A 230,686-nucleotide genomic window follows, 5' to 3' on the forward strand; every position below is an offset into this window, starting at 1 on the left:
CAAATTTGTTCACATATTTGCCGCAGATAAAAACATCCGAGGAATTCAGAAAATTCCTCTTAGAACTAAATAATAAACAAACTATAATTTAAAGAAAAATGAGTGAAACTGCGCAATCGGTATGGAACAACTGTCTCGAATTTATAAAGGATAATATTCAGCCGCAAGCTTACAAAACTTGGTTCGAACCAATTAAAGCAGTTAAACTCACAGACAACGCTTTAAGTATTCAAGTCCCTAGCAAGTTTTTTTATGAGTGGCTAGAAGAGCATTACGTTAAGATATTAAAAGTGTCTTTAACTAAGGAATTAGGTGAAAAAGCCAAATTGGTTTACATCATTAAGATGGAAAATACCTATGGTAATAAACAACCTTTTACCGAGAAAATACCTAGTGCAAATCGAAGTGCACTAAAATCTCAAGACGTCGATGTTCCTTTAAATAACAAAAGCCCTGAATTACGCAATCCTTTTGTTATCCCTGGAATTAGAAATGTAAAAATTGAATCGCAACTTAATCCCAATTATAGTTTTGACAACTTTTTAGAAGGGGATTCTAATCGCTTAGCCCGAAGTGCTGGATTAGCCGTTGCTGCAAAGCCAGGAGGCACCTCGTTTAATCCTTTACTTATTTTTGGTGGCGTTGGTTTAGGTAAAACCCACTTAGCCCATGCCATTGGTGTCGATATTAAAGATAAATATCCAGAGAAAACCGTACTCTATATTTCTGCCGAAAAATTTACCCAGCAATATGTAGACTCTGTTAAAAAGAACAACAGAAACGATTTTATTCACTTTTATCAAATTATTGATGTTTTAATAATTGATGATGTGCAGTTTTTATCTGGTAAATCTGGAACCCAAGATGTGTTCTTCCATATCTTTAACCATCTGCATCAAAACGGAAAACAGGTAATTTTAACCAGTGATAAAGCACCTGTAGACATGCAAGACATAGAACAGCGCTTATTATCGCGATTTAAATGGGGGCTGTCTGCCGAGTTACAAAATCCCGATTTTGAGACTAGAGTATCTATCGTTAAAAACAAGCTCTATAGAGATGGCGTTGATATGCCAGACGATATTATTGAATATGTGGCTAAAAACATTAAAACGAATGTTAGAGAATTGGAAGGCGCTATTATTTCCTTAATCGCACAGTCTTCTTTCAATAAAAAAGAAATAAATATTGATCTTGCCAAACAGATTGTTGAGAAATTTGTAAAGAACACTAAGCGTGAGGTTTCTATTGATTATATACAAAAAATAGTGTCCGATTATTTCCAAATGGATGTCGACACACTTCAGTCCAAAACTAGAAAACGCCATATTGTTCAAGCCAGACAACTAGCCATGTATTTTGCCAAAAAAATGACAAAAGCCTCTTTAGCGAGTATTGGTTCTCAAATTGGAAAACGCGATCACGCTACCGTACTACACGCTTGTAAAACGGTTAACAACTTATCTTCAACCGATAAACAATTTAAAAAATATGTTGAGGATATTACAAAAAAGCTTTCTGTTTAACTAAAAGAATAACGCTTTCGCGGAAGTTATAATGACAAAAATTCTAATGGTTTGTTTAGGTAATATATGCCGCTCTCCTTTGGCAGAGGGTTTATTGCGCTCTAAACTCGACGATGATAAGTTTGTGGTAGATTCCGCAGGCACCGCAAATTACCACATTGGCAAAGCTCCAGACGAACGATCTGTTGCCGTGGCCAAAAAATACGGGTTAGATATTTCGCATTTAAAAGCGAGACAGTTTAAGGTATCAGACTTTAATGTTTTTGATCTTATTTACGTTATGGACGAGTCTAACTACGAAAACGTTAAGGCTTTAGCGAGAGATGAGAAAGAACTCGCTAAAGTAAAGTTTATTTTGAATGAGGTTTATCCAAATCAGAATCAAGCTGTTCCAGATCCATATTACGGCGGAGACGATGGTTTTGAGCAGACTTACAATATGTTAAATAAAGCCTGCGCTGTGGTTGCAGAAAAATTAAAGTCTTAATACAGATGTTATATTATTATTAATTTATCAAAATAACTGTAATACATTAAACTTATGAGTGCTTCAAAAGGTCATTTATATCTTATTCCAACAACACTTGGAGACAATGCACCGCTTGAAGTATTACCAATATCTGTTAAAAAGGTTATTGAACAAACAGACACCTATATTGTTGAAAACGAAAAAGCCGCACGGCGTTTTATAAAAAAAATAAACTCTGGGAAATCACAATCAGGGTTAAAACTGTTTAATTTAAACAAATTTACAGATCCTAGTGAATTACCGTTATTTTTAGAGCCTTGCTTAAATGGCGTTAATGTAGGTATCTTATCAGACGCTGGATGTCCTGGTATCGCCGACCCTGGAGCCGATATTGTGAAACTCGCCCATCAAAAGAATATAAAAGTAATCCCTTTAGTTGGCCCCTCGTCTATTTTAATGGCCATGATGAGCTCTGGGATGAATGGCCAAAGCTTTACTTTTAACGGCTATCTACCTATTGATAAAGATGAAAGAAAGAAGGAAATCAAGCGTTTAGAACGTTTGTCTTTTGAGCGTAATCAATCACAAATTTTTATAGAAACGCCCTATAGGAATAATAAAATGCTTGAAGACCTCGTACAACTTTTAGATGGAAATACAGAGCTTTGTGTTGCTTGCGATATTACCTTAGCATCCGAGTTTATAAAAACACAACCCGCTCACCATTGGAAAAAAAATATGGTAGACCTTCATAAAAGACCTACCATATTTATAATACATAAAACTTAAATTAGTTTTAAGCTTGTTTTTTTTCTCATTACATCGCCTTTGCTTTTCGATCTGGTTTTACGAAAGACGTATCGTAACCAGAAAAACGTTTCATATAATAGGAAACTGTGGTGCCGTAACCGTCGGTAAAATTATCTAACCCGTAGCTTCTTAAATACTTTTTAACATTACCAGGTCCCGCTAAATGTGCCGCCGCTAATATACCAGATTCTGTAACAAGGACACCGTTTACTCGTTTTCCAACAAAATTTTTAATGTCACGTCTTAAAATCCACTTATTACGAGCCGCATTGGCTATAAAGGCCTTTTCTTGAAGGACTGGATTTTTTAAAAAATTAGCAGGGTTGTTAATACCAATTAATTTTAAAGTCGAAACGCCAAATTGGTATTTACCTAGGTATCCGTAGGTGTTTACGGTAAAATAATCTCCACCTGACTCTTTAAACGCTAAGGCTTCTTTAAAACCTACAAAAGATTTTCCTAAATACGGAGAGAATGATTTACGGTTATCCTTTGGCTCCAATAAATCTTTGTTGGTATTAGCGTCACTTACGGTATAGTTTAAAACTAAACCTTTTGTTGAGTACTTTCCTAAATCTATCGCTTCATCTGATGAAAACGATCCATACAACAACACAAGGGCTGTAATTGTTAAGGCTATGTAACTCGCTATACGTTTTATCATAAATTGTTTTTCTTTCCTTCATATTTCAATGGGAAGTATGACTGGAAAAATTGAGCGTGCAAAATTACATATAAATTTCTTTATAACAAAATTAATCGTTTATATGCTGCTTTTGTAGGTGTAAACGATTAAAAAAAACACTTAAAACCCTGAAAATCAAAATTTAAAATCAGTTCAACCTTCCTTATAATAAGAATATAAGCTTATTGCTTTATATCGATTTTATAGCATGAAGAACAACAAAGGCGATTATTAAAAACACTTTTAAGGTAGTAAACCCCTTGATATATATCGACAGCAAGAAAAAAATCATGCGTGTAAACTGCAATTATCTTGTAGATTTCACAAATTAAATCAAATACTCATTTGTTGTAAAATCAAAAACACGTCATGATTACAGTTGTATTTTATACTATAAACCAGAGACTTCTTAATATAGAAACAAGATAATTATTAACGCATAATGCCTTGGGCATTTAAATATTTATGGTATTCTCTGGCATTGGCGTTGTGCTGCGATAAGGTTTTTGCAAATTTATGATATCCAATACGTTTGGCATCAGCAGCAAAGTACAAGTATTTATGTGTCTCAAAATTTAAAACGGCATCAATGGCAGAAATATCTGGCATGGCGATTAAACCTGGTGGTAAACCCACGTATTTGTAAGTGTTATAAGGTGAATCTATCGCTTTGTGCACATTTAAAACGCGTTTAATAATTGTACCTTGGTATTGCGGTAGTTTGTAAGCGGCAAATTTAAGTGTGGGATCGGCTTGTAGCGGCATACCAATTCGGATTCTATTCATATAAACCCCTGCAATTCTGGGCTGCTCACTAGGTTGTTTAGATTCTTCATAAACTATAGAAGCTAAAGCCATGACTTCATCCTGAGACAAACCAATGGCCTTGGCCTTGGCTTTTCTAGAGCCGTTCCAAAATCGGTTGTATTCCTTCAACATGCGATTGGTAAATTTTTCTGCAGATGTATTCCAAAAAAACTCGTAGCTATTAGGAATATACAAGCCTAGTGCGGTAGATTCATTAAAACCATTTTCAGCTAAAAAGTCTTTATTCTTCATGGCGTTTAAAAGTGCTATACTATCTGCCTCAATCTGAGCAGCCACTCGACCAGCAAGTTTCTCTAGAGAATCTTGATTGTTAAAAGACAGTTTTATTGGTAAATTCGCACTTCTAATTGAGTTAATAATGTCGTTATTATTCATACCGTTTTTAATAGCATAACGACCCGCCTTAATATGATTGACGTATTTTTTGCGTTTTGCCAAGGCATCAAATTTATCTATATTTTTTAGAAGTGGTTTTAACTGTTCCCGCACATCCGTATACGTATCTGTAGATTTTATATAAATATAGGCGGTTTCGTTATTAAAAGCTGTGTTAGGTTTAAACATAACGGTATAAACATAATAGCCAAAAAAAGCAGCAGCCACTAAACCTATAAACACTAAAGTTAACAGAATTTTTTTTATGTACATTTTATTTATGTATTAACTGAAATAAGTACTCGTTTTTATAAGAACCATTTACATAGTTCCATTCTTTTTTTAATCCAACTTTCTCAAATCCTTGTGCTTGGAAAAGCTTGATACTGGTTTCGTTCTCTTCTGAAATATTACAATATAATTGATGTAAACCTAAATGGCTAAAACTATATTTTACTAATAATTGTAAAGCTTCACTTCCGTAACCCTTTCTCCTATCTACTTCCGCTTTAATCAAAATACCAACGCCTGCTCTACCGTTTTTAAAATCGAAATCGAATAAATCGATTAAACCCAAAGTATCGTTTTTATAATTACAAATCACCAAGCGCAGTTGTTTAACCTCAAAAATATCTTTTTGTGAATGCTCTAAGTATTGCTTAATTAGATATCTTGAATACGGTGTTTGGGTATTGCTAATTTCCCAGATCGATTCGTCGTTTTCTATAGCATATACAAATTCCAAATCTTCAGGTTCTAAAGCTCTTAAAAAAATGTTATTTCCTTTTAAGGTAATCATATTGTTCCTTGATATACTAATTTCGCGGGACCAATTAACCAGACCTCATTGTAAACCCCTTTTTGAGCCTTAAAAGAGACCTGTAAATCACCACCTTGCGTTTGCACAGTTATAAGATTTTTTTCTGTTTCTCCCAAATAATGCATCGCTAAAGAAACCGCTGTAACCCCAGTTCCGCAGGACAAGGTTTCGTCTTCTACACCGCGCTCGTAAGTTCTAACTTTAAAAATAGAATCGCTTATTTTTTGAACAAAATTTACATTAGTTCCAGCTTTATTATACGGTGCTCCGTAACGTATTTTAGCTCCTTCGGTTTTTATATCGAAATCATTAATATTATCTTCGAATTGCACATGATGAGGCGATCCAGTGTTTAAAAACACATGGTGATCGTGTTTTTCCACTATATTCACATATTGCATTTGCAGTTTTACAATTTCGCCTGAAATAGTTGCATGATGCAAGCCGTCTACAGCCTCAAAAGTTGCTTTGTCTTCTATAATACCGAGCTGCTTAGCAAAAGCTACTAGACATCGACCACCATTGCCACACATAGAACTCGGGTTGCCGTCGGCATTAAAATACACCATTTTAAAATCTAAGGTGTCGTGATTTTCTAAGAGAATAAGTCCGTCACCCCCTATGCCAAAACGTCTGTCGCATAAAAAAGCAATGTGTTTGGTATTGTTTTTGTTGAATGATTGTTGACGATTATCAATCATCACAAAATCATTTCCAGTTCCTTGATATTTATAAAAAGCTTGCGGTATCATCATAACGTGACAAATATATAAATAAAGATGCTTTTAAAAAGAGAATTAGTAAATGTAAGCCTAAAAAAGTGCATACATTTAACTTAAATATCGCCAAAGTCATACAGCCTACGCTAATAAAAAAGTATCGAATTACTTAAATTGGTTTTGATTGTTAAATAGCCGTTAAAAAAGGCGTTAAAAACCGTTAAATTTAAACGATTAACCCTTTTAAACTTATAATTTTAGTTTTAAAAACATACGCTATTTGTTGTTCTCTTGAGGTTTGTTAAACAAACAGCAATAGTTTAAATGTCATTAATAAAAATTTAAAGAAATGAAGAAAATTTTAACTTTAGTATTAGTATCGGCATTAGGTGGGATGTTAACACTTGGTGCATATAAATTGTTTTTTGAACCAGAGCAAAGTACTATCGTAGCCACCAACGATGTTAAACCCACTTTTTTACCCGCAAACAATGTAAGCCGAGTGTACAATATCGAAGAGGCTGCAAATTTTGTTAAAGCTGCCGAGAATACTGTAAATGCAGTTGTGCACGTTAAAAACGTATCGATTAGTAGCGGTCAAATGACTTTACAGGATTTGTTTTTGGGTAGGAGTTCACACCGAAAACAACTAGGTACTGGCTCTGGTGTTATTATAAATGCCGATGGTTATATTATAACAAATAACCATGTGATTAAAAATGCGCACGAACTATCGGTCACCTTAAACAATAATAAAACCTATGTTGCCGAATTGATTGGTGCCGATTCAAAAACAGACATTGCACTTTTAAAAATTGATGCCGAATCCGATTTACCCTTTGTAACGTTTAGTGATTCCGATCAAGCCAAAATTGGCGAATGGGTGCTTGCCGTTGGAAACCCCTTTAACTTAACCTCTACAGTAACAGCCGGAATTATAAGTGCTAAATCTAGAGATTTAACAGGAGGGCAATCATTTATTCAAACCGATGCAGCCGTTAACCCAGGAAACTCGGGTGGTGCTTTGGTAAATACTAATGGAGAACTTGTTGGTATTAACACCGCTATTTCTTCGCAAACAGGTTCTTATATCGGATATTCCTTTGCGGTACCTAGTAATATTGCCCGTAAGGTGGTTGAAGATATTATGGAATACGGCAATGTACAAAACGGTATGCTTGGTATTAAAGGAGGCTCTTTAAATAGTAGATTTTCTGAAGAACTAAACATTAGCGATACCGAAGGTATTTATATTGATAGTGTTATTGAAGACTCAGGAGCCGATAAAGCTGGACTTGAAAAAGGAGATATTATAAAGGCTATAGATAATATTAAAATCTCAAAATTCTCAGATTTAACAGGACATATTAGCACTAAGCGTCCAAACGATGTTGTAGAACTCACCATTGCCAGAAATGGCACATTAAAAACAATTCCAGTAACCTTATTTAAAAACCAAACCATAACCTTACCTCTTGTTGGTGAAATTAGAAATGCAAAACCACAAGATTTAAAAAGGTATAAAGCTAAGAATGGGGTTAAAATAGCCGCTTTAGACAATAAGTATGCAGAATATTGGGAGCGAAATGGTGTGGCCCCTGGAAATATTATCACAGCGATTAACGACATTAAGGTCAACTCCATAGACGATGTTCAAAATATCTTAGAAAACAAATCGCGTTCTGGATATTTAAGAATCGAACTTATAAATTCTAACGGAGAAAAAGAACGTTATAATTTTAGATAATCGATATAGAGACCCCTGTTTTTACAACCTCTTTTAACCAAAGTTAGAAGAGGTTTATTTTTTACAACAATTCTTTACGAAAACGTTTGAAATATAGTACTTTTGGCAAATCAATAATCAACAAACTAAACATTTTAAGCAATGGGTTTTAGTAAAACTTATGAAAAAGAGTTGTCTTTCCAGGCAGATCGTAGAAGAGCAACCGTAGAGTTTATCAAAATTGTAAGCGATTTGTGGTACGATAAATCTATCGAGTTAGTGCTTTTTAGAAATCAATTAATTGATAGAAATGTAAGTCAGATTTTAAGCCTCCATGAATATGCTGGTAAATTTGTACAAAAGCCCATTTCTATTTTTGACTCGGTAGAAATTGCTCAAGCGATAACATCGCTAGACATTCCGCCAGCAAAATTAGATATTGGTAAGTTAACTTATGAGTTTCATTTAGACGCCAACAAATACGGTAATGCAACAGCCTTTGTGGCGAGTAAATTAAAAGACGCTCATAAATCCAATGGGATTTCTCCAAAAGACGTTGTTCTTTATGGTTTTGGTCGTATTGGTCGTTTAGTTGCTCGCGAACTCATGACGCGCACTGGTAAAGGCAGTCAATTGCGATTAAGAGCTATTGTTACTCGGGGTGCTCTTGATGAAACCACCCTAGAAAAAAGAGCCTCGCTGCTACGAAACGATTCTGTTCATGGAGATTTCCCAGGAACCGTTTCAGTAGATGCCAAAAATAAAGCCTTAATGATTAACGGCACCACCGTGCATGTTATTTCTGCTAAGACACCAGAAGACATTGATTATACGCAATACGGTATACACAAAGCCTTGATAATAGATAATACTGGGGCTTTTAGAGACAAAGAGGCTTTAAGTAAGCACTTAAAATCTAAAGGAGCAGATAAAGTATTGCTCACCGCACCAGGCAAAGGTGTACCTAATATTGTATATGGGGTTAATCATCTAGAAAATAACCCCGATAAGGTGGATATCTTCTCGGCGGCTTCATGTACAACCAATGCGATTACTCCAATTTTAAAAGTCGTAGAAGACTCTTTTGGTGTTGTTAACGGACATTTAGAAACCATTCATGCCTACACTAACGACCAAAATTTAGTAGATAATTTTCATAACAAATACCGTCGTGGTCGTGCCGCCGCATTAAATATGGTGATCACAGAAACTGGCGCTGGAAATGCCGTAGCAAAAGCACTACCAAGTTTAGAGGGTAAACTAACCTCTAATGCCATACGTGTTCCCGTTCCCAATGGCTCTTTGGCAATTTTAAATTTAGAAATAGCGCAAGAAACCTCTCTCGATGGCATTAACACCATATTAAAAAAGTATGCTTTGGAAGGCGATCTGGTAGAACAAATAAAATACGAGTTAAGTGACGAGTTGGTGTCTAGTGACATAATTGGCTGCTCTGCTCCTGCTATTTATGATAGTAAAGCAACAATTGTTCGTGCCGATGGTAAAAATGTATTATTATACATTTGGTACGATAACGAATATGGCTACAGCCATCAAGTAATAAGACTAGCTAAATACATCGCCAAAGTAAGACGTTTTGCCTATTATTAATAATAAAATATTACAGCTATAAAATTAATCGTACACAAAAAGTAAAGTTTTACTTTTTTTACATTTTAAAAATCCAAACAACAATTTGTAACGTATATAGAGAAGCCTCATTTTATGGGGCTTTTTCGTAAATATTTCTGTATTAGTAAACATAATTTTATAACTTCGTTTTTTATTTTTTTAAACACAACTATCTCACTTAAACCAATTGTAAATGAATATTTTTAAGCACATTTCCCTTATTATCGTTTTTTTAATAAGTTCACTAACCTGTTTCTCGCAAGCTCAGCCACAGGAAGAATTATCTTTAAATGATGCTACTATTCCTAACCAGTTTGAATATGTTTTAAGAAAATCTGGGAACTTTAAAGGTACAGACGGACAGCCCTATGAAGCTGTAAAACGAAGTATGTTTTTCAATTTACGAGACAATACTATTGACTCGTTAAATACTTTAAAAACAAAGTTAGAAAACTCAAAAATTACCGTTGAAGCTCAAAAAAAAGAAGTTAACGATTTAAAAGCCAAACTAGAGAGCACACAAACAGCACTAGATACTACAAAATCTGAGAAAGACAGTATGTCTCTTCTAGGTATGCAAATGAGTAAAACAGGTTATAATGTACTCATGTGGACTATTATAGCTGGTTTATTGGCCTTGTTTTTGTTATTTGTATACAAATTTAAAAACAGTAATGCTGTGACTCGAGAAGCCAAGAAAGCCCTAGAAGATATTGAAGAGCAATTTGACGACCACAGAAGAGTGGCTTTAGAACGCGAGCAAAAAGTAAGACGCCAGCTACAAGATGAAATCAATAAACAAAAAGGAATTTAATTAAGAGTTTATATCTAAATTCTTATGCCAGATTAACAATACGACATTTCAAAATTAAATTGGTATTAATAATCGATGTAGATTGTTAAACGATTGATTAAAGCTGAACAATCCAGTGATTGTTCAGCTTTTTTATGCTATAGTTTTAGATTTTTAAATCGCTTTACCGTCGGGAAGACTCATACCTCATTTAATCTATTGTAGTAAAATACGAGGTTATTGTCTTTACTGTTGCACAGTTTTAAGATACTCTAAAACGTTTTGTTCTATGCGCTCTTGAATGTTAGAAATGTCTGCTTTTACAAAACGCTCTCCTGTAATTTTTTCATAAAGCTCGATGTAACGGCTACTCACACTTTCAACATATTCGTCGCTCATTTCAGGCAGAGTTTGGCCCTCTAATCCCTGAAAATCTTGTGCTATAAGCCATTGGCGTACAAATTCTTTAGACAGTTGTTTTTGAGTTTCACCTTTATCTTGACGCTCTTGATAGCCATCGGCATAAAAATAGCGTGAGGAGTCTGGTGTGTGTATTTCATCTATTAAAACAATTTTACCTTCTTTTGTTTTACCGAACTCATATTTAGTATCCACCAAAATTAAACCTCGAGATGCCGCTATTTCACTCCCTCTTTGAAATAATTTACGGGTGTAATCTTCCAAAACCTTATAATCGTCTTCTGAAACAATCCCTTTAGCTATAATCTCTTCACGTGAAATATCCTCGTCGTGATCACCCACTTCTGCTTTGGTTGCTGGTGTAATTATAGGTTCAGGAAACTTATCGTTCTCTTTCATGCCTTCGGGCATTGCCACGCCACATAATAGACGTTTTCCTGCTTTGTATTCACGGGCAGCATGACCAGACATGTAGCCACGAATTACCATTTCTACTTTAAAAGGATCGCATAAAAGCCCAACAGCGACATTTGGATCTGGTGTAGCGGTTAACCAATTAGGAACAATATCTTTTGTAGCCGCCATCATTTTAGTCGCTATTTGGTTTAATATTTGTCCTTTGTATGGAATGCCTTTTGGCATCACGACGTCGAATGCCGATAGCCTATCGGTTGCAATCATCACTAACTGCTCGTTGTTAATATTGTATACTTCTCTAACTTTTCCTTTATAAACACTTTTTTGATTAGGGAAGTTAAAATTGGTGTCTGTTATTGTTTTACTCATAAAGTTTAGCGTTTTGCTTTTAGTTCTGGTTATGTTTTAATCTAAAATGCCTAGCCCCGATTGAAACGGCATCCTTTTTTGCCATGAAAGCAAAAAAGATATAGTTGAAAGCGGGAAACAGCTTCTAATACTTTTAAAATACGAACGATTAATTTGTGCTATCGATACTTTTGTAGGCTTCTATAATTTTTTTAACAAGTTTATGTCGAATAACATCTTTCTCGTCTAAAACAATGATTCCCACGCCTTCTACATTTTTTAAAATTAATAAAGCCTCTTTTAACCCCGATGTCGTGCGCCGTGGTAAATCTATTTGACCAGGATCTCCAGTCAGTAAAAATTTTGCGTTTTTCCCCATACGGGTTAAAAACATTTTCATTTGTGCTGGGGTAGTATTTTGGCCTTCGTCTAAAATTACAAAGGCATTGTCTAAAGTACGCCCCCGCATAAAGGCTAAAGGTGCTATTTGAATGGTGCCATTTTCAATATAATACGCCAATTTTTCGGGCGCAATCATGTCTCTTAAAGCATCGTACAGGGGTTGCATATATGGATCTAATTTTTCTTTTAAATCGCCTGGCAGAAACCCCAAGTTCTCTCCTGCCTCGACGGCTGGTCGCGTTAAAATAATACGCCTCACTTCTTTATTCTTTAAAGCTTGTACTGCTAAAGCTACACCAGTGTAAGTTTTACCTGTTCCAGCTGGTCCAATAGCGAAAACCATGTCGTTTTTACGCATGCTTTCAACCAATTTACGCTGGTTGGCCGTTTGTGCCTTAATAAGTCTACCGCCTACACCATGCACAATAACGTCTCCACTTTTTTGAGAGGTTGTGTACTCTTCACTACTTTGGCTCGTTAAAACACGTTCTATAGCGTTTTCGTCTAGCTTATTATACTTGGAAAAATGCTTTAATAACATCGTGATACGTCTGTCAAACTCCTCTAATAGAGCTTCGTCTCCAAAGGCCTTAATTTTATTTCCTCGCGCTACTATTTTAAGCTTTGGAAAATATTTTTTTAACAGTTCAATATTACTGTTTTGTTCTCCAAAAAATTCTTTTGGAGTGATGTCTTCAAGTTCGATAATAATTTCGTTCAAAGGCCTATTTTATTTTATTTTCTTCTGAATTAGTGATAATAATATTCTCTCAGATGAAATGATTTCTTAATTTTGTGGTTTACACATATCTGAAACTCAAAAATACATAAATTTGAGTGATCAAACATTAAAAATATATCAATAATTTTGCCAATGGCGATAATTACTTTAACAACCGATTTCGGACAAAAAGATTACTTTGCTGCTGCAACAAAGGGTGCCATCTATAGTGAGCTTGCCGATGTTAAAATTGTTGACATTTCGCATTCGGTATCGCCTTTTAGTATTCCTGAAGCCGCTTATATCATTCAGAATGCCTATAGTAGTTTTCCTAAGGGTACCATTCATATTATTGGGATAGACGCTGAGCTAAACCCAGAAAATAAACATATCGCACTAAGTCTAGACGATCACTATTTTATTTGCGCCAATAATGGTATTATGAGTATGATTTGTTCTGAAATTGTCCCTGATAAAATTGTTGAAATTAATATTCACGACAGAATTCAAACCAGTTTTCCCGTTTTAGATGTTTTTGTAAAAGTAGCTTGCCACATTGCCCGTGGTGGTACTTTAGATGTTATTGGGAAAAGAATTACTGAAATTAAACCCATTAAAAACATTTTGCCGTATGTTAACCAAGATAAAACTCAAATTATAGGCAGTATTATTTATATAGATAATTACGGCAATGTAGTAACCAATATTAAACGCGAGTTTTTTGAAAATCATCAAAAAGGACGCGAGTTTATCATATCGGCACGAAATTACAAATTCAAGAAAATATTAAATAACTATAGTGATGTGGTTAATTTTGATATTCCTGTAGAAAAAAGACATGACGAGGGTAAAGGTTTGGTTGTTTTTAATTCTGGTGGCTTTTTAGAGATCGCACTTTATAAAAGCAATACAACTACGGTTGGGAGCGCCTCCTCTTTAATGGGTTTAACCATTATGGATACCGTTACGGTAAACTTTAGTGCTAAGCCCATAATCCCAAAAGGAACCCAAGATTTTAATAACTAAGCCATATGTTTGTAAGAATTGTAAAATTGAGTTTTAATGAAAATGATGTTGCTAGATTTCTTAAAAACTTTAATGCGAATAAACACAAAATAAGAGCGTTTAAAGGCTGTACTTTTTTAGAATTATACCGGGATAAAAATAACCCTAATATATTTTTCACCTATAGTTATTGGACCACTGAAACCGATTTAGAAAGCTACAGAAAATCTGAATTGTTTAAAACTGTTTGGAACAAAACCAAACCGCTTTTTAATGCTAAACCTGAGGCCTGGAGTGTTGATAAGGTAGAAACTTTGGTCTAAAAACAAAAAACCTAATTGGGCAACAAACACAGAATAATAAAAAAATACCACGATCCCTCATCTCTGGTAGGATACTTACAAAATAAATGAAATGATAGCCATCTTAAAAAAAGAAATAAACGCGTTTTTTGCATCACCTATTGGATATTTAGTTATTAGCCTATTCCTGTTGTTAAACGGCTTGTTTTTATGGCTATTTAAAGGTGACTTTAATATTTTAGACTATGGGTTTGCCGATTTATCACCTTTCTTTCTGCTCGCACCATGGATACTCATTTTCTTAATTCCTGCGGTGACCATGCGCAGTTTTTCGGATGAAAAAAAACAAGGCACCCTAGAGTTATTATTAACAAAACCGATCTCGCATACCCAAATTGTGTTGGGTAAATATTTTGGGGCATTCGCTTTAATTTTAATCGCGCTTTTACCAACCTTATTATACATTTATACGGTTTATCAATTAGGCGATCCTGTTGGGAATTTAGATTTAGGTAGCACTCTGGGCTCTTATTTTGGCTTGCTGTTTTTAATCGCCTCTTATACTGCGATTGGCGTGTTTTGCTCGACCTTATCAGACAATCAAATTGTAGCTTTTATAATTGCGGTTTTTTTGTGTCTCCTATTTTACATAGGTTTTGAAGGGATTTCAGACTTTACCTCGAACACCTTTGTAGAACAACTGGGCATAAGTTATCATTTTAACAGTATGAGCCGCGGTGTGCTCGATACTCGCAATATTTTATATTTTTTAAGTGTTAGCCTACTATTTATTGCTTTAACCACGAAGAATATTAGTGTAAAAGCGTTTTCTAAAAAACAAGGCATCAAGCTTTTAATTTTACCCATAGTGTTAATACTGGTTAACCTCTTTTCTGCTTCCATACATAAACGTTTCGATTTAACTGCAGATAAGCGCTATACCTTAAGTGAAGCCTCAAAAGCAATTGTAGCCCCTGTTAATTCGCCCATTATTATAGATGTCTTTTTAAAAGGCGACGGTTTTCCTTCAGAAATTAAACGATTACAACGAGAAACTAAACAGTTGCTAGAAGAGTTCGCAGCCGTAAACAAAAACATTAATTTTAGCTTTATAAATCCTCTTGAAAACGAGGCCACTCGCGAGCGTAATATTCAACAACTTACACAACGCGGCCTGACTCCTATGCAGTTAAGTGTTCAAGAAAGCGGAAAAGCCTCACAAGCCATCATTTTCCCTTGGGCTCTGGCCAGTTTTAACGATGTAACCATTAGTATTCCTTTAGTAAAAAACAAAATTGGCGCTTCCCAGCAAGATTTAGTGAGCAATTCTGTTCAGCATTTAGAGTATGCTTTTGCCGATGCTCTGAGTAAATTAACCATTCCGAAACAGAAAAAAATTGCGGTTTTAAAAGGCAATAATCAGTTAGAAGACCAATATATTGCAGACTTTATAAAAAAGCTTAACGAGTATTATTTTATCGCCCCTTTTACTTTAGATAGCGTTTCAAACCAAACACAAAAAACACTTGAAGAATTAAAAGCATTCGATTTAATTATTTCGGCTAAACCAACCGAAGCTTTTTCAGAAAATGAAAAATTGGTATTAGATCAATTTACCATGCACGGTGGTAAAAGTTTGTGGTTAATAGATAATGTCGCCATAGATAAAGATAGTTTATACAATGCCAGCGGCAGTAATTTGGCTCTGGCACGAGATTTAAATTTAAACGATTTCTTTTTTAAATACGGTATACGTATTAACCCTGTTTTAGTTAGCACACTCTACTCTGCTCCTATTACTTTAGCCATTGGCGAAGGTAGTAATGCACAGTTTCAACATTTAAGATGGCCGTATTCGCCATTGGCCTCATCAAACAGTAGTCATCCTATTGTTAACAATTTAAATTTTGTGAAGTTCGATTTTGCCAATCAAATCGACACCTTAAAAAACAACCTCAAAAAAACAATCCTATTAGAAAGTGCAGCCCTCACCAGGTTAGAAGGCACGCCAAGACCTATTAGTTTAGAGGTGGCCACCCAAGAGCAAAATCCAGCCACATTTAACCAGGGCAATCAAACACTTGCTGTACTTTTAGAAGGCGAGTTTACAAGTGTTTACAACAACAGAATTAAGCCTTTTAAGCTTTTAGAAGTGCAAAACAAAAGCATACCTACTAAAATGGTTGTTATTGCCGATGGCGATGTAATTAAAAACGATGTGGTAAAAAATGTACCCCAAGAATTAGGCTTCGATAAATGGACGGGCCAAACTTACGGTAACAAAGAATTTTTACTGAATGTGGTTAATTATTTACTAGACGACAACGGACTTATAAACATTCGGTCTAAAGAAATTGCTGTGGCTTTTTTAAATCAGCAAAAAATAGCGGCTCAAAAAACGAGCTGGCAACTCATTAATATCGCGTTACCACTCGTTTTGTTAGCAGGATTTGGTTTTACTTTTAATTACTTTAGGAAGAAAAAATACACGGCTTAAATGTTAATAAGTTTGTTTTCTATATTAACAGGTATAGAATATATTTGTAAGTAGCATTTTTGTTGAAAATTAAACACATTATAAATACATGAAATTTATAGTATCAAGTACCTATTTGTTAAAACAACTACAAGTTTTAGGTGGCGTAATTAACAGCTCGAACACCTTACCTATTTTAGATAATTTTTTATTTGAATTAGACCATTCTAAGTTAACGGTTTCTGCCAGTGATTTAGAAACCACTATGGCTTCAACCTTAAGTGTTGAAAGTGATAATGAAGGTAGTGTAGCCATTCCTGCACGTCTATTACTCGATACTTTAAAAACTTTTCCAGAGCAACCCTTAACTTTTATAATTGAAGAGAATAATACCATCGAAATTAGCTCTAATCACGGTAAATACGCTTTAGCTTATGCCGATGGCAATGAATTTCCTAAAGCCGTAGTCTTAGAAGACCCGAGTAAAACCGTTATTACTGGCGATGTGCTAGCCACTGCGATAAGTAAAACTATTTTTGCGGCTGGCAACGACGATTTACGCCCTGTAATGAGCGGTGTTTTTTTTCAGTTTTCTACTGAAGGCTTAACCTTTGTGGCGACCGATGCACATAAGTTAGTAAAATATACCCGTGAAGATATAAAAGCCAATCAGGTGGCCGAATTTATTATGCCTAAAAAACCTCTAAATCTTTTAAAAGGTATTTTAGCCGCGAGCGAAGAAGATGTTACTATTGAATACAACGAAAGTAATGCTAAATTTACTTTTGAAAACTCTGAATTGATTTGCCGATTAATAGATGGTAAATACCCGAACTACGAGGCGGTAATTCCTAAAGAAAACCCTAATAAACTAACCATAGACAGAACACAATTTCTTAATTCTGTGCGTCGTGTTAGTATTTTCTCTAATAAAACCACACACCAAATTCGTTTAAAAATTGCTGGTGCAGAGCTTAATATTTCGGCAGAAGATGTAGACTACAGCAACAAAGCCGAAGAGCGTTTAACCTGTGATTATCAAGGTGACGATATGCAAATAGGTTTTAATTCTCGCTTTTTAACCGAAATGTTAAATAACTTGAACTCAGACGAGGTACAATTAGAAATGAGCATGCCAAATAGAGCGGGTATTTTAACGCCTATTGATGGCTTAGATGAAGGCGAACAAATCACCATGCTGGTTATGCCAGTGATGCTGAATAGTTAATAAATTCTCACGACAGTGGGAATCTCATTATACAAAAGCAGCACTCTTTAATGAGATGGCTGCTTTTTTTTGTGGTTTAGAAATGCAAAAACTCAACAATTACAGAACTTATAGGATGTTCTTAAATTACACAAAATTTAGAGAGCCACGCTTTGTCATTTCGACGATAGGAGAAATCTCATAATAATTAGTCAAGATTTAGAACAAATTTGAGAAGCCTCCTCCATCTTACTACATTTCAACTTGACGTCACCAGTCGTTTTTTATGATTGCGACATTCTCACGTAAAGACTCAAAAGCATTTTGTTTTCTTGATAACAACGCTTTGTCATTTCGACGATAGGAGAAATCTCAGAATAATTAGTCAAGATTTAGAACATATTTGAGAAGCCTCCTCCATCTTACTACATTTCAACTTGACGTCACCAGTCGTTTTTTATGATTGTGACATTCTCAGGCAAAGGCGCAAAGCCCCCTAGTAAAAAAATATCATAATAATAAATAATCACTAGTGTCCCATTAAAAATATTAAAATGCTGTCCATCCTTTTAAAATTAAGAACTTTGCACGTTTTTTATAATGTCACCTTCCTTATTTGAAATAATTATTAAGATTTAAAGGAACTATTTTGTGAATTTAAAGTACTTCTGTTTATCAGTTAGTTAGAATCAAGTCTTGGTTCTTATGTCTATTAGCGAAGCGGTCTTATGTCTTTTGTCGGACATTAATGATAAATAATTTTAAAACGGCTAAGATTAAAACGGTAACTCAACATTTAAAACAAAGGAGTTTCGGTATGCAAATCAAACGGTTTAACCCTCGTTAAAACCTATTAGACTTTCCAGAAAACATTCAACGTAGTTCCATTTCAAGATAAATACCTATATTTAAAATTTCATTTTAATTACAGTTAAAGCATTTTCAGATTTATGATGGACAAAATTAAGGAATTAGAAAAATTAGCACGACTTCTCGATCCTGAAGCAAGTCAAAGACATGCTTGGAATACGCAGGTTTTAGATTATTCTAATACCTTTCTAAACAACTTAGAAACTACAAAGGCCTATATCAAAACTGAAGAAGCGGGTAAGGCCATAACCCATCTAGATATTGAAGAAAACGCTACCAATTTAACAACTTTGCTAGCCAGCACCACAAAACATATAGATGGTGTAGGCATAAATCCCGCTTCAAGTGGGCATATGGGGTATATTCCTGGTGGCGGTCTTTATCCCTCGGCACTAGGCGATTATATAGCAGCGGTAAGCAATCGCTATGCTGGGGTATATTATGCGGCTCCCGGGGCAGTGCGTTTAGAAAATATGCTTATAAAATGGATGTGCCGCTTAATGGGCTATCCTCAAGACGCTTTTGGTAATCTAACCTCTGGAGGATCTATTGCCAATCTCATGGCCTTGGTAACCGCGAGAGAGGGCACACCATTTAAAAGCTCGAGATTTTGAACGTGCTGTAATTTACCTTTCAGAGCAAGCACACCATTCTATATTGAAAGCCATTCGCATTTCTGGACTTTCTGAAGCCCAGTTACGATATATACCCTTAGACGAAAATTTAAAGTTATCGCCTTCACATTTAGAAGCAGCAATTATTGAAGATCAAAACAAGGGTCTTATCCCCTTTTATATTAATGCCTCATTCGGTACAACCAATACAGGAACCATCGACCCCTTAGAATCGATTGCCGAAATTGCTAAAAAGCATAAACTATGGTTTCATGTCGATGCAGCTTACGGGGGCTTTTTTAAATTAGTAAACCCTTTAGACTCCAAATTTAAAGGCATAGAAACGGCAGATTCCATCACATTAGACCCTCACAAAACCCTGTTTTTACCCTACGGTTCTGGTGCTGTGCTTATAAAAAATAAAAACACATCTCTTAAAAGCCTATCATTGCTTAGCCGATTATATGCAAGATGTTATTGGTAAAGAGGATGAGATTTCGCCTGCCGACATCTCGGTAGAACAAACCAAACATTTTAGAGGTCTAAGACTGTGGTTGCCCTTAAAACTATTTGGTTTAAAACCTTTTCGAGCAGCATTGGAAGAAAAGCTGTATTTAACCAAGTATTTTTATGATGAAATTCAAAAAATTGAAGGTTTTGAGGTGGGCCCAGAACCCGAATTGTCTGTGGCTATTTTCAGGTATGTTCCTAAAACTAAAAACGCCAACGAATTTAACCGAAAATTAATTGAAGCCATTCAAAACGACGGTCGTATTTTTCTATCATCAACCAACATAAACGGTGTTTTCTGGATACGGATAGCGGTTGTGCAATTTAGAACCCATCTAGAACAGATAAATTTACTGCTCGATATTATTAAAAAAACCATTCAAGAAGAAAATTTTAATTAGAGCAGTTTAAAATGGCCATGCGTAAAACGCGCCTTATATCATATTAGCCATACGACATTTCAAAATTAAATTGGTATTACTGATAAAAAAGAGTCCGATTTGTCCTCAAAAAAAAACGCATCATTATAGCTCACAGCTAATTTATGATCTATAATGATGCGTATCAAAATCAGATTGACCTTCTATTTAAAGACTATCTTGTATGGCTTTAACCATCTTGCTGGCGCGTTCTTTAAGCTCGCTTTCTGTCCAAGACAGTTTAATTAAACAAGAGATATTCCTAGAAATATAATGATCTGATTTTTCGTAGGTTTTCGTTTTAAGATATTCTAAGCCTTTTCTAACTTCTGGCGACACGGGATACAGCGATTTTATATCCTTTAAATGATCCCACTTTTTAAGATAATGCCAATTGTTAGTATAGTAATTCCAACAGGCATCTACCCCACTTTCTTTAAAGTTTTGAGCCACTTTATTGGCAATATCAGCATTTGGTAAAAAGAAATTTAAAAAGGCATAACTTTCTTCTCCACCTTCAGGAACCGTTCTAAAGGTCACTTCTGGAATTTGAGACAAAGCATCACGCAGCACGGTATAATTTCGTTTTTGAATGTCTATAAACTCTGGTAACCGCTTTACCTGTGCTAAACCAACAGCGGCATGCAATTCTGAAATTCTGAAATTATAACCTAAAAACGGATGCGTTTCTGCACCACGATCGTTTCCAACATGGTCGTGACCGTGGTCACTGTAATGATCGGCGTTTAAATAGTAGTCTTTGTTGTTTGTGATTACGGCACCACCTTCACCACAGGTTATGGTTTTTACAAAATCGAACGAAAAACAACCTAAATCCCCAATGCTTCCCAAAGGTTTCCCCTTGTAAGTACCCCCAATCGCTTGACAAGCATCTTCAACCAATAGCAAATTATGCTTGTTAGCAATGGTTTGTAATGCATCCATATTAGCCATACTCCCGCACATTTGCACCACCATAATCGCTTTGGTTTTTGGTGTAATGGCTTTTTCAACAGCCTCTGGACATAAGCCTAAGGTGTCATCAATATCAACTAAAACGGGAATAGCACTCAGCATCATGATGGCCTCAAAACTGGCTACAAAGGTAAATGTTGGCATAATAACTTCATCACCTGCTCCTACACCAGCTGAGGCTAAAGCTACAGTGACTGCGGCAGTACCACTAGACACCAATTGTACATGATTAGATTTAAAGGTGCCTTGTAACTCACTTTCAAGCTCCTTAGCTTTCCAATGGCCATTACGCATGCCATCAAAACCGTAGCGCATCAATACACCACTTTCTAATACATCGTTTACTTCTTTTCGTTCTAAATCTCCAAATAATTCAAATCCTGGCATAATCTTTTTTATTTAATGTTTTTGAGCCTTGTTTTTTTTGGTGTGAAGCAGCGTTTTGAAACTAATTTTAACCTAAAACCTCAATGAAAATATCGGCTTTTTGTGGCGTTAAAAACCATTTCAATACCCTTACCTTCCGGTGAACAAGCAACTGCTCATTTGTTTGTTTATAATTCTATAATAACCTCTTCCATAGGTTTTCTAACCTTTTTAAAGGTTGAAAAAACATCATCATCAGCCCTGTAACCCACTGGTAAAAGTAAAACCGACTGCAATCCTTTTTCTTTTAAATGGAGGATTTTATCAAATTCTTGTGCTGCAAAACCTTCCATTGGGCAGGCGTCTATTTGTTCTAAAGCGCAAACGTTTAACAAATTCCCCAAAGCAATATACGCCTGATTTTTAGACCACTGCAAGCGTTCTTTTTTCGACATGTCCCGCATGGTTTTCTTGAGTCTTTTTCTGTACGGCTCTAAAATACGATCTGGGGTATCACGAGTTTCTTTAATGTTTTTATAATAGCTGTTAACATCTTTTTTCTTGATGTTATCCTGAATGCAAATTACTAATAAATGTGAGGCTTCCAAAACTTGTTTTTGATGGTAAGCATGAGGCACTAAAGCTTCCCGTAATGATGTGTTTTTAACAATAACAAGCTTTATGGTTTGCAAACCAAATGATGTGGGTGTTAAATTAAAGGCTTGTTTTAACACCCTTAATTTAGCTTCAGACAATTTTTTATTGGCATCAAATTTTTTTACGGCATAGCGCCAGTTTAGCTGTTTTATTATATCCATAAGGTTATAGCAATCTTTTTTAAGCAAAAATAAGGTTTGCTTTGGTCTTTTTAGCAAGAAGTAATAAAATAAAATGGATTTAAAACTATGATCACTAAGCTAAAGACCACATTAAGATAACAAGTCTCTTTTATATTTAGGTCTGAATTCAGTTTGGAAATTTAAAAAGTGCTGTTTTTTATGAATAAAATGAAGAAGGATAGTACAATCTCACATAACTTCTTATGACGACGCAAAAAACGATACATTGTAAAAAGCTCACTATTAAAGATATAAAAATTATTTTAAAAAAGTGTGTTTTTTATTTGAAAGAACTAAAAAAGGGTTATATATTTGCACCCGCAATCAAGAACAATACTTGATGAGGCGCTCAAGGAGAAATGGCAGAGCGGTCGAATGCGGCAGTCTTGAAAACTGTTGAGGGTCACACCTCCGGGGGTTCGAATCCCTCTTTCTCCGCTAGGAATTAAACAAATTCCACCAAAACCCTTTAAAACGTACGTTTTAAAGGGTTTTTTCTTTTTAGCATATACCAAAATATTCATTAAATCGTGTAACAAAGGTGGTAAAATCGGGTACCTCAACTTTTTTAAATTTTAGGGTAACCGAATTTTAAGCTTTCCCCAGTATTCACAAGGGTTACAACTAGTTCAAACTTCAAACATCTTGTGTCGTATTGAGGTAAAAATTAAGTTTATTATTAATTAAAAAGGTTACCAAAAATGAAAACAAAAGTATCTATCCTCTTTTATGCAAAAAGAGCAAAAGTCAATGCGAATGGCTTATTCCCTATTTACACCCGCATTACAGTGAACGGAAAACGAATTGAAATGAGTACTGGAAGATTTGTAGATCCATCCAAATGGTCCACCTCTGCGGGCAAAATGAAAGGCCAATCAGAAGAAGCTCGTTCAGTAAATAGGCAGCTTGATATGCTAAAAATCAAGATTATTGATATACAGATGGAGTTAATTCATCAAAATATTCCAATCACAGCAAAAGCATTTAAAAGCAAACTATTAGGTCTTGATGAAAAGCAACGTATGCTCATTCCAATATTCGAAGATCACAACAAAAAGATTGAAGAACTGGTAGGTAAAGAATACGCACCAGGCACATTAGAACGCTACAAAACATCATTAAAACATACTATTGATTTTTTAGAATGGAAGTATAAAATATCAGACATCGACATCTTAAAAATAAATCATGCGTTTATTACGGAATATGAATTCTATTTAAGAAGCGTAAGAAACTGTAGTAACAATACAGCAGTTAAATACATCAAGAATTTCGGCAAAATAATCAAGATATGTTTAGCTAATAATTGGATAGATAAAAACCCATTGAGCAATTACAAAGCGAAAGTTAGAGAAGTAGAACGTGTATATCTAACAGAAGAGGAAATCCAAAAAATACTAAACAAAGAATTCCCAACAGAACGCTTATCATTAGTTCGAGATATATTCTTATTTAGCTGCTTTACTGGTCTGGCTTATATCGATGTAAAGAACCTAACCAAATCTCACATCAGTTTAGGTATTGATGGTGAAAAATGGATATTTACCCATCGTCAAAAAACGGAATCTGCTTCTAAAATTCCGATCCTTCCGGTAACACAATTAATTATCGATAAATATTTAGAGCATCCACAATGCTTAAATGAAAATCGTTTACTACCCATATTAAGCAATCAAAAAATGAATGCCTATTTAAAGGAAATAGCAGGAATTTGCGAAATAAACAAGGAACTCACACTCCATATTGCGCGTCATACATTTGCGACTACAGTCACCCTTTCAAATGGCGTACCTATCGAAAGCGTTAGTAAAATGCTTGGTCATAAAAATTTAAGAACCACACAGCATTACGCCAAAGTTTTAGATAGAAAAGTAAGCGACGATATGAGACTTTTAAAGGAAAAACTGGGTAATACACATACCATTACAAAAGCCAAACAAATTGGTTAATTTTGATGTTGTTGAAAACTTTTTAAGTGTTCAATTCAATAATTTTAACAGAAAATGGTTTATTTTGATAGCACTCGAAATAAACCATTTTTTAATCTATGAATACCTTTTGCATACCATTCTTTCAGGAATTGGAGCGTGACTTTGAATTACTCAAATGCACCTATTGCAATAGTATTGAGCATAGTCAAAAAATGATTTTCTTTTTAGAAAAAAAGTTAAAGCAAATCAATAAATGGGTGAAAACATTTTGCTTTGCAAACGAAAAAGATGAAATCTATTTCTTTAAAGAATTAAAACCATCATTAGTTTCTAAAATCTTATACTACAAATACATTTTAAAAATTGAATCTACATTGCCTCCAGGCAAAAAAGGAAAACGCAAACATTACATCAAGGCGTTAAATAAAGCGACTCAATTAGGAAAAGAAAATCGCGAATTCTATGAATACTTTAGATGTAGAGCAACTTACAGCGACACCAATTATTTTATTAGAAGACCCTATAAGGATATCATTCGTGATCACTCCATGCTTTTGTTTTTTGACTCTAAAATATCTACTTCCCATGATTATCAGGTAGCCAGCTTGATTAGTGCTGATATGCTGATTAATTACTTGGAACGCAAAATTGATGAAATCGATAATAAAAATGGCACCAATAATTATGGCCAACCTGTAAATTATTCCTGGTCTGGTACCAAAATAGATTTGGTAGAACTAATCTATGCTTTAAAACATGCGAAGCTGATTAATAATGGTAATACCGATGTTAAAGAATTAGCGACTCATATTGGTAAAATCTTTAATATTGAATTAGAAGATAGCATTTACCGAGTATATCAAGATATCAAGATCAGAAAAACGGTTCGAACAAAATTCTTAAATAGTTTGGTGGAAAGCCTCAACCAAAAATTGATGGAAGAAGACTCCTAAAACACACAAGGTCTTCCCTACTATGGTTTCCATTATTAAGGCAATAATATAAACAGCTTTCAACTTCTCATCTAAACAAACCTATAAGAGGTCGCTAGTCATATAATTAAAAATCAGCATATTAAATATTTTTCAATTAAAATAACACCCACCTTGGGTTTACCTTGTTAATGAAAAATTACGAAATGAAGTTGCTTTGTATCATAACAATACAAAACACTTTATTATGAATTTACATCCAAAAACACTGTTCCCTGAAACCGAAAATTTAGAACTCTTAAATCATCAACTAGTAACTAAAAGAGATCTATTAAATGTGGTTAATGCACTACTTACAGAGTTAAAGAATGTCAAAAAAGAAGACAAGCCAGCGCAATGGCTAAAATCATCAGAAGTTAGAAAACTATTAAGGATCTCTCCAGGTACGCTTCAAAATCTACGAATTAACGGAACACTCAATTTCAAGCGTGTTGGTGGCATCATTTACTATAAGTATGAAGACATCCAAAACATGCTAGAAAATTAATCATCAAAAAACTTAAACCTTTAATCATGAACTATATTAAACACTTAACAGGTTTTTTCGATAAAGTCATTAACGATAACACCTTAAACCCAACACATATCAGTTTATATATCGCATTGTTTCAATTCTGGAACTGCAACCGCTTCAGAAATCCCATTAGCATTTCGCGCGATGAAGTCATGCGGATCAGCAAGATAAGCTCTAAAGCAACTTACCATAAATGCTTAAAAAATTTACACGCATTAGGATATATAAAATACGAACCATCATACAACCCCTATAAAGGAAGTTTAGTACATCTCTTTAATTTTTCTGAAAACTTAAAACCAAAACCAAAAAACAGCAAGGTTATAAAACAAGTAACAGGTAAGTCTTATACTGGTATTGATACAAGTACTGAACAAGCAGAGGTATCTTATATAAACAGTATAAACAATACAAATAAGTTAAACAATTCAAACTTGAACGAGCAATCTCTAAATTCTAAAAATGAAACTTTAGATTTAAAAAAAGAAGTTGATAATACAAAACAAAAAAAGTTGCGTCAAAAAAATAAAAGTATGGTAACACCAAATGAAAAAGACCTAATCAATTACTTCCTGGAACAAAACTTTCCAGAATTAGAAGCAAAAAAATTCTTTAATTACTTCTCCAGTAATGGTTGGTTAGTAGGTGGCAAAACACCTATGGCCAATTGGAAAGCAGCTGCACAAAATTGGATGATTAATAGCTCTAATTTCAATGCACACCACCACAACACCGACGCAACACCGACAATTCGCCCAAAAAACCTCAACACAGCAACCAATAAAAATTATTCAGAACCTTTATAATCTTTCTGCCGTCATTGCGAACAGAGTGAAGCAAATGCAAAGCATTCACGAATACCAAAATGTTTAAATAAGAATGCATGAGTAATCTCATCATTAGAACTTACAATCAAAATGAATTACAACTACCAAAAAGCAACCAAATGGCTAGAATCTAAAGGACAAGAACTATTTGGCAACCACTTCAAAATTTATGATGAAGACAAAACCATCATTCACAAACTCATGGCCTACAGCACAGGTGATGAAGAAGCAACAAATCAACTCGATATTAATTTAGAAAAAGGGATTTTGCTTTCTGGTCCTATTGGCTGTGGTAAAACAACCTTAATGACACTAATGAAACATTTAGCATCCCCTCAAAATAAATACTATGTGAAATCGTGTAGAGAAGTGAGTTTCGAATTCATTAAAGAAGGTTACGACGTCATAAGCAGGTATAGCAAACCAAGTTTACATCAATCCAAAGCAGGCATCATCTGCTTTGATGATCTTGGTACAGAAAACAATTTAAAATACTTCGGTAACGAGTGTAATGTGATGGGTGAAATTCTATTAAGCCGCTATGATTTATTTATTAGCAAAAAAGTTAAAACACATCTCACAACCAACCTATCTGCATCAGAACTAGAACATCATTATGGCAATCGAGTGAGAAGCAGATTAAGAGAATCTTTCAATCTAATAGCATTCAATAATAATTCAAGAGATAAACGAAGGTAAATTTTACCCATGTTTATTAAACGAGTGTAAAAAATTAAATAATTTACCCTTGTCAACGTCATTGCGAGGAGTGCGCGACGTAGCAATCTCATCAGTTTAAACTGATATTTTAATTATTTAGTAGGTCATATTAAAAGAATAAAATTATTATTTTGATTGTTATTTCAATCAATTAAGCTATATTTGCTTGAAATAACAATCAATTTGTTGTCATGAATAAAAAAACACAAGTACTATTCCCTAAACATAAGGACATTCTTAAGCAAATGGGAGAAAACATAAAACTAGCTAGAAAGAGACGTAAACTTACAACAACTCAAGTTTCTGAAAGAGCTGATATAGTTAGGAGTACATTATATCTAATAGAAACAGGTAGTCCTAGTGTAACATTAGGCGCCTATTTCAATGTATTGAGAGTGTTAGGCTTGCAAGATGATTTCTTAAAACTAGCAGCGGATGATGAGTTTGGAAGAAAATTACAAGATTTAGACTTATTATAAAATGGCAACCGGAAAATTAGACATATACGTCTTCGCGCATTGGAAACCAATGGCAGAACCCGAATTAATAGGTATCCTTTCAGCACTAAATGCAAAAGGAAAAAAGGCCTTTAGTTTTGAGTATGATAAAAACTGGATCAAATCTAAAAACCAAATGCTATTAGATCCAGATATTCAGTTTTACGGTGGTCCACAATATCCAAATAACAAAGAAAATTTTGGTGTCTTTTTAGATAGTATGCCAGATACCTGGGGACGTACATTAATGAAAAGAAGAGCTTCTCAAGAAGCAGCTGTAACTGGAGAAAAAGCAAAAACACTATATGAAATAGACTTTTTACTCGGTGTGTATGATGAAAGCCGAATGGGTGCATTAAGATTTAAAACAGATTTAGATGGTCCATTTTTAGATAATAACAATCTGTCTCCAACACCACCTTGGTCATCAATACGTGAACTTCAAGATGCTGCTCAAAACTTTGAAAATGATACCGAAAATGATGAAGCAAGACAATGGCTAGCTATTTTAATGGCACCTGGTTCCTCTTTGGGTGGTGCCAGACCCAAAGCAAATATTTTAGATAACGATAAAAATTTGTGGATAGCAAAATTTCCTGCAAAAAATGATACCACAGACAAAGCTGCTTGGGAATATCTAGCATATCAATTGGCATTAAAAGCAGGTATAAACATGTCCGAATGTAAAATCCAAAAGGTTACCGGAAATTACAATACATTTTTTACAAAACGCTTCGATAGAGAAAATGGCGAAAGAATTCATTTCGCTTCGGCTATGACCATGACTGGTAATAACGAGGTCAAAATTAGAGATCATCAAGCAAGTTATTTGGAATTAGCAGAATTTATTCAAAATCATGGTAGTAATATAGAATGTAATCTCGAGCAACTTTGGCGCCGTATTGTTTTTAATATTGCCATTTCAAATACTGATGATCATTTACGCAATCATGGGTTTATAATTACAAATAATGGTTGGGAACTCTCCCCTGCTTACGACCTCAACCCGTCTATAGATAAAGATGGTTTAGCATTAAATATAGATATGGATAACAATGCATTAGATTATGATTTAGCAAAAAGTGTTGGCATATATTTTCGTTTAGATGAAAACCAAATGAACGTCATTTTAGAAGAGGTACTAACTGCTGTTGCTTCATGGAAAGAAATGGCAACAAAAATTGGAATTCCTAATAAAGAAATAGAACTTATGGAAAAAGCATTTAATCTCTATCCTAAAAATAACCAATAACCATCAACAGATAACTGACCAATGATTAAACTACACCCTTTAAGGTATAAAAACAACACAAACACAGAATTTACACCCATTAAGGTATAATATTATGGACTTGGATAAAGAAAACCCCATAGCCCAATTTATGAGGGAGAATCGTAAAAAAGCAAATCTAACACAAGTTGAGTTGTCGGACATCACTGGTCTGGGGCTTCGTTTTATTCGCGAACTCGAACAAGGCAAATCTAACCTAATGTTAAGTAAGGTAAATCAATTGCTACTTTTTTTCGGACATAAATTATCTCCAACACCATTATCTAAATTAGATAGAGAAAAGTTAGCGGGAGAATTATAGAATAATTTATATCAGTGTTCAATACTTTTTGATGTTCATTGACACTGAACATTGTAAATTTATGAACAAGTCAACAGAACAATTCAATTTTAATAGTAAATTGTATTCCTTTTAATTTAATAACCTCATCCTATGGAAGCTCAACAATTGGTACACAAAATCGCAACGACTGAAGAAACAAAATCCTACCTCATGCTGGTTCTTGATGCCTTCCAAAATATGGATTACCACAAGCTAAACGATTTGTTAGATGAAGAAGCTTATTACGAAGACATGAAAAAAACAGCGTTCATCTATAAGCAAATGCAAATCTTTAAAGAACTTCGAAAAAAAGAAGATACATATTTAAATCTTTCAACAAATATTTGCACAGGCTGTTTATGCAATGATCCGCAACCAGTTTTTGTGTTCACTGGCAATAATTCTGGTCTTAAATATGCCATAATTATAGAATTCACAGAAGGTGAAATAACAGATATTTATAGATGTTCTGAACAATCAGACTGGTTAGACGGCATGATGCCTTTTTAAACTTCAAAGTACTTATTTAATATAATCCTTCAAGTCTCTAATTTTTAAAAATAAGTGAGACAAATACTATTTTATATAATCTCAATTTCATAAATTTGATGTGAAGGCAAACTTTAATTTTTATTAAACTCAATATGCTTAAAGAACTTTTAAAATTGAAAGGAGTAAAACAAAAATGGCTCGCAAAAAAAATCGGTGTTAGTGAAGTAACCGTGAGCAATTGGGTAAAAGAGAAATCAATTCCGAGTGATAAAAATTATCAAAAAATTAGTGAAGCCTTGAATATTCCATTAAAAGATTTAACGAATTAATGGTGGCGGATAATAAATACAAATTCTCATTTACAGCAGCGTCTTTAAGAACTAAAGACCTTGTTATGGTCGCATTACGGAAATCCTCAAAAAATACTGCCGATCTGGAGCTAACTTTAGGCAATGGAAAATCGGCAACAGGTAAACGTTTATTAGTAGAATTAGAAAATTGGATAAGTACATTAACAGAACATCAAATAGAGGTACTTCAAAACGGTAGTTTTAAATCTCAAAACGAAATAGCCTTTTTAGCAGTATGTAAATACTTGGACTTTATACGTGATTTCGTTATAGAAGTCATCAGAGAAAAATATATAGTATTTGATTATGAGCTAACAGATGGCGACTATTTGTCTTTTTTTAGACGAAAAGCAGAATTTCACCCAGAGATGGATGATCTAACAGAAATAACACAAAAGAAAATCAAACAAGTCACCTTTAAAATGCTTGAGCAAGCAGGCATCATAAATAGTGTCAAGTCAAGAATCATTCAACCTCAATTGATAGAATCAGACACGCAAAAGGCAATAATGAGTGATAATCCAGAATTATTAAAAGTGTTTCTGTATTCAGATATAGACATACAAAGATTACAGGAAGCCTATGAATAGCTTAAACAAAAAATTTGAACACTTATACGGTGTTATTTCTTCGTCCAATTTTCTAAATAAAGAATCATTAGGTGGTGAAATACCTTTTTTTATTGCAGCTTATGATGCCGAACAGGAATTAGACTGCAGAGAAGAAATAAAACTATTAAAAAGAAAACTCGAAAATTCCGGTATTGAAATTTTAGAACTGAACTTATACGACCTTACCTGCGAAATCCTCGAAGCAAAAGGCGGTATGGAACGTATGTTTAAAATTGAAAAAGTAAAAAGCAAAGACAAGTTTTTACGGGCTCTCCAATCGTCTTTAAACATTCATCAAGTATTAATGCCCCTAATTAAACAGAAAATTGAAGCAAGTAATGCAAAGGTATATTTCCTAACAGGCATTGGCTTGGTGTTTCCATTTATACGCTCACATAACGTATTGAACAATTTACAAAATATTGCAAAAGAAGCACCTACAGTCGCTTTTTTTCCGGGAGAATATAATGGCCATTCGTTAAATCTATTTGGCAAACTAAAAGACGATAATTATTACAGAGCATTTAATATTTTTAAAATAGAAGCAAAAATATGATCAAAGATTTTTTTGAAAAGGATATAAACAGATCTATCGAAACGGTTATCAAAGCAGACGATCGCGACCATATCGCAACTGAGGTTACCGAATACGTTATAACAGACGAAATTGCTAAAAAAATAAGAGACTTTTTTCAAGCCTACAATGATTATGCTGGTGCCAATGGGGTTTGGATTTCTGGTTTCTTCGGTAGTGGTAAATCTCATTTATTAAAAATGATTTCCTATGTACTAGAAAACAAACAATACGATGGATATCATTCTGGCGAATTGTTTGCAGAAAAGGTAGACGACGATGCCATGTTAAAAGCCGATATTTTAAACGCAACACGTATTCCGTCAGAGTCTGTACTATTCAACATAGATCAACAAGCACAAATTACCAGTAAAGAAGACGCTAATGCCATTCTTGCTGTTTTCTATAAAGTATTCTATGACCATTTGGGCTATTACGGATTTCAACCGCATGTAGCAGAGTTTGAAATGTGGTTAGATAGCAAAGGTAAATACGAAGCTTTTAAAGCAGAGTATGAAAAAGTAAACGGTATTACTTGGGAAGTAGATCGATTAGAATATTTTGTTGTTGAGGTGAAAGATATTTTAGCATCAATTTTTAATGAAAGTCCTGATAAATATGAAAATATCCTTGATGAATTAGAAGACAGAAACAAGCAATCTATTGAAGATTTTTGTAATCGTGTAAAAAGCTACATTGACACGAAACCCAAAGGCTTCCGTTTAAATTTCTTTGTAGATGAGGTTGGCCAGTATATAAGCGACAACACAAAGCTTATGCTTAACTTGCAAACTATTGCAGAAACTTTAGCAACCAAAACCAAAGGAAACTCTTGGATATTAGTGACCTCGCAAGAAGATATGGAAACGGTTGTTGGTGATATGAACAAAAGCCAGCAAAACGACTTTTCGCGTATCCAAGCACGTTTTAAAATAAAAATACCATTAACCTCTGCCAATGTTGATGAGGTGATAGAAAAACGATTGCTTCACAAAAAAGATACCTATCAAAAGCAATTGGAAAAAGCCCATAAAACCAATGCGGCTCATTTACAATCGCTTTTGTCTTTTTCTGAAGCTGGCGTACAGTTTAAAGGGTTTAAAAGCGATAAGGATTTTGCAAATAAATTTCCATTTGCACCCTATCAGTTCGATTTATTTCAACAATGTCGTATTGCTTTATCAAACCACAATGCCTTTCAAGGAAAACATGCTTCCGTAGGAGAACGCTCTATGTTAGGCGTGTTTCAACAAGTCATTCAAGCTATTGAAAAAAGAGATGAAAACGCTCTGGTTAGTTTTGATTTAATGTTTCAAGGTATCCGTAACGAATTGCGTGGAGACATCCAGCAATCACTACAATTGGGTGAGCGCCAACTAAACGACCCATTCGAAATCAAAGTGTTAAAAACGCTCTTTTTAGTAAAATACTTCAACAGCTTTAAAACCACCAAACGCAATATTTCGGTGTTATTGATAGATGATATCAATGTCGATTTAAAAGCACACGAAGAAAAAATTGAGAAAGCGCTAACCGTTTTAGAAAACCAAAGTTACGTGCAACGTAATGGTGACATCTACGAGTTTTTAACCGATGATGAAAAGGATATTGAAGAAGAAATTAAAAATACAGACATTGATGATCAGGCAGTAACCACCTTATTAAAGGAAATTCTGTTTGATGAGATTATCAAAGACAATCGTATCACCTACCTAGACAACAAGCAAGCCTACGATTTTACCAGTAAAATAAACGGAACCATATTAGGTCGCGAAAAAGAACTGGAAATTGAAATCATAACCGACGATTTCGAAAACAACGAAACCTACATTCAATCGCAAACTATGGGTAGTACTGCCATGAAGTTGTTATTGTCGCCCAACCCAACCTTTATGCGCGATATACGCATGTACATAAAAACAGCAAAGTACGAAAGGCAAAATCGTGGTAACAGTACCAGTCCACAAGTAGCACGTATTTTACAGGAAAAATCTATTCAAAACGTTACACGTAAAAAGAACTTAATCACATTGGCAAACAAAGCATTGGCAGAATCGAATGCTTTTGTAAATGGTAGCAAATTGGAAGCATCTTCTACAGCCGATGGTAAAACCAAAGTCATTAACGTATTTCAAAATTTAGTGGCTGCTGTATATCCTAATTTACGTATGCTTAAAGGTGTAGCGTTTACAGAAGATACCATTAAAACAACCATACATTCCAAACAAGACGATTTATTTTCTGGTGATGACGCTACGATGTCCGAAGCTGAAACAGAAATATTAAGTCTCATCAACAGGCGTAAAAAACAAAGTGACCGTACATCATTAAACGATGTGAAAAATGAGTTTATTAAAAAACCGTATGGTTGGTATCCTAATGCAGTGTGGACCACCATTGCAAAATTGTATAAACGTGGTAAAATAGAATTAACGCAAAATGCTAATTTATTAGAAAATGATGAGGTGTTAAACGCCCTATTAAACAGCTCAAACCATGGCAATACTTTATTAGAACCGCAAGCAACTTTTAATGATGCTTCTGTAAAAAAATTAAAAGACATCTATAAAGATGCGTTTGATGAAAGCTGCGCCTTTCGTGAAGCTAAAGATGTAGCGACTGCTTTTAAAGAAAAACTAAAAGACATGTCCATACAAGTTAATCAACTGTTAGCAAGTAAACGAGACTATCCATTTTTAAGCAGTTTAGAACCCTTTGCAGACCAGTTAACAAAATGGTCAAAAAAAGAATATGCCTATTTCTTAATCAATACTAACGATTTTGAAGATGCTTTACTAGATACTAAAGAAGATCTGCTAGATCCTATCAAGCGATTTATGAATGGTGAGCAGCGTAATATTTACGACCAGGTTAAAAAATTACTCGATGGTAATACAGCTAATTTCGATTACATTCAAGGCGATGAACTAGAAGTTCTTAAAACCTTACTCGCAAGTAACACGCCCTACAAAGGCAATGGCGTACAGTTAGCTAAAGCAGCCAAAGATCAATTAGCAACTAAAGTATTAACGCTAATTGAAGAAGAAAAGGAAAAGGCGACTAAAAAAGCAGAAGACTTAATTACAGACATTACTTCACGTAAAGAATACAAGGCGTTAGAGACTGCACAACAACAGCAAACTATTACTGGTTTAGAGCAACGTAAAAAAGCCTTAAAAGACGAGCGCTTTATCGCTAACATCCGCCAGAGTTACAATCAGTTATCCGAGTTGCATACTGCTGCCTTAAACCTTATGGCGACTTATTTAGCGAAACCACAAGAAGATGGTAAAGCAGCAGAACCAACTACAAAATACATTCGTAGGTCTAACGTGCATATCGATTTTGATAAAAAAGAACTGCATACCGAAGCCGATGTATTAGAATATATAGAAGCGGTTAAAGAAGCCTATTTAAAAAGAATAAAAGACAATATTAGAATAACACTATAACCAATCAACTGAACCGTTTCCAATGGAAAAAAAAACATTATCAAATATTTTAGAGGGGAAAATACTCAAAATACCAGACTATCAAAGAGGTTATGCTTGGGAAGAACAACAATGGAAAGATTTTGTTCAAGATATAGATGCTTTAATTGATGATAAAATTGTAAATCATTATACAGGCACCATTGTTATTTATCAACCTAAAGAAAAGCCTACAGAATATTATGGAATTGATAGACTGGAACTAGTTGATGTTGTAGATGGCCAACAACGATTAACAACGTCAAGTCTTTATTTATCTATTATATTGAAAGAATTAATAAAGCAAGGAGAAAAAGATTATGACACTAAATTACCGCTTTTGTTTTCCGGAACTAAAAGTCGTCTTATTTTAAATAACGATACTTCAGATTTCTTTTTTGACCTTATCTCAAAAGGTACGACAAACGTTGCTGCAATAACGGTGCATCAAAAAAGACTTTTAGAGGCTCACAATTATCTTAAATCACATATTCAACAGCAATTAGATTCAAAAGGTACTGAAGGTGTAAGTTATCTAAAAGATGTATTTGATGCTATTATACGCAAACTTAATTTTTCGTTTTATCCTATTGAAGTTGAGAGTGAAATTGGGATGACATTTGAACTAATGAATTCCAGAGGGAAAGGACTTTCAGCGTTAGAGTTATTAAAAAACTACCTGATGCATTGGGTGTATAGAAATATCACACAAGAAAACGAAAAAGAGGATGTTACCAATACGATTAATAAATCTTGGAAAGAAGTATATACCAATATTGCAAAATGTAACGGTAGCGAAAATCAATGTTTAAGAATAGCGTGGACTTTATATCATTCGCACACACCAAAAAACTGGAAGGGTTATAAAGGCTTTAAGGACAATGATGTTATTCCGTTAAGAGACTTTTCAATAAAAACGAAAGCAGATACCCAACAGTTTATAAACCAGTTTACTTATGGATTAGCAGAAATTTCTATGCATTATGCTGCTATTATACAGCCTTCCAAAAGTTCACCAATTATAGACGAATTTAAATGGTTAACTAAAATTAAAAATGCGGGTAACATAGCAAATTTTTTACCACTTATGGTAGCTACTCGTTTAGGTGTTGTTGCAGATGAAATCCCTCATGACAAATATATTAACTTACTAAAAGCATTAGAACTATTTTCGTATCGCGTGTTTTTGTGGCAAGGGAAACGTAGTAATGCAGGACTCTCTAAATTTTACAGATGGGCAGATGATATTTTCTCTAAAAAACATGATATTGAAGCAGTAACTGAATGGATTTTAGGTACCATTAATTGGTATTCTAATGAAAATAGCTTTAGAAAAGAACTTAAAGAAGATTTTTACGATTGGTATCATTGGAGACGATTATTACGATATACATTGTATGAATACGAACTGGATTTACTCACAGAAGAGGGAAAAGGCGCTAAACCTAAACTAGCTTGGGATGATTTAACCGATGCCACTTTTGAGCATATTTTACCACAAACACCAAAAGAGGATTCTATATGGAAACAACAATGGACAGATGAAGACATTGAAACCTATCTACACGACATCTCAAACATTGTTTTAACCAAAGACAATTCTCATTATTTAAATTTCGAGTTTTCCAGAAAGAAGGGAGAAGCAGGAATAGGACATTGCTATGCCAATTCAGACATACGACAAGAACGTAAAATTGCAGAGTTTGCAGATTGGACACCAGAAAGCTGTAAACAAAGAAAAGATACACTTAATAAATGGATTATAGATAGATGGGGAATAGACCAACATTATAAAGTACCTAAAGAGATAGAAGATATTGAAGAGGAAGAAGAAATTTTAGAAACTGTTTAGCCATTACCATCAATTTAAAGAACGTATTAATGAACACCAACAACCTAAAACGCTTCGCACAAGCAGCACGCTTAAAACTACTGGACCAAATTGGCGCAAAGTTAGAAAAGGTACTCACCACCGATTCTGCAGAGTTACGCGAAAAAGCCAACCAAATAAAACAGTTACAAGAAGCCATTAATAAAAGTAGTAAGCAACAAGTTATTGATACCGTTGCCTATACCTGGTTTAACCGTTTGGTAGCCCTACGCTTTATGGATGTAAACGCTTACGAACCTATTGGCATAAAAGTAGTATCGCCAGCTAGTAATGCCACTTTGCCAGAGTTATTGCAAGAAGCCAAAGCAGGTAATATATCGCAAGAGTTGCCTGTAAACCACCAACGTATTTACCAAATACTAGATGGTACAATACCAAGTAGCAACGCCCAAAATGAAGCCTACAGAGAATTATTAGTTGGTGCTTGCAACCAGTTGCATACGGTATTTCCGTTTTTATTTGAACGTATTAACGATTATTCCGAACTACTATTACCAGACGATCTCATTTCAGAGTTTTCTATTGTAGAAGACATTAAAAATGGCATGCCACCAGAAGATTGCGAAGAAGTGGAAATTATTGGTTGGATTTATCAGTTTTATATTTCTGAAAAGAAAGATGAAGTGTTTGCAAGTAAAGCTAAAATAAAAAAAGAAGACATACCTGCGGCAACCCAACTCTTTACACCTCGTTGGATTGTAGAATATATGGTACAAAACACAGTTGGTAAGTTGTGGTTACAAAACAAGCCACAATCGCGATTACGTGAGCACATGCCTTATTTTATTGAGTCACCATCTGTAAAAAGTGACGATTATTTAAAAATAAATTCTGTTGAAGAGATTACCTTATTAGACCAAGCCTGTGGCTCGGGACATATTTTAGTTTATGGCTTTGAGTTACTTTCTAAAATTTATGAAGAAGAAGGCTATAACGAAAGCGAAATACCCAAGCTCATCATAGAAAAAAACCTCTATGGTTTTGAAATTGATGTACGTGCAGCCCAATTAGCAGGTTTAGCCTTAATGCTAAAAGCACGCAGTTACCAACGCAGAGTCTTTAAAAAAGAAATCACCCCTAATATTTTATGTTATAAAGATTTAAAACTAACAGCGGAAGAGATAAAAGACAGTTTTTCACAAATGGTTTTTAAAGCTACCGATGCTTTATTATTTGACCTTAACAACATGCAACAAGCTACCAATTTGGGTTCATTGATGATACCACAAACCAATAGCCAAGAACTTACTAATATTTTAGAAGTAGTAAATAGTAAACTGAACACCAACGATATCTTTTTAAAGGAAAACTTAATCCAAATTAAAGAGGCTTTAGAGCAATTAGTGTTGTTAAGTACCAAATTCCATTGTGTAGTAGATAACCCCCCTTATATGGGTGGTGGCAATATGAATAAAGCATTGGGCGACTTTGTAAAAGTGTTTTATCCAGACAGTAAAGCCGATTTAATGGCGTGTTTTATGGAAGCTGGTTTAAAAGCTTTAAAACCTAAAGGCTTTTTAGGGATGATTAACCAACACTCATGGATGTTTTTAAGCAGTTATGAAAAACTGCGAAAAAAACTGATAAAAAATACTTTTTTTGATACGCTACTGCATTTAGGGTCTCGCACCTTCCCAGAAATTGGTGGCGAAGTCGTGCAAAATGCTTCGTTTACGTTTTGGAACACAACAGCAGATGAAAAAGGAAGTTATTTGCGTTTAGTAGACGAAAATACGACTGAACTTAAACGTAACAAAACCCTTCAAGCTATTCAAGATTTTGATTGTAGTTGGTTTTATAGGTCAGATCAAAGTGATTTTAATAAAATACCAGGAAATCAAATAGCTTATTGGTTGAAAACGAAATCTTTTCAGATTTTTGAAAACGAGTTAATGGGTGTGCAAACCACTCTATTTCAGGGTATAATTACAGGTAAAAATGACGAAGCCATTAGGTTATGGAGTGAAATTGAAAATAATAAATTTTCTTGTGAATTAGAAGATATTAATGAATTCAATGAATTAAAATATTGGGTGCCTTATAATAAAGGAGGTCTCTCTAAAAAATGGTATGGTAATCTTGAATTAGTTATTAACTTCTCTCAAAAAGGACGGGATTTTACTCGAGGAAAACATCAATTCTATAGATATTTTTTCAAGCCATGTTTTTCGTGGAATTACATTGGTTCAAATACGCCTATGGCTAGATATTACTATGGAAATACTATTTGGGATGTTCATGGTTCTAGTGGTTTTATGAAAGAAAATGACAAACTATTATATAGAATGGCTTTAATAAATTCCAAAGTAGGAAAATACCTTTTAAATATTATCAACCCAACAATTAGTTTTCAGGTAGAAAACATTGCCGCAATTCCAATAATAGAGTCTGATAAAAGCAATTTAGAATTAATTCAGAATAATATTTCAAATTCTAGTGTTGAATGGAATTCAAGGGAAACCGCTTGGGACTTTAAACAAAATGAACTCATCCGTATCAATGGTCAAGACACCTCGGCTTCGCTCGGCACAGGCCTAGAAGAAGCTTATGATAGTTATTGCCACTACTGGCAAAATAAGTTTTTTGAGTTGCACAAAAATGAAGAAGAACTCAACAAACAGTTTATAGACATTTACGGCTTACAAGACGAGTTAACACCAGACGTACTGTTAGAAGATATTACCATTTTAAAAGAAGAAACCAGCATAGTCAACAACCAATTGGTATTTAATGCCAAAGAGGTATTACAACAATTTGTAAGTTATGCAGTGGGTTGTATGTTTGGGCGTTACAGTTTAGATAAACCAGGTTTAATCCTCGCCAATCAAGGCGAAACTTTGGAGGACTATCTTAAAGCTGTCACACTGAGCGCAGTCGAAGTGTCTTTCCTTCCCGATGATGATAATATTATACCAATCCTAGACAACGAATGGTTTGAAGACGATATCGTAGGACGTTTTTACGAGTTCTTAAAAGTCACCTTTGGGAAGGCCAATTTTGAGAAAAATCTCGCTTTTGTAGAAGAGTGTTTGGGTAAAGACATCCGTAAATACTTCTTAAAAGACTTTTATACAGACCATGTAAAACGCTATAAAAAACGTCCTATTTATTGGATGTTTTCTTCGCCATCAGGTGCGTTTAACGTGCTTATTTATATGCACCGCTACACACCAGATACGCTTAACCAAATACTAAACGGCTACCTAAAAGACTACCGCGAAAAACTAACAGCAGAATTAGACCGTCAAGCCCACCTTAAAAATGTGGGAACCGCCAGAGAGCAAACCCTTGCTACCAGAGAAGAAGACCGCATCCGCAAAGTACTACTAGAATTACAAGAATACGAGCGCGAACTCTACAAAATGGCCACAGAACGCATCAGCATCGATTTAGATGATGGCGTATTGGTTAATTACAACAAGTTTGGTAAGATTATTAAAGAAGTAAAAGGCCTTAACGATAAAAAAGCCAAAGACAAAGTGAGAAAATTTGATTGGATAGATGTAACGGAAATAAGGTAAAAAATGAGTCAAAAAATACAAGAAGCATTAGAACATAAATTCAAATCGCACGATGTCATATTTTGGTATGATGAGAACAGTGAACTCAAAGAAGATTTTGAAAATTTAGTATTTAATAGTATTGAAAAAGTACATGTAAATGGCAACGAATTTGAAGTAAAACACCGCGTAACAACCAAAAAGGCTGAAGAAAAATACTTACTCTATTTTAATACCAAAAAACCAAAAAACAACGAAAACTGGTTGTTGGATTTAGAGTTGGCTTACCATCAATTCCATACAGATCAAGAAGCCATTATATTACAAGAATTAGGGTTAGACTTTAATTTTAAAACATTAGTGGCGAAGCATCTATTGTTTTTTAAATCCAAAGAGCGTTTAGATAATTTAAAAAGCCTATTAGGTGATGGCGATAGCCATAATGATATTCGCTATAAAATGCTGGCAGTAGTCTTTAACACGGAACACGTTAACCTAAATACCTTTATTCATGCACATGGAACCGCGTTTGCCAATGGCAACGAAAAAATGGATCGTGATCTGGAGCGTTACAATTTAGTAGATTTCTATTGGAATGAAATTAATGATAAGTTTAAGTACCAAAATAAAGCACCTAAAATTTATGATTTCTTAATTGAAGCATTTAGCAATAGCGCCATAACAACGGAAACATCTAAATTATCAAAAGAGTCTAAATTGTTACTGTCGCTTTGGAAAGACACCATCACTTATAGAACAGGGTTCAATACCATTTCAGAAAAAATTGCTGAAGATTTAAACATAGAGGACCAATTAAACACCATAAATCTTGAAACAATTCTAGAAGAAGATCTATTTAAATTAATAGATAAAAAAATAATTCACGAATTGGTTCATCGATTAATTGACGAAAGTATATCAAATGAGAGTATTCAAACAAGCATTAAGTCTAGAGAAAATAAATTTTGGTATACAACTTTCGAACCCTACTACCAATGCATAGCATTTGCTTCACAATTACAGGATAAAATAAAAACCACACAAAGTATTTTTAAATCCATTACCGATGGTCTGCAAAACTATACCAATACCTATTATGAAATAGACTATTTGTATCGTAAATTCATACTATGGTATAGAAAATCGAACCATGATAGTATTTTAGGAAGATTAGCAAATACTATTGAAAAACTATATACCAATACTTGGTTACTAAAATCTAACAACCAATGGCAAAAAGTCGTTAATAATGTTAATACTTGGCCAATTAACGAAAGTTATGCCCAACGTCAATTTTATAAGCAGCACGTAAAACCGTTTGTAGATAAGAACCAACGTGTTTTTGTGATTATTTCAGATGCGCTTCGTTACGAATGTGGCGCGGAGTTAAATAACCTTTTAGTAAAAGAAAATCGCTATGATGCTTCAATACAAGGGTTAGTGGCTTCAATACCTTCATATACACAATTAGGTATGGCGTCATTGCTTCCCAATACAGATATAAAAATTGATGAAGGTAGTGATGCAGTAAGTGTTGATGGCATGTCGGCTTCTGGGGTTATTGGAAGAGCAAAAATTTTACAACAGAATTCAGAAGCTAGAGCGACGGCAATTAAAGCGGATGATTTTATGCAATTGAATGCCAATACAGACGGTAGAGAATTTGTAAAGCAATACGATGTTATTTATATCTATCATAATAGAATTGATAAAACAGGGGATGACAAAACTACTGAAGATAAAGTGTTTGATGCTGTTGAAGATGAATTAGACTTCTTTATGGAAATGCTAAAGAAAATTTCCAATATGAATGGTAATAACATGCTTATCACTTCAGATCATGGTTTCTTATATCAGTATCAAAATATCGATGAAAGTGATTATATAAAATTAGAAGTAAAAGGTGATGTCGTAAAATACAATAGACGCTTTGTTTTAGGCAATGATATAACTGCTAACGACACTGTAAAACAGTTTACACAAAAACAATTAGGGCTTTCAAGTACGGGTGATGTATTAATTCCAAAATCAGTAAATAGGCTACGTGTAAAGGGAGCGGGCTCTAAATTTGTACATGGTGGTGCGTCGTTACAAGAAATTATTATTCCTGTTATTAAGGTCAACAAAAAAAGACAAGACACCACAACTTTTGTAGACATTGATATTATTAAATCAACAGATAAGATTACAACAAATTTATTGCCAGTATCATTTATTCAAATGACTGCGGTTAATAAAAACAGTTTAGGAAGAACTATTCGCGCCGCAATATTTGCTGAAGACAATACGATGTTAAGCGACCAATATAAATACGTATTCGATAGCGAGGATGAAAACCAAAGGCAACGTGAAGTGAAACATAGGTTTCAATTAACAGCATTGGCTAGTGGTAAATATAAAAACCAACGCGTAAAATTAGTCCTCGAAGAACCTATGGATCGTTCAAATAAATGGAAAGTATATAAAGAATATTACTATACACTTAACATATCATTTACAACTGATTTTGACGGATTTTAACTAGTAACTAGTCGCTAGTAACTAATAGCTAATGGATATGAAAACATTAAATGAAAAAATAAACACCCACTTCGCAGGTAAAGTAGTCCGTAAAGATCTTACTAAACTAGTTAAAGGTAATGCTATTGTACCCACTTACGTTTTAGAATACCTATTAGGTCAATATTGTGCGACTGATGATGAAGAAACCATTATTCAAGGGGTTGAAACAGTCAAAACTATTATAGCTAAACACTTTGTACATCGCGAGGAATCCCAAATCATAAAGTCAATGGTTCGAGAAAAAGGATCTCATAGAATTATTGATAAAGTGGCTGTGCAATTAAATGATCGTCAAGACAGATATGAGGCGTCTTTCGCTAATTTAGGACTGACTAGAATACCAATTTCAGATAGTATCATTAAAGAACATCAGAAATTATTGTCAAGTGGTGTTTGGTGTATCCTTACTTTAGGGTATTCACCTTCTGAAGAAAGAGATCACACACCTTGGTTTGTTGAAAGTTTAAAACCCATTCAAGTATCTAATGTAGATATTGATGAATATAAAAGTACACGTAAACAGTTTTCAAAAGAAGAATGGATAGACATGCTAATGCAATCCATTGGTTTAAATCCTACTGAATTTACATTTAGATCAAAATTATTGCAACTAACACGTTTAGTACCTTTTGTAGAAAACAATTATAATTTGATTGAATTAGGGCCAAAAGGAACTGGTAAATCTCATATCTATTCAGAAATGTCACCACATGGAATTTTAATATCTGGTGGTGAAGTATCGAAAGCAAAATTATTTGTAAATAACAGTTCTGGTGAAATTGGTTTGGTAGGCTATTGGGATGTTGTAGCATATGATGAATTTGCAGGTAAAACAAAACGCGTAGATCGTGGTTTAGTAGACATCATGAAAAACTATATGGCAAACAAGTCATTTTCAAGAGGTACTCAAGTATATGGCGCATCCGCATCTATGGTTTTTGTGGGGAATACAGACCATTCTGTAGCTTATATGCTCAAGCATAGTGATTTGTTCGATGCACTACCGAAAGATTACTACGACACCGCTTTTTTAGACAGAATGCATGCCTACTTACCAGGTTGGGAAGTTCAAAAATTGCGTAACGAAATGTTTACATCGGAATATGGTTTCATAGTAGATTATCTGGCTGAAATATTAAAAAACTTAAGAAAAGAAGACCGTACGCACGATTACACGAAGTTTTTTGAATTATCCAGTACTATTACAACTAGAGATAAAACATCCATAGCAAAAACCTATGCAGGTTTAATTAAAGTCATTTATCCAGATGATGCGTATTCAGAATTGGAAGCAAAAGAAATATTAGATTTTGCAATCGAAAACAGAAAACGCGTTAAAGATCAATTGCGTAAAATGGATGAAACCTTTGAAGAAGTAGATTTTAGTTATGTGAGTAAATCTTCAGGTGAATCATTTGACATAGAAACTTTAGAAGAAATCCAATACAAACCAAAGCCAGTTGTTTCTGAAGGAAATGAAAACCAAATGGTTTCAAATGAAAGTAGCCCTCAAATAAAAGATAAAATCCAATTAAATCCTGGTCAAAAAATCATTAGGGATAACCAAACAGGTATTTCCTATGATAACCTGTTTGGAGCATATTTATTAAACAGTTCGGATATCAAAGTGGTGGATCCTTATGTTAGATTGCCATATCAATTGAGAAACTTAATGGAGTTTGCAAAACTAATCGCTGAAAAAAAAGAAACCGATTCAGAAGTCAAATTACACCTGGTAACAAGCAATAATGAAGATTTTATAGCGAATGTAAAAGAAGCCTTTGACCAAATGACATATTCATTAGAATCCATGGGTATTATTTTTTCCTATGAATTTGATGATTACATTCATGACAGGTCAATTACATCTGATAATGGTTGGAAAATAATCCTCGGAAGAGGCCTTGACATTTGGCAAAAAACTGGTGGTTGGTATGATATCAGTGAATATGTTCAAGAACAACGTATTTGTAAAGCTTGTGAGATTACATTTGTAAAGGAAGGATAATTACTTTGCGTTTTATAATTTGAATTATTGTTAAGGATTGTGAATAACTATTTACAATAAAGTAAACGGTTTTACATAAATTCGAAACCTTTATAATTGTATTAAAAAGCGCTTTTGGTTGATAGTAGATATCATAAAATTAACTTAAAAGTGAAATAAATTTGTAAATTAACTTATAAGTGAATAACTTTGCACATATAAAACCAATAGCACAATACAAAAAAGTAGGCTACTATTCAGTATGTATTAATGATAATGAAATCTCTTTATTTGAAAAATTTATCAAACAACATACAAATACGAATAAAAAAAAGTTAGACCATATACTTAATTGGCTAAAAGTTATAGGAAACAAATATGGTGCACAAACACATCACTTTAGACCAGAAGGAGAAACAGCTGACACTTCTGCACTCCCACCCAAAGGAGTTGACCGTAAACCTCAATATACAGAGTATGGTAAAAAGAAAGCAAACAATTTGCGATTATATTGTTTGAGAGCAAATGAACACATTGTTTTCTTATTTAGTGGAGACATTAAAACAACTAAAAAAGCGCAACACTGCCCAAATGTTAAAGATCATTTTAAATTAGCAAACCAAATTACTAAAGCAATTGATAATGCTTTTATAGATAAAGATATCACTTGGAACGATGATTATACACAAATAGAATGTAATGAAGATTTTAAAATCTATTTCTAAAAACACACTATGAAATTTCCACAAAACAATATTATAGATAATTGGTTAAACAAAAATGGTAATCCTGAAATAGCAAGATTAGTAGAAAAAAATCTTGCCTTAACAGAAAAGATTAATTCCATATTAAAAGAACGTGGTATTAAAAAAGGTGAATTTGCTAAAATGTTAGGCAAAAATCCTTCTGAAGTATCAAAATGGCTATCAGGTGCTCATAATTTAACTTTGAAAAGCATTAATAAAATGGAGTTTGTTTTAGGTGTCGATTTAATTAATATTGAACCTATTACAGAAGTTAAATATGTGTATTTAGGCTTAATTCAAGGCGGTGAACTTGAAAACGCAATGAACGATTATGAAGATTCTAATTACAATATTGCTATGTAATGTCAGAAGTCAAAATAAATCCAGAAAAATTACACCTCTTTCATATTAACATTATTGAAAGTTCAATAAAAGATTTACCTAACAAAGGTAAAGTTCCTTTTAGTATTAATGTTGCGCATAAAACAATGCACAATTTAAAAGATGAACGTATTAAAATTGGCCTGTTAATTGACCTCCAAACCAATAGTTCTGAAACAAATAATGCAAATGCTCACTTTAATATAGATTTTCATTTTCAAATAGAAGAATTAAAAAACTATTTTGAATTAAACGAAAAGAACGAACCTATTTTTGCAGGTTTGTTAATCGCAACTTTATTAGGCGTTAGCTTCTCTACTGCAAGAGGTATTATTTATGAGCGTCTATCAAATACAAATATGCAAGGAATTATTCTACCTGTTGTATCTCCACAAAAAATGCTTACACAACAAATAATTGAGGATAATAAAGATATTAGTAAGTAATTATATCCCCACAACCCAAAACCCGGATCGAGCGTTTAGAATCTATCAGGTGGATAGATTTAGCGAAGAGGCCAGCTGGCGTGGTGGTTTAAACTATTTTATTTTGTAGTCCCCACAACCCAAAACCCAGTTTTCTCGCTTGCTTTAGCTTGAGCCTGTCGAAAGCTCAAAACCCTCTGTCTTTTGTGTTGTTCCGCTTACCTTACAAGTTTAGCGTTTTTTTGGTCTTCAAGGTAATAGCACATTGCAGTTTTGGTTTTCATAAAATCAAACCAAAATACAATAAGCTATTACCTCTATTATGGTATCATAAAAACCCTAAACTCCCCCAAGCTATGTTACATAATACAAGTTATAATACTTCCCTATTTGTAGCCCTACGGGCGTATTTTATTTCGGGTGTAGTTATAACTGGTATTATGTAAAATATCGGCTAGCCTTTGCGCACAATTTTGTACAAAAAACACAATTAGCCGATATTCACGAGTACATTCATTTTAAATAGAAAAGGCACGAGCTAAATATCGGCTTACCTACGCTCAAATTTGAACTTAAACATAAACTTTTCGTTTCTTTGAAATTATAAAACCACTTTTCCCCACCACCCAAGTCAGCGGTTATAAAAAAATAGGCATACAAAATGTATTTATACGCCATAGCACATTACTTTTTTCGTTCCTTAAAAAAGCAATAAGCTATTGTCTAAAAGTCCTGTATAAGTAGCTTGTTTAAATGCTGTTTTATCAAACAACTATTTAAAACACTACCCATACAAACGCTTCATCCAACGCTCAAATACGAACTGAAACCTATTTTTTTAAGTGTTAATTCCCCTAAAAGTGTTTCCCTTTTTTAATTAAATAATCAGATGCTTGTTTTTCAATATCATCCTGTGTCCATATTTTATTTTCCAACACCCAACTATTTATCGTTTCCTTATCAAAATAAAGCCTTTTACCTCTTTTAGAATGCGGTATAGTATGACTACTTGTTAGTTTATATATATGCGATTTTGATAAACCTAAATAATTTGAAAGCTGTTCAATATCCATAATTTTAGAAGTAATAATATTGGTTTCTTTTGTACCAATATTTGAATAGATGTTTTCAAGTAAGTTTTCAATTCTCTTTAATCTTTCGTTAATAATTTCAAAAGGATTTTCCATAATAATCAAGTTTATATTAGAGTATGAAAATAAAAAAAGGCAGCAAATATAGGTAGCTTCCTTCTGCCAGCGCCCAATGCTATAAAGGTCAAGCCCTACGGGTTTTGAATAAAACTTTTTTCAAATAAACTCTAAATGTCAGATTCAAGGTTTTAGTATAAAAAACTTTTATCCAAAAACCTTGACAGCATCACCCACGCTACCTTAACATCAGCTTTCTTTTTTCTTTTCTTTTAAAAAATTAATTGCAAAAGAAAAAGTCCAATCGAAATGACCGGACTTTGTATAATTCAGTAAAGGTTACCAATCAAAACTGAATATTCTATTTTTTAGATTTTGTTAACCATTTTAAGAAAAGAGATACAGCGAAACTAACCGAAGCACCAACGACTGCTAAAATAACAGTTTTTAAAATATCTTCCGAAAAAATATTCGGTATGATACTCAATAAAGTACCCGACGTGGTGCCAACTTTTAATGAAATATCTGCTTTCATGAGTCCTAATGTATCTCAACCTCTTTTTTAGCCTGATCATCAACCGTGACTTGACTAACAGCAGATAAAACGCCTCCTGCAACCGCTACATAACCGGCAATGGTTACGATGCTTGCAGGTAAGGCAATAGGAGCAGCAATAATACTACCGCTAACAGCTAATAATGATAATCCGATGGTTCTCAAAATTCTAAAAAATTTAGGTGTGGGAGCTTTAGCTCGTTCTTTTAAATTCATAACATATATTTTTAAGATGAAACGTCTTTTAAGCAGAGGTAATTAACAATTCCACTTCCGTATTCTTGTCTAACAGTGGAAAAACCAAATCAGTCAATTTTTTGAGTGCTTTTCTTGAATAATTACCCTTACCTATTCCAGTGCAATTAGATACTGGTGCAATGCAACCTAACAGTTCTTTTTTGGCATCATTTGCAGGATGAATTAATATGAATTGTCTTCCTGGTACATCAATGAGATGTATATGCCAACCAAACTTTTTACTAAATCGCTTTTTTAGAATGTACTTCCCTTCAGGAATACAAGATACCATGCGCCTGTTATTTAACCAGGGCAATTCAATGGTATAACAAATAGTTTTTCCATCGTATTGCAATAGTCCATGAGTACCTTCAGGGAAATAGATCCTATGTAATACTAATAGCATTATACACCACTATCCACTTTTACAATAAATAATGGATTGTATGCACCATTTTTAAGCGGATACATTTGGCCATTAACCTCTTGATAAAACTCAATACCTAGTGCTAAAAACAAAGGTTTTGTGCTGTTAGCAGTAACAGCATTACTCAAATTGATAGCTGCAGTTGCAGTGGTATCCCATGGTAATATGGCTGTTTCTGAAGTAGCAACAACAAAAGTTTCTGCTTCAAAATCTACTTCAACACCACCAGAAACCATTTTAAAATGCGTAGTTCCACTTGGAGCTGCAATCATATTAGATGGAATAAAAGAAGCGAGATCAGCATCCAAAGTACCAGCGACACGATCAATCGTTGCGGTAAATGGTGCGAACAAGCTCGTTCCTAATTTCCCTCGAATATTAAATTCAAATCCAAATAACAATTCAGCTTCACCATCAATCACGTTTCGTAATCCACGTACACTAGTCGTGTCCGCTTGAATCACTTTTACCATAGATTGGGTTAATCTGCTTACCATTCTGCTGTCAGCAGAATTTAAGAGCAATGGTCGTAGTGCTGTTCTTAAAAGTTTACCTGCCTTCCCTGCTCTACCAAACTCTGAACCATTTTCACGCGTTCTTTGAAACGCAGGATCATTTGCAATTCTATTTGCATCAATACCACCTTTTTCGCGCGCTAAATGTCCGTCTTGGGTTTTATAAAAGGTAATATCTCCAATAGTACCTTTTAGTTTAATTATGCCTTTTTGCCTTGCCATAATTTTAATTATTTAGTTAAACAATCCGTTTAAATCAATAAGATGTTGCAACAAACTCGATAGATTTGAAAACAAATATGACTTGACTAAATCAATAATAAAGGCAAGGGCAGTTCCATATGTCACTAACTGCTCCAAATGGCAGTAAACAGCACAAATAACCTCTAAAAAGGAATGGAAGTTGAGGTATATTACCAATAGAAAGAATTGACTAAAAAAACAGTATTTTTAATCAGGCTTAAAATGGAATCATTTAGTAAGCTAATGTATATTAAAGCCTAACCAAAAGCATAGATAGTATATGAAAAATGACATGCAAAGAGTATGCATCTATCCAAAAGACGTTCAGCTAATCACGGGGAAGCGTTATCGTCAAAGTGTAAGACTCGTAAGGAAAATTAAAGAAGACCTCAATAAGACCACCAATGAGTTCTTAACCATTGATGAGTTTTGTGCTTATGCTGGCATAAAATATGAACAAGTCTCTCACTTGATTTTAGGATAGTAAATCCATTTAATAATTGGGAGATAATTCATTAACAAAAACAATCCATGCCCTATTAAAACTAGTTCAAATTTTAGTGTTCTATAACTAAAAACCCTTTGATTTATTGACTTAATTCACTACTTTTACAATACACAATTTAGTGGTATTTAGTACGTAAAAAAAGGAGTCTAAATCGGTTACCTTTATTGATTTTAAAATCATAAGTATCTGATTTATAATAGCATAGTAAGAGGATTACAATCCCTCTTTCTCCGCCAAGATTTATTCAAAATCGACGAAAGTCCTGTAAACTGAATGTTTATGGGACTTTTTATTTTGCCCAAAACATCAAAATATGTATTAAAAAGGATCAAGTCCAGGATCAGGATCAAGTCCAAAAGTGGATCATTCTCAAAAGTTGTGTGTAAATTGAAATAAGATTGCGATTTTTGTTTTTAAAAATATTATTTTGGACAATTATCTAGAACTACTCAAACTTATTTTACCTGAATTTTTTATACTCTTATTTAAATTCTATCAGTGAATTCCAGAATTATAAAGAAGGATTTAAAAACGCATTTAATGTAATAAAAAACGGGCATTATGTTGCTAAATGTAGCTTTAATTCTATTAAAATTTCATTAAATTCGTAACCTATAGATATAATGGATATATATACACCATTAATTATATATACGTTGTAAAACATACCCAAAAAACGCTCGGAAAGTAAAATTAACATTCTAAAATTTTGAAAATAGTAACTTTTAAGTTACCTTTGTCTTAATGGGAAAAGTTAGGCAAGTAATACAATACAAAAATTATTTCGAGGAGTTTTTGCTTGCTCAACCGAAAAAAGTTCAAGACAAAATATTTAAGGTCATTGAAATAATTGAAACCTATCAACATGTGCCAAAAACATACTTGGCACCAATGAAAACTCATAAAGGATTATTTGAAGCCCGAATTAAATTAGGCTCGAATATTTGGCGAGTTTTTTGCTTCTTCGATAAAGGTAAATTAGTTATACTCTTGAACGGATTTACAAAAAAGACGCAGAAAACACCGAAAAAGGAAATTGATAAAGCTGTCCGATTAATGAAAGAGTATTACGAAGAAAAAAACCAAAAACATGGAAACTAAAAGCTGGAAAGACATTAAAGATAAAGTTTACGGAAAAAAAGGTACTGAACGCAGAGACGAACTTGAAAGAGATTTTGAGTCCTTTAAAATAGGTTTGCTTTTGAGAAATGCTCGTGAGGAAAAAAATTTAACTCAACAACAACTTGGAGAATTGATTGACAAAAAACGAACTTATATTTCTCGTGTAGAAAATGATGGTAGCAATTTGACTTTAAAGACTTTATTTGATATTGTAGAAAAAGGACTTGGCGGAAAAGTAAATATTTCAATAGAAGTCTGATATAAAGTACGTTTTACAATAACTAAGCATTCGTGTGGTCGGTACGACCCAACATGAATGCCGTGTTGACTGAACCGGTGTTTGTCGGTTCGCCCTTATGGGGAATGGTCTGTTTTGGATTGGATTTTTAGGAGTTGGTTTTTTCTGTTTTGGGAGTTTTCGACCTCCCTTTCTTTGGAAGATTAAAAGAACATGGCAGATTTAGGACTTACTTTTCCATGTTCATTACTGCTTTGATGCGTTTTCTCGTCTGGCCTACCCAGATCTTTTTGTAGTTCTGGGATTAAGGTTCTTTTATAATAGCTGCTCAAGACACCATAGTGCCTGATGCGGGGAAGCTAACAATCTAATTTGTCGATTGAAATAACAACAAACAAGTTCTTTAGCTCACGCTAGACTTTTTTGGGAGATTCTGGATGTGTTAAAAAAAAAAAAAACGAAAACGATGTATCTTTTTTGTGGTTTACCAGTCTACTTAATGAATAGTAAAACATTAAAGTTATGAATAAATGTAAATGCACAGCATGCGATTGCACAAAATGTAATTGCGGAAATTGTTTAGAAAATAATTGTACTTGTTCTAAATGCGAATGTGATAAATGCGATTGTTGCTAAATATTTTAAAGGTTAGTTTTTAAACTAACCTTTTTATTTATTTTTGAATATGGAAACACAAAAAATATGGGACAATTTTAATGATGAACTGTATTTCTTCATTCTAAAAAAGGTAAAAGACCAAGACAAGGCTAAGGATATTTTTCAAAATACATTCTTAAAAATTCATAAGCATTTAACTAACCTCGAAAAGGAAGAAAAAGCAAGAGCATGGATTTTTCAAATTGCTCGTAACGAGATCTTTAACTACTTCAATAAAGAATCTGTTTATGTAGAGCAGTTGAGTGTGAATAAAGAAATTCCTTCCGAAAAATATGTGCGAATATGTTGTTTTGATAGATTTATAAATGATTTGCCCGAAATTTATAAACAAGTAATTGAATTGACTTATATTAAAGGACAAAAGCAAAAAGATGTTGCAAAGGAATTAGAAATAAGTCTTGAAAATGTAAAAGTGAGAATTAAAAGGGCAAAAGATATTTTAAAGAAAAAATTTAACGAATGTTGCAAATATGAGTTCGATAAAAACGGTAAATTAACAGGAAAAGCGCATTGTTCTATATGCGAAGCTAACTAAAAAAAACGGTTGGCGTACAAAATTAATGGCTAGTTATAGACTACTTACCAGAAGACTCACAGATTTTCTATTCGTTTTTTACCTGCCTGCCGGCAGGCAGGTTTGCTAAATTAGGAGCTTAAAGGCATCACTAATCTCATACATAAACTTTAACTATAAACTGAGAAATCAATTTAAATATGTCACTAAGAGCATTAAAAAAGGAATTAAACCAAATGGACAAAACTGAAATCATTAATCTGATTTTGGACATGTATAAAAAAATTCCTGATGCTAAAAACTTCTTAGATATATTCACAACAGGCGATATTGAGAAGTTAACAGATAAATATAAAAACGAAATTGAAAGATATATTTATCCACATGGAAGGGATATGGTTTTACGCGAAACCGAGGCACGAAAAATAATTCGCACAGTTCGAAAAATGAAAATCACGCAATTAAACGTGGCATTAGAATTACATTACGTAAGTTGTTGTTTAGAAATTATCGACGATTTTGGATATTGGGAGGAGAACTATTATGTGGCAATGGAAAAAATGTTTGATAATGCGATTAACGGAATAAATGAAATGGGAATGGAAGAAAAGTATCTTGAACAAATAAGAACACTATCTTATAAGGCGAGTGAATTTGGATTGGAACTTCAATATTAGCATGAGAACATCCCGTGGCAAAAAAATACTACGGTAAACATAACAAGTAAAAACCAAAACAACTGTTTTTTGCCAACGCTCTAAAAATGAAGCTTTTGAATACACATCAATTCAGTTTTTAAATTGGCAATTGCATCATTTTTGACTAGAATATTGATTTATCCAAGCAAAATTTTCATTGATAATCTTGCTTTTATTTGTTTTCAAAAATTCAAGATATGCAACAGCAGTGGGCGACAGTTTCTTTGATTTCAGCCATATAAGCTGCCATTTTGTAACTATTGGCAGGCCTTTTAATGGAATAATATCCAGTTCATGATTATGTAATTCATTTTTCAAACCAATTAAAGGCATAATTGAAAATCCCAAACCAGCAATTACAGCCTGTTTCACAGCCTCATTTGAGGTTAGCTCCATTTTCTTTCTTACTGGATAATTGTTTTCTGAGACTACTTGTTCCATCGTATTTCGTGTTGCAGAACCTTCTTCACGATATATTAAGGGTAGTTTTTCAAAATCTTTTTTCTTAAAAGTTTTATTCGATTTACTACCAATCAAAAAAAGTTGATTATCCATTAATTCTATCGAAAATACATCAAGTGTTTTTGGTACCACAGAAACCAACGCAAAATCAACTTCATTAAGTTCCAGGCTCCTTACTACCTTGGTTTTGTTTGTGACATCCATTACCAAATCAACACCTTCGTGCTCCCTCATAAAGCCAGATAAAAAATAAGGCATCACATATTTGCCTGTAGACGCTATCGATATTTTGAGTATCCCTGCTAATTTCCCTTGGTGAGCAAGTGTTTTATAATTAATAGCATGCACCTCTTCAATTATTTTCTTTGCAGCTTCAGCAATCTCCATTCCAAAATCAGTAACAAATAATTTTCTACCTACAATTTCAGTTAATGGAATGGAAAATTGATCTTGAAAATTTTTCAATTGAATAGATACGGCTGGTTGTGTTAAAAAAAGTTTCTCAGCTGTTTTGGTAACACTTTTACTTTCTGATATTTCTAAGAATATCTTTAATTGATGCAAGGTATAATTCATAAAATATTTTAATGTAAATCATTGCAAATGTAAATAAAAATTTATGGTTAAGTTTTTGAAACTTTGCGTCGTAAATCATTAAACGGCATATCCGTTTTTCGTCATACCACGAAAAAATCTATGCTCGTCTGCAAAATCAGCGAGAAAACAAATAGTAGATACGGGAGAATTATCCCGCGGATTACGCAGGTTTACGCGGAATAAAAATAAATATTTGTTTTCGTGATTGTGTACAGTTGTCATCATAAGTTACTAATTTATAGGTTTATGACATTTAGTGGACGATCAATCATTAAAATTTAAAATATGGAAATCAAAATAAGAACTCAAATTGGAAATCAGGTACATACAGTTCAGTTGGTGGATGGTGAATTCTCTCCATCACAAGCAAATGATGTCATTTCATCACTCATCAACCAAAAAAATCAATTATTATAAATTAAAAGGACTTCAAAACTGGGAAAGAAATCACAAATATGATGAAGAACCCTTAAGAAATCAAATTAAAGAATTAGAGGAAGCTATGAAACAAACCAAAGATTTTATGACGGAATAAAAAAATGGTGGAAAAAACGTAAAAGTTGACGAAATATAAAAATCACAGTCTTAGAATAATTATTCAAAATACACACCTATACACAATATGGCATTAACTAACGAACTACCCCAAAATCAATCAAACCAAAGGGAAGAGCATAAAATCCCCTTAATAGCTGCACTGGCAACTCCCCTCTTATGGCTCTTATTTTTTTGCTCAGTAGGCTTGCTCATTTTTCATCAAGTCAATAATACACAATGGAATTTTAATGATAGTTTCCGAATAAACGGATTTACACTCCTCATTTGGATAACTGTAACTTTCTTTAGCGCTGTTGTTAGCAGTTATTCGAAGAATTACTTAAAAGGTTTTAAGTATCACAGAAGATTTACAGCACTTAGTTTAAGTTTTACGTTATCGGTTATGCTTTTTGTGATGTCCAATCATATTGCTCCATTTTTAATTTCTTGGTTATTAATGGGCTTTTTTATGGCACGATTGATTGGAGTAAACTCTGATTGGGGTGAAGCTAAAGAAGCATCAAGATTAGCTCAGAAATATTTTTTTGCTGGTACAGCTTTATTGAGTATTGGAGTTTTAACACTTTCCTTTTATAGCAATCTTTTTACCATTACTGAACTGGTTGAAAATATCGAAAAAATACCTTTTTACATTGTTATTATTGCTGCATTCTGTATTATAACTGCAGCCATTATACAATCTGCTATGTACCCATTTCATCGCTGGTTGCTTTCAGCCATGACAGCCCCAACTCCAGCATCTGCACTTATGCACGCAGGTTTTGTAAATGGTGCTGGTATTTTGCTTACCATTTTGTCTGCTGTTTTATTAACATCGAATACGCTAACATTAATTTTTATCATTGGAGGTCTCACTGCTATTATTGCTCAATTTACAAAACTGCTTCAGGTAAATGTGAAACAAAAACTTGCTTGTTCAACTATTGCTCAAATGGGTTTTATGATTATGCAATGTGGTTTAGGTTTTTTTAATGCAGCAGTAGCTCATTTGATTTTGCATGGGTTTTATAAAGCCTATTTGTTTTTATCATCAGGAGAAGAAATTGCTCATACTGCTCCTAAAAAACTAGAGAAAATAAAAATAAAACCTTTTCAAGCTATTGTTGTACTAATATCTGGTTCGGCTGGGGCCATTTTATTTGCAATACTCACGGGTAAAACAAATATAAATGACACCAGCGTTTTTCTTACTTTAATTGTTGCCATCACAGTAGGTCAGGTTGCTTACAATATCGTGAAGGAAAAGAGTTTATCCAATATTCAAAAGGCGATTGTTCCCATTGTTCTTTCTGTTTCTGGAATAGGTGCGTATGCTTTACTCTACAATGGCGTGACTAATTTAATGTCAGACATGCCTTTTTCTGAAGTTCCTCAGCCACTTTCTGTATTGCAAATCGTATTTGGTGTAGTGTTTCTATTAGGCTTTTTTATTATGAAACTTGGGCTTTACAAAAAAATACCATGGCTCTATGTAAAACTGCTGAATTTATCTCAACCCAATAAAAAAACAATTCTTACCTATAAAATTTCAAACAAATGATTATGGAAAACTTCCAAAACAAAATCCAAAAAGCTTCTCAGGTCATTGGTACATCTTGGCCCCTATACTCCTTTGTAACCTCAAACCCATTAGCTGGATTCGAAAATAATCACTTTAAAGAAGCAATACAAAGTGTTAAAGAAACAAGAGGTGCTCGTGTTTTTCCCAAAGCTCAGGTGTATCGAAAAGCTTATCAAGAGGGAAGAATAAATGAAAAAGAATTAATTGACCTGCTTTCGGCAAACAACTTATTTGAAACTCCAGAACAATATCTTCAAAAGCTAGAATCTGTTCAAGAAATAAAAACCCAAAATTACGATTCAAAATTGGATCGGGTTATGGTAAAATGGTTGATGGCATTTATAGACGAAGGACTTGCAGAATGGGAAATGCCATTTAAGGAAGATGGGTTTTATAGTTCTTGGAGAATATTGGCAATTTATGATGAAGACATCAAGGTTAAATCATTATCGAAACTACCAAAAACAGCTACCGAAGTTTTTTCAAAAATCTTAATAAAATACTCAGATAAAGAGCAACTGGCCATAATGGAGCATCATATAAATGCTTTACCAGGTTGGGCAGGTTATATTAAACACAGGGAAGAAACTAATTCGCCTTGGCAACAAAAATATAGCATCACACTAGCCGATTACCTGGCTGTACGTTTATGGCTTGCCAATCATTTTAAAGTGTCACTTCTCCCTGATACAAATGACAAGCAGGCTCCTGATCCAAACGCAAAAATCCAATACCTATTTTTAAAAGCTTGGGAAAAGAGTTGGCAAAACAAGTTGATTTCCGAATTAAAAAATCAATCAAACAACATTTCTAATACTCCAAAAATACCTGATGCTCAAATGGTATTTTGTATCGACACTCGCTCAGAATTAATCCGAAGAAATGTTGAATCTAAAGGTAATTATGAAACTTTTGGTTATGCTGGTTTTTTTGGAATTGCAATGGATTATAAAAATTTGGAAAACGGATTATCCCGAAAGTCGTGTCCTCCTATTGTCCCTTCTGCCTATCAAGTTTCAGAAATAGCTCAAGAAAACAAAGAAAAACAGATTGTCCAATTTCAAAAGAAGAATGAAAGAAAAAAGTTTACCAATTATTTTCTAAAGCGGATGAAAAATATGCTTCCATCTGCATTTGGTTATGTGGAAGGTTCGGGCGTGTTTTACGCCGTTTCGTTGTTATCAAGAACGCTCTTTCCAGCACCCCTTTACAATCCAAAGCGAAATAATGAATTATCTCACGAGAATATTACTAAACCCAAAATATGCCATACTCATAAAGACGAAATCGATACGATTGACATTACATTAGAGGAAAAAACAACCATTGTAAAATCGGCTTTTGACCTTATGGGTTGGAATCAGTTCGCTCCCTTAGTCGTTTTTGTTGGACATGGAAGCCACTCGGCTAACAACCCATTTGCTTCAAGTTTAGATTGTGGCGCTTGTGCTGCTAGTCCGGGAAGACACAACGCTCGGATGCTTGCGAGGTTAGCCAATCAGCTTGAGGTTAGAAAAGCGTTAAAAGAAAAACACAAGATTACTATTCCCGAGACAACCCTTTTTCTTGGAGCAGAACACAATACCACAACAGACGAGATTGTTTTGTTTGATTCAGAATTACCAAGTTCACATAATGCCCAAATATCAAACTTGAAAAAAGATTTACAGCGAGCTCAAGAAACAGCAACACAAGAGCGTCTTGGAATTTCTAAAAATGGTATTTTGGCAGTTCATAAAAAAACAAACACTTGGTCAGAAACCAGACCAGAATGGGGTTTAGCAAAAAATGCTGGTTTTATTGTTGCCCCACGCTCACTCACTAAAGATATGAACCTGAATGGACATTGCTTTCTGCATTCCTACAATTGGGAATTGGATAAAAATGGGAAAGCTTTAGAGGGTATAATGCAGGGTCCAATGGTCGTTACCCAATGGATTAACAACCATTATTATTTTTCTACAGTTGATAATGAAACATTTGGAGGAGGATCTAAAATAAGCCACAATATTACTGGAAAGTTTGGTGTCGTTCAAGGTAATGGTGGTGATTTAAAAATTGGGCTTCCTTTACAATCTGTAAATGAAACAGACGAAAAGTTTTATCACCAACCATTACGGTTATCAGTTTTAATCCAAGCTCCAAAAGAAAACATTCAGGAAATTCTTCTTAAAAATGACAACCTCAAAACCTTATTGGACAACGAATGGATTTACCTTTTGGTAATGGATCCTACTTCAGAAAATAACGTAAGTCGATATCAAAAAGGAATGAAATGGGTAGAAACAAACAAAATGCAACATTTTTCAGAAAATGTTTTAGTAAAAAATTAATCGAAAACAAATTTTTATTAAATGATGAATGAAAAACATGGTGGCTATGATTTGTTTAAAGGGCGTCCTTTAATGGTGGCCTCCATGCACAAAACAACCTTAATCCTCTCTTTTTATTCTTCTGTTTATATACCTAAATTATAACTTTATTATAAAAAGCTAACTTAAAACACACAAAACCGTTAGTTTTAATTAACCAAAAATGCAGAAAAAATACTATAATATAATAACTCTAATTCTTCTTTCATTATTTATAAACTCTTGTGGAGTAAAAAAAATAATTTCAGAAAAGAATTATACTTATATACCAAAACACAATATTAATATTGAGAATCTAGGGAATGGAAAAATTTTATTTTTTAACGGAGAATATTATTGTCCACTTATTGAATGTGGAATAAAAACAAAAATGAATGTGCATTTTAATAATATCTCTTTTGGACAAATTAATTATGGTGAATATTTTATTGTTGAAATGGATTATGGAGAATATGATGTTCAACTGAAACATAGAGATGTATTCAATATGAAAAGTAAACATAAAATAATTATTAACGCTAATACGAAAGTTATAAAACTTAAACCAACAGCATTTTCTAATAGCATAAAAATCGTGAATGAATTACCGAAAGAATTTAAGTTTTTTAACCAAGTGACATCTGAAACAATAAACTAAAGTTAATCGAGTAAACGGGTAACGACCTAACAATCGCCACTACGCCTCTCACACCACCGTGCGTAAGGGTGTCGTACTCGACGGTTCGCAAACCATCTTTCCAATTGCTCTTTACACCAATCGGAACTATTTCGTACTTCATGAAATGGCTACAGATAGTTCTGTTCCTTGTCTAATTTCCGAAAGGATAGCGTTCTGTCCTTACTTTGGTGGTGAGACCTCCGCTTTGTATTAAAATCGGACCAAGCATAATTATTCGGGACTAGGCATAAAATTTTTTAGTATATACAATGCCTCTTTTTTCCACCAAACAAAACGTTGTCAATTAGCTATTATTAATTTATCGTTTTTTGTTTGCTAAACACCCATGTAGAACTCCATTCAAATTATCTGATAAGAATTGAAATAAAATACTGCTTACAAAACCTCAACAAAAAAAATGCAACATTACGCTTAACCAAGCCATGGCCAAAGCACCAATTCTATAAGTTTTAAACGAAATACGACTTCAGGTAAACTTACATTAAAACAGCAAAAATAAGGCTTAGCAAAATAAGATTTAGCTAAACAAGCCTCTGGTTTCTTTTTCATTCCCCTTATTTTTCGTAATATTGCACACTTAATGAAAAATAATAGACTACACATAAAACAAAATTTAAGAGTTTACACATTTGCTTTTGGTGTTTTCAGAAACCAATCGAGTAAATTTATCCCTCCTACCTGTTAGCTATTTTCATTTTATTACATCATTATCATTTTTTGACGTTATTGTTTTCCCTTATCGTTTTTGGTAGAGGTTAAACACGTTGCTACATATTAATTTTTAATTCCATAAACTTTATGATTTTATCAAACACCTCTATTGTTAAACTATTAACAATGGGCATGTTTCTAACATTTTCTGTAACTGTAAAAGCACAACAAAACAAAGAAGAAGAAAAACCGCAAGTAAAAATAGGAGGCGCATTACGCTATAACTACAATTTGTCTTCATGGAAAGACGGACAAAAAAAACGTGGCGGCGATTTTGGTTTTGATCTTTTTCGTATTAATGCCAATGCCAAATACAAAAAATTAAAACTTAATGCTGAATATCGCTTGTACTCACAAGGTTTTGGCGGCGGAATGCTTAAACAAGGTTGGGTTGGATATGACTTTAACGAGAAAGATAACTTACAAATAGGTTTAACTCAAGTGCCTTTCGGGAATACCACCTATAATTCACACAACTGGTTTTTTAACATCGATTTTTATACTGGTATGGAAGACGACCACGATATGGGTGTGAAATTTACTCATAAAAGTGAGAAATGGGATTATGCCATTGCTTTTTTTAAAAATGCCGAAGAATTAAATTTTGGAAGTAATTCTGATATTGACGATTCCAGATACTCCTATGATGTTGCGTCTATTGATATTGATGGCGACGGAAATTTAGATTTAAGAAACAAAGAAGTCAATCAATTAAATGCACAGCTTAACTATAAATTTGGAGAAGACGTAAAACACAATTTAGGCGTGTCGTTACAGTATGGAGGACTGTACAATTTAGATACAGAAAATATGGGAAATCACTATGCTGCTGCCGTTCATTACACCTTAAAATCAGGAAATTTTGATGCAAAAGCTCAGGTCTCTACCTATGAATACAACCCAGAAAACCCTGTAGGACAAACTAAGGACGTTGTAGGAATGACGGCCTTTGGCGCTCCCTACCTTATAGCCTCGAAAGCAAACAATTATACCGTTGGTGCCGCCTACAGTATTCCCGTAAATTGGGCACCAATTTCTAACATTCAAATTTATAATGATTTTGGATATACCGACAAAGACAATAAAAACTTTGAAGACTCCATGATGAATGTTACCGGAATGCTTATAACAGCAGGAAACATCTATACCTATATAGATTATGCCATGGGAAAAAACCACCCTTGGTTAGGTGATGTTTGGACAAATGCTCTGGGATCAGGAACACCTAACGCCGATTGGCATGCCAGATTTAATATTAATATCGGATATTATTTTTAGAATGAAAAAACAAGACACAAAAATACAAATAAAAGACCTTACGCTTATTTTCGGAAAACGAAAAAAGGAGGCTTTACAACTATTAAATGAGGGCTTTTCTAAGACTGAAATATTAGAAAAAACAGGTTGTATTGTCGGTGTAAATAAAGCCAATTTTGAAATAAAAGCAGGAGAGTTTTTTGTTATCATGGGACTTTCCGGTAGTGGAAAATCCACGCTATTGCGATGTTTAAATCGCTTAATTGAGCCTACTAGTGGTGATGTGATTATTAATAACGACAATATTACCAAGAAAAACAACAAAGAGTTGTTAGAAGTTCGCAGAACCGAAATGAGTATGGTTTTTCAAAAATTTGGTTTACTGCCACACCGTACCGTATTAGAAAATGCTGCCTTTGGTTTAGAAATAAAAGGAGAAGACAAGATAAATCGCCTAAAAAAAGCTACAGAAGCTCTAGAAACCGTGGGATTAAAGGGTTTTGAAAGTCAGCTGCCCTCACAACTTTCTGGAGGCATGCAACAGCGCGTAGGCTTGGCAAGAGCATTAACAAACGATCCTGAAATATTATTAATGGACGAGGCGTTTTCTGCACTCGACCCACTAATAAAGTCCGATATGCAAGACGAATTACTCGATTTGCAAGAGAAATTAAAAAAAACCATCGTTTTTATTACCCACGATTTAGATGAAGCCATAAAACTTGGCGACCGAATTGCGATAATGAAAGATGGTAAAATAGAGCAAATTGGTACTGCGGAAGATATCTTGACCGAACCAGCAAGCGAATACGTAGAAGCTTTTGTTGAAAAAGTCGATAGAAAAAATATCATTACAGCTGGTACACTCATGTTTGAAAAACCAATAGTTTGCCAATTTAAAAAAGATGGTATTAAAGGCGCTTTGCGAAAAATGCGAAATGCGGTAACAGAAGTGCTTCCAGTGATAGATGAACATCACGTTTTTTTGGGTTTTATTTGGTTAAAAGATGTTTTAAAAGCCGAGAAAGAGGGCTCTAAAACCATAGATAGTATTTTAAGAACAGAAGTGCCCAGCGTATATCCTGAGTACACCGTAGAAGAGATGATGCCACTTATTATAGGTACAAAATCACCTATCGCTGTAGTTAATGAAATGAACGGAAAATTAAAGGGAATTGTTACACAAATTTCACTAATGATAGAGGCTACTCAGTTTGATAAACAGGAAATAAAAGACCTAAAAGAACAGGCAATAAAACAATAATTATGGATAAAATTATAGACATAGGAAAATATATCGAACGCTTTGTAAATTGGCTTACAGATAATGCGAAACCATTTTTTGATCTCATCAAAGACGGCGGAAACGGCTTTATCGAGGGCGTAGAATTTTTACTCTTATTTACCCCTTTTTATGTGATTATTGCACTATTTGCAATCTTAGCCTATTTTAAAACCGGAAAAGGCATGACTATTTTTACCGTGCTAGGCCTTACGCTAATTTACTTACTTGGGTTTTGGCAAGAAACCATGGAAACTTTAGCATTAATTTTTGTATCTACCATTACGGCTTTAGTATTGGCTATTCCTTTAGGGATTTGGGCAGCAAAGAATAAATGGGCAGAAAAAATTATTCGTCCTGTTTTAGATTTAATGCAAACCATGCCTGCGTTTGTATATCTTATCCCGGCTGTGCTATTTTTTAGTATCGGAAAGTTACCAGGCGCATTCGCCACCATTATTTTTGCCATGCCTCCAGCAGTGCGATTAACAACATTTGGTATCCAGCAAGTACCACAAGATATTGTTGAAGCTGGGCGTGCCTTTGGCGCAACTAATCGGCAATTATTATTCAAGGTAGAACTACCCTTAGCTTTAAAAACCATTCTTACAGGTGTTAACCAAACCATCATGATGGCCCTTTCTATGGTCGTAATTGCCGGAATGATTGCCGCAGGAGGTTTAGGTGAAAAAGTATTAGAAGGCATTAACAATTTAGACATCGGATTAGGGTTTGAAAGCGGATTGGCAGTTGTAATTATTGCCATCATTTTAGACCGCATCACCCAAGCCTTTGGCAAACAAACACAAAATAAATAATAGTAATCAATTTAAAAATCAATTTAATTATGAAATTAAAATTTATAGCCATCCTAGTTATCATGACAACACTATTTGCAACAGGATGTAAATCTGACCAAAAAACAAACAACAAAGAAAACAAAACACTTGAAATCGCCTATGTCGACGGCTGGGCAGAAGGTGTCGCAATGACGCACGTGGCCACCGAAATAATGAAGGAAAAGGGTTATGATGTTGAATTAAAAAAAGCAGCCGTAGATTTAGTATTCGCCTCGCTAGCCAATGGAGATTTAGATGTATTTATGGATGCCTGGTTACCAGCCACACATAAAGAAAAAGTAGCTAAGTTTGGCGATAAAATAGAAAGTTTAGGGGTAAACTTCGACAATGCAAAAATTGGATTAGTTGTACCTAAATACGTAACGATTAACTCCATAGAAGAACTCAATGCTCATGCTGAAAAATTTGATGGCCAAATTGTAGGTATTGAAAAAGGAGCTGGCATTACGAAAAAAACTGACATAGCTGTGGAAGACTACAACTTAGACCTAAATCACCTCAATTCTTCAAGTATTGCCATGCTTTCCGAATTACAAAAAGCTATTCAGGAAAACCGTTGGATTGTAGTTACTGGCTGGGCACCACATTGGAAATTCGGTCGCTTCGAGCTTAAATTTTTAGAAGATCCAAAAAATATTTATGGCGGTGCAGAACGCATTGAAACTTATGCGCGTAAAGGCTTTAAAACCGACGACGCCTTTGCTAATAAATTCTTTGCTAACTTCCACTTAAACGAATCTCAAATGGCCGACTTATTAGTAAAAATGGAGGAAAAAGGCGATAAATCAGCACTCGCAAAACAATGGATAGCAGCAAATCAAGAATTGGTAAATTCTTGGTTAAAATAAATTATCTGTAAAACAACAGATTTTTACTTAATCTCCAATTTCCATTAGCAAAAGCTTATTTTATTTCATTATAAAATAAGCTTTTGTTGTTTATAGCGCTTCGCGTATTGGCTGCTTACTGCAATTCGTAAGGCTTCTGTATTTTGCAAACCGTTTATTTCACATCCCTACATGCTTACTACTCCTTTGTTTCATCTCGCAGTGGATGCGGATAAGTGTACTTTTGATAACCTGGTTTAGAAACCCCTACATAATAATCACGGTTCTCTTGTATGTAGTACGCCGGGTTAGCGCTATTCGGGTTGTCGGGACATTGGTTATAACTTGAGTTTTCGATGTTCGGAAATTCGTTTCCCGTTCCCCTATTATTCCAAATATATACAGGCTCTAGTGTATTGTTTATGCCCCGCCCTACTTGATGAAAGGCTGGATAAGTATCGGCACAGCCATCTGGGCCCGCATCTCGATCAGATTGCTGTATTTGCATTACCAATTCCGATTTATCGCCCCAGCCTTGCGACAGTATATCTGGTATGTCATTATCTGTAATCACCCCGGTTCCTCCTCTAAAATCATACCACCTCACAATATTTAAAGGGTACAGTCCCTCTACAGGGTTTCCATCAATATCGTTAAGGGTCCAAGTTCCGGAGGGCGTAAAAATAAATTGGTTGTTGTAAATCTCCACATGCCGCATGCCAATCCAAGAGGTGTCGGCACCGTGGCTCGCCATTATAGCATTGTTTAATACATTGTGGCGAAAAACTATTCGCGAACCATCATCGGAGTCATACGACGAGCAATTAATAAAAAGGTTATCCTCAATATAAATATTCTGTAAACCATCAACATCATCCATTCCCATCGATGAAGGCGTAGACCAAGAAAGGGCTCCGCTACTATTATCCTTTACTTGAATGCCGCTTATAGGCACCTGTGCATTATTAGTGCTTAGAGATTGAAAAACATTCTTATAAATTAATCCACCACCATATCGAAGATACCTAATAACCTCAAAGAAACTGCCGTCTGCTGTAAACTTATTATCATGAATTATTGGTGGTCTATCTGTTACGGGGCCCTCAATAGTGATGTAAGATCCCTTCCCTCCTCCAGGCCAAAACTCTATTTGGCTTAGCACGGTACTATAATCGGCTCCCGTTGTAACACTTATCATCGAAATGTTCCAAGCATCAATGCCTGCACCCATAATAAGTTGTACCCCACCTTTCGATTCGCCTTTTAGCCTAATTTGCTTAGAAATAGTAAGTGGTTTATTCCAAGTGCACCTTCCATTCGGGATGATGACAATATCACCGTCCGAGGCATTGTTTATAGCAAGCTCTACATCGGCTTGCGAGCAAGACCTTGCCCGTATCGCAGGAGGTTCTTGAATAAAGTTTATAATCACCATATCACTCCACGTGCTTTTATTGCCAGCGGCATCTACAGCTCTCACGCGATACGAATACGCCTTACCCAGTGCAATATTGGTATCTGTAAAAGAGGATTCTGCGACATGGCCTATACTTGCAAAATTAGAGCAAGAAGTGCCCTCGCACCTTTCTACTTCGTAGTGATCGACGCCTGTATTATCGTTAGCGGCTGTCCAAGAGAGGGTGATACCAGATAACGGAGCGGGGCCGGGAACAAGATTGGTTGGTCTTGTCGGGTTTTCGGTATCGAGAGTGGGTATGGGTTCATTATTATCGCTACAACTTATTGCAGTAAAAATTACCATAGCTATAGTAATTCGTAGAAGGGGTTTTATTTTTCTCATCACACAACGTGTTTTTTAAACATATATGACACTTATTTAATATTTAAGGCTCAAGCGCTTTGCAATTCGTGTTTAGGTGCATTTTTAACATCTAAGCCATTGCAAATAAAGGAAAAGCCAGCATTATTACATCTCTGAAATACAGAGGTATAGCTAGCAAATTACGAAAATAATTTTAAGATGAAAAATGGGCATCTTTTAATTGAGACAACTCATCAAATATAAGTTCTGCAATAGGCAAAAACTTCTGACTTTCTTCATGGAGTATTTCCCAAAGATCTAACCAACGTTTTGTTACCTCAATTTTCATCAATACTTTTTGTTTTTATTAATTCGCGGTAAAAAACTCTGCTAAGTTTTCACTTTGCGCCAGTACTTTATAAAGTCGTTTTGTGATAAAACACTATAACAGGCATATTCTTCAGGGCTTAGTCCTAATTCTATGCTTTTGTGGTCTTCCAGTCTCATATCTTTTGCCATCGCAGATAATTCTGCTAGTACTTGTGCCGAATCTATTTGATAGTTATGTTACCGTTTAACAACCGATTCTAACCAAACAATACACTGTAAACTTAAGAAGCCCTGAGTAAAAAAAATATAGAAAGCGACAACTACCAGCCACCACCGCCTCCGCCGCCTCCGCCGCCACCAGAGAATCCACCACCGCCCGAACCGCTTCCACTGCTTGATGGTGGTGTAGCAGATTTGCTTAAGGAATTGGAGAGTGATGCATTTAAGCTATGGTTAAAGGTGGAAAAGTTGCGAACCTGACCAGCATACCAAACCGGTTGATAATTTTGGTCGATAACAGATTTGTTAATGAGACTTTGAAATTTTTCTCCCCAAACATCTTCGGCGCCCAACACGAGAGCATAAGGTAATAGTTTCTCAAAAATTTCTGGTGTTAAATCTGGTGGATTAAAGTGGGCAATCTGTTTTTCTTCGGCCGCACTCAAGTACATATTAAATCCGTCAATCATGGATTTTACCTTTAGTTTTTCAACAGCAGGTTTTCTAATTAAATATTGGTAAATCAAAAAAAACAAAGTATTTGCAACTAAAAACACAAAGAATATCAATCCGTCACGATCCCCTTGAAAGTAACTCCATGCGAAAAACACAAATAGGAAAATGTACGCGATTATGGTTACAATGGGGATGATCCAAAATTTAAAATTAAAGCCTTGATATATTAAACTATCGTGCTGTTTTTTTAATGAAGCTTTATACGCATTCACGGCGCTTTTAACTTTAGAATTGTATTTTCCATCTAAGGTTAAAATATTTGTGTCTGAAAATAATTTTGAAAAGAGCACGTGTTCTTCGTCGTTAAGCAATCCTGAATCGTCCTTTATTTTGTGGATGACAAACTTTTTGCTTTTAAACAAGCCGAAAATATAATCTTGCTTAACTTCTTCAATTTTAAGATAGCCTTTTACGGCCAAATTTATAATGGTACCGGTAATTAAATCCCCGTGATAGCGCATTTTGTCTAACATCCCTACAGAGGCAGGCGTCATGTTATTAGGGACTTCAAACTGCGGAAATACGGTTGGTTTTGGTGGATCGATACCAAACTTCAACCAAGTGAATCCGTAATAAAACAAGAGCGCTAAGCTTATAAATCCGCTTAAAATGAGTGCTCCAAACTTTTGAAAAAATGTTGGTGGCGGCGGTGGCGGTGGTTGGTTTACAATCCCTTTATTAAAACCTAAAGCCACCGTTAAGTTTTCTCCTGCCCTAAGATTTTCTGCGCTAAACCGAATACTATTTTCCGAGAGTATTGTTGAAGCACAGTTGCTGGCAGTACTGCCATACCTTCCAGTATAGCAAGCATTTTGAAAAATTTTCCCGCCCTCTGGTAGTGTGATTTGACATGACACTTGGTCGAAAGACAAAGACCAATCGAAACCATTAACATTCCAATAAATTTCGTCGTAAGCTTCATAGAAACGAATTGGTCCTCTCATACTATAGGTAATAATATAGTGGTGTTCGCCTTCATTTAAAAACACCTCTTTTTCTCCTACAAAAATGGTAATCGTGCCATTGCCTTGTTGGGTGTGGTATTTTGAGTTTCTACCGTCTCTTTCAACCCCTAAAACTTTAAAATCTAGGTTTACTTTGTTGCCTAAACTGTCTGTACTTACTGTGGGAATCGTGCGTGTAATGCCTCTTTTAAAGATGGTTCCGTTGGCATATATTTTTAGGTGTTCTTTAACCCTAATGGAACTTGAAGTGTCCACTTCAATATCAGAATGGAATGACAGTATCTTTTCACTTTGAGAGAGCAAAGGAAAAGATTGCATAACGAGCCATACAAGAAAAAAGAACTGCTTCAACACTTAAAATTTTACCTGTGGGTTTTCTCTTTCGGCTTCAACATCAATTTCAAAATATGCTGCTTTTTTAAAGTTGGTTATTCCAGCAATAAGGTTTGATGGAAACGAATCTATTAAAATATTATAATCGCGGGTGGTGCCATTATAATAACGTCTTGATTTTTCAATATCAGATTCTATATCAGACAATTCGTTTTGCAAGCTTAAAAAATTCTCGTTTGCTTTTAGTTCAGGATATTGCTCAGCTACAGCATATAAGTTTATCAAAGCCCGGTTTAACTGATTTTCTGCGCCTTGTTGGCCTTCAACAGTTGTCGCGTTTTGTGCTTGATTTCTTGCTTTTGTGACATTCTCGAAGGTTTCCTTCTCGTGGCTCGCATAGCCTTTTACGGTTTCGACTAAGTTTGGAATTAAATTATAACGCTTTTTTAATTGCACGTCTATGCCACTCCAAGCTTCTGCTACCAGCGTGCTTAATTTTACCAATCTGTTGTACACTCCAACACCGTAAAATGCCACCAAAACTACAAGAAAAATTAATCCGTATAATACTACCATAGTAATTAATAATTTAAGTACTAAAGATATATAAAAATTAATGAAAAATGCAGCCATCAAACGTATAAAAGACATATTTAAGACCTAGAATAAGAAAATTATGGACGATACCAAATACAGAAATAACAATAAGGATAAGTCTAAACCATAAATATCTTATTTTTGACTCGCCCGGAATAAAGACTATATCATGTTAATGATTAGGTCTGTTACCCAGTACCCGATTAATCACCAATTACTATTTTACATGAAAAAATTATTTATCCTGTTTATCCTCATTTGTTCTTGTGCTGATCAAAATTCAAATACCGAAAAGAAAAAAATCGATAGAGATTTCACCACAGTTTTTGAAAAGAGCGAAGGTTTAGAAACCGCGACCTATAATCAAACCATTCAATACTATCGCGATTTGGCAGCGGCTTTTCCTGAAATTTCAATGCGAGCTATTGGCGAAACAGATTCTGGACTACCGTTGCATATTGTAACTTTAAACAGCCATAAAACGGGTGATAATTTTGAAAACCTAAGACCAAATAACAGAATCCTACTTATAAACAATGGTATTCATCCCGGCGAACCTGATGGTATTGATGCCACGATGATGTTGTACAGGGATATCGCTCAAGGAAAAATTGAAGCGCCAAAAAACACGATTTTAGTTACCATTCCTGTTTATAATATTGGAGGGAGTTTAAACCGAAATTCTACATCACGCACCAACCAAAATGGGCCAAAAGAATATGGTTTTAGAGGTAATGCCAGAAATTACGATTTAAATCGAGATTTCATAAAAGCCGACACCAAAAATGCGAGAACGTTTGCTCAAATTTTTCATTTGGTGCAACCCGATGTTTTTATAGATAACCACGTTAGTAATGGTGCAGATTATCAATACACCTTAACCCATTTATTTACGCAACACAATAAATTAGGAGGTGGTCTAGGCACCTATTTGCATACAGAAATGATGCCTGCCTTAGAACAAAAGCTTAAAACCAAATCATGGGATATTACACCTTATGTTAATGTTTTTAATAGAACGCCAGATGCTGGATTCACCCAGTTTTTAGACACAGCACAGTATTCTACAGGTTATACCGCTTTGTTTAATACCTTGGGGATGATGGTAGAAACTCATATGCTAAAACCCTACAAACAACGTGTTGAAGGCACCTATGAATTGATGAAAAGCATGATTGAAATAACAGACGAACATGGCGATAAAATCTCGCGATTAAGACAAGAACAATTTAATTTGTGGTCTGCTGGAAAAAACTATCCCTTAGCTTGGTCTGTTGACAGTGCAAACGCCGCTACCCTAAACTTTAAAGGCTACGAAGGCAAAATGATACCAAGCACACTCACTGGAGACCAACGTTTAAAATATGACAAATCTCAGCCCTTTACGAAACAAATTAAATATCAAAATCAATATAAACCCAGTACAGAAGTAAGCATTCCAAAAGCCTATGTGATTCCACAAAGCTGGCATAAGGTAATCGATTTATTAAAGCTTAATAATGTTGAATTGTCTTTATTTGAAAAAGACACGACCTTACTGGTTGAATCGTACAAAATAGATGCTTACGAAACTTTAGCATTTCCTTACGAAGGGCACTATAAGCACTACAATACCAAAGTAAAATCTACCAAAACAGAGCGCCGGTTTAGAAAAGGAGATTATTTGATAAAAACCCACCAAAAGGCGATCCGTTATCTATTAGAAACTCTAGAGCCAACTGCGCCAAACTCCTTCTTTAACTGGAATTTTTTCGACAGTATTTTACAACAAAAAGAAGGCTTTTCGCCTTATGTCTGGGAGGACAAGGCCGAACAGCTTTTAAAGGAAAACCCCAATCTTGAAGTAGAATACAATATAAAAATTAGCTACGACGAAACATTTGCTAACAACTGGTATGCGCAACTGTCTTGGCTACACAAGCAGAGTAAATATTATGAAACAGCTCATTTACAATATCCCGTTTATCGATTGAATTGAAAAGTTTTGGATGAGGAGAATGGGTTTACACCCTACTTTAAACATAAAACCACTAGTGTCCGATTAAAAATATTATAATGCTGTCCATCCTTTTAAAATTAAGAACTTTGCACGTTTTTTAAAATGTCACCTTGCTTATTTGAAATAATTATTAAGATTTAAAGGAACTATTTTGTTAATTTAAAGTACTTCTGTTTATCAGTAAGTTAGAATCAAGTCTTGGTTCTTATGTCTATTAGCGAAGCGGTCTTATGTCTTTTGTCGGACATTAATGACATAAAATATAAAAACAGCAAATAAAGAAGCGCTTTATCGGAGTAACTGGTATCGTGGCATGTTTGCTTAGCTTTATATATTTTAATACCTGTTTATCCACCATTTAAAAGTGTCTTCGGTCTGAATAGATCCAGATTTTAGTTTTTTCATCATCGTAGAAATATTGTTTTGGTCCTTGATGCTTTCCTTTGTGTAAATAGGTCCTGATTCCATCGTGTTTGCCTTTTTAGAATCTGGTTTTTGGTATGCCTTATAACGAATGTCGTCCAGCCATTGTTCTAAGTCTTTTAAACCACCTTTGCGCCCACAATAACCACAACCCCATTCGTCGTGTTTAGAACTCACCCTAATATGATGGATTGTACCCGCAGGGCATCGCGCTTTTCAAGCAAAAGGGTTATCACCAGTAAGTCTTGGGTGTAACTGCCGCTCTTCTAAAAAGTTTATTAAAAGTGTTATGTTTTGCTTGGCTTGTTCAGAAATTGCTGTTTTTTCATTTAGAATAGCATCGGTTAAATCTTCAAATTCTTTTTTAGTTAATACTGGAGTATTTTGAAATTTCGGAAAACCAATATAAGGAAGATTGGTTTCTATACGGTTTCTAGGAATAAAAAAGATATTCTCTTTAAGCGCGTCATATTTTAATTTGTATTGAGCAATAATTTTTAAGTCATCCTCAAACATGGTATAAGCGAGCAGAATGTAACCATCGTCGGTAATTCTATAATAATATTTTATTTCGGCATCAAAGATAGTTTCAATAGTTTCTATAAGATAATGGAATTCATTGCGAATTGCTTGGGTGGGCCCGAAATCTAAATCGGAATTCATTTTAACACCTTCTTGAGTTGAGTAAACAGTTTTCATAATACATAATTTTTAAAGGTTATGCATCAGGAAAAAAAACGTGTTAAACAGTTTGGGAATCATTTATTTTTGACTAAACTGTCCGTATTCTAAACCACCGTGGCTTTTGTGCTCGGTTGGTACGCTAATAACGTTCCTAATACAATTACAAAAGCTAAGCTATTCTGCAACTTAAAAACAATTTAATTTTATTCGAAAACAAGTGCTAATACAACATCACCAAAATGCCAACCCCTAAAACTGATTAAAATCATTTACTATGCCCTAAAAATCTGCTATGTTTGTTCTGTAACATAAAAACAATACATATTAATATGGAAAATTTAGTAGGACTAGACCGTAAAAAGGCGGAAAAATTAGTAGTAGATTTAAATGGTTTATTGGCAGACTACGAAATCTTTTATCAAAACTTAAGAGGATTACATTGGAATATTACAGGAAAGGAATTTTTTGAACTTCACGAAAAATTTGAAGAGTTATACAAAGATGCTTTTGAAAAAATTGACGAAATCGCAGAACGCGTTTTAACGCTAGAGGGCGAACCCTTGCATACCTACACCGATTATCTTAAGGCGACCGATATTGCCGAAGAGAAAAGTGTAACCGATGGCATACAAGGTGTTGAGGTGGTTGTAAAAAACTTCCGTACGCTTATTAAAAAAGAAAGAAATATCTTGGCTCTGGCCGCCGATGCTAATGATGAAGGTACGGTAAGCTTAATGAGTGATTATATTTCTGAAACAGAAAAAACACTTTGGATGCTTAATTCCTATTTGAGATAAAATATTTTGAGCTCTCGCGTTTTGTTAATCCCTTAACAACCGGGCTCATATTCATGTCTCTCTTATTTCAGGAAGTAGATACACACTACTTCCTGAAATTTTTTGTGACAATCCCACCAGAAAACCTATGGCTTACTTCTTCCAAAAAATAAGATTTGGGTTAAATAAGCCCAACATACCCCAATAACCATAAATCCAGTTCTAAAAACGAATGCCATGGCAAGCTACACAAATGTCAAATTATCAGATTCTTAGAAGAATTAAGAGGGTTTATATTATCAGTCAAACCGTATAACTATTTTTAAATACCATAGAAATATCTTATATTTAGTAACATAATTTTTGTGAATCTGTTTTGTGCCGTAAACCTAAAAAATCTGCGATTATCTGCGACCCGAGCGACAGCGAATTGGCGAAGTAAATCTGTGGAAAATAAATAGCAGCTCAATAGTGAATTGCCCCACTGATTTTGCTGAATAAAAATAAATATTTGTTTTTCGCTATGATATAAAAAACATCAATATATCCTAAGAATTTATGGGGTTATGACACTTTACGGACAAGCACTAATAATTGAAATCATTTTGAAATTACAGATCATCCATAACTAAAACTTGATATCCAAGAAAATGTTTATATGGATGTCGCATCTTACTATTAACAAAACAATAAATATATACATATGAAAACGTACAAAATAGCAGTTATTGTAGGCAGCCTTAGAAAGGAATCTTTCAACCTAAAAACAGCCAAAGCGTTAATGCAGCTGGCGCCAGAATCGTTAGATTTAGAACTGGTAAGCATCGCAGGCCTGCCCATGTTTAATGAAGACCTAGAAGGCAATCCACCAAAGGAGTGGGAAGTACTGCGTGAAAAAATAAGGAATGTTGATGGTTTGCTCTTTCTAACGCCAGAATACAACCGCTCGGTGCCTGGAGTTTTAAAAAATGCCATTGATGTTGGCTCACGCCCCTATGGTAAAAATTCATGGGACGGTAAACCAGCTGCTGTAGTAAGTGTTTCTATTGGAAACATTAGTGGTTTTGGTGCCAATCATCATTTAAGGCAGTCGTTAACTTTTGTTAATGTACCGACCATGGCGCAACCAGAAGCTTATATTGGCGGTGCCGCTGCATTGTTTGATGATAAAGGCGAACTAAACAACGACTCTACCAAAGATTTCCTGAAAAATTTTATGTTAGCCTTCGAAAAATGGGTGCATACCAATGCATAAGTTCACCCTAAAGGTGTTTTTTAAGCAGAGACAAGTGGCAAATTCATTTTAAATCGCATTTTTAGTGTTAGTTGGTTTAAAAAATTGTGGCGAGGTGCTTGACGTGGTGGCTTTTTAAGAAGGCAGCACATGCTACTTGCATTCTCAAAATAACATAAACGCAAGACCTCGCTTTTACAAGGTTTCAATAAGTCTTATTTTGATGACTGTCTAACGTATTTGTAAGCTAGTGAGCGTTTACTCTAAACTAAATAAATACAAAAAATCACCATACTCTTATGCTTTTATAAACACGTTTTTTTGGTTTTATAAAACCGAAAAATATTCTTAAATTGAAACCTACTTACAAGACCAAAACACCATGAAAAAACATTATAATATTATTATCGCTGGGGCTGGCGGTATTGCAGAAGCTGCTGGATTACTTTTGGCAGAATGGAGCAGCGTAACCCCTACTATTTTTATTGGCGATCGCGACGTTTCAAAAGCTGAAAAAGTGGCACAATGGATTATGGAAGGCACAACAAAACCTTGTAAAGTCACCGCTTTTAACTTAAACTTAACCGAGCCTTCTGATGGCTTAAAACACATTTTAAAAGAAGGTGATGCCCTGCTAGACTGTTTACCGGGTAGTTTAGCCCCTAAAACAGCTGGGCTGGCAAACCAATACCATTTATACTATGCCAACCTTACCGAATATGTTGAGGAAACCAATAGCATTATAAACATGGCTAAAGACGCCAAAACGGGTTTTGTGCTTCAAACGGGATTAGCACCTGGTTATATTAATGTTTTAGGAAATTATCTGTACCAAGAGTTTTGTAACACCCATGGTGTCACCCAGGTAGACAGCCTAGAATTAAAAGTAGGTGCACTTACCAACCATGCCGTTGCCCCGCACTTTTATGGGTTTACTTGGAGTCCTATTGGTGTGGCTACCGAGTATGTAAAAGATTGCGTGGTAATTCGTGATTATAAAAAAACCACACGCCCTGCCCTTTCTGAGCGTGGTGAGATTTTAATTGATGGCCTAGCTTATGAAGACGATTTAACCTCTGGTGGTGCAGCCAATCTCCCCGATGCCTTAAGTGGCCAGGTAAAGCAATTAGACTATAAAACCTTACGCCACCCAGGACATTATGCGTGGGTAGAACAACAACTAGAACATTTAAAAGACAGTAAAGACCCTGCTTCTGGTCTACAAAAAATCATGCAAGACCAAATCCCGCATATTGAGGACGACCACATTGTGATTTACGCTGCTGTGCAAGGAAAAGACGCCCAAGGGATTTTACGCCGACAAGAAATCTCGAAAAAAATAAAACCACAGCTCGTGGGCAAACATACCTTGAGAGCCATTCAAACTACAACAGCAACTCCATTAATACAAGCCATACAATGGTTGCTAGAAACAAAACCAAAAGGAATTACATTACAAAGTAATATAGATGCTAAAGCGTTTTTAAACGGCAGATTTGTAAAAGCTGTTTACGGAAAAATTTGAAGCAAAGCTTAACCCACTCCTCTAGGATTGGGTTTTATACGCACCTTTCTGCTTTTTGAAATTATCATACTGCAAAACCCAAACTTTTCGGTAATAACGCCAAGGCATTTGTAAATACCCAAACCATGTATGGGGTATTGATGCACCACATTAGTAAAATGCACCGCATCAAAATACTTACCGTGTTTATCTACAAACGTGCTTAACCGCATTAATTTGCCTTGAGCGGTTTTGTTGTATCTGGTGTTTACTAAATTGCCGTACATAATAACCTCTTTATTCACGTAATGGCCCATCTCATTGGCGGTAATATCGTTTTCTAAGACTTCATCCACCAAATCGAAATAACCACATAAGGGAAATCCTAATAGCTCCATTTCATCATAAGCATTTTCTACGTCGCAGACTTCTAAAGCGGGCAAATCGAAATGTTTATGCACAGGTTTAAATAATTTGGGCTGCTTATTAGTAGATCTAGAGGCATTAAGCTTAAACATGGCCTGCCAGAGCAGTTCGGTTTTCGATTTTTGCGTAAACCTAAAAGCATCAATACGTATTAAAATAGATAATTGCTCTATACTAATACTTACTCGATCAATAAAATCTTCTAAAGAGCTGTAATGCCCATATAATTGTCTTTCGGTTAGTATTCTTTGAATCACGAGTTTTTCCAGATTTTTCAAATAGCCAAAGCCCAGATAAATGTCTTTGCCTGCCACGCTATTTGCATGGTCGCTATGGTTTATACAAGGTAATTTAATATTGGCGCCTTGCATTCTGGCTTCGTGTAAATAATGTTCTGCACTGTAAAAACCGCCACCATTATTTAGCACAGCAACCATAAACTCAATAGGAAAATAACATTTTAAATACAGACTTTGATAGCTTTCTACAGCATAAGAAGCCGAGTGCCCTTTGGCAAAAGCATAGCCTGCAAAACTTTTTATTTGGTTCCAGACCTCAAATATTAAAGCATCGCTGTAGCCTTTGTTTCTACAATTTGAAATAAACTTTTGCTCGACGGCTAAAAACTCTTCACGTGAGCGGTACTTACCACTCATACCGCGACGCAAAACATCGGCTTCGCCCAAGGTTAAATCTGCAAATTGATTGGCAACTTTTAAAACATCTTCTTGATACACCATCACACCATAAGTTTCTGGCATGATTTGTAATAAAATAGGGTGTGCATTTTTCCTAGATTCTGGAAATCGGTGCCGTTTTATAAACTCTTCTTTCATGCCCGAACCCGCCACCCCTGGACGAATTATAGAACTTGCCGCCACTAAACCCAAATAATCTTGGGTTTGCAGTTTTGTCATTAAACCACGCATGGCAGGAGACTCCACATAATAAGCGCCTATGGCACCACCACTTTTAAGGAGATCGTTTATTTTTTTGTCGGTTTTAAAACGTGGTAAATCATGAATATCGATAGCTGGTAATTCGGGTCTGTTTTTCGCTATAATGTCTAGAGCATCTTTAATTTTCGCCAAACCCCGTTGTCCTAAAATATCGAATTTAAAAATACCCACATCTTCGGCTATAAGCATATCAAATTGTACCGTAGGATAACCTTTGGGTGGTAAAAATGTTGCCGAATAATTATGAATAGGCGCATCTAAAATTAAAATTCCTGCCGAATGTACGCTCACATAATTAGGAAAACCATCAATTAATTTGCTGTATTTTAAAACCAATTGCCCAAACTCATCAACTTGACTAATAGGCAAATCCCTTTGGCTTAATTTATCAATTTCTTCTTTAGGCAAACCAAAAACCTTACCCAATTCTCTAACTACCGCTTTAAATTTAAAAGTATTATAGGTTGCTAAAAGTGCAGTGTTTTTAAATCTATTAAAAATATATTGGGTAACATCGTCTCTATCTTTCCATGAGAAATCGATATCAAAATCTGGTGGCGATGCGCGAAACGGATTTATAAACCGCTCAAAATACAAATCCAGTTCTATGGGATCCACATCTGTAATACCAATAATATAAGCCACAATACTATTGGCTCCACTGCCCCGCCCCACATGAAAATAACCTTTACTTTTAGCGTAAGTAACAATATCATGATTGATTAAAAAGAAACTCACAAAGTTTAAATCCTTTATGGTTTTTAACTCTGTGTTTAATCTTTTATACACCTTTTCTGTAGGGTTAGGATATCGTTTTAATAAGCCTGCATCGCATAAGTTTTTTAAGAGGATGTAATCGTTTTCAACCGAATTAGAATACAATTTCAGGTTTTGAGATTTTCGCGTAGCTCCAAAACCAAAATCAATAGCACATTGGCTCAAAAGATGGATCGTGTTTTCGATAATATGTGGAAAATCGGAAAATGCCATTTCTAAGTCTTCTTTTGAAATCATTTTTTCGTTAGGTTGGCATTCTTCAGTTTTTGGAAGTTTACTTAATAAACAATTATTATCGATAGCTCTAAGCAATCGGTGGGCGTTAAAATCTTTCTTATTTCTAACCGTAACGGGTTGTTGGATAACCAATTTATCGCCTAAGGCCTTCAATTTAGAAAATTGTAGTTTTTTTAGGTCTTCAATAGAAATACCAATAAATTCATTGGCTTCAAAAGTTATCAAACCCAATTCTAAAACCTGTTCAAAAGGGTAAACAATATAGGCGTTAGAGAAATGAGGGGCTTTATCTGGCAGCGGCATTTTACACTCCAAATGCTGCGATAAAAACCTATTTAACTCATAAAAACCTTGGTTGTTTCGCGCTATACCCACAAATTGTTGCTTGGCGCCGTTTCTAAAATCAATACCTACTATGGGTTTTATATGGTACTTTTTAGACTGTCGTATAAAATTTAAGCATGCCGAAGTATTATTAATATCTGTTAATACTAAGCTGGATATCTGGTTTGCTTTGGCGAGTTCTAACAATTCAATTTCAGAAAATGTGCCATAGCGCAACGAATAATAAGAATGACAATTTAAATACATTATTGTTTTCTGTGTGCTAATAAAATTGGTGGTTCGCCATTAAATGGGTTTTGAAATCGTCCTATGGTTTTTGCGCCCATAGAAGCAGCGCGCATAATGCTTAATTCACCATATTTTTGCCTTACGCGGTCCATAACATGGTAGAGGTTGAGCATCTCTTCAGTATCATCAAACAAATTTATTTGATAGTTACCACTAACAATATTTGTGATTTTTACACCTACCAATCTTACCAATAATCGGCGGTTATACAACTTTTCAAACAGCTCTAATGCTGCGGGAATAATCACGTGGTCGGCACTAGAATACGGTATTTTAACCTGTTTGTTATAAGTGTTAAAATCTGAATATCTAATTTTTACACTTATGGTGCTCGCTAGTTTATCGGCATTTCGTAATTGAAACGCTAAATTTTCAGCCATAGCAAAAATGGTAGTCCGTAGCTTTTGTGTATCAATAGTATCTTTCCCAAAAGTACGCTCTGTAGAAATCGATTTTCTTTCGTGAAAAGGTATTAAGGGTGTATTGTCAATACCTTGTGCTCTTTTCCAAATGGTAACGCCGTTGGCACCCAAGGCACTCATCATCATTTCTACAGGCATTTGTTGCACCACCTTAACTTTATCTACACCCAGATTTCTAAGAATTTGATAGGTTTTTTGGCCAACCGACGGAATTTTACGAATGGATAGTGGTGCTAAAAACGATTTTTCAAACCCAGAATCAATCATTAATTGGTTGTTAGGTTTGGCCTCCCCAGTAGCTACTTTAGAAACAATTTTATTACACGACAAACCAAAAGAGATAGGCAATCCAGAATCTTTTATTATTTTTTGTCGGAGCTCTGAAGCATATTTATAAGTGCCATGAAATTTATCCATACCGGTTAAATCGGCATAAAATTCATCGACACTGGCTTTTTCAAAAACGGGGACTTTCTCCTTAATAATTTCGGTAACCAAATGAGAATATTTGGTATAAATACTAGAATTCCCTTTAATAACAACCGCTTCAGGACACAGGCGTTTGGCCACCTTCATAGACATGCCAGAATGCACACCAAAGCCTCTTGTCTCGTAACTACAAGCTGCAACCACGCCTCGATCGCCCGTGCCGCCAACTAATAAGGGCCTGTTTTTTAGGCGACTATCTATTAAGCGTTCACAAGACACAAAAAAGGTGTCTAAATCCAGATGTAAAATATTTTTTTCCACACTACAAAATTAGCTACAATTACACACAATTATTGCTTATATTTGTAGCAATATGAATTATATCTCTAAAAACATCCAGCATTTAAGAAGCCTTAAAAAGCTTTCTCAAGAGGCTCTTGCCGAAGAATTAAAGGTATCACGCTCACGCATAAGTTCTTATGAAGAGGGACGCTCTGCTCCATCTATTGAGTTTATAATTAGTTTTTCTGATTATGTTAAAATACCCATAGACATACTGCTTCGAAAGGACTTAACAAAATCGACCGATTTCTCGTATATCGAATTAAACAACCAACGGGTTTTGTTCCCGATTACGGTAGATACTGATAATAATAATTTAATAGAAGTGGTTCCTGTTAAAGCCACTGCGGGGTATTTAGCGGGTTATGATGATGCCGAATACATCGAGCAACTTCAAAAAATTAAACTCCCTTTTTTACCCACAGGAAAACACAGAGCCTTTCCTATTAAAGGCGACTCCATGCTTCCTATGAAAGACGGTGCTTTTGTTGTAGGCCGTTTTATTGAGGATCGCAGCGACATAAAATCTGGTAGAACTTATGTATTGTTAACGCTAAACGATGGCATGGTTTACAAACGCGTTAAAAACAATATCGCTTTAGACAACTCACTTTTGTTAATGTCTGATAATAAGGCTTATCAGGATTACAGCATTCCTATTGATGAGGTTTTAGAACTTTGGGAGTTTACCTGCAGCATTAACACTCAAGAATATAACGAAGAAGAATTAAAACTAAGCAGTATTATAAATATGTTTAATGAACTAGGTGTCGAGCTTAAAGCTTTAGAAAAAATAATAAAATGATATACACCATTATTGATGTTGAAACCACCGGAAAAGGAAATCGTATTACAGAAATTTCGATTTTTAAATATGATGGTCATACGGTAATTGATGAATTTACCTCGCTGGTTAATCCAGAAAGCTATATTCCAACACATATTACCGCTCTTACCGGAATAGACGATGCGCTTGTTGCCAACGCCCCTGTTTTTGAAGCCATTGCTGAAGATATTTTAAGCATTACAGAAGATGCTGTTTTTGTAGCCCATAATGTTAATTTCGATTATAATGTGATTCAAGGTGAATTTAACCGATTAAATATCACCTTTAAAAGAAAGAAATTATGCACCGTTAGACTATCTAGAAAACTATTATCGGGACATCAATCTTACAGCTTAGGTAAGCTATGTAAAGATTTAAAAATAAATTTAGTAGACAGACACCGCGCACGTGGTGATGCCGAAGCGACTGTTATTTTATTTGAATTATTATTAAAACAACCCCATTCTGAGCAAGTTTTTAAAGACTTTTTAAACAAAAATTCAAGAGAAGCCACCTTACCGCCCAACCTGCCAAAACATGTGTTTGAAGCTTTACCAGAAACCCCTGGAATCTATTACTTTAAAAATAAAAAAAGCGATATTATTTATGTGGGCAAAGCTAAAAACATAAAAAAAAGAGTACTCAGCCATTTTTACAGTAAAACCAAAAAATCTTTAGATATGGTTAGAGAAACTAGAGACATCGATTTTGAGCGTTCTGGTAGTGAATTAATTGCGCTTTTAATGGAAGATGCCGCCATTAAGCACCATTTCCCTGTTTTTAACCAAGTTTCTAAACGCACTATACAATCGCATGCTATTTTTTGCTACGAAGACAGAAATGGCATTCTACACTTAGCCGTAAATAAAGGACGACTGGTTAACAATCCCTTAATTACATTTTTTAATCTGCGAGACACCAGGTTGTATCTTGAAAAAATATGCATTAAATACAATTTATGTCCTAAGTATTGCCATTTACAAGAAGCGGTGACACAATGCTCACACTTTAGCATCTCCAATTGTAAAGGCGTTTGTAAAAATGAAGAGTCTTATAACGACTACAACCAACGCGTTCTAGAAGCCATACACGATATTTCTGAAAACAAAAATGATGTGGTATTAAAAGAACAAGGACGAACGCCAGACGAAGATGCTTTTATTATGATTAAAGGTGGGGTGTATTTAGGCTACGGATTTATAAACAAAGAAGAATCTATAAACCATCCCGATGATTTAACGCATTTTTTAATCCCTCAAAAAGATAATGTTGATGTTCAGAAAATTTTGAAAAATAAATTGTTTGCGCTCTGATTTTATAGACAGATATAAGGCCTGATTTTAACTAAAAACATTACGACTAACCTATCACAACTCTTAAAAAATTATTTTATTTTCACAAAGCGCGTTAGAAAATTAAACAACCTCCAAAAGCACTATACCAAACTCGGAATTCACGACAACTTTACCTTGTTTTACAGTTACATCTTGATTGGAATACGCATCACGTAAAACCACACCATCTTCAAAAACTTTTGATACATCCAAGGCTTTTTTACCTTTTTGTAAATTTAAGCCCACAACAACAACATCGTTATAATTGTCTTTTGTAAAATGTCTTGAAAACAGGTAGGGCGCTTTAGAAATCATTTTATGAATGCCTGCCCCCACAGCGGGGTGATTTGCTCTAAACCGACCAAGTTTTTGCCAGTGTTTTATAATGTTTTTGGTTTCTGCAGTATTCGCAATAGCCTCCCAATTCATGTTAGAGCGCAATGTGGCATCACCTTGAGTGCCTTCTATAATTAATGACCGTGCAGACTCATCGCCATAATATATTTGAGAAGTTCCTGGCGCCAACAATAATTTGGTAGCGGTTTCGTAAGGTTTCTCGCGAGCAGCATCAAAAGGTTGCCCATCATCATGAGATGATAAATAATTTAATGTCCCGTGATTTTTTAAATCTGTAGTAAGGTGTTTTGAATAGCTGCTAAACAAGGTCTCATAATCCATTTGTTTGGCGTTCCATTTAAACTGAAAATTAACAAGACTATGAAAAGCCTTATCAAAATAATTCACTTTTTTATCTCCAAAATCAAAATATTGCCCCGTATCGATGCCATAATTGTAAACCTCTCCTACCAAATAAAAATCGGTATCGTCTAAAACTTTATCAGGGTTATTCTTTTTGTATGTCGCGAAAGCGTAATCGCATTCTGTTTTAAACTCTTGCCATACGAAAGCTTCAGTGTGTTTTACGGTATCCACACGATAGCCATCAATTCCAAATTCTGTGATGTAATCTGTTAGCCATTTAATAATATAAAACCGTGGTGCTCTGGGGTAGCCCGTGCGTTTAAAAAACGCATCAAGCTCAGCTATTTCTTGCTCGTATCGACCTTCTGCTTTCCATTTCTCAACCAAATGTGGTGGTAAATCTACCGCTTCATCACGTTCTGTTTTTATATCTGGAAGATTTTCAACCAAGGTGCAAGCGATCGTGTTTTCGTAACTGTCGTAAGTACATTTAGGTCCAGTTCTTACCCAACCTGAAGACCACAACGGATCCTTTTTTGTTACAGGCCCCGTGTGATTTATAACCGCATCCAACACAATTCTAATCCCATTTTTATGAGCCACTTCTACTAATCTCTTTAAATCTTCTGCTGTGCCAAAATTGGGTTCCATGGCCGTCCAATCCTTTGTCCAATACCCATGAAACCCATAAGTAAATCCAGTCCCTTCATTTGTGCCCTCATGAATTTGCTCCACAACAGGCGACATCCAAATGGCATTAACGCCTAAATTGGTAAAATATCCTGATTCAATTTTTTTAGTAATGCCTTTTATATCACCACCTTCAAAACCGCGCAGTTTTCCAGTTTCTTGTGTTCTATTAAAATTAATATCGTTAGATGTATCGCCATTATTAAACCTATCGGTTAAAAGAAAATATAAGTTAGCGGCTTCCCATACAAATGGTGTTTCAACTTTTTCTATCTCTAAATTTTCGTTGGTTTTTTTAGCACAATTTGTAAAAAATAAAAGCGTGAGTACTAGAATTAAAAATTGTTTCATGGGGTTTGTTTTATTGAACTTTTAATATGAAAGATTCCAAGGCATTTAAAGTTATATTGAGGGTTGCAAAGTCTTCATCTACAATTAAATCTGTTGAAAACTGTTGGTATAATTGATCTTCAACCTTATAATTACTTTTATCAAAATGCCATGTATCTATAATGTTTTTTGGAATTTTTAAGCTGAAACTATACGTATTATCGACATCAAAGTTTGAAACCACTATCAGTTTTTCAGTAGCACTCCAACGCACAAAAGACAGTAATTTATCGGTGTAACCCTCCGTATGTTTTCTGTTATACAGATGAATGTCTTGATACTCACCAGCAAGCGCAGAACTGGTTATAGTAAAGTTTAATAAGCGCTTATAAAAATCTCGTAATGTTTTTTCTTGATCGGTTAACAGACCGCCATCAAATTGCTTATTATTTACCCAACGTTGGTGAGCAGGTACGCCCACATAATCGAAAATTGAGGTGCGTGTTGGGGTGCCAAAACCCGCTTGTTCAGAGCTATCTTCGCCAACTTCCTGACCAAAATAAATCATAGTTGGCGACGTACTTATTGTGGCAGAAACCACCATAGCTGGTTTGCCTTTATTAGCATGTCCAGCAAAATCTGGACTTGCGATACGTTGCTCATCATGATTTTCAAGAAAGTGAAGCATTTCGTGTTCAATATCCTTTAAATCCTCTTGAATTGGCGGTATATTATCGGTTTTTCCACGACCTTGCATGATGTTTTTAATGGTATCGTACAACTGGACTTTATCGTATAAATAATCCATTTTTCCCTTTTTAATATAAGCTCTATATAACTTAGGGTTGTAAACTTCGGCTAATAAAAAAGCATCAGGATTTTTCATTTTAATGGACGAATTCATAAAACTCCAAAATTCGACAGGTACCATTTCTGCCATATCGTAACGAAAACCATCAACACCCATGGCGATCCAATAGTGTGTGATGTCTTTAAATTTCACCCAAGAATCTGGCACTGTTTTATCTTGCCAAAACTTAAAATGTGTTTTGTAATCCTCATTTTCAAAACCCTCAGGAAGGGTATCGAAATCTTTTTTTCCATCTGGACTAACGCCATAATTAATTTTTACAGTTTCGTACCAATCGTTCATATTTGGTTGTGATAATCGTGAGCCATTGCCTGTCCATTTTGCAGGCACCTCATTAAACTCACCATCTGCCAAAGGATGTTTTTCGCCTCCCAAAGGCAAATAGCCATCTTGCCAAACAGGAACTTTAAAAGCTTGGCTTGGGTTGTAATAAAAATTATTATTTACATGATACGTTACTGTTTTATCGTCGGTAGCACCAAAGTCTAACACACCTTTGGGGTTGTTTAAACCCTTGTAATTTCTGGCGACATGGTTAGGCACAATATCAATAATAACCTTTAAACCCACAGCATGAGATCGTGCAATAAGCGCTTTGAATTCTTCTAATCTGTTTTCAGGATTTTCGGCTAAATCTGGATTTACGTTATAATAATCTTTTACGGCATAAGGCGATCCTGCTCTACCTTTTACCACGTCTGGATCGTCGTTTAAAATGCCATACGTTGTGTAATCTCTAATAACGGCATGATGTGGCACGCCAGTATACCAAATATGTGTTACGCCTAAATCTTTAATTTCTTTGAGTGCTTTATCGGTAAAATCGCCAAACTTACCTACGCCGTTTTCTTCAATGGTTCCCCAAGGTTTGTTTGTGGTATTCGTGTTTCCGAATAAACGGGTAAATACTTGATATACTACTTTTTTGCTCCTAAATTCCGTCTTATTTAATGGCGATGCTTGACCTTGGTTTACTTCATTTTCACAGCCAACTGCTATAAAAAAAAGAAACAGGACTATAAAAAGACTTTGCTTATTCATAACGTTCATTTTTAAATTTTAATCCCTAACAAATAACCATAAAACAGCTGGCTTGAATTCGGTTTTCCAAAACGATTCGCTATGCATTCCGTGAGGCACAATTTTTTTATAGATATTTTCTTCTGAAAAATTATTTGCCAGCATAAGCTCCACCATGGCATTCATGTTATCAACCATGTCTTGCCCCTCTTTTTCACCAACTAAATAATAGAACTTAGCGGTATTAGGATGTGTTTTTGTAAACTGAAAACTCGCTTTAGCATACCAAAACGTAGGTGAAAACACCATAGATTTACCAAATACATCAGGTCTTTTAACTGTTGCATAATGTGCAAACAAACCGCCCAAAGACGAGCCTGAAATCCCTGTGTTTTCGCTATCTGGTTTGGTTCTGTATGCTTTATCGATTTCTGGTTTTAGTTGGTTTACTAAAAAATCTAAATACAAAGCGCCTTCGCCTTTGCCATATCTTTTGTTATCCCAAGCGGAATATTCATTTAAACGTTTTTCGTTAGCATGATTAATCGCAACCACAATGAGTCCGAAACCCGTTTCATTATATATGGTATTTAATGTTTCGTCCACTTCCCATTCACCGCTATACGAGGTGTTAACATCGAATACATTCTGACCGTCTTGTATATATAAAACAGGATAACTTGCTTTGGAAACCTCGTAATTTGGCGGTAAATACACACTTATTTTTCGCTTGCGCTGAAGTTGGGGCATTTCAAATTCTTCTGCAAACACATGTACATTTTTGGAAGCCGTAGTGGGTTTGTTTTTCTGATTGGGATTATTCCAATTCAAAATCTTTATAGCCACAGTATCTGAAGTTGTAGTAAAAGAATAAACTCTATTATCTATTGGGTTTCCGTCGGTTTCACACTCCACAGTTGCCCAATTGCCCTGTGTGAATTTAAAGCTTAAGGTTTCGCTATATTTGGGAATACTAATTTGATATTGATTATTTGTTTTATTTAGTTTAAAGGGGTCTTTGCCACCGGACCAACCTTCAAAATCTCCTGAAATATAAAGGTCTTGCTTATAATCGTGATGCTCTGGTAAGCCTGTTATCACAAAGGTAACAAGCCCTTTATCTGCAAACGTACTAACCTCTTGTTTTTTATGGTTTAAACAAGAAACAAAAACAAGACTTAATAGTAAGATGCTGAGTGGGCTTTTCATTTTGTGTTTTCCTGAGACTTATTTGGTTTTAAAATAGTATCTGGTTTTTGTTATAATTTGGTGCTTAAAACCATACTCCCTTTTTCATTTAATAACAAACTATCGTTCCAAATTACTTTGGCATTGGTAATAATATTCTTTAATGTTCTTCCTTTTAAACCGAGTTCCTCAAACCTGCTTAAATCTAAATCTAGCGGTTTGGTATTTTTGTTTAAGATATGCACTACGGTTTCGTCCTCTAAAACCCTAAACAAGACATAAACACCATTTTCTGGTGCGAAATGTATTGTTTTTCCGTCGTGAATAGCCTTACTATCTTTTCTATAGTTCAGTATTTTTTTAAGGAAGGCTTGCATGCTTTTTTGATCTGCTGTTAAACCGTCTCTTGTAAAGGCATTTACGGCATCGCCTGCCCAACCTCCGGGGAAATCGGTACGAATTAAACCATGATCGCCAGGCTTATCAAAATCATGCATTAAGATTTCTGTTCCGTAATAAATTTGAGGTGTTCTTGGTAAAGTCAATATATAACTTAAAGCCATTTTTGTGTTTATAACATCTCCTTTTAAGGCTGTAAAAATGCGACTCATATCATGATTGTCTGTGAAAATCATAATATCTTTTGGATTCGCATAATGAAAATCGTTGGCTAAACCTTCGTAAATTTTAACTAAGCCGTTATCCCAAGATTCTTCTTCATTTAAGGCATCGACTAGGTTTTTTTGCATGGCAAAATCCATGGTCGATTTTAAATTAGATTGGTAACCATCTTTATTATTTGCGCCCTTTTGCCAATACCCAATAAGTAGCGGGTTATAACTCCACTCTTCACCAACAATATTAAAATTCGGGTATTCGTTCATAATTTCTCCAGCCCATTGACTCATAAAATCTTTATCGGGATAGGGATAGGTATCTTGACGAATGCCCCCTAAGTTTAAAGTTTCTATCCACCAAATACTATTTTGAATGGTATATTTTGCCATAAATGAATTGCGCTGATTTAAGTCTGGCATAGCCGAGACAAACCAACCTGCACTCATGTTTTCTTTATCTGTTTTAGAGGCGTATAGGTCTTGATTTACGGTACGCCTGTGGTTGGTGGTAATGCTTTTACTATCATCCCAATTATCCTTGTTTTTTACATAGTTATCTTGATGGTTTACCCAATCGCTAAAGGGTAAATCTGGCATCCACCAATGCGCAATACCGCAATGATTTGCGACTTGATCCATAATTAATTTCATGCCTTTTCCAGACATTTTTGACGACAATGCTTTATAATCATCTAAAGTGCCGTAACGCGGATCTACCTGATAATAATCTGTAATCGCATAGCCGTGATAAGAGCTCTGAGGCATATTATTTGTTAATAAGGGGCCCGTCCAAATTGCGGTAAAACCCAAATCGTCAATGTAATTTAGATGATTTACAATCCCTTGAATATCGCCACCATGACGTGCATAATCATCGTTTCGGTTTATAGTCTTTTCTTGAAGTGAAGTCTCTACATCGTTATCTGGATTTCCATTAGAAAACCGATCTGGTGTTATCAAATAAACGGCATCACTACTATTAAAACCAATATAATCTTCGGCTTGCCTGTCTCTGGGTTTTAACTGATAGGTATAAACCAAATTGGCCTTATTATCTTTTTTAAACATGATGTTGAATTTACCTGCTTTTGTGGTTTCAGAAATACTCAAATCTATGAACAGGTAATTTGGACTATCGGCTTGGTGTACCTTTTCAATTGAAACCCCTGGATAATTAATTTCTGGTTTCCATGTTGAAATATTAGGATGATGCACCAAAAGTTGTAACGAGGTGTTTTTAAAACCAACCCACCAATTTAAAGGCTCTACAAGGTTAATATCCCGTCTTTCTTCTAATAGCGGTTTTTCATCAACCCCATTTGCAGTTAAATCATTTTGTTTTTTACAAGATACATTAAGGATCAATACACAAAGCACCCTAACTGTAAAGAAATGAATGGACGTTTTTTTAAACTTATAATAACTCATAGCAACCCGCATTTAATTAATCGCTTTAATGCTAATGGCATAACCTCCCGCTGGAACAGATACTATTGCGAGTTCTGATGTATGCGTTACATTTTGAGTTTTAATCGTGTAAGCTTGCGGATTGGTTTTATAGTTGGTGTCTTTGGCATCCGTATATATTGTGGCCTTGTATTTTTTTCCTTTTTCAAGGAAGTCCAATTTGATAGTGGATGTTCTTTTTTCCAAACCGTTTACATTGCCTATAAACCAACTACTCCCAGCCTTTTCTTTACGTGCTATGGTGATGTATTGTCCGGGCTCGGCTTCTAAATAAATACTTTCATCCCAATCGATAGCCACGTCTTTTATAAATTGAAAAGCATCCATAAACTGGTCGTAATGCTCTGGCAAATCTGCTGCCATTTGCAACGGACTGTACATCGTTACATACAATGCCAATTGGTTTGCAATGGTGCTATTTACGCGCGAATTATTATTTGGATTAAGTTTACTAATATCCATTTCGAAAATACCCGGTGTGTAATCCATTGGCCCGCCAAGTAAACGCGTAAATGGTAAAATAGTGACGTGATTTGGTTTTGAGCCGCCAAAGGCTTGAAACTCTGTACCTCTAGCCGATTCGTTTGCTAATAAATTAGGATACGTTCTACTAATTCCTGTGGGTCTAACCGCCTCGTGGGCATTTACCATAATTTTATAGTCTGCTGCTTTTTCTATGGCATATTGGTAATGGTTAACTATCCATTGGCTGTAATGGTGCTCGCCTCGTGGTAAGATATCGCCCACATAACCACTTTTAACAGACTCGTAGCCGTTATCGTTCATGAATTGATAGGCGGTATCCATGTGGCGCTCGTAATTACGAACCGATCCAGATGTTTCATGATGCATCATCATTTTAACGCCTTTTGATTTTGCGTATTTATGAATCTCTTGAACATCAAAATCTGGATACGGCGTAACAAAATCGAACACATAATCTTTAGATTTTCCAAACCAATCTTCCCAACCTTCGTTCCAGCCCTCTACTAAAACGGCATCAAATCCATGTTGGGATGCAAAATCGATATACCGCTTTACTTTCGTGTTATTTGCGGCGTGAGTTTTATTAGGTTTTACTTTCGAATAATCTGTAATGCCTAAGTGCACCGAAAGCAAATCGTCTGTATAAGCCCAGGAACTTTTTCCTGTTATCATTTCCCACCAAACGCCAATGTATTTTATAGGTTTAATCCACGAGGTATCTTCAATTTTACAAGGCTCGTTTAGGTTTAATGTTAATCTAGAGCTTAAAATATCGCGTGCATCATCGCTCACGATAATGGTTCTCCAAGGTGTTGTACTAGGCGTTTGGATATAGCCCTTATCGCCTTGAGCATCTGGTGTTAACCAAGATTCGAAAATCAGGTTTTCATCATCTAAATTTAAGTGCATACACGCATAGTTAATCAAGGCTGCTTCGTGCAGATTGATGTATAACCCTTGATCTGTTTTCAGCATTAAGGACGTTTGCACACCAGTTTTAGAAAACTGTTCTTGTGAGGCATTATCGGTAAGCGCTGTATCGAATTTTTCGTGTATTTGAGAGAGTTTAGATTCGGTATAATCATATTCTTGCGAATCGTAATCGCCAGGAATCCAAAATGCGGTATGATCACCCGTCATTGCAAATTGAGTTCTCTCTTCTTTAATAACAAAATAAACTAAGTTTTCTTGTTCGGGAAATTCATATCGAAATCCTAAACCTTCATCATACATTTTAAAACGAATGATAACAATACGATCGGTTTCATTTTGTTTTAAATGAACGGCCATCTCGTTATAATGGTTTCTAATTTCTTTTTCTTCGCCCCAAACGGGTGTCCAAGTCTCATTAAAAGTTGCGGTTTCGCTTTTTTCAATTTTGAAATCATTCAGTAAAGATTTTTCATCATCTTTTAACTCTAAACCTAGGGTACTTCACTTTATAACGGCATTGTTTTTATAACTTAATTGATAGCTTGGTGTACCATCATTTTTAAGAAAAAATTGCATGGTTAACTCACCGTTTGGCGATTGTAAGGTTTGTGCAATAGCGGTATTAAAAGCTGAGGATATTAACGCTAAACTTAGTATGAATATGGATTTCATTTTTTATGCTTTTATGTTAATGATTTTTTAAAACTACACGGTTTTTAACTCTTGTGTTTTAAGTACTATGGTCTTATTGTTCACAAGAATTTCGAGTTCGCCACCACTTAAAACTTCAAAATGGGTTTGTTTCTGATTGACATTTACTTTTAAAATATGGTTTCTAAAATTCACTTTAAACGAATAGCCTTCCCATTGTTTTGGTATTTTTGGCATGAAGGACAACTTACCGTCCTTAATACGCATCCCTCCAAAACCTTCAACAATACTCATCCAGGTTCCAGCCATAGATGTGATGTGCAAACCTTCGTGAACTTCGTGATTATAATCGTCTAAATCTAAACGTGAGGTACGTAAATAAAATTGATAGGCCTGCTCCATCCTACCCAATTTAGCTGCTTGAATGCTATGCACACAAGGCGACAACGAGCTTTCGTGCACCGTAAAAGGCTCGTAAAAATCGAAATGACGCTCTAATGCTTCTAGCGAAAAATGATCTTCAAAAAAATAAAACCCTTGTAAAACATCGGCTTGTTTTATGTAAGGGGAACGCAGAATTCTATCCCAAGACCACTTTTGGTTTATTGGCCGCTGCGATTTATTCAAATTAGAGACCGTAATTAATTCTTTATCTAAAAAACTGTCTTGTTGTAGGTAAACCTGATGCGCATCGGAATACGGGAAATACATGTTGTCTGCCACGGTTTTCCAAGATTCCAATTCATCTTCAGATAGAGATACCTTTTCTGCGATGCGCTTATAATCTGTTGCAAATTCTTTTGCTACTTTACCAATATTTTCAATAGCATAATTAATACACCATTGTGCAGAATAGTTGGTGTACCAATTGTTATTTATATTGTTTTCGTACTCGTTTGGCCCTGTTACCCCTAGAATTACATATTTGTTTTTTAGGGTTGAAAAGCTAGCGCGCTGTTTCCAAAAACGAGCAATGGCAATGAGCACCTCTAAACCTTTTTCTGGAATGTAACTGTAATCGCCCGTGTAGCGGTAATAATTAAAAATGGCAAAGGCGATGGCATTGTTACGGTGAATTTCTTGGAAGGTAATTTCCCATTCGTTGTGGCATTCTTCCCCATTCATGGTCACCATAGGATAGAGTGCTGCGCCGTCTTTAAAGCCCAGTTTTTCGGCATTTTCGATGGCTTTTCCTAAATGATTATAGCGGTATTCCAACAAGTTTCTAGCCACTTTTGCATCTTTGGTTGCCATATAAAAAGGAATGCAATAGGCCTCTGTATCCCAATACGTGCTACCACCATATTTTTCGCCTGTAAATCCTTTTGGTCCAATATTTAACCTCGAATCTATACCTAAATAGGTTTGGTTAAGCTGAAAAATATTAAAGCGAATACCTTGTTGCGCTTTTACATCGCCAGTAATCGTAATATCTGAGGTTTCCCAAATATTGGCCCAAGCCAGCTTCTGGATTTTTAACAAGCCATTAAACCCCATAGTTTTGGCTTTTTCGAGAGTTTGTTGCGCTACTGAAGCCAATGTTGTTTTATTGTAATTTCGGTCTGCAACATAACCCGCAAATTTTTGAATGGTGTAGGTTTCGCCTTTTTTAACCTGATGCTTATAATTGAAATCAATGCGGTTTTCTTCTGAATTAATATTAGGATTAATAGTTAACTCATTAGCATCTAAAAACACTTTAGATTCCATAAAGGTACAGACATGGAAATCCGTTTTCATGGTTTTAGTTTCAATAAAAGCCTGATTATTGGAATGATTAACCTTTAGGATGTCCCAAAATTTATCATCCCAATTCGAATCTTCATTTGTAATACTAGCATCTAAATACGGTTGAAATTGAATTTCGGCAGCCGTATTTAAAGGCGTAATTTTATATTCGATTGCGCCTAATTCTTCTAAATCTAAACTTAAAAAACGTTTGGTTTCCACCTCAACTTGAACATCGTTTTTTAAGGTCGCCGTAAAACGTCTTGATAACCAACCCTCTAGCATGTTGAGCTCTCTTTTAAAGTTTTCGACGGTTTTACAGCTAAACAAATCTAGTGATTCGTTGTTTACAAACACATTAATACCTATCCAATTTGGAGCATTAAGCACTTTGGCAAAATATTCTGGGTAGCCGTTTTTCCACCAACCTACTTTGGTCTTATCGGGATAATACACTCCAGCAATATAGCTGCCTTGAAATGTTTCTCCAGTATAAAGCTCCTCAAAATTAGCACGTTGCCCCATCGCCCCGTTGCCAATACTAAACAAACTTTCTGAGGATTTCACATGGCTGGCATCAAAGCCTTCTTCAATAATGGACCAGTTATCTGGTTTTATATAATCTTGATTCATATTTAGTTAATTTTTAAAATAAGAGTCTTCCTCTAATTCGATTTCATTCGTTTTCACTAGAGGTGTTCTTATACTTTTTTTAAATCCTTCTTTTTTAAATTGCTTATTTTATCGATAAAATCTGAGCTTATCTCAGTAAAATCTTTAAAAACAAAATCGGCTTCGTGTAAAACAGACGCTTCACCAATTCCAATAGAAATCATATTGGCAGCATTAGCCGCTTGAATTCCAGCAACAGCATCTTCAAAAACCACACAATCTTCCGCAGGTACTTTCAATTTTTTTGCCGCTTTTAAAAACACTTCGGGATTTGGTTTTGCTTGGGTCACATCATTGCCATCAACAATAGCATCAAATTGATTTAATAAGTTTACTTTTTCAAGTATTTGTCTTGAGTTTTTACTTGCCGAACCTAATGCAATAGGCTGATCTTGTTTTGCTAAATAATTTAATATTTTGGTAACATCTGGAAGAATTTCGCTATGATTCATTTTAGCGATATAGCTTAAATAGTCTTCGTTTTTTTGTGCCATGAGTTTTAAAAATACCTCGTCTGGAAGTGTTTGGTTGCCCCATTCGAGTATTTTTTTTAACGAACGTTCTCTACTAATGCCTTTTAATTGTTCGTTTTGCTCTGGTGTAAAATCTATGCCAATGCTTTTGGCTAAGGCTTTCCAAGCCAAATAATGGTATTTTGCAGTGTCTACAATAACACCGTCTAAATCGAATATATATCCTTTTTTAATCATTTTTTATCTGGGTTACTTTATCGTTTACAGTTAATGATAATAGGCCTGCCAATATCATGGATACACCGCCTATTACTAAGGCGTAAATGGGTTGGTTATTGAAAAAATGGGATACTAAAAATCCTAAAATAGAGGCCGCCACCAATTGAGGAATCACAATAAAAAAGTTAAAAACTCCCATGTAATACCCCATTTTAGAAGCTGGTAAAGCACCCGAAAGCATGGCGTAGGGTACCGATAAAATACTTGCCCAGGCAATGCCTACGCCTATCATGGGCAACCACTCTATAGTAAAAGGAGATGGATTAGATATAAAATAAATAGACATTAAGCCTATTCCACCGGCAACTAAGGCGAGAAAATGTGTAAACTTTCTGCTTGTTTTTTTGGCTAATAATGGTAATAGAAAAGCAAACGCGGCGGCAATTATATTGTAATTAGCAAACATCTCTCCCACTTGGTTCGCTCCTGTGTTATATGCTAGAGAAGCGGTGTCTTTAGTATTATAAATATGTTCTGTTACCGCACTGGTTGTATAAATCCACATAGAAAACAAGGCGAACCAAGAAAAAAATTGCACCCATGCCAGTTGTTTCATGATTTTAGGCATGAACTGAAAATCGTTAACAATATTCACGAAACCATTCTTATAATGTTTTGATTTTTGTAAGAGTCCAGAAATTATTAGTAAAACACCCCCAAGCGTTATTAATCCAATGGTAAGCACATATAAATCTTTTTTTAATTGAAAATGATATATACCATAGGTTGTAACAACACCAAGAAATAAAGTGATTGAGCCTTTTGTAATATGGGATGTGCCATTAGCTATAAACCAGGATTCTGGTCGTTCTGTTTTAACAAAATTATTTGTTTTTGCCTCTTGCGCTTCAAAGACTTTCATTTGCTCTGGAGTGTATTCTTTAGAACGAAAAACCGTCCATAAGACCGCAATTAAAAAAGCAGCCCCGCCTATATAAAATGAATATTTAACCGAGTCGGGAATAATGCCCTCAGGAGCAGTATTTGCAACGCCTAAATAGGTTAAAATAAGCGGTAGTTTTGATGCTACATAAGCTCCAATACCTATAAAGAAACTTTGCATGGCAAAACCTTTAGTTCTCTGGTTTTCGTTAAGATTATCGCCAACAAAGGCTCTAAAAGGCTCCATGGTAATATTAATAGAAGCATCCATAATCCATAACATGCCGGCAGCAAACCACAATACTGGAGAATTGGGCATGATAAATAAAGACAAAGAAGCTAAAATAGCGCCGACTAGAAAGTAAGGACGGCGGCGGCCGAGTTTAGAATGCCATGTGCGATCGCTAAAATAGCCCACAATAGGCTGCACAATTAAGCCCGTTAATGGTGCTGCAACCCAAAGAATAGGAATATCTTCAACTTCGGCTCCTAAGGTTTGAAAAATTCGGCTAACGTTAGCATTTTGTAGGGCAAAACCCATTTGGATTCCTAAAAACCCGAAACTCATGTTCCAAATTTCCCAGAAACTTAATTTACGCTTTTCCATTAATAGTATGGTTATATTAATACTATTTGATAAGCGTTAAACATCATTCCATTCAAATAAATAGATCGTCGAGTGACTAGAATGATATAACTTATCAAAACTTTTTTCGTTGAGAAGTGAAAATATAAGTTTTGATTTAAAGCCAAATATATGAAAGATTTTAATTTTTCCTAACAAAAAGCTTATTTAGTTGATTCTCTTTCAATAATTTCAGTTTCAATAACCACTTTAATAAAGTCAGGTTTTTTATGAACATCTTTAAAACGTTGGTCGCTTTCAGTATTAGATGCCTCTAACCTGTCTATTAATAAATTAGCGGCTTGCTCCCCTATTTTTTGTCCGTGCTGACTAACCGTTGTTAAACTTGGTGTGGCATGTTTTGAGAGCACACCATCGGTAAAACCAATAACTTGAACATCGTCTGGAATACGGAATCCCAACTTCTTTGCTACCTTCATTGCGGTTACCGCATAAAGCTCATTAACTGCAAAAACGCCATCAATATTACCGCTAGTTTTAAAGAATCTCTCTATTTCTTGTTCTAAAACCTCTAGGTTGTTTTCAACATCTAAGTCGTCGTCTATTTTCAATATTAAACTCGGATCTGCAATCATTTTATTCTTCTCTAGGGCTTCAATATAACCCTGTGTTCTTAACCTACCAACACTTACATAGTCCATAGTGGTAATAAGTGCGATATTTTTACAACCATTTGCTATTAGTTTATTCACCGCTTTTACAGAGCCATTAAAATCGTCTACAATTACCTTATCGCAATCCACCTCACTTACAACCCTATCGAACATGACGATAGGCATGCCTTGGTTTATGGTGGCATTAAAATGATGATAATCTTGTTTGAGTAACGTTTCTTTCGAAATGGATAAAATAAACCCATCTATACTACCATTGGCAAGCATTTCCATATTGATAATTTCTTTTGCAAACGATTCGTTTGATAGCCCAACTATAACATTGTAACCGCGTCTATTAGCGACTAATTCTATACCTCTAATTACCGTTGAAAAAAAATGATGTACAATTTCCGGGATTAATATCCCTATGGTTTTAGTCTTTCTGTTTTTTAAACTCAAGGCAATATTATTAGGCCTGTAGTTATAAAATTTGGCAAACGCCTGGATTTTCTTTGTGGTCTCCTCGCTTATTTCTTTGCTATTGCTAAGTGCTTTTGAAACGGTCGAAATGGAAACATCCAGTTCGCGTGCTATTTGTTTCAAAGTGATTTTTCTTTTCATCTGTAGTTTTTAAGGGGAATATTGGCATCTTTTAATCCAATTCTTAAAGATATTACATTATTTCTACTTCTGCCAATGAAACGAAATTGAAGATTTAACAAATAAAACCCTAAAAAACAAAAAAGTTATCAACACGAAAACGTTTTCGCTAAGATTTTCGTGATTCAAAATACTCTATTTACCTAGACTTTGTATAAATTTAATCCTGAGAAGTGATTATATATTAACAAAACAGCCAAATTAACACCTTAATTCAAAAAAAAATTATGAAAACAATTACTAAAAGCTTATTACTTTTTCTGCTTTTTGTACCAATTTTTATGTTTGGACAAAATACACTTACAGGAACAGTAACAGAGCAATCTACCGCTATCTCGCTTCCAGGCGTAAACGTTGTTATTAAAAACACAAGCACTGGAACTGCGACAGATTTTGATGGTAATTATGAGATTAAAGTAAACATCGGCGATGTATTAGTATTCTCTTATGTTGGCTACAAAAATATCGAAATCACCTATTCAGGACAAGACTCATTAAATGTTCAGTTAGATGAAGATGCTGCTCAATTGGATGAAATTGTTGTTATTGGTTATGGTACGACCACAAAAAAGGATGCTACAGGCTCTGTTGAAGCGATAACTTCAGAAGACTTTACCAAAGGAAATATTGTTACACCAGAGAACTTGTTAAGTGGACGTGTAGCTGGTGTAAGTATTACTACCAGTGGCGCACCAGGTTCAGGTTCTCAAATCAAAATTCGTGGAGGCTCTTCGATTAACGCCTCTAACGATCCGCTTATTATTATCGATGGTTTGCCAATTGATAATAATAGTGTTAAAGGTTCAAGAGGTGTTTTGGCTAGTATTAACCCAAACGATATCGATTCATTCTCTGTTTTAAAAGATGCCTCGGCAACTGCTATTTATGGATCTAGAGCAGCAAACGGTGTTATTATTATTGTTACCAAAAAAGGTAAATCGACATTTAGTGCGACTTACGATACTCAATACAGTTTTGGTGAGTTAATAGATCGAGTAGATGTTTTTTCGGGTAATGCTTTTAGACAATTAATTACATCGCAACCCGTAAATGGTACCACGCTAGATGAAAGCTTATTAGGCACTGCAAATACCAACTGGCAAGACGAGATTTTTAGAAACACCTTATCGTCTCAACACAATATATCGATACAAGGATCGTTTTTTAAAGCCTTACCTGCAAGATTTTCATTTGGAGTGACCAATCAAGAAGGTGCTGTATTGACATCGGAATTTGAGAGAAGAAATTTAGGCTTAGCTTTAAATCCGAAATTCTTCGATGATCATTTAAAAGTTAATTTAAACGCAAATTTATCGTTCGAGGATAACAGATTTGGAGATTCGGGACAAATAGGTGCCGCTTTACGTTACGATCCTACACAACCCGTATACGATTCCACATCCCCTTTTGATGGATTTTATCAACACAGGAATGGAAATCTTGTTTCTAATGGCACAACAAATCCAGTAGCATCATTATTACAAACTAATAACATTGGAGACTCGAACAGAATGTATGGCAACTTGAACTTTGACTATAAATTTCATTTCTTTCCAGAGTTAAGCGCCGTTTTAAATATAGGATATGATGAAACTGAAGCTAAAGAAATTCAATCTACATCTTATAATGTACCTACAAACGATCCTGTAAAAGGAAATACATTAAGACGTTTTGAGAAAAGAACTAACAAATTACTTGATGGTTATTTAACTTACAACAAAACCTTTGATGCTGTTAGAACCGAAATTATGGCGGGTTACTCCTACCAAAAGTTTACTTTTAATGGTAACGATACTGGTAATTTAAGAGATCCCTTAAGCTTTACTAATGCTTATGCAGACCCCGATGTGGTTTTAATCGGCTTTTTTGGTAGAGCCAATTTAACCTTTCGGGATAAATATTTTTTAACTTTAACTTATAGACGCGATGGAACGTCTCGCTTTAGCAAAGAAAACCAATGGGGCGATTTTCCTGCTGCAGCTCTAGCATGGAATCTTGGTGATGAAAATTTCTTGCAAGATTCTAAAACTATTTCAAGTTTAAAACTAAGAGCCGGTTTTGGTATAACAGGACAACAGGCGGTAAATGAAAAAGATATATTTTTAAATAGATACCGTGGGGGAAATGCCAACTCACAATACCAGTTTAATAATGCTGCTATTCAATCCCTAATTGTTTCAGAAATTAATCCAGATTTAAAATGGGAAGAGACAGCCACTATCGAGTTTGGTATCGATTATGGTTTGTTTGATGAGCGCCTTTCGGGGTCTTTAAATGTCTTTCAAAAAAATTCTACCGATTTATTATTTACAGCTGCTGTGGCCGATGGTAGTAACTTCTCTAACAGTATTATTCAAAACATTGGTGAGTTACAAATTCAAGGTATAGAATTCTCTATAAATGCCGATGTGGTTAAACAAGAAAATTTTACGGTAGATTTTAATTTTAACGCGACCTTTTTAGATCGTGAAATTAAAAAATTAGCGCTGGGTCAAGACGTAAGAACTGGCGGTATTTCTGGTGGGACTGGAAATAATATTCAAATACTGCGAGAAGGGTTCTCGCCTAATTCATTTAGTGTATTTAAACAATTATACGACACTGCTGGTAAGCCTATAGAAGGAGCCTACGCCGATTTAAATGGCGACAATGTTATAAATGACGACGACCGTTATTTAAAAGAAAACCCGGCAGCCGATGTTATTCTAGGATTTCAATCTAATATTAATTACAAAAATCTAGATTTATCTTTTAACTTAAGAGCCAACTTAGGGAATTACGTTTATAACAACGTAAACTCGTCAAGAGCACAATACGAATTATTACAAGACAATGCGGTGTTAGGTAATATACCAACGTCGGTATTAGATACCGGTTTCCAAAGAACATCAGATGTTATTATTTCAGATATTTATATTGAAGATGCTTCGTTCTTAAAAATGGATAATATCACTTTAGGCTATACTTTTAAAAACCTCTCTCATGTATTAAAAAGTATACGATTATGGGGCGGTGTTCAAAATGTATTTACCATAACTAATTACAGTGGATTAGACCCAGAAGTATCTGTTGGTGCAGATCAAGGTATTGATAATGTTATCTACCCAAGATCAAGAACTATTTTAGCTGGAGCTAATTTTAAATTTTAAAAGAACAACTATGAAATGAGCCACAAAACGGAATAGGAATACAAACCATAATGTTTAATGGCGAATTACATCTGACCAATGAAAAAAATAAAACTTATACAGATGAAAACAAGATTTAAAATACACAAAACAATTGGGTTTATTTGCCTTTTTATCGTTGCATTTACTTCGTGTACCGATGACTTGAATATTACACCTAACGACGATCAAACTATTTTAAGCGAAGAGCTTTTTAAAGACGAGGCCGCTTATAAACAAGTTTTAGCTGGTATTTATGCTAATTTAGCATTAACAGGAACCGATGGACCAGAGAGTTCTAATCTAAAGAATATTGATGCAGGGACCAGTCAATTTGGACGTGTACTTTTATATGTTCAAACCTTATCTGCAGATCAAATGATTTGGTCTTACGAGAATGACCCAGGCACCAGAGAAATTCAAAGAAATTTATGGACGGCTCAAAACCCCTTATTACTCGGTATGTTTAGTAGAGCACATCTTTCTGTAGCCCTGGCAAATAACTTTTTAAGAGAAACTACAACGGCAAAATTAGATGAAAGAAATGTTTCTACCACCTTAAGAAGCGAAATACCTGCTTACCGTGCAGAAGCGCGATTAATGCGTGCCATGGCTTATTATTATTTGATGGATATTTTCGGTAAAGCCAATTTTGTTACTGAAAATGACGCCCTAAATTCGCAACCTCCAGTATATGATAGAGCCCAACTATTCGATTACATTGAAAGCGAATTATTAGCCATTGATGCCGATTTAGTAGACGCAAAACAAAACGAATACGGAAGAGCAGATAAAGCTGTTGCTTATATGATATTAGCAAAAATGTATTTAAATGCTCAGGTTTATATTGGCACAGATCGCAGTGCTGAATCTTTAATTAATTGTGAAAAAATAATCGCAGGTGGTTACACCTTAGCTACAAATTACCTCCATAATTTCATGGCAGATAACCATATCAATTCTGCTGCAAACGAAATTATATTTCCAATTATTTCAGACGGTGCAACCACCCAAAACTACGGCCCTACTACGGTAATGATTAACGGTTCTGTTGGAAGTATTGAAGCCAATGGAACTGAAGTTGGTGTTTCTGAAGGCGGTTGGGGCGGCGCATTGCGAGTAAGAAAACAGTTGGCAGACTTGTTTGATGCCTCGTTTATTAACGATACCAGAAATACCATAATTTCGCAAGGACGATCTGTTGATATTACCGATATATCCGATAAAGATTCTGGATACATTATTCAAAAGTACTCCAATGTCACTTCAACTGGTAGTGCTGGTGTCGATCAAACCTTTGTGGATACCGATTTCCCGTTATTTAGATTAGCAGATGTATATTTAATGTATGCCGAAGCCCATTTAAGAGGCGGTGGTGGCAACCTAGCAACTGCGGTTGGTTATGTAAATGCCTTAAGAACCAGAGCAAATAACCCAAATACGGTTACTGCAAACGATTTAACCTTAGATTTTATTCTAGACGAAAGAGCCAGAGAATTGCATTGGGAAGCCCATAGAAGGCAAGATTTAATTCGCTTCAACAAATTTACTGGTGGTAACTACAATTGGGCTTGGAAAGGAAACGGAAGCAACGGTATTTCGTTACCAACACATTTTAAAGTGTACCCTATTCCAACAGCAAGTATGGCTGCAAACCCTAATCTTACTCAAAACGTAGGATATTAAAATTATAAACAAATTAAGACGATGAAAAAAATTAAAATTATTTCAGCAGTTAGCATCATTGGTTTAGTTTTACTATCCCTGGCTTCTTGTGAAGATACTACCGATACCTTTCAAATATCGACCCCTACAGCACCAATATTGGCAGATTTAAACTTTAGTAGTATAGAGTTGGATGCTGTAAATACTTCTAACCCCGCATTAACTTTAAATTGGGTAGAGTCGGATTACGGACAACAAACAGCCGTAAACTATGCCATACAGTTTGCTAGCGACGAAGGGTTTACAAACCCGGTAACCGCAGCATCAATTACAGGACAAAGCGCATTAACTCTATCGGTAAGCGAGATAAATGCAGCCGCAGGGAATGCTGGTTTAGATCCTTTTGTATGGTCTACTATATACACTAGAATTGTGGCTTCATTAGGGTCGCAAAACAGCGAGTCCATAAACTCAAACACCCTTCAATTTGAAGTCTATCCGTACTTCAACTATGTATTTGAAGATTATTATTTAGTTGGTGGTGGTACAGCTGCAGGATGGGATAATAATGCTAACAATCCGCCATTATTTAGAGACGAATCTAACCCAAATCTTTATTACTACACAGGGTACTTTGCCAAACCTGGTGGTTTTGATGAAGGGCGTTTCAAAGTCATCGAATCACGAGGTCTATGGCAACCACAATGGGGCGTTACAGACGATGAGGGTAGCGATACACCACAAACAGCTGGAGATATTGCTGGGAACCCAGAAACACAAGCTAGCGACCCAGGACGTTTTGGCGTACCACAAACAGGTTTCTTTTCGTTTACCATAGATTTCTCAACAAAAAAATACACCCTAATTCCTTTTGATGCCTCTGGAATTACAAGTCCGGTAACCCTATCAATTGAAGGCTCTAGTGTAGCAACAACAGCCCTAACTCCCTTAGCTTTCGACGGGCATATTTGGTATGCATCTGCATTGCGATTAACACCAGGTGAGGTTACCTTTTTAGCAGACTCCAACACTTGGGGAAGCACCACTGCTTTTTCTGGAGTAGCTACTATTAATGGTGGATCTATTCCTGTAATTGTAGAAGATGACTACGATGTTTGGTTTAACGACCTGACAGGACACTACATCCTTATTCCGTTGAATTTATAATCCAAAAACAGACATGAATTTATATATAAAAAAAATCAGCTTTCTTTTACTGTCATTTGCCTTTATTTTCACTGCTTGTGAAACCGAAGAAAGCTTAACGATAACAAATCCAGAAGCCGAGTTTGTTTTAAATACACCAGGTATTAATACCGTGTTTTTAAATTTTGCTTTACCAAACAATCCTGCGTTTACCATTTCTTGGAATGATGATCTAACAGATGGTGGCACGTACAATGTAGAAATGTCTACAGACGAAGCTTTTACTACGCCCGTAACATTAGGCACAACAACTAGTAATAATTTTTCAATGAACGTTACAGATTTTAATAACGCCATTGTAAACACTGGTGTAAGTAGCTTTAATGATATTGCTATTTATATGAGAGCATCTAATGGTGATCAAATTTCAAATCATATTTTACTGCTAGTTACCACCTATCCAGTAAATGCTCCAATAATAAATAATGTAAACAATGGAGACGCTTTTGTATTATCTTTAGCAAATAATAATGTTACTGCTATAACTGTAGCATGGGATGACCCTATTTTAAACTCTTCATTAAATCAAGACGTATATTATGTTTTAGAAGGCGCAACAGCAGGAAGCGATTTTGCACTGCCTTTAGAAGCTGGCAATGTAAGTAACACCAATACAATAGATTTAACAAATTCGCAACTAAATGCTATAGCGACACAAAGTGGAATCCCAGTAGATACTACTGGAGATTTAGATTTAAGAGTAAAAGCAACAATTACTGATGCCGCTTCGGGATCTGTTTTAGAAAGAATTTCTTCAACAGTAACCATATCTGTAACCACGTATTTAACGGTTTTAGATTTATCTACAAACTGGGGTATTATTGGCTCTGCGGCTAACAATTGGGGTGCTACACCAGACTTACCATTCTATCAAACCGAAACTCCAGGTATTTTAAATGCCTATGTTAATTTAATTGATGGAGAAATTAAGTTTAGAGAAAACATGGATTGGGTAAATAATTATGGAGATACTGGAGCCGATGGTACACTAGACGCTGGTGGTGACAATATAGTGGTTACTGCAGGTTCTTATAAAATCACCATGGATTTAAATAACCTAACCTATACCATAGAAAGTTTTGCTTTAGGTATTGTTGGTGGAGCCTATAATAACTGGGGAGCAACCCCAGACTTTATGTTAGAATACGACCCTTATTCTGATGTTTTTAGAGGTATTGTGACCTTAATTGATGGTGAAATGAAGTTTAGAATGAATAATGATTGGGGTACCAGTTGGGGTGATGATGGTGCTGATGGCACTTTAGAGCCCGACGGAGCCAATATTGTAGTTAACGCTGGCATCTATATTGCTACTGTTAATATAAACGACTTAACTTACACATTAGAACCCATCGACTATGTATGGGGAATTGTTGGCGGGGCTTATAACAATTGGGGTGCTACTGCAGATGCTCAATTTACAAGAGATTGGTCTCGTCCTTTTAACGATATATGGATTCTTAACGATGTAACCTTAATTGATGGTGAATATAAATTTAGAGCCAACAATGAATGGGTCGTAGATTATGGTGATGATGGTGGTGATGGTATTTTAGATGCAGGCGGTGCAAATTTAGTTACTACCGCTGGAACCTATTCGTTTGAATTGGATTTCTCTGATCCTGCAAACCCTACATACATTAAAAATTAAAATTATTTTAAACTTAAAAGAGGCTGATATATATCAGCCTTTTTTTCTTAAACCAATTAAAATATGAAAAAAATACTATACTCATTTTTTTTATTTTTAACGGTTTTGCTCCAAGCTCAAGTTGTTACAACATCGCCCGTAATTCCAACAGCAACCAATGCTATTACCATTACTTTTGATGCCACAGGTACAGGGTTAGACGGTTACACTGGAGATGTTTATGCCCACACGGGCTTACTTACCACAGCCTCTACAGGTAATAACGACTGGAAACATGTTATTGGGTCTTGGGGAAACAATGCAACACAGCCACAATTAACACGAACAGGAACTAATACCTATGAGCTATTTATAACCCCAGATATACCAACTTTTTATCAATCGGGTGCAGATGTTATCACAGACATTGCTGTTGTTTTTAGAAATGCTGATGGAACCGCTCAAACAAGTCCCAATATCTATTTACCCATTTATGCTGCGGGTTTAAATGTTGCAATTACAAATCCTTCAAACGAATCGGTTTTTAATTTGAATGATAATATTACCATAAGTGCAGAATCTAGCATAAATGCAGCCTTAGAATTAAAAGTAAATACCCTATCAGAACAAACGGCTACAAACACAACTACAATATCCAAATCTTACACGTTTACTTCAGCAGGAAACCACACTATCGAAGCTATCGCCACCAAAAATGCTCAAACAAAAACAAATCAAATATCAGTTTATGTAAAAACAATGACTCAAAATCAAACCTTACCTACAGGATTAAAAAACGGTTTTAACGATAATGGTGACGGCTCCGTTACATTTGTACTAAAAGCCCCTTTAAAAACAGATGTGTTTTTAATAGGAGGCTTTAATAACTGGGCACTCAACCCAAACTATCAAATGAAAAAAGATGGAGATACATTTTGGTTAACCCTTAATGGCTTGGATCCAAATACAGAATACGCCTATCAATATTTTATAGATTATAGCATAAAGGTTGCAGACCCTTACTCAAAAAAGATATTGGATCCTGATGACGATCAATACATCTCTAGTACGACCTATCCAAATTTAATGGCTTACCCAATTGGAGATGCTACAGGAAATGTATCTGCTTTTAAAATTAATGAAGCCGAATATGTTTGGCAAAACACAAACTTTACAAGACCTAATAAAGAAAATCTTATAATATACGAAATGCTTTTAAGAGATTTTACCGAAAGTAGCTCATATCAAGATGCCATAACGCATCTAGATTATTTACAGACCCTTGGTATAAATGCCATAGAATTAATGCCTATTAATGAATTTGAAGGTAATATTAGCTGGGGTTACAACCCATCTTTTTATATGGCATTAGATAAGGCTTACGGCACAGCAAACGATTTAAAACAATTTGTAGATGCTTGCCACCAACGTGGTATAGCAGTTATTGTAGATGTTGTTTTTAATCATTCTTTTTCAGAATCGCCCTTATTACAAATGTATTGGGATAGCACAAATACACTTCCTGCTACAAATAATCCTTATTATAATCGCAATCATAATTTAGTAGATAATACAGCTTCACATTGGGGCTACGATTTTAATCACGAATCTCCCCATACCGTAAACTTTTTTAATGATGTATTGAGCTTTTGGATGGACGAATATAAAATTGATGGATTTCGTTTTGATTTCACTAAAGGCTTTTCAAATACTATATATCCAGGTGAAAATAATTGGGCAAGCACCTACGATACCGCAAGAATCACCAATTTAAAAGCCTATGCAGATCATGTTTGGAGTCATGAACCGGGAAACGAAGCGTATGTGATTTTTGAGCATTTGTCAGACAATTCAGAAGAAACAGAACTAGCAAATTACGGTATTTTACTTTGGGGTAATCTAAACCATAGTTTCAATCAAAATACTATGGGCTATGCATCAGGTGCTGATATTTCATGGCTATCTCATCAAAATAGAGGCTGGAACAATCCGCATATTGTAGGTTATATGGAGAGTCATGATGAAGAACGCTTAATGGTAAAAAATTTGGCCTACGGAAATCGTAGTGGTAGCTATAATATTAAAGATTTAAATACAGCTTTAGATAGACAAGAAGCGGCTACAGTTATATTTTACGGTATTCCTGGTCTGAAAATGATTTGGCAATTTGGAGAATTAGGATACGATAAAAGTATTAATTGTGCTGCCAATATTACTGATGGTAGTTGTAGAACAGACGAAAAACCAGTCGCTTGGACTTTAGGTTACCATACCGATTCAAACAGAAAGGATTTGTACGATGTTACTAAAAAAATGATTCAGTTAAAAAAACAATTTCCATCAACTTTTAACACTAATTATGCTGATTTAGATGTTGGTGGCTTGGTAAAACGTATTAATTTAAACGATAATAAAGGAAGTTTAAACGTTGTTATTGTGGCCAATTTTGATGTGACTACACAAACTGTAAATCCAAATTTTCCTGCGACGGGTAATTGGGACGACATATTTAGCGGTACAACGCTTAATGTTGTAAATCGAACAGGATTAATAAGTTTACAACCAGGAGAATACAGATTGTACTCCCAAAATAAAAGTTTAAGTTCAGAAGACATAAAAGAGCAAGATGTTATTAAACTTTATCCAAACCCCACTTCAACAGGATTTAAAATAAATAAAACAGTTGGAGATGTTTATTTATATGATATAACAGGAAAGTTAATTTCAAACTTTAAAGGTGATTTTGAAAAAAACCATGCATTTAATACGTCTAATTTATCTAAAGGACTATACCTTGTGAAATTTCAATCTTATACTGGTGTAATTGTAAAACAATTAATTATTGATTAACATTAGAAAACATAGTTTTTTTAATCATTAATTGTATATCCGTTTTTTGCCATAAAATTAAAAAAATGTGCGATTATTTGCGACCCGTGCGACAGCGAACTGGCAAAGCAAATCTGCAGGAAATAAATAGCAGCTCAATAGTGAATTATCCCACTGAATTTGCTGAATATAAATAAATATTTATTTTTTATAAGGAAATAAAAGTGTCCAAATATCGTAACAAATTATGGGATTATGAATCTGTCTGGACAAGTACTATCATTAACTTAATTTTCAAATAAAAACGCTATTTAGTCTAAAATTATACCAATTTAATTTTGAAATGTCGTATTGTTAATTTGGTATAACAAAGCAGTTTAATGTATATCTCATAATAATTGCTGAATAATACAAAAAAAACACCTACTTTTGTTTAATGATTAAGAATTAAGCATGAACAATATTAAAGTAGATTTTAGCATTAAGGATTTAGAAAACCTTACCGGTATAAAAGCACACACCATAAGAATTTGGGAAAAACGGTATAATTTACTTAGCCCTGATAGATCTGAGACTAATATTAGAAACTATAACTTAGATAACTTTCAAAAGTTATTAAACATTTCTTATCTTAATAAAAGCGGACTCAAAATTTCTAAAATAGCAGGTTTAAGTGACCAAGAAATTGAACATAAGGTGCAAGAAATAGCATCTAAGACCGAAACTGAAGATCACGCCATAAATAATTTTAAAATGGCCATGATTAATTTTGATCAAACACTTTTCTACAACACCTACAACACCCTTTTAGAAACCAAAACCTTTAGCCAGATATTTTACACTGTCTTTATTCCGTTACTAAAAGAAACTGGTTTGCTTTGGCAAACCAACACCATAACACCAGCCCACGAACATTTTTTGTGTGTACATATCAAACAAAAAATTCTCGTAAATCTCGAAAAATTACAACAACAAGAACCGCGACCAAAAACTAAAACCTTTGTCCTGTTTTTGCCAGATCACGAAATACACGATCTGGGCCTATTATTTATAAATTACAAATTGAGAAGCAAAGGCTATCATACTATTTTTCTTGGAGAAAGCCTCCCCATGGAAAATTTAAAAGATTTGCTTGAGTTTTTCGATGAAATTACATTCGTGTCATATTTCACGGTGTATCCAGAAGCAGAAAATATCAGGCCTTATTTAGAAGCGTTTAATAAAAAACTCTTAATAAGAGAAAACATAGACTTCTTAGTTTTAGGGGCTAAATTAAATGAGATAGACAACACCGACCTACCTAAAAAAATAAAGACTTTTAATTCTATAGAAAGCCTTGTTAAATATTTGTAGTCCTACAAATATTCATTATATTTGTTTAAGATATTTTAATTTTAATTAAACAAATGAAGCAAATTGTTAATATAATTGGATCAGGATTTTCGTCGCTAGCAGCTTCCTGTTACCTCGCTCAACAAGGTTATGAGGTCACAATTTTCGAGAAAAATGAAACTATTGGAGGTCGTGCAAGGCAAATTAAAAGAGACGGATTCACAATAGATATTGGTCCAACATGGTATTGGATGCCAGATATTTTCGAGAGCTTTTTTGCTGATTTTAATAAAAAACCGTCTGATTATTACATCTTAGATAAACTTAACCCAGCATACAGTGTTTACTTTGGAAAAGACGATTACATCACTATTGAAGATACCTTAGAAAAAATCATAATAGCATTTGAAAAGGAAGAACCAGGTAGCTCTGAAAAACTAAAACTGTTTATTGAAGATGCCAAAAACAATTATAAAATAGCCATGAACGACTTGGTTTATAAACCTGGCGTTTCTCCACTAGAACTTGTTACACCCAAAACCATTAAAAAAATAAATAAATTTTTTAGCACCATTAAAAAAGATGTTAGAAAAGAGTTTAAAAATCATAAATTAATTACCATATTAGAGTTTCCAGTGCTGTTTTTAGGAGCCAAGCCAAGCGATACCCCCGCCTTTTATAATTTTATGAATTATGCCGATTTTGGTATGGGCACCTTTCACCCGAAAAAAGGCATGTACGAAGTTGTTTTAGCTATAGAGAACTTAGCCAAAGAACTTGGGGTGAAAATTAAAACTGAGCATCCCATAGACCAAATTATAGTAGAAAATGGTGTAGCCAAGGGCATTGTTTCTAAAGGTGAAACCTATAACTCTGATGTGGTTTTAAGTGGCGCCGATTACCACCATACCGAAACACTTCTAGACCAGCCTTACAGACAATACTCAGAAAAATATTGGAGTAAAAAAGTATTTGCCCCATCGTCTTTGCTGTTTTATGTTGGCTTTGATAAGAAGCTGAAAAATGTAAATCATCATACCCTATTTTTCGACGTTGATTTTGAGACCCATGCCAAAGCTATTTACGACACCCCTCAATGGCCTGAAAACCCATTGTTTTACGCCAGTTTTCCAAGTATTACAGATTCCAGTTGTGCTCCAGATGGTAAAGAAGCTGGTATATTTTTAATCCCCTTAGCGCCTGGTATTGAGGATACTGAAGCGCTTAGAACTGAATATTTTGATAAAATAATGACGCGTTTCGAGCATGTTACCTCACAAGACGTAAAAAATAATGTTATATTTAAAGAAAGTTTTTGTTTAAAAGATTTTATAGCAGACTACAACTCGTATAAAGGTAACGCATATGGCATGTCTAACACCTTATTACAAACGGCATTTTTAAGGCCAAAATTAAAAAGTAGTAAAGTTAAAAATTTGTTTTTTACTGGTCAACTCACAGTGCCTGGTCCAGGTGTGCCGCCATCTTTAATATCGGGTAAATTAGTTGCAAATTTAGTAGTTAAACATGTGGGCTAATAAAAACATCTAGTTAATTGTGTGGTTAAAATTCATACTAATCAAACTGGCAAAATCGTTAAATAACTATGTATTTAAACATTAAATAAATGAAGCTTCTTTTTGATACCGTTTCTTATAAATCTAGCAAGCTAGTGACTAAAACGTACAGCACGTCTTTTTCATTGGCTACAAAAATGTTAGCACCCGATATTAGGGCTCATATTTATAATATTTACGGTTTTGTGCGTTTTGCAGACGAAATTGTAGATTCTTTTCATGAGTACGATAAAGACTTGCTTTTAAATAAATTTAAAGAAGATCTGGATTTTGCAATTGAAAATAAAATTAGTTTAAATCCCATACTTAACGCCTTCCAACATACTTATCACAAATATAATATTAACAGAGACTTTGTTAATGCTTTTATGACTAGTATGCAGTTAGATTTACATAAAAAAGAATACCTTACAAAAGAGGAGTTTAATGCTTACATTTATGGTTCGGCAGACGTGGTTGGTCTTATGTGTTTGCAAGTGTTTGTAAAAGGTAATACGGATCAATTTAATACCTTAAAAGAAAGTGCTATGGCCTTAGGCTCGGCTTTTCAAAAGGTTAATTTCTTAAGAGATTTAAAAGCCGATTTCGAAGGTTTAGATCGCACTTACTTTCCTAATACCGATTTAAAGAATCTTAATGAAGTTTCTAAACAAAACATAATAGACGATATAGAATTAGACTTTAAAAAAGGACTAGAAGGTATAAAAAGACTCCCTATTGAAGCTAAATTTGGCGTGTTTATGGCTTACAGGTACTACTGTCAATTATTAAAAAAATTAAAGAAAACTCCTGCTTTACAAATAAAAAACACTCGAATTAGAGTTTCTAATTCAAAGAAAATTGAACTTTTAATGCGAAGCTACATAAAATATCAACTTAATTTAATCCAGTAAAACTAAATACAAACTATTATGCAAACTTTATATTGGATACTCATTTTTTTAGGAACCTTTTGCGGTATGGAATTTATGGCATGGTTTACACACAAATATATTATGCATGGTTTTTTATGGAGCTTACACAAAGACCACCACATTAAAGATCACGACAGTTGGTTTGAGCGTAATGATTTTTTCTTTATTTTTTATGCCATCGTTAGCATGACTTTTATAGTACTTTGGAGCGACTACAACCTTTGGATAGGACTACCTATTGGATTGGGTATTCTCGCCTACGGAATATCGTATTTTATAGTTCACGATATTTTTATTCACCAGCGCTTTAAACTGCTTAGAAACATAAATAACCGTTACGCCAAAGGCATTAGGCGTGCTCATAAAATGCACCACAAGCATATTGGTAAAGAAAAAGGAGAATGTTTTGGAATGTTATTCGTGCCCTTTAAATATTTTAAAAAATAGTATCCATTCTCTTCGAAACCTCTGGATTTCTCATTTATTTAATTTAGAATACCAATAACTATTAGATATAAGCCATACCTGTTTAGCAAATTAAAAACAATTTCTAAGTGCTTTTAAAACGTTACAAGCTTCATTATTTCAATACAGAAATAATCCAGAAAGTCGCCTGCATTTTTTTTAGAACTAATATATTTTTTTTTGGAAAATATAAAATAATGCAGAACCGACGATATACAACACAACATCAATAATATCGGCGGTATAGCGTGTGTTGTTCTGAGGTAACCACCACTCAAAATACAAAGCGTAATACAGTGTAAGTCCAATTACAGCTCCCATAGGAATAAACAAACTGTTGTTCTTATGTATCATGCGCACCACTACTAAGCACAAACTTAAAACAAGTGGCATACACAATACATTACTGAGGTAATTATGTATCCAACTAGGTAGTATTAAACCGACGATTTTGGCTAAATATATTCCTAAAGAAAGCGCGAAAATTCCAATAAATAAAGGATTTTTTAAAATACTCATGCTGCAATAGAGCTTATTAACCAAGCGATAAACATGCCAATAGCCATAATAACTACCCAAATGGTTTTTATGATTTTAACCACCACACGAACCAATAAAAACCTATGATTCCCATACTTCTCAAAGAACGACGGATTGTTTTTTTTCTCTAAGCGGCGCTGCTCTAATCGCGCTTCTTCCTCTTTTTTAAACTCTTGCTCACGCCGTTTTTTATATGATAATATCGTATTACATTTTGAGCAATAATCCCTATTCACATTATAAACGCCACAATTAGGACACTTTATATTCTGGTAACTCATAGAAGCAACAACGATTAATTGTAAAGATATTAATAATTAAAGTATTTTTTGAAATTAAACATGCCATATCCAGGAGGGAATCCCGTTTTAAGAAGCTTGTAGCGTTTAAAGCTCATCTTTATATTATTAGAGCAATAAAAAGCAATAGTTTTCTGCCTCGCAAGACTATTCTAATAATCCGTCGATAGTTTGTCTAACCGAATCACTGTTCCAATTTGCAGCGCCAGTTTTATCGATAACAACACGACCTTTTTTATCTATTAAATACGTTCGTGGTATACCTGTAACATTAAAAAAATCTGAGTTAGAAACTTGCCTGTACACATTAAAATCGTAATTATTCTTTTGTAGAAAAGAGTTGACTCGCTCTGGAGATTCATCGGATATTAAAACAAAAACTATCTTATCCTTGTAATCGTTATGCAATTTTTGAAGACTAGGCATTTCAGCAATACAAGGCGGACACCATGTGGCCCAAAAGTTAACCAACACCACTTTACCTTTAGTGTCTTCAAAATTTAGAATGCTACCATCTTTATCCATTAACTTCCAATCGTAAACCGTGACAGTATCCTGCTTACTTTTATCAATTACAGAAGGACTAAATAACGCTAAACCTTTTTGCAAAAACACTTGTATGGGTTTTCTTGTTTGTGGAATTAAAAAAAGTGCTATTAGGATAAGAAATATTATATTATTCCGTTGTTTTTTAGTGATTTTCATAACAAATAAACTGCATTTTTTAAGTTTAAACTTAGGTCTTCAAAACTAATAAAATAAAACGCCCAAATTACATTTATAAGTATAGGTTTTTAGGCATAGTTTATAATACGATTTAAAAACCATACCGGGAGTTCGCTTTTTCAGTAAACACCTGAGTTTTTAATTATAGCAAAAAAAAACCTCCAATAACGGAGGTTTCTTATATAACCATATAAACTTATTTATTTGGTATCTTCCTGTGCACTAGGAGCATCTTCTTTTTCAGTATCCAATAGTCCTAACATATCGTGCTCTTGTAAAATATTGTACCACTGCAGTACTTTTTTTATATCGCTAGCATACACCCTATCTTCATCGTAATTTGGCAGAACATTAAAGAAATATTCCTCTAATTTATCTTTGCTATCTTTAGGGTTTATGCTCGTTTTTTCTCCGCTTTCTTTTTCTTTAATTTTAGCTAAAACCTCCTTTAAAGGCATATCTTCCTCTAAAGTGTAAATAGCTATGTCGTTTAAAACACTAATATTTTGTTGGGCGGTTACCGTTATTCTTTTTTTATCTAGCAACGATTCTGCTATAAAAGCACCTCTAGCTTGGGTAATAAATTGATACAAACCTGGTTTTCCCGAAATGGCTAAAATTTTATCTAAACTCATAAATTCTTATTATTTTTTTGAAAGTCGCAAATATCAATCGTTTAATATTATACTGCAACATTTAACGTCTCTTTTTTTGGTCTGAAAAACGCATACGATAATCCACACTAATATTTCCTTTAGAAATATTATTTAGTTTTCCTTTTAATAAGCGCTTTTTAAAACTAGATAACTTATCGGTAAACAAAATACCTTCAATATGGTCGTACTCGTGCTGAATTACTCTTGCGATTATACCATCGAACACTTCCGTATGTTTTTCGAAGTTTTCATCTAAGTATTCTATAGTTATTTTGGGCTGTCTATAAACATCTTCTCTAACATCTGGAATACTTAAACAGCCTTCGTTAAAAGCCCATTCTTCACCGTCCTCTTGTATAATTTTCGCATTAATAAATACACGTTTAAATTCCTTTAACTCCTTTCTCTCTTCTTCAGAAAACTCTTCATATTCCGAAAAAGGCTCTGTATCTACTAAAAACAAACGAATTGCTAATCCTATTTGCGGTGCTGCCAAACCCACACCAGAGGCATTATACATGGTTTCGAACATGTTTTCTAAAAGCGTATCTAAATTAGGATAGTCTTTTGTAATATCGACACCTTTTTTTTTCAAAACAGGGTCACCATAGGCTACAACTGGTAAAATCATTATAATTAGATTATTTATTTTGGCAAAAATACAATACTAAATAACTAAAGAAAGTATTTTGAGCTTAAAAAAAGAAAAATCCTTAAAATATTATTTGGCGTATAAATAACTTTGTAAAATAAGTGTCGCGCTAATTTCGTCGATAAGGGCTTTGTTTTTTCGTTGTTGCTTTTTTAAACCACTATCAATCATGGTTTGAAATGCCATTTTTGAAGTAAAGCGCTCGTCTACCCTAGTAATGGGGATTGATGGAAACTGCTGCGCTAAAGTTTTTAAGAATGGTTGAATTAGTTTTTCACTCTCGGAAGCTGTATTATCCATTTGTTTGGGCTCTCCAACTAAAAAAAGCTCTACTTTTTCTTTAGAAGTATAGTCTTTCAAGAACGGAATTAGTTCTTTGGTGTTAACTGTAACAAGGCCAGAGGCAATAATCTGCAACTGGTCTGTTACAGCGATTCCCGTTCGTTTCATACCATAATCTATTGCTAAAATACGTGTCATAACTACCTTTTGTGCAAAAATAAGCTTTTAATACAAAAAACTACACTTTATTTGTTATTTAGAATTATGCACTTACACTGCCATGCTATAACATGTATTTATAAATTTCGGTATTAATACATTAAGAAACCTATAGTGCGTTTAATACGGTATAAGCAGGGTTGGTATAATTCTAGCCATTTCAGTATCCTTTTTAAAACTTAGACATTATATTTGCTCAAAATTTTGATACCAATATGAAAGCATTACAAAAAACCATAGAAAACGCTTGGGATGACAGAGCGCTTTTAAAAGATGATAAAACAACCTCGGCCATTAGAGAAGTTATAGACCTTTTAGATAAGGGTGAATTACGCGTTGCCGAACCTACGGCTAACGGATGGCAAGTTAACGAATGGGTAAAAAAGGCCGTAGTTTTATATTTTCCTATTCAAAACATGGAAACCTTAGAAGCTGGAATTTTTGAATACCACGATAAAATTCCTTTAAAAAGAGGCTATGCTGAAAAAGGAATACGGGTGGTACCAAATGCGGTCGCAAGACATGGCGCCTATATTTCTAATGGCACCATTTTAATGCCAAGTTATGTTAATATTGGTGCTTATGTTGATGAAGGCACGATGGTAGATACCTGGGCAACAGTGGGTAGCTGCGCGCAAATTGGTAAAAACGTTCATTTATCTGGCGGTGTAGGTATTGGTGGGGTTCTAGAACCTTTACAAGCCGCGCCAGTTATTATTGAAGATAATGCTTTTATTGGTAGTCGTTGTATTGTTGTTGAAGGTGTTCACGTCGAGACTGAAGCCGTATTAGGAGCCGGTGTTGTGTTAACTATGAGCACCAAAATTATTGATGTTACTGGTAGTGAACCTATAGAATATAAAGGGAAAGTGCCTGCTCGCAGTGTGGTGATTCCTGGTAGTTACGCAAAAGATTTTCCGTCGGGATCATACAACGTACCTTGTGCTTTAATAATTGGTAAGCGCAAAGAAAGTACCAATAAAAAAACATCTCTTAATGATGCCCTTCGCGAGCATAATGTTGCGGTTTAATTCTTTTTTACAAAAGTTTTTATGCTAACATTTTAAAAGTTAAAGGATTAAAATTGACGTTTGATATTCCATAATGAGAATTTTAAAATTTGAAGTATGAAAATTTTAGTAATACAACAAAAAATGATTGGCGATGTGCTTACAAGCAGTATTTTGTTTGAAGCACTTCGCCAAAAATATCCAGAAGCGCAACTAGATTATTTAATTAACTCGCACACCTTTCCTGTTGTAGAACACCATCCTTTTATCGATAATTTTATCTTTTTCACCAAAGAGGCTGAGTCTAGTAAACGCGAACTTTTTAAATTTGCTAAAGCCATAAGAAAACGTGAATACGATGTGGTTATTGATGTGTATTCTAAACTTTCTAGTAATTTAATTTCTTGGTTTTCTGGTGCTGAAATTAAAATCTCTTATTATAAATATTACACGTCGTTTTTGTATCATCATAACATAAAACGCCAAGAAAGCACCAAAGAAAATTCAAATTTAGCGCTTATACACAGAATGCAATTATTAGCGCCTTTAGGTATTGAAGCTAGCTCTATTAAACCAAAAATATATTTAACAGACACTGAAATTACAACTAGCAAACAGTTTTTAGAAAAACATAAAATAGACCTCGACCAACCCTTGTTTATGATAAGCGTTTTGGGAAGTGGCGAGAATAAAACCTATCCGTATTCGTACATGGCCAAAGTTATTGATGCGATTGTAGAAAAAACCGATGGACAAATTCTGTTTAATTATATCCCGAAACAAGAGGCTCAAGCACGGGCAATTTTAAACTTATGTGCTGCTAAAACGCAAAACCATATTAAATTTGACGTGTTTGGAAAAAGCTTAAGAGATTTTCTAGCGATAACACAGCATTGTAACGCTGTTATTGGCAACGAAGGTGGAGCTATAAATATGGCTAAAGCTCTTAATATAAAAACCTTTGCTATTTATTCGCCTTGGATTGATAAAGCCTCATGGAGTCTATTTAATGACAAAAATAACGTAGGCGTACATTTAAAAGACGATAAACCTGAGTTATACACGAAGCCTGAGAAAACCTATAAGAAAGAAGCTTTAGCCTTATATAAGCAGTTTAAACCTAAGTTGTTTTTGGACAAGCTTAAAGATTTTTTGGATAATTAATTCTTAAAAACAGCTAAAGAATTCTTCACAGCAGCTTCTACAAATTGACCTTTCATCACTTTTTCTTGAACTTCTAAAACATTGTTTTTCATGGCTTTATAGTCGTCTTCAGAAAGGTTTTCTAAAATACCATTCAAATCTTTTAGATTAGAAACTCCAAGACCCAAATTGTTTTCAACAATAAAAGTAGCAATGGCAGCTTTATCCCAAACAATAACAGGAAGTCCGCATAAAAGATACAATGAAGTTTTGTGTGGATTGTTATATTTTAAATAGGCTCCTAAATCACCACTACAGGCTTCGGTTGATACGCCATCCCATACCAAACCAAAATCGGCCTTAATTTTATGTGCAATTTGATCTGAGGGAAAAGCTCCTTCATAACTTATAACAGAGTCTTCTTCATTAACTTTTCGTTTACTTTTATCAAAGCCAATACCATAAAGTTTCAAATTGTATTTACTGTGCTCTAAAATATCGAAATCAAAAATATAGGCATTTTTTCCTTCACCAAAACCTCCAGCATAAGCGATATCGTACTTCTCTTTTTTAATTATACTTGTATTCTGTATTGGTTTTTCATCCGAAACGTAATCAAAAATCCCTAAAACCACAATAGGTGTTTTAGTGTTTTGCTCCAAAAACCAAGCTTTCATGGCCTCGTTGTGCACAATAATAACGTCTGAGCAAACAATTTTAGATAATTCTTTCTCAACATCTTTAACTCTTCCTTTTAAACACCTCACATCGTGTACAATTGTAATAATTTTACAGCCCTTTAATTTAGCAAAAAACAAAATAAGTTGTCTAAATTTATTGTTAGGATACTGGGTACATATTACAGACTTAAACGGTAATCTTAACAGAGCCAAACTAATACCAAAAAAATTCTTTATCGTACCAATAGCCGAATTTGGAATGGCAGACTGTTTAAACCCTAAGTTTTTAAATCCGAGATTATCTAAAGTAAATTCACAATCGGTTTTTGCCTTTCCTGCGGCATTAAACAACGATTTATAATTTCTAGAAATGTAATACATAGTAGTCAAAAAGTTTTTGTTAAGAAAATTAATATCCTAGTTTTGTTAAAAAACATAAAAGTATGCAAAAGTATGATTATTTAATTGTTGGAGCAGGACTATTTGGATGCGTGTTTGCATACGAAGCTACAAAAGCAGGAAAAAGGTGCCTTGTGATAGACAAAAGAGACCACCTAGGAGGGAATGTCTACTGCGAAAACATTGATGGCATTAACGTACATAAATACGGCGCACATATATTTCATACAAACGATAAACAGATTTGGGACTATGTAAACCAATTTGCTGAATTTAACAATTATATAAATTCTCCTGTTTCAATTTCTAAAGGTAAATTGTACAATTTACCTTTTAATATGAACACGTTTTATCAATTATGGGGCACAAAAACACCCGATGAAGCCAAACGAATTATTGAAAATCAGATAAAAGAATACGGTTGTGAGAATCCAAAAAACCTCGAAGAACAAGCCTTGTCACTTATAGGAAAAGATGTGTACGAAACCCTAATTAAGGAGTACACCGAAAAACAATGGGGCAAAAAGGCCACAGAACTTCCCGCTTTTATTATTAAACGCTTACCTGTGCGTTACACCTTTAATAATAACTATTTTAACGATAAATACCAAGGTATCCCTATAGGTGGTTATAACAAAATAATTAATGGGCTTTTAAAAGGTATTGAAACAAAAACTAATATCGATTTTTTTGAAAACAAAGAGGAATTAAGCCAATTAGCCTCAAAAACGGTGTACACAGGAAAAATTGATGAATTCTATAATTATAAATATGGGAATTTAGAATACCGTTCGTTAAGGTTTGAAAACACAAGATTAGAAAAAGAAAACGATCAAGGTAATGCGGTTGTAAATTATAACGATGCCACAATTCCATACACTAGAACTATTGAACATAAGCATTTTGAATTTGGAAAACAAAAACACACGGTAGTAACCAAAGAATTTCCAGAACAATGGTCTAAAGATAAAGAAGCCTACTACCCTATTAACAACCAAGAAAATCAGAAAAAATATCAGCAATACAAAGCTTTGTCCTTAAAAGAAAATAGCATTATTTTTGGTGGCAGGTTAGCAGAATATAAATATTACGACATGCACCAAATAATAGCTTCGGCATTACAAAAGGTAAATAAAGAACTTGGTTAAATTGATTATAAATTGAAAAACAAATCAAAAATATCGGCGCTCTTAATTACCTATAACGAAGTCAATCATATTGACGCTGTAATTGAAAATGTAAGCTTTGCTGACGAAATTATTGTCGTAGATTCTTTTAGTACAGATGGCACGCTTGAAAAACTAGAAAAATTTAAAAACGTGACCACCATAACACGCGCTTTTAAAAATTTTGCCGATCAAAGAAATTATGCATTATCCCAAGCCAAACACGATTGGATTTTATTTATTGATGCCGATGAACGTTTAACAAATAAATTAAAGTCAGAAATTATTACCACCATAAACTCTCCAACCCCTATTGCAGCATTTATGGTGAAACGGCTTTATTTTTTTAAGCAGAAAAGAATTCGTTTTAGCGGCTTTCAAACCGATACTACGTACCGATTGTTCAGAAAAAATAAGGTAAAATATATTGAAGATAAAATAGTACACGAAATGCCAGAAATAGATGGAGCAAGCCAAATTTTAAAACATAATATGATCCATTATTGTATAGACAGCGCGTCTCATTTTAAATCTAAAATGGAGCACTATGCCGAGCTCAAAGCCTTAGAGATTTTTCAAAAAGGCACGACACCAAATGTTTTTCATTTCTATTTTAAACCCCTTTATAAGTTTATTACAAACTATTTTTTTAGATTAGGTATTTTAGACGGAAAAGAAGGCTTCCAAATATGTTATCTCAATGCTTACGGTGTGTTTTATAGGTATAAAGAGCTTGAAAAATTAATTAACGCTTCCAAAATTTAAGCTTCTTTTTTAAGCGTCTTTTACGGTGGTATTTTTCTTGAAAAGCTTCGGTTTCTTGCCACATTAAGTCAAAAATAGCATCGTAATTTCCTCCAGAGCATTTGGCATATTCATCACTCATTATTTCAACCATAGATTTGTGAATGGTTAATTTTGAAAAGTTTTTAATTCGTGTTTCAAAATCTAAAGTTTTAAATGCCATACGGTTTAAATCCACCAAATAAAAGTCGTAACCTATTTCTGTTTTTTTAATCAAAGTATTCCCAGGAGAATGATCTAAAAAATGAACGCCTTTTTCATGTAAATCGAAGGTAAATCTTGTAAAAGCTCTAAGAATTTCGTCGTAATTAGAAATATTAAAATCTGTAGTTAACTCCCTGTAAGTATAATCGCAATCAATTTGTTCGCTTATATAATAACTTTTTTTAAATAGAAAAGGTGTTTTAAATTCGTAATAGGCAATGGGTTGCGGAGTCCCTATATTTAAACCTTTAAGTCTATTAGCATATTCAAAAGAGCGTTGCGCTTTACTTTTTCTAAAAAACCGATATGCGATTTGATTGATAAGATGTGGTACTTTAAAAGACTTAATGTTAATAGTCTTACCATCTAAATCAAATAATTTTAAAGCGTTGCGCTCTTGGTTCCCAAAATTTTCTCCAAGCGTATTGAAATTGATGATAAAATTATCGATTTCGTTTTCAAATGATTGATATGACTTTTGTACGACTTTATTCATACGGCAATATTACAATATTATATTTTAGGTGTCAAAAAGTTTACTTTTAAAAAAAAACTTAACCTATATTTGTTCGTCAAAATTACTTTGGTTTAATATGAGACTTTTACAAATTACAGCGTCCAATGTTTGGAGAGGACATGAGCAACAAATAGTTTATTACTACGAAGCTTTCAATGCAAAAATTGAACATCAAGTTTTAATTTGCCCCTCAGAAACAAAACTAGCTGAAGTTGCAAATCATAAAAATTTTAATGTTCATTCCTTACCCTTAAAATCACAATATAGCTTAAGTTGGATTAAAAAAATCAAACGAGTTGTTAAAGATGAAAAAATCGATTTAATTTTAATACATAGTAGTAGAGCGCACACCTTATGTGTTTTGGCTTCCAAGCTATCCTACAAAAAAACACCTTTAGTATTTTTTAGAACTTTAATAAAAGATATATCTGGAAAACCGCTTAGCATCTGGAAATACAATTACAAATATTTGGTTAAGCTCATTTGTGTATCTCAGGCAGTTGTTGAAGCCTTAAAACCTTCAATTAAAGATCCTTCTCGATTTGCTATTGTGGGTAGTGCAACAGATTTGTCAGTTTTTAAAAACACAAAAAAAACTTATAAATTACATAAGGAGCTAGAACTTCCAGAAGACACCATTTTAATAGCTAATATATCTGCCTTTGTAAAGTTTAAAGATCATTATACTTTTGTAAAAACAGCTAAAATTTTAAAAGATAAGATTCCTAATGCCAAATTTTTATTAATAGGAACGGGTAATCTACAAGACGAAATTTTAACCTTTGTTAAAGAAGAAAATTTAGAAGACACGGTGTTATTCTTAGGTTTTAGAGAGGATATCCCAGAGATTTTTCCTGATTTTGATATATTTCTATTTACCTCAAAACTAGAACCCACAGGTGGTGTTTTATTAGAAGCCTATGCCAGTCACGTCCCTATTGTGGCTACAAATGCTGGAGGTATTCCAGAGGTCGTGGTACATAATAAGACGGGGTTTCTTTGTGAAAAAGAAAATCCTGAAGCATTTGCACAAGCTGTACTAAAGCTGCTTGAGGACGACACCCTTAAAGATGCATTCATTAAAAACGGGTATCAACGTTTACAAGATCATTTTACTAAAGAGGTCATTACCAAACACATGTTTGAAGAACTTTTAAAAGTCCATAAAGCGTACTATTAAATAGAAAAAACCTTCAGAATCCAACCCTCTAAAGTATAAGGAAACAATAAGCTATCTTCAATGTTTTGATAAGCAGAATTTAAAAACGACTCAGGTATGTCTATACTATTGGGGGAAATTATTAATATATTATTCGGATTATAAAAATCGTAGTTTTTTACATCCTCGTTAGTAGTTATTAATTTTTTATTATACCCCAAAGCTTCAAAAACCCTAAAACTTAATCCTTTTTGGTTTTGTTTTTGAATATCTAAAAGGATTTCAGAATTTAGAATATGCTTTTTAACTTCTTCTAATGGCAAATAATCTGGAACTATCGTTATGTACTCATCTTCAATAACCACTTCTTTTCTAACAATTATATTATACTCAATATTATTATTTCTTAAGTATTTTACTACTTTTTTTAAAGTCCCAAACCGCTCATCATACGACGAAATATTAAAAACTTTGTTTTCAAAGGACGATGCTTTAGATTTGTCAAAATCATAAATATAATTAGTAATAAATTCTAAATTATAATTTTTAACATCCTCTTTTTCATAACTATATACCTTGTCAAAAATAGGGATGAGATTTTTCTTTTTCGGAAATTTTGCTATCGCATCAAAATAGAAAGCAATAAAATTATTGGTATGCGTTTTTATTTTTAAAAGCGTCTCTAATTCGATTTCATCCGGTCGAATAACCACAATATAATCCTCTTTTTCTTTTTTCTTTAAAAAAAAGTCTAAAATACGTTTCGACTTGTATTTATCTTTAATATTCTTATTAAAAATAACCTTATTTACCGCATTTTTAATCTTATCAAATTTAGAAGAATAAACATATCTAAAGTCTGAAAAATTTATATGTGTTACTACTACATTGGGGTGAGCTTCCAACTCATCAATTAAATAATGAAGGTACCCAAAAGAGTTTGGAGCAATTATAGTTATACTTTTCAAAAATATAAATATTTAAATATTAGATTAAGAAATATCTTACGTAAAAAATAAAAAACTTAATTAAATAACAAACCTCGAAATTTTAATAAGCGCAAGTATAAAAGTTTCACGATTTCCTAGATTTAACTCGAAGACTAATGGATAGCTACAAACCGTTAGTCATCTTTACTTTTAATTTGCTTTTTCATACACAACATCACCATTTTAGAAGCGCTAAGCACCTATAAAAAATAAGAAGTTCTCCACATCCGTAATTCACAAATAAAAATCTAAATATAGTAATAATAGAAAACATCTTAATCGTAACATTAAGTATTTTTTGTTACTTTGTGCTCATTAGATATTAGCCTAGCATTAAAAACCTGTTTTTTGCACTCAAACAGCTAAAAATACATTTAAACAATTATTATATTTAACAAAAAAATAAATGAAAAATACCGCATTAACTCAAACTCACGAAGCTCTAGGAGCAAAAATTGTTCCTTTTGCAGGCTATAATATGCCTGTGCAATACGAAGGTGTAAACATAGAACATGACACTGTTAGAAATGCCGTTGGAGTGTTTGATGTATCCCACATGGGCGAGTTTATAATTGAAGGCGAACACGCTCTGGATTTAATCCAAAAAGTATGTAGTAACGATGCCAGTAAACTAACCGTTGGGAAAGCACAATACAGCTATATGCCCAATGAACATGGCGGTGTTATAGACGATTTAATTATTTACAAACTTAAAGAAGACCAGTATTTATTGGTGGTTAATGCCAGTAATATCGAAAAAGATTGGAACTGGATTCAATCGCAAAACGATGTTGGAGCTACGCTACGCGACATAAGTGATGATTACTCGTTACTCGCCATTCAAGGCCCAAAAGCTATTGAGGCCATGCAGAGTTTAACAAGTCATGATTTATCGGCCATTAAGTTCTACAACTTTGTAGTTGGCGATTTTGCCGGCATCGATAATGTGATCATATCGGCCACAGGCTATACCGGTAGTGGTGGTTTTGAAATTTACTGCAAAAACGAAGCGGTTAAGCAAATTTGGGACAAGGTTTTTAAAGCTGGAGCCGATTATGGTATTAAACCCATAGGTTTAGCAGCCCGAGACACCCTGCGTTTAGAAATGGGTTATTGCCTTTACGGAAATGATATCGATGAAAACACCTCACCTTTTGAAGCTGGTTTAGGTTGGATTACAAAATTCACAAAAGACTTTACAAATTCTGAAGCTCTAAAAGCCGAAAAAGAAGGTGGTACAAAACGCAAACTCATTGGTTTTAAATTGGATGAACGCGGCATTCCACGTCATGGTTATGATATTGTTGATGCCGACGGCAACAAAATTGGTGTAGTAACCTCTGGTACCATGAGCCCTAGCTTAGGTGTGGCTATTGGCCTCGGGTATGTACCAAATGCTTTTGCTGCGGCAGATAGTAAAATACACATTCAAATACGTAAAAAAACAATTCCCGCAACGGTGGTTAAATTGCCTTTTTATAAAGGATAACATTTTCAGATGTTTTAAATGAAGGAGAAGGCGACAGAAAGTAAACATAACATTTTAATTTTAGGAGCAAGCGGATTTTTAGGTGGCGCCATCTACAAAGAGCTTTGCTCCTATTTTAAAACTTTTGGAACCTATAATACAGCCAACAAACATTACGAGAGCAACCATCATTTTTTTCAGTACAATTTTGAAGAAGACGATATTTACGAGATTCTCGATATTGTAAAACCCACCATCATCATTTCGACACTTCGAGGAGACTTCTCTAAGCAAGTTATACTGCATCAACATCTGGTCGAATATGTATTAGCAGGCAAAACAAAAATCATCTTTCTATCCTCTGCCAATGTTTTTGATGCCTACAGTAAATACCCAAGTTACGAAACCGATAAAACCCTAAGCCATAGTATTTACGGGCATTTTAAAATAAAAATCGAGAATATGCTTTTAAGATTGCCCCAAAAACAGGTCGCCATTCTACGTTTGCCTATGGTTTTTGGAAACCAATCGCCTCGTATGCTGGAAATTACTCAGAAAATTAAAGAAAAAACACCCATCGAGGTCTTTCCTAAATTAATCATTAATGTAACAACTCACAGTAAAATAACCCAACAAATACACTACATAATTAACAGGAATAAATTCGGTGTTTTTCATTTAGGGAGTAGCGATTTGGTACATCACGACGATTTTATTAAAGAAACTGTAGCTAATTTAAACGCATCAAATGCCATTTATAAGCAGGTTTATACTACAAACGACGATCGTTATTTAGCGGCTTTACCAAAATACAATCTCTTGCCAAAAAACCTGCAATTAACTAGTCAAGACATTTTAACCGATTTAAAATTAAGTTGATTTTGATGCCCGAAATTATTATCTTAGGCAGTTCACTTTTAAAAACATAAATAATGAGCAAATTATCTGAAAACGATATAGAAAAAAAACTGCTTCACCTACCCGATTGGGAATATTATGATGATGCCATTCACGCCGAATTTGAATTCGAAAATTTTAAAGATTGTTTTAGTGCTATGAGCAGAATTGCTTTCGAGTGCGAAGCCCTAAATCACCATCCTAATTGGACTAACGTCTACAATGTACTTACTATCTCGCTATCTACACACGATGTCGATGGTGTTACAGAAAAAGACTTTAAGTTAGCCAAAGCCATCGAGTATATTGTTGAACCAGAAGATGAATAAAATAGTTAGTTCAAGGTCGCATAGCATTTTGAGAATTTTTTTAAATTTGCTAACCTTGAATTATAGTATTTTATAAAAAAATCGCTTTCGCGGAAATAAAAAAAAACAGACTATGGGAAGAGCTTTTGAATTTAGAAAAGCCAGAAAAATGAAACGTTGGTCTGCCATGAGCAAAGCCTTTACACGTATTGGTAAAGATATTGTTATGGCTGTTAAAGAAGGTGGTCCAGACCCGGAAAATAATGCGCGTTTGCGAGCCGTTATTCAAAACGCAAAGGCCGTAAACATGCCTAAAGACAATGTAGAACGCGCTATTAAAAAAGCAAGTGAAAAAGGTCAAGGCGATTATAAAGAAGTTATTTTTGAGGGCTATGCCCCCCATGGCATAGCGGTTTTAGTAGAAACAGCAACCGATAATAACACCAGAACCGTTGCCAATGTACGTAGCTACTTTAATAAATGTGATGGCAGTTTAGGCACCTCTGGCTCGGTGGTTTTTATGTTCGATCACACTTGCAATTTTAGAATTAACGCCGAAGGTTTAGACCCCGAAGAATTAGAGCTCGAATTTATAGACTTTGGAGCCGAAGAAGTTTTTGAAGACGACGATGGCATCCTAATCTACGCTCCTTTTGAAAGCTTTGGTGCCATTCAAGCCGAATTAGAAAATCGAAATATCGAAATATTATCCTCTGGTTTCGAGCGTATTCCTCAAGTTACCAAATCGTTAACTGCAGAGCAGGCGGCAGATGTAGAGAAACTCCTAGAAAAACTTGAAGAAGATGACGATGTGCAAAATGTGTATCACACCATGGAGGAACGCACGTAATAAAACGCTATTTGAAGCATAGTTTAATAAAAAAGACGTCGTCTCTATTAAAAAAATGTTCTTTCTTTATTAAGCACCTTGAAAACAATGCGTTATGAGAACCTCATAGACCTAACAGGTTTTTGAAACCCGTTAGGTCTTATTAACGCTTAAATTGATAATTATTAGCACAATAGATTAGTCTTATTATATACTTAAGCTAATAAAATCGCCCATCGTTTCTCGTTAAAAATGCAAAACTTTACTTATTCTTCACATAAATCAATTTAAACTTCGAACTGCTTTTTTTATCGCGCTGTTCCATTTCAAACTGTGGTAACGACTTAAAAAGCGGAGTTAGTTTGGCAAAACCAAAGTTTCTTGAATCGAAATTGGGTTGTTTTTTCAAAATTAAAGACCCCACATCACCAAGAAACGCCCAGCCATCATCATCGGCAGCATCATCAACCGAGGTTTGCAACATTTTAATAACTTTAGGAGTGATATTGTATAAATTTTCTTTTTTAGTGATCATGCCCTTTTCATCTTTATCACTTTCGCTTTTAAGAATTTCAATATAAATAAATTTATCGCAGGCCACAATAAACGGATTTGGCGTTTTCTTCTCGCCCATGCCGTAAACCATCATACCGGCTTCTCGCAAACGTGTTGCCAATTTGGTGAAATCACTATCTGACGATACCAGACAAAATGCATTTACTTTTCCAGAGTATAGAATATCCATGGCATCAATAATCATAGCCGAATCGGTTGCATTCTTGCCGGTTGTATAACCGTATTGCTGTATCGGAGTTATAGCATTTTCAAGTAAAATATTTTTCCATTTCGATAAATGGGGTTTCGTCCAATCACCATAAATCCTTTTAATCGTTGGCGTGCCGTATTTGGCTATTTCTTCCATCATTTCTGTTATGTATTTTGATGGTACGTTGTCGCCGTCAATTAATACGGCAATTTTTGTGTCTTTTGTCATAGTTTATAAAGGTAGTAAAATATAGCAGATTTCAAATTTAGAAGGTGTTTTCTTCAGTAAAATCATTTAATCAAGCTGCATACATCTTAAATCCATATTTTTTTATGGTTTAAAAGTCTCATTTTATCAAATTTAACCAGTAAATCTTAGAAAAACACGTTCTAAATTTACGTTAGCTAATAATTTATTAAAATTTAAAAATTTTAGTTTGAATAATTTATATTTAAAAATAATAAAATATCTTTGAACAAATATCGAAATTATGACCAATACCCAGTTACTAAACATAGCAAAAGAATACGGTAGCCCTGTTTACGTTTATGATGCTGAAAAAATTACAGAGCAATACAAGCGTTTAACCAATGCGTTTAAAGGTGTAAAAACCGTAAAGTTAAATTATGCTGTAAAAGCTTTATCCAACATATCGATATTAAAACTGTTTAAAACTTTAGGTTCTGGTATTGATACCGTGTCTATTCAAGAGGTTAAACTAGGACTCGCTGCTGGTTTTTTACCAGAAGAAATTATTTTTACACCTAATGGTGTTTCACTTCTAGAGATTGAAGAAGCTGCTAAATTAGGGGTCCAAATAAACATTGATAATCTTGCAATTTTAGAGCAATTTGGAACAAAACATCCTAAAATTCCGGTTTGTATTCGTATAAATCCGCATGTTATGGCTGGTGGTAACAGTAACATTTCTGTGGGGCATATCGATTCTAAGTTTGGCATTTCAATACACCAAATTCCGCATTTGTTGCGTATTGTAGAAAATACGGGCATGACTATTAACGGCATTCATATGCACACGGGTAGTGATATTTTAGATATAGACGTGTTTTTATACGCTAGTGAGATTCTTTTTGATACAGCTAGTCATTTTAAAAATTTAGATTTTATAGACTTTGGTTCTGGTTTTAAAGTGCCTTACAAGGTTGGAGATATTGAAACTAATATTGAAGAATTGGGAGAGAAATTATCTTCTAAATTTAATTCGTTTTGTAAAGCTTATGGGAAAGAATTAACCCTAGTATTCGAGCCTGGTAAATTTTTAGTAAGCGAATCTGGCAAATTTTTAACCACGGTAAACGCAGTAAAGCAAACCACATCTACGGTTTTTGCTCAAGTAAATTCTGGGTTTAATCATTTAATTCGACCTATGTTTTATGGCGCGCATCACGATATTGTAAACATCTCAAATCCAGAGGGTCGCGAGCGTTTTTATACGGTTGTAGGCTATATTTGTGAAACAGATACTTTTGGAAACAATAGACGTATTAACGAAATAAGAGAAGGCGACATTCTATGTTTTAATAATGCTGGAGCTTACTGTTTCTCTATGGCTAGTAATTATAATTCACGCTATAGACCTGCAGAAGTTTTATGGTATAATAACAAGGCACATTTAATACGAAAAAGAGAAACTTTTGAAGATATCATCAATAATCAAATTGAAGTTGATTTTACTGAAACAAAAAAAGAAACCCAACTTGTAAAATAGATAAACTTTTAAAAGACTAAATAATGGGCGGAAAATAATCCTTTTTTCCTTCTCAAAGTACCAGAATGTCGTCGCTCGTTAAAAAGTTGTGTTTTAAAACTGATTTTTTTGGGAAAACAAATCGGTTCTCACTATAGATTTATAACCCTCAATTAAATATAAAGATCACACAGATTTTAAAACCTGTGTGATCTTTATGTTCTGCTATTATAGGTTTCTTTAAATTATAAATACACTTTATCACACCCATTAAAACAATCATTCTAAACCCTAGCCCTATTTAAACGCATTTCAAGATTCGTATAATAGTTAATGCAAATACGTTTTAATTTTGCTATAAATATTATAATTTCGCTGTTATGAGTGTTAATCTTCAAACCCCTATCGATTATTTAAAAGGCGTTGGCCCCAATCGTGCCGATTTACTGCGTAAGGAATTGGGTATTCACACCTACCAAGATTTAATAAATTTATTTCCAAACAGATATATAGACCGAACAAAGTATTATAATGTTAACGATTTGCAGCGCAGTAATACCGATGTGCAAGTTATTGGCAAAATAACTGGCCTTAAAGAAGTGGCTCAAAAACGCGGAAAACGATTAGTAGCCACTTTTCAAGACGACACTGGCACTATGGAATTGGTTTGGTTTAGGGGTCAAAAATGGATTCGAGAGCATTTAATCTTAAACAAACCCTATGTCGCTTTTGGCAAAGCCAATTGGTTTAGCGGTAAATTTAATATGGCACACCCAGATTTGGAGCTTTTAGAAGACCATGAAAAGAACATGCGCTCTGGCATGCAGGCCATTTATCCTTCTACCGAAAAATTATCGAATAGAGGCATTAGTAATCGTTTGATGGGGAACATCATGCAGCAGTTATTTATAGAAACTAAAGGTCGTTTTACTGAAACGTTATCTGATAATTTACGCTCAGAATTAAAATTAATTTCTAAAAAAGACGCTCTTTTTAATATCCATTTTCCAAAGAATCAGGAGCTACTTTCTAAGGCGCAATACCGTTTAAAATTTGAAGAATTATTTTATATTCAACTGCAATTAATTTTAAAAAATCTCATTAATAAATCGAAAATAAAAGGCTTTCTTTTTGATAAAGTTGGCGACTATTTCAATACCTTTTATTCAAGCCATTTACCCTTTGAATTAACTAATGCGCAGAAACGTGTTTTAAAAGAAATTCGTGCCGATTTAGGGAGTAATGCACAAATGAATCGACTTTTGCAGGGTGATGTGGGTTCTGGAAAAACAATTGTGGCGTTCATGTCAATGTTAATGGCACTTGACAACGGTTTTCAAGCCTGTTTAATGGCGCCGACTGAAATTTTGTCAGTCCAACACTATAACGGATTATCTGAACTCTGTAAAAACCTCAATATCAGTATAAAACTACTCACTGGCTCAAGTAAAACTTCAGAACGAAAAAAAATTCATGAAGCTTTAGAAAATGGCGATTTACAAATACTTATTGGCACGCATGCCCTACTAGAAGACAAGGTGAAATTTAAGAATTTAGGACTCGCCATTATCGATGAACAACACCGATTTGGAGTTGCACAACGCAGTAAATTATGGAAGAAAGGAAGTCCTCATCAATCCCTCCAAAAGGAGGAGACCCAATCTGTTCGAAAAAAATATATGACGGCTCGACCATCTACCTATAATTTGATAAAAGAGTTGCAAAAAGAAAACAAAAAACATAGCACAGAAGCTGAAGGTGTTTTATGGGAATCTTTGAGGGATAAAAAATTAGATTCTAAATTTAGAAGGCAACATATTATTGATGAATTTATAGTGGATTTTGTGTCACTAGAAAAAAACTTGATAATTGAAATTGATGGTGGCTGCCACCATACGATCGAGCAAAAAGAGGCTGACGATTTACGAACAAAAATTCTAAATGAAATAGGTTTTAAAGTTATTAGATTCACTAACGAGCAAGTTCTTGGTGATATTGATCATGTTTTACAATATATAGAAAACCGCTTAAAAAGCCTCCCTTCTAGAGAGGTTGGCAGGGCTGCTTCTCTTATCCCTCCTCATGTTTTAGTCATGACCGCTACGCCAATTCCTCGAACCTTAGCCATGTCGGTTTACGGTGATTTAGACATCTCTATTATTGATGAATTACCACCTGGCAGAAAGTCGATAAAAACCGTGCATCGATACGATAGTAATCGCTTGAATGTGTTTCGTTTTATTCGAGATGAGATTGAAAAAGGCCGACAAATTTATATTGTGTATCCGTTAATTCAAGAAAGTGCTGCCATGGATTATAAAGATTTAATGGATGGCTACGAAAGTATTTCTAGAGATTTCCCGATGCCAAAATATCAAATATCTATTGTGCATGGTAAAATGAAACCCGCCGATAAAGAATTCGAAATGCAGCGTTTTATTAAAGGTGAAACTCAAATTATGGTGGCCACAACCGTGATTGAAGTTGGGGTTAATGTGCCCAATGCCTCGGTTATGATTATTGAAAGTGCCGAGCGTTTTGGCTTATCGCAACTCCATCAATTACGTGGTCGTGTGGGCCGTGGTGCAGAACAAAGCTATTGTATTTTAATGACCAGCCACAAACTAAGCAACCAAAGTAAAACACGCTTAGAAACCATGGTTAAAACCAACGACGGCTTTGAAATTGCCGAAGTGGATTTACGCCTACGTGGTCCTGGCGATATCATGGGAACACAGCAAAGCGGGGTGTTAAACTTAAAAATAGCCGATATTGTTAAGGATAATGACATCTTGCAAAGTGCGAGGTATTACGCTAAAAAAATTCTTAAAAATGACCCTGCACTTTCTAAACCAGAAAATAGCGTCATTCTTAACACCTACAAACAATTAGCTAAGTACAAAAACATTTGGAATTATATTAGTTAGCCGAAATTACGAGACATTTTTAACACCACATCACCAAAACTAACCCTATTAAAAATAGCTCATTCCTAAAATTTAATTTTGTCATTTATTTTCAATCTAAAGCAGCAACAAGCAAAAACATATAAAGGAGAATGGTTAACTTTGCAATCCTTTTATAAACACAAGAATGATACACATTCACGAAAAAACATTACAAGATTTAGAGTTTTCGACGGTTTTACAACAAGTTAGCGAACATTGTGTAACACCTTTAGGGCACGAGAAAGCGCTTCAAATTACACCCTTTAAACATAAAGAGGACCTAGAAATAGCTTTACTATTAACCAACGAGTATTTATCGTCTTTTTATAATGAGAATCGTATTCCAAATCATGGTTTTGATAGCATTTCAAAAGAACTAAAACTATTAGGTATAGAAAATACCTATCTAGAAGTACATAGTTTAAAAAAACTCGTATCCATTTCGTTAACAACTAATGAGATTGTTAGCTATTTAAAAAAGTTTGAAGAATACTACCCCAATTTAAACACACACGCCTCACACATTGAGGTTACCAAAGTTATTATTGAAAAAGTTGATGCTATTGCAGATCGTTTTGGCGATATAAAAGATAATGCCTCTGCTCTACTTTTTGAATTACGTCAATCTATAAACCGTATAAAAGGTAAAATAAACGCTAGTTTTTCCAGTGCATTAAACATGTATCATAATCTGGATTATTTAGACGATATTAGAGAATCTGTGGTAGATAACAAACGTGTACTCGCCGTAAAAGCCATGTATCGCCGTAAAGTAAAAGGCGCCATAATGGGCGGCAGCAAAACGGGCAGTATTGTTTATATAGAGCCAGAAACCACCTTGCAATACTCGCGTGAGCTTAACAACCTAGAATATGAAGAGCATGAAGAGGTGATTCGTATTTTAAAGGAAGTTACCAATTATATGCGTCCGTTTTTACCTTTATTAGAAGCTTATCAAAGCTTTTTAATCGATATCGATGTGATTTCCGCGAAAGCGAAATACGCCAAATCTATGGATGCTATTCTTCCTGAAATTTCAAAAGAACGTAGCATGTACTTGCGCGATGCCTACCACCCGCTACTCTATTTAAATAATTTAGAGAAAAAAGAAAAAACATTTCCGCAAACCATTACCCTTAAAAAAGACAGTAGGATTATAGTAATCTCTGGTCCAAATGCAGGTGGTAAAAGCATCACGCTTAAAACGGTGGGCTTATTGCAAGTGATGCTACAAAGCGGCTTATTAATTCCGGTACACGAGCGCAGTCATGTGTGTTTGTTCGAAAGGATATTAAGTGATATTGGCGATAATCAATCTATTGAAAACCATTTAAGCACTTATAGTTATCGCTTAAAACAAATGAATTATTTTTTAAAGAAGTGTAACAAAAATACACTGTTTTTAATTGATGAATTTGGTACAGGAAGTGATCCCGAACTGGGTGGTGCCTTGGCTGAAACATTTTTAGAAGAATTTTATCATCGTGAAGCTTTTGGAATCATCACAACTCACTATTCCAACTTAAAAATATTAGCAAATGAGTTGCCGCATATGCTAAACGCCAATATGCTTTTTGATGAACGCACTTTAGAACCCCTTTTTAAACTTGTAATTGGTCAAGCTGGCAGTAGTTTTACCTTTGAGGTGGCTCAGAAAAACGGCATTCCCTATAGTTTAATTAATCGGGCTAAAAAGAAGATTGAGCGCAGTAAAGTACGTTTTGATGCGACTATAGCAAAACTCCAAAAAGAACGCTCTAAACTTGAGAAAACTGGCCAATCTTTAAAATTAAATGAAAAGAAAAAAATTGAAGAAGCCGATAAATTAGAAGAAATCAACGCTAAAATTCAAAAAAAACTAGAAAACTATCAAGAATTATACGATAGCAATCAACGCCTTATTTACTTAGGCCAAAAAGTTAACGACATTGCCGAAAGTTACTTTGAAAATAAAAAGAAAAAAGTTTTAATGGACGAGCTTTTTAAGTTGGTTCAAATTGAAAATTCTAAACGACAAAAAGTTTCTGCAAAGCAAAAAAAGGCGCAAAAAGCAAAAGAAAAACAAGTAAAACAAGAAGCCGAAAAGAAGGTTGAAGTCATAAGAAAAAAGAAAAAAATAGCAAAACAACAAGCTATTGAACAACCTAAGCCAAAAGCTGTTTTAAAAGTAGGCGACCGCGTTAGACTGCAAGATGGACGTGCCGTTGGGAGTATTGATAAAATTGAAAAGAATAAGGCCGTTGTTAATTATGGTATGTTTACCACCAATGTGAGCTTGAACCAGTTGGAATTGGTAGAGGCGGAAAAAAAATAGCTATCATTCGCAGTCGCTGTTTTCTGTTAATTTAGCAGTATTGGATCAAAGTATACTGCAATGAGCCATCATTGTTCGTAAACCAATAAACAGCCAACACCAAGTTGCTGAATCACAACTTTAGGCGCCGACTGTATTGACTAATAGTTATTATTAATAAATGCGCCATGCGTAAAAATAGGTACGCATATCAATATCAGCATCTTCAGTTAAAAGCAATCTTATATAAGGTTCTTTATCATCTTGTACATTTTTCAGTAAAATTTTCTCTTCTTTTTTTCCTAAATAGTCATTGTCACCAATGGTATCATCTTCAGTAAACTCTGCAGATAAGAATATATAATCGTTCTCTAAATCGGGCTTATACAATTCTATTTCTCTAGTTTCAATGGTTGGTATTGGCCAAAATTTGCCTTCGTCTGGTATAATATAATTGTTTCTGGTACGTGTGTAAGAGACTGACCCCTTAACACTACCGCCTTGATAAATTTTTGCTTTCATATTACCATGTAAACGTATGCTACCGCCGTTATTTTTTACCATATTTAATCCGTGAAGCTGAATACCGAATTTCTGGTAGGCCTGATAGCACGTTCTAATATTATACTCGCTAGACAAAACAACGTTAGCAACAGGAAATCCTTTTTTAATATACCTTAAGGTGTAGCCTAATGGCGCGCCTGGTGAATTTGCAGAATACTCCCCGCCTTCTGTGATGTACGTATAAACGCCTTCAGGACCGCTAACTACCTGAGCGGCATCTCCCGACGAACCACCAACTACCAAAGCCTTAACTGTGGAACTTTCCCAAAAACTTTTATGCTCGCCTTCTCCGTTTACTTCTCCGCCATTAAACGCCGCACTAAAAGCCGCTTGCGTATCGCTAAACTTAGAATTTGTTTCTACGGTGTACAATAGCATTCTTCCGTATTTTACCGATGATACAATTACAGGACTTATAGCGTTTAAATTTGGCAGGCCTGTAAACAGTTTTGCAGGGTTTTCACTCTCTTCAATTGTTAAATCAATAGTGTAATACACCTGTAAATACTTGATAACATATTTATATTTCTTTTCTGAACTGCTGAAATTAAACGACCCTGAAACACTGTTTCTCCCTTTGGTATAGCTTGCCCCCAAAGCGATATTTAAGTGCTCTTCTGAGTAAACTTCTTCTGTGGTAAAATTAACCTTTGCAGCTGTAGATCCCGTTACTCCTTGCTGCAACATATCTTTTACGCCTTCTCTAACGGTATTAATATTTGGGTTTTCAACATAGGCAGATGGTTTACCGTTTAAATTTTCCAATGAAACTGATAATGTTATTGGTGCTCTACCGCCTGTAATTCCGATGTATTCTCCTGTAGGAATGGATTCCCCTTTTAACATGGCCCCAGGGTAGATAACATCGCTGGTAGGATCCAATAAAATCATTTCGCTAAAACCAGGTGCCATTTTATATGTTTTTACAACACACTCATCGGTTTGCCCTTCACGTTCTGGGTCACTTTCTTTTAGTAGTTCTTTACCTGAAACTTCTGGCTGAACAAAGTCTGATAGATCTTCCAATAAATCATTTATTGTTTGCAATGTTTCATCTGAGACCTTTCCGGCATCAACACTTTCCTTACTACACCCAGCGCAGGAAAAAAGCGTAATGATGAAAAATGCTGTATAAATAATGTTTTTAACTGGTAATAATTGTGTTTTCATAATTTCTAGTTTTTGTGATTCAACACTCTAAAACTAGATAGAAATGCAAGTGAAAACTAATTTTTGGCATGGACAAAGTATAGACAGGATTGAGATTTTCACATAGATTGCATCAAAATCTAAATAAAAACAAACAACTTTAAAAAACTGATAATCAATTAATTATTATTGAATTATTAAAATTCGATAATGGACAAACCATAGACTAACTTACATATTGGAATATATATTAGTGTTGGACATATTCTAAATTTAACTAACTTGGTTTCATAATAACCAACCTTTTAAAAGATGTATTTTCGTATAATATTCTTTCTCTTATTAACAGTTCAAACCAATCTTGTAGCACAAAACACCAAACTTGTTGATAGTTTAAAAAAAGCGCTTAAACTGAAAAAAGAAGACGATTCTTTAAAAATTAGGATACTCACAAGACTGCATGAAAAACTTATGTTTTCTAATCCAGAAGAAGCAAGAGGCTATGCGTTACAAGAATTAGAAATTTCAAAAAGAATAAATTATGAATATGGTATAGGCCTTGGGCATTTGCATTTAGGAGATTATCATTTCAACAAATCTAGTATTGACTCTGCAAAATATCACTATCACATAGCAAAATCTTATTTTAAAAAAACAAAAAAAATCAGAGGATTAATTTTTGTGGATTATACTTTAGCGGAAATTTTTAAAGAAGAAGGCGATTACGATACCGCTTTGAAGATATTCCATGAAAGCATAAACATAATAGAACATAACGTTAAACCTCCCTATTACAGACAAAAATTTTTAGCAGGTTCTTTTTTAGCCATTGGTGCCTGTAATTTAGATATTGGTAAACTTCATTTAGCTTTATCAAATTCTTTAAAAGCACTTGATTTATACGAAAAAATAGACCATAAAACGCGAAAAGCTGATGCCTTAAAACAAGTTGGAGATATTGAAAAAGAACTAGGGCATTTAAAATTAGCTTTAAACTACTACGAACAAGCATTAAAAATATATAAAGATTTTGAGGATATTATTTATATAACATCAACAAATAATGCGATTGGCAAGGTTTATAAACTATTGGGAGATTTTAATAAAGCTGAAAAGCACCAATTAGAAGCCATAAGTTTGGCCAGGCAAAATGACGTCAGATCATCATTATCTAGTGCTTTAAATGATTTAGGCGACATTTATATAACTAGAGAAAAATATGATTTAGCTCGAAAAGCATTTGATGAATCCAGGAAAGTGTCAGAAAAAGAAAATATAATACTAAATATTATTGATGCTTATAAGGGGTTATCAACAACAGATTATTTCGAAAAAAAACACAAACAAGCACTAAAAAAAATAGAACACGCTATTGCTTTGGCGAAAGCATCCAATACCATGCTCGCACTTCAAAACCTTTATAGTTTTCGTGCTACTATACTAGAATCATTAAATAGAAACAAGGAGGCTATATTTTATCTAAAAGAAGCACAAAAAGTAAATGATAGTATATTATCAATTAAAAAAACGCAGCAAATAGAAGAGCTGAAAACCATTTACGAATCTGAAAAAAAGGAAGCAGAAATCACCTTTCAGAAAAAAGAAATTGAAACATTAAGCACCCAGGCCAAAAATGACAAACTCACAAAAACACTTTATAGCATTGGTATGTTTTCTTTTATTGCTATTGCGGGTCTAATATATTTTAGCTTTAAACAACGCATAAAAAAGAATAAAATAGCACGCGAAAAACAAGAGGAAATTTTAAAGCAAGAATTAGCATTTAAAAAGAAAGAATTAGCAAGTCAAACCCTGCATCTGGTCCAAAAAAACACCTTTATTAACGAGCTAAAAGAGAACCTTGAAAGAATAAAACAATCGCCACAACTTTTTAAAATAGAATTTAGACGATTAGTGATGCTGCTTAGAAAAGAAAGTGCCGAAGACAAAAATTGGGAAGTCTTTAAATCTTATTTCTCTGAGGTGCACAATAACTTCGATATTAAACTTAAAGAAGTTTATGCAGACATTACTGAAAAAGAAATTCGGTTAGCCTCCTTTTTACGTATGCATCTTTCCACTAAAGAAATCGCATCGATGCTTAATGTATTGCCAGAAAGTGTTTCAAAATCGAAATACCGACTAAAAAAGAAACTAAATTTAGACAAAGAAACCGATTTAAATACCTTTTTAAGTAATTTGTAAAGCCATATCTTTGCACCGTCATCCTGAGCTTTTTAAAAAAGCGTGAGAATCTTTTTAAATAAAACTATAATTTAACCGATTGTCACGTCATCCTTCCTCACAATTACTAACAATTATGGAATATATTCCAAAAAACAAAAAACTAATTCTTTTTGATGGTGTTTGTAATCTTTGCAACCACAGCGTGCAATTTATAATAACTCACGATAAAAACAATGTGTTTATGTTTGCACCTTTACAAGGCACTACAGGAGCGGCACTTGTTAAAACCCTTAATATTGACACCAAAAAATTAGACTCCATACTACTTTACACCCCTAAAAAGGGGGTGAAAAGCAAAAGCACAGCAGCCTTAAAAATAGCTTCTAAACTGCGGTTTCCTATTAATGTATTATATATTTTTATTATCGTACCGCCATTTATTCGCAATTGGATTTACAATATTATTGCCAAGAACCGCTACAGATGGTTTGGTAAGAAAGAGACTTGTATGATTCCAACTGCCGAGTTAGAAAATAAGTTTTTGCCTTAGTTTTCAACAAATAAAGCCATAAAAAAACCTCGAGCGATACTCGAGGTTTATAAGTTGTAAATTAAATTAAGATGCTCTGTTTACCTTAAAGAAAACTCTGAAGTAGAAACTAAGTATCTTTGATTATAGACGTTTACAGTGTAAGATCCTGGTTCGAATTTCTCATTACTACTATTAACAAACTCACAGATATCAAGATTTGCATTTTCGTAATTAAATTTACTAATCGTACTGTAATTAAACAACACTTCTCCAAATTGAACTTGTTGATTTAAGCCCATAATATTGTTGTTAGGATCTATAACTTGAATATACAATTCCTGATCTCCGGCCTGTACCAATTCATTTTTAGCCACGGTAAAGCACACTCTAATTTTATTAACTCTCCTAGCTCTTTCGGTTGGCACTAATTTTCCCGATGTGCGTTGTATTACACCAAAGCCCTTTAAACCAATAGTGTTTAATACCGATGCGTTCTCAACCACCTCAGCTAAGGCAATATTTTGTGTTAATAAAGAATCGGTAAACATGGTGCGCTCTTCTAAGCGTATTTTTGTGCTATCTAAAGAGGTAGCTAAATAAGAATTTTGTACTCGTAACGAATCGTTTTGAGCCAGCAACACATCCATTTCTTTCTTTAATGTATTGTATCGTTGTCTGTACCTCCAAAGACTTTTAATATTGGTTTCAGAAATTTTCAAAGAATCTATCAAGCCTTGAATACGCGCTCTAGACTCCACCAAATCAGCATTAATCTCTTCATTTTCACCTATAGCGTCATCATACTGTTTCGCCATAGCATTTAAATCTGTCATAACTAACCGTTTTTCTTCGGTTAATTGTTTTTTAGTATCAACACTGTCTTGGTATAAATTTAAAGTATAAATACCAGTGCCCACAAAAAGAATTAAAGCCAGAGCCAAAGCCACTTTTAGACCTTTATTAGTTTTCGCGTTTTCTTCGTTACTCTTTGTATTTTCTACAACAGTAGGCTTATCGTTATTTTCCATAATTTAAGTTTGTTTAAGTATTAGTTAGTTCAAAAGTTTATATTATTGGTTTAAAAAAATTATGATTACATTTCCGAATCAAATAAAATAACGCCATGGAAAAATTAATTTTATTTAATAACACCAAACTTAATAAATTATTAACGAAACGCAGTGGCGAATCTAAATTTGGTGAACATATAAAAATATTAAGCTCTCCATCACATATATACGAACAACTTCAAAATTTAGACGTTACTCATGTTGTATTTGGCTTACCAGAGGATATTGGTGTATTTGCTAACCACGGTAAAAGTGGGGCTTCAGAGGCATGGAACGCCACCTTAAAAATATTGCTAAATATTCAAAGTAATAATTTCACGAAGGCAAATTCGGTGTTAATTTTAGGCCATTTAGACTTTACCGCAGAATTATTGGAAGTTTCAAAACTTAATCAAAACAAAAAAAGCGATATTAAAAAAGCCAGAAAAATAGTGGAGCACATAGACAGTCACGTTACACATATTATGCAGTTAATTATATCTTCTGGCAAAAAAGCTATTGTTATTGGAGGTGGGCATAACAACGCCTATGGCAACATAAAAGGGACATCTTTAGCTCTAAAAAAATGTGTAAATGTTGTTAATTTCGACGCACATTCAGATTTTAGACCACAAGAGGGCCGACACAGCGGTAATGGGTTTAGTTACGCTTTCGCGGAAGGGTTTCTGAAAAACTATTACATCTTTGGATTGCACGAAAATTACACGTCAAATAAGATTTTGGAAACTTTAAGCGAAACAAAACATTTAGATTTTAGTACGTTTGAAGATATAGAAATAAAAGAAAAATTAAGCTTCAACGATGCTATGTATAAGGCATTAAACCATGTCTCTCACAAACCCTTTGGCATAGAAATAGACTGCGATGCCATAGCGAATATACCCAGTAGTGCCATGACTCCAAGTGGTTTTACGGTTAATCAAACCAGACAATTTGTTAGCTATTTTGCAAATCATAAAAACGCCACTTATTTGCATATTTGCGAAGCCGCACCAAAAAAGAAAAGCGCCAACCAAGTGGGCAAACTTATAACTTATTTAATTACCGATTTTATAAAAGCGCATGAAACATCTATAACCTAAACTTGATAGCCAAGAAAGTGATTAAATAGATGTCGCATGTGACCCAAAAAAATAATAGACATAAACACATGAAAATTAAAATTATTCCATTTGATAAAAAATACGCAAAAGATTTCTATAAATTAAACATAGAATGGCTAACAACATATTTTTATGTTGAACCCTTTGATGAAACCGTTTTAAGCCAACCCGAATTGCATATTATAGACCAAGGCGGGCATATCTTTTTTGCTGAGTTAGAAAATAACATTGTGGGTACTTTTGCACTTATGCCTTTAGGTAATGAAGGCTTATTTGAGTTTACCAAAATGGCGGTTTCACCAAAATACAGAGGCCATAAAATTGGCCAACAATTGATGCAACATGGCATAGATTTCGCGAAATCATTAGGGTTGCCAAAACTTATACTTTACTCCAGCACCAAACTTGAAAACGCCATTTATATTTATAAAAAATATGGTTTTGTTGAAATTCCAATAGAACCCAACAGCCCGTATAAACGCAGTGACATTAAAATGGAATTAGTGTTTTAAAACCAAGATACTTTAAACGGTTTTATTGTAAGGTTACCAGATGACTGGCATTTTTTATGTCGTATTAAATAAAATTAGTTCTAACTACTTTAGAAACTAAAAAAACCAGTTGGGGTTTCAAGCCAACTGGTTTTTAATTATATACTATTATGTGTGTTTTTACTATTCTTTAATTCCTTCTAAATCTAATAAAAACGCATAGGTTAAAGCCTGTGTTTTGTATCGCTCAAAACGACCAGAGGCACCACCATGACCCGTTTCCATGTTACATTCCATGATTAACAAATTATCGTCGGTTTTTAATTCACGTAATTTAGCAATCCATTTCGCAGGCTCCCAGTATTGTACTTGGCTGTCCCAGTAGCCCGTGGTAATTAGAATATTTGGATAATCTTTAGCTTCAACATTATCGTATGGCGAATAGGATTTCATATAATTATAATATTCTTTGTTTTTAGGATTTCCCCATTCATCAAACTCAAAAGTAGTTAAAGGGATGGTTTCGTCTAACATGGTTGACACCACATCTACGAAAGGCACCGCTGCAACAACGCCATTCCACATATCTGATTGCATGTTTAGCACGGCACCCATTAATAACCCTCCAGCAGAGCCACCATAAGCGTATAATTGATTGCTATTTGTAAAATTTTCGTCGATTAAAAACTGGCCAACATCAATAAAATCGGTGAAGGTGTTTTTCTTTTTTAACAATTTTCCGTCTTCATACCAATCTCTCCCCATTTCTTGTCCGCCTCGAATATGAGCAATGGCATAAATAAATCCGCGGTCTAGCAAGCTTAAACGCGTAGAGCTAAATGTAGGTTCCATACTGTTACCATAAGAGCCATACGCATAAAGCAGTAATGGGTTCTTGCCATTTTTTTCAACACCTTTTTTATACACTAAAGACACTGGTACTTTGGTGCCGTCTGTAGCCGTTGCAAACAAGCGTTCTGAGGTATAATTTTCAACTTTAAAAGCATCGTCTACCACTTCGGTTTGCTTTAAAAGCTCTTGACTCTTATCGGTCATATTATACTCGAAAGTGCTCATTGGCGTAGTTAACGAGCTGTACATAAAGCGCAACACATCGGTATCAAAATCTAAATTAGAGGTTGTTGCGGCGAAATAAGCTGGATCGTTAAACTGGATATAATGATCGTCTGTGCCGTCCCATTTCATAACTCTAATGGTGCGTAACCCCTCTTTTCGCTCTTCTGCAACTAAATAGTTTTGAAACAGATCCATACCTTGAAAAAATACATTCTCTCTATGTGGGATTACATCTACCCAATGTTCTTTTTCTGTTTTATTTACTGGTGTTTTAACCAATTTAAAGTTTTTAGCGTCCTTATTGGTTCTAATATAAAAATGGTCTTCAAAATGATCGAGCGTGTATTCTAAATTTTTCTCTCTAGGTTGGATAACCTTCCATTCGCCATCTGGTGTGTTGGCATCTAAAACTCGAAATTCGGTTGATAAGGTTTGGAAACTTCCAATAACCAAATAGGCATCAGACTTTGTTTTACCTACACCGCATCTAAAGGTATCGTCTTTCTCTTCGTAAACCACGACATCTTCAGACTGGTCTGTACCAATAACATGTTTTACAATTTTATTTTGACGTAAGGTTTGTGGATCTTTTGTGGTGTAAAACACGGTTTTTCCGTCGTTTGCCCAAGTTGCACTTCCGCCAGTATTGCTTAGTTTATCTTCTAATAATTCGCCCGTTTCTAAATTTTTAAAATAGATGGTGTATTGGCGTCTAGAAACCGTATCGATGGCAAAAGCCAGCATTTTATTGTTTGGACTTACCGAACGACCACCAAAACCATAGTATGCATGACCTTTAGCCATTTCTGGGCCGTTAAGCATAATTTCCTCTTGAGCGCCTTCTTCTAATTTTTTTCTACAATACAAAGCATAATCGTCGCCCTCTTCAAAACGTGTGTAATACGAGTAACCGTTATCGTTTACAGGAACCGATTGGTCGTCTTTTTTTATTCTACCAACAATTTCGTTGTATAATTTATCTTGGAGCTCGGTAGTATGCGCCATGGCTTTACTTAAATAATCGTTCTCTGCATTTAAGTAGTCTAACACATCTTGTGTTTGTGCATCGGGTGTTTCGGCATTTTTTTGCTCGTCGCTTAAACGCATCCAGAAATAATTATCGATACGTGTGTCGTCGTGAACGGTTAATTCTTTCGGGATTTTTTTAGCCACTGGAGCTTCTAAAGACAAATGTGGTCTTTCTGTGTCGTTCGATTTGCATGACGAAATCATAATGGTTAAAATTAATAAGGTGTAAATACTGTGTTTCATATTAAGATGTTTTATAAAGTTTAAAGGAACGAAAAATTACTGTATTAAAGTAATTTATAATTGTACAACTCGCTCTATACTTTGTTTTTTTGGGCATCAGCTTATTAAAATCATAAACCCTTAAGCTTTAAATACTGCAATAACATGATAGTTCTGGCATCGCTAATTTCATGGGCATCCATCATTTTCAAAGCCTTAGTAAGGGCGATCTCCAAAACGCTTATTTCTTCATTTTCGGTCGCTAAACCTCCGCCATCATCAACACGATCGGCATTGGTATATGGGGCAATAAAGAGGTGCACACGTTCTCGAAGTACTCCGGGCGATAAAAATACAGTATTTACGGCTTTTAAATTTGAAATATTATAGCCTAACTCCTCTTTAACTTCTCTTATCGCAGAAATTTCGGGTGTTTCGCCCTCATCAATATACCCACCACAAACCTCGATCGAATCGCCTTGATTAACACCCAAAATATATACAGGTATTCTAAACTGCTTAGATAAAATTACTTTTTTTGAGTCTTTATTGTAGAGAAGTACCGCAACACCGTCACTCTTACCGTAAATTTCACGCGAAATGCGTTTCCACCCCTTGTTTTTAAACTTAAAATCAAAATCTATACGTTCTAATGTTCCCCAAAAACTTGATAATAGTTTAGATGCTAGATTTTTAATTCGATTATCTTTTTCCATCATATATCCCATAAAATCATAAAAAAGCTTGCATCCACCTAAATTTTACCCAAACGCTTTAAAACGTAGAGCAGTATTATGGGTAATGCTAACAATATAACCATTAATAAATTGGTGTTAAACAACCAAGGCGACAATATTAATGTAATAATATAACCGCCAACCGCACCACCAAAATGCGCATCGTGACCAATATTACCTATTCTATTTTTCATACCATAAATAGAATACAATAAATACCCGATACCAAAAATATAAGCAGGGATTGGTATAGGAATAAAAACCATATACAAACTCATACCAGGTTGTAATAAAATGGCCGAGTAAATTACTCCAGATACCGCACCACTGGCACCTACCGCACTGTAATGATGTTCGTTTTTATGAAAATATAGCGATAATAAATTACCCAACAACAAACTGCCTAAATAAATGAGTACAAAATTAAATCTGTCCACATGGCGAATCACCACTTCTGCAAAAATGTAAAGCGAAAACATATTAAAAAACAAATGGGTTGTGTCTACATGCAGAAATCCAGAACTGAACATCCTAATTTTTTCGCCGCTTTTAATGGCACCAACATTAAACTTGTACTTCTCAAAAAAGCCATAATCACCAAAACCTTTAAAAGATATGATAACATTGGCGGCTATAATTATAATGGTTACTAAATCTAATTTACCCATAAGGTTTAAAACGTTTTAAAATGAAAAAATAAATATATGGTTTAAGTATCTTTGCCGCTACAAATCTAAAATTAAATAATGCAATTTCTAGTTTATATTATTGTTTATCCGTTTTTATGGCTAATTTCTATATTGCCTTTTTGGCTGCTTTATTTAGTTTCAGATGGTGTTTACGTCCTGTTATACCATGTAATTGGATACAGAAAACAAGTAGTTAACGAGAATTTAAAGCTTGCTTTCCCAAACAAATCTGAAAAAGACATTGCAGTAATCCGCAAAAAATTCTACAAACATTTATGTGATATGTTTTTAGAAATGGCAAAAACGTTGACGATTTCCAGAGCTGCTTTACAAAAACGATTTGTTATAAAAAACCCCGAAGAACTTAAACGTTTAGAGTCTTTAAACAAAAGTATTTTACTAATGTATGGCCATTATGCAAGTTGGGAATGGTCTGTTGAAATTCAAAACCACATTAGCTACAAAGGCTTTGGTGTGTATAAAAAACTAGCCAACAAATATTTTGATAAGTTGGTAAGAGATATTCGTTCTAAATTTAACACCACTTTAATTAGCACCAAAGAAACCGTTAACATAATTAACCAAAATGAAGAGCAAGGAATAAAAAGCATTGTGGCCTTTTTAAGCGACCAGTCTCCAAGATTAACCAAAGAAGCGTATTGGAGTGAATTTATGGGTATAAACGTGCCCTGTTTTACTGGAGCCGAACGCTTAGCAAAAAAACTTGATTTGACTTTAGCCTACCTCAAAGTTACTAAAGTAAAACGCGGCTATTATGAAGCTGAATTTATTACACTCTCTGAAAACCCAAAAGCATACGAAAACTACAAACTAACCGATATGTTTTTACGTGAGGTAGAAAAACAAATCTATGAAGCCCCAGAGTATTATTTTTGGACGCACAAACGTTGGAAACACAGGAATGAATCACCTCACTAGTGTCGGGATGGAAACACCGCAAAATTAAATTTGTTATTCAAATTAATTTCCTCAATATTTCTAGAAAAATCAACAATTACTGAAGGCATAATATCTCCAGAGTTGATGAAATTTATCTGCCTAACTTTTTATGAATTCAAATTTATATCCAATATGTTTTAAGTACTCCTTGTTTTGTCGAACTAGTTGGTAGCGGTCTGCGCTATGAGTATCTATATGGCTTAACAATTAACATTACAAGTGTACCATACTTTGGAAATTCCTGAGGAATTTTCAAAGTATGTGAGAGCAAGCAATTAGCCATTATTAGTGGCAATTATTTCCTCTTTTATCTGTTTTAAATAGTTTGTTAAATTATTTTTCATCAATTCCAATCCTACACCATAATTGTCAACCAGATAAATTTGTTCTTCCTTCATTCCTTTTTTTACCCATGCTTTTTCAGCTTTTAAGTCCCCTTTTCTAACAATAACGAGTTCATAATACATAATTTTAGAATTCCAATTAGTTATTGTGAGCTGATTAAAATTTGAAATATCAGGGTCATTATTTATATTGCCTTGTCCAATATCGGCACCCAAAAATACTTCACAATTCGAAAATTTAAAATGCGGATTATTGTTGTCAAAATTTCGATAAGTCATTTTATCCCCATTTTTAAGTATAAACGCTTTAACTTGTTCAAATTCTTTAGGGCTTATTAAATCGGATACATTACTAAAATCCATACTTAAATTTGTAGTCTTATTCAAAACACCTTTTCCTGAATTACAACTCAATAGAAGTAATATGGTAAAAAGCACTATTTTAATTTCTCGTATCATTTTGTTCGAATTGCCACTAACATCAGCAAACAAACCATCAATTCTTATCCTTTAGCAATCTCCCCAATCTCTGCAATAAACTTATCAGCTAGACCATCGGCTTCTTCTTGCGATTTTGCTTCGGTATAAATTCGTACAATGGGTTCAGTGTTACTTTTTCTTAAGTGTACCCAACTGTTATCAAAATCTATTTTAACACCATCAATAGTTGTTAATTGCTCGTTTTGGTAACGGTTTTCTATGGCTTTTAAAACCGCATCAACATCCAACTCTGGCGTTAATTCTATTCTCTTTTTACTCATAAAATAATTAGGATAGGTTTCACGAAGGGCGCTAACACTCATTTTCCTTTCTGCTAGCAAACTCAAAAATAGAGCAACCCCAACCAAAGCATCACGACCGTAATGAGATTCGGGATAAATAACCCCACCATTACCTTCGCCACCAATAACCGCGTTATTTTTTTTCATCAATTCTACTACGTGTACTTCACCAACGGCACTAGCCTCGTAATGGCCTCCATATTTTTCAGTCACATCACGTAAGGCTCGAGTAGAGCTCATATTACTTACGGTATTTCCAGGCGTTTTGCTTAATACATAATCGGCACAAGCCACTAGAGTGTAATCTTCTCCAAACATGTTTCCGTTTTCGTCTACAAAGGCTAAGCGGTCTACATCTGGATCGACTACAATACCGAAATCGGCATTTTCTTTAACCACTTTTTTAGATAAATCTCCCAAATGCTCTTTTAAAGGCTCCGGATTGTGAGGGAAATGTCCTGTGGGCTCACAAAATAATTTAATAGGCTCTACACCCAAACGCTCTAAAAGCAAAGGTACCGCTATACCACCCGTAGAATTTACACCATCAACTACCACTTTAAATTTGGCGGCTTTAATAGCCTTCGCATTTACTAGGGGTAGCTCTAAAACCTCATCAATATGTATATCAATATAGGCATCGTTTCTTGTAATTTTCCCTAAGTTATCCACTTGGGCAAAACTCATAGTGTCGCTTTCGGCAATTTCTAAGATTTTAGCACCTTCGGCAGCCCCTAAGAACTCCCCTTTTCTATTTAATAGTTTTAAAGCATTCCATTGTTTTGGGTTGTGGCTAGCTGTTAAAATAATCCCGCCATCGGCATGCTCTAATGGTACAGCAATTTCAACGGTTGGAGTTGTAGATAGTCCTAAATCAATCACATGAATTCCTAATCCAACTAAAGTATTCATGACTAAATCCTGAATCATTTCACCAGAAATTCGTGCGTCACGCCCCACTACTACTCGATAATGCTCCTTGTTAAGTTGCTGTTTTATCCAAGTGCCATAAGCCGATGCAAATTTAACCACATCAATTGGTGTTAAATTATCCCCAACCGGTCCACCAATGGTGCCACGAATTCCTGAAATAGATTTTATTAAAGTCATGTCTTATTTTGTGTTAAAATTAATTACAAATATACAATTACATTGCTTCTTTTATTAAGTGGTAATTTGTAATTTTCAAAAATGAATTATTTAGCGCATATTTACCTCTCTGGAAATAACGAATTGGTTACTATTGGTAATTTTATGGCAGACAGTATTAAGGGTAGTAGGTTTAAAAACTATGAAAAAGACATCCAAATTGGTATTTTATTGCACCGTAATATTGATACATTTACCGATGCCCATAAAACAGTGCGGCTAAGTACAAAAAGACTTCACAAAAATTACAGTCATTATTCTGGTGTGATAGTCGATATTTTTTACGATCATTTTCTAGCAAAAAATTGGAGTGACTATTCCGCCATACCGTTACAGGATTATGTGCATTCATTTTACAATTTACTAGAGACATATTACCAGGTATTACCTCTTAAAATTCAAACCATGATGCCTTATATGATTGCGAACAACTGGCTTTATAATTATGGCTCAATTGAGGGCATCGCTAAAGTGTTGAAAGGTATGGACTCTAGAACTCAAAACCGTTCGGGCATGCGTCATGCCGTAAACGAATTGGAGGCTTATTATACCGATTTTGAAATCGAATTCACCGCTTTTTTTGAAGAACTTATTGAATTTTCTAAACTTAAATACAACGAACTAAACAATAGCTTATGAAACATTTTATTGCACTATTATTAATTTTTATCGTCACTCATTCTTGTAAAAAACAAGATGCAGTTTTGCAGGATAAAACTTCCAAAAGAGGTTTAATCACACCAAAGGCTATGGTGGTTTCTGCTCGAGAAGAGGCCTCTAAAATTGGTACTGCTATTCTTCAACAAGGCGGTAATGCTTTTGATGCGATGGTGGCTACCGAATTGGCTTTGGCAGTAGCCTATCCTTATGCTGGAAATATTGGTGGTGGAGGATTTATGGTTTATAGAAAAAATAATGGCGATATAGGTGGTCTTGACTACCGAGAAAAAGCACCAATGGCAGCCACAAAAAACATGTATCTGGACGATAACGGCAACGTAATCCCTAAAAAGAGCACTTTAGGCGCTATGGCCGTTGGTGTCCCTGGAACCGTTGCAGGCGTTTTTGCCGTTCATGAAAAACTGGGCTCCTTACCTATGGAAGCTATTTTAAAGCCCGTAATTGCTTTGGCCCGAAAAGGTGTTGTGGTAACCAAAAAACAAGAAAATAGAATTAAAAATTTTCAACCGTATTTTAGAGAGGCCAACAAAGATTCTATACTTTTTGAAAAGCCTTGGAAAGAAAACGACACCATTAAATATAACGCTCTGGCTAATACGCTAGACCGTATTTTATTACATGGCAAAGATGAATTTTATAAAGGCGAAACCGCCAAAAAACTCGCTAAGTTTATTCAAGATAATGGCGGTATCATTACCGAAGAAGATTTAGCTAAATATGAAGCCAAGTGGCGCACGCCTATCACCTTTAATTATGACGATTTAAGAATTATTTCCATGTCACCACCATCAAGCGGAGGGATTTGTTTGGCTCAAATCATGACTATGATCGAACCGTTTCCCTTACATGAATATGGCCATAATTCTTTAAAATCTATTCAAGTCATTACAGAAGCCGAGCGTCGCGCTTATGCTGATAGAAGTTTTTACTTGGGCGATCCAGATTTTGTAAACATTCCCATAGACACCTTAATTAACAAGGCTTATTTAAGCGGAAGAATGGACAGTTTTTCGTTCGAAAAAGCTACAAAATCTAGTGATCTATCCCATGGTAACATTCAAATTATTGAAAGTGACGAAACCACCCACTACTCTATTGTAGACCAATTTGGAAATGCCATTGCTGCTACAACTACTATAAATGCAGGGTATGGATCGAAATTATACAGCAGAGAACTCGGTTTTTTCTTAAACAATGAAATGGACGATTTTAGCAGCAAACCCGGAGAACCTAATATGTTTGGACTCGTGGGTGCCGAGGCTAATAGTATTGCACCACAAAAACGCATGTTAAGTTCGATGACTCCAACCATTGTTGAAAAAAATGGAGCATTATTTATGACGCTTGGTACACCGGGAGGTTCTACCATTATCACCTCGGTATTACAAACCATATTAAATGTGCACGAATTTGGTATGACCATGCAAGAAGCGGTAAATGCACCAAGGTTTCACCACCAATGGTTGCCAGACGACATTAAGATGGAGCCCAATTCTTTTGATAGAGATTTAATACGTCAACTTAAAAAACTGGGCTACATAATTAACGAAGAAGATGCCCCTGTAATTGGTAAAGTAGATGGTATCTTGGTTTTAGAAAACAACAGCTTAGAAGGTGGTGCCGATCGCCGAGGTGACGATACTGCAGTAGGCTTTTAAGCTCCTATATGCTTATCGTCCAATTTATATTCATCTTATTTCCTATAGAAAACAGAACTACAAAAACGCGCTACCATGGCGAAACAAAAATCGAAGACAAAAAAAATAATTAAAGTAATACTTGGAGTCATTACATTTTTCACCTTACCAAGTCTACTGGCCTTTGGTTTTCTGTTTTTAAAGTATAACGAACCCCTTCCTGAAGGTGTTTTGGGTGAAAAAGCTGATGCACTAGCACATAAAATGCTTAATGCCTTAAATCATGAGAACTACCAAAATACAAATTATCTAGAATGGACATTTAACAAACGTCACCATTATAAATGGCAGAAAAATGATAAGATGTGCGAAGTGATGTGGAAAAGCTATCGCGTAAAGTTAAATCTTAAAGACTATTCGCGAAGTAAAGCCTACATAAACCGTATTGAAACCAAGGGCAAAAAAGCCGAAAAACTAATACAAAAGGCCATAAGGTTTTATAATAATGATTCGTTTTGGTTGGTTGCGCCCTATAAGGTGTTTGACAAGGGTGTACAGCGTCGTTTAGTCACCTTAAAAGATAACAAAGAGGCGCTTTTAGTCACTTATACCTCTGGTGGTTCTACACCAGGGGATTCGTATTTATGGCTACTAGATGAAACTGGTAAACCAAAAAGTTTTAAAATGTGGACAAGCATTCTTCCTATTGATGGTTTAGAAGCTTCTTGGAGCGATTGGATTATTACCGAAAGTGGAGCACAATTACCAAAATCTCACAAACTTTTATTTTTTACTATAGATATGGGAGAAGTAAAAGGCAGCTTTTAATTTTTTTGTATACCCGTTTGTAGCCAAAAAAAATTAAAAATTTGCGTTTCCTGCCAGCCGGCTAGTCTGGGTAATCTACGGGAAATAAATAGCTGCTCAATAATAAATAGTCCCACTAGTTTCGCTGAATAAAATTAATGTTTGTTTTTCGAAATGAAATAAAAGTGTCAATATATCATACAAATTATGAGATTATGACACTTTACAGAAAAGTACTAGTTTTTAATTCTTTTTGCAGTATTGGAGATTATGCAAGCACTAAACCTAAACGAAATTTGTAAGAAGATACAATGCATCCTAAGCGCTTCAAAATTTTTAATTTCCAACCGTGGTTTATTCAAACAAATTGTCTTTGTCTAAATTTTTAATAGATGATTTCCTTATAGACAAGAAATAAAGAAAATGCAATATCAAAAAAACGAGCCAAATTAATGCAGTGATATATATAACCTTTATGTTTTCGTATTTCGATTCGAATGCAAAAACGAACCACAATAAGGAGACGGTATTATGAGCGATGAAGGTCGATAGATGAAATCGAAATCCGACATCGTACAAGGGCAAATACTCATAATCCTTTTTGCCAAAGTAACGTCCATTAAACCACATTAAAATAGCATAAATAACAGCACATAAAATTATGGCAATAGTCATTTTATTAGTAATTGCAGTGCTTAAACCAGCTCTAAAAATTATGGTTAGCAATAAAGTAACCCAAGTGAATGTCAACAAGTTTTTTGTGAGTAATGTTTTCATAGCTATTTGTTTTTTAAGAGTTTATTTATTTCGGCAGAGAAAAATAGCTTGATATTTCTATCAATAAATTTTTCAAGTAATTCAACACCCATTTCAGTCAAAAAATAATACTTTCTATCAGGCCCCTTATTACCCTTTTTAAGAGTAAAGCTTACAACACCAATATGCTCATATTTTCGCAGGTTTCTGTACAGACTTTGCTCTTCGCATGTTATTGTATTTTTAGATTTAGTTTCAATAAACGCCTTAATTTCGTCTACGTATTTCTGTCCGTCCTTTAGCGCCAAGAATATCCATAAGGTAAGCTGGCCTTTTTTATAAGTTTCTTCCCAAGCCGAAAGTAAATCGGGTAGTAAATCTTTTGTCATAATCAAATAGTAATATACATCTTGTATAATACAAATATACATATTATTCTTTATTTTCAAAATATTTATTAAATTTTTGTGTATTAAGAAAATAAGGCCTCAGATATCTATAGACCCCACTACTGTATTTTTGTTAGCAAAAACCTTATCTTTGCCACTTTTAATTTCTATGGCAAATTTCGAAGAATTTATTGAAGTAAAAGGGGCGCGTGAGCACAATCTAAAAAACATTGATGTCTCCATTCCTCGCGAAAAACTAGTAGTGATAACGGGTTTATCGGGCAGTGGTAAATCATCTCTAGCTTTCGATACTATTTATGCTGAAGGTCAACGCCGTTATATTGAAACGTTTTCGGCTTATGCCAGGCAGTTTCTCGGGGGTTTAGAGCGGCCAGATGTCGATAAAATTGATGGCCTGTCCCCTGTTATTGCTATTGAACAAAAAACAACAAGCAAATCGCCGCGCTCTACCGTGGGAACCATTACCGAGATTTACGATTTTTTACGTCTACTTTTTGCTCGTGCCAGTGATGCTTACAGCTTTAACACGGGCGACAAGATGGTAAGTTATAGTGACGATCAAATTAAAACACTCATAAAAAGCGATTTTAACGGAAAACGCATTAATATTCTCGCTCCCGTAGTGCGATCACGTAAAGGACATTATCGCGAGTTATTCGAACAAATTGCTAAACAGGGCTTTGTAAAAGTGCGAACCGATGGCGAAATTCGAGACATCACTAAAGGCATGAAGTTGGACCGTTACAAAACTCACGACATTGAGATTGTAATTGACCGACTTGTTATTGACCCTACCGCCGACAACGATAAACGTCTTACAGAAACTATTAATACGGCCATGTATCACGGTGATGATGTTTTACTAGTGATTGATCAAGATACGCAAGAAGCACGTTATTTTAGCCGAAATTTAATGTGTCCGTCGTCCGGAATATCATATCCAAATCCAGAACCCAATAATTTTTCATTTAATTCGCCAAAAGGCGCCTGCGCAAACTGTAATGGCATTGGTGAATTGTATCAGGTAAACGAAAAAAAAATAATCCCAGACGACTCCCTTTCTATTAAAAATGGCGCCATAGCACCTCATGGCACCGAAAAAAACTCCTGGATTTTTAAACAGTTTGAAATTATTGCACAACGTTACAATTTTAAACTCACCGATGCTTACAAAGACATTCCCAAAGAGGCCAAACAAATTATTTTATATGGTGGCAATGAAAAGTTTTCTGTTGAAAGTAAAACCTTGGGCGTGACCCGCGATTATAAAATAGATTTTGAAGGGGTTGCCAATTTTATTGAAAACCAATATCACACAGCCGAATCTACTTCTTTAAAACGTTGGGCTAAAGATTATATGGATAAAATTGAATGTCCTGTTTGTGAAGGTTCACGCTTAAAAAAAGAATCACTCTATTTTAAAATTAACAATAAAAACATTGCCGAACTCGCTAATACAGATATTGCAGACCTTGCAGATTGGTTTCACGACCTTCACAAGCATTTGTCTAAAAAACAATTAAAAATTGGTGAAGAAGTGATTAAAGAAATTAAATCCCGAATTCAATTTTTGTTGGATGTGGGCTTAAATTACTTAACCTTAAACCGAAGCTCTAAATCCTTATCTGGAGGTGAGGCTCAACGTATACGATTAGCCACTCAAATAGGCTCGCAATTAGTGGGTGTGCTTTATATATTAGATGAACCTAGTATTGGTTTGCACCAACGTGATAACGAAAAACTCATTAATTCGCTTATTGCATTGCGAGACATTGGAAATTCTATTATTGTGGTAGAACACGATAAAGATATGATAGAACGCGCCGACTATGTGATTGATATTGGTCCAAAAGCAGGAAAATATGGTGGCGAAATAATTAGTATTGGCAGCCCAGAAGAGCTAAAAACACACCAGACACTTACCGCCGATTATTTAAATGGCAAAAAAGAAATTGAAATTCCCAAAAAACGCAGAGCTGGTAATGGCAAATTTATAGAGCTAAAAGGCTGCACAGGCAATAACTTAAAAAATGTTTCGGTAAAATTCCCTTTAGGAAAAATGATTGGAGTTACGGGAGTTTCTGGCAGCGGAAAATCCACCTTAATTAACGAAACCCTCTACCCTATTTTAAATGCCTATTATTTTAATGGCGTTAAAAAGCCCATGCCCTATAAAAGTATAAAAGGCTTGGAACATATTGATAAAGTAATAGATATTAACCAATCGCCAATTGGACGAACACCACGAAGTAACCCAGTAACTTATACAGGAACTTTTAGTGAAATTAGAGCGCTATTTGCAAAAATTCCAGAAGCTATGATTCGGGGTTATAAAGCAGGCCGATTTAGTTTTAATGTTAAAGGCGGTCGCTGTGAAACTTGTAGAGGTGGTGGTTTACGTGTTATAGAAATGAATTTCCTTCCAGATGTTTATGTAGAGTGCGAAACCTGCCAAGGCAAACGTTTTAACCGTGAAACCCTAGAAATTCGCTATAAAGGTAAATCTATTAGCGATGTGCTAAACATGACGATTAACGAAGCAGTAGCATTTTTTGAGCATATACCTAAAATTAGTAGAAAACTAAAAACCATACAAGATGTTGGCCTTGGATATATTACTTTAGGGCAGCAAAGCACAACACTCTCTGGTGGCGAGGCACAACGCATAAAACTGGCTACCGAATTAAGTAAACGCGATACTGGAAATACGTTTTATATTTTAGATGAACCCACTACAGGTTTACATTTTGAAGACATTAGGGTTTTAATGATTGTACTCAACAAATTGGCAGATAAGGGCAATACCGTATTAATTATAGAACACAATTTAGATGTGATTAAAACAGTAGACCACATTATAGATATTGGTTATGAAGGTGGAAAAGGCGGCGGAAAAATTATTGTTGAAGGCCCGCCAGAAGAGATTATAAAACATAAAAAGAGTCATACTGCTAAATTTCTTAAAAAGGAATTAAATTAGCAGACAAGTCGAGCAAAACCATACTAAAACATAGTATTTTAAAACAACATAATATTGAAACATATGAGAAAAGAAAAACATCCTAAAGGCTGGAACGAGATTAAGACAAACGATTCTTGGGCTATTTTTAAAATTATGGGTGAATTTGTTAATGGGTATGAAAAACTAAGCAAAATAGGACCATGTGTTTCTATTTTTGGTTCTGCAAGAATAAAACCAGACCAAAAATATTATAAATTGGCAGAAAATATTGCTAAAAGTATTGTAGAGGCTGGCTACGGTGTAATTACCGGAGGTGGGCCAGGCATTATGGAAGCTGGTAACAAGGGGGCACATTTAGCTGGAGGCACCTCAGTTGGATTAAATATTGACTTGCCTTTCGAACAGAATGATAACCCTTATATAGACCATGATAAAAGTTTAGATTTTGATTATTTTTTTGTGCGTAAAGTCATGTTTGTTAAATACTCTCAAGGCTTTGTTGTCATGCCAGGAGGTTTTGGTACTTTAGATGAACTTTTTGAAGCCATGACCCTTATACAGACTCATAAAATTGAAAAATTCCCCATAATTTTAGTAGGCTCAGAATTCTGGAAAGGCGCTTTAGAGTGGATAAAATCAACTGTTTTAAATGATTTTGGAAATATTTCTGCAGAAGATTTAGACCTAATTAAATTAGTAGATACCGAGAAAGAAGTCATTTCAATATTAGATGCTTTTTATAAAGAAACAGAATTAAGGCCTAATTTCTAACTTAAATCTTTTTAAAAGATTAAGTAGAAACTTATCAATTTATTATATTTTAGTGCAACACTTTTATAATTCTATTTCATACATTGAATAAACGCTTGCTTTTACTGTTTTTATTTGTTTCTTCAAATATTGCTGTTTTTAGTCAGAATAACATTGACTTAAAAGCCGATTTCGATATTGAAAACCGAGAAATTTCTATCTCTCAAACTATTCAATATAAAAACACTTCAAACGATGCGTTAAAAACAATATACTTAAACGATTGGAACAATAGCTATTCCACAAAAAAAACACCTCTAGCCATTCGCTTTGCCGAAGAATACGATACTAAATTTCATTTAGCCGAAAACGAAGACAGAGGTTATTCTGTTATTACTTCAATAATACAAGACAACGAAACCTTGATTTTTAACCAGTTAAAGAATCAAATAGACGTTGTAAAAGTGGAATTAAAAACACCCGTAAAACCCAATGAAACCTATACTTTAAAACTTGATTATATAGTTAAAATTCCCAAAGCCAAATTTACAGGTTATGGGATCTCTGAATCGGGAGATTTAAGCTTGAGGTACTGGTACATCACACCCGCTATTTACGACGGAGAATGGCATTATTATAGCAATAAAAATTTAGACGATTTATTTATCCCTAAAGCCAATTTAAATCTAGAACTTAAATACCCCAAGGGGTATACCGTAACATCAGAATTAAATGCCACAAAACCCATTCAGCATACAAATCATGATCTCGTAAAACTTTCTGGAAAAGACAGGGTTAACAATAAGTTATTTTTAAGTAAAGCTTCAGATTTTGAAACGATTCAATTTGATGAATTGTCAATCATTTCAAATATAAATGCTGGCGAGTTAGAAGTGCTAGACCAGGTTTTGCTTACTAAAAAAATCACAAAATTCATTCTTAACAACCTTGGAGATTACCCGCATGGAAAATTACTACTAACCGATATCGATTATAGTAAAGACCCTGTTTATGGTTCTAATTTCCTACCCAGTTTTATTAAACTTTATCCAGATAATTTTAAATACGAGCTAAAACTTTTAAAAGTAGCGCTTTACAATTATTTAGAAAACACCTTACTAATAAACCCCAGAAAAGAAAAGTGGCTAATCGATGGTTTACAGATTTATTTTTTAATGAATTATGTAGAGACGCACTATCCAGATATGAAATTTTTAGGCGCCTTAGCTAATTTCTGGGCTGTAAGACCGTTTCATGCCTCAACCATGACATTTAACGAGAAATACACTTTTGCTTTTATGACTATGGCAAGAACCAATAGAGATCAGCCATTAACAATGGCAAATGACTCCTTGCTAAAATTCAATTCTAATATTGCCAATAAATATAAAGCTGGTGTTGGACTAAAATATTTAGATGATTTTGTTAATGATGATATTGTTGAGCTTAGCATCAAATCATTTTTAGAACAAACAAAACTTGAGCCCACATCACCCCAAGCCTTTGAAGCTTATTTGAAAACGAAAACCACAAAAGATATTAATTGGTTTTTTACCGATTATTTGAACACGAGGGCTAAAATAGATTTTAAGATTAAAAATGTAAAAAAAACCGAAGATTCTATAACTTTAACCATAAAGAATAAGAGAAATAACAGCATGCCTATTTCTTTATACGCCTTAAATAACGATAGCATTGTTTCTAAATCTTGGATAGAAAATGTTAAGAATAGTAGAACACTAACAATACCAAGAAATAATGCGAATAAGCTAGTTTTAAACTATGAAGAAATTGCACCAGAGCTTAACGTAAGAGATAATTGGAAATCGTTAAAAGGATTTTTCTTTAACAACAAACCTTTACAGTTTAGGCTGTTTAAAGATATTGAAGACCCGAATTACAACCAAGTATTTATTATGCCTATTTTAGAATTCAATAATATTTATGATGGGGTAAACTTGGGTTTAAAAGCCTACAATACAACCTTACTGAGAAAACATTTTAACTATAAATTTGAACCGAGATACGCTTTAAAATCAAAATCCATTACGGGTTCTGCTGCAGCTTCAGTAAATCATTATTTAGAAAATAGCAACCTATATTCTATAAATTACGGTGTTAAAGGTGGTTATATATCTTATGCAACCGATTTATTTGTTAGAAAAATAATACCTTCAGTTACTTTTTTATTTAGAGATAATAATGATTTTCGTTCTAACAAAAGGCAACGATTAAAGTTTAGATATGTAGATATTAACCGGGACGAAGACCTAAATAACATCCTAAACACTACCGAACCCAATTACAGTATTTTTAATGTTAATTATTTAAACTCCAATGCCAATTTAATAAATTTTAGCAAATGGTCTACAGATTTGCAAATAGCTAAGACTTTTAGTAAAGTATCTTTTAACTATGAATTTAGAAAACTATTTGAAAATAACAGGCAATTAAATTTACGCTTTTTTACAGGTGCTTTTTTAAGCAATAAAACCGACAGTGCATCCGATTATTTTAGCTTTGCTTTAGATAGGCCAACCGATTATTTGTTTGATTACAATTATTTAGGGCGTTCTGAGACGACTGGAATATTTAGCCAACAATATATTACAGCCGAAGGAGGTTTTAAATCTAAATTAGAAACCCCATTTGCAAACCAATGGATTAGTACGCTTAATATGAGTACAACTTTATGGAAATACGTCTTAGTTTATGGCGATATTGGTTTGGTTAAAAATAAGTTTATTAAACCGAAATTTGTTTACGATTCTGGAATTAGAATTAATTTGGTAACCGACTATTTTGAAATCTATTTGCCAATTTACTCCAATTTAGGCTGGGAAACAGGCCTACCCAATTACGATCAAAGAATAAGATTTAAGTTTACTGTAGATCCACAATCACTATTAGGACTATTTAGAAGACGTTGGTACTAGATTTTCTGTTTTTATCTTATTATCAAAAAATAAATTGTTTTACTGCGTATTTAGTAATTATATCTTAAAATAATACATATTTTTAAAAATTACCAAGTTTTTTTGTACTTGTAATAATTGTACAAACAACTAAATTTGTCTATTTTTGCAGAAGTTAAAGCCTCAAAAATGCAAACAATTCCTGATTTGAAAAACAATATTTCTTTCGAAGATTTTAAAACAGAAATTCTAAACGATTACGCCCTAGCAGTAAGAAGTAGAGAATGCAGCTTGCTAGGTCGTCGGGAAGTTTTAACTGGTAAGGCCAAATTTGGAATATTTGGCGACGGAAAGGAAGTGCCACAATTAGCCATGGCAAAAGCGTTTTTAAAAGGCGATTGGCGCTCTGGCTACTATCGCGATCAAACGTTTATGATGGCAATCGGTGCTTTAACCATAGAGCAGTTTTTTGCAGGTCTATACGCCAATACCGATTTAGCCTTAGAACCCATGTCGGCTGGTCGCCAAATGGGAGGTCACTTTACAACACATAGCCTTGATGAAAATGGCGTTTGGAAAAATCTAACAAACCAATACAATTCTAGTCCAGATATCTCCCCTACAGCTGGGCAAATGCCAAGATTATTGGGTTTAGCACAAGCCTCTAAGATATTTAGGGAGGTAAAAGGTATAGACAGCACCAAATTCTCTAATAACGGGAACGAAGTCGCTTGGGGCACCATTGGCAATGCCAGTACAAGCGAAGGCTTGTTTTTTGAGACTATTAACGCGGCAGGCGTTTTACAAGTTCCTATGGTTATTAGTATTTGGGACGATGAATATGGTATTTCTGTGCACGCCAAACACCAAACAACAAAAGAAAACATTTCGGAAATATTAAAAGGTTTTCAGCGTAACAATAAGGAAAAAGGTTTTGAAATTTTACGTGTAAAAGGCTGGGATTATGCAAATTTGATTGAAACCTATCAAGAAGCTTCAACCATTGCGCGAAAAGAACATGTACCCGTACTTATTCACGTCCAAGAATTAACGCAACCACAAGGGCATTCAACTTCAGGATCGCACGAGCGTTATAAATCTGCAGAACGTTTAGAATGGGAGAACAAAAACGACTGTAATGTAAAAATGCGCCAATGGATTATTGAAAGCGGCATTGCTACCAACGAAACCCTTACAAAAATTGAGGGTGATTTAAAAAAAGAAGTTCGAGAAGCTAAAAATAAAGCTTGGAAAGATTTCTTGAAACCCATTCAAATAGAGCAACAAGAACTTATTTCAATTTTAAATAAGGTAGCCGCTTCGAGTGTAAATGGGATTTTTATCAAAAAGATAATAGAAAATCTATCTGATAATAAAACACCTACTAGAAAAGATATTTTATCGCAGGCAAGAAAAGCTTTAAGACATACATTGGGTGAAACAAATGCGGCTAAACAAGAACTCGCAGAGTGGATAGATGCGATGTTTAAAAAAGTACAACCAAGTTTTAGCTCCCATTTATATTCTGAAACCGAAAATTCAACGATTAATATCAAAGAGGTAAAACCAAGTTATAAAGACGATGCTGCACAAGTTGATGGTCGTGTAATTATTCGAGATAATTTTGATGCTATTTTTAAAAACCACCCAGATACTTTAATCTTTGGAGAAGACACCGGAAATATAGGTGATGTAAATCAAGGTTTAGAAGGCCTACAAGAAAAATATGGCGAACTTCGGGTTGCCGATGTTGGTATTCGTGAAGCCACAATTATTGGTCAGGGTATTGGTATGGCACTGCGTGGTTTAAGACCGATTGCAGAAATACAGTACTTAGATTATATTTTATACGCCCTAAATGTTATTAGTGACGATCTAGCAACATTACATTACAGAACAAAAGGTAAACAAAAAGCCCCTTTAATAATTAGAACACGCGGGCATAGACTTGAAGGTATTTGGCATTCGGGTTCTCAAATGGGAGGTATTCTTAATTTAGTACGTGGTATTCATGTTTTAGTGCCTAGAAATATGACTAAAGCCGCTGGGTTTTACAATACCCTTCTACAAGGAGACGATCCTGCTCTCGTGGTAGAATGTTTAAATGGTTACCGTTTAAAAGAAAAAATGCCAGAAAATTTATGTGAGATTAAAACGCCATTAGGCGTCGTAGAGACCTTAAAGTTTGGCACAGATATTACCTTGGTTTCCTACGGCTCTACACTGCGTATTGTACTAGAGACCGCAAAAGAATTGTTATCTGTTGGTATAGATGCCGAGGTTATTGATGTACAATCTCTATTACCCTTTGATTTAAACCACGATATTGTTAAAAGCATAGCGAAAACCAATCGCGTTATGATTATCGATGAAGATGTGCCTGGAGGTGCTTCGGCCTATATTTTAAACGAAGTTATAAACACTCAAAATGCCTATCAATATTTAGATAGCCAACCCAAAACACTAACTGCAAAAGCACACAGACCAGCTTACGGTAACGATGGCGATTATTTCTCTAAACCTTCGGCAGAAGATATTTTTGAAGCCGTTTACACTGTAATGCACGAGGTAAATCCGCAAGATTATCCAAAATTAAGATAAATTACAAAGCATAACTAATACCAATTTAACCATATAATGCCTTATTAAATAGCTTCTTTTTCGCTTACTTTTCATCAAAAATAATTACCGTAACGATGCAATGCTATTTATTTTTCATTTCAATTTATCAAAAAATAATTCAATTTATTTACACGACATTATAAAGTTAAATTGGCATAAGAGAATAAAGTAAACCTTTCAACTGTCATGTAGAAAGGTTTTTTATATTTATACAAAATCTTAATGGCATTAAACTTTTACCTCTATCTTACGTTTTTATTTTCTATAACAGTAAAGATCACACCTTCTAAGAAGGTGGCTTTGGATTGCCCCTAAAAGGGGCTTCGAGGGCTTGGTTCAAAAATCAAACTTCTGTTGGTTCTCTTCAACTATTTTTTCTTCCTTTTCTTGATGTTTCACGTATTTTCTTATCATTTCTTCATCTAAACCTACCGTGCTCACAAAGTAACCCCTCGCCCAAAAGTGATTTCCCCAATAAGGGTTCTGCTTTAGTTTAGGGTAACTCTTAAACAGCTTTATTGCTATTTTTCCTTTTAAAATTCCCATCAATTTTGAGATGGAAACTTTTGGCGGAACTGACACCAACAAATGCACATGATCCTCTTGAATGTTCAGTTCTTGAACCTCACATCCTTTCCATTCGCACAAAGAACGAATATCCCTTTCAACCAAGGTCCTTATTGTCCCTTTCAATATTCGCAACCTGTATTTTGGAACCCAAACTATGAGATATTCACATTTATAAATAACATGACTAAGTTTCTTATATTTGCTCATAGTACAAATATAGGCATAGCCTTCAGAACATCACCACCAGCAAAGCAGGTCGTTTTATAAGATGAAATAAAAAATAAAATCTAAAGATATAGCAGTCATTAAAACCAAATACAGTTCAATGAAAGCCGTTTCAATACCTCTAATTAAAAAAGAATTACAGCATCGATCGTCTAACGAGTTAATGGAGCTTTGCCTGCGTTTAGCGCGATTTAAAAAAGAAAACAAAGAACTCCTTACCTATTTGTTATTTGAATCGGTAGATGAAAACAATTATATCGCCTCAGTAAAAACCTATATTGATGATGAATTTGATGCAATCAATATTAAAAGCTATTTTTACATTAGAAAAAGTGTTCAGAAAATTTTAAAGAATATCAAAAAATATATCCGTTATTCAAAAAAAAAGGAAACCGAAGTCCAACTTCTACTCTATTTCTGCGAGAAACTGAAAAATTTCTCACCCAGTATAAAATACAGTACACCATTACAAAACAGTTATAATAGACAGATTGCTTTAGTTAAAAAAACAATAGAAACATTACATGAAGATTTGCAATACGATTATAATTTAATGCTGGAGGATTTGCATCTGAGTAATCATGAAAATAATAAGCTTAATTGATTTCATTCTTACGAGAAATACAAAAACATTACAAAAATTACATTTAAAAATGAAAAAACTTAAAACCATACTCGCAACCATGTTAATTGCCCTCCTAATGTCCAGCTGTGCAACCGTTTTTGGCGGCAAAGTTAATTCGCACCAAAAAACCAAGCCCGCACCTGGCCAACAACAAAGGGATGTTAGAGTTGTTGCTTTAATCGCCAATATTCTTCTTTTTCCACCTGGTCTAATAGTCGATTTTGCTACAGGAGCCATTTATAAGCCTCAATAAGAGTGGAGCCATACTTTTAAAAAATGTTGCAAAATGGTGTGTATTCTAAAAACTGGTCTTAACATGAGTTAAAAGCCTTCTCACCATTAAAAGCTGTAAAATCATGTTTTAATGTAATAATCCATATATAAATTTATAAATTCGCACATTTAACACCACAAATCACATGGCATTGTTTGATTGCTGACTTCTATATTTTATATTTGCCGGCTTAATACATTTATAATTTATGAAGATTTCATACAACTGGTTAAAACAATTTATTAATACAGATTGGACTCCAGAACAAACTAGCGAACTCCTTACAGATTTAGGACTTGAAGTTGAAGGTGTTGAACAATACCAATCGGTTAAAGGTGGTCTAAAAGGTGTTGTAATTGGTGAAGTTTTAACTTGTATTAAACACCCTAATGCCGATAAATTAAAAATTACAACAGTTAATGTTGGTGGGGAGACGCCCTTACAAATTGTTTGTGGCGCACCAAATGTGTCAACCGGTCAAAAAGTACCTGTGGCCACAATTGGAACGACCTTATATACCGAAGAAGGCGAAGGCTGGACTATTAAAAAAGGTAAAATTAGAGGAGAAGAAAGCCATGGAATGATTTGCGCAGAAGACGAGTTAGGCCTAGGCAAATCGCATGAAGGCATCATGGTTTTAGATCCTTCAATTGCTGTGGGAACACCAGCCGCAGATCTATTTGATATTGAAAACGATCATGTTTTCGAAATTGGATTAACACCAAATAGGGCCGATGCCATGAGCCATTATGGTACAGCTCGAGATTTAAAAGCAGGTTTAATTCAAAAAGATATAAAACTAGAACTTATTACCCCATCGGTTAGCGCATTTCACATTGCAAGCCGAACGCTTATAATAGATATAGATGTTAAAGATAAAGAGTTAGCCCCGAGGTATTGCGGTTTAACCATATCTGGAATAAAGGTGATGGAATCGCCTAAGTGGTTACAAAACCGCCTAAAAGCCATTGGTTTAAGTCCGATTAATAATGTTGTAGATGCCACCAATTATGTGCTTCATGATTTAGGACAGCCCCTGCATGCTTTTGATGCTGCAAAAATTACTGGCAACAAAATAGAAGTTAAAACCTTAGATGCTGGTACTAAATTTACAACCTTAGATGGTGTTGAACGTGAATTACATGAAGATGATTTGATGATTTGCGATACCGAAAAACCCTTGTGTATCGCAGGTGTTTTTGGTGGACAGGATTCTGGTGTTACCGAAAGCACAACAAGTATTTTTTTAGAAAGTGCCTATTTCAACCCAGTTAGCATTCGTAAAACAGCTAAACGTCACAGTTTAAACACCGATGCATCATTTAGATTTGAACGCGGCGTAGACCCAAATATTACGCAATACGCCTTAAAACGTGCAGCCCTATTAATTAAAGAAATTGCAGGTGGTGAAATTTCTAGTAATCTCATTGATTTATACCCAAAAAAAATTGAAGACTTTCATGTGCGTTTAAGCTTCGCTAACGCCAAAAAACTTATTGGTGAAGAAATTCCAGAAGAAATTATAAAACGTATTTTAACTTCGTTAGATATAAAAATAAACAGCATTACCGAAACAGGATTAGGCCTAACCATTCCTTCATATAGAAACGATGTGCTTCGAGAAGCAGATATCATCGAAGAAATTTTACGCGTTTACGGTTATAATAATATTAAACCTATTAACAAGTTAAATGCTTCAATTTCGCGTTCTTCTCGTTTCGACGATCATAAAATTCAGAATATTATTGGCAACCAATTAGCCGCGCAGGGCTTTTATGAAATACTTACCAACTCCTTAACCAACCCCAATTATGTTGACTTAAGCGAGCAATTAAAAGCCTCTCATAATGTTGAAATGCTCAACCCTTTAAGTAGCGATTTATCGGTATTAAGACAATCCTTATTATTTTCTGGATTGGAGGCTATTGCGCATAATATTAATAGAAAACAGCAAGATTTAAAGCTTTTCGAATTCGGAAAGACCTACCATAATTACACCGATACTAGAGCTGAAAACAAACACCTAACACTTTTATTAACTGGAAATCAAGACAAAGAAAATTGGAACAGCCCCTCTAAAAAAAGTGATTTCTTTTTACTAAAAGGAAATGTTATTTCGGTATTAGAACGCCTAGGTTTATCTCAATATAACGAAGCACCAATAAAAAATGATTTGTTTAGTGAAGGTTTAAGCATATATTACAAAAAATCGAAGTTGGTAGATTTTGGAATCGTAAAAAAAACCATAGTAAAACATTTCGATATTTCTCAAGATGTGCTATTTGCCGATTTTAATTGGGATGTTATTTTAGAACTTGTAAAACATCACAGTATAGTATTTAAGCCTATTGCAAAATACCCAGAAACACGTCGAGATTTTGCTTTATTAATCGAAGATACAGTTACTTTCGAAGCGATTTATAAAATAGCAGTACAAACAGAAAAAAAGATACTTAAAAGCGTCAATTTATTTGATGTTTATCAAGGTGAGAATTTACCAAATGGTAAAAAAAGTTATGCGGTTAGCTTTGTTTTTCAAGACGAAAACAAGACACTTACCGATAAACAAATTGATAAGATTATGAATAAGCTAAAAGCTAATTTTGAAAATCAACTTGGCGCAGAATTAAGATAACGTATAATTGTCGTATAGTTTTAAAAAGCCAGCATATGTTGGCTTTTTTTATTCTTTAAAGTTTTCGTACCTTTAATTGTGAACTTAAAAACCAATTATAATGCAGGACTCAAATTATATAAAGATATTTACTGGAAATTTTATAACCGTACAACGTATGGTTACCGAGCTTGAAAACATCAATATAACGGCGGTAGTTAAAGACGAGTCGGAATCTGGTCGTTTAGCAGGCTTTGGAGCATCTATACAGGGGCAACAAGAGCTATTTGTGCATAAAGACGAGCTAGACAAAGCCATAGTAATTGTTGAAACTATAAATGCCAGTTTAAAGGCTTAAAGGCTTAGATCCAGATAAAAAAAATATAGTAACCTTTTACATTGAAACATCTCAATAGATAAGGTTACTATATTTTAGTTAATATATTTTAAAAATTATATACAGCGCTGTTAACTCATTTTAAACCGTTTGAACAGCATACATTTTGTTACGCAATTCTTTTATTTTTGGATCTTGCATATAGTCATCAAATGTCGTATATCTATCTATAACACCGTTTGGAGTTAGCTCTACTACTCTATTGGCAACGGTTTGGGCAAACTCATGATCGTGAGTTGTAAACAACACCGTACCCTTAAAAGTTTTAAGCGAGTTGTTAAAAGCCGTAATACTCTCCAAATCTAAATGGTTTGTCGGCTCGTCTAATTGTAACACATTCGCTCTAGTCATCATCATTCTAGAAAGCATACAACGCACTTTTTCGCCACCAGATAAGACAGACGATTTTTTAAAGGCTTCTTCTCCACTAAAAATCATTTTCCCTAAAAATCCGCGAATATTTACCTCTTCACGCTCTTCTTCGGTTTGTGCCCATTGGCGTAACCAATCGATTAAGGTTAAATCATTGTCGAAGTACTCACTATTATCAAGCGGTAAATAAGCCTGTGTGGTGGTTACACCCCAAGCAAATGAGCCCGCATCGGCTTTTTCCTTATTATTTAATATTTGATAAAAGGCTGTTGTTGCTCTAGAATCTCGAGAAAACACAACGACTTTATCGCCTTTATTTAAGTTAAGATCAATATCTTTAAATAATAACTCACCATCAATTGATGCTGTTAAACCATTAATATTTAAAATTTGATCTCCAGCCTCTCTATCCTGCTCAAAAATAATGGCTGGATAGCGTCTACTGGTACGCCTAATATCGGCAATATTTAATTTTTCAATCATCTTTTTTCTACTTGTAGCTTGTTTGCTTTTCGCAACATTAGCAGAAAAACGGCGTATAAATTCTTCCAGTTCTTTTTTCTTTTCTTCAGCCTTCTTGTTTTGTTGGGCATGCTGGCGAGCAGCTAATTGAGACGACTCATACCAGAAGGTATAATTACCTGAATAATGGTTAATTTTACCAAAATCAATATCAGAAATATGCGTACATACCGCATCTAAAAAGTGACGGTCGTGCGATACTACAATAACGCAATTATCGTAATTTGCTAAAAAATTCTCGAGCCATGAGATGGTTTCATAGTCCAAATCGTTCGTGGGCTCGTCCATAATAAGCACATCAGGATTTCCAAAAAGCGCTTGAGCTAACAACACACGTACCTTCTGCTTACCATCTAAATCTGCCATTAGGGTATGATGAAACTCTTCTTTAATACCTAAATTAGATAACATTGAAGCGGCAAGACTATCGGCATTCCAGCCATCCATCTCTTCAAATTTTACCTGAAGCTCGCCAATTTTTTCGGCATTCTCATCGGTATAATCTGCATAAAGCGCATCAATTTGAGTTTTTATTTCATACAAAGGTTTATTTCCCATTAAAATGGTTTCTAAAACCGTATGCTCGTCGTATAAGTTGTGGTTTTGCTCAAGCACAGACATGCGTTTTCCAGTCTCTAAAGAGACCTGGCCAGAAGTTGGTTCTAGCTTGCCAGAAATAATTTTTAGGAAGGTTGACTTTCCAGCCCCATTTGCGCCAATAATCCCATAGCAATTACCATTATTAAAAGTGGTATTTACTTCATCAAAAAGCACGCGCTTGCCGAATTGAACTGATAAGTTTGAAACTGATAACATAGTATTAAATATTTTTACGCAGAAATTTTATTTTTAAAAGCGATACTTGCGAATCGATATAATAATTAGGATTTACTCCTTGACATAAATCCTAAATAAAAGTTTTTGCAAAAGTAGAAAATTCAATCCGTAAGTCGAAACATCCTTAACTAATTTTTATGACATAAATCGAGTCTTTAACAGCCACAAAAACAACATTTAACAACGCCTTAACAACACTTATTAGTTACAAGCCATATTTTTGTTATGCATTAATTTTGTGCCTCAAACATGTTCTTGAATAATTGATATGAAATTTTATTATTTAGCACCACTTGTTATCTTCGTGTTATTAGGTTGTAAAAATGAAAACTTTACAGATAATGACCACTATGCCTATTTAGGTGGTGAAATTATTAATCCTAACAATAACTTTATTGTTCTGTCTAAATCTAAACAACTCATCGATACCATTAAACTCGATGGTAATAATAGGTTTACATACAAAGTATCGCCATTACAAACTGGACTTTACGCTTTTAAACATGGTGGGGAAACACAGATGGTTTTGTTAGAACCCAAGGACAGCGTTTTGCTTAGGTTAAATACAATTGAGTTTGATGAATCTTTAGTTTACACTGGAAAAGGCTCTAGAAAAAATAATTATTTGATTAATGAATTTCTTACAAACGAAAAAGAGGAGAAAAAAATCTTAAAATACTGCCAGTTAAGTGCTAACGAGTACGAAAAACAGTTGGATTCTATTAAAAATTACAAACTCGAGCAACTTCGTAAATTTAAAAACAGACATAAACCGTCTAAATTATTTAACAAAATTGCAAAAGCCAATATTGAGTATAACTACTATTTTAGCAAAGAAATATACCCTTTTGTGCATTATGGCAAAAACAAAAGCAACATTTTAGAATCTTTGCCAAAAGATTTTTATGCTTACCGTAAACACATAAATTACAACGATAGCTTTCTTAAAGATTACTTTGTTTACAACACGTTTTTACGTTGGAGTTTTAATAACATCGCACTTCAACAACATTACAAGCATGCCAAAAATGGAAATTTTAAAAGTTCGGATGCCTGTTATAATCTGGATCGACTTAAGCTTGTTGATAGCTTGATAAGCAGCACCACAACAAAAGAAGATTGGCTGCATTACTACACTATTGCTTACTTAAATAAAACCTCAAATACTAACGACAATAATGCCATTCTTGATTTTTACACTGGTAAAAGCACGAATACCGCAAGGAAAGCTATGGTTTCGAGTTATGCGAGCGCTTTAAGCAAATTAAAAAAGGGAGCCATCTTTCCAGAAGTAGAACTCACCGATTCAAATAATTCTGATACTGCAGTAGCGTCTATTATTAACTCGGCTACCGTTATTTCTTTTTGGTCGCAATCGTATTACGAACATTTTAAAGAAAGTCAATACAAAATTAATGAGTTGCGCCTTAAATATCCAGAAATTAAATTTGTTTCAATTAATATAGACGATAATGGCCTAGATGCTGCCTTAACCGCATTAAAACAAAACAATTTTTCATATAACAACCAATACCAATTAAAACATGCCGAAGCCTCGAAAAAAGTATTAGCAATTTACCCCATGACTAAGGCTTTCATTATCGATAAAAACCAAAGGATAATTAACGGTAAAGCGAATATTTTTGCTCGACATTTCGAGGAAGAACTGCTAGCCCTTATAAACAACTAAAAAAGCCTTACCCTATTTAATAGGTGTAAGGCTTTTAAACTTTAAAAGTTAACTCTAGCTCTAGTTTCCTTTTTTATAATCTTCTATAAATTTCGCTAAACCAATATCGGTTAACGGATGCTTTAATAAACCTTCAATAGAACTTAATGGCCCCGTCATAACATCGGCACCCAATTTTGCACAGTCTACCACATGCATCGTATGACGCACAGAAGCTGCTAAAATTTCAGTATCGAAGTCATAATTATCAAAAACCTGTCTAATCTCTGCAATTAAGTTCAATCCATCGGTAGAAATATCGTCTAAACGACCAATAAAAGGTGACACGTAAGTCGCTCCTGCTTTAGCTGCCAATAGAGCTTGTCCTACCGAAAAAACCAAGGTTACATTCGTTTTAATGCCCTTTTCTGAAAAATATTTACACGCTTTAATACCATCTTTAATCATGGGTAGCTTAATAACAATTTGGTCGTGCAATTCGGCTAAAGCTTCTCCTTCTCTAACCATACCTTCAAAATCTGTAGAAATAACTTCGGCACTAACATCACCCTCAACAATGTTACAAATAGCAAGGTAATGCTTTAAAATGTTGTCATGTCCCGTAATACCTTCTTTTGCCATTAACGACGGGTTGGTTGTTACACCATCAAGCACACCAAGGTCTTGTGCTTCTTTAATCTGATTAAGATTTGCTGTGTCAATAAAAAATTTCATTATTATTAATTTAATTGTGTTTAATCGTTTTTGGGCGTTACGCTTATACCTTTTTATAAGGTAAAAGCGTCAGGCTATACGCTATATCTTTTTAGTGCCTATATTTTTATGTTTAAACAAGCATCGTGTTTTAATCGCTTAAATACACTATAATTATAAACTTAAACGAGCACAAAAAAGGATGCCGCTACTATCCTTAACGCGAGGCAAATTTACAACTTTTAAAATGCTAAAAACTTCTTTTTAGTATCGCAACCATAGGCATTTAATTCTATTTTTAAATTTTAGCGCTGTAATTTATATGGTTTATAAGATTTCCTTTACAGTTCGATAAAAAAAAATTAAGCTTTAATACTTTACATAATCTACAATTTCCAAACCATAACCTACTAAGCCCACACGTTTAGTTTGCTCGGTATTCGATATTAAACGCAATTTATGAATATTTAAATCGTGTAAAATTTGAGCGCCAATACCAAAATCGCGATTGTCCATAGTTTTCTTTGGTGCTTTACAAATTTTATTTGGTTCTTGGTTTTCTTTTAAATAAAATAGGCGTTTTAAAACATTAAAAGATTGCGATTCTTGATTAATAAAAATAACAGCGCCTTGACCTTCCTTGTTTATTAAGTTAAACATTCTTTCTAATCGAATTTCTACATTATTGGTTAGGGTTCCTAAAATATCGTTATTTACAAGAGTCGAATTAATTCTAGTGAGTACAGCCTCATTATCCTTCCATTGGCCTTTTGTTAGGGCGATATGCACTTGGTTGTTCGTAGTTTGCTCGTAAGCTCTTAACCTAAAACTTCCAAAGCGGGTCTCGATTTGAAAATCTTCTTTTTTATCGATTAAAGAATCGTGCTGCATTCTGTAGGCGACTAAATCTTCAATAGATACAATTTTTAAATCAAATTTTTTGGCCACTTCTATAAGTTCGGGTAAGCGAGCCATCGATCCATCATCATTCATAATTTCAACAATAACCCCTGCTGGTTCTAATCCTGCTAAACGTGCAAAATCGATGGCAGCTTCGGTATGTCCCGTACGGCGTAAAACACCGCCTTCTTTGGCTACCAACGGAAATATGTGTCCTGGTCTACCCAAATCAACGGGTTTTGTGTTAGGGTCTATTAAAGCTTGAACCGTTTTTGCTCTATCGCTAGCAGAAATACCAGTTGTAACCCCATGTCCCTTTAAATCTACCGAAACTGTAAAAGCGGTTTCCATAGGATCGGTATTATTATGCACCATCATATTAAGCTCTAAGTCTTTGCATCTTTTCTCGGTAAGTGGTGTGCAAATCAAGCCTCTACCATGGGTAGCCATAAAGTTAATCATATCAGGCGTGACCTTATTGGCAGCAGCAACAAAATCGCCTTCATTCTCCCGATTTTCGTCGTCTACAACAATAATCACTTTACCAGCCCTTATATCTTCTATCGCTTCATGAATGGTGTTAAGTTTAAAATCGGAATTATTATTGGTAATAGGTTTTACTGTCATCATTTAAAGGTGTTATTTATTTTAAATTTAGCAAACAATTTTGTTTTAAATCCGCTTTAATTTTAACATTTAAAAAAGGATAAACTATAGGATATAATGGCACACTTAGAATTAAAAGCGCCAGTTTTGGTTTTTTGTCCGTTTTATTTATATGAGTATAAAAACGACTTAAATTAAGAATAGATCTTATGTAATAAATTAGAAACAACACCAAACTCAGGCCAGATATTTGAATTGAAAGGGCTTGCAAAGAAGGCAGTTTGTTGTTTTTAAACACAAAAAACAAGAGCAATAATAAAATGGTAATCCCATAAAAAACAAGGGCTAATTTTGATTGCACTTGGTATTTTTTTGAAAGCCTCTGTGAGGTGTCGTATGTTTTATTTATTAATACACCTTGAGCCCTTAAATCATCACTTGAAATCCCTTTTAAACGCAATACTTTTATGGCTTCGTATCTCGTGTTTTGGTGATGACCTAGCGCTTTATCATTTTTTACAATTTCAATTAACTCCTCTTCTGTTTGCGATTCTAGAAATTTATAATTAGTGCTATTTTTAGCTTTAATACGGAGAACCTTTTTAAGGGGTTCTACAATATTCCCAAATTCAAACAAGCTTTTGTCTTCTGTGGCTCTTTTGGTTAAAATAACGCCTAAAGGCAACATAACAAGCGTTGAGAACCAACTGGCTAATATAGGATTAAAATTGCCACTTTTAGCGCTGTTTAAAGCAAAAATACCTATAAAATGGTAAGTGAGAAATAAGACTATGGCTATGACCATTGGTAACCCAATGCCACCTTTTCTTATAAGTGCGCCCAGCGGTGCGCCCACAAAAAACAAAATAACACAGGCAAAGCCTAGCGCTAATTTCTCATGAAAAGATATAATATGTTTATTGTAATTAATTTTTGCTAATTTTTGCTCTGTTTGCTTAGCTTCAATAATTTGCTTTGTACTTTTTATATTTCTTAAAGCCAAATCGAGGAGCTGGGATTTGTTTTCATTTTCAAATAAATCCAATATTTCACCCGTGTAAATAGAATCGGTTTTGGGTTGCACATCGCTTTTAACTGGAGCAGGTATAAGTTTATCAAGTCTGGCTATATTACTACGTTGGTATAGGTTATTAGACAATACTTGGTGGGCTTTATTACGTTTTTGAGTAAGCGAGTCGATAGTGTAATTTAATCTGCTTAAATTAAGCATATTGTGCCGGTCTGAATAAGACTTATCGTCAATATCAACATTATCGCCCAATTGAGAAAGATCGATATTAATCGTGTATTTTTCAAAAGCACTTTTAACAAAAGGCTTCTTGTTTCGCTCTTTTATTTTTTTGCGATGAATATCATTATAATAATGACCATCCAACAAAATTAATTTTAAAACATTAGATGACTCCTCACCAACAAGCTCTCCAGACACCGATTTTATCGTTGTTGCATTGGTGCGTTGGTTCGGGCTTTTTATTCGAATTATAACATCGTTAAGATACTGCCCCCTATCGCCACTTTTACTGGCAAACTTGATATTATAGTTGCCAACTTGGTTAAATTGCCCAGTAGCTAAGGCCATTGCAGGTTTAAGCTTAGCTATATTTTTACGTAAATTAAGCGAATTATATTCTGCCCATGGAATAACGTTATTAGAAAATAAAAATGTCGTGAAACCTAAAATTACTATAAACACCGTTAATCCCGACATAGCACGTTGTAATGAGATCCCCGTAGATTTCATGGCTGCAAACTCATAATTCTCGGCAAAACTACCAAAAACCATAATGGACGATAACAAAATAGTAAGTGGTATTACCAAAGGTATTAACTTTGGCATAAAGTAAATTAAGAACTTAAAAACAACAACAATATCTAAATCCTTTCCTGCCAGTTCTTTGATATAAAGCCAAATGGTTTGTAATACAAAAATAAGCATGAGTATTACAAATACACTAAGAAACGTTCTAAGGTATGTAGTTAGGATGTAACGGTCTAATATTTTCACAAAGATTAGCTAGTCTAATTTATTGATATAATAATCGCTGTACTTATTCGCATCAAAGGTAAATAAGGTTTTCGATAAAGGGGTGTTTGTTTTAAAGGAAATCACCGTAAGTGTGGTTTTTGTACCATTTTTACCGATTTGAATTAGGTTGTAAATATGCTTGGTTTGTTTATCGATACCCAAGAGGATGTGTTTAATTTCAGAATTTGTGTCGATAGGTGTTAATTTAACATATTGAACTTTTCTGCCTTTTATATTTTGTTCAATATCCAGAGCATAGGTGTATCCGTCTTCATAAAAAGATAGCATTTCACTTGGTGTGATATTATCATCGGTATCGTTTTGATGAGACGAAACACTAACTTCTTCATCTTCAGGACTTATACTATAGGTGGTTTTACCATCAAATAATCTTGTGATGCCGAGGATGTTTAATCGGTATTTCTCACCCTCCATAACAACATCACCACGTGTTTCTTGTTTTATATTTTCGGAGGTGTTTTCTAAAACATACTTAAAATCGATTGAAATATTATCGTAGCTTTTTACTTTAGCCGACACTTCTTCTAATAAGGTTTTTCCACCGTTTTGAGAAATAGCACTTACAGAAAGCATAATTAATAAAACACTTATAACTTTTTTCATTTTATCTGTTTTTTTTACTTCCGCTTAAGCGGAAATTCTATTCATTTATATTTCGTTTTCTAAATGTTGATCGAGCGCAATTAAATCGGGGATTAAAACTTGTCGAGCTTTACTACCTTCAAACTGCCCCACTATACCTGCGGCTTCTAATTGATCTATTATTCGACCAGCTCTATTGTAGCCCAACTTTAACTTGCGCTGCAATAAAGACGCAGAGCCTTGCTGTGCTGTTACAATAACAATGGCAGCGTCTTTAAATAGTTTATCCCGATCGGAGATATCTACATCAAGACTTGTGCCACTTTCTTCTCCCACATACTCGGGCAATAAATGTGCATCTGGATATGCTTTTTGCGATCCAATAAATTCGGTTATGCGTTCCACTTCAGGTGTATCAACAAATGCACATTGTACGCGAATAACATCGTTGCCCTGGGTAAATAACATATCACCGCGACCAATAAGTTGGTCTGCCCCAGAGGTGTCTAAAATGGTTCGCGAATCTATCTTACTGGTTACCCTAAAGGCTATTCGAGCAGGGAAATTTGCTTTAATAATACCGGTAATAACATTAACCGAAGGTCTTTGAGTTGCAATAATTAAATGAATACCAATGGCACGTGCTAATTGAGCTAGTCGAGCAATTGGTGTCTCTACCTCTTTACCGGCAGTCATGATTAGATCGGCAAACTCATCGACCACCAACACGATATACGGTAAGAATTGATGCCCTTCATTCGGGTTTAATTTTCTCGCCTTAAATTTTACGTTATACTCTGCAATGTTTCTACATAACGCATTTTTAAGCAATTCATAGCGATTATCCATCTCAATACACAAAGAGTTTAGGGTATTGATTACTTTGGTATTGTCTGTTATAATCGCCTCTTCGCTGTCTGGTAATTTTGCTAAATAATGTCGTTCAATTTTATTAAAAAGTGTGAGTTCCACTTTTTTAGGATCGACTAAAACAAACTTTACTTCAGCCGGATGCTTTTTGTATAATAATGAGGTTAAAACAGCATTTAAACCAACCGATTTACCTTGACCTGTTGCCCCTGCCATAAGTAAATGAGGCATTTTTGCAAGATCTACAACAAAAGTTTCATTACTAATAGTCTTACCTAAGGCAACTGGTAATTGCATTTCTGAGGTTTGAAACTTTTTTGATGCAATAACCGAACGCATAGAAACAATAGTTGCATTTTTATTTGGCACCTCTATACCAATGGTACCCTTTCCTGGAATGGGTGCAATAATTCTAATGCCTAGTGCAGATAGCGACAACGCAATATCGTCTTCTAAATTTTTAATTTTAGAGATGCGTACACCAGCCTCAGGTACAATTTCGTAAAGTGTAACGGTTGGTCCAATTGTAGCTTTTATACTTGCAATTCCAATTTTGTAATTACTTAGAGTTTCTACAATTTTATTTTTGTTTTCTTCAAGCTCCTCCTGATTAATTGTAATGCCCTCGGTGTCGTATTTTTTTAGAAGATCGATTGTAGGAAATTGATAATTACTCAAATCTAGCGTGGGATCGAACTGCCCAAAATCTTCTACTAATTTATTTGCTAAATTATCGGTTTCAGATTGTTCTTCAACCACTTTTTCTACCTTCATTTCGACATCTGTCTCCTGCTCTTCATCGGCAATTTTAACCTCCAATGGGGTTATGCTTTCCGATGGCGGCTCTTGCTTTACAACAGAATCATTCTCCTCTAAATCTATATTATAAGCGGTTTTTATAACTTCAGCTTCTTCGGCTAGATTATTATCTAAGGGAGCAGAAAAGCCTTTGTCGGCCTGAGAAAACTCGTCTTTTATATCCTTTTTAGTAGTTTTAAAAACATTTAAAATCCCTTGAAACGTCAACTTAAAACGAATGGCTAAATAAGTAATGAGACCAAATAGTAACAGTAGTATAACACCAGTTTTACCGATGTAGACTTGAAGAAATGTGTTTATTTCGAAACCTATTGTGCCACCTAAAATATCATTTTTGTCTCCAAAAAAACCAAAAAGTATAGAAATCCAGATAATAATCAATAGACCCCAAAACCAATGTTTACGAATTTTGGTCTTCGAGATATCTAAAAGCACGTAAACACCCGAAATAAAAAATAATCCAGCAAATATAAATGATGCGACTCCAAAGCCACGCTGTATAAACAAATCACTTAACCAAGCGCCTACCTTACTTAACCAGTTTTGTGTTTCAACTTCTCTATTGGTAAAAGCAGATAAACTACTTTGATCTGCTTTTCCTGTAAAGAAAAAAGAGATAAACGACATACATAAAACAATACCGATTATCACCAAGAAGCTGCCCAGAATAAGTTTTTGTTGACTAGACAACTTAAAAGCCGGTTTTTTAACTTTTGTTTTTGTTGACTTACCAATATTTGATTTTTTTTTCGCCATATTTACTTTCCGCCTAAACGAAACTAATTTAAAACTAAAGTTGAGTAAAAAAAATAACTCGACAAAAATACAAATTACTAACGTTTATCCTAAGCGTAATCGTATATTAAAAAATCTTAGGCGTGTAAATTAGAATCCCTATTATTACGGCGAAGATTCCAGCAATAAAAACGGCACCCGCAGCAATATCTTTTATTAAGCCAATTTTTTCATGATATTCTGGGTGGACAAAATCGGCGATTTTCTCAATAGCGGTATTAAGGCCTTCAACACTCATTACTAGACCAATAGCCAAACACTGAACCATCCATTCGGTCATAGAAATACGGTAATAAAATCCTGCAATCGTTACAAGTACTCCCAAAAAAAATTGAACTTTTATACTAGACTCTGTTTTTAGAAGCAGCATTGCCCCCTTGAAGGCGTAGCTCACACTTTTTATACGATTTAATAAAAGCGACTCTTTTTTAGGCATTTATAACGGCTTCTAAGGCTGCTTTATAATCTGGTTCGTCTACAATTTCGCCTACCTGCTCGATGTACTTTACAGTTTGATTCTCATCCAGTACAACGACGCAACGAGAATGCAGACCTTCCAAGGGGCCGTCGGTTATATTTAAGCCATAAGTTTCACCAAAATTTCCAGCTTTAAAATCTGATAAACCTATAACGTTTTCTAAACCCTCAGCACCACAAAAACGAGCATGTGCAAACGGTAAATCGCGCGAAATACAAAGTACTTTAGTGTTTTTTAATGCACTGGCTTCTTTATTAAACTGTCTTACCGATTGCGCACAGGTATCGGTATCAATACTCGGAAAGATATTTAAAACTACTTTTTCGCCTTTAAAATCGTTTAGTGTTTTAGCAGATAAATCGGTTGCTATTAATGAAAAATCTGGAGCTTTTGCGCCTACCTCTGGTAAGTTTCCAGAAGTATGTATCGTGTTTCCTTTTAATGTAATTGTTGCCATTTTTAAGATGTATTTCTGTTAAACTTTAAAAATATGAATATTTTAGCGCTTTTCCATTTATTATGAGTAAAATAATGTCAATAAAAAAAACGCTTTATCTATTTTAGTAAGACAAAGCGCTTTTATGTTTTATTGTCATATTTATTAACTATCAATAGATCCTAAAACACGTGTCATAAAATTATTTAAAGCTTCTTTTTGAGGCGTGCCTTCCTTTACCATTTTATGGACTTCAATAGCGCCATACATATTGGATATAAGCTCACCAATAACATCTAATTCTTCATCTTTTAAAGAAGGAACTTCCGTTAAAGCTTCTAGGGTTTCAATAGTCTCTATTACAAAATCTTCATCGTTTTCTTCAATGAATTTTGTTAAGTGTTTAATTACGGGTAACTTCATTGTGTTGTTTATCTTCCTAAATTTGGAAAATATGCATTTAAATTATTTATACTAGACAACTTCGGCAACAAGCTCTTTTAAAACTTCAAATTTATTAGTCTGAACTTGATTTACGAATTCACCCCCTTTAAAAACAGCAAACGTCGGTAAATTATCTACAGTTGCTAATTTTCTAGATTCTGGAAATTTTTCTGAATCTACAATCACAAAAGAAGCGCCCTCATGCTCTGAAGCTAATTTTTTAAACTTTGGTTTCATTATACGACAATTTCCACACCAAGTTGCAGAATATTGCACAATTACGGTATTGTTATTTGAAACAACTTCTTTTAAATTATCCTGATCTAATTCTTGTATCATAAATTTATAATTAAATTAAATAAACCTGTAAATAATTTCTTTACAGGCCTATTTATATTTTTAGTTCATGGCCAAATATTCGGCGGTTGCTTTTACGCTAGCAGTCATGGCCTCTTTTCCTTCTTCCCAGTTTGCAGGACAAACTTCGCCTTTTTCTTGAACATGAGTTAAAGCGTCTACTAAACGAATGTATTCTCCTACATTTCGCCCAATTGGCATATTGTTAATACTTTCGTGTTGTACAATTCCCTCTTCGTCAATAATATAAGTAGCGCGATAGGTCACATTATCCCCTTCAACTTGAACTGTTCCAGTTTCTTCATTGTAAGTCTCGTTAGATATATCTAAAATACCCAAAACACTAGACAGGTTTCTATTGCTATCGGCTAGAATCGGGTAAGTAACCCCTTCTATACCACCATTTTCTTTTGGTGTACTCAACCAAGCGAAATGCACCTCTGGCGTATCACAAGAAGCACCAATAAGTATCGTGTTACGTTTTTCGAATTCTGCTATAGCGGCTTGAAAAGCATGTAATTCTGTTGGGCACACAAATGTGAAATCTTTTGGATACCAAAACAATACCACTTTTTTGTTTTTGTTCACCGCTTCTTCTAAAACATTGATTTTAAAAGTGTCGCCCATTTCGTTCATGGCGTCGACATTTAAATCTGGAAATTTTTTACCTACAAATGACATGTGGAATATTAATTTAAAGTTAGTAATATTTTTTCGATGCGAAGATACTATAGCATACCAGATCACATAAGAAATAAAATTTAAATTTCTTATCTGTGTATAGATTTTAGTTATATTGAAATAACGCCCTAATTTTTATTTATTATTTGATTTTAGCTGCTTTATTTTTATTGTGAAAGCCGCTACAAGCAAGGTTATAATAGGACTAAAAATACTAAAAAAGGCAAAAGGAATATATGCTGTGGCTCCAGCATAACCAAAAAGTACTTTTGAATGGTAAGCCCCACAGGTGTTCCATGGAATAAGCACCGAGGTCACTGTTCCAGAATCTTCTAGGGTTCTGCTTAAATTCTCTGGCGCCAAGCCCTTATCTTCGTAGGCTTGTTTAAACATTTTTCCAGGCACAACTATAGCAAGATATTGATCTGATGCAGTTAAATTAAGTGCTAAGCAACTTGCTACAGTGCTGGCAAATAAACCAAATGTAGAGGTAGCTATTTTTAATAATGAGGTTGTTATTCGAGACAATGCACCAATAGCCTCCATAATGCCTCCAAAAACCATGGCGCAAATAATAAGCCAAATCGTGCTTAACATCCCTTTCATACCTCCTGCTGTAAATAAATCGTTAAGTTCTGTACTGGTAGTTGTTATCGCCGTATCGACAGTGATAGCCTGCATTACACCTTTATAAGCCGTGTGTAAATTCAAGGTTTCCGCTCCAGCAATGTTTGCAACAATATTTGGCTGAGCTATAATAGCAGCAACCCCACCAAAAATGGCGCCTAACAAAAGAGCGATTAAAGGCGGTTTTTTCTTGACAATTAAATAAATAACAGCAGCTGGAACTACAAATAACCAGGGACTAATATTAAATGCCCCTTCGATAGCTTCTAATTTATCTTGAATTATTGGTGCCCCTACAGTATCAATATTTAACCCAATTATTACAAAAATAAGAAGAGTAATAACCACGGTTGGAACTGTCGTTATAGTCATGTATTTAATATGCGAAAACAATTCGCTTCCAGCCATAGCAGCTGCTAAATTAGTAGTATCACTTAAAGGTGACATTTTATCACCAAAAATAAGCTCCCGAAAGTACTGCTCCAGCGGTCATTCCAATCGATATCCCCAAAGTTTCACCAATACCAACCAAGGCTATACCCACAGTGGCCGATGTGGTCCAAGAACTTCCAGTGGCCACAGAAATAATAGCACAAATAATAACACAGGCCGCTAAAAATATGGTTGGATTAAGTATTTGCAAACCGTAATAAATCATGGTTGGAATAATACCGCTTATCAACCATGTGCCAGCCAATGCACCAACCATTAACAAAATTAAGATCGCCCCTGAAGTCGATTTTATATTTTCTGCAACTTCAGCAATCATGCGATCATGAGAAACTTTATTTCTATAGCCAACCATAGCTGCAACTGCACCTCCAAGCAACAGTATAAATTGATTACTACCCCCTAAAGCTTCGTCTCCAAAAATAAATATGTTATAAGCTAACATACCCACAAGAGCAAACACGGGTATTAAGGCTTCCCAAATACTTAACTCTTTGTTAGTGATAATGTTTTTTTCATCTTGACCCTTTGCTTCTGGAATATTATCGTATTCTTGCATCTATTTAATTTTGTTTGCGTAATGTTACAATTTTAACAGCATGTACACAAGTAGAAATAGTATTGTATCTTAAGAAGACGTTCATTTTTTGTGAATTTGTTTCTAATAGAAGCTATTACGCTTGTATAATAGATAACTCGAGCATACAGGTCTTCATCATTTTATAGGTACGTTCAATATCGGCATCCAAGCCAATAGAAAAACGAATTAACCCCGGACTTAAACCCATTTCCTCTTGCTCGTCGTCTGGTATTTCTGAAGACGTAGAGCTTCCTGATGCAGAAAATAAAGTTTTATAAAAACCGAGACTTACGGCCAAATACCCAATGTTTCGCTTTTGCATTAACTCCATAAGCGCATTAGCTTTCTCTTGGGTTCCCACATCAATAGTTAGCATACCACCAAAACCATATTTTGTATTCATAAGCGATTTAAACAATTGATGCGAAGGATGAGATTGTAAACCAGGATACACCGTTTTTAAGCCATCGGCTTCAAATTTTTCAGCTAAAAAAGCAGCATTAAAACTGTGTTGCTGCATTCTAATATGTAACGTTCTAAGATTTTTTAAAATCGAGGCAGCGCGAAAACTATCCAATGTAGAACCTAAAAGCATAGCAGCGCCATGGTTTATATTTCGTAAATCGTCGATAAATTCTTGAGTGCCACAAACCACACCTCCAACAGCATCGCTAGAGCCGTTTATAAACTTCGTTAAACTATGAATAACCACATCTGCACCCAAAACAGCGGGAGAAATTGATAACGGCGAAAACGTATTATCAACGACCAATTTTAAATGGTGTTTTTTGGCCAGTTTCGACAAGGCTGTAATATCTGCAACCTCCAAGAGTGGATTGCTAACCGATTCGCAATACAAAATCTTCGTGTTTTTTGTAATAGCAGCTTCAACAGCCTCTAATTTTGTAATATCCACAAAGCTGGTTTCAACTCTAAAACGGGGTGCGAAATTTTTTAAAAAAGCATAGGTACCACCATAAATTGTTCTACTTGAAACAATATGATCGCCAGCAGCGCAACACTGCAATAAAACCTGAGTTATAGCCCCCATACCCGAAGCAGAAACATTTGCAGTTTCTGTATTTTCCATAACTGCTAAAGCCTTTTCTAAATACAGGTTTGAGGGTGTAGAATGTCGGGAATATAAATAACAACCCTCTGTATTACCCTCAAAAGTATCAAGCATCGATTTTGCCGATAAGAATGTATAGGTTGATGAGTCTGATATGGAAGGATTTACCCCTCCAAATTCGCCAAAATACTGTAAATCTTGAATGTGATTAGCAGGTTTAAAAGCCATAATGATATATTTTTACCTCAAAAATGATCATTTTTAGACTAAAATACAATAGAAGTAGTTATTATCAGAAAATAAATCTAAATAAATTCTTATTCATAGATTTTATGTTTAAATTACAGACCATATAGCGTTTAATTATGAAAATTTTTCGAAAATGACCTTTGATGATATCGATAAAAAAATACTATTTTACTTACAAGAAGATAGTAAACAGACTAATAAAGCCCTTTCCAATAAATTAAACTTATCGGTTACGGCGGTTTACGAACGCATTAAAAAGCTTGAAAAAGAAGGCTGTATAGACAAGTATGTTGCTCTAGTAAATAAACAAAAAATTGATAGAAATTTTCTTGTGTTTTGTCATGTAAGACTAGAAAAACATAGTCAAGACTACGTGATAAGTTTTGAAAAAGAAGTTAAGCTTTTACCCGAAGTTTTAGAGTGCCATCATATAAGTGGCGACTACGACTATTTACTAAAAGTACTCGTTAAAGACATGGCGGCTTTTAGAGAGTTTATGGTAAAAAAGTTAACAACCATTAATCACATTGGCAGTACACACAGTATGTTTGTTATAAACGAAGTAAAACACAGTACAGCTCTTAATTTTTAATCTCGCTAATGGCAGCTTTAAACTCCTCCCAGTTTATATAACCATCGTTATCTTTATCGTAACCTTCAATAAGTTTAGACGATACTAATCCTCGAATAAAACCATTAATTTCAGCTTCTTTAAGTAGATTTTTCACCTCTTTTTTCGACAATTTTCCATCTCCATTCTCATCGAAAAAACGAAAAGCATCTTCTGGTGTTTTAAAATGATGTGTAATAAGGATTTGTACTTTTTTTAGAATTTCGTCTTTTGTTGACATATAGATGGTTTTATGTTAAAAAACGAAATTATAAAAATTTATGAATTATACGAAATTTTTTACGCTCGCGTGTTGTAATTTTCTAGGCTATTTATGTCAAGAAATTATTATTATTGAGATTAACCATATAAACTGTAATACTCGACTTGCCTCACATTAAGTTTTCTGTTTTTTCTTTTTTGCTGCTGGAAACAATATATTATTTAAAATAAGTCGGTAGCCTGGAGAGGTGGGATGTAATTGCAATTCGGTTTTGGGGTCTCCTACTCTATGCTGGTAATCTTCTGGATCGTGACCACCATAAAAAGTAAAAAAACCTTTTCCTTTAATTCCATGAATATACTTGGCCTCGCCATTCGATTTGTTTTCGCCCATAACCAATACACTAGATTTTATTTCGTCTCTTGTAAAAGCCGTTGTTTGTCCCATGAACCCTTTAACCAAGGCGGTGTGGTTTTGACATAACATGGTTGGAATAGGATCCCATTTAGCAGAAAACTCCATGAGTGAAAAATAATCGGTAGTTTTAGGAATTCTTCGCTTACTGGTCATATCTATTGAAGAAAACTCGTAAACATTCGGACTTCTTTCTAAAGTGAAATTTGTAAACGCAAAAGTTTTACTGTAATCTATTTTATTTTGATAAGCTGGGGTGCTACCGTCGCCATCAAACATCGGTTCACAAATATCAATACCCTCGGCAGCTAAGGCAATATCAAAACTATCTGTGGCGCTGCACATCGCGAACATAAAACCACCACCAATTACATAATCCCTAATTTTTAAGGCCACTGCCAGTTTGGCTTGAGAGACTTTAGAAAAACCGAGTTTGTTTGCTAAAGCTTCCGCCTCTTTTTTTTCTTCGATATACCAGCTAGCGGCTTTATAGGCCGAATAAAATTTACCAAACTGTCCTGTAAAATCCTCATGGTGCAAATGCAACCAATCGTATAATAACAAGTGATCATTTAGCACCTCTTCATCGTAAACTGTTTTGTATGGTATCTCGGCATATTCTAAAACCAAAGTTACAGCATCGTCCCAAGGCTGTTTTCCAGAAGGGCTGTAAACTGCAATTTTAGGAGCTTTCTCTAAAATTACAGCTTCCATATTTTTACTGGGACTACTAATTTCTTTTAAAATAAGCTCTGCTTTCGGTGTTGAAATGATTTCGAATGAAACTCCTCGTATTTGACATTCTCGCTGGATACTTTCGGTATTCGGTAACAAAAAAGAACCCCCGCGATAATTAAGCAGCCATTTAACTTTTAAATCTTTATCGAGCGTCCAAAACGTTATACCATAAGCTTTCAAGTGATTTTTTTGATGCTCGGCATCCATGGGAATAAGAATGTAGGAGGCATAGGATTTAAACCCTAAAACGATCAACAGTAGCGTAAAAAATATCTTCTTCAAAATTGGGTTTCACTTATTTTTGAAATTTCTTGCTTGGCTTGAAATAACAATTTATGATTTAACACCGAAAGATACTTAAAAATTATTCTTTTCTAACGATTGATCCAAATTTAGTACAGCGTTAACCTGTTTATCTGGTAGAAAAAATTAACTTAAAACGGAACATCATCATCTTCACCATTAAACGAGCTGCCAAAAGCTTGGTCTGGACTCGCTTTAAAACTATCTGTTTGGAAACCATCGTCATTTGCAGCCGCATTCATTTTAGAATGAAACTCAAAAGGAGAATCAAAGTCATCTAAATTATCAAACTTACCTAAATTTCCAATAAACTTCAATCTAATATTTTCCAAACCACCATTACGATGCTTGGCTATAATAAATTCGGCTTGACCTTCGGTAGGTGAGCGTTCATCGTCATCCCACTCATCAATTTTATAATATTCTGGTCTGTAAATAAACGATACAATATCGGCATCCTGTTCTATCGCACCAGATTCACGTAAATCTGATAAAAGAGGTCTTTTACTACCGCCACGTGTTTCTACGGCACGCGATAATTGAGATAATGCAATTACTGGAACATTTAATTCTTTAGCTAAAGCTTTAAGATTTCGAGAAATCATCGAGATCTCTTGTTCACGGTTTCCTGCATGGCTACTCCCTCCCGTCATAAGTTGCAAATAATCGATCATGATTAGTTTTATCCCGTGCTGCGAAGACAAACGTCGTGCTTTAGCACGTAAATCGAAAATTGAAAGTGATGGAGTATCGTCAATAAATAAAGGTGCTTTTTCTAAGCCTTTAACTTTTACATTAAGCTGCTCCCACTCGTGCTTTTCTAATTTTCCGGTACGTAATTTCTCTGAAGACAAGCCTGTTTCACTAGAAATTAAACGTGTTATTAATTGTACAGATGCCATTTCTAAGGAAAAAAAAGCAACTGGTATATTTTGATCTACGGCAATGTTTCGCGCCATAGACAAGGTTAAGGCCGTTTTACCCATACCAGGTCGAGCAGCCACTATAATTAAATCTGAAGGCTGCCAACCAGAGGTTAATTTATCGAGTCTATTAAAACCTGTTGGAATACCACTCAAGCCTTCTTTATTAGAAATCTCTTCAATTTTCTTTTTAGCTTGTATAACGAGTTCTTGTGCCGTTTCGCTTGATTTTTTTATATTCCCCTGAGTAACCTCGTATAATTTAGACTCGGCCTTGTCTAATAAATCAAAAACATCTTTTGTTTCATCGTATGAATCCTCTATAATTTCGTTGGAAATTTTTATGAGACTACGCTGAATAAATTTTTGCAAAATAATACGTGCATGAAACTCAATATGTGCCGAAGAAGATACTTTTTGAGTTAAAGATATTAAATAGAAATCGCCACCTGCTAATTCTAGTTTTGAATTCTTCTTTAACTGTGTAGAAACGGTTAATAAGTCTACTGGCTCACTGTTTTCGAACAATTGAAAAATAGCTTCAAAAATATATTGATGCGATTCTTTGTAAAAGGCTTCGGGGCTTAAAATATCAATTACCTCGTCGACGCCTTTTTTATCAATCATCATGGCACCAAGAACAACCTCCTCTAAATCAAGAGCTTGAGGCGGTATTTTTCCTTTCTCAAGACTTATAATAGTACTTTTATCGACTTTGTATCCTTGGATCTGTTTGGGTTGTTTCATGATTACAAAAGTAATTAAAATGCTCGTGTTTATCTAGTCAAAATGAATTTGTGTTATCAACTTAAAGTTAACAAATTAATTGTTAATAACTTAATTATATTGTGAATAAGCACAAAAAAATCTGAAGCTCCTAACTTCAGATTTCAAGGTCTTGCGCCATCAAAAGGATTACCCTTTATAAACTCCCATTTCTAAATATTTATCCATTCGCTTTGAAACCAAATCTGTTGGTGATAAGTTTTTTAAGGTCTCGTAAGTTTTTACAATGGCCGCACTCACTGAAGCAAACGTTTTCTCTCTATCTCTATGAGCACCTCCAAGTGGTTCTTTTATTATTTCATCTACTATTTTTAATTTTTTCATATCTGGAGCAGTAAGTTTTAAAGCTTCTGCAGCCAATTCTTTATACTCCCAACTGCGCCAAAGAATAGAAGAACAAGATTCTGGAGAAATTACCGAATACCATGTGTTTTCCAGCATAAGCACCTGATCGCCTACACCAATGCCTAATGCACCACCCGAGGCGCCTTCGCCAACCACTATCGTAATTATAGGTACTTTTAAACGTGTCATTTCTAAAATATTTCTCGCAATCGCTTCGCCTTGTCCCCGCTCTTCAGCTTCTAATCCAGGATAGGCTCCAGGCGTATCTAAAAGTGTAACTACAGGAATTCCAAATTTTTCGGCAGATTTCATTAGACGTAAAGCTTTACGGTAGCCTTCAGGATTAGCCATACCAAAATTTCTGTATTGGCGGGTTTTAGTGTTGTATCCCTTTTGCTGACCAATAAACATAAAGGATTGATCGCCAATTTTACCTAATCCGCCAACCATGGCTTTATCATCTTTAAAATTTCTATCACCATGAAGCTCTAAAAATGTGTCCCCACAAATGGCCTTTATATAGTCCATTGTATAAGGTCTATTAGGGTGACGTGACAATTGTACGCGCTGCCAAGGCGTTAGATTTTTATATATGTCTTTTTGAACAGCCTTTAACTTATTTTCAATTTGTTGACAAGTCTCTGTAACATCAACGCTTTCTTCACCAATTACTTGACATTTTAATAATTGATCCTCCAGTTCTTTTATTGGTAATTCAAATTCTAAGTATTCCATAAGAATTTTAGTTTCATTTTTAGTTAGTGTACAAAATTACATATTTTTATTTTGTTTTAAAATTGGAAACAAAACGAAATAATTAAACTTCATAATATCTAGTTGAATTTATTTTTGGGTAAATATATACAATTTAAAACGGATGGGAACAAACACTAAAGCAGTAAGGCCAAAGTTGAAAATATTTTTTAAAATTAACAAGCTATTAATTTGTCCGCTTTACTTTCAATTTTTTAATATTTTTCAAAACCCCATTTATTAAAACGGTTGCTATAATTAAAGAGGCTCCGTAATAAAACTCTGGACTCATCTTTTCTTTTTCAGGAAAAATTAAAACGGCGAGTGCAACGCCATAAACAGGTTCTAAATTATAGGTTAAAACTACTGTATAAGGGCTAATAAGTTTCATAACATGAACAGAAGCAATAAAAGCATAAGCCGTGCAAACTGAAGCTAAAATAAAAAGGTAACCAAAATCGGAAGAGCTCAAATTAAAAAAACCCGTTGTAAAACCACCATCGAAAATGAGTATATAAATTGAAATGAATACGACGCCACTTAAAAACTCATAAAATGAAATCACTGTAGCCTTATGTTGTTTTAAGAAGTTACCATTAAGCACCGCAAATAAAGACGACAAAAATGCAGATACGATACCTAAAATGATACCGTTAATATGTTTAAATTCTCCTTGAGTTATTATAAAAACACCTATTATTACCATTATCCCAAATAGAATTTCATACCAGATAACGCCCCTTTTATAGACCAAAGGCTCAATAAAAGATGCAAAAAAAGCACCAGTAGAAAACATGGCCAATGCGATTGAAATATTAGATACGTTTATGGCACCAAAAAACGTAATCCAGTGCAAAGCAATAACAATTCCCGCAAACGAAAATTGCACTATGGCCTTTTTGGAGGCTACTAATTTTACCTTTGCTATTTTAATATAAAGAAACATTAAAATAGAAGCCATAACCATTCTAAACCAAACTAAAGGGATGGCACTTATTGTAATTAATTCTCCTAAAATTGCTGTAAAACCGGCAATAAACACCAGGAGATGAAGATGTAAATAGTTTTTAAATTTAGGTGTATTTAAAATAAACTGTTTCATATCAAAACTTAGCGTTTAGCCTTTTGTAAAAGATAAGCGGCTAAAATGCCAAAAATGACGTTAGGAAACCAAACTGCAACAAGCGGAGAGAAATCGGACTGTTCTGCCATAACACCAAAAATTTTATCAAAAAACACAAAAACCATGGCTATACAGATTCCAACCGCTAAATTCACTCCCATACCACCACGCCTTTTAACCGAAGACACTGCAACGGCAATAATGGTTAAAATAAACACCGATACCGGTAAACTCCATTTTCTGTAAAGCACCAATTGATAACGCCCAATATTAGAAGATCCTCTCTTCTCTTCTTTTGCTATAAAATCTTTTAAATCGCCATAAGAAAGGGTTTCGGCAATATAAATAACCGGAGTCAAATCTTCAATATCGAAAGTAAAAAGCGTGTCCTTTTTAGGTGCCGTTTCAATAATATCATCAAACTCGCCTATGGTACGTTTGGTATAATTTGTTAATTGATACGTACTGTCTTTTTCTATAAATTTAATAGAACTTGCATTTATTTTAAAAGCGAGTTTATTGTCTTTGATGTGCTCTAAAGCAAAATTACTTCCTTGTTTATTTTTAAGGCTAAAACTACTAACATAAATAAAATCGTTGTCATTAATTTGTCGAAAAACATTCTGATCTTCAGAAATTTTCCTGCCCTTCTTTAAATATTTATAGCTAAAATCGTTAAATCCTTGGCTCGCTTTTGGTGCTAAATACAGTCCTAAAACAAGGGCCAAAACGGCAACAATAAACGCTCCAATTAAATAAGGTTTTAAAAACCTAGTAAACGACACACCAGAGCTTAAAAAAGCAATAATTTCGGTATTATTAGCAAGCTTAGATGTAAACCAAATAACAGATAAGAACAAAAATAGCGGAAACAGTAAGTGTGCGAAATAAATCGTGAAGTCCAGTAAATAAAGCATTACAGATTCGAAAGGCACTTCGTTTTCAAGAATTTTTCCAATTTTTTCGGCAAGATGCACTGTTATTCCTATTGGAATAAACAAGAGCAACATCATAAAAAATGTAAACAAATAACGTTTTAATATGTACCAATCGAGTATTTTCAATGTAATATCTTATTTATTTTAAGGCACTAAAACCATAAGCACTTTGAGAAAACCATTAATAAATTAAGCTGGTTTAAAACATTTTGACCACTGTTATCTATAACTGTTATCTATAAACGATTACTCATTTGTTTCACCATTTTTTCTTTCCATATTCTAAAATCACCAGCTATAATGTGTTTCCGTGCTTCGCGAACTAACCACATATAAAACCCCAGATTGTGAATGGTCGCAATTTGTTTTCCTAACAGTTCGTTAACCGTAAACAAATGTCTTAAATAGGCCTTACTATATTCGGTATCTACAAAAGTTATTCCCATCTCATCAACTGGAGAAAAATCATCTGCCCATTTCAAATTTTTAATATTAATAGTACCATGAGCTGTAAACAACATCCCATTTCTAGCATTACGTGTTGGCATTACACAATCGAACATATCGACGCCTAATGCTATATTTTCAAGTATGTTAATAGGCGTTCCAACACCCATTAAATACCTTGGTTTATCTTCTGGTAAAATACTGCAAACCACATCGGTCATGGCATACATTTCTTCGGCTGGTTCGCCTACAGACAAGCCTCCAATGGCATTACCTACAGCTCCAGCGTTTGCAATGTATTCTGCCGATTGTTGGCGCAAATCTTTATAAGTGCTCCCTTGAACGATTGGAAAAAAAGCTTGATTGTAATCGTATTTCAAAGGTGTTTTTTCTAAATGATTTATACAGCGATCTAACCACCTATGCGTCATATGCATCGAACGTTTTGCATAATTATAATCGCAAGGGTATGGCGTACACTCATCGAATGCCATTATGATATCGGCCCCAATAGTACGCTGTATTTCCATAACATTTTCTGGCGTAAACGTGTGGTAACTACCATCAATGTGTGATTTAAATTTTACACCTTCTTCCTTAATTTTTCGATTTGCAGATAAAGAATAAACTTGATACCCTCCAGAGTCGGTTAAAATAGGGCGATCCCAATTCATAAACTTATGCAATCCACCAGCTTTTTCAAGGATATGAGTTTGCGGACGCAAGTACAAATGATAAGTATTACCAAGAATAATATCTGGGTTTATATCATTTTTCAACTCCCTTTGATGGACTCCTTTTACCGTAGCTACAGTACCTACAGGCATAAAAATCGGGGTTTCTACAACGCCATGATCTGTGGTAATTTTTCCTGCTCTCGCTTTACTATTGGGGTCTGTCGCTTTTAATTCAAACTTCATTTAGAATACGTATATAGAGCACAAACCTACATAATTTTTTTATTTTAATTTAGGAAGTTAAATAAAAGGTTCAAGTTATATTTTGATACAATTTAATTAATAATTGGGGATTTGTTAGCAAATCTTATGGTTTGGTTAATAAATCACGGGTATCAATTTTGTTTAAGGTATTTAAAAGATTACTTTTGTCGCGCAAAAAACTAATATTTTAAAAATGCCAAACACACAACAATTAGAAGATTTAACAACACAGGTTCGTAGAGATATTTTACGCATGGTGCACAAAGTAAATTCTGGTCATCCAGGAGGTTCATTAGGATGTGCAGAATTTTTTGTAGCCTTATATAATGAGATTATGGATAGAAAAGACCATTTTGAAATGGATGGTATTGGTGAAGACCTTTTCTTTTTATCAAACGGTCATATCTCTCCAGTGTACTATAGTGTATTGGCAAGAACAGGTTATTTTTCAGTCGATGAATTAAACACCTTTAGATTAATTAATTCCCGTTTACAAGGGCATCCAACCACGCACGAAGGCTTACCAGGAGTTCGTATTGCCTCTGGTTCATTAGGTCAAGGTATGAGTGTTGCTATTGGTGCCGCTCAAGCAAAAAAACTTAATAACGACAAGCATTTAGTGTATTCTTTACACGGCGATGGCGAATTGCAAGAAGGCCAAAATTGGGAAGCGATTATGTATGCTTCTGGTAAAAAGGTTGACAATTTAATTTCCACAATTGATTTAAATGGAAAGCAAATTGATGGCGCAACAGACGATGTTTTACCTATGGGAAGTATTAAAGCTAAATTTGAAGCTTTTGATTGGATTGTAATTGAAGTTGAAGAAGGTAATAATATTGAGGCTATTTTAAAAGGTATGGCAGATGCTAAAGCTGAAACAGGTAAAGGAAAACCGGTTTGTGTCCTGCTAAAAACTGTTATGGGTAATGGCGTAGATTTTATGATGCACACCCATGCTTGGCATGGTAAAGCGCCAAACGACGAGCAATTAGCTACGGCGTTAGCTCAAAACCCAGAAACTTTAGGCGATTATTAACCAAATTCAGATTTTACGAATTACGATTTTAAACTTATGAAAACATATACATACACAGAAAAAAAAGATACTCGAAGTGGTTTTGGTGCTGGATTAACAGAGCTTGGTAGAACCAATCCTAATGTTGTTGCCCTTTGTGCCGATTTAATTGGGTCTTTAAAAATGGATAAATTCATGGAAGAAAACCCAGAGCGTTTCTTTCAAATTGGTATTGCCGAAGCAAACATGATGTGTATTGCAGCTGGTCTTACCATTGGTGGTAAGATTCCGTTTACAGGAACTTTCGCAAACTTTTCTACAGGTCGTGTTTACGATCAAATACGCCAATCTATAGCTTATTCGAATAAGAACGTAAAAATATGTGCTTCTCATGCTGGATTAACTTTAGGAGAAGACGGTGCAACACATCAAATTCTTGAAGATATTGGATTAATGAAAATGCTTCCAGGCATGACCGTTATAAACACTTGTGATTACAACCAAACTAAGGCGGCGACAATCGCGATTGCAGAACACGAAGGTCCAGTATATTTACGTTTTGGAAGACCAGCAGTACCTGTATTTACACCAGAAGACCAGAAATTTGAAATAGGAAAAGCAATCACATTAACCGAGGGTACAGATGTTACGATTGTGGCCACTGGACATTTAGTTTGGGAAGCTCTTGAAGCCTCTAAAGTATTGCATGAAAAAGGGATATCGGTAGAAGTGATAAACATTCACACCATAAAACCTCTTGATGAACAAGCTATTTTAAATTCGGTTGCCAAAACAGGTTGTGTCGTTACTGCAGAAGAGCATAACATTTTAGGAGGATTAGGTGAGAGCGTAGCAAGAACTCTAGCTTTACACAAACCAACACCACAAGAATTTGTAGCAACAAATGATACTTTTGGAGAGTCTGGAACCCCTGCTCAACTCATGGAAAAATACGGTTTAAATAGCGCTGCTATTGTCGACAAAGCTTTAGCCGTTATTAAAAGAAAATAGTCGTTGTAAGAATTAATTGTATGTACAGGCCCTTTTGTTAAAACAAAAGGGCCTTTTTAATTGGAACAATTCTAAAAAAAGAAATAATTTTAGTTTGGCAACGTTCTTGTAAGTATAAACAAAACCCTTAAAAACGAACAATTATGAAAAATTCATTTTTTATTACCTTACTATGTGCATTCATTTCTGTTGCCACTTACGCACAGTCAGAAAGCGGTTATGGTGTGAAAGCCGGTTTAAATTACAACGCTAACGGCAATTATTTTGAATCTATAGATGCCAATGCCCAAAAACCAGATGGCAATATAGGATACCACCTTGGCGTATTTGCTAAATTTGGAAGCCATTTGTATTTTAAACCAGAATTAGTTTATACCAGTACAAAAAGTGATTATGCTAGCAGCAGTTTTAAAATGCAAAAATTAGATGCCCCATTACTGGTAGGAATGAAAGTTTTTGGGCCTATAAGTGTTTTTGGAGGACCGTCCTTACAGTATATTTTAGATACAGATTTTAAAACTTCAGACCTGTCCATTAATAAAGTAAAAAATGATTTTACGGTAGGACTAAATTTTGGCGTTGGTTTTAACCTAAACAAATTAGGAGTCGATCTAAGATATGAAAGAGGTTTAAGCAAAAACGAAGCTACTTTTTTAGACAACAACGGTATTAATGTTGAGAATAGATTATACACGCGTCCAGATCAATTAATTTTAAGTTTATCGCTAGTTCTTTAAACAAATGAAGACTAACAAAAAAGCCTTAGATGTCTAATTTTCATCTAAGGCTTTTTTAATTTTAAAACAAAATCTTAAAATCTTTTACTTTTCAATAGGCACCATCCAGTAAGAATACATATAGTCTTGATATGGCAATCTGTATTGCTCTAAGGGCAATCTACCCCAACTGTTTATACTTCCAATACCTTGTTGAAACCCATCAATATTTACAAACACCTCTTTTCGCGGATCGAGCTCTCCGGCGTGGTGTTGCAATTTTTTATCGCCTGTATGCAAATCGTCTTCACTAAAATTTAGTGCAGACATATGAAAAGGTGTTTCGCTTAAAAACTGCAAACCAGAACCATCCTCTTTGGTTAATATTACCCAGCGCACATCTTTTTTATTTCCCGTTTCTTGTGGGCGTATATATGGGTAATACTGCTCTTCGATAGTTTGATTGTACAAACCTACTTTAGCAGCATGCTGCCTATCTGCATAAGCCTCAAAAGGACCTTTACCATAAAATGTCATGTTTTTATACGTTTCTGGTAAGATCATTTTATTCCCAAATTTAAACATATTAGGATACTCTCCTTTTAACGCTTTTAAATGGTTTGTAATTTTTACAGCGCCATTACCATCTACCAAATAAGCCTGTACTAATTGGGCATCGCCGTCTAAAATAGCTCTGGTAAAGGTCACTTCTAGTTCGTTCTTAGATCGTTTTTTTACCGAAGCAATCACCTTAGCAGATTGCGGTGCATCCTTCCAAACTTTAAATTTATTTTGAGTGCCTGCTCCGTAATCATTATCAACAGGTGCTCTCCAAAAATTCACTTCTGGCCCACTTTTAATTAAGCTTTTATTTTTGAAGTTATAATCTGTTAAGGTTCCAGTTTTCTGATTAAATAAAATCTCAAAATCGTCTCCAGAAACTGTTATAATATCGTTTTTAATTTGATGCTTTACAGAAGCCGTTGCTTTTTTAGGAACAGCTACTTGTCCTTTTTGAAGTTCAAATTGCTCATAAGCTAAAATATGATCCGCTTTCAACAAAGGCTCATCTGATTTTAAAACAGCAGAGACATTTAAAAAATACTCCATATTATCTTCAAATGATTTTTTAAACGGAATACTCACCGTCTTTATACTTTGTGGTGCTGTTACTATATCTTCTATAATTCCAGATTCCACCACTTTGCCATTTGCAATGACTTCCCAGTTTAGAGTATAGTTTGATAAATCTCTAAAGAAATACCAGTTTTTCAAATCAATAGTACCATGGGCAAGATCATTTTCATAAAATTTCACATCTTGGTGTATGTGTTTAACTTCAAAAATATGTGGATTTAAACGTCGATCTGGCTGAACCAAACCGTTATTTAAAAAATTATTATCACTTGGTGTGCCTTCTGGACCAAAATCGCCTCCGTAAGCAAAAATTTCTCTTCCATTTTTAACCGTTCTTAAACCTTGATCAACAAAGTCCCAAATAAAACCACCTTGTAATTTATCGTATTTCTCATACAAGTCCCAGTATTCTTTAAAACCACCCATACTATTTCCCATAGCATGCGCATACTCACACTGTACATACGGTTTTGTTCGTCTTTCGTCTTTAGCATAAGCCTCTACCATTGCAGGAGTATCGTACATAGGTACAAATAAATCGGTATTCCATTCGTGCACCGCGCGCTCGTATTGTGTTGGTCTGGTTTCGTCTAATCTTTTAGCTAATAAATACGATTCGTAAAAATTGTATCCATTTCCAGCCTCGTTTCCTAAGGACCAAATCACGATAGACGGATGATTTTTATCCCGCTCAATCATACGCTCTACTCTATCTTTATGAGCTTTTAACCAAGCTGGATTGTTTGCCAAAGTTCGGTCTAAAGCATAACCCATGCCATGAGATTCTATGTTGGCTTCATCAATAACATAAATGCCATATTCATCACACAATTCGTAAAAATACGGATCGTTTGGATAATGCGCAGTTCTCACCGCATTGATATTATGCTCTTTAAAAATTTTGATATCTCGAAGCATATCCTCGCGAGAAACCACATGGCCATGATCTGGATCGTGTTCATGCCTATTTACTCCTTTAAATAAAATAGGTTTTCCGTTTACTAAATATTGACTTCCTTTTACTTCAGAAGTTCTAAATCCTAATTTTCTAGATATGGCTTCTAAAACATTACCTTTTCTATCTTTAATGAGAATATTTAATTGGTATAATTCTGGAGTCTCGGCCGACCAAGATTTTACTTGCGGAATGGTTTTATTAAACTTTAATGTTGCGTTGCCGTTAGCTGTTAAATTATAAGGTGAATTAGCAGAAAAAACGGTTTGGTTGTCTTTTGTAATAGCTACCGAAATTGTTCCGTTTTGACTTTTAGCATCACTATTTTTAAGATCTACGGCTAAATCAAAAACGCCATCGGTATAATTATTTTCTAAACCAGCTTTTGCAAAATAATCTGTTAGTTGTACGTTTGGTCTTGCATATAAATATACATCGCGTTGTATTCCAGAAATTCTCCAAAAATCTTGACACTCTAAATAACTGCCATCACTCCAACGGTAAACTTCTAGAGCAATACTATTTTCTCCGGGTTTAACAAATTTGGTTAGGTTAAACTCTGCTGGTAATTTCGAACCTTGACTATACCCCACTTTCTCACCATTAACCCAAATATAGAATGCCGATTTTACAGCACCAAAATGAATGTAGATTGCTTTGCCGTCCCAATTATTTGGGATTTCAAAAGTTCTTTTATAGGACCCAACAGGGTTATTTCCATCTGGAATATCTGGTGGGTTTAGCTCGCCTTTTTGAAACGGATACGTTTGGTTTACGTAAATAGGTATTCCAAAACCTTCAACCTCCCAGTTGGCTGGCACTTTTATTTTGTCCCATTGAGAAGTATCAAAATCTTCTTTGTAAAAATCTGCTGGTCTTACCTCTGGTGTATCGCTGTAATTAAATTGCCAAATACCATTTAAAGATAAATAATTTTCAGCCTTAGAGGGCTCATTCTGCAGTGCTAAATCTAAATTTGAATAAGGAAAAAAAGTAGCTCTTGGCGCTAGTTTATTAATCCCGATAACATCTGGATTTTCGATTATAGGATCAAGGGTTTGCCCTTGTAAAGAGGAAGTCCCAAAACAAAGGGCCATCATCCATAATAATTTAATGTTTTTCATTACTAATGGCATTTTAATTAATTTGTTTAATAATTTAATCTACAAATATAGCCGAAAACTGCTTATTTGTAATACATAATACATTTTATAACTAGTCGTACATATTTTCTAAATCGGCATGATGCAATTCCTCTAAAAAAGAGGCTATGTTGAGACTTACAGCGTTAAAAAAACGTGCTCCATTGTCTTTCGTTGCTTTTTTAGGATTCCCAACACCGGTATCTTCTGTAACCATAGTCCATTGACGCTGTGCTGTCACCCAACCTTCTTTTAAACCTTTTATCTTGAATTGTTTAGACGCACCATCACCAGCTTCATTTAAAGGTAAAACTAAATGCGGTGTTAAATACATGGTAACAGCGGTTTCTAACTCACCTGCGTGATCTCCAGGTTCGTGAAAAAAGTCGTTGCCGTTATCGGCATCCCACCAGTTTAAAACACACACAAAAACATCAGGAAACTCCACTGACAGTTCCCGAATAATTGGTTTAAAATTATTTCCGCCATGACCATTTACTATTACTAGTTTCTGGATATTTTGACGATTTAAAACATCAACAATATCTCTTAAAACTGCCAGTTGGGTACTAGGATTCATATTCATACACAAGGGCACTTCAAGTTGACCTGTATTTACACCAAAAGGAATGGTTGGCAACACCACCACTTTCGCAGCCTTAGCCCAAGCAATTTTTGCGGCCTCAATGGCCACTCCCTCAGATAAAATATTGTCTGTGGCGTATGGTAAATGAAAATTGTGTGCTTCTGTAGCTCCCCAAGGCAAAACGGCAACCGTATAATTTTGTGTTTTTACCGTTTTCCAATTGGTTTCTGCTAATACATAAGGTCTTGGTTTGTTAGGCATGCTACTTTAGGTATTTGTTAATTATTTTTTTCCATTTTTGATAGCCCTCTTCACTTAAATGTAAGCCATCGTAAGTATATTCTGGTTTTAGGTGTTTTTTACTATTGCGCATGCGTTTGTGAAGGTTTATGAATTTTACATCGTATTTTTTTGATACTGCCCTTAAACGCTTATTAGCCGCAATAATTTTTTGATGGTTGTTTTTATGTCCGGAAAACTTCTTACCAATATGAGGGTTTATTGGTAGAATACTTTGCAAATATATTTTGGTGTCTTTGGATTGATTTTGAATTTGTAAAATGATTTTTTCTGTGTTTTCTATAACATAAACCATACTTTTTCCTCGAGCCATATCATTGGTGCCTATTAATAAAAATACTTTGTTAGGATGTGATGCGGTGACTTCATCTAATCGGAATAAAATCCCATCTGTAACATCGCCGCTTATGCCTCTATTTTTAACATTTTTATCAGGAAACAAGGCGTTCCAATCCCCACCTTCAGTAATACTATTCCCTAAAAATATAATTTCGTTTTCGGTATTTGGTTCATTTTCAAAAAAGGCTTTCCGTTTGTAATAATGGTCTGAATAGTTTTGTGAAAACCCGATATTTACAAAAGCTAAAAACAGAATTACAATTAAATTTTTCATCTTAAAACAAACTAGATTTTTGAATTTTATGCTAAAGTTAACCTTAAAATTATTGATGAGTAATATACGCAGAAACCAACCAGTGATTTAATTTCTCCTTATCGATAGGTGTAGCAGGGATTTTTATTCTTAAATCGTGCTTCCCAGCCTTTAGGTCCCCCAAATCTACAACCATAGGCTTTACAGATGATCCTGGACACCAATTAGACCGCGATAAATCCGATGAAGCGATGCGCTCTTCAATTTCTTTAATTTTATACGATCGAGTTTTCATATCGATATATGAGGCCGAATCCTTTTTTATCCAAACTCCTGAAGTTGGGTTAAATCTTCTAAACGAAGCACAATCTTCTCGCCAAGGAATAGTATCTAAAACCAATGCATTATTGAAATAAACACTGTTCTTAATTTTAATAAATTCATCACCGCCACTATGCCCGCCATGACCTGTGGTAATATAGTGCAACTTCACGTTTTTTGCATCTTTTCGCAGTGTTATGGTGGTTTCTAAATCGTTATGTGCAAAATTATCTGGTATTTTTTGTCCACCAACATAAGGTATGGTGTTTAATACTGGTACTACTGAAACTTTTTGTTGCTTTCTGTTGGAATAGTTAAATTCTAAATCAAAATCATAACCTTCTGCCGTCCAAGAATCAATCCAAACCCCAACATAAAATGCACCAGTAACCAGACTTTCTAAGTTTGTAACATCATGCTGCCATACTACTTGCTTCTCCCAACTGGGTATGTAAACAGGCCTTCTGTATTTTACTTTATTATCGCTGTAATGGCCAACGCCAAAAGGTGTCATAAAACGCATTAACTCAACCACAGGTTTGTAGGTATCACTAGCAATAAAACCAGCATATTTATTGTCGACATAAGAATCTTTTGGAAAGGCTTCACCTTTTTCTGCCACAGAAAGTATCGATAAATCCTCAAGATTTTTAACCACAAACACAGAACCCGACTTGTCCCATTTATCTCCTGCAGAACGCACTGTTAATTTTATGTTCACATCTGTGCCCTCTTCAAACGTAGGAGCGGTTACTTTTTTATATACTAAACGACCATTCATTAAACGAACCACCTCATCATCAGTCCCTTTTTTACCTTGAAAATTAATTGGCTGTTTATTAAAAACAGTGATATTTATGGGTTCTTGAGCCTTTGCATAAACACTTACGAGTAACAAGAATGTAACACTTAGAAATTTTGATGTCATTTGAATTTAATTTTTAATGGTTTTGGGATTGTTAAGAATATTAGAAAAGCTTAAGAAAACTAACTTTGTGCTTGGTAAGAACTGTTTCAACATAGTAATTTATTCTAAAATCATTTTTAAGCTATTACCATTCACCAATTCATCATGGTTGATAAAAAAGTTTTTGTGTATTTTTCCGTTTACTAATATCTGTTTGATTTTTCCGTTTTTCTGGTTTAATTTCTCGATAATCAAGACATCATTCTCATAATATGTATTATCTAGATGTATCGTAATTTTATCGAATCTGGGTGCTGTAATGGCGTACATGGGATCTGCTGGTGAAACAGGATATATACCCATCATACTATAAATTAACCAGGCAGACATAGTACCCGTATCGTCGTTTCCTGGTAAACCCGCAGGTTTGTTGGTAAAGTATTTACTTATTAGTGCGTTAACACGCTCTTGTGTTTTCCATTCGTAACCTTTTGCATAATTGTATAAATACGGATAAGCAATATCGGGCTCGTTAGCCATATCAAATTGATTGATTTCAAAAACTTCATCCAATTTAGCAACGTAGTTTTCTTTACCTCCCATTAATTTCATTAGGGCTTTGGTATCGTGAGCCACCATAAATGTATATTGCCAAGAATTACCTTCAATAAAACCCAAGTTGGTTTCAAAATTAGCACCTTTATTTGGGTCAAAAGGCGCGTACCAAGAACCGTCGTCATTTTTTGGACGCAACAAATTAAAGGTTCTATCAAAAAGCTTTCGGTAGGTTACAGAGCGTTTAGAAAACAATTTATAATCTTCCTTTTTACCTAATTTTTTTGCTAATTGTGCCAATGCGAAATCGCTTATATTGTATTCTTGCGTGGTAGAAACCGAACCGCTATTGGTTGTTTTAGTGGTTAGATATCCCTTTTCAATATAGTCTTTAATACCAGGTCGTAACGGATTGTTTTCTAACTGTGTTGCACTTTTACGCATGGCTTCGTAAGCTTTTTCAATATCAAAATCTTGAATGCCTCGCAAATAGGTATCAGCTAAAACGATACCAGCAGGATCGCCAACCATAGTTGTGGTTTCGGTAGCATTAAGCTCCCATTTAGGCAACCAACCACTTTCGTCGTAGATATTAAGCATACTTTTTACCATGTTCGATTGTTGTTTAGGATACACCAACGACATTAATGCATGTAAATTTCTATAGGTGTCCCAAAATGAAAATACTGTAAAACGTGTGCCATCCGTTTTTGCGGTTTCACGTTTTCCCATAGTGGGATATTCTCCATTAACATCATTTAAAATATTGGGATGGATTAATGTGTGATACAACGCCGTATAAAAAATAGTCTTATCGTCTTTAGAACCACCTTCTACTTCTATTTTAGATAGCAAATCGTTCCATTTTGAAGCGGTTTCTTTATAGATATCTTTAAATGATAAATTTCCGGTTTCTTTTTCAAGGTTTTCTCTAGCATTTTCAATACTCACGTAAGACACACCAATTTTTACTTCAACCTCGGTTGGTTTATCAAAATTATACGAAAAATAACTCCCTATACTATCCCCAATAACTTCTTTTCTATAATTTTTATATATGCGGGTTTTTCCGTTATAGGGCATCCATTGCGCTTCAATACCATCGTGAGTTCTCGGTTTTTTCCAAACCCCAAAATCTTCTGCTGGCTTACTAAATTTTGCAACAAAATAAACAGGATAAGATTCCTCTGGCTTATAGTAACAAAACGAGCCTACATTTCGAACGCCCTCAACCTCGGTTGGAGACACGATTTTAACCATTGCGCCTTCCTCATTTGTTAAACCAAGGCCCAAATTAATAAGTATATTAGATTTTCCTTTTGGAAAGGTATACTTGCTCACTCCTACTCGAGTGCTTGCGGTTAGTTCGGTCTTTATATTGTATTTTGAGAGCTCAACACTGTAATACCCTGGTTTTGAAACTTTGTTTGTATATGCTGTTCCATATTCTAAATGATTCGTTTTTAAAGCTCCGGTTGTTGGCATGGCCAAAATAACACCTAAATCTGGACAACCCACACCGCTTAAATTCACATGAGAAAACCCCGTTAAAAAGGTGTTTTCGTGCACATAGGGTGTAGACAACCACTGACTATCTTTTTCCAACGGCAAATTTTGCGGACCTGCAACGTTAAATGGCGAAACACTAACCATGCCTCTTGGTGCCATAGCTCCTGGATTTGTAGCGCCATAATTTGAAGTTCCAATAAATGGATTTACATAATTAATTGGTGCTTGTGCTCCCAAATTCATATAACCTACAAGACCTAAAAGTGAAATAATAACTCTAATACTAAATTTGTGTTTTCTAGTTTTAAACGAATAAACTACTTTCTTCATAGATCTTATTTTAACCGTACTACAACTCATCTTTCTACATTATAAATTTTATACCCCTATAATTAATACCAAATTAACCATACGACATTTCAAAATTAAACTGGTATAATACCCTTCTAAACCACACATGTTTTGGTGTGTTTCGCCAAAACATTTAAACCTGAAACCATACGAAATATCACCATTAATTGATTTAACCTAAAGCTGCTTATTTAAATCCAGTAACCTGGTTTTTATTTATTCAATTCTACAGCGTTGCCATGACCTCTGTATAATAACAGAGCATCTTCCAATTCGACTTCTATAATCGTGACATTTTCATCTAAATGCTTTTCTAAAGGCACTTCAATTCTTAAAATTCCAGGAATATTATTCCAAGCGGCACCACCATTTCTTTCAAAATCCAATTCTTCATTGGTACCAACTACTTTAATCGATTTTATTTTATTCTGAAGACCTTTTAAAGAAATATAATCCTTGGGGGTATCAAACAAAGCCAAGTAAATTTTAGTATCGTCTTTACTTAACAATGTTGGTCCGTAAAAATGACCATAAGGCAAACCCGCTTTCGTACTAAAAACGGCAGTTTCGTGCTTTTTAATCCAATCTCCCAAGGCTTCCAATCTTTCTAATTGTTCTGTTGCAATACTGCCGTCTGGTTTTGGACCAATATTGAGCAATAAATTACCACCAGAAGCAATTACCTCAACAAAAGTTCTGATAATTTGAGATATAGGTTTGTAATTGGTGTCTGATGGGAAATAACCCCAATTATCGTTCATGGTCATACAAAACTCCCAGGCACCTTCTGGTCTAACTATAGGAACCCCTTGCTCTGGTGTACTGTAATCGCCATGTGTTTTTAATCTCGAGTTTACTATAACTGAGGGATTCCAAGCTAACAAAGTGTCTTTTAAAGCTTCTGCGCGCCATTGTTCGCTAGTTTTTTCCCAATCGCCATCGAACCACCATAAATCTGGATTAAAATTGGTACTTAACTCTTTCATTTGACCGTTATTAAATTTGATAAAACGTTGCCAAGGCGTTAATTGGTCTTGTTGCTTTTGCGGAAAATTGTTTCGAGTGTCTGGACGTGGAAAAACCACCTCGTAATCTGGATGCGACCAGTCGATTAAAGAATAATATAAACCAACTTTTAAGTTCTCTTTCCTTAATGCTTTGACAAAAGGCGCGACTAAATCGCGCTTTGCAGGTGTTTTTTCTAGCACATTTAATTGGCTGTATTTTGTATCCCACAAGGCCACACCATCATGATGTTTGGTTGTTAAAACCGCGTAACGGGCCCCTATTTTTTTGAATAGTTTTGCCCAAGCTTCTGGCTTATAGTTTTTAGCGGTAAATTTTTCGCCTTGCGCCATATAATCATCATAAGAAATACGTTTATGGTACAGAGACCAAGATTCACCAATCCCATTTACGCCATAATATCCCCAATGGATAAACACCCCTAATTTAGCGTTTTGAAACCAAGTTAATCGGTCTGCTTTAGTTAATTTTTCTTGCGCAAAAATCTGATTCACAAACAAGAAAAACAACACGCCTGTTAATTTTAAACACCTCATACTTATTTAATTATAATTTCATCAACAAATAACCAAGCATCACCGCCGTTTGGTGTCTTTTTTAAATTGGTAGCTATTACCTTTACAAATCTTGTGTTTTGAGCATCGAAAGAAATTGTAAAATCTTTTAATTCTGAAGCAGGATTTTTGGCAAATGCTCTTTTTACTGAACCCACTTCACGATAAGTTTTACCATCTTTAGAAATAAAAACCGTTACAGAGGTAGGAAAATAAATACTTGGTCCTTGATTTTCCAAAGTGCCTAAAATAACTTCTTGAATGGAAGTCTCTTCGCCCAAATCGACCACAGCTTCCATATCTTTAACCAACCAAGCTTGCCAGTGGCCATCGTGAAAGTTTTTGGTACCGCGTAAAGTATTTACCAAACCAAATTCGCCTTCACCTTGATATTGCTCACTATAAACTTCTTTATAGCTTACTTTTTTACCAACGGCTTTATGAAATTCAATGGTAGTTTGAAAGGGTTTACCAACCGCTTTATCATCTTTAAATAAAGAGGCGTTTATAGTTGTCGTTTCGTCAATTTTTAAAGGCGTTGTGTATTTAATGGCATTATCGTCTAGTTTTTTATCATGTAATGTATAACGAATATCGGCATTGGTAAATTCGTTTTTCAAAACGATCGAGGCTTCTTTTGTTTCTATATCAATACTAACATCATTCATGACTAAATAAGCGCTTTTCGCATAGTTAATATTGAGGTCATCAAATCTTTCAAATAGGGTACCAATTCGGGTTGAGAAATCTTCCCAGTTACGCGATTCTTTTGGAGACCAAAGTGTTTCTGATAAAGCAGCTAATCTAGGAAAAATCATATATTCTGAATGCGATTCTGTTTTAATTTGCTCAGACCAAAGATTTGCTTGGCCTCCTAAAACGTGTTTGGCTTCCTCTACTGTTAAACCGTCCACAACAGGATCGAAAGTATAGACTTTACTCAATGGGGTATAACCGCCCCAAGCTAAAGGCTCTTCATTTTGTGGGCCTTGATAATGATCAAAATAACAATGCGTGCCCGGCGTCATAATCACATCATGACCCAGCTTTGCGGCCTCTACACCACCTTTTACACCACGCCAACTCATTACTGTAGCTTCTGGTGCTAAACCGCCTTCTAAAATCTCATCCCAGCCTATTAAACGTTTTCCTTTAGCATTGATAAAACGCTCCATTCTGGTAATAAAATAACTTTGTAGTTCTTCAACATTTTCTAACTTTTCAGTTTTCATTCTTCTTTTACAATCTGGGCATTTTTTCCACTCGGTTTTTGTAGCTTCATCACCACCAACATGAATGTATTTTGATGGAAAAATGTCCATAACTTCTAACAACACATTTTCTAGAAACTCGAAGGTATTTTCTTTTCCTGCACAATAAATATCTGTAATGGGCCAAAGTCCGCCAGATGGCACAGCAATGCGTCTACCGTGACACGAAAGTTCGGGATACGATGCAATTGCTGAGGATACATGTGCTGGCATTTCAATTTCGGGAATAATTTCGATACTTTTAGTTGCTGCATACGCCACTAAATCTTTTAATTCGTCTTGGGTATAAAACCCGCCATAAGTCCCTTTTTCATCTGGAGAAGGCGTATATCTTCCGTCCCAATGTTTATCTTCTTGATCGACTCTCCAAGCACCAATTTCGGTTAATTTTGGATATTTTTTTATTTCAATTCTCCAACCTTGATCATCCACTAAATGTAAATGCAAGACATTCATTTTTAGCATAGCCAATCGATCAATGGTTTTCTTTAAATAGTCTATTTCGAAGAAATGACGAGAAACATCTAACATTAAACCTCTGTATTGATATCGAGGCGCATCTTTAATCGTTACATTTGGAATTAACCAATCTGTATCGGCCACCTGCTCTGAACTTTCAATGCTTGTTGGAAGCAACTGCCTTAGTGTTTCTAAACCATAAACAAAACCAGCTTGTTCTTTTGAAGAAATTAATACGCGATCTGAATTCACTTCTAAGGTATAGCCTTCCTTCTCTAAATTTTCATCAATTACCAATTGAACAAAATTAGTTTTAGGAGCTTGATTTAAAACCTCTAAATCCCAACCCGAAACGTTTTTAAACTTATCGATTAAAACAGCGGTTAATTCCTTTTGAGAAGGATTTACAACAATAAATTTTGTGTTTTCATCAAACTGAAAAGCACCTTTTTCCAATTCTAATTTTGCTGGTTTTGGGATTACAGCAATATCTGCTTCTGTAAAGTTTTTATTTTCTTTAGCGTCTTGGCAAGCCATTACAGTCGCCATTAAAAACAATACCAGAACCTTTTTAAATACACTCATGTTTACAAATTTTTAATTAGTAATCTATATGTCTTCATAATTTATTTTGATTTTTGTTTACCGATTTTAGCCTACTCCGCTATTTTAAATTTCGCATCTTCCATTCGGTTTCCATATTCGGCATCGGCAACAGCATAATTGAAACCAGAGCGCAAACTGTAACCCGCATGCTCTCCGTTTTTATTAATAGCGATAAAACCAACTTGCAAATATTCCATGTCTTTATGGTTTTTATGTTTTGTAAAAATACGCTCTACAATTTCTTTGCAAGCTTCCAAAGGCGACTTGCCTTGGCGCATTAATTCTACAACCATAGCGCTTCCTGCGGTTCTAATTACGGCTTCTCCCAAACCCGTTGCAGCGGCCGCACCCACCTCATTATCTAAAAACAAACCAGCGCCTATTATTGGCGAATCTCCCACACGTCCATGCATTTTCCATGCCGCACCGCTTGTAGTACAAGATCCAGAAATATTGCCGTTTTCATCAATCACTAACATGGAAATGGTATCGTGATTTTCCATATTTATAACTGGCTTATATTTTGATTCTTCCATCCATTTTTTCCAATCGGTTTCAGCTTCAGCAGTTAAAAGGTTTTCTTCTTTAAAACCTTCAGATAAGGTAAATTGAAGCGCACCCTGTCCAGACAACATCACGTGTGGCGTATTTTGCATGACTTTTTTGGCTACAGAAATAGGGTGTTTTATGCCTTGTAAATAAGACACCGAACCACAATTGCTATTGTGATCCATAATACAAGCATCTAAAGTCACCTTCCCTTCTCTATCTGGATAACCGCCGTAACCCACACTACGTACTTTAGGATCGGCCTCGGGGATTCGCATGCCAGCTTCCATTGCGTCTATTGCAGATTTCCCGTTTTTTAATTGCTTCCAAGTTTCTTCATTGGCTGGTAAACCGTGATTCCAAGTTGATATTATTAATGGTTTTTTTGGTGTTTTTATAGCATGGTATGGTGCTAATTCCTCTTCCTTCACTAAGTTTTCGCAACTTAAAATCGTACTGAAACCTAAAGTCCCTAGAGCTGCATTTTTTATAAAATCTCTTCTGTTAGACATACTGTGTGTTTTTATTGATACATTTTTGAGCTTGGTGCCGTGCGGTTTCACCGAGCTTATTAGGTGTTATATACCTGTTAAAGATTAATTCACCGCCTTTAATAATCTTTTTATCTCTGATATATTTCTCTCTATTAATTTCCCGTTTAAAGTAACCGATTGCATATCTTTATACGATAAGCTGTTGTTTAAAATTTTTACTGTAAACATTTTAACATTTAATAAATACGTGATGCTCTAAAGTTCTAAATAGTTGTAAAACACAGATTGTTTATCTCTTTTAAAGGATTACACAATTAGAGCGTCAGCTTTTCCGTTTTTGTAACCAAACCAAACAATATAAGCATAACACAATATAATAATCAACAAAGCATTTTTAAACGCTATATAATCGGTTAATAACCCAAAAATTGGCGGAATAATAGCGCCACCAACAATAGCAGTGCATAATAAACCTGAAGCTTTTGGCTTTAAATAGCCAATACCATCAATTGCTAAAGTAAATATAGTTGGGAACATGATAGAATTAAACAAACCAACAGCCAAAATGCTCCACATACTTACCAAACCAACCGTGCTTACTGATACTAAAATTAAACTTATAGAAATGCTGGCAAAAATTGCCAACACTTTTCCTGGTTTTATAATCTTGGTTAGATAGGCACCAACAAAGCGACCAATCATGGCTCCAGACCAGTAGAACGTCACAAAAACGCCAACAATGGCTTTACCATCTTTATCTGTTAATCCTGAATTAAGAATGCCTTCTGCAATGGCTTTCATCATCGCATTTTCTTTAATTACAGAGACTAAATTCATATCTAAAAAGTAGTTTACCAAATAACTCCCAATAGCGACCTCGGCACCAACATAAAACAAAATACCTAATACCCCTTGCATTAATTTTTTATTTTTAAAGGCCTCAGCATAGGTTCCTGTAGACGTTTCAGAAATCATTTTTGGTAATTTGGCAAACAAAAATATAAAGGCAATAAAACTAATAAACGCTGCTAAACCCAAAAAAGGCGTTTGCACTGCTGCAGCTTCAGAGCTTAGATACGCTTCTTTAATAGCGGGCTCCAGAGTAGCAATTTCGTCTTTTGTTTTTATCACATCGCTTAGAATAAACAAGGCGCCCACGGCTGGAGCGACAGCAGTTCCTAAAGAATTAAAAGCCTGAGATAAATTTAAACGACTAGAAGCGGCATCTTCAGACCCTAAAACGGCAACAAAAGGATTCGCCGCTACTTGCAATACCGTTATACCCGCTGCCAAAATAAAGTAAGCCAACATAAAAATGCCAAAAACCCGATAGGACGCTGCTGGATAAAAAAGCAGGCACCCCAAAGCCATAGTCATTAATCCTAAAATAATACCCTTTTTATAACCTATTTTTGAAAGAATATAACTGGCTGGTATAGATAATAAGAAATAAGCTCCAAAAAATGCAAATTGTACCAAACCTGCTTGAAAATAGGATAGTGTGAACAGTTCACGCAGGCGCGGAATTAAAGAATCTACCAGAACCGTTATAAATCCCCAGAGAAAAAATAAGACCGTTAATAGAATAAATGCTGAACGATACGATTTTTGATTTGACATGCTTTGTGTTTCTTTTTAAAATTGATTCAATAAAATTTATTTGACAGAAAAATACACTTTTAAGTTAGTTTAAACCGTTGTAAAGTTCGTTTAACAATTCTTGGTCTTGGTCTAAGCTATATTCCCAAAACATGGCACCGCCTAAACCTTTTTCTTTGATGTAGGATGCTTTTAATTGTATCTCTTTAGGTGTGTCATAAGAAATAAAAATACGATCTGTAGCATTCCATAAATAAGAAGCCTTTGCAGACTCGTCGTAAAAATTCTCGTATTTACCCGTTTTTATTTTTGCTTTAATATCCCAATAAGGCACAATCATACCACCTTCTCGAGCGGGCTCATATAAGCCATCTTTTACCGAAAAAACTTTTGCCCATTGTCTGCCATAAAAAGGCATACCAAGAACCAATTTATCTACCGGAACACCAGCTTTTATGTGCCTATCTATAGCTTCTACGCCACTATTTACATTGTATTTGTCTTTTTCTGAAGGATACAAATTCGCATGATGCCCCGTTTGATGCATCCAGCCATTAAAAAAATCATAACACATCACGTTTATAAAATCGAGGTGTTTATGCGCCTCTGCCAAATCGGTATGATTCATGTATGCTTGATCTGCACCTGTTGCAATGGTTAGTAAATAATGGTTGTTGTTTTTCTTTCCTTCCTCATCTAAAGCTTTACGAATAGCTGCTAAAAGCAAGGTGAAATTATCTTTATCTGACGGACGGAAAATATTATCTTCTGCACGTTGTCCAGGATATTCCCAATCTAAATCTACACCATCAAAACCGTGCTTTTTCATCAATTCCACACAACTTTCAGCAAATATTTGTCGCGAATCTTCAAAAGCCGCCATGGTCGAAAACTGATCGGACCACACCCAGCCACCAACAGAATACAACACTTTTAAATCTGGATTTTGTTTTTTAAGTCCGATTAAGGTTTTAATTTTGGCGGCATCCGTTTCTAACTCAAAAGCTGCTTTTCCTTCTACAATATTTGCAAAAGCAAAGTTGATATGTGTTAATTTGGTTGCATCGATTTTAGAAAAATCGTAATCTTCATAACCCGCAGCATAGCCAATAATTTTATAATTTTCGTTTGTTTTTATATCGGGTTTTACTATTTTATTTGAAGCTTCTTTTTTTTCTGTTCCGTTAGAACATCCGAAAAAAAGTAATGCTAAAACTAAATACGTTAACTGTTTCATTTATTTGTCTTTTTTAAGAAAAGAGCCATCCTCTTTTATAATTAATAAGGCATTTGTAAACGGACTTTCAATAGAAATGGTATAACCAAAACTGTGGTGCTCTAAAATGGGCTGTATTGTTTCCCCTTCAACAGTAATTGGAGTGTTTGAAATATCTTTAATACGGGTTGCCCAGTTTTTATTTCTATTTTTAAAATCGTTTTGTGCCCTGTACAATTCAAATAATTTCCATTTAATTTTATCATCATTTGGGATATCAAAAACATCAGTTTCACCAGCTTTTTTTGAAGAGAAATATACATAACCCCATTTTTCTGGTTCATGCATATTAATCACGCCTTGTGGCGACCAAACCCAATTGTATTCAGGCAGGAGCTTTCCGTTCGCTTCTTTTTTACGTTGGTATTTTCCGTTTGTAAGTTGATGTTCCCAATTCACTCTTGAGAAATTTACACGCCAAAATTCATTTTTAGGGACGTTTTTTTCAAAATATGAGGTTTTAAAGATATGCCATGGCAAAGCCATTTCGACTGTCCACCCCCGATCAACATCAGTGGGATTATTTAAAGTGCCGTTTATTTTAATAGCAGATTTCATTCCTGTGGCGGTCCAATCATTTAAAACTACATTGGTTTCACGATACGGTTTTGAAAGGAATAAATCCCAAATCGTATTTAGGGCATTCACTTCAATTTCATAATAATTTTGAGCATCGCCATTGGTATCTACAAATACTTCAAAATTGTTATTGTGAAAAATAATGGCATCATGCTGTGTAATATCTGCCCAAACGTGGGGTTCTTCTAGTTTTGCAAAAATGTAAAAATAGGTGTCGTCCCAAAGCATTTTTACCTGTGTGTTATACTTTGGCTTTTTAACACCTTGAATATCTATAAAGGGCTGAGACCATGGCACTTTTTCCCAAGCCACTTCAGTATCATCTCCGTCAATTTCTAATGCTTCGGAAGTATGAAAAGCAATATAACTATTTGGAATTGTTGCGTTCTCAGATTGTGCAAAAACAGCCTTTGACACCAGTAAAATTAATAAAAAGTTAAATTTTAAAAACATAAATTCTTCTTATAAGCTATTATCTTTTGTAAACTGAACAACTTCACTCAATTTCCCAAAGGCCATAGCCACAACCGTATCTGCAGCGCCATAATATATAGCTAATTTATCTTCTTTTATATCGTGTAAAGCCGCACACGGAAACACGACATTTGGCACATCGCCTGTGGTTTCGTATAACTCTGCTGGTCCTAATAAATAAGGTTGGGTTCTGTATTTTACTTTATCAGGTTCGTTTTCGTCTAAAATTGCAGATCCCATAGCATAACGGAATCCGTTGCAGGTATTAATAACACCGTGATAAATCATTAACCAACCTTCGTTAGTTAAAATAGGAATAGGTCCTGCGCCAATTTTGGTGCATTGCCAAGCACTGTCTTCAAAAGGTGTGGTTTTAAGTACACAACGGTGCTCGCCCCAATATTTCATATCTGGACTGTAACTTATATAAATATCGCCAAAAGGTGTATGACCATTATCGCTGGGACGACTTAACATGGCGTATTTACCATTTATTTTTTGTGGAAACAAAACGCCATTTCTATTAAAAGGTAAAAAAGCGTTTTCACACTGGTAAAATTCTTTAAAATCGAAGGTATATGCAATCCCAATGGTTGGTCCATGGTAGCCATTACACCAGGTAATCCAATATCGATCTTCAATAAATACAACCCGTGGATCGTACTTATAGTCCGATTCAATCATATCGGTATTGCCCGCTTGCATGATAATAGGTTCGTGATTGATATCCCAATCGATACCATTTTTACTAAAACCAGCAAAAATATTCATTTGTACCGCTTTATTATCACACCTAAAAACACCTGCAAAACCACCTTTAAAAGGGACTACAGCACTATTAAAAATACTGTTGGAAGTTGGAATATCATATCTATTTATAATTGGGTTTTCTGAATATCGCCAAATTACATCGTTGCAACCATCTGGTTTATCTTGCCAAGGAATTGTACTCATTATAGTTTCTTTTTTTAAGCCTCCTAACCCCAAAGGGTACTGAAGCGTTTAAATTATTTATTTTTGTTAATCTTTTCTCTATTCTCTATACCTTGTAATTTGTACTTTGTACCTTGTACTACTTTCTTTCTTCACTTAATTCGGAATTTTTCTAACTTTATCTAGCCATGTGAATTTCAAGATAATAGTCGTTATTAAAAACACACCTAAAGAAATAAATGCTTTTGGATAATCACGAATAATAAAATAGATAGGCAATACAATCATGCTAGATTGCCAAACAATCCCAATGGCACAATTTACCATATCTCTCCAAAACTCTGAATTTCGTTCTATTTTTTTATTGTCCTTCTTCAATTCTTTCAACACCGGTTTCCAAAATCCCCATGGGTGAACGTTGGCGTAAAAAGATTTCAGAACGTCCATATTAGTTGGTTTACTTAAATAGGTTCCTAGAAACGAACCTAATAATGAGAACCCGAAAATTATTGGGAATAAGAAAATAGCAGACATCTGCGCTAATTCAAAAAGCAGAGTGCCTTCCGTTAAATTGGCTTTATTTTGATCTAACAAAAACTGTAAACTGGCAACAACTAATCCAGACAACATACCCCAAAAATAGCCCCAACCATTAAATCGCCACCAAACCCATTTTAAAAAATTGGCAGCTACATAACCACCAAATAAAGAACTGGTAATCCATAAGGTTAATGAATTAATGGAGTCTGCAAAAAATCCCATAAAAACCCCTAAAGCAACTACCGAAAAGGATGCGATATGGCTGGCTTTAATATAGTGCTTATCGGTAGCTTTTGGCTTAAAGTATTTTTTATAAATATCGTTTACAATATAAGCGGGTCCAGCATTTACAAACGCTGAAAACGTGGACATAAAGGCAGCTAAAAGACCAGCTAAAAGTAATCCTTTAATGCCAACAGGTACGTGAAAATTAATCACTTGAGGTAATAGAATTTCTAAATCGCCACCAGTAAGATTAGGATTTGCCGCCATTTGAGGTGCCAAAACCACTAAAGCAATTACAACCACTCCTCCAATTAATAAATAGCGCGGAATAAACAATACTAAATTTGTAAAACCACTCATATAAGCCGCTTCTTTTACGGTTTTTGTTGATAAAATACGCTGCATATCAAAACTTGGCGTTGGTCCAGCGATGCTTGCAAAGAACCCTTTAAACAAGCTCATCCCGATTAAAGCACCAAACATTTTATAACCTTCAGAATCGACTAAATCATTAAATTTTTGAAATTCTGAATTCCAGTGTGTGTCTAATTCCCAATCAAAAAAAACAGTTTTCCATTCTTCGGTAATCACACTTGTAATTTCCATATCGCTAAAAGCAAAAAACGTGTATGCCGCAACTAAAACACCTGCTAGAACCATTATACCATACTGTAAAACCTCGGTCGCTACCACAGAAAACATACCGCCTTTTATAGTATAAATGGTAGTTAGCAAAATAATGATTAAAGCATAAGATTGTTCTGAAGTTAACCATTCTGAGTTGCCCACAAACAACGCTAAATCCCAAGGTAAAATAACGGTTAAGAATTTACCAACACCTTCAAAAAAGTAAGCAATAAAACCAATGGCAGCAACTACTGCAAAAAGTGCTACAATTTTGTGTGAAGCGCGACCAGCTTTGTCGTCGCCAAAACGGGTTAAAATCCACTCAGAGCCCGTCATGATATCCGAGCGTCTAATCCAAACGGCCAAGAACATCATAATAAAAATCTGGTTCCATATAGGCCACAACCACATGAGCATAAAACTCTTTGTGCCATATAGAAAAAGCCAACCCACCATTAAGGCTGTTCCAGAAATATCGAACATTCCAGAACCGTTGCTCAATCCTAAATAATACCATTTAATGGATTTACCACCTAGAAAATAAGAATCTAAACCTTTGGAGGCTCTTTTAGAAATCCAGATGCCTACCCACAATGTTAAAATGATGTAGATTGCAATAATTGAAACATCAATACTATTCATTTGTTGGTGGTTGTTAGTTGTTAATTATTGTTGATAATAGTTAATTTTAGATGCCCCAATTTTTATTAGGCTCAGGTCCCATAACAAAATGCAATGTGCCTCCGTTTAGTATCTCTTCATGTGAAATATTTGTGGTATTGAAAACCTTACCGTTTAAAGTCGCAGATTGTATATAGAAATTTTTATCTGAAACATTTTCTGCTTTAATTATAAAGGTTTTGCCATTTGGAAGATTGATCGTCGATTTCTCGAAGATTGGCGTTCCTATTTCATAGTCGCCCGAAGCCGGATTCATAGGGTATAAACCCACAGAACTCAAGACGTACCAAGCAGACATTTGTCCGCAATCTTCGTTACCACTCAAGCCGTTTGGCGTGGTATTGTATTGAGTATCCATAATATGACGCGCCCAATATTGTGTTCTCCAAGGTTGATTGGCATGGTTAAACATATAAGCGATATGGTGACTAGGCTCGTTACCATGCGCATATTGCCCGATGAGTCCCGTAATATCTGCCGAAATATTATCGCCGGTAATTTCAGAGCTTTCTGTAAATAATTGTTCTAAACGTTTTGTGAAGGTTTCGTTGCCGCCGTGTAGCCCAATTAAATCGGTAACGGCGTGTGGTACAAACCAGCTGTGTTGCCAAGCATTGCCTTCAGTATAATCAGTTTGTTCTCTGTGGTTAGAATGTTTTGGATCGAAGGGTTCGTTCCAAGATTTACCGTCTTCAGATTTACCACGCATAAAGCCTGTTTCATTATCAAATAAATACGCATAGGCCTTCGATCGATTTAAGAAAAATTGATAATCGTCATCTTTACCCAAGGCTTTTGCCATTTCTGCAACACACCAATCGTTATAAGCATATTCTAAGGTTATGGTCACCGACTCGTCTATTAACGTATAAGGAATATAACCGTATTTCTTATAATTAATCAATCCGCGTTCGTCTTGCGTCATGGTATTTTTCATTGCTTCGAAGGCTTTTTCGGCATCAAAACCACGAATCCCTTTTTTGTAAGCCTCAACAATAACAGGTATAGAATGATAACCTGTCATAGTATTGGTTTCGTTGCCGTATAAGGTCCAAACTGGCAATATTTTTTTAGTTTCGTAATAGGCTAACATAGAATTCACCATATCTGAAACTCTATCTGGTTCCATTAAAGTTAATAACGGATGTTGCGCTCTAAAGGTGTCCCAGAGTGATAAGGTAGAATATGCGGTGTAATTTTTTGCCGTAACAATGCTATCATTTTCTAATCGGAATTGACCATTTTTATCACTAAAAGTAACTGGTGCTAACTGCGCGTGATACATGGCCGTGTAAAAAATAGTTTTTAAAGAATCTACAGGAGTTTCAACTATTATGTGAGATAAGGCCTTATCCCAAATGTTTTCTGCTTCAAGTTTTTCTGCTTCAAAATTAAAAGTATCTGCCTCTAAATTGGCTTTTGCATTTTCTACACTTACTGATGACAATGCCACTTTGGCGTGTAATTCATTACTATCATCAGCATTAAAAAACAACTGTGAAGATGTTTTTGTACTTTCGGCAAAATCTTTATTGGATAGCTTACCGTCTTCATAGAGCTTATAATTTGCAATTGGTTTAGAGAATTTAGCAACAAAAAATACTTTTTGATTTTTAGCCCAACCCGTACTAAATCGATAACCGCTAATGGTATATTTGTCTTCAATTTTTATGGAGGTTTCTAAAGCTTTATCCCAATTAATGGCAAATCCTAAATTTATGACTACCGATTGTATATCGTCTTGATTAAAGGTGTATTTATGACTTGCTGTTCTTTTTGAAGTTGTTAATTCCACATTAATATTATGGTCTTCTAAAAATACTTGATAATACCCTGGTGATACTTTTTCGTTGTTATGATTATAAGCCGATTTGTAGGAAATACTATCTCTCGAGATTGGATTAATAGATAGATCGACTTCTTTATTTACGGGCATGAATAAAATATCAGCCAGGTCGCCAATACCCGTTCCACTAAGATTTAAATGACTAAAGCCAATAGCTATAGAATCTGAATAATGATAACCAGAACACCAATCCCAAGCACTAATGCCATTTACGGGGCTAACTTGCAACATCCCAAAAGGTACAGTTGCTCCAGGGTATGTGTGCCCATGGCCGCCAGTACCAATAAAAGGATCTACATAATCTAGCAAAGATGTTGTTTTAATAGGCTTATGCTCGGTTTTTTTATTACAGCCCATTATAAAAATTAGACTAAAAACTAGTACATATATGGTTTTCATTTACTTAAATTTTAAAATTAAAGATTTTTAAATGTGGTACTGTATTTTAAATCGTTTGCTTCTCGAAAGCCGTCTTTTGTAACCTGTATAGGAATGCAAGTAAACATCCATTTCCACGAATTTGTATCTTGTGGAATTTTCAACAAAACTTTATTCCAACCCTTTTTTAAGTTGATTTTTGTTGGTGCTCTATAAAAATAATCTTCGTCTATAAATGGAATTTCATCGGTTTTTGTACCTAGATTTGGTTGTTTCCAAACAGGTGGTGCAATTTCGATGTCATTCACCCAAATTTTTGGTTTTGTGGTATGCCAGTCGCCTTGATCTGGAAAAGGCCCCACTCGCCTGCCGCCAGATCTAGACCAACCCTGAAAACCTACCCAGAAATCTTGAACTCGGTCGTCTGGCGAATATATAGATGTGTAAGCGTAATACGTGCCTTGTTTTGCCTCAGTCACCGCAGGAAAACCAAAAAAATGCTTTAGATGAATGGTGCCACCCACATGAGAATCTGTCCAAGTAAATGGCTTTCCATTAATTTCATAAGATGATTTGATGTTTTTTTCTACAGGAAAAGACTTCTCCACATCACCACCGTGATTAAAAGGTCCTATTAATTTCCAATGCTTATCGGTTTGCCTAATATATTGAAACTCTTTGCCTTTAAAAAACAAATCTCTATGTGTTATTACCTTGTCTTCAAAAGCTTTAAACGCATTAAATTCCTGGGTGCCTTTTGCTGGCAGTTTAGCCCAATATTCTGGATAATCTTTTGCTCGACCGTTCCAAATAGCATCGGCGTAAAACACCATAGACGGATAAATAGGATTTTGAATTAAAATATCTCTTTCATCATTTATATTATTGTCTGGCCAAGCGGCTAAAATACCGCCAAGCGCTAAAGCATCGCCTTTAGGCTGTCTGGTAGGTTGCTGAAAAAACAGACGTGCCATACCAGCAAACGGGTCTAAATGATTGATGTAATTACTCCTAGAATCTATAAAGCGATGGCCTTTTCGGCCCTCATGATAGGCCCAAAGTTGGTTGATAGACGTAGAATCTCTTTTTACTACAATACCCTCTTTCCAGACAATAACTTCTCTATTGTTCTTTCTAATCAAATTCATGATTTCAAAAATAACATCTTGAGAAACACGCTCGTAATCGTTACGTACCTCGTCGGTTCCAATATGAATGTATGGCATGGTTTCGGCATCTGCTAAATTCATAAGCTCTTGAAACAAATCCATTAAAATGGGTTTTACTTTGGGGTCGCGCATGGCATCAATTTGCAAGGCCTTTCTAAAAGCGTCGGTGTGTCCCGGAATGTCAAACTCTGGAATGACCGTTATTTTTCTTTCCTTACAAAAAGCTAGAATGTCTTTAAAATCTTCTTGTGTATAATAATTACCTTTTTGTCTAGAGGTAGCGTGTTCTGCTTGTAACTCTGGATAGATTTTACTTTCTAATCGCCATCCTGGATTATCGGTTAAATGCCAATGAAACACATTGTACTTATACTGTGCTAAGACTTCAATTTGCTCTTTTAGTTGCCCCACCGATTGAAAATTACGACCTGTATCGTGCATAAAACCACGAATCTTAAATGCGGGCGAATCGATTATCTCCACTTTAGGTAAAACCCCTTTTTCATTTTTTTTTCTGAAAATCTGTTTTAAAGATTGAATGCCGTAATATATGCCTTTATCAGTATGAGCTGCAATTACTATTTTATCTGAAATGCTTAAGGTATAGGCTTCATCATTATTATTATTATTATTATTATTATTATCAACAGAACTGTTTTCTTTTATTAATTGAATCTTTAAACCATTTTCAGAAATTGGTATCCCCTTTGTTTTGAAAAATTCGACCACTAATTTTGCTTCATTTTCAAAACTGGAGCTTTCAATATTAATATCTTCAAAATGAAGCTCTTGATCACCAAAACGAATTTCTTTTGGTATTGGAATTATTGGGTATTTATCTTCAAGGTTAACGGCATTAGAGCCCACACATCCTGAAATAAAAACTCCGGTAAGTATTAAATAAATTATAAATTTAATTTTTGGTAAGGTCATTTTACAACTAATTTATTTTGTTAATCTAAAAACCACAACATCTCTGGCAGGCACTTCAATTTTATAATTAATATCGGTAGTCCCGATTACTTTATTTTGCCATAAATTTTTAACTGAATATTTTCCAGAAAACTTTTTGATTTGCAGTTTAGACCAATCCACTTCGTATTTTTTATTCTTAATTTCTCTATTAAATAAGCAAATAGCAATTTCACCATTGGATAGTGGTTTTTGCCAAACCTCGAAATTACCGTAGTCTTTAATCTTAAAACCTTGTTTACCCAAAGCATCTTGGTTTATCGCAATTAACTCTTTATTTGTTAGTATTTCTTGATCGCTAAAAGACATGGTTCTTAGGTCGTTCCCTGCCATTAAAGGTGCTGCCAACATAGCCCACATACTAAAATGTGCTCGGGCTTCGTTTATAGGCATGTTGTTACCAACGGCGAGCATATCGGGGTCGTTCCAATGTCCGGGTCCCGCATATTTTTCCAAGCCGACTTGCATATCTACTAAATCGGACCATCCAAAGAGGTTGCCATTTACATTACCATCAAACCTACCATTCATATCAATATCAAGAGTGGTTCGCCATAGATGTCCAACATCTTTTGCCCATTCCCAAGGTTTGTTCTCGCCCCATTCGCACATACTAAACACAATAGGTCTGCCTGCCTTATACAGGGCATCTCGCATTAATTTGTACGACTGTTTCGCATCCTGTCCTTCGGTAAAGCACCAATCGTATTTTAAATAATCGACGCCCCATTTGGCATAGGTTTCGGCATCTTTAAATTCATAACCTTTACTTCCAGGACGGCGTGCACAAGTCATTGTTCCTGCATCAGAATAAATACCAAATTTTAGACCTTTGGCATGAACATAATCTGCCAAAGCTTTTATACCCGAAGGAAATTTCTCTTTATCGACAATAATATAGCCGTTGTCGTCTCGTCCTATTTGCCAACAATCATCAATAACGATATACTCGTAACCCACATCTTTTAAACCTTTTTCTACCATGGCATCGGCCATTTCTCTAATTACCGTTTCATTAACGCCTTCACATTCAAAAGCATTCCAACTGTTCCATCCCATAGGAGGTGTTAAGGCGAGGTTCTCGAATTTTTGAGCATAAATATCTTTTGCTGATAAAAAACAGACTGTTAAAAATAGGTAAAATGCTTTCATTTGATGGTGTTTTTAAATTATCTAATCTGTGGTATTTGAAAATGTTGGTGCTGGTAAACCGTATTTATTTATAAGATTTGCACGAGTATAAGACGTGTAGCCATATCTCACGAATCTGGGTTTTGTAATCTTTTCTGACCAAACTATCAGCCTATCGCCTTTAATTTCAGCATTAGCTTTTACGAAAACTTTATCTTCTCCAGCTATTTCTAAATCTTTTACGGCAGAGCCATCAATGGTTTTCAAACCTTTACTGAATTTAAAATGGACTTCCAATTTGTCTTTTATCACATTTACAAAATCTAACAAAGGTCCCGAATACGCCACTGGTTTATTGTAAGATTTGGCTAAGGCGACTTTAGCTAATCGCTCACCAATAATCCATTTTTGTGTAGGATGCACGTCGGTTTTATGACCAACATCTAAAGATACAGCCATTCCAGTATTATGAATAGCTAATAATTTGCGCTGCGAGTCTCTAAAGGCACCCCAATTGGGACGGTTAATGCTACTCAATTGGGTATAATAAAAAGAAAGTTCTGGCTTGTTAAAATGTATACGCCAATCGTTAACTAACATTTTAAATAGTTGTGTATGTAAATCGATATGCTCTGTGTTCGATTCTCCTTGATACCAAATAACCCCTTTAAAATTGAAATCTCTAAGTGGTAGAATTCCTGTATCAAATAAAAACGTGGCATCGTAAGGATGTCTCGCTTTTAAATTTTTATTACGATTAAAATTTTCAGATTTTCTTTTAGACACCCAAGAGTCCATCAACGGATTTTGCCATGAATCATTAAGTAAACTAATGGTTTCGTGCGTTTGCTCCATGCGTTCTCTGCTTATCCAACTTTGTATGGGCGAGCCGCCAACAGCGTTACAAATAATGCCAACAGGCACGTTTAATTCTTTTTGAAGCTGATAAGCAAAAGCGTAAGCTACCGCAGAAAAATTCTTTATAGCGTCTTTATTATTGTGACTCCAACCAGAATATTTAAAATAATCGTTTGTACTTAAATGTGTTAACTCTTCATCATTAAATGGGTTTCCATGTAAGACCTTTGGATCCATGGAAAACACAAAAATTTTCGAATGGAGTGAGTCTTTTAAAACGGAAGATGCCGATTGCATTTCTCGCACTTTGAAATCCATATTAGATTGTCCAGAAGCCAACCAAACTTCGCCAATATACACGTTATTAAAATGAATGTTTTTTGATTGTTTTGATTGTATTTTAAGCGGATAAGGCCCGCCAGCTTTCATCGCAGGTAACGTAATTTGCCAAGCTCCATTTTCTGGTACTTTTACGGTTGCATTTTGATTATTTAAAGCAACCGTTATAACATCGTTCGCGTTGGCTGTGCCAGAAATAACAAGCGGTGCATTTTGTTGAAACACCATGTTTTCACCATAGTATTCTGGGAGTTTTAGTCCGCCAAAATTCCCAGTAATGGCGCTATATACTTTCTGTGCTATTACGGTAGCCCCTTGTTTTGTGGGATGTAAATGATCCGGGAAATATTCTGGATAACGATATAGGGGTTCATGCAGATTTATAATATCTACGCTTGCTTTTTTAGCAATGGTTTCGATTTTATCTTGAATGTCTTGAAAACTTTCACGCATACCCTCTTCGAACCAATGGTGCCCAGAAAAAGTAGGTGTCATTTTACAAATGATGACTTTAGGTTTTGATGGCAGATTTTTATAAATCGCTATCATGTCTAAATAATCCGAAATAAATTCGTCTTTATGTTTTGGCCAATTGTTATTGCCTTGATCATTTAATCCTAAATGGATAATTACAATTTGAGGTGCGAAGTCTTGAGATGCTTTAAATTCAGATTTATCCCAATAAGGTTTATGCCCATTTTTAAGCATGGTAGCGCCAGAGAATCCAAAATTGGCCACCTGATATTGGGCGCCGAGTAAATTTTGTAATTGGGCAGGGTAAGCATTGGTGGCTCTACCTTCAATACCAGCACCATAAGTCACAGAATTTCCAACGCAAGCCACTCTAATAGTTTGTCCGAAGCCCATACAAGTCATAAAAAACACTATAAATACACTGCTATTAATTATTTTACGAGACATGTTTTTTGTTTGAATTAAAACCAAATGGCATACTACTTTTCAGGTGTCCTTAATGTCTGGCTATCTTAAATTAACTTCTGAATAAAAAACAAATTGGGCGCTGACGAAAGGTTCAAATTTTTAAAAATGAATAGCATCTCGACAACGCCCAACTTAATAATAAAACCTATAAAATGAGAATTGTGTTATTCCCTTTTATGTGTGCGAACTAAAACTATTCTTGTTTTTTTGGTGCTTTATAGCTGTCTTTTCCATCGGTTAACCATTCTAATGAGAAGCTAACAAACTCATTGTTTTTGTATTCGTCCTTTTCAAAAAATAGACCTATATCACCGTTTTCCAAAATAGTTAAAGACGAGTAAGCCGATGAACCTGGATACACGGTCTTCCCTTCACTCCACGTTTTTCCTTCATCGTAACTAATACGAACAGACATATTTACACGCTTGTTTTTAGATTGGGCATTAGAAAAAAGTATTCTATTTTTTTCGTATCCATCTTCAATGGCTGTATATCGAATAATACTTGCATTACAACCAGGATCAATTAATTCTGGTACTGGATTGGTCTGCCAAGTTTTACCGTCGTCGTTAGAAGTATGTACATAACGTATGCCTTCTTTATTCACTCTGGCGTTAATCATTAAAGAGCCATCTGCAAGTTCAATAACCTTAGATTCATCAGCAGGTAAAACAGGTGTATCGATAAAATACCAAGTTTTACCATGGTCGTCACTTCCAAATAAGTGCAAACCGCTATTTAGGTTAACCATCGTGTGTAATAGTTTTCCTGAACGTGTTTGAATACCACGACCTGAAGTAATAAATTTAAAATCTTTATGCCATTCTGGCTTTGCAATTTGAGACGTGATATCTTCTGGCTCGCTCCAGGTTTTACCATTGTCTGAGCTCTTCATAACGTGTAAATAGTAAATGTCTTTTTCGGTGTCTAAATTCATGTAATTATAGAACATAAAAATATCGCCTGTAACTTCATCTACAATCATTGATGGATCGGAAGCCGATTTACCTTCTGGAAAATCGATCACCATCTCAATAGGTGTCCACGTTTTACCATTATCGCTACTTCTTCTAACAATAATATTAATATCTCTACTCCATTTTAAGTCACCACAATCTGGCACGCGCTGATCGATAGCGGCAATTAAATCGCCGTTAGGTGCTGTGACAATGGCAGGAATCCGGTAACAATTAACACCCTCTTCCATGCCTGCATTAAACAGTGCTACAAATTCTAAATCCTCTTTCTTGGGCTCATTATTCTCAACTCGCTCTGCATTCTTATTATCTTTACAAGATCCTAATAATACCATCATTAGTAATAAAACTGTACTTCTAATCATTTTTATTTATTTTGCTGGTTAATAATTATTTATTTTTGATTGGCTTCAATTTTTTCAAAAGACTGCCAACATTGATACATTGCTCTTGGTACATGGAAACAGCCTTTCCACTTACCCCCTTTTAAGTTTAATAAAACCTCACCCTGACGGTTTAAATAACCAAACCATTCGCCATTTTCTGGATCTGAAAAATGAGCCCAAGCGTAGTCGTGAACCTTATGGTACCATTTTAAAATTTCAGGGTTTTTAGTGTGTTCGTATGCTTTTGCAAGTGCTACTAAGGTTTCTAAATGTACCCACCACAGTTTTTGGTCCCATTCTAATTGCTGAGGGGGATGTCCTTTGGCATCCATAAAATAGAAAATGCCATCATATTTATCATCCCAGCTATAGTCTAGAATTGTTAAAATCGTTTCGGTAGCTTTATCAATAAGAGCTTGGTCGTTTTTACGTACACCAATATCTATCATAAACCACATGGCCTCAATGCCATGTCCTGGATTTAATAAACGTCCATTAAAACTGTCATGATGCTCGCCGTTTGGTAAAACATTTTCAAAAATTAAACCTGTTTTTTTATCTAGGAACACCTCCATAACTTGATGGATGCTGTAATCTATAGTTTTTTCTACTTCTTTTGGGTCTAAAATGGCCTCTAATTCCAGTACCAAATTAGATAAAATCATAGGAAGTGAAAATCCAACTAGTGGTCTTGTATCGGTATTTTTTTCGTACTTACCTTTTGGATTCTCGATTCTATTTAAAATATTAAAATAGGTCTTTTTGGCAAGTGCTTTTACCTCCTCATCACCAGAAGCTATAGCATACTGACTAAACGCCATAGCCGCAAAGCAATCTGAAAATATGTTATAAGCTTGCACTAAGGGTTTACCATCGGCCGTAACAGAAAAATAAAAGTCTCCTTCGCTGTTCATGCCGTATTTACGCAAAAAATCTATACCATTCTTAGCAATGGCCAACCAATTTTCATTTTTCTCAACTTTGTTGTAAAGCATTGAAAAAGTCCAGGCTTGTCGCCCTTGAAGCCAAATAAATTTATCGGTATCATAAACATCTCCCTTAGTGTTTAAACAGGTAAAATAACCGCCATTTTTTTGGTCGATAGAGTGCTTTTCCCAAAATGGAATCACATCATTAAGTAACGTATCTTTATAAAGTTTAGAAAAATTCATGTATTAGAGATATTTTAAAAATTATCTTTAGTTTTTGAATAAAAAAATTGTATTTTTATATGTCAGACATAATACAAACATAAGGAATTATCTATTTGTATAACGTGTTTTACAAAATAAATTACATGAAAACAAACCTCAAAAAAATAGTACCCATAGAAAACTTATCGCTTGTAGATAAAGTAGAGCTTCGATTAAAACAATATTTTAAAGACAATAATTTAAAAATCGGTGATCCTATACCGAAAGAATTAGAGTTTGCATCAGCTTTAGGTGTAAGTAGAACCGTTATTCGAGAAGCGCTTTTAAGATTGAGAACCATAGGTGTAATAGAGTCCAAAAAACGAAGTGGGATGGTGCTAACTCAACCTGATATTATACAAAACTTTGAAAAAGCTATTCAATACAATTTACTAGGAGAAGAAGCCTTAGTCGATATTTTCGAGCTCCGATTGATTTTAGAAATGGGTATGGCCGATTTATTATTTGCTAGAAAAACCCCGGAAGACATTGCTGTACTAGACAAAATTGTTTCTAAGCAAGAAAAAGAAGAACAAGATACCACAATTTTTAGTTTAGAACACGAAATTGCTTTTCACGGAAAATTATATGAAATGTCTCGCAACACGACATTACAGCGGTTTCAAAACCTTTTATTGCCTGTTTTTGAATATGTACACGACAATATGCCAGAAGGTGCTAAAGATTATAAATATTCTAAAGGAGAGTTTGTCACACATAGGGATTTGTTTAAAATATTAAAAGACGGCGATGCGGCAACATTTAGAGAAGCCATGCGAAATCATCTTGAACCGCACTTTGATCGTATTTTAGCCATGGTTAAACTATAATTTTTTCGGTATTGTCTTTACAAAATCGCACATGAAGTTATTACTATCGAGCAAAAGCCGAAAAGAGTTAAGGATTTTTATTCGGGATACGGTCTTCTACTAAAGTACCCTAGAAACGCTAAAACTTATTGTTTTTTAAGATTTAACTGGGCGCAATGATATCTCGCATTATACCAATACCCAATTAACCATGTCATGTCGCCTATAATTCGTTTACTCACATCTTTCTATTTTATAAATAGGTGTTCATGATGCGCTTCGAAGTTCTTTTTCGTCTGTATTTTAGTACAATACAAAACCACTTTGGCTATGCTTTGATTTTAGCTCACGCCCATATTATAGTAAAATAACGAGTTTGTGAATCTGCGATTTCAATCTCATCTGAGCAAAAAATAATTCAAATTAACAATACGAAATTTAAAAATTAAATTGGTATTATCTCGTAAACACTTCCATTCAAAACCAAGACCAGATTTAAAACAAAAAAGCCACCTTTAAATAGATGATTTAAAGATGACTTTTAAAACTAGAATTTCTAAAACTTTATGTTCTAATGGTATTATTTACTGAACAAATCGGCTAAACCAATAGCGTCTAGTTCTTGTTTTATAATTTTATAATCATTATCCGTCAAAGTAGAATGCGGGAATCGCGATGGACCGCAATCGATACCCAACACTCTCATAAACCCTTTACCTACACCATTAAAGCCCCCTTTACTGTCTAAAATTTCTACGAATCGAATGGCTTTTGTTTGTAAGTCTGCAGCCTCTGCCATTTTACCTTTCTCGAAAAGATCTTTTATTTTGTAATACAATGGTGCTAAATGGTTGTATGTGCTACCAACCCATCCTGTTGCACCTAAAGGCAAGCTGTTAATAAATAATTCGTCGTACCCAAAAAGTATATTAAATTTACCGTTTGATACTTTTTTACTATGCTGAAAATCTATTAAATTATTATTAGTAAACTTAATACCTGCCAAATTGGGTATTTCGTTTTCTGCAAGTTTTAAAAAATCATTCATATTAAAATTAGCCCCTGTTAAAACAGGAATATGATAATAATAGAACGGAATATGAGGTGCACAGGCAGCCACTTCTTTACAATACTGAACCAATTTATCGATGGCATTTAACCTAAAGTAATAAGGCGCTAAAACCGCAATGGCGTCCACTTTATCTGCAGCATAAGTTGCCAATTCTTTTGCTTCATGCAAATTGGCATGACCAACGTGATCGATTAAATATAAATCTTCCGATTTGTTTTGAGACCAAGCTAAGGTTATTTCTTTGCGCTCTGCAGTAGATAAGGATGTAAAATCTCCTGTAGATCCATTCATAAAAATACCTGAAACTTTATTATTGATTAAAAACTGACTATAATCTTTAATCTTTGCGGTATTCAAAGAACCGTCTTTGTGCATAGGTGCATAAGCTGCAGCTATTAAATTTTTTATTTTCATGTGTTTATATGTATTGTTTTTTCATCGGTCTTATGCCATATCCATTATATCACTTGTATGGGTATCACCTGTTTTAATTATGGATGTTTTATAAGATTTAATGTCGTATTTTAGTTCAAAACGTAAAAAAAGAGAGTTCAAGCTATTTACTCAAACTCTCTTTTGTTTACTATCTAACTAATAAAATAATTATTTAGTAACCTGGTGTTTGAACCAGCAATGGGTTTCTTCCTATCATATCTGCTGTAATAGGTAGTAACATTTTATATTCATCGCCAGGATTTAAAAAAGGCACATTATTTATGACAAAACTATTACCAGCTCGTCTTAAATCCCACCATCTTTTACCTTCTCCAATAAACTCTTTATAACGCTCATCTAAAATAGCATTGGCATTATCAGTTTGCGAGCTATTTGTATAAGCATGAATCGCAGGATTATAATTAGCACCATAAGCTCGTTCTCTTATTTGGTTTATTTCACCCGAAGGGTCCTCTCCTAATAAATTTTTTGCTTCGGCTAACAATAAAAGAACATCTGCATATCTATAAACTGGTACATCACTCTCAAAAATTCTACCTCCTGCACCATCTTCTCTACCCAAAAACTTAGAGAACACCGCACCAAAATAATTTGCGGCGTCATAGTTTGGATATCCAGCTCCGCCATTATCATTGGAATATAAATAAATAAAATTAGCGGCTTTACGAGTATCGTCATTATCATCTAATAATAACAATGTTTTTTCTTCTGGACCAAATCTATTTGCACCATTTATTACAAAATCTTGCATTGACGTACCGTCACTATTAAATGTAGGTGAAATTTCGGTAGCTCTTCCTGTAAAACTGTTATAAAAGTTAGAGGCCTCATTCTCCTTGTACTGCACCGCAAAAATAAACTCATCATTACCTTCATTATCGATACCCCATAAATTAGCATAATCATTTTCTAAACTAACGCCTAGGCTTGCAATTTGATTTAAAGCAGATTTGGCCTCAGTAAAATCTGCCGCACCACCACCTAATACATTACCAGACCATATGAAAACATCTCCTTTAAGCGCTAATGTTGCAGCTTTAGACCAATACACCTTACTATCTGCCCAAAAACTATTATCTGATCCAAATAAACTTAAAGACATAGCAATATCAGACTTAACTAATTCCATAACCTCACTTTGAGGTGATCTAGCTTTACTCAATCCTTCAGGACTTATATCAGCCAAAGGCTCTAATGAAATTGGAACGTCGCCCCAAGTTTTTAAAAGGGTATAATAATAAAAGGCTCTTAAACCATAAGCTTGACCAAGTAAATGATTCCTATCCGATTCATTAACAAATGCAACATTGGGTGCATTAACAATAAAATCGTTAAGCTTATGAATGTTTGAATAAAAACCACTCCAGCCACCAAATGGAGCTGTTGTTGCCGTTATATTAGACTCAATTAGACTAATAAATGAAGGTGACTCAAATGTGTTTCCACCCCATATGTCGCTTCTTATTTCTCCTAATAACCAAAAATTAAAGTTACTACTGCGGTATGTGCCATACAACCCCGTATGAGCAGCTCTTGCACCTTCTTCGGTATCCCAAAAACCGGCGGCTGTTAATTGACTAGGGCTTGTAATTTCAAGTTCGCTTTCGCATGAACTCAATCCTAGCAATGCAAATAAAATGTATATATATTTTTTCATTGTTTGTAATTATTTAAAATGAAACATTTAACCCTATAGTAACCGTTCTAGGCATAGGAAATTCACCAAACTGCACGCCTCCTTTCTCTGGAGAGTCACCACTGTAACTTTTAAAATAATGTAAATTAGAACCTGTAACATAAATACTCAAGTTGTTAATAACATTTTTAAAATATTCTGTCGGTACGTTATAGCTTAAGGTTATTTCTCTTAAAGCTAAATAATCTCCTTTTTCCCAGAAACGAGTCGAACCAAAGTTACCTCTTAATATATTTCTTTGAGCGTCTACAAATATGAAACGCGGTAAATCTGTATCAGTATTAGTAGGCGTCCAAGAATTTAATACTTCAACAGGTTGATTTAAGTTACCTTGTGTTTGCGCTAGACCTTTAACTCGAATATGATTATTTACAAGGTGTCCCGTAGCAAAATCAGTTTTAATAAATAAATTAAAATTTTTGTAAGTTAAACTAGATGTAAAACCACCAACAAAATCTGGTGTTGCTCTACCAATAACTTTTCTATCTAAACTATTAATTACATTATCACCATTTTGGTCTACCCAAGCCACATCACCAGGAAAACGTTGTGTCCCATTAGGTAATAGCTCATCAACTCTAGTAGCGTGAGCATCCACAGCGTCTTGATTCGCATAGATGTAATCTTGCTCATAAGTTACAATTAAATCATTACCAACTCGTTGCCCTTCTTGCAGACCACCAACCCATTCATTTTGTCCAGTTGTAGGATTGTAAATTTCTGTTCCGCCTTGCCTATTCAATTCATTATCGTTTTCAGGTAACTTAATTACATAATTCTTGTTACTAGTAACGGTTGCTCCTATGTTCCAAGTCACATTTTCGTTTCGAATAACATCGGCATTCATTTCCAATTCAAAACCTTTATTTCTAATTGTTCCGTTATTTGTAAGTACACTGCTAAATCCAGTATAATAAGGCAATGTTAAATCAGCAAGCTTATCCTTAACATCTCTAGAATAAACATCAGTTATGAAATTAAGGCGGTTATCAAAGAATGATATATCTAAACCAACATTAAAGGTAGTAGATTTCTCCCAAACAAGATCTAATGTTGGTAAACCAGTATTGGCATAACCTGTTTGGCCATTGTATGTGCCTTGAGAGCCATAAGAGCCAAAAACAAGGAAGTTGCCCCGATCAGAAATAACTTCTAAATTTCCATTCTCGCCATAACTTATTCTAGGTTTTAATTGAGATACAAATTTGCCCAAAAACGAGTTTTGTATAAACTGCTCATTATGAGCATTCCATCCTAAAGACACACTAGGGAAAAAGTCAAACTTTTTATTTCCTAGTTGTGAAGATCCATCACGCCTAAACGTTGCAGAGACTAAATACTTGCTATCAAAATCGTATAATAATCGACCAAATGTTGATACCAGTGCATATTCGGTTTCAAAACTTGAAGCTCCAGTTGGCTCTGCTCCAGCATTAAGTGTTTCAATTAAATCGGTTGGAGAGCCTTTTGTGCTTGCAAAAGAAGAAAACACATTTTCTTTAAAATACTCAGCTCCTAACAGCGCATTAAACTTATGGTTTCCAAAATTAACGCCATAATCTAAAGTTCCTGTGAGTTGATTTCTTAAAGTTCTCGTTAAACTAGTTGATGCGTTACGCGATGTGTTGAGTGTGCTTGATGTACTCCCTTGTCTATAAGCCCTATTAAAAGCTTCATCATGATTATTTATTGTGAAGTGACTTGCTTTTACGGAAGCCGTTAAATTTTCTATAATATCGTAATCAATACCAACAGATGCTGTTAAACGTTGTTCTAGATTTTTCCTAACAAATTTATCCTGATAATACAAAGGATTACCAAAACCTGCATTAGTACCTGGACTTAAGATGTTTGACAAAGTTCCATCTGGATTGTTGTCATAAGTTCTAGAAGTAGGCGCTTGTCCTGCAAATCTTCTAAAAACGGTATCATCTCCACCTAACGGGCTTCTATTAAGATTAGAGTGACTATATAATATATTAGAATTTACTTTAAG

188 protein-coding genes, 1 tRNA gene, 2 pseudogenes and 1 riboswitch (1 of these 192 cut by a window edge) are annotated in these 230,686 nt (G+C 34.7%); of the genes and pseudogenes, 95 read left to right on the plus strand and 96 right to left on the minus strand.

All coding sequences use genetic code 11. The annotated features are described in order from the left end of the window. Positions 1 to 98 precede the first annotated feature (98 nt). Genes dnaA through FEZ18_RS00015 form a run of 3 tightly spaced genes read left to right on the plus strand, consistent with a single transcriptional unit; the run spans position 99 to position 2,784 of the window. Complete coding sequence (gene dnaA / locus FEZ18_RS00005; protein ID WP_153266405.1) at positions 99 to 1,526, plus strand: chromosomal replication initiator protein DnaA; 1,428 nt, start codon at positions 99 to 101, stop codon at positions 1,524 to 1,526. 31 nt (positions 1,527 to 1,557) lie between these two features. Further along, positions 1,558 to 2,013, plus strand: coding sequence for a low molecular weight protein-tyrosine-phosphatase (locus FEZ18_RS00010; RefSeq protein ID WP_153266406.1), 456 nt, complete (start codon positions 1,558 to 1,560; stop codon positions 2,011 to 2,013). A 54-nt stretch (positions 2,014 to 2,067) separates the two neighbouring features. After that, positions 2,068 to 2,784 carry an SAM-dependent methyltransferase gene (locus tag FEZ18_RS00015; protein ID WP_153266407.1) on the plus strand — a complete coding sequence of 239 codons (717 nt, stop codon included), beginning with the start codon at positions 2,068 to 2,070 and terminating at the stop codon, positions 2,782 to 2,784. A 28-nt stretch (positions 2,785 to 2,812) separates the two neighbouring features. Here FEZ18_RS00015 and FEZ18_RS00020 read toward each other — a convergent pair whose 3' ends face one another. From FEZ18_RS00020 to dapF, 4 genes are all read right to left on the minus strand, one after another. Next, a complete protein-coding gene (locus FEZ18_RS00020; RefSeq protein WP_153266408.1) occupies positions 2,813 to 3,469 on the minus strand; it encodes a peptidoglycan-binding protein LysM in 657 nt (218 codons plus the stop codon). A gap of 453 nt (positions 3,470 to 3,922) precedes the next feature. Next, positions 3,923 to 4,966, minus strand: coding sequence for an endolytic transglycosylase MltG (mltG, locus tag FEZ18_RS00025; protein WP_153266409.1), 1,044 nt, complete (start codon positions 4,964 to 4,966; stop codon positions 3,923 to 3,925). Position 4,967: 1 nt separating this feature from the next. After that, positions 4,968 to 5,492: a GNAT family N-acetyltransferase gene (locus FEZ18_RS00030; protein ID WP_153266410.1), complete on the minus strand. Its 525-nt coding sequence runs from the start codon at positions 5,490 to 5,492 to the stop codon at positions 4,968 to 4,970. Then, positions 5,489 to 6,262, minus strand: coding sequence for a diaminopimelate epimerase (gene dapF, locus FEZ18_RS00035; protein ID WP_153269004.1), 774 nt, complete (start codon positions 6,260 to 6,262; stop codon positions 5,489 to 5,491). The genes FEZ18_RS00030 and dapF overlap by 4 nt, the downstream gene beginning before the upstream one ends. Positions 6,263 to 6,581: 319 nt before the next feature. Between dapF and FEZ18_RS00040 the strand changes: the two genes are divergently transcribed. The 3 genes from FEZ18_RS00040 (at position 6,582) to FEZ18_RS00050 (ending at position 10,404) form a co-directional block, all read left to right on the plus strand. Continuing rightward, positions 6,582 to 7,979 carry a trypsin-like peptidase domain-containing protein gene (locus tag FEZ18_RS00040; RefSeq protein ID WP_153266411.1) on the plus strand — a complete coding sequence of 466 codons (1,398 nt, stop codon included), beginning with the start codon at positions 6,582 to 6,584 and terminating at the stop codon, positions 7,977 to 7,979. 141 nt (positions 7,980 to 8,120) lie between these two features. Beyond that, the gene (locus FEZ18_RS00045) at positions 8,121 to 9,569 is read left to right on the plus strand and encodes a glyceraldehyde-3-phosphate dehydrogenase (protein ID WP_153266412.1); all 1,449 of its coding nucleotides are present in this window, start codon (positions 8,121 to 8,123) and stop codon (positions 9,567 to 9,569) included. A gap of 214 nt (positions 9,570 to 9,783) precedes the next feature. After that, entirely contained in the window at positions 9,784 to 10,404 is a 621-nt protein-coding gene (locus tag FEZ18_RS00050; protein ID WP_153266413.1) for a tRNA (guanine-N1)-methyltransferase, read from the plus strand. Between the two features lie 225 nt (positions 10,405 to 10,629). On the opposite strand, the gene FEZ18_RS00055 is transcribed toward FEZ18_RS00050, so the two are convergent. Next, complete coding sequence (locus FEZ18_RS00055; RefSeq protein ID WP_153266414.1) at positions 10,630 to 11,589, minus strand: phosphoribosylaminoimidazolesuccinocarboxamide synthase; 960 nt, start codon at positions 11,587 to 11,589, stop codon at positions 10,630 to 10,632. Between the two features lie 148 nt (positions 11,590 to 11,737). Then, positions 11,738 to 12,691: a PhoH family protein gene (locus tag FEZ18_RS00060; protein ID WP_153266415.1), complete on the minus strand. Its 954-nt coding sequence runs from the start codon at positions 12,689 to 12,691 to the stop codon at positions 11,738 to 11,740. 153 nt (positions 12,692 to 12,844) lie between these two features. Here FEZ18_RS00060 and FEZ18_RS00065 point away from each other — a divergent pair, with 153 nt between their 5' ends. From FEZ18_RS00065 to FEZ18_RS14800, 7 genes are all read left to right on the plus strand, one after another. After that, entirely contained in the window at positions 12,845 to 13,717 is an 873-nt protein-coding gene (locus FEZ18_RS00065) for an S-adenosyl-l-methionine hydroxide adenosyltransferase family protein (protein WP_153266416.1), read from the plus strand. Positions 13,718 to 13,722: 5 nt separating this feature from the next. Then, entirely contained in the window at positions 13,723 to 14,019 is a 297-nt protein-coding gene (locus FEZ18_RS00070) for a putative quinol monooxygenase (protein ID WP_153266417.1), read from the plus strand. 91 nt (positions 14,020 to 14,110) lie between these two features. Beyond that, entirely contained in the window at positions 14,111 to 16,495 is a 2,385-nt protein-coding gene (gene gldG, locus FEZ18_RS00075; RefSeq protein WP_153266418.1) for a gliding motility-associated ABC transporter substrate-binding protein GldG, read from the plus strand. Positions 16,496 to 16,583: 88 nt separating this feature from the next. After that, on the plus strand, positions 16,584 to 17,702 hold the full coding sequence (gene dnaN / locus FEZ18_RS00080; RefSeq protein ID WP_153266419.1) for a DNA polymerase III subunit beta: 1,119 nt from the start codon (positions 16,584 to 16,586) through the stop codon (positions 17,700 to 17,702). Positions 17,703 to 18,631: 929 nt separating this feature from the next. Continuing rightward, the gene (locus tag FEZ18_RS14790; protein ID WP_255473327.1) at positions 18,632 to 19,165 is read left to right on the plus strand and encodes a pyridoxal-dependent decarboxylase; all 534 of its coding nucleotides are present in this window, start codon (positions 18,632 to 18,634) and stop codon (positions 19,163 to 19,165) included. Positions 19,166 to 19,208: 43 nt separating this feature from the next. Further along, the gene (locus FEZ18_RS14795) at positions 19,209 to 19,649 is read left to right on the plus strand and encodes a pyridoxal phosphate-dependent decarboxylase family protein (RefSeq protein ID WP_255473328.1); all 441 of its coding nucleotides are present in this window, start codon (positions 19,209 to 19,211) and stop codon (positions 19,647 to 19,649) included. Further along, positions 19,630 to 20,076 carry a pyridoxal-dependent decarboxylase gene (locus FEZ18_RS14800; protein WP_255473329.1) on the plus strand — a complete coding sequence of 149 codons (447 nt, stop codon included), beginning with the start codon at positions 19,630 to 19,632 and terminating at the stop codon, positions 20,074 to 20,076. The genes FEZ18_RS14795 and FEZ18_RS14800 overlap by 20 nt, the downstream gene beginning before the upstream one ends. A 186-nt stretch (positions 20,077 to 20,262) precedes the next feature. Here FEZ18_RS14800 and FEZ18_RS00090 read toward each other — a convergent pair whose 3' ends face one another. Both FEZ18_RS00090 and FEZ18_RS00095 read right to left on the minus strand, forming a co-directional pair. After that, positions 20,263 to 21,456: a DegT/DnrJ/EryC1/StrS family aminotransferase gene (locus FEZ18_RS00090; RefSeq protein WP_153266420.1), complete on the minus strand. Its 1,194-nt coding sequence runs from the start codon at positions 21,454 to 21,456 to the stop codon at positions 20,263 to 20,265. A gap of 167 nt (positions 21,457 to 21,623) precedes the next feature. Further along, on the minus strand, positions 21,624 to 22,253 hold the full coding sequence (locus tag FEZ18_RS00095) for an NAD(P)H-dependent oxidoreductase (RefSeq protein WP_153266421.1): 630 nt from the start codon (positions 22,251 to 22,253) through the stop codon (positions 21,624 to 21,626). A 374-nt stretch (positions 22,254 to 22,627) separates the two neighbouring features. Between FEZ18_RS00095 and FEZ18_RS00100 the strand changes: the two genes are divergently transcribed. From FEZ18_RS00100 to FEZ18_RS00200, 21 genes are all read left to right on the plus strand, one after another. Next, positions 22,628 to 22,712 (plus strand) — tRNA-Ser (locus FEZ18_RS00100). Positions 22,713 to 22,975: 263 nt separating this feature from the next. Continuing rightward, positions 22,976 to 24,223 carry a site-specific integrase gene (locus tag FEZ18_RS00105; RefSeq protein ID WP_153266422.1) on the plus strand — a complete coding sequence of 416 codons (1,248 nt, stop codon included), beginning with the start codon at positions 22,976 to 22,978 and terminating at the stop codon, positions 24,221 to 24,223. A gap of 98 nt (positions 24,224 to 24,321) precedes the next feature. After that, a complete protein-coding gene (locus FEZ18_RS00110) occupies positions 24,322 to 25,158 on the plus strand; it encodes an RteC domain-containing protein (protein ID WP_153266423.1) in 837 nt (278 codons plus the stop codon). Positions 25,159 to 25,384: 226 nt separating this feature from the next. Then, a complete protein-coding gene (locus tag FEZ18_RS00115) occupies positions 25,385 to 25,684 on the plus strand; it encodes a helix-turn-helix domain-containing protein (protein WP_153266424.1) in 300 nt (99 codons plus the stop codon). Between the two features lie 26 nt (positions 25,685 to 25,710). Then, on the plus strand, positions 25,711 to 26,517 hold the full coding sequence (locus FEZ18_RS00120) for a transcriptional regulator (protein WP_153266425.1): 807 nt from the start codon (positions 25,711 to 25,713) through the stop codon (positions 26,515 to 26,517). 111 nt (positions 26,518 to 26,628) lie between these two features. Next, complete coding sequence (locus FEZ18_RS00125) at positions 26,629 to 27,237, plus strand: ATP-binding protein (RefSeq protein ID WP_153266426.1); 609 nt, start codon at positions 26,629 to 26,631, stop codon at positions 27,235 to 27,237. A 212-nt stretch (positions 27,238 to 27,449) separates the two neighbouring features. Continuing rightward, complete coding sequence (locus FEZ18_RS00130) at positions 27,450 to 27,737, plus strand: helix-turn-helix domain-containing protein (RefSeq protein WP_153266427.1); 288 nt, start codon at positions 27,450 to 27,452, stop codon at positions 27,735 to 27,737. A gap of 1 nt (position 27,738) precedes the next feature. After that, positions 27,739 to 29,007 (plus strand): type II toxin-antitoxin system HipA family toxin, encoded by a 1,269-nt coding sequence (locus FEZ18_RS00135; protein ID WP_153266428.1) that lies wholly within the window; start codon positions 27,739 to 27,741, stop codon positions 29,005 to 29,007. 94 nt (positions 29,008 to 29,101) lie between these two features. Further along, positions 29,102 to 29,347 carry a helix-turn-helix domain-containing protein gene (locus tag FEZ18_RS00140; RefSeq protein WP_153266429.1) on the plus strand — a complete coding sequence of 82 codons (246 nt, stop codon included), beginning with the start codon at positions 29,102 to 29,104 and terminating at the stop codon, positions 29,345 to 29,347. A 132-nt stretch (positions 29,348 to 29,479) separates the two neighbouring features. Beyond that, a complete protein-coding gene (locus FEZ18_RS00145) occupies positions 29,480 to 29,878 on the plus strand; it encodes a hypothetical protein (RefSeq protein ID WP_153266430.1) in 399 nt (132 codons plus the stop codon). A gap of 134 nt (positions 29,879 to 30,012) precedes the next feature. After that, positions 30,013 to 30,189 (plus strand): helix-turn-helix transcriptional regulator, encoded by a 177-nt coding sequence (locus tag FEZ18_RS00150; RefSeq protein WP_153266431.1) that lies wholly within the window; start codon positions 30,013 to 30,015, stop codon positions 30,187 to 30,189. Further along, positions 30,189 to 30,800 carry a BrxA family protein gene (locus FEZ18_RS00155; protein WP_153266432.1) on the plus strand — a complete coding sequence of 204 codons (612 nt, stop codon included), beginning with the start codon at positions 30,189 to 30,191 and terminating at the stop codon, positions 30,798 to 30,800. Before FEZ18_RS00150 ends, FEZ18_RS00155 begins: the two co-directional genes overlap by 1 nt. Then, positions 30,793 to 31,377: a DUF1788 domain-containing protein gene (locus FEZ18_RS00160; RefSeq protein ID WP_153266433.1), complete on the plus strand. Its 585-nt coding sequence runs from the start codon at positions 30,793 to 30,795 to the stop codon at positions 31,375 to 31,377. The genes FEZ18_RS00155 and FEZ18_RS00160 overlap by 8 nt, the downstream gene beginning before the upstream one ends. Next, positions 31,374 to 34,847 carry a BREX system P-loop protein BrxC gene (gene brxC, locus FEZ18_RS00165; protein ID WP_153266434.1) on the plus strand — a complete coding sequence of 1,158 codons (3,474 nt, stop codon included), beginning with the start codon at positions 31,374 to 31,376 and terminating at the stop codon, positions 34,845 to 34,847. Before FEZ18_RS00160 ends, brxC begins: the two co-directional genes overlap by 4 nt. 22 nt (positions 34,848 to 34,869) lie before the next feature. Next, entirely contained in the window at positions 34,870 to 36,717 is a 1,848-nt protein-coding gene (locus FEZ18_RS00170; protein WP_153266435.1) for a DUF262 domain-containing protein, read from the plus strand. A 29-nt stretch (positions 36,718 to 36,746) separates the two neighbouring features. Further along, on the plus strand, positions 36,747 to 40,277 hold the full coding sequence (pglX, locus tag FEZ18_RS00175; RefSeq protein ID WP_153266436.1) for a BREX-1 system adenine-specific DNA-methyltransferase PglX: 3,531 nt from the start codon (positions 36,747 to 36,749) through the stop codon (positions 40,275 to 40,277). Between the two features lie 3 nt (positions 40,278 to 40,280). Then, positions 40,281 to 42,776 (plus strand): BREX-1 system phosphatase PglZ type A, encoded by a 2,496-nt coding sequence (pglZ, locus tag FEZ18_RS00180; RefSeq protein WP_153266437.1) that lies wholly within the window; start codon positions 40,281 to 40,283, stop codon positions 42,774 to 42,776. A gap of 37 nt (positions 42,777 to 42,813) precedes the next feature. Next, entirely contained in the window at positions 42,814 to 44,826 is a 2,013-nt protein-coding gene (gene brxL, locus FEZ18_RS00185) for a BREX system Lon protease-like protein BrxL (RefSeq protein WP_153266438.1), read from the plus strand. A gap of 179 nt (positions 44,827 to 45,005) precedes the next feature. Further along, the gene (locus tag FEZ18_RS00190; RefSeq protein ID WP_153266439.1) at positions 45,006 to 45,530 is read left to right on the plus strand and encodes a hypothetical protein; all 525 of its coding nucleotides are present in this window, start codon (positions 45,006 to 45,008) and stop codon (positions 45,528 to 45,530) included. 9 nt (positions 45,531 to 45,539) lie between these two features. After that, positions 45,540 to 45,914: a helix-turn-helix domain-containing protein gene (locus tag FEZ18_RS00195; RefSeq protein ID WP_153266440.1), complete on the plus strand. Its 375-nt coding sequence runs from the start codon at positions 45,540 to 45,542 to the stop codon at positions 45,912 to 45,914. Continuing rightward, on the plus strand, positions 45,914 to 46,378 hold the full coding sequence (locus tag FEZ18_RS00200) for a hypothetical protein (protein WP_153266441.1): 465 nt from the start codon (positions 45,914 to 45,916) through the stop codon (positions 46,376 to 46,378). The genes FEZ18_RS00195 and FEZ18_RS00200 overlap by 1 nt, the downstream gene beginning before the upstream one ends. 833 nt (positions 46,379 to 47,211) lie before the next feature. On the opposite strand, the gene FEZ18_RS00205 is transcribed toward FEZ18_RS00200, so the two are convergent. The 5 genes from FEZ18_RS00205 to FEZ18_RS00220 all read right to left on the minus strand — a co-directional run bounded on the left by FEZ18_RS00205 (position 47,212) and on the right by FEZ18_RS00220 (position 49,461). Then, positions 47,212 to 47,544: a helix-turn-helix domain-containing protein gene (locus tag FEZ18_RS00205; RefSeq protein WP_153266442.1), complete on the minus strand. Its 333-nt coding sequence runs from the start codon at positions 47,542 to 47,544 to the stop codon at positions 47,212 to 47,214. A 322-nt stretch (positions 47,545 to 47,866) separates the two neighbouring features. Further along, positions 47,867 to 48,040, minus strand: coding sequence for a hypothetical protein (locus tag FEZ18_RS14585; protein WP_194269491.1), 174 nt, complete (start codon positions 48,038 to 48,040; stop codon positions 47,867 to 47,869). Positions 48,041 to 48,045: 5 nt separating this feature from the next. Beyond that, positions 48,046 to 48,276 carry a hypothetical protein gene (locus FEZ18_RS00210; RefSeq protein WP_153266443.1) on the minus strand — a complete coding sequence of 77 codons (231 nt, stop codon included), beginning with the start codon at positions 48,274 to 48,276 and terminating at the stop codon, positions 48,046 to 48,048. Positions 48,277 to 48,304: 28 nt separating this feature from the next. Continuing rightward, complete coding sequence (locus tag FEZ18_RS00215) at positions 48,305 to 48,703, minus strand: DUF5675 family protein (protein ID WP_153266444.1); 399 nt, start codon at positions 48,701 to 48,703, stop codon at positions 48,305 to 48,307. Continuing rightward, positions 48,703 to 49,461 carry a hypothetical protein gene (locus tag FEZ18_RS00220; RefSeq protein ID WP_153266445.1) on the minus strand — a complete coding sequence of 253 codons (759 nt, stop codon included), beginning with the start codon at positions 49,459 to 49,461 and terminating at the stop codon, positions 48,703 to 48,705. Before FEZ18_RS00220 ends, FEZ18_RS00215 begins: the two co-directional genes overlap by 1 nt. Positions 49,462 to 50,734: 1,273 nt before the next feature. On the opposite strand from FEZ18_RS00220, the gene FEZ18_RS00230 reads away from it, so the two are divergent. The 4 genes from FEZ18_RS00230 to FEZ18_RS00245 all read left to right on the plus strand — a co-directional run bounded on the left by FEZ18_RS00230 (position 50,735) and on the right by FEZ18_RS00245 (position 53,219). Continuing rightward, entirely contained in the window at positions 50,735 to 51,091 is a 357-nt protein-coding gene (locus FEZ18_RS00230) for a type II toxin-antitoxin system RelE/ParE family toxin (protein ID WP_153266447.1), read from the plus strand. Then, on the plus strand, positions 51,081 to 51,371 hold the full coding sequence (locus tag FEZ18_RS00235; protein ID WP_153266448.1) for a helix-turn-helix domain-containing protein: 291 nt from the start codon (positions 51,081 to 51,083) through the stop codon (positions 51,369 to 51,371). Before FEZ18_RS00230 ends, FEZ18_RS00235 begins: the two co-directional genes overlap by 11 nt. A gap of 664 nt (positions 51,372 to 52,035) precedes the next feature. Next, on the plus strand, positions 52,036 to 52,563 hold the full coding sequence (locus tag FEZ18_RS00240) for a sigma-70 family RNA polymerase sigma factor (RefSeq protein ID WP_153266449.1): 528 nt from the start codon (positions 52,036 to 52,038) through the stop codon (positions 52,561 to 52,563). A gap of 179 nt (positions 52,564 to 52,742) precedes the next feature. Then, the gene (locus tag FEZ18_RS00245) at positions 52,743 to 53,219 is read left to right on the plus strand and encodes a DUF6155 family protein (RefSeq protein ID WP_153266450.1); all 477 of its coding nucleotides are present in this window, start codon (positions 52,743 to 52,745) and stop codon (positions 53,217 to 53,219) included. Positions 53,220 to 53,354: 135 nt separating this feature from the next. On the opposite strand, the gene FEZ18_RS00250 is transcribed toward FEZ18_RS00245, so the two are convergent. Further along, on the minus strand, positions 53,355 to 54,278 hold the full coding sequence (locus FEZ18_RS00250) for a LysR family transcriptional regulator (RefSeq protein WP_153266451.1): 924 nt from the start codon (positions 54,276 to 54,278) through the stop codon (positions 53,355 to 53,357). Positions 54,279 to 54,356: 78 nt separating this feature from the next. After that, complete coding sequence (locus FEZ18_RS00255; protein WP_153266452.1) at positions 54,357 to 54,524, minus strand: hypothetical protein; 168 nt, start codon at positions 54,522 to 54,524, stop codon at positions 54,357 to 54,359. 118 nt (positions 54,525 to 54,642) lie between these two features. On the opposite strand from FEZ18_RS00255, the gene FEZ18_RS00260 reads away from it, so the two are divergent. The 4 genes from FEZ18_RS00260 to FEZ18_RS00275 all read left to right on the plus strand — a co-directional run bounded on the left by FEZ18_RS00260 (position 54,643) and on the right by FEZ18_RS00275 (position 59,427). Then, the gene (locus tag FEZ18_RS00260) at positions 54,643 to 54,834 is read left to right on the plus strand and encodes a hypothetical protein (RefSeq protein ID WP_228122787.1); all 192 of its coding nucleotides are present in this window, start codon (positions 54,643 to 54,645) and stop codon (positions 54,832 to 54,834) included. A 207-nt stretch (positions 54,835 to 55,041) separates the two neighbouring features. Further along, positions 55,042 to 56,397 carry a proton-conducting transporter membrane subunit gene (locus tag FEZ18_RS00265; protein ID WP_410505155.1) on the plus strand — a complete coding sequence of 452 codons (1,356 nt, stop codon included), beginning with the start codon at positions 55,042 to 55,044 and terminating at the stop codon, positions 56,395 to 56,397. Positions 56,398 to 56,399: 2 nt separating this feature from the next. Then, entirely contained in the window at positions 56,400 to 58,751 is a 2,352-nt protein-coding gene (locus FEZ18_RS00270) for a DUF2309 domain-containing protein (RefSeq protein ID WP_228122794.1), read from the plus strand. A gap of 202 nt (positions 58,752 to 58,953) precedes the next feature. Continuing rightward, complete coding sequence (locus FEZ18_RS00275; RefSeq protein WP_153266455.1) at positions 58,954 to 59,427, plus strand: hypothetical protein; 474 nt, start codon at positions 58,954 to 58,956, stop codon at positions 59,425 to 59,427. Between the two features lie 453 nt (positions 59,428 to 59,880). Here FEZ18_RS00275 and FEZ18_RS00280 read toward each other — a convergent pair whose 3' ends face one another. Continuing rightward, entirely contained in the window at positions 59,881 to 60,018 is a 138-nt protein-coding gene (locus FEZ18_RS00280) for a hypothetical protein (protein WP_153266456.1), read from the minus strand. A 249-nt stretch (positions 60,019 to 60,267) separates the two neighbouring features. On the opposite strand from FEZ18_RS00280, the gene FEZ18_RS00285 reads away from it, so the two are divergent. Genes FEZ18_RS00285 through FEZ18_RS00300 form a run of 4 tightly spaced genes read left to right on the plus strand, consistent with a single transcriptional unit; the run spans position 60,268 to position 64,427 of the window. Beyond that, positions 60,268 to 61,458 (plus strand): hypothetical protein, encoded by a 1,191-nt coding sequence (locus FEZ18_RS00285; RefSeq protein WP_317164447.1) that lies wholly within the window; start codon positions 60,268 to 60,270, stop codon positions 61,456 to 61,458. Next, the gene (locus tag FEZ18_RS00290) at positions 61,421 to 62,701 is read left to right on the plus strand and encodes a glycine betaine/L-proline ABC transporter ATP-binding protein (protein ID WP_228122796.1); all 1,281 of its coding nucleotides are present in this window, start codon (positions 61,421 to 61,423) and stop codon (positions 62,699 to 62,701) included. Before FEZ18_RS00285 ends, FEZ18_RS00290 begins: the two co-directional genes overlap by 38 nt. A 2-nt stretch (positions 62,702 to 62,703) precedes the next feature. After that, positions 62,704 to 63,537, plus strand: a complete 834-nt coding sequence (locus FEZ18_RS00295; protein WP_153266457.1) for an ABC transporter permease — start codon at positions 62,704 to 62,706, stop codon at positions 63,535 to 63,537. Positions 63,538 to 63,566: 29 nt separating this feature from the next. Continuing rightward, complete coding sequence (locus FEZ18_RS00300; protein ID WP_153266458.1) at positions 63,567 to 64,427, plus strand: glycine betaine ABC transporter substrate-binding protein; 861 nt, start codon at positions 63,567 to 63,569, stop codon at positions 64,425 to 64,427. A gap of 178 nt (positions 64,428 to 64,605) precedes the next feature. On the opposite strand, the gene FEZ18_RS00305 is transcribed toward FEZ18_RS00300, so the two are convergent. From FEZ18_RS00305 to FEZ18_RS00320, 5 genes are all read right to left on the minus strand, one after another. Further along, entirely contained in the window at positions 64,606 to 66,207 is a 1,602-nt protein-coding gene (locus FEZ18_RS00305) for a fibronectin type III domain-containing protein (protein WP_153266459.1), read from the minus strand. 175 nt (positions 66,208 to 66,382) lie between these two features. Then, on the minus strand, positions 66,383 to 66,517 hold the full coding sequence (locus tag FEZ18_RS14805; RefSeq protein ID WP_255473331.1) for a hypothetical protein: 135 nt from the start codon (positions 66,515 to 66,517) through the stop codon (positions 66,383 to 66,385). 41 nt (positions 66,518 to 66,558) lie between these two features. Beyond that, positions 66,559 to 66,723, minus strand: coding sequence for a type I restriction enzyme endonuclease domain-containing protein (locus tag FEZ18_RS14965; RefSeq protein ID WP_410505156.1), 165 nt, complete (start codon positions 66,721 to 66,723; stop codon positions 66,559 to 66,561). Positions 66,724 to 66,818: 95 nt separating this feature from the next. After that, positions 66,819 to 68,516: a DUF2207 domain-containing protein gene (locus FEZ18_RS00315; protein WP_194269492.1), complete on the minus strand. Its 1,698-nt coding sequence runs from the start codon at positions 68,514 to 68,516 to the stop codon at positions 66,819 to 66,821. A gap of 36 nt (positions 68,517 to 68,552) precedes the next feature. Next, the gene (locus tag FEZ18_RS00320) at positions 68,553 to 69,107 is read right to left on the minus strand and encodes a LemA family protein (RefSeq protein ID WP_153266461.1); all 555 of its coding nucleotides are present in this window, start codon (positions 69,105 to 69,107) and stop codon (positions 68,553 to 68,555) included. A 247-nt stretch (positions 69,108 to 69,354) separates the two neighbouring features. Here FEZ18_RS00320 and FEZ18_RS00325 point away from each other — a divergent pair, with 247 nt between their 5' ends. Beyond that, on the plus strand, positions 69,355 to 71,106 hold the full coding sequence (locus FEZ18_RS00325; protein ID WP_153266462.1) for a M14 family metallopeptidase: 1,752 nt from the start codon (positions 69,355 to 69,357) through the stop codon (positions 71,104 to 71,106). Between the two features lie 357 nt (positions 71,107 to 71,463). Here the strand turns inward: FEZ18_RS00325 and FEZ18_RS00330 are convergent, their stop codons facing one another. Beyond that, positions 71,464 to 71,727: a hypothetical protein gene (locus tag FEZ18_RS00330; protein ID WP_153266463.1), complete on the minus strand. Its 264-nt coding sequence runs from the start codon at positions 71,725 to 71,727 to the stop codon at positions 71,464 to 71,466. A 39-nt stretch (positions 71,728 to 71,766) separates the two neighbouring features. Then, on the minus strand, positions 71,767 to 72,249 hold the full coding sequence (locus FEZ18_RS00335; protein ID WP_153266464.1) for a hypothetical protein: 483 nt from the start codon (positions 72,247 to 72,249) through the stop codon (positions 71,767 to 71,769). Positions 72,250 to 72,304: 55 nt separating this feature from the next. Continuing rightward, positions 72,305 to 72,397: riboswitch (SAM-I-IV-variant riboswitch) on the minus strand. A gap of 166 nt (positions 72,398 to 72,563) precedes the next feature. On the opposite strand from FEZ18_RS00335, the gene FEZ18_RS00340 reads away from it, so the two are divergent. The 3 genes from FEZ18_RS00340 to FEZ18_RS00350 all read left to right on the plus strand — a co-directional run bounded on the left by FEZ18_RS00340 (position 72,564) and on the right by FEZ18_RS00350 (position 75,769). Then, entirely contained in the window at positions 72,564 to 73,031 is a 468-nt protein-coding gene (locus tag FEZ18_RS00340; RefSeq protein WP_153266465.1) for a Dps family protein, read from the plus strand. 682 nt (positions 73,032 to 73,713) lie between these two features. After that, positions 73,714 to 74,265: an NADPH-dependent FMN reductase gene (locus FEZ18_RS00345; protein ID WP_153266466.1), complete on the plus strand. Its 552-nt coding sequence runs from the start codon at positions 73,714 to 73,716 to the stop codon at positions 74,263 to 74,265. A gap of 361 nt (positions 74,266 to 74,626) precedes the next feature. Next, on the plus strand, positions 74,627 to 75,769 hold the full coding sequence (locus FEZ18_RS00350; protein ID WP_153266467.1) for a saccharopine dehydrogenase family protein: 1,143 nt from the start codon (positions 74,627 to 74,629) through the stop codon (positions 75,767 to 75,769). A gap of 8 nt (positions 75,770 to 75,777) precedes the next feature. Here FEZ18_RS00350 and FEZ18_RS00355 read toward each other — a convergent pair whose 3' ends face one another. Together FEZ18_RS00355 and dinB are read right to left on the minus strand one after the other, a co-directional pair. Further along, positions 75,778 to 78,738 (minus strand): DNA polymerase III subunit alpha, encoded by a 2,961-nt coding sequence (locus FEZ18_RS00355; protein WP_153266468.1) that lies wholly within the window; start codon positions 78,736 to 78,738, stop codon positions 75,778 to 75,780. Further along, entirely contained in the window at positions 78,738 to 79,952 is a 1,215-nt protein-coding gene (dinB, locus tag FEZ18_RS00360) for a DNA polymerase IV (RefSeq protein ID WP_153266469.1), read from the minus strand. Before dinB ends, FEZ18_RS00355 begins: the two co-directional genes overlap by 1 nt. 52 nt (positions 79,953 to 80,004) lie before the next feature. On the opposite strand from dinB, the gene FEZ18_RS00365 reads away from it, so the two are divergent. Beyond that, the gene (locus tag FEZ18_RS00365; protein ID WP_153266470.1) at positions 80,005 to 80,778 is read left to right on the plus strand and encodes an XRE family transcriptional regulator; all 774 of its coding nucleotides are present in this window, start codon (positions 80,005 to 80,007) and stop codon (positions 80,776 to 80,778) included. Then, positions 80,775 to 82,112 (plus strand): exonuclease domain-containing protein, encoded by a 1,338-nt coding sequence (locus FEZ18_RS00370; RefSeq protein WP_153266471.1) that lies wholly within the window; start codon positions 80,775 to 80,777, stop codon positions 82,110 to 82,112. The genes FEZ18_RS00365 and FEZ18_RS00370 overlap by 4 nt, the downstream gene beginning before the upstream one ends. A gap of 102 nt (positions 82,113 to 82,214) precedes the next feature. On the opposite strand, the gene FEZ18_RS00375 is transcribed toward FEZ18_RS00370, so the two are convergent. The 9 genes and pseudogenes from FEZ18_RS00375 to FEZ18_RS00415 all read right to left on the minus strand — a co-directional run bounded on the left by FEZ18_RS00375 (position 82,215) and on the right by FEZ18_RS00415 (position 96,985). Continuing rightward, the gene (locus FEZ18_RS00375; RefSeq protein ID WP_153266472.1) at positions 82,215 to 83,876 is read right to left on the minus strand and encodes an alpha-amylase family glycosyl hydrolase; all 1,662 of its coding nucleotides are present in this window, start codon (positions 83,874 to 83,876) and stop codon (positions 82,215 to 82,217) included. Between the two features lie 10 nt (positions 83,877 to 83,886). Beyond that, entirely contained in the window at positions 83,887 to 85,767 is a 1,881-nt protein-coding gene (locus FEZ18_RS00380) for an alpha-amylase family protein (protein WP_153266473.1), read from the minus strand. A gap of 18 nt (positions 85,768 to 85,785) precedes the next feature. After that, complete coding sequence (locus FEZ18_RS00385) at positions 85,786 to 86,955, minus strand: alpha/beta hydrolase (protein ID WP_153266474.1); 1,170 nt, start codon at positions 86,953 to 86,955, stop codon at positions 85,786 to 85,788. Between the two features lie 50 nt (positions 86,956 to 87,005). After that, the gene (locus tag FEZ18_RS00390) at positions 87,006 to 88,979 is read right to left on the minus strand and encodes a glycoside hydrolase family 13 protein (RefSeq protein ID WP_153266475.1); all 1,974 of its coding nucleotides are present in this window, start codon (positions 88,977 to 88,979) and stop codon (positions 87,006 to 87,008) included. Positions 88,980 to 88,991: 12 nt separating this feature from the next. Further along, positions 88,992 to 91,109, minus strand: a pseudogene (locus tag FEZ18_RS00395) (glycoside hydrolase family 97 protein). A 33-nt stretch (positions 91,110 to 91,142) separates the two neighbouring features. Further along, entirely contained in the window at positions 91,143 to 93,449 is a 2,307-nt protein-coding gene (locus tag FEZ18_RS00400) for a glycoside hydrolase family 65 protein (RefSeq protein ID WP_153266476.1), read from the minus strand. A 68-nt stretch (positions 93,450 to 93,517) separates the two neighbouring features. Further along, positions 93,518 to 94,198 (minus strand): beta-phosphoglucomutase, encoded by a 681-nt coding sequence (gene pgmB / locus FEZ18_RS00405; RefSeq protein ID WP_153266477.1) that lies wholly within the window; start codon positions 94,196 to 94,198, stop codon positions 93,518 to 93,520. Next, on the minus strand, positions 94,191 to 95,729 hold the full coding sequence (locus FEZ18_RS00410; protein ID WP_153266478.1) for an MFS transporter: 1,539 nt from the start codon (positions 95,727 to 95,729) through the stop codon (positions 94,191 to 94,193). The genes pgmB and FEZ18_RS00410 overlap by 8 nt, the downstream gene beginning before the upstream one ends. 182 nt (positions 95,730 to 95,911) lie before the next feature. After that, positions 95,912 to 96,985: a LacI family DNA-binding transcriptional regulator gene (locus FEZ18_RS00415; RefSeq protein WP_153266479.1), complete on the minus strand. Its 1,074-nt coding sequence runs from the start codon at positions 96,983 to 96,985 to the stop codon at positions 95,912 to 95,914. A 266-nt stretch (positions 96,986 to 97,251) separates the two neighbouring features. Here FEZ18_RS00415 and FEZ18_RS00420 point away from each other — a divergent pair, with 266 nt between their 5' ends. The 9 genes from FEZ18_RS00420 to FEZ18_RS00460 all read left to right on the plus strand — a co-directional run bounded on the left by FEZ18_RS00420 (position 97,252) and on the right by FEZ18_RS00460 (position 111,791). After that, complete coding sequence (locus tag FEZ18_RS00420; protein ID WP_153266480.1) at positions 97,252 to 100,173, plus strand: SusC/RagA family TonB-linked outer membrane protein; 2,922 nt, start codon at positions 97,252 to 97,254, stop codon at positions 100,171 to 100,173. 102 nt (positions 100,174 to 100,275) lie between these two features. Then, positions 100,276 to 101,877 carry a RagB/SusD family nutrient uptake outer membrane protein gene (locus FEZ18_RS00425; protein WP_153266481.1) on the plus strand — a complete coding sequence of 534 codons (1,602 nt, stop codon included), beginning with the start codon at positions 100,276 to 100,278 and terminating at the stop codon, positions 101,875 to 101,877. A gap of 21 nt (positions 101,878 to 101,898) precedes the next feature. Continuing rightward, on the plus strand, positions 101,899 to 103,023 hold the full coding sequence (locus FEZ18_RS00430) for a SusE domain-containing protein (RefSeq protein WP_153266482.1): 1,125 nt from the start codon (positions 101,899 to 101,901) through the stop codon (positions 103,021 to 103,023). A 13-nt stretch (positions 103,024 to 103,036) separates the two neighbouring features. Next, complete coding sequence (locus tag FEZ18_RS00435; RefSeq protein ID WP_153266483.1) at positions 103,037 to 104,713, plus strand: SusE domain-containing protein; 1,677 nt, start codon at positions 103,037 to 103,039, stop codon at positions 104,711 to 104,713. 63 nt (positions 104,714 to 104,776) lie between these two features. Further along, positions 104,777 to 107,542 (plus strand): alpha-amylase family glycosyl hydrolase, encoded by a 2,766-nt coding sequence (locus FEZ18_RS00440; protein WP_153266484.1) that lies wholly within the window; start codon positions 104,777 to 104,779, stop codon positions 107,540 to 107,542. A gap of 432 nt (positions 107,543 to 107,974) precedes the next feature. After that, on the plus strand, positions 107,975 to 108,874 hold the full coding sequence (locus FEZ18_RS00445) for a MerR family transcriptional regulator (protein WP_153266485.1): 900 nt from the start codon (positions 107,975 to 107,977) through the stop codon (positions 108,872 to 108,874). Between the two features lie 53 nt (positions 108,875 to 108,927). Beyond that, positions 108,928 to 110,391, plus strand: coding sequence for a phytoene desaturase family protein (locus FEZ18_RS00450; RefSeq protein WP_153266486.1), 1,464 nt, complete (start codon positions 108,928 to 108,930; stop codon positions 110,389 to 110,391). An 89-nt stretch (positions 110,392 to 110,480) separates the two neighbouring features. Then, positions 110,481 to 111,323 carry a phytoene/squalene synthase family protein gene (locus tag FEZ18_RS00455; protein WP_153266487.1) on the plus strand — a complete coding sequence of 281 codons (843 nt, stop codon included), beginning with the start codon at positions 110,481 to 110,483 and terminating at the stop codon, positions 111,321 to 111,323. A gap of 18 nt (positions 111,324 to 111,341) precedes the next feature. After that, positions 111,342 to 111,791, plus strand: a complete 450-nt coding sequence (locus FEZ18_RS00460) for a sterol desaturase family protein (protein ID WP_153266488.1) — start codon at positions 111,342 to 111,344, stop codon at positions 111,789 to 111,791. A 183-nt stretch (positions 111,792 to 111,974) separates the two neighbouring features. Here FEZ18_RS00460 and FEZ18_RS00465 read toward each other — a convergent pair whose 3' ends face one another. The 6 genes from FEZ18_RS00465 to ruvX all read right to left on the minus strand — a co-directional run bounded on the left by FEZ18_RS00465 (position 111,975) and on the right by ruvX (position 115,162). After that, positions 111,975 to 112,163, minus strand: a complete 189-nt coding sequence (locus FEZ18_RS00465; protein ID WP_153266489.1) for a hypothetical protein — start codon at positions 112,161 to 112,163, stop codon at positions 111,975 to 111,977. Positions 112,164 to 112,324: 161 nt separating this feature from the next. Beyond that, the gene (locus FEZ18_RS00470) at positions 112,325 to 112,630 is read right to left on the minus strand and encodes a hypothetical protein (protein ID WP_153266490.1); all 306 of its coding nucleotides are present in this window, start codon (positions 112,628 to 112,630) and stop codon (positions 112,325 to 112,327) included. A gap of 165 nt (positions 112,631 to 112,795) precedes the next feature. After that, a complete protein-coding gene (locus FEZ18_RS00475) occupies positions 112,796 to 113,353 on the minus strand; it encodes a TlpA family protein disulfide reductase (RefSeq protein ID WP_153266491.1) in 558 nt (185 codons plus the stop codon). Between the two features lie 221 nt (positions 113,354 to 113,574). Then, on the minus strand, positions 113,575 to 114,009 hold the full coding sequence (locus FEZ18_RS00480; RefSeq protein ID WP_153266492.1) for a DUF5606 domain-containing protein: 435 nt from the start codon (positions 114,007 to 114,009) through the stop codon (positions 113,575 to 113,577). Positions 114,010 to 114,070: 61 nt separating this feature from the next. After that, positions 114,071 to 114,661, minus strand: coding sequence for a peptide deformylase (def, locus tag FEZ18_RS00485; RefSeq protein ID WP_153266493.1), 591 nt, complete (start codon positions 114,659 to 114,661; stop codon positions 114,071 to 114,073). 90 nt (positions 114,662 to 114,751) lie between these two features. Next, positions 114,752 to 115,162 carry a Holliday junction resolvase RuvX gene (gene ruvX, locus FEZ18_RS00490; protein ID WP_153266494.1) on the minus strand — a complete coding sequence of 137 codons (411 nt, stop codon included), beginning with the start codon at positions 115,160 to 115,162 and terminating at the stop codon, positions 114,752 to 114,754. A 236-nt stretch (positions 115,163 to 115,398) separates the two neighbouring features. Between ruvX and FEZ18_RS00495 the strand changes: the two genes are divergently transcribed. Both FEZ18_RS00495 and FEZ18_RS00500 read left to right on the plus strand, forming a co-directional pair. Then, on the plus strand, positions 115,399 to 116,214 hold the full coding sequence (locus FEZ18_RS00495; protein ID WP_153266495.1) for a 2,3,4,5-tetrahydropyridine-2,6-dicarboxylate N-succinyltransferase: 816 nt from the start codon (positions 115,399 to 115,401) through the stop codon (positions 116,212 to 116,214). Between the two features lie 96 nt (positions 116,215 to 116,310). Next, a complete protein-coding gene (locus tag FEZ18_RS00500; protein ID WP_153266496.1) occupies positions 116,311 to 117,357 on the plus strand; it encodes a glycosyltransferase family 9 protein in 1,047 nt (348 codons plus the stop codon). Here the strand turns inward: FEZ18_RS00500 and FEZ18_RS00505 are convergent. Further along, complete coding sequence (locus FEZ18_RS00505) at positions 117,354 to 118,397, minus strand: beta-1,6-galactofuranosyltransferase (protein ID WP_153266497.1); 1,044 nt, start codon at positions 118,395 to 118,397, stop codon at positions 117,354 to 117,356. The two genes, FEZ18_RS00500 and FEZ18_RS00505, sit on opposite strands and share 4 nt — an antisense overlap. A gap of 62 nt (positions 118,398 to 118,459) precedes the next feature. Here FEZ18_RS00505 and glf point away from each other — a divergent pair, with 62 nt between their 5' ends. Further along, a complete protein-coding gene (gene glf / locus FEZ18_RS00510; RefSeq protein WP_153266498.1) occupies positions 118,460 to 119,563 on the plus strand; it encodes a UDP-galactopyranose mutase in 1,104 nt (367 codons plus the stop codon). Positions 119,564 to 119,575: 12 nt separating this feature from the next. Next, the gene (locus FEZ18_RS00515; RefSeq protein WP_153266499.1) at positions 119,576 to 120,346 is read left to right on the plus strand and encodes a glycosyltransferase family 2 protein; all 771 of its coding nucleotides are present in this window, start codon (positions 119,576 to 119,578) and stop codon (positions 120,344 to 120,346) included. Here the strand turns inward: FEZ18_RS00515 and FEZ18_RS00520 are convergent. After that, positions 120,327 to 121,085 carry a lipopolysaccharide kinase InaA family protein gene (locus FEZ18_RS00520; protein WP_153266500.1) on the minus strand — a complete coding sequence of 253 codons (759 nt, stop codon included), beginning with the start codon at positions 121,083 to 121,085 and terminating at the stop codon, positions 120,327 to 120,329. The genes FEZ18_RS00515 and FEZ18_RS00520 overlap by 20 nt on opposite strands. A gap of 97 nt (positions 121,086 to 121,182) precedes the next feature. Between FEZ18_RS00520 and FEZ18_RS00525 the strand changes: the two genes are divergently transcribed. Next, entirely contained in the window at positions 121,183 to 122,286 is a 1,104-nt protein-coding gene (locus FEZ18_RS00525) for a glycosyltransferase (RefSeq protein WP_153266501.1), read from the plus strand. Here the strand turns inward: FEZ18_RS00525 and FEZ18_RS00530 are convergent. Further along, the gene (locus FEZ18_RS00530; protein WP_153266502.1) at positions 122,283 to 123,233 is read right to left on the minus strand and encodes a hypothetical protein; all 951 of its coding nucleotides are present in this window, start codon (positions 123,231 to 123,233) and stop codon (positions 122,283 to 122,285) included. The genes FEZ18_RS00525 and FEZ18_RS00530 overlap by 4 nt on opposite strands. Positions 123,234 to 123,660: 427 nt before the next feature. Here FEZ18_RS00530 and gcvT point away from each other — a divergent pair, with 427 nt between their 5' ends. The 4 genes from gcvT to FEZ18_RS00550 all read left to right on the plus strand — a co-directional run bounded on the left by gcvT (position 123,661) and on the right by FEZ18_RS00550 (position 126,777). Next, entirely contained in the window at positions 123,661 to 124,743 is a 1,083-nt protein-coding gene (gene gcvT, locus FEZ18_RS00535; protein WP_153266503.1) for a glycine cleavage system aminomethyltransferase GcvT, read from the plus strand. Between the two features lie 18 nt (positions 124,744 to 124,761). Then, on the plus strand, positions 124,762 to 125,601 hold the full coding sequence (locus tag FEZ18_RS00540; protein ID WP_153266504.1) for a sugar nucleotide-binding protein: 840 nt from the start codon (positions 124,762 to 124,764) through the stop codon (positions 125,599 to 125,601). 53 nt (positions 125,602 to 125,654) lie between these two features. Beyond that, on the plus strand, positions 125,655 to 125,948 hold the full coding sequence (locus FEZ18_RS00545; RefSeq protein ID WP_153266505.1) for a 4a-hydroxytetrahydrobiopterin dehydratase: 294 nt from the start codon (positions 125,655 to 125,657) through the stop codon (positions 125,946 to 125,948). A gap of 112 nt (positions 125,949 to 126,060) precedes the next feature. Then, positions 126,061 to 126,777: a YebC/PmpR family DNA-binding transcriptional regulator gene (locus FEZ18_RS00550; RefSeq protein ID WP_153266506.1), complete on the plus strand. Its 717-nt coding sequence runs from the start codon at positions 126,061 to 126,063 to the stop codon at positions 126,775 to 126,777. Positions 126,778 to 127,018: 241 nt separating this feature from the next. Here FEZ18_RS00550 and FEZ18_RS00555 read toward each other — a convergent pair whose 3' ends face one another. Beyond that, a complete protein-coding gene (locus FEZ18_RS00555) occupies positions 127,019 to 127,750 on the minus strand; it encodes an NYN domain-containing protein (protein ID WP_153266507.1) in 732 nt (243 codons plus the stop codon). A 262-nt stretch (positions 127,751 to 128,012) separates the two neighbouring features. Between FEZ18_RS00555 and lysA the strand changes: the two genes are divergently transcribed. The 3 genes from lysA (at position 128,013) to FEZ18_RS00570 (ending at position 134,492) form a co-directional block, all read left to right on the plus strand. Beyond that, positions 128,013 to 129,251: a diaminopimelate decarboxylase gene (gene lysA / locus FEZ18_RS00560; protein WP_153266508.1), complete on the plus strand. Its 1,239-nt coding sequence runs from the start codon at positions 128,013 to 128,015 to the stop codon at positions 129,249 to 129,251. A gap of 359 nt (positions 129,252 to 129,610) precedes the next feature. Continuing rightward, positions 129,611 to 132,157, plus strand: coding sequence for a DUF559 domain-containing protein (locus tag FEZ18_RS00565; protein ID WP_153266509.1), 2,547 nt, complete (start codon positions 129,611 to 129,613; stop codon positions 132,155 to 132,157). Positions 132,158 to 132,323: 166 nt separating this feature from the next. Then, positions 132,324 to 134,492 carry an endonuclease MutS2 gene (locus FEZ18_RS00570; protein ID WP_153266510.1) on the plus strand — a complete coding sequence of 723 codons (2,169 nt, stop codon included), beginning with the start codon at positions 132,324 to 132,326 and terminating at the stop codon, positions 134,490 to 134,492. A 153-nt stretch (positions 134,493 to 134,645) separates the two neighbouring features. Here FEZ18_RS00570 and FEZ18_RS00575 read toward each other — a convergent pair whose 3' ends face one another. Next, positions 134,646 to 136,205, minus strand: coding sequence for a thiol-activated cytolysin family protein (locus tag FEZ18_RS00575; RefSeq protein WP_153266511.1), 1,560 nt, complete (start codon positions 136,203 to 136,205; stop codon positions 134,646 to 134,648). A gap of 291 nt (positions 136,206 to 136,496) precedes the next feature. Here FEZ18_RS00575 and FEZ18_RS00580 point away from each other — a divergent pair, with 291 nt between their 5' ends. Further along, positions 136,497 to 138,389 (plus strand): tetratricopeptide repeat protein, encoded by a 1,893-nt coding sequence (locus FEZ18_RS00580; protein WP_153266512.1) that lies wholly within the window; start codon positions 136,497 to 136,499, stop codon positions 138,387 to 138,389. Between the two features lie 115 nt (positions 138,390 to 138,504). Beyond that, positions 138,505 to 138,921, plus strand: coding sequence for a thiol-disulfide oxidoreductase DCC family protein (locus FEZ18_RS00585; protein ID WP_194269493.1), 417 nt, complete (start codon positions 138,505 to 138,507; stop codon positions 138,919 to 138,921). 80 nt (positions 138,922 to 139,001) lie between these two features. Here the strand turns inward: FEZ18_RS00585 and FEZ18_RS00590 are convergent, their stop codons facing one another. Then, positions 139,002 to 139,931, minus strand: coding sequence for a chromosome partitioning protein ParA (locus tag FEZ18_RS00590; RefSeq protein ID WP_153266513.1), 930 nt, complete (start codon positions 139,929 to 139,931; stop codon positions 139,002 to 139,004). A gap of 95 nt (positions 139,932 to 140,026) precedes the next feature. Between FEZ18_RS00590 and FEZ18_RS00595 the strand changes: the two genes are divergently transcribed. Together FEZ18_RS00595 and FEZ18_RS00600 are read left to right on the plus strand one after the other, a co-directional pair. Next, positions 140,027 to 141,055, plus strand: a complete 1,029-nt coding sequence (locus FEZ18_RS00595) for a formimidoylglutamase (protein WP_153266514.1) — start codon at positions 140,027 to 140,029, stop codon at positions 141,053 to 141,055. Between the two features lie 68 nt (positions 141,056 to 141,123). Next, positions 141,124 to 141,588 carry a GNAT family N-acetyltransferase gene (locus FEZ18_RS00600; protein WP_153266515.1) on the plus strand — a complete coding sequence of 155 codons (465 nt, stop codon included), beginning with the start codon at positions 141,124 to 141,126 and terminating at the stop codon, positions 141,586 to 141,588. 162 nt (positions 141,589 to 141,750) lie between these two features. Here the strand turns inward: FEZ18_RS00600 and FEZ18_RS00605 are convergent, their stop codons facing one another. From FEZ18_RS00605 to FEZ18_RS00615, 3 genes are all read right to left on the minus strand, one after another. Continuing rightward, positions 141,751 to 143,916: a S9 family peptidase gene (locus FEZ18_RS00605; RefSeq protein ID WP_153266516.1), complete on the minus strand. Its 2,166-nt coding sequence runs from the start codon at positions 143,914 to 143,916 to the stop codon at positions 141,751 to 141,753. A gap of 110 nt (positions 143,917 to 144,026) precedes the next feature. Further along, on the minus strand, positions 144,027 to 144,614 hold the full coding sequence (locus FEZ18_RS00610; protein ID WP_228122799.1) for an NUDIX domain-containing protein: 588 nt from the start codon (positions 144,612 to 144,614) through the stop codon (positions 144,027 to 144,029). A 35-nt stretch (positions 144,615 to 144,649) separates the two neighbouring features. Beyond that, entirely contained in the window at positions 144,650 to 145,300 is a 651-nt protein-coding gene (locus FEZ18_RS00615; RefSeq protein WP_153266517.1) for a rhomboid family intramembrane serine protease, read from the minus strand. A gap of 78 nt (positions 145,301 to 145,378) precedes the next feature. On the opposite strand from FEZ18_RS00615, the gene FEZ18_RS00620 reads away from it, so the two are divergent. Beyond that, positions 145,379 to 146,260 (plus strand): lysophospholipid acyltransferase family protein, encoded by an 882-nt coding sequence (locus FEZ18_RS00620; protein WP_153266518.1) that lies wholly within the window; start codon positions 145,379 to 145,381, stop codon positions 146,258 to 146,260. A gap of 296 nt (positions 146,261 to 146,556) precedes the next feature. Here FEZ18_RS00620 and FEZ18_RS00625 read toward each other — a convergent pair whose 3' ends face one another. After that, a complete protein-coding gene (locus FEZ18_RS00625; protein ID WP_194269494.1) occupies positions 146,557 to 146,988 on the minus strand; it encodes a hypothetical protein in 432 nt (143 codons plus the stop codon). A gap of 140 nt (positions 146,989 to 147,128) precedes the next feature. Continuing rightward, complete coding sequence (gene glmM, locus FEZ18_RS00630) at positions 147,129 to 148,517, minus strand: phosphoglucosamine mutase (RefSeq protein WP_153266520.1); 1,389 nt, start codon at positions 148,515 to 148,517, stop codon at positions 147,129 to 147,131. 81 nt (positions 148,518 to 148,598) lie between these two features. Here glmM and FEZ18_RS00635 point away from each other — a divergent pair, with 81 nt between their 5' ends. The 3 genes from FEZ18_RS00635 to FEZ18_RS00645 all read left to right on the plus strand — a co-directional run bounded on the left by FEZ18_RS00635 (position 148,599) and on the right by FEZ18_RS00645 (position 151,702). Continuing rightward, on the plus strand, positions 148,599 to 149,195 hold the full coding sequence (locus FEZ18_RS00635; RefSeq protein WP_153266521.1) for an ACP phosphodiesterase: 597 nt from the start codon (positions 148,599 to 148,601) through the stop codon (positions 149,193 to 149,195). Further along, a complete protein-coding gene (ggt, locus tag FEZ18_RS00640; RefSeq protein WP_153266522.1) occupies positions 149,192 to 150,895 on the plus strand; it encodes a gamma-glutamyltransferase in 1,704 nt (567 codons plus the stop codon). The genes FEZ18_RS00635 and ggt overlap by 4 nt, the downstream gene beginning before the upstream one ends. Before the next feature lie 75 nt (positions 150,896 to 150,970). Continuing rightward, positions 150,971 to 151,702: a hypothetical protein gene (locus tag FEZ18_RS00645; RefSeq protein ID WP_153266523.1), complete on the plus strand. Its 732-nt coding sequence runs from the start codon at positions 150,971 to 150,973 to the stop codon at positions 151,700 to 151,702. Between the two features lie 333 nt (positions 151,703 to 152,035). Here the strand turns inward: FEZ18_RS00645 and FEZ18_RS00650 are convergent, their stop codons facing one another. Continuing rightward, entirely contained in the window at positions 152,036 to 152,458 is a 423-nt protein-coding gene (locus FEZ18_RS00650) for a hypothetical protein (protein WP_153266524.1), read from the minus strand. A 2-nt stretch (positions 152,459 to 152,460) separates the two neighbouring features. Then, positions 152,461 to 152,826: a PadR family transcriptional regulator gene (locus FEZ18_RS00655; RefSeq protein WP_153266525.1), complete on the minus strand. Its 366-nt coding sequence runs from the start codon at positions 152,824 to 152,826 to the stop codon at positions 152,461 to 152,463. Between the two features lie 169 nt (positions 152,827 to 152,995). Here FEZ18_RS00655 and uvrA point away from each other — a divergent pair, with 169 nt between their 5' ends. The 4 genes from uvrA (at position 152,996) to FEZ18_RS00675 (ending at position 162,075) form a co-directional block, all read left to right on the plus strand. Further along, positions 152,996 to 155,827, plus strand: a complete 2,832-nt coding sequence (uvrA, locus tag FEZ18_RS00660) for an excinuclease ABC subunit UvrA (RefSeq protein WP_153269009.1) — start codon at positions 152,996 to 152,998, stop codon at positions 155,825 to 155,827. Positions 155,828 to 155,890: 63 nt separating this feature from the next. Then, positions 155,891 to 156,580, plus strand: a complete 690-nt coding sequence (locus FEZ18_RS00665) for a TIGR00730 family Rossman fold protein (RefSeq protein ID WP_153266526.1) — start codon at positions 155,891 to 155,893, stop codon at positions 156,578 to 156,580. 95 nt (positions 156,581 to 156,675) lie between these two features. Continuing rightward, positions 156,676 to 159,495 carry a metalloprotease gene (locus FEZ18_RS00670; protein WP_228122802.1) on the plus strand — a complete coding sequence of 940 codons (2,820 nt, stop codon included), beginning with the start codon at positions 156,676 to 156,678 and terminating at the stop codon, positions 159,493 to 159,495. Positions 159,496 to 159,663: 168 nt separating this feature from the next. Next, positions 159,664 to 162,075 carry a thiamine pyrophosphate-dependent enzyme gene (locus FEZ18_RS00675; protein WP_153266528.1) on the plus strand — a complete coding sequence of 804 codons (2,412 nt, stop codon included), beginning with the start codon at positions 159,664 to 159,666 and terminating at the stop codon, positions 162,073 to 162,075. Positions 162,076 to 162,432: 357 nt separating this feature from the next. Here the strand turns inward: FEZ18_RS00675 and tnpA are convergent, their stop codons facing one another. Next, entirely contained in the window at positions 162,433 to 162,873 is a 441-nt protein-coding gene (tnpA, locus tag FEZ18_RS00680) for an IS200/IS605 family transposase (protein WP_153266529.1), read from the minus strand. Between the two features lie 118 nt (positions 162,874 to 162,991). On the opposite strand from tnpA, the gene FEZ18_RS00685 reads away from it, so the two are divergent. The 4 genes from FEZ18_RS00685 (at position 162,992) to FEZ18_RS00700 (ending at position 166,762) form a co-directional block, all read left to right on the plus strand. Then, on the plus strand, positions 162,992 to 163,495 hold the full coding sequence (locus tag FEZ18_RS00685) for a hypothetical protein (RefSeq protein WP_153266530.1): 504 nt from the start codon (positions 162,992 to 162,994) through the stop codon (positions 163,493 to 163,495). Positions 163,496 to 163,544: 49 nt separating this feature from the next. Next, positions 163,545 to 163,769 (plus strand): hypothetical protein, encoded by a 225-nt coding sequence (locus FEZ18_RS00690; RefSeq protein ID WP_153266531.1) that lies wholly within the window; start codon positions 163,545 to 163,547, stop codon positions 163,767 to 163,769. A gap of 229 nt (positions 163,770 to 163,998) precedes the next feature. Further along, positions 163,999 to 166,425 carry a phenylalanine--tRNA ligase subunit beta gene (pheT, locus tag FEZ18_RS00695; protein WP_153266532.1) on the plus strand — a complete coding sequence of 809 codons (2,427 nt, stop codon included), beginning with the start codon at positions 163,999 to 164,001 and terminating at the stop codon, positions 166,423 to 166,425. A gap of 100 nt (positions 166,426 to 166,525) precedes the next feature. Beyond that, positions 166,526 to 166,762, plus strand: coding sequence for a DUF2007 domain-containing protein (locus tag FEZ18_RS00700; protein WP_153266533.1), 237 nt, complete (start codon positions 166,526 to 166,528; stop codon positions 166,760 to 166,762). A 120-nt stretch (positions 166,763 to 166,882) separates the two neighbouring features. Here FEZ18_RS00700 and FEZ18_RS00705 read toward each other — a convergent pair whose 3' ends face one another. Further along, positions 166,883 to 168,511, minus strand: coding sequence for an ABC-F family ATP-binding cassette domain-containing protein (locus tag FEZ18_RS00705; RefSeq protein ID WP_153266534.1), 1,629 nt, complete (start codon positions 168,509 to 168,511; stop codon positions 166,883 to 166,885). Between the two features lie 289 nt (positions 168,512 to 168,800). On the opposite strand from FEZ18_RS00705, the gene FEZ18_RS00710 reads away from it, so the two are divergent. Beyond that, complete coding sequence (locus FEZ18_RS00710) at positions 168,801 to 170,222, plus strand: TlpA family protein disulfide reductase (RefSeq protein WP_153266535.1); 1,422 nt, start codon at positions 168,801 to 168,803, stop codon at positions 170,220 to 170,222. 60 nt (positions 170,223 to 170,282) lie between these two features. On the opposite strand, the gene fsa is transcribed toward FEZ18_RS00710, so the two are convergent. From fsa to FEZ18_RS00770, 12 genes and pseudogenes are all read right to left on the minus strand, one after another. Then, positions 170,283 to 170,936 (minus strand): fructose-6-phosphate aldolase, encoded by a 654-nt coding sequence (gene fsa, locus FEZ18_RS00715; RefSeq protein ID WP_153266536.1) that lies wholly within the window; start codon positions 170,934 to 170,936, stop codon positions 170,283 to 170,285. Positions 170,937 to 171,284: 348 nt separating this feature from the next. Continuing rightward, positions 171,285 to 172,442, minus strand: a complete 1,158-nt coding sequence (ribB, locus tag FEZ18_RS00720) for a 3,4-dihydroxy-2-butanone-4-phosphate synthase (RefSeq protein ID WP_153269010.1) — start codon at positions 172,440 to 172,442, stop codon at positions 171,285 to 171,287. A gap of 16 nt (positions 172,443 to 172,458) precedes the next feature. Continuing rightward, entirely contained in the window at positions 172,459 to 174,447 is a 1,989-nt protein-coding gene (locus FEZ18_RS00725; protein WP_153266537.1) for an LptF/LptG family permease, read from the minus strand. A gap of 9 nt (positions 174,448 to 174,456) precedes the next feature. Beyond that, complete coding sequence (locus tag FEZ18_RS00730; protein WP_153266538.1) at positions 174,457 to 175,092, minus strand: LolA family protein; 636 nt, start codon at positions 175,090 to 175,092, stop codon at positions 174,457 to 174,459. Positions 175,093 to 175,137: 45 nt separating this feature from the next. Then, positions 175,138 to 177,516, minus strand: a complete 2,379-nt coding sequence (locus tag FEZ18_RS00735) for a DNA translocase FtsK (protein WP_153266539.1) — start codon at positions 177,514 to 177,516, stop codon at positions 175,138 to 175,140. A gap of 106 nt (positions 177,517 to 177,622) precedes the next feature. Continuing rightward, complete coding sequence (locus FEZ18_RS00740; RefSeq protein WP_153266540.1) at positions 177,623 to 177,991, minus strand: diacylglycerol kinase; 369 nt, start codon at positions 177,989 to 177,991, stop codon at positions 177,623 to 177,625. After that, positions 177,984 to 178,490, minus strand: coding sequence for a thiol peroxidase (gene tpx / locus FEZ18_RS00745; RefSeq protein ID WP_153266541.1), 507 nt, complete (start codon positions 178,488 to 178,490; stop codon positions 177,984 to 177,986). Before tpx ends, FEZ18_RS00740 begins: the two co-directional genes overlap by 8 nt. 144 nt (positions 178,491 to 178,634) lie before the next feature. Continuing rightward, positions 178,635 to 178,892 (minus strand): DUF6952 family protein, encoded by a 258-nt coding sequence (locus FEZ18_RS00750; RefSeq protein ID WP_153266542.1) that lies wholly within the window; start codon positions 178,890 to 178,892, stop codon positions 178,635 to 178,637. A gap of 51 nt (positions 178,893 to 178,943) precedes the next feature. Beyond that, positions 178,944 to 179,252 carry a thioredoxin family protein gene (locus tag FEZ18_RS00755; protein WP_153266543.1) on the minus strand — a complete coding sequence of 103 codons (309 nt, stop codon included), beginning with the start codon at positions 179,250 to 179,252 and terminating at the stop codon, positions 178,944 to 178,946. A 60-nt stretch (positions 179,253 to 179,312) separates the two neighbouring features. Next, positions 179,313 to 179,951: a peroxiredoxin gene (locus tag FEZ18_RS00760; protein WP_153266544.1), complete on the minus strand. Its 639-nt coding sequence runs from the start codon at positions 179,949 to 179,951 to the stop codon at positions 179,313 to 179,315. 135 nt (positions 179,952 to 180,086) lie between these two features. Further along, positions 180,087 to 181,587 (minus strand): annotated as a pseudogene (locus FEZ18_RS00765) (Na+/H+ antiporter NhaC family protein). Between the two features lie 115 nt (positions 181,588 to 181,702). Next, positions 181,703 to 182,908, minus strand: a complete 1,206-nt coding sequence (locus FEZ18_RS00770) for an aminotransferase class I/II-fold pyridoxal phosphate-dependent enzyme (protein ID WP_153266545.1) — start codon at positions 182,906 to 182,908, stop codon at positions 181,703 to 181,705. 154 nt (positions 182,909 to 183,062) lie between these two features. On the opposite strand from FEZ18_RS00770, the gene FEZ18_RS00775 reads away from it, so the two are divergent. Continuing rightward, positions 183,063 to 183,521, plus strand: a complete 459-nt coding sequence (locus FEZ18_RS00775) for an Lrp/AsnC family transcriptional regulator (protein WP_153266546.1) — start codon at positions 183,063 to 183,065, stop codon at positions 183,519 to 183,521. Here the strand turns inward: FEZ18_RS00775 and FEZ18_RS00780 are convergent. From FEZ18_RS00780 to tgt, 7 genes are all read right to left on the minus strand, one after another. Further along, positions 183,511 to 183,780 carry an EF-hand domain-containing protein gene (locus tag FEZ18_RS00780; RefSeq protein WP_153266547.1) on the minus strand — a complete coding sequence of 90 codons (270 nt, stop codon included), beginning with the start codon at positions 183,778 to 183,780 and terminating at the stop codon, positions 183,511 to 183,513. The genes FEZ18_RS00775 and FEZ18_RS00780 overlap by 11 nt on opposite strands. Positions 183,781 to 183,936: 156 nt before the next feature. Further along, positions 183,937 to 185,121 (minus strand): asparagine synthetase B, encoded by a 1,185-nt coding sequence (locus FEZ18_RS00785; RefSeq protein ID WP_153269011.1) that lies wholly within the window; start codon positions 185,119 to 185,121, stop codon positions 183,937 to 183,939. Between the two features lie 227 nt (positions 185,122 to 185,348). Beyond that, positions 185,349 to 186,887, minus strand: a complete 1,539-nt coding sequence (dnaB, locus tag FEZ18_RS00790; protein WP_153266548.1) for a replicative DNA helicase — start codon at positions 186,885 to 186,887, stop codon at positions 185,349 to 185,351. Positions 186,888 to 187,055: 168 nt separating this feature from the next. Then, positions 187,056 to 188,006, minus strand: a complete 951-nt coding sequence (locus FEZ18_RS00795) for an acetyl-CoA carboxylase carboxyltransferase subunit alpha (protein WP_153266549.1) — start codon at positions 188,004 to 188,006, stop codon at positions 187,056 to 187,058. A 205-nt stretch (positions 188,007 to 188,211) separates the two neighbouring features. Next, positions 188,212 to 189,126: a DMT family transporter gene (locus tag FEZ18_RS00800; RefSeq protein WP_153266550.1), complete on the minus strand. Its 915-nt coding sequence runs from the start codon at positions 189,124 to 189,126 to the stop codon at positions 188,212 to 188,214. 8 nt (positions 189,127 to 189,134) lie between these two features. Beyond that, the gene (locus FEZ18_RS00805) at positions 189,135 to 190,211 is read right to left on the minus strand and encodes an LptF/LptG family permease (RefSeq protein WP_153266551.1); all 1,077 of its coding nucleotides are present in this window, start codon (positions 190,209 to 190,211) and stop codon (positions 189,135 to 189,137) included. Between the two features lie 110 nt (positions 190,212 to 190,321). Next, complete coding sequence (gene tgt / locus FEZ18_RS00810; RefSeq protein WP_153266552.1) at positions 190,322 to 191,452, minus strand: tRNA guanosine(34) transglycosylase Tgt; 1,131 nt, start codon at positions 191,450 to 191,452, stop codon at positions 190,322 to 190,324. A gap of 205 nt (positions 191,453 to 191,657) precedes the next feature. On the opposite strand from tgt, the gene FEZ18_RS00815 reads away from it, so the two are divergent. The 3 genes from FEZ18_RS00815 (at position 191,658) to FEZ18_RS00825 (ending at position 194,239) form a co-directional block, all read left to right on the plus strand. Beyond that, positions 191,658 to 192,512 carry a transketolase gene (locus tag FEZ18_RS00815; RefSeq protein WP_255473339.1) on the plus strand — a complete coding sequence of 285 codons (855 nt, stop codon included), beginning with the start codon at positions 191,658 to 191,660 and terminating at the stop codon, positions 192,510 to 192,512. Positions 192,513 to 192,548: 36 nt separating this feature from the next. Then, entirely contained in the window at positions 192,549 to 193,502 is a 954-nt protein-coding gene (locus tag FEZ18_RS00820) for a transketolase family protein (RefSeq protein ID WP_153266554.1), read from the plus strand. A gap of 143 nt (positions 193,503 to 193,645) precedes the next feature. Then, on the plus strand, positions 193,646 to 194,239 hold the full coding sequence (locus FEZ18_RS00825) for an outer membrane beta-barrel protein (protein ID WP_153266555.1): 594 nt from the start codon (positions 193,646 to 193,648) through the stop codon (positions 194,237 to 194,239). 84 nt (positions 194,240 to 194,323) lie between these two features. Here the strand turns inward: FEZ18_RS00825 and FEZ18_RS00830 are convergent, their stop codons facing one another. The 19 genes from FEZ18_RS00830 to FEZ18_RS00920 form a co-directional block, all read right to left on the minus strand. Continuing rightward, positions 194,324 to 197,434, minus strand: a complete 3,111-nt coding sequence (locus FEZ18_RS00830) for a glycoside hydrolase family 2 TIM barrel-domain containing protein (RefSeq protein ID WP_194269495.1) — start codon at positions 197,432 to 197,434, stop codon at positions 194,324 to 194,326. A gap of 91 nt (positions 197,435 to 197,525) precedes the next feature. Continuing rightward, the gene (locus FEZ18_RS00835; protein WP_153266557.1) at positions 197,526 to 198,299 is read right to left on the minus strand and encodes a creatininase family protein; all 774 of its coding nucleotides are present in this window, start codon (positions 198,297 to 198,299) and stop codon (positions 197,526 to 197,528) included. A 1-nt stretch (position 198,300) separates the two neighbouring features. Then, positions 198,301 to 198,951, minus strand: coding sequence for a GDSL-type esterase/lipase family protein (locus FEZ18_RS00840; RefSeq protein ID WP_153266558.1), 651 nt, complete (start codon positions 198,949 to 198,951; stop codon positions 198,301 to 198,303). Between the two features lie 49 nt (positions 198,952 to 199,000). Continuing rightward, positions 199,001 to 200,179 carry a PNGase F N-terminal domain-containing protein gene (locus FEZ18_RS00845; RefSeq protein ID WP_153266559.1) on the minus strand — a complete coding sequence of 393 codons (1,179 nt, stop codon included), beginning with the start codon at positions 200,177 to 200,179 and terminating at the stop codon, positions 199,001 to 199,003. A 99-nt stretch (positions 200,180 to 200,278) separates the two neighbouring features. Beyond that, complete coding sequence (locus FEZ18_RS00850; RefSeq protein ID WP_410505145.1) at positions 200,279 to 202,465, minus strand: GH92 family glycosyl hydrolase; 2,187 nt, start codon at positions 202,463 to 202,465, stop codon at positions 200,279 to 200,281. Positions 202,466 to 202,785: 320 nt separating this feature from the next. Continuing rightward, the gene (locus tag FEZ18_RS00855) at positions 202,786 to 204,135 is read right to left on the minus strand and encodes an alpha-L-fucosidase (protein WP_153266561.1); all 1,350 of its coding nucleotides are present in this window, start codon (positions 204,133 to 204,135) and stop codon (positions 202,786 to 202,788) included. A gap of 2 nt (positions 204,136 to 204,137) precedes the next feature. Then, positions 204,138 to 206,468, minus strand: a complete 2,331-nt coding sequence (locus tag FEZ18_RS00860) for a family 20 glycosylhydrolase (RefSeq protein ID WP_153266562.1) — start codon at positions 206,466 to 206,468, stop codon at positions 204,138 to 204,140. Positions 206,469 to 206,539: 71 nt separating this feature from the next. Beyond that, positions 206,540 to 207,550 carry an isoaspartyl peptidase/L-asparaginase family protein gene (locus FEZ18_RS00865; protein ID WP_153266563.1) on the minus strand — a complete coding sequence of 337 codons (1,011 nt, stop codon included), beginning with the start codon at positions 207,548 to 207,550 and terminating at the stop codon, positions 206,540 to 206,542. Positions 207,551 to 207,838: 288 nt separating this feature from the next. Further along, positions 207,839 to 209,152, minus strand: coding sequence for a sugar MFS transporter (locus FEZ18_RS00870; RefSeq protein WP_153266564.1), 1,314 nt, complete (start codon positions 209,150 to 209,152; stop codon positions 207,839 to 207,841). Between the two features lie 64 nt (positions 209,153 to 209,216). Then, on the minus strand, positions 209,217 to 210,368 hold the full coding sequence (locus FEZ18_RS00875; protein WP_153266565.1) for a glycoside hydrolase family 18 protein: 1,152 nt from the start codon (positions 210,366 to 210,368) through the stop codon (positions 209,217 to 209,219). Next, positions 210,369 to 211,439, minus strand: coding sequence for a carbohydrate-binding family 9-like protein (locus FEZ18_RS00880; RefSeq protein ID WP_153266566.1), 1,071 nt, complete (start codon positions 211,437 to 211,439; stop codon positions 210,369 to 210,371). Positions 211,440 to 211,448: 9 nt separating this feature from the next. Continuing rightward, complete coding sequence (locus tag FEZ18_RS00885) at positions 211,449 to 212,414, minus strand: glycoside hydrolase family 130 protein (RefSeq protein ID WP_153266567.1); 966 nt, start codon at positions 212,412 to 212,414, stop codon at positions 211,449 to 211,451. 135 nt (positions 212,415 to 212,549) lie between these two features. Beyond that, positions 212,550 to 214,427 (minus strand): sodium:solute symporter family protein, encoded by a 1,878-nt coding sequence (locus tag FEZ18_RS00890; protein WP_153266568.1) that lies wholly within the window; start codon positions 214,425 to 214,427, stop codon positions 212,550 to 212,552. A 46-nt stretch (positions 214,428 to 214,473) separates the two neighbouring features. Further along, positions 214,474 to 216,711 (minus strand): GH92 family glycosyl hydrolase, encoded by a 2,238-nt coding sequence (locus FEZ18_RS00895; protein ID WP_153266569.1) that lies wholly within the window; start codon positions 216,709 to 216,711, stop codon positions 214,474 to 214,476. Between the two features lie 17 nt (positions 216,712 to 216,728). Continuing rightward, positions 216,729 to 218,792, minus strand: a complete 2,064-nt coding sequence (locus FEZ18_RS00900) for a family 20 glycosylhydrolase (RefSeq protein WP_153266570.1) — start codon at positions 218,790 to 218,792, stop codon at positions 216,729 to 216,731. Positions 218,793 to 218,804: 12 nt separating this feature from the next. Further along, entirely contained in the window at positions 218,805 to 219,983 is a 1,179-nt protein-coding gene (locus FEZ18_RS00905) for a glycoside hydrolase family 27 protein (protein WP_153266571.1), read from the minus strand. A gap of 21 nt (positions 219,984 to 220,004) precedes the next feature. Next, positions 220,005 to 222,080 carry a GDSL-type esterase/lipase family protein gene (locus FEZ18_RS00910; RefSeq protein ID WP_153266572.1) on the minus strand — a complete coding sequence of 692 codons (2,076 nt, stop codon included), beginning with the start codon at positions 222,078 to 222,080 and terminating at the stop codon, positions 220,005 to 220,007. A gap of 214 nt (positions 222,081 to 222,294) precedes the next feature. After that, on the minus strand, positions 222,295 to 223,443 hold the full coding sequence (locus FEZ18_RS00915; RefSeq protein ID WP_228122805.1) for a sialidase family protein: 1,149 nt from the start codon (positions 223,441 to 223,443) through the stop codon (positions 222,295 to 222,297). Positions 223,444 to 223,472: 29 nt separating this feature from the next. Then, positions 223,473 to 224,636 (minus strand): AGE family epimerase/isomerase, encoded by a 1,164-nt coding sequence (locus FEZ18_RS00920; RefSeq protein WP_153266573.1) that lies wholly within the window; start codon positions 224,634 to 224,636, stop codon positions 223,473 to 223,475. A gap of 125 nt (positions 224,637 to 224,761) precedes the next feature. Here FEZ18_RS00920 and FEZ18_RS00925 point away from each other — a divergent pair, with 125 nt between their 5' ends. Then, complete coding sequence (locus FEZ18_RS00925) at positions 224,762 to 225,487, plus strand: FadR/GntR family transcriptional regulator (protein WP_153266574.1); 726 nt, start codon at positions 224,762 to 224,764, stop codon at positions 225,485 to 225,487. A 559-nt stretch (positions 225,488 to 226,046) separates the two neighbouring features. On the opposite strand, the gene FEZ18_RS00930 is transcribed toward FEZ18_RS00925, so the two are convergent. From FEZ18_RS00930 to FEZ18_RS00940, 3 genes are all read right to left on the minus strand, one after another. After that, positions 226,047 to 226,952 carry a dihydrodipicolinate synthase family protein gene (locus FEZ18_RS00930; RefSeq protein ID WP_153266575.1) on the minus strand — a complete coding sequence of 302 codons (906 nt, stop codon included), beginning with the start codon at positions 226,950 to 226,952 and terminating at the stop codon, positions 226,047 to 226,049. A 193-nt stretch (positions 226,953 to 227,145) separates the two neighbouring features. Then, positions 227,146 to 228,651 carry a RagB/SusD family nutrient uptake outer membrane protein gene (locus FEZ18_RS00935; RefSeq protein WP_153266576.1) on the minus strand — a complete coding sequence of 502 codons (1,506 nt, stop codon included), beginning with the start codon at positions 228,649 to 228,651 and terminating at the stop codon, positions 227,146 to 227,148. A gap of 13 nt (positions 228,652 to 228,664) precedes the next feature. Beyond that, on the minus strand, positions 228,665 to 230,686 hold the 3' portion of the coding sequence (locus FEZ18_RS00940; protein ID WP_153266577.1) for a SusC/RagA family TonB-linked outer membrane protein. 1,209 nt of this gene lie beyond the right edge of the window; the window shows 2,022 of its 3,231 coding nt (coding positions 1,210-3,231); its start codon lies beyond the right edge, outside the window; the stop codon is at positions 228,665 to 228,667.

It is taken from the genome of Oceanihabitans sp. IOP_32 (assembly GCF_009498295.1).
In the GTDB taxonomy this organism is placed as follows: domain Bacteria; phylum Bacteroidota; class Bacteroidia; order Flavobacteriales; family Flavobacteriaceae; genus Wocania; species Wocania indica.

Coding starts and splice junctions, on each gene's coding strand:
- dnaA (WP_153266405.1), top strand. CDS start 99: ATGAGTGAAACTGCGCAATCGGTATGGAACAACTGTCTCGAATTTATA.
- FEZ18_RS00010 (WP_153266406.1), top strand. CDS start 1,558: ATGACAAAAATTCTAATGGTTTGTTTAGGTAATATATGCCGCTCTCCT.
- FEZ18_RS00015 (WP_153266407.1), top strand. CDS start 2,068: ATGAGTGCTTCAAAAGGTCATTTATATCTTATTCCAACAACACTTGGA.
- FEZ18_RS00020 (WP_153266408.1), bottom strand. CDS start 3,469: ATGATAAAACGTATAGCGAGTTACATAGCCTTAACAATTACAGCCCTT.
- mltG (WP_153266409.1), bottom strand. CDS start 4,966: ATGTACATAAAAAAAATTCTGTTAACTTTAGTGTTTATAGGTTTAGTG.
- FEZ18_RS00030 (WP_153266410.1), bottom strand. CDS start 5,492: ATGATTACCTTAAAAGGAAATAACATTTTTTTAAGAGCTTTAGAACCT.
- FEZ18_RS00040 (WP_153266411.1), top strand. CDS start 6,582: ATGAAGAAAATTTTAACTTTAGTATTAGTATCGGCATTAGGTGGGATG.
- FEZ18_RS00045 (WP_153266412.1), top strand. CDS start 8,121: ATGGGTTTTAGTAAAACTTATGAAAAAGAGTTGTCTTTCCAGGCAGAT.
- FEZ18_RS00050 (WP_153266413.1), top strand. CDS start 9,784: ATGAATATTTTTAAGCACATTTCCCTTATTATCGTTTTTTTAATAAGT.
- FEZ18_RS00055 (WP_153266414.1), bottom strand. CDS start 11,589: ATGAGTAAAACAATAACAGACACCAATTTTAACTTCCCTAATCAAAAA.
- FEZ18_RS00065 (WP_153266416.1), top strand. CDS start 12,845: ATGGCGATAATTACTTTAACAACCGATTTCGGACAAAAAGATTACTTT.
- FEZ18_RS00070 (WP_153266417.1), top strand. CDS start 13,723: ATGTTTGTAAGAATTGTAAAATTGAGTTTTAATGAAAATGATGTTGCT.
- gldG (WP_153266418.1), top strand. CDS start 14,111: ATGATAGCCATCTTAAAAAAAGAAATAAACGCGTTTTTTGCATCACCT.
- dnaN (WP_153266419.1), top strand. CDS start 16,584: ATGAAATTTATAGTATCAAGTACCTATTTGTTAAAACAACTACAAGTT.
- FEZ18_RS14790 (WP_255473327.1), top strand. CDS start 18,632: ATGATGGACAAAATTAAGGAATTAGAAAAATTAGCACGACTTCTCGAT.
- FEZ18_RS14800 (WP_255473329.1), top strand. CDS start 19,630: ATGCAAGATGTTATTGGTAAAGAGGATGAGATTTCGCCTGCCGACATC.
- FEZ18_RS00090 (WP_153266420.1), bottom strand. CDS start 21,456: ATGCCAGGATTTGAATTATTTGGAGATTTAGAACGAAAAGAAGTAAAC.
- FEZ18_RS00095 (WP_153266421.1), bottom strand. CDS start 22,253: ATGGATATAATAAAACAGCTAAACTGGCGCTATGCCGTAAAAAAATTT.
- FEZ18_RS00105 (WP_153266422.1), top strand. CDS start 22,976: ATGAAAACAAAAGTATCTATCCTCTTTTATGCAAAAAGAGCAAAAGTC.
- FEZ18_RS00110 (WP_153266423.1), top strand. CDS start 24,322: ATGAATACCTTTTGCATACCATTCTTTCAGGAATTGGAGCGTGACTTT.
- FEZ18_RS00115 (WP_153266424.1), top strand. CDS start 25,385: ATGAATTTACATCCAAAAACACTGTTCCCTGAAACCGAAAATTTAGAA.
- FEZ18_RS00120 (WP_153266425.1), top strand. CDS start 25,711: ATGAACTATATTAAACACTTAACAGGTTTTTTCGATAAAGTCATTAAC.
- FEZ18_RS00125 (WP_153266426.1), top strand. CDS start 26,629: ATGAATTACAACTACCAAAAAGCAACCAAATGGCTAGAATCTAAAGGA.
- FEZ18_RS00130 (WP_153266427.1), top strand. CDS start 27,450: ATGAATAAAAAAACACAAGTACTATTCCCTAAACATAAGGACATTCTT.
- FEZ18_RS00135 (WP_153266428.1), top strand. CDS start 27,739: ATGGCAACCGGAAAATTAGACATATACGTCTTCGCGCATTGGAAACCA.
- FEZ18_RS00140 (WP_153266429.1), top strand. CDS start 29,102: ATGGACTTGGATAAAGAAAACCCCATAGCCCAATTTATGAGGGAGAAT.
- FEZ18_RS00145 (WP_153266430.1), top strand. CDS start 29,480: ATGGAAGCTCAACAATTGGTACACAAAATCGCAACGACTGAAGAAACA.
- FEZ18_RS00150 (WP_153266431.1), top strand. CDS start 30,013: ATGCTTAAAGAACTTTTAAAATTGAAAGGAGTAAAACAAAAATGGCTC.
- FEZ18_RS00155 (WP_153266432.1), top strand. CDS start 30,189: ATGGTGGCGGATAATAAATACAAATTCTCATTTACAGCAGCGTCTTTA.
- FEZ18_RS00160 (WP_153266433.1), top strand. CDS start 30,793: ATGAATAGCTTAAACAAAAAATTTGAACACTTATACGGTGTTATTTCT.
- brxC (WP_153266434.1), top strand. CDS start 31,374: ATGATCAAAGATTTTTTTGAAAAGGATATAAACAGATCTATCGAAACG.
- FEZ18_RS00170 (WP_153266435.1), top strand. CDS start 34,870: ATGGAAAAAAAAACATTATCAAATATTTTAGAGGGGAAAATACTCAAA.
- pglX (WP_153266436.1), top strand. CDS start 36,747: ATGAACACCAACAACCTAAAACGCTTCGCACAAGCAGCACGCTTAAAA.
- pglZ (WP_153266437.1), top strand. CDS start 40,281: ATGAGTCAAAAAATACAAGAAGCATTAGAACATAAATTCAAATCGCAC.
- brxL (WP_153266438.1), top strand. CDS start 42,814: ATGAAAACATTAAATGAAAAAATAAACACCCACTTCGCAGGTAAAGTA.
- FEZ18_RS00195 (WP_153266440.1), top strand. CDS start 45,540: ATGAAATTTCCACAAAACAATATTATAGATAATTGGTTAAACAAAAAT.
- FEZ18_RS00200 (WP_153266441.1), top strand. CDS start 45,914: ATGTCAGAAGTCAAAATAAATCCAGAAAAATTACACCTCTTTCATATT.
- FEZ18_RS00205 (WP_153266442.1), bottom strand. CDS start 47,544: ATGGAAAATCCTTTTGAAATTATTAACGAAAGATTAAAGAGAATTGAA.
- FEZ18_RS14585 (WP_194269491.1), bottom strand. CDS start 48,040: ATGAAAGCAGATATTTCATTAAAAGTTGGCACCACGTCGGGTACTTTA.
- FEZ18_RS00210 (WP_153266443.1), bottom strand. CDS start 48,276: ATGAATTTAAAAGAACGAGCTAAAGCTCCCACACCTAAATTTTTTAGA.
- FEZ18_RS00215 (WP_153266444.1), bottom strand. CDS start 48,703: ATGCTATTAGTATTACATAGGATCTATTTCCCTGAAGGTACTCATGGA.
- FEZ18_RS00220 (WP_153266445.1), bottom strand. CDS start 49,461: ATGGCAAGGCAAAAAGGCATAATTAAACTAAAAGGTACTATTGGAGAT.
- FEZ18_RS00230 (WP_153266447.1), top strand. CDS start 50,735: ATGGGAAAAGTTAGGCAAGTAATACAATACAAAAATTATTTCGAGGAG.
- FEZ18_RS00235 (WP_153266448.1), top strand. CDS start 51,081: ATGGAAACTAAAAGCTGGAAAGACATTAAAGATAAAGTTTACGGAAAA.
- FEZ18_RS00240 (WP_153266449.1), top strand. CDS start 52,036: ATGGAAACACAAAAAATATGGGACAATTTTAATGATGAACTGTATTTC.
- FEZ18_RS00245 (WP_153266450.1), top strand. CDS start 52,743: ATGTCACTAAGAGCATTAAAAAAGGAATTAAACCAAATGGACAAAACT.
- FEZ18_RS00250 (WP_153266451.1), bottom strand. CDS start 54,278: ATGAATTATACCTTGCATCAATTAAAGATATTCTTAGAAATATCAGAA.
- FEZ18_RS00255 (WP_153266452.1), bottom strand. CDS start 54,524: ATGATGACAACTGTACACAATCACGAAAACAAATATTTATTTTTATTC.
- FEZ18_RS00260 (WP_228122787.1), top strand. CDS start 54,643: ATGGTGAATTCTCTCCATCACAAGCAAATGATGTCATTTCATCACTCA.
- FEZ18_RS00270 (WP_228122794.1), top strand. CDS start 56,400: ATGGAAAACTTCCAAAACAAAATCCAAAAAGCTTCTCAGGTCATTGGT.
- FEZ18_RS00275 (WP_153266455.1), top strand. CDS start 58,954: ATGCAGAAAAAATACTATAATATAATAACTCTAATTCTTCTTTCATTA.
- FEZ18_RS00280 (WP_153266456.1), bottom strand. CDS start 60,018: ATGAAAAAGAAACCAGAGGCTTGTTTAGCTAAATCTTATTTTGCTAAG.
- FEZ18_RS00285 (WP_317164447.1), top strand. CDS start 60,268: ATGATTTTATCAAACACCTCTATTGTTAAACTATTAACAATGGGCATG.
- FEZ18_RS00290 (WP_228122796.1), top strand. CDS start 61,421: ATGCCAGATTTAATATTAATATCGGATATTATTTTTAGAATGAAAAAA.
- FEZ18_RS00295 (WP_153266457.1), top strand. CDS start 62,704: ATGGATAAAATTATAGACATAGGAAAATATATCGAACGCTTTGTAAAT.
- FEZ18_RS00300 (WP_153266458.1), top strand. CDS start 63,567: ATGAAATTAAAATTTATAGCCATCCTAGTTATCATGACAACACTATTT.
- FEZ18_RS00305 (WP_153266459.1), bottom strand. CDS start 66,207: ATGAGAAAAATAAAACCCCTTCTACGAATTACTATAGCTATGGTAATT.
- FEZ18_RS14805 (WP_255473331.1), bottom strand. CDS start 66,517: ATGAAAATTGAGGTAACAAAACGTTGGTTAGATCTTTGGGAAATACTC.
- FEZ18_RS00315 (WP_194269492.1), bottom strand. CDS start 68,516: ATGCAATCTTTTCCTTTGCTCTCTCAAAGTGAAAAGATACTGTCATTC.
- FEZ18_RS00320 (WP_153266461.1), bottom strand. CDS start 69,107: ATGGTAGTATTATACGGATTAATTTTTCTTGTAGTTTTGGTGGCATTT.
- FEZ18_RS00325 (WP_153266462.1), top strand. CDS start 69,355: ATGAAAAAATTATTTATCCTGTTTATCCTCATTTGTTCTTGTGCTGAT.
- FEZ18_RS00335 (WP_153266464.1), bottom strand. CDS start 72,249: ATGAAAACTGTTTACTCAACTCAAGAAGGTGTTAAAATGAATTCCGAT.
- FEZ18_RS00340 (WP_153266465.1), top strand. CDS start 72,564: ATGGAAAATTTAGTAGGACTAGACCGTAAAAAGGCGGAAAAATTAGTA.
- FEZ18_RS00345 (WP_153266466.1), top strand. CDS start 73,714: ATGAAAACGTACAAAATAGCAGTTATTGTAGGCAGCCTTAGAAAGGAA.
- FEZ18_RS00350 (WP_153266467.1), top strand. CDS start 74,627: ATGAAAAAACATTATAATATTATTATCGCTGGGGCTGGCGGTATTGCA.
- FEZ18_RS00355 (WP_153266468.1), bottom strand. CDS start 78,738: ATGTATTTAAATTGTCATTCTTATTATTCGTTGCGCTATGGCACATTT.
- FEZ18_RS00365 (WP_153266470.1), top strand. CDS start 80,005: ATGAATTATATCTCTAAAAACATCCAGCATTTAAGAAGCCTTAAAAAG.
- FEZ18_RS00370 (WP_153266471.1), top strand. CDS start 80,775: ATGATATACACCATTATTGATGTTGAAACCACCGGAAAAGGAAATCGT.
- FEZ18_RS00375 (WP_153266472.1), bottom strand. CDS start 83,876: ATGAAACAATTTTTAATTCTAGTACTCACGCTTTTATTTTTTACAAAT.
- FEZ18_RS00380 (WP_153266473.1), bottom strand. CDS start 85,767: ATGAATAAGCAAAGTCTTTTTATAGTCCTGTTTCTTTTTTTTATAGCA.
- FEZ18_RS00385 (WP_153266474.1), bottom strand. CDS start 86,955: ATGAAAAGCCCACTCAGCATCTTACTATTAAGTCTTGTTTTTGTTTCT.
- FEZ18_RS00390 (WP_153266475.1), bottom strand. CDS start 88,979: ATGAGTTATTATAAGTTTAAAAAAACGTCCATTCATTTCTTTACAGTT.
- FEZ18_RS00400 (WP_153266476.1), bottom strand. CDS start 93,449: ATGAATCAAGATTATATAAAACCAGATAACTGGTCCATTATTGAAGAA.
- pgmB (WP_153266477.1), bottom strand. CDS start 94,198: ATGATTAAAAAAGGATATATATTCGATTTAGACGGTGTTATTGTAGAC.
- FEZ18_RS00410 (WP_153266478.1), bottom strand. CDS start 95,729: ATGGAAAAGCGTAAATTAAGTTTCTGGGAAATTTGGAACATGAGTTTC.
- FEZ18_RS00415 (WP_153266479.1), bottom strand. CDS start 96,985: ATGAAAAGAAAAATCACTTTGAAACAAATAGCACGCGAACTGGATGTT.
- FEZ18_RS00420 (WP_153266480.1), top strand. CDS start 97,252: ATGAAAACAATTACTAAAAGCTTATTACTTTTTCTGCTTTTTGTACCA.
- FEZ18_RS00425 (WP_153266481.1), top strand. CDS start 100,276: ATGAAAACAAGATTTAAAATACACAAAACAATTGGGTTTATTTGCCTT.
- FEZ18_RS00430 (WP_153266482.1), top strand. CDS start 101,899: ATGAAAAAAATTAAAATTATTTCAGCAGTTAGCATCATTGGTTTAGTT.
- FEZ18_RS00435 (WP_153266483.1), top strand. CDS start 103,037: ATGAATTTATATATAAAAAAAATCAGCTTTCTTTTACTGTCATTTGCC.
- FEZ18_RS00440 (WP_153266484.1), top strand. CDS start 104,777: ATGAAAAAAATACTATACTCATTTTTTTTATTTTTAACGGTTTTGCTC.
- FEZ18_RS00445 (WP_153266485.1), top strand. CDS start 107,975: ATGAACAATATTAAAGTAGATTTTAGCATTAAGGATTTAGAAAACCTT.
- FEZ18_RS00450 (WP_153266486.1), top strand. CDS start 108,928: ATGAAGCAAATTGTTAATATAATTGGATCAGGATTTTCGTCGCTAGCA.
- FEZ18_RS00455 (WP_153266487.1), top strand. CDS start 110,481: ATGAAGCTTCTTTTTGATACCGTTTCTTATAAATCTAGCAAGCTAGTG.
- FEZ18_RS00460 (WP_153266488.1), top strand. CDS start 111,342: ATGCAAACTTTATATTGGATACTCATTTTTTTAGGAACCTTTTGCGGT.
- FEZ18_RS00465 (WP_153266489.1), bottom strand. CDS start 112,163: ATGATACATAAGAACAACAGTTTGTTTATTCCTATGGGAGCTGTAATT.
- FEZ18_RS00470 (WP_153266490.1), bottom strand. CDS start 112,630: ATGAGTTACCAGAATATAAAGTGTCCTAATTGTGGCGTTTATAATGTG.
- FEZ18_RS00475 (WP_153266491.1), bottom strand. CDS start 113,353: ATGAAAATCACTAAAAAACAACGGAATAATATAATATTTCTTATCCTA.
- FEZ18_RS00480 (WP_153266492.1), bottom strand. CDS start 114,009: ATGAGTTTAGATAAAATTTTAGCCATTTCGGGAAAACCAGGTTTGTAT.
- def (WP_153266493.1), bottom strand. CDS start 114,661: ATGATTTTACCAGTTGTAGCCTATGGTGACCCTGTTTTGAAAAAAAAA.
- ruvX (WP_153266494.1), bottom strand. CDS start 115,162: ATGACACGTATTTTAGCAATAGATTATGGTATGAAACGAACGGGAATC.
- FEZ18_RS00495 (WP_153266495.1), top strand. CDS start 115,399: ATGAAAGCATTACAAAAAACCATAGAAAACGCTTGGGATGACAGAGCG.
- FEZ18_RS00500 (WP_153266496.1), top strand. CDS start 116,311: ATGAAAATTTTAGTAATACAACAAAAAATGATTGGCGATGTGCTTACA.
- FEZ18_RS00505 (WP_153266497.1), bottom strand. CDS start 118,397: ATGTATTACATTTCTAGAAATTATAAATCGTTGTTTAATGCCGCAGGA.
- glf (WP_153266498.1), top strand. CDS start 118,460: ATGCAAAAGTATGATTATTTAATTGTTGGAGCAGGACTATTTGGATGC.
- FEZ18_RS00520 (WP_153266500.1), bottom strand. CDS start 121,085: ATGAATAAAGTCGTACAAAAGTCATATCAATCATTTGAAAACGAAATC.
- FEZ18_RS00525 (WP_153266501.1), top strand. CDS start 121,183: ATGAGACTTTTACAAATTACAGCGTCCAATGTTTGGAGAGGACATGAG.
- gcvT (WP_153266503.1), top strand. CDS start 123,661: ATGAAAAATACCGCATTAACTCAAACTCACGAAGCTCTAGGAGCAAAA.
- FEZ18_RS00540 (WP_153266504.1), top strand. CDS start 124,762: ATGAAGGAGAAGGCGACAGAAAGTAAACATAACATTTTAATTTTAGGA.
- FEZ18_RS00545 (WP_153266505.1), top strand. CDS start 125,655: ATGAGCAAATTATCTGAAAACGATATAGAAAAAAAACTGCTTCACCTA.
- FEZ18_RS00550 (WP_153266506.1), top strand. CDS start 126,061: ATGGGAAGAGCTTTTGAATTTAGAAAAGCCAGAAAAATGAAACGTTGG.
- FEZ18_RS00555 (WP_153266507.1), bottom strand. CDS start 127,750: ATGACAAAAGACACAAAAATTGCCGTATTAATTGACGGCGACAACGTA.
- lysA (WP_153266508.1), top strand. CDS start 128,013: ATGACCAATACCCAGTTACTAAACATAGCAAAAGAATACGGTAGCCCT.
- FEZ18_RS00565 (WP_153266509.1), top strand. CDS start 129,611: ATGAGTGTTAATCTTCAAACCCCTATCGATTATTTAAAAGGCGTTGGC.
- FEZ18_RS00570 (WP_153266510.1), top strand. CDS start 132,324: ATGATACACATTCACGAAAAAACATTACAAGATTTAGAGTTTTCGACG.
- FEZ18_RS00575 (WP_153266511.1), bottom strand. CDS start 136,205: ATGAAAACACAATTATTACCAGTTAAAAACATTATTTATACAGCATTT.
- FEZ18_RS00580 (WP_153266512.1), top strand. CDS start 136,497: ATGTATTTTCGTATAATATTCTTTCTCTTATTAACAGTTCAAACCAAT.
- FEZ18_RS00585 (WP_194269493.1), top strand. CDS start 138,505: ATGGAATATATTCCAAAAAACAAAAAACTAATTCTTTTTGATGGTGTT.
- FEZ18_RS00590 (WP_153266513.1), bottom strand. CDS start 139,931: ATGGAAAATAACGATAAGCCTACTGTTGTAGAAAATACAAAGAGTAAC.
- FEZ18_RS00595 (WP_153266514.1), top strand. CDS start 140,027: ATGGAAAAATTAATTTTATTTAATAACACCAAACTTAATAAATTATTA.
- FEZ18_RS00600 (WP_153266515.1), top strand. CDS start 141,124: ATGAAAATTAAAATTATTCCATTTGATAAAAAATACGCAAAAGATTTC.
- FEZ18_RS00605 (WP_153266516.1), bottom strand. CDS start 143,916: ATGAAACACAGTATTTACACCTTATTAATTTTAACCATTATGATTTCG.
- FEZ18_RS00610 (WP_228122799.1), bottom strand. CDS start 144,614: ATGATGGAAAAAGATAATCGAATTAAAAATCTAGCATCTAAACTATTA.
- FEZ18_RS00615 (WP_153266517.1), bottom strand. CDS start 145,300: ATGGGTAAATTAGATTTAGTAACCATTATAATTATAGCCGCCAATGTT.
- FEZ18_RS00620 (WP_153266518.1), top strand. CDS start 145,379: ATGCAATTTCTAGTTTATATTATTGTTTATCCGTTTTTATGGCTAATT.
- FEZ18_RS00625 (WP_194269494.1), bottom strand. CDS start 146,988: ATGGATTTTAGTAATGTATCCGATTTAATAAGCCCTAAAGAATTTGAA.
- glmM (WP_153266520.1), bottom strand. CDS start 148,517: ATGACTTTAATAAAATCTATTTCAGGAATTCGTGGCACCATTGGTGGA.
- FEZ18_RS00635 (WP_153266521.1), top strand. CDS start 148,599: ATGAATTATTTAGCGCATATTTACCTCTCTGGAAATAACGAATTGGTT.
- ggt (WP_153266522.1), top strand. CDS start 149,192: ATGAAACATTTTATTGCACTATTATTAATTTTTATCGTCACTCATTCT.
- FEZ18_RS00645 (WP_153266523.1), top strand. CDS start 150,971: ATGGCGAAACAAAAATCGAAGACAAAAAAAATAATTAAAGTAATACTT.
- FEZ18_RS00650 (WP_153266524.1), bottom strand. CDS start 152,458: ATGAAAACATTACTCACAAAAAACTTGTTGACATTCACTTGGGTTACT.
- FEZ18_RS00655 (WP_153266525.1), bottom strand. CDS start 152,826: ATGACAAAAGATTTACTACCCGATTTACTTTCGGCTTGGGAAGAAACT.
- uvrA (WP_153269009.1), top strand. CDS start 152,996: ATGGCAAATTTCGAAGAATTTATTGAAGTAAAAGGGGCGCGTGAGCAC.
- FEZ18_RS00665 (WP_153266526.1), top strand. CDS start 155,891: ATGAGAAAAGAAAAACATCCTAAAGGCTGGAACGAGATTAAGACAAAC.
- FEZ18_RS00675 (WP_153266528.1), top strand. CDS start 159,664: ATGCAAACAATTCCTGATTTGAAAAACAATATTTCTTTCGAAGATTTT.
- tnpA (WP_153266529.1), bottom strand. CDS start 162,873: ATGAGCAAATATAAGAAACTTAGTCATGTTATTTATAAATGTGAATAT.
- FEZ18_RS00685 (WP_153266530.1), top strand. CDS start 162,992: ATGAAAGCCGTTTCAATACCTCTAATTAAAAAAGAATTACAGCATCGA.
- FEZ18_RS00690 (WP_153266531.1), top strand. CDS start 163,545: ATGAAAAAACTTAAAACCATACTCGCAACCATGTTAATTGCCCTCCTA.
- pheT (WP_153266532.1), top strand. CDS start 163,999: ATGAAGATTTCATACAACTGGTTAAAACAATTTATTAATACAGATTGG.
- FEZ18_RS00700 (WP_153266533.1), top strand. CDS start 166,526: ATGCAGGACTCAAATTATATAAAGATATTTACTGGAAATTTTATAACC.
- FEZ18_RS00705 (WP_153266534.1), bottom strand. CDS start 168,511: ATGTTATCAGTTTCAAACTTATCAGTTCAATTCGGCAAGCGCGTGCTT.
- FEZ18_RS00710 (WP_153266535.1), top strand. CDS start 168,801: ATGAAATTTTATTATTTAGCACCACTTGTTATCTTCGTGTTATTAGGT.
- fsa (WP_153266536.1), bottom strand. CDS start 170,936: ATGAAATTTTTTATTGACACAGCAAATCTTAATCAGATTAAAGAAGCA.
- ribB (WP_153269010.1), bottom strand. CDS start 172,442: ATGACAGTAAAACCTATTACCAATAATAATTCCGATTTTAAACTTAAC.
- FEZ18_RS00730 (WP_153266538.1), bottom strand. CDS start 175,092: ATGAAAAAAGTTATAAGTGTTTTATTAATTATGCTTTCTGTAAGTGCT.
- FEZ18_RS00735 (WP_153266539.1), bottom strand. CDS start 177,516: ATGGCGAAAAAAAAATCAAATATTGGTAAGTCAACAAAAACAAAAGTT.
- FEZ18_RS00740 (WP_153266540.1), bottom strand. CDS start 177,991: ATGCCTAAAAAAGAGTCGCTTTTATTAAATCGTATAAAAAGTGTGAGC.
- tpx (WP_153266541.1), bottom strand. CDS start 178,490: ATGGCAACAATTACATTAAAAGGAAACACGATACATACTTCTGGAAAC.
- FEZ18_RS00750 (WP_153266542.1), bottom strand. CDS start 178,892: ATGAAGTTACCCGTAATTAAACACTTAACAAAATTCATTGAAGAAAAC.
- FEZ18_RS00755 (WP_153266543.1), bottom strand. CDS start 179,252: ATGATACAAGAATTAGATCAGGATAATTTAAAAGAAGTTGTTTCAAAT.
- FEZ18_RS00760 (WP_153266544.1), bottom strand. CDS start 179,951: ATGTCATTTGTAGGTAAAAAATTTCCAGATTTAAATGTCGACGCCATG.
- FEZ18_RS00770 (WP_153266545.1), bottom strand. CDS start 182,908: ATGGCTTTTAAACCTGCTAATCACATTCAAGATTTACAGTATTTTGGC.
- FEZ18_RS00775 (WP_153266546.1), top strand. CDS start 183,063: ATGACCTTTGATGATATCGATAAAAAAATACTATTTTACTTACAAGAA.
- FEZ18_RS00780 (WP_153266547.1), bottom strand. CDS start 183,780: ATGTCAACAAAAGACGAAATTCTAAAAAAAGTACAAATCCTTATTACA.
- FEZ18_RS00785 (WP_153269011.1), bottom strand. CDS start 185,121: ATGGATGCCGAGCATCAAAAAAATCACTTGAAAGCTTATGGTATAACG.
- dnaB (WP_153266548.1), bottom strand. CDS start 186,887: ATGAAACAACCCAAACAGATCCAAGGATACAAAGTCGATAAAAGTACT.
- FEZ18_RS00795 (WP_153266549.1), bottom strand. CDS start 188,006: ATGGAATACTTAGAATTTGAATTACCAATAAAAGAACTGGAGGATCAA.
- FEZ18_RS00800 (WP_153266550.1), bottom strand. CDS start 189,126: ATGAAACAGTTTATTTTAAATACACCTAAATTTAAAAACTATTTACAT.
- tgt (WP_153266552.1), bottom strand. CDS start 191,452: ATGAAGTTTGAATTAAAAGCGACAGACCCCAATAGTAAAGCGAGAGCA.
- FEZ18_RS00820 (WP_153266554.1), top strand. CDS start 192,549: ATGAAAACATATACATACACAGAAAAAAAAGATACTCGAAGTGGTTTT.
- FEZ18_RS00825 (WP_153266555.1), top strand. CDS start 193,646: ATGAAAAATTCATTTTTTATTACCTTACTATGTGCATTCATTTCTGTT.
- FEZ18_RS00830 (WP_194269495.1), bottom strand. CDS start 197,434: ATGAAAAACATTAAATTATTATGGATGATGGCCCTTTGTTTTGGGACT.
- FEZ18_RS00835 (WP_153266557.1), bottom strand. CDS start 198,299: ATGCCTAACAAACCAAGACCTTATGTATTAGCAGAAACCAATTGGAAA.
- FEZ18_RS00840 (WP_153266558.1), bottom strand. CDS start 198,951: ATGAAAAATTTAATTGTAATTCTGTTTTTAGCTTTTGTAAATATCGGG.
- FEZ18_RS00845 (WP_153266559.1), bottom strand. CDS start 200,179: ATGACATCAAAATTTCTAAGTGTTACATTCTTGTTACTCGTAAGTGTT.
- FEZ18_RS00850 (WP_410505145.1), bottom strand. CDS start 202,465: ATGAATTTGGGAGCACAAGCACCAATTAATTATGTAAATCCATTTATT.
- FEZ18_RS00855 (WP_153266561.1), bottom strand. CDS start 204,135: ATGAGGTGTTTAAAATTAACAGGCGTGTTGTTTTTCTTGTTTGTGAAT.
- FEZ18_RS00860 (WP_153266562.1), bottom strand. CDS start 206,468: ATGAGTGTATTTAAAAAGGTTCTGGTATTGTTTTTAATGGCGACTGTA.
- FEZ18_RS00865 (WP_153266563.1), bottom strand. CDS start 207,550: ATGTCTAACAGAAGAGATTTTATAAAAAATGCAGCTCTAGGGACTTTA.
- FEZ18_RS00870 (WP_153266564.1), bottom strand. CDS start 209,152: ATGTCAAATCAAAAATCGTATCGTTCAGCATTTATTCTATTAACGGTC.
- FEZ18_RS00875 (WP_153266565.1), bottom strand. CDS start 210,368: ATGAAACAGTTAACGTATTTAGTTTTAGCATTACTTTTTTTCGGATGT.
- FEZ18_RS00880 (WP_153266566.1), bottom strand. CDS start 211,439: ATGTTTTTAAAATTTAACTTTTTATTAATTTTACTGGTGTCAAAGGCT.
- FEZ18_RS00885 (WP_153266567.1), bottom strand. CDS start 212,414: ATGAGTACAATTCCTTGGCAAGATAAACCAGATGGTTGCAACGATGTA.
- FEZ18_RS00890 (WP_153266568.1), bottom strand. CDS start 214,427: ATGAATAGTATTGATGTTTCAATTATTGCAATCTACATCATTTTAACA.
- FEZ18_RS00895 (WP_153266569.1), bottom strand. CDS start 216,711: ATGAAAACCATATATGTACTAGTTTTTAGTCTAATTTTTATAATGGGC.
- FEZ18_RS00900 (WP_153266570.1), bottom strand. CDS start 218,792: ATGACCTTACCAAAAATTAAATTTATAATTTATTTAATACTTACCGGA.
- FEZ18_RS00905 (WP_153266571.1), bottom strand. CDS start 219,983: ATGAAAGCATTTTACCTATTTTTAACAGTCTGTTTTTTATCAGCAAAA.
- FEZ18_RS00910 (WP_153266572.1), bottom strand. CDS start 222,080: ATGTCTCGTAAAATAATTAATAGCAGTGTATTTATAGTGTTTTTTATG.
- FEZ18_RS00915 (WP_228122805.1), bottom strand. CDS start 223,443: ATGATTAGAAGTACAGTTTTATTACTAATGATGGTATTATTAGGATCT.
- FEZ18_RS00920 (WP_153266573.1), bottom strand. CDS start 224,636: ATGAATTTTTCTAAACTTTATAAAGATACGTTACTTAATGATGTGATT.
- FEZ18_RS00925 (WP_153266574.1), top strand. CDS start 224,762: ATGAAAACAAACCTCAAAAAAATAGTACCCATAGAAAACTTATCGCTT.
- FEZ18_RS00930 (WP_153266575.1), bottom strand. CDS start 226,952: ATGAAAATAAAAAATTTAATAGCTGCAGCTTATGCACCTATGCACAAA.
- FEZ18_RS00935 (WP_153266576.1), bottom strand. CDS start 228,651: ATGAAAAAATATATATACATTTTATTTGCATTGCTAGGATTGAGTTCA.